Here is a 227787-nt window from a genome sequence, read left to right on the forward strand (position 1 = left end):
CGACGCGCCGCGCATCGGACGGCATCGTCACATAGTCGAAGCAATAGTCGCGCACGAGACGGCGCAACGCCGTGTCCTGTAGCTGACCGGGCGCGGCCGCGGCTACCCAGCCGATGCGCGGCGCGGTCAGGCAGGCTTCGAGTGCACCGATTTCCTGCTCGTCGAATTGGCTCGACAAGTCGAGCAAACCGCCCGCCGGTTCGCCACTGCGCATCGCGCGGCGCGCCTCGCGTGCGTTCGCGACTACATCAACATGCCAGCCACGTTGATGGAACTGCGCACTCCATTGGGCATTCGCATCCCGTGTAACGTAAATCAATTGCCGTGTAGCGGGTTCCATTGACCAACCCTCGTTTCAATGACGAATAGTGCCGGCGGCGCAGGACGAAAATATGGCGTCTTCGCGCTAACGACTTACCGACGACTCGGAAGTCTGCCGCTCTGTCCTCTCCGTGAAACTACGGACCCCGAAACAAATTATTAATAGCATTGGCCGTTGCATCAGCCTTATTCGCGGAATGAGACTGCTTGCTAAGCTTACTATAGGGCCCTCGGCTTCGGATCGGGACGCATGTAACAAATTGGAAACACCGTTATCGCGCACGTCGGCATGCGCCTTTCCGAAACGTCCCTTCTTTCCATTAGCCGCGTCGCGTGGCTGTTTTGCGACAGGGCGCTTCTTACCCGATTACAATTATCAATACGGCATTTTTTCCGTTCGTTTCATTGCTGAAACAATCCAGCTTCATCTCGGCCGGCCCGTTGCACGAGACGCAATGGAATGCCAATTCCCGCAAGGATCTCGCCCTCATGGCACGCCTTTCGCTCTCGTTCGCTTGGAGAACGGAGGCATCGTCATGCACGTGCATCGCTTCGCACCTCCACGCGAAATGGCGTGCCCCCCGGTGCCCCGGCTCGCTGATTCGAGAGCCGCACGATTCCCCGTCGGCGCGTCGACTCATTATGTGACGCTGTGGGACGAGTTCGCACGTCCGGCACCTATTCCAACACCGGCGCCGGCGCCAGCCGCGGGAATGTCGCGTGGGCAGGCGGTGGCGGCAGCACCGCGGCGTCCGTATGGTTTGTGCTCCGTCCCCCGGCGGGCACTTTTTTAAACGGGCAAGCGATCCGGCGCGCAACGCATCCGCCGGATCGCGAGACCGCCGGATGACCGCGACGGCAAGCGTAGACCGCGTGTCCCGATCGATGCCCCCGCGCTATGTCGGCCTTCGCACATTGCATCGCGGTGCCGGATGGTCCGCACATCCGAAGCGCGTCGATATGTGCGCAAGACAACGCGCGTTTCCGTTGCGATCCTCATAGGCTTGCAGACATACGGCAAGGGTGAACGAGCGCTGGGATCAGTCGGCGTTTGGATCACCCGCCGCAACAAGGACCACGAACAGGGCAATCAGCCGGCGCTCGCAAACGGAGGACAAGCACGTCTGAGCGGCGTCGCAAACCGGGGGAAGAATCATGTCAACGATCTCGACAAGAGACGCGCGGCATCGTCAGCACAAAACGCATGCCGCTGCACATGGGCTCGCAGCGCACACGCTCCGGGTCGATCGGTGCGCGCAGGCGCGCTCGCTACGCGCGCCGCGATATCCCCTCCATTCCATGTCGAACCACGCGGGGACATCGTGCGCGAAACCACTCATCTGAGCCCTGCTGCGCCACTGATGGCCAGCACGTCCGCCGTGTCGAGCGTGCGCGCGAGGGGCGTCGACATGAACGAGAAGAACACGCGAACGCTCATATACGTGGCGCAAACGCCGGACGACTCACTCGTCGCGCATCTCGCCGGCGTCGGCTGGAATGTGCTCATTGCGCGCTCGGCAAGCGAGGCTGGGCGGTACGCACGCCCGGATCTTCCCTACGCGGGCCTCATCGATGTCACGCGTCTCGCGTCGCGCGATCTCGCCGCGCTCGAGCCGAGTTTGCGTCAGCAGCACATTGGCTGGATCGCGCTCGCGAATGCACAGCGGCTCGACGAGCCAGAGGTGCGTCGCCTGATCCGGAATTACTGCTTCGATTACGTGAAGCTGCCCGTCCCGCATGCCAGCATCGACTACCTGATCGGTCACGCGTTCGGCATGGTGACGCTCTGCGACCTCGATATGGTTGCCGGCCTCGCGTCGGCCGGCGACGACGAGATGGTCGGCACCTGCGAGGCGATGCAGCAGTTGTTTCGGACCATCCGCAAAGTAGCGAACACCGATGCCGCGGTGTTCATCTCCGGCGAATCCGGCACCGGCAAAGAGCTGACGGCACTCGCGCTGCACGAGCGCTCGCCGCGCCGAAAAGCGCCGTTCATCGCGATCAATTGCGGTGCGATTCCGCACCACCTGCTTCAGTCGGAGCTCTTCGGCTACGAGCGGGGGGCTTTTACAGGAGCCAACCAGCGCAAGATCGGACGCGTGGAAGCCGCGCACGGCGGCACGTTGTTTCTCGATGAAATCGGCGACTTGCCGCTCGAAAGCCAGGCGAGCCTGCTGCGCTTCTTGCAGGAAGGCCGGATCGAGCGGCTGGGCGGGCGCGATTCGATCGCCGTCGACGTGCGGGTCATCTCCGCAACGCACGTCGATCTCGAGCAAGCCATGCAAGACGGCCGGTTCCGGGCCGACTTGTTCCATCGCCTCTGCGTCCTGCGCATCGACGAGCCGCCGCTGCGCGCGCGGGGCAAGGACATCGAAATCCTCGCGCATCACATGCTGCACAAGTTCAAAACCGACAGCGCGCGCAGAATTCGCGGCTTCGCGCCATCGGCCGTCGAGGCGATGCACAACTACAATTGGCCCGGCAATGTACGCGAGATGATCAATCGCGTGCGGCGCGCCATCGTCATGGCCGAGGGCAAGCTCATTTCCGCGCAGGATCTTGGCCTCGCGCAGTTCACGGCGCAAGAAACGACGACGCTCGCCCAGGCCCGCGACGACGCCGAAAAACGCGCGATCGAAGCAGCGCTGCTACGGCATCGGAATCGGCTCAACGAAGCCGCGATCGATCTGGGTATTTCGCGCGTGACGCTCTATCGGTTGATGGGCGCACACGGGCTGCGCGAGATACCGGCGCGCGAAAAGGACGAGGCGGCGAATCCGTCGGCCACGGGCGACACTTCCGGCGATTGAAGGCGATCGAAACCAGGCAAAGAGCGGCAGCATGATGCCGCACACGGCGCGCAGCCCACGACGCTGCGCGAGCGGTGAGCGAGCGTCGCGTAAAATCGCCACACCTTGGCTTTCGGTTTTTCGCTTTTCGATGACGACGCTGACCATTTTGGTCGCTCGCGCCCGCAACGGCGTGATCGGCCGCAACAACCAACTCCCCTGGCACCTGCCCGAAGATCTCGCATTCTTCAAGCGCACGACCATGGGCGCGCCCATCATCATGGGCCGAAAAACGCACGAATCGATCGGCCGGCCGCTGCCCGGTCGCCGCAATATCGTCGTAACGCGCGACGCAACGCGTCGATTCGAAGGCTGTGAAACGGCGACGGGCATGCAGGAGGCATTGGCGCTCGCCGCCGCCGGTGGCGCCCCCGAGGCGTTCCTGATCGGCGGCACCGAGCTTTACAAAGCGGGAATCGCGCTCGCCGACAAACTCATCGTGACCGAGATCGCAGCCGAGTTCGAAGGCGACGCGACGTTTCCGGCACCCGATCCCGCGCAATGGCAGATGGTGTCGCGCGACACCCACCGCAAAGAGGGTGACGACGGCTTCGACTACGCGCGCGTCGTTTACCGGCGCATCGGCTGAGCCGCCTTTACTGCCCCGCTACCGTCATTTGTTCGATGAGCACCGAGCCCGTCTGCTTGGTGCCGCGGACGATCGTATCGGCGCCGATCGCGACGATATTGCGAAACATCTCCTGCAGCGTGCTGGCGACGGTGATTTCCTCGACCGCGTACTGAATCTTGCCGTTTTCGACCCAGAAGCCGGACGCACCGCGCGAATAGTCGCCTGTCACGTAGTTGACGCCCTGGCCCATCAATTCGGTGAGCAGGAGGCCGGTGCCGAGCTGCTTCAGCATGGCCTCGAAGTCGTGCTCGGGCCGGGTGGCCGAACTCGCGAGCGACAGGTTGTGCGAGCCGCCGGCATTGCCCGTCGTTTGCATTCCGAGCTTGCGCGCGGAATATGTCGACAGGAAGTAGCCCTCCACCACGCCGTCTTTCACGACGGCGCGCCGCTTCGTACGGACGCCTTCCTCATCGAAGGGGGCACTGCCCATCGCTCGCGGCAAATGCGGCTCCTCGACGATCTGCACATGCGGCGCGAAAACCGGTTTGCCCAGACTGTCGACGAGAAACGATGTCTTGCGATAGAGCGCGCCGCCGCTCGTCGCCTGCACGAACGCGCCGAGCAGGCCGGCGGCCAGCGGCGCTTCGAACAGGACCGGCACCTTGCGCGTATCGATGCGCCGCGCGTTCAAGCGCGCGAGCGCCCGCTGGGCCGCGTACCGGCCGACCGCTTCGGCAGGCGCAAGCTCCTCGGCGCTACGCTTCGAGCTGTACCAATCGTCGCGCTGCATGTGGCGGCCGCTGCCCGCGATCGGCGCACAGGCGACATAGTGGCGCGAATAGGGATAGCCGGCGAGAAAACCGCGCGTCGTCGCCAATACGAATTGCGAATGCTGCGCCGACACGCTCGCGCCCTCGGAATTGCGAATCTGCGGATCCGTGGCGAACGCGGCGTCTTCGGCGCGGCGGGCAATTTCGACGGCATCCTCGGCGCTCAATTCCCACGGATGATAGAGATCGAGATCCGGCGGCGAAGTCTCGAGCAGCTCCGCTTCGGCGAGACCGGCGCAGTGATCTTCCGCGGTGAACCGCGCAATGTTGTAAGCGGCTGCGACCGTGTCGCGCAATGCCTGCTTCGAGAAATCGGACGTGCTCGCATTGCCGCGCTTGGCGCCGATGAAAACGGTCACGCCCACCATCTTGTCGCGGTTGTGCTCGATCGTTTCGACCTCCCCGCGCCGCACCGATACCGACAAGCCGTCGCCTTCCGAGATTTCGGTCGCGGCATCCGTCGCGCCAAGCGATTTCGCGTGCCGCAGGATGTCCGACGCAATCTCTTTCAATTCATCTTGCGTATGCGGGAAAAAGCGTTCTCTGGTTTCGGTGTCCGCTGCCATCGTCATTGCCGTCCGGTATGGATTCCATCGTTGCGGCGCCCGCACTGCCGGCGTGCGCCCGGGATTACGCCTCGTCGTACCCCGCGATCATAGCAAGGTCCGCGTCCGAGGACGTTGCCGCGATGCGTTCGGGCATCGCCCGCCGGCGTCACGGCTGGCGCGTCGAGCTACAATGGCGCGCATGACACGCAAAACCCGTATTCAGCCGATCGAGACGCCCGATGCCGGCCTCGACGAAGAGACCGGCTACGATCGCCCCAGCAAATCGCAGTTGAAGCGCGAGATGCTCGCGCTGCAAACGCTCGGCGCCGCGCTGGTCGAGTTGCCGAAAGACGCGCTCAAGCGCATGCCGATGCCCGAGGACCTCGCGGATGCCGTGCTCGCGGCACGCCGCATCACCGATCACGAAGGCAAACGGCGCCAGTTGCAATATGTCGGCCGGGTCATGCGCTCGCTCAACGACGACGAAACGGCGGCGCTGCGCTCGGCGCTCGATGCCTATCGCGGCGTGAACAAGGCCGAGACGGCGAAGCTTCACTGGATCGAGCAGGCGAGGGAGAAACTGCTCGCGGACGACTCGGCCCTGACCGAGTTTCTCCGCACGCATCCGGGCGCGGATGCGCAAGCCGGCCGCACGCTGATCCGCAACGCCCGCAAGGAAGCGCGCGAGGGCAAGCCGCCGCGCTATTTCCGTGAGTTGTTCCAGTGGATCAAATCGGCGAGTGAAGCAGGCGGAGCAAGTGACGACGCGGGCCCGGCGAACACCACGGAAGACGACGATGACGACAATCACGCGTAATCACGCCGACGAAATCGTGATCGGCCTGGTCTCGGTGAGCGATCGCGCGACGAGCGGCGTGTACGAGGACAAGGGCATCCCGGCGCTCGAGGCATGGCTCGAAAGAGCGATCGTTTCGCCATGGCAAGCGGTGAAACGGCTGATCGCGGACGATGCGCCGGCCATCTCGGCCACGCTGATCGAGCTCGTCGACGAGCTCGGCTGCGACCTCGTCTTGACGACCGGCGGCACGGGCCCCGCCCGACGGGACGTCACACCCGAGGCGACGCTTGCGGTCGGCACGCGGGAGATGCCGGGCTTCGGCGAGCAGATGCGTCAGATCAGCCTCAATTTCGTGCCGACGGCGATTCTCTCGCGGCAAGTCGCCGTGATACGCGAGACGCCGTCCCATGCGGCGCTGATCGTCAATTTGCCGGGACAGCCGAAGTCGATTCAGGAGACGCTCGAGGGCTTGCGCGACAGTACGGGCACGGTCGCGGTGCCCGGCATTTTCGCGGCGGTGCCGTACTGCATCGATTTGATCGGCGGCCCCTATGTCGAAACGAACGCCGATGTGGTCGCGGCGTTCCGGCCGAAGAGCGCACAGCGGCCCGCGCGCGCATGATGTCCGACGCCCGGGCGCGTCAGGCGCCTTCGACGGGAGCGCTCGGCGAAACGACGAGGAAATGCTGACGGTAGTACTTGAGTTCGTCGATGGACTCGTGGATGTCCGCGAGCGCCGTATGCATCGCGCGCTTCTGAAAGCCTTTGTAGACAGTCGGCTGCCACCGCCGGCACAGTTCCTTGAGCGTGCTCACGTCGAGATTGCGATAGTGGAAAAAACGCTCGAGCTCGGGCATCCAGCGCGCCATGAAACGGCGGTCCTGGCAGATGGAGTTGCCGCACATGGGGGATTTGCCGGGCGGCACATAAGCGGCGAGAAAGGCGCGGATCTGCTCGGTGGCGGCGTCCTCGGTGACCGTCGAGGCGCGCACCCGCTCGATCAGACCCGAGCGCCCGTGCGTGTTCTTGTTCCAATCGTCCATTTTGTCGAGCGTCTCGTCGCTTTGGTGAATCGCGAGAACGGGCCCCTCGACGACCTTCTCGAGCGTCGAATTGGTGACGACGACCGCGATTTCGATGATGCGGTCGGTATCGGGCTCGAGCCCCGTCATCTCCATATCGAGCCAGATGAGGTTCATCTCGCTGCGGACGAGCGCCGGCTCGCCGACGGGTTCGACAATTTCAGTCATGAAAGCAGTCCTGGTTACGGAATAATTCGGGGCGTACGCCCGTGTGCGGGTGAGCCCACTCGCCCTTTCGGCGAAACCCTATAATTCTCGCATAGATACAACGGACTTCCCCGATGCCCTCTTTCTACTTCACCGTCGTTTTCGCCGTCACCGTGCTCGCCATGGTCGGGACGAAACTCTGGCTCGCCTCGCGCCAGATCCGTTTCGTCGCGGCGCATCGGAGTGCGGTGCCCAAGCAGTTTGCGGGCACGATCACGCTGGCCGGCCATCAGCGCGCAGCCGACTATACCGTCGTGCGCACGCGGCTCGGGATGATCGAGGTCGTCGCGGGTGCCGCGCTTACCATCGCGCTCACGCTGCTCGGCGGCGTCCAGGCGCTCAACGTGGGCGTAACGGGCCTGCTCGGCCACGGGTATCTCGCCCAGATCGCGCTGGTGGCACTCGTGATCGGCATCACGAGCGTCATCGATATACCGTTCGACTACTATCGGCAGTTCGTCGTCGAGGAGCGCTTCGGCTTCAACCGTATGACGCGAGGCATTTTCTTCGCCGATCTGGCCAAGGGAACGGCGCTCGGTGCCGCATTCGGCTTGCCGCTTCTTTTCGTCGTGCTCTGGCTCATGGAGCAGGCGGGCGCCCTCTGGTGGCTGTGGGCCTGGATCGTGCTCGTCGCCTTCCAGTTGGCCGTACTCGTGCTCTATCCGACGCTCATCGCTCCGCTGTTCAACAAGTTCGAACCGCTGACGGACGAGGCGCTCAAAAACCGCATCGAGGCGCTGATGCGCCGCTGCGGGTTCGCGGCCAAGGGGCTCTTCGTGATGGATGGCAGTCGTCGCTCCGCGCACGGCAACGCGTATTTCACCGGCTTCGGCGCGGCCAAGCGCATCGTGTTCTTCGATACGCTGCTCGCACGTCTGAGCGGCAGCGAAATCGAAGCCGTGCTCGCGCATGAACTCGGCCATTTCAAACGCCGGCACGTCGTCAAACGGATGGTCGTGACGTTTGCAATCAGCCTCGCTTTGCTTGCTCTGCTGGGCTGGCTCTCGCAGCGCACGTGGTTCTATGAAGGGCTCGGCGTCACGCCGTGGCTCGCGGCCAGCAACAATGGCCTCGCGCTCGTGCTCTTTTTCCTGGCGCTGCCCGTGTTCCTCTTCTTCGTCACCCCGCTCGGCAGCCTGAGCTCGCGCAAGCACGAGTTCGAGGCCGATGCGTTCGCGGCCAGCCAGACCGATGCGCGAGAGCTCGTCAATGCGCTCGTCAAGCTGTATGAGGACAACGCTTCCACGCTTACGCCGGATCCGGTCTACACCGCGTTTTACTACTCGCACCCACCGGCATCGCAGCGCATCGACCGCCTGCTGCGGCACGTATGACGGCCCCGCTCGCCAAACCGGCGCGACATCCGGAAGTCGGCCAGCGCGCCGAGGGGCTCGTCATCGCGGCTCATGGCCGCCACTATCTCGTCGCGCCCGGCGGAGATACGCGCGCCCTGGTGCAGTGCTTTCCGCGCGGCAAAAAAAGCGAAGTCGCTGTCGGCGATCGCGTCGTCTACGAGCAGAGTTCGGCCGATCAAGGTGTGATCGTCGAAATCGGCGAGCGTCGCAACCTGCTCTATCGTTCCGACCAGTACAAGTCGAAGCTCTTCGCCGCCAACCTGGACCAGTTGCTGATCGTCCTCGCGACCGAGCCGCACTTCAGCGAGGATTTGCTGGGACGCGCGCTCGTCGCGGCCGAAGCGAACGAACTCGCGCCGCTCATCGTGCTCAACAAGACCGACGTCGAGCGCGCGCTCGCACCGGCACGGGCCCGGCTTGCGCCATACCGTTCGCTCGGCTACGACATCGTCGAGCTGTCGATCAAAACGCGGCCGGACGAAGCGCGCGAGAGGCTCAGCGCGAAACTCGCGGGGCATGCGACGCTACTGCTCGGACAATCGGGCATGGGCAAATCGACACTGGTGAATCTGCTCGTGCCGGATGCCGAGGCGGCCACACGCGAAATCTCGACGGCGTTGAACAGCGGCCGCCATACGACGACGTTCACGCGTCTTTATCCGCTACCCGGCGGGGGGGCGTTGATCGACTCGCCGGGCTTTCAAGAATTCGGCCTGCACCATCTGACCGAGGGCCGGCTCGAGCGGGCATTTCCGGAATTTCGGCCATTGCTGCCGCATTGCCGCTTCTACAACTGCCGTCACCTGCATGAACCCGGCTGCGCGATTCTCGAAGCCGTGGCCGCGGGCCGGATCGCGCGCGAGCGCCACGCGCTGTATGCCCAGCTCGTGCACGAAGCCGGCCAGATCGTTCGGTAGCGACATCCCGCCCCGCCAAGGTCTGTCCATGCTCAAGCTGACGCTCGCTCCGAACGCCGTAACGGGTCAACATTGGGTGAACCTGCTGAGCATCGCCGGTATCCCTTGCGAATTGCACAACCGTTATCTGAACGGGGCGCTCGGGGAAATCCCGGCGGACCAATGCGCACCCGAGCTCTGGCTCGTCGATGAGCGCGACGAAGCATTGGCAAGAAAAATCATCGAAGCGGCGATCAGCGGGCCGCCTGCCGGCAGCTTGCCGTGGCGATGCGCGAGGTGCGGCGAGACGCTGGAAGCGCAGTTCACGCAATGCTGGCAATGCGGCGCGTCTCGCAGCCTTGACGAGCCGTGAAGTTCAAGCCGTCGATGCGCGGCGCGGCGCCCGCCGCGGCCTGCCGGCGCCGGCGATCGATAGCGCCGATCAGCCCAGCCAGACGGCGATCGTCAGCATGAGCAGCAGGATCATCCAGAGGATGACGGCTCGCCACACGAGCCCGACGGCCGATTGCAGCGTACGCGGCGTGCAATCGTCGCCAACGAGAATGGGACCGCCGTCGGGCGCGACGAGCGCATCGAGGCTCGACGGTTCCGCAAGCGGCCCCGCGAGGCGCGCGCCGAGCGCGCCGCTGCCGGCTGCGAGCAACACGCCATCGTTGGCGTCCGGCCACTGGCGCGTGTGGTTGCGCCAGGCATAGATCGCGTCCTCGAAATTGCCGACGATGGCGAAGCCAAGTGCAGTGAGGCGCGCCGGCACCCAATCCATCACGAAGAACACGCGCTGTGCGAATGTACCGAAAGCCACGGTCCGCTCTCCAGCCGGTACGGACCAGGCGCGGGCAAGATATTCGGAAACACGGTACAACACCGCCCCTGCCGGTCCGATGGGGATGAGAAACCAGAAGAAGACCCCGAACACATGGCGATGCGAGGCCACCACCGCGTGTATCAGCGTGTGCCGGACGATTTCGCCGACGGGCATGTCGACCGTCTCGATACCCGTCCATTCACTGAGGATTTCCCGCGCGCGCGGCACATCGTCATTATTGAGCGCTAGATGGATATCGGTGAAGTAATGGCTGAACTGCCGAAAACCCAGCGTGAAATAAACGATGACGACGTTCCAGAGAAACGCCAGCGCGAAACTGATTCGATAAAGGAGGTAATAGACGGCGCCGACGGCGAGCGTCCATGGAAGGACGACGACCAGCCATGCCAGTATGCCGTGCTTTTTCTTGCCCGCGTCGAAGCCCTGAGCGGCCCATTCAGCATGATATTGAAGCAGTGCGAACACCGGATTGTTCGGCGACAGCGCACGTAGCTGTTCGATGACGAGAGCCAGTAATACGGAGAAAAAGGTCATGCGACGCGCCGTACCAATTCAAGTTATTTGCATTTGTCGCGTAACGATAGCACAGGGCCGCCTGTAGGGCGTGCGCGCGACACGAAAGTCGTCGGATTGCCAGGTACGCTCGGCCTCACGCCAGTAAAAAGCGATAGAAGTTGCGCAGCATGCCTGCGGTGGCGCCCCAGACGAAGTAGTGACCGCTGGTTCCCGGCCGAGGGTACGGCATCGAAAAGAAGCGGCGCTCGCCGCCCTCCCATCGCAGCAGTCGAACTTCGTGATGCGCAGGATCCATGAGAAATGCAAGCGGGACCTCGAAAATCTCCGCGACCTCGAGCGTATCGGCTTCGACGCTAAACGGCGGATGCACGAGTCCGACCACCGGTGTCACGCGAAAACCCGTGCCCGTCAGATAATCGGGTAGTGCGCCGAGGATTTCGACCCGCTCCGCCGCCAACGACACTTCTTCCTCGGCTTCGCGCAACGCCGTTGCGATCGCATTCTCGTCTTCCGGTTCGCGTCTGCCGCCGGGAAAGCTGACCTGGCCCGCATGGTCGCTCAAGTGATCGGCCCGCTGCGTGAGCAACACGGTAAGACCTTCGTCGCGCACGACGAGCGGCATGAGGACGGCAGCTGCGCGGGGATCCCCCGGCTCGCGCCAATTGACATCGGTCGGCTCGGGTGCCCAGACGAGGCGCTGGGTAAAGCGCGCACGCAGTCCGTCGGGTGTCAGTCGCTCGGGCGGAACGACGGGCAAATCGGCACCCGTGGACTCGATTGGCAGCGCCTCGGGTTCAAAGACAGGACGGATCAAAGGGGCCTCTCACAGGCGATCGACGCAATACCGATATTTTGGACCGACAAACAAAAAAGCACCCGGACGGGTGCTTTTTCTTACAGCTCTTACGCTCAGGAAGCAGCGCGGTCCTTGAAGACCAGCTTTTCCTTGATTCGAGCCGACTTGCCCGAACGCTCGCGCAGGTAGTAAAGCTTCGCACGGCGCACGTCGCCGCGGCGCTTGACGACGATGCTCGCCAACAGCGGCGAGTACGTCTGGAACGTACGCTCGACGCCTTCGCCCGACGAGATCTTGCGAACGATGAACGACGAATTCAAGCCGCGGTTGCGCTTCGCGATCACCACGCCTTCATAAGCCTGAACGCGCTTGCGGTTGCCTTCCACGACGTTCACGTTGACGATCACCGTGTCGCCAGGGGCGAATTCGGGGACGGTCTTCCCGGCGAGCACGCGCTCGATCTCTTCCTGCTCGAGTTTTGCAATCAGATTCATCACTGACTCCTTAAGCCATCTTGTCGGCGTTCTGCCGGCCCGAGCATCCGAGATGCACCGCGCGCGGCCCCGATAGAGGATGGGTTCACATCCTGGTGCCGATCATATCGCCCGGCACCGCCTGCCCCCGCCATGTCGCCTCCAACCTTCTCAGGTTTTTGGAGATGTCTTGGCAAGGGTTGCGAGCCATGCCTCGTCGGCACGGCTCAACATCTTGTTGCGCCTCGCGCGCTCGATCAAATCGGGCCGCTTGGCCGCGGTATTTCTCAGCGCCTCGCGGCGGCGCCACTGCTCGATTTCAGCGTGATGTCCACCGAGCAGCACGTCCGGGACGCGCATCCCCTCGTACTCTTCGGGCCGCGTGTAGTGCGGACAATCGAGCAGTCCGTCCACGAAGCTGTCTTGCACCGCCGATTGTGCATCGTTGAGCACCCCCGGCAGATGACGCACGACGGCGTCCATCAAGGCCATCGCCGGCAACTCCCCACCCGAGAGCACGAAGTCGCCCAAACTGATTTCCTCGTCGACGCAGCGCTCGATGAGCCGCTGATCGATCGCTTCATACCGACCGCAAAGCAACACGAGCCCCGGCTCGCCGGCGAATCGCATGACACGCTCGTGGTCGAGGCGTTCTCCCTGAGGAGACATCATGACCACGCGTGTGCCGGCAATGCCTTGCTCCGCCTGCGCCGCTCTCGCGGCGCCGATTGCGGCCTCGAGCGGCTTGGCCAGCATGACCATCCCCGGGCCGCCGCCGTACGGTCGGTCGTCCACCGTACGATAGTTGTCGGTCGTGAAATCGCGCGGATTCCATGTGCGCAGACCGAAACGCCCTTGTTTCACGGCACGGCTGGTAATGCCCCACTCCGTCACCGCACGGAACATTTCCGGAAAGAGCGTGACGACATCGAACTGCATCGCGCTCCCTTGTCTCGATCGAGCTCAGTAATCGCTCAGTAATCGGTTTGCCAGTCGACAACGATGCGTTTTGCCGTCCGGTCCACCGCTTTCACATACACACCGACAAACGGGATGAGCCGCTCGCCGTTCACCGGCTGGCCGTCCTTGCCAACCGACGGATATTCGACCCGCAGGACCGAATGCGCACCGTTGTCGATCAAATCGGCAACACGGCCAAGCGCCTCGCCGGCCTCGTTGACGACGTCGAGGCCGACCAGATCGACCCAATAGAACTCGTCGTCGTTATCGAGCACCGGAAAATCGGCTCGGCGCACGAACACGCGAAAGCCACGCAATGCCAACGCGTCGTCCCGGTCGGCCAAGCCCGCGAGATGCGCGACGACGCTATCGCCATGCACCTTGGCCTGAATGGTTTGGCCAGCCTTGTGTTCCCGCCCCTTGGCGAGCCACCAGCACTTCGCGTGAATCAACGCTTCGCCGCCTTGCGCGCCACCGGCGTGCGGAGCGATTTTGACCCAACCCTTCAGCCCGTAGGCATCGACGATAGCACCGACTTCGACCGCGTCATCAGGCCAATTCTCTGTATCGGCGACCGCCCGCGGCTGCTCGCCAGCCTCTGCCTCGCGTTCAAGCGGCTTCCGCACGAATGCACCGAACGGCGACGCCGCGTTGCGAGCACCCGGCTTCGAACGCGGCTTGGGGCGCGACGACCCGCTCGAATCATGAGCCGGCATAGAGATTCCTCGGTCTCACGAACGGTCCGATGTCACGTCTGCAAACCGCGAAAACCGCGATCAAGCAGCCGGCTGCGCCTTTTGCGCTTGCTTGACGAGACGTTCGACTGTCGGCGACAGTTGCGCGCCCACGCCTTGCCAATACGTCAGACGGTCCTGCGCGATACGCAGCGATTCGCCCTTCGTGGCGACGGGGTTGTAAAAGCCCACGCGCTCGATGAAACGTCCATCGCGACGGCTGCGCGAGTCAGTTGCAACGATGTTGTAAAACGGGCGCTTCTTCGAGCCGCCGCGAGCCAAGCGGATGATGACCATGCTGTAATCCTTGAAATCCGGGGGTTCGGAACCACTGAAACGCTCGATTATAGCGGGAAATCGAAACCATAACAAACACTTACGCAGGCGCTTGCCATCGGCCGCCTCGACGGCGCCCCGGCCCGTCACGGAGCGTAAAATGCGCTTCGCAGCAGGCTGCCGCGCATGCGCGCGATATATGCATCGCTGAACATTCGACCGCATTCAATAGCCCAACCTCTTGCCACGCTATGTCAGGACCTCATTCCCGCAGCATGCAGCGCTTTCGCTCCAAGACACTTACGGCGACGCTGGCCTTCGTGCTCGGCGCTCTGGGCGCGCATCGCTTTTATCTCTACGGCGCGCGTGACCCGTTCGGCTGGGCTCATCTGTTCGGAACGCTGCTCGGCATACCTGGCATCCTGCTGCTCGTTGCGACGATGCGCGTTTCGCCACTCGGATGGGCGCTCGCAGTGCCCGGCGCGGTGTCCCTGCTGGCCGCGTTCCTCTCGGCAATCGTCTATGGCCTGCGGCCCGACCACAAATGGGATGCCCAGTTCAATGCAGGATCGGACCAGCGCAATCGCTCAGGCTGGGCCGTCGTGTTCGTCGTTATCTTTTCCCTTTTCATCGGCGCGTTGCTTTTGATGGCAGGCCTCGCTGTGACATTCGAAACCTATTTCGAATCGCACGGCGATACGGCCAAATCGCTCGAACAGTAGCAGGGGCGGCCGCGGTTAAAAAAGGCTCAGTTGAGCGTTCGGCGCCACGGGCGGTTCCGGCGTTTTGAACTGGGACATATCGAGGATGCCATGCCGCCGCTCGTTGAGTCCCAGCCGCTTGACCGCTTTGTCGAACCGCTGCTTGAGCAATTGCGCCCAGGCACCCTCGCCTTTCATGCGGTGCGCGAATGAAGAGTCGTAATCCTTGCCGCCACGCATGTCGTGAATGCGCGCCATGACGCGATCGGCGCGCTGCGGAAAATGGGCTGCGAGCCATTCCTTGAAAAGCGGCGCCACTTCCCAGGGCAGGCGCAAGACGATATAGCTCGCGCTCGTTGCGCCCGCCTGCGCGCACGCCTCCAGCACGCGCTCGAGGTCCGGTTCGGTCACGAATGGGATGACTGGCGCAACGCTAACGCCGACGGGGACGCCGGCGTCACTGAGCGCGCGGATCGTACGCAGCCTGCGCGCCGGTGTGGCGGCACGCGGCTCGAGCGTACGGGCGATCTCCGGGTCGAGCGTCGTGACCGTTATGGCGGCCATCACTTGCCCGCGCGCGGCCATCGGTGCGAGCAGATCGATGTCACGTTCGATCAATGAGGACTTCGTTATCGCCGCGAACGGATGCCCGTATTCGTGGAGCGTTTCGATCACGCGCCGAGTGAGAAGCAGTTCGCGCTCGACAGGCTGGTATGCATCGGTGTTCACGCCAAGCGCGATAGGCTCGGGGATGTAATTCTTTTTCCGCAGTTCGCGCTGCAGCAGCTCGGGCGCATTGATTTTTGCGTAGATCCGGCTTTCGAAGTCGAGGCCTGGCGACAGACCTAGATAGCTGTGAGTCGGACGGGCGAAGCAATAGATGCAGCCGTGCTCGCAGCCGCGATAAGGATTGAGCGAAACGCGAAACGGAATATCCGGGGAAGCGTTGTGCGTGAGAATGCTTTTCGCGCGTTCCGTAAGCGCCCGGCAATGTCATCTTGAGCCGGTCGGGCATTGAAAGCGACGATCGTGTCCACCTAACTTTTAAGTGGACACGTGTACGCTATGAACGGAAACGAAGCGGTATCGGACGTGGTGCAGCCAACGCGGCGGCGCCGCCACAGCAAGGAGTTCAAGGAGAAGGTGATCCGGGCGGCGATGCAGCCGAACGTGTCGATTGCCGCAGTGGCGCTGCATTACCAGTTGAATGCCAACTTGTTGCGTCGCTGGGTGGCCGCGCGCGAAGAACAAGACGTCGCGCGCGAAGCGCGCCAGTCTATGAGCGCGCCGCCGGCTGAGTTTGTGCCGCTGCAGTTGTCGGCGCCAAGCGTGACACCTGTGTCGGCGCAGATTCAGATCGAGGTGCGCCGGGGCGCGGCGACCATCACTGTGCGCTGGCCGGTTGGCGCCGCGGCCGATTGCGCTGTCTGGTTGCAAGGTTGGCTGCGATGATCCGCATCGAGGCGATCTGGCTGGCGACCGAGCCCATCGATATGCGCGCTGGCGTCGATACGATCCTGGCGCGTGTTGTGAAGGTGTTCGGTGCGGCACGTCCGCACCACGCATACCTGTTTGCCAACAAGCATTCGACACGTATGAAGGTGCTCGTATATGACGGGCTCGGCATCTGGCTAGCTGCGCGTCGGCTCAATAAGGGGCGGTTCATCTGGACGAACGGGGACCAGGCGATCGCCACCGCACTCAATCCCGAGCAGTTGCATGCACTCGTGATGGGGTTGCCCTGGCAGACGCTCACGCCCGATCACGCGATCACGGTCGTGTAATACCCCCAGGGCCGTAAACCGGCTTGCTTCCGCCGCGGGTTGGGTTCTGGCAGACTGGCCGAATGAACCCACCCGCGAACCTCGATGCCCTGAGCCCCGACGAACTGCGCACGCTGGCTGCGCAGTTGATGGCTGAGGTGAGCGAGAAGAACCGGGAACTGAGCTACCGTCAGACGCGCATTGATCAACTGACCCACGAGATTGCCGCGCTCAAGCGCCTGCAATACGGCAAGCGCAGCGAGCAGTTCACCGCCGAGCAGATGAGCCTGCTAGACGAGGCAATCGACGCCGATCTGGCCGCGCTCGAAATCGAGCTGGAGCAGTTGCAGCCGACGCCTGCAGATAAGCAACGGCACAAGCCCAAGCGTGCGCCATTGCCGCCGCACTTGCCGCGCACCGACATCTATCACGAACCGGAAGACATCACGTGCTCGTGCGGTTGCCAGCGTCTTCGCGTCGGCGAGGACATTAGCGAGAAACTGGACTATGCGCCGGGCGTGTTCACGGTCGAGCGGCATATCCGCGGCAAATGGGCCTGCAAGGCGTGCGAGACGCTGGTCCAGGCACCCGTTGCGCCACATGTAATCGACAAGGGCATTCCCACCACCGGCTTGCTTGCGCAGGTGCTGGTTGCCAAGTACGGCGACCACTTGCCGCTGTACCGTCAGGAACGCATCTTCGAGCGCGCCGGCTTGGCGATTGCACAATCGACGCTAGGCGAGTGGGTTGGCGTATGCGGCGTGCGATTGCAGCCGCTGATCGATGCGCTACGCGAAGCACTTCTCCAGCAGGGCGTGCTGCACGCCGACGAAACGCCAGTGCAGATGCTGGTTCCCGGCAAAGGAAAGACACAGCGCGCATATGTCTGGGCGTACGCCACGACGCAGTTCGCCGACATGCGCGCGGTGATCTATGAGTTTGCCGACAGCCGTGCTGGCGAACATGCTCGCGCGTTCCTCGGCAAGTGGCGTGGCAAGCTGGTGTGCGACGACTACAGCGCGTACAAAGCCGGATTCGAACTGGGCATCACCGAAATCGGATGTGCGGCCCACGCCAGGCGAAAGTTCTTCGAACTGCATGCCAATCACAAGAGCCAGGTCGCCGAGCAGGCACTGAAATACTTCGGCGCGCTTTACGATGTCGAGCGCGATGTTGCTGAACTGAAACCCGATCACCGACGTGAGGTTCGCCAGGAGCGCGCTCGGCCGATCGCCGATGCGTTACATGAGTGGATGGTTGCCCAGCGCAAACTGGTCTCCGAGGGATCGGCGATCGCTAAGGCGCTCGATTACAGCCTGAAGCGCTGGGACGCGCTCACACGTTATCTGGTCGATGGGCATGTGCCCATCGACAATAACTGGTTGGAAAATCAGATTCGTCCATGGGCGACCGGGCGCTCGAATTGGTTGTTCGCCGGTTCTCTGCGCGCCGGGAAACGGGCCGCCGCGATCATGAGCCTGATTCGATCGGCGCAGATCAATGGCCACGATCCCTACGTCTATCTGAAAGACGTCCTCACTCGCCTGCCGACCCACCGCGCCGACGACATCGCCGCGCTTCTGCCGCATCGCTGGACACTCGCCGCGGCGTGATTGATGGCAATTTATGCCGAGGGGTGCCTTCGCCGGGCGCTTACGGCGTTCCTCGAAAACCTGGGTTTTGAGGGGCGACGTGCCGCCGTCTTCGCTGTCGGGCGCCCAACCGTCCTCGAACGCTTCCCGTTCGTCGCGCTCATATCGTCCCTGAATATTCGTGACGGCGCCCCGGCCCTTACGGGGCGCCGGTGGGGCAACGGGATATTCGTCATCGCGCATGTCCATGATGACATGTTTTACTGTATATCCATACAGTACGTCAAGCGTTTGCGATGTCCGGCGCCAGCGATCGCGATCGGTTCGCCCAAAGCAAAAACCCCCGGTCTGCTTGTCGCGAGCCGGGGGTTTTATGCACGTTGCGAGGGTCAGAGTGGGCACTGAGGTGCGCACTCTGCCTGGCAGAGGGAGCCTGACGATTACCTACTTTCACACGGGCAATCCGCACTATCATCGGCGTGGAGTCGTTTCACGGTCCTGTTCGGGATGGGAAGGGGTGGGGCCGACTCGCTATGGTCATCAGGCATGACTTGTTGCTGTGCGGCTTGGGCTGCACAGCCAATCTGGGAAGAAGTGGGGGTGTAATGGGGGTAGTGACGTATCGCTAGTGAGGAGTTCACTAGGGCAAGGCGCGGATCACAACCTGGGCATATAAAACGCTCCGGTTATAGGATCAAGCCGTACGGGCAATTAGTATCGGTTAGCTGAACGCATTACTGCGTGTACACACCCGACCTATCAACGTCCTGGTCTCGAACGACCCTTCAAGGGGATCAAGTCCCCGGGGATATCTCATCTTAAGGCGAGTTTCCCGCTTAGATGCTTTCAGCGGTTATCTCTTCCGAACATAGCTACCCGGCGATGCCACTGGCGTGACAACCGGTACACCAGAGGTTCGTCCACTCCGGTCCTCTCGTACTAGGAGCAGCCCCCTTCAAATATCCAACGCCCACGGCAGATAGGGACCAAACTGTCTCACGACGTTTTAAACCCAGCTCACGTACCTCTTTAAATGGCGAACAGCCATACCCTTGGGACCGGCTACAGCCCCAGGATGAGATGAGCCGACATCGAGGTGCCAAACACCGCCGTCGATATGAACTCTTGGGCGGTATCAGCCTGTTATCCCCAGAGTACCTTTTATCCGTTGAGCGATGGCCCTTCCATACAGAACCACCGGATCACTATGACCTGCTTTCGCACCTGCTCGACTTGTCGGTCTCGCAGTTAAGCACGCTTATGCCATTGCACTATCAGCACGATTTCCGACCGTACCTAGCGTACCTTCGTACTCCTCCGTTACGCTTTGGGAGGAGACCGCCCCAGTCAAACTGCCTACCATGCACTGTCCCCGAGCCCGATTCAGGGCCCAAGGTTAGAACCTCAAACAAACCAGGGTGGTATTTCAAGGACGGCTCCAGCAAGACTAGCGTCCTGCTTTCATAGCCTCCCACCTATCCTACACAGATCGGTTCAAAGTCCAATGCAAAGCTACAGTAAAGGTTCATGGGGTCTTTCCGTCTAGCCGCGGGGAGATTGCATCATCACAAACACTTCAACTTCGCTGAGTCTCGGGAGGAGACAGTGTGGCCATCGTTACGCCATTCGTGCAGGTCGGAACTTACCCGACAAGGAATTTCGCTACCTTAGGACCGTTATAGTTACGGCCGCCGTTTACCGGGACTTCAATCAAGAGCTTGCACCCCATCATTTAATCTTCCGGCACCGGGCAGGCGTCACACCCTATACGTCCACTTTCGTGTTTGCAGAGTGCTGTGTTTTTATTAAACAGTCGCAGCCACCAGTTTATTGCAACCCCTTCACCCTTCTGGCGCAAGCCAGTCAAGCTACCAGGGCGTACCTTATCCCGAAGTTACGGTACCAATTTGCCGAGTTCCTTCTCCCGAGTTCTCTCAAGCGCCTTAGAATACTCATCTCGCCCACCTGTGTCGGTTTGCGGTACGGTCATCATGAGACTGAAGCTTAGAGGCTTTTCTTGGGACCCCTTCCGATTGCTTCGCAGCTTAAAGCCGCTCGCGCCACACCCTTGAATTACGCGCCCGGATTTGCCTAAGCGCCTTCTCCAATGCAGCGACCGGGACGTCCAACACCCGGACAACCTTCCGCGATCCGTCCCCCCATCGCATCTCACAATGGTGCAGGAATATTGACCTGCTTCCCATCAGCTACGCATTTCTGCCTCGCCTTAGGGGCCGACTCACCCTACGCCGATGAACGTTGCGTAGGAAACCTTGGGCTTACGGCGAGGGGGCCTTTCACCCCCTTTATCGCTACTCATGTCAGCATTCGCACTTCTGATACCTCCAGCATCCCTTCCGAGACACCTTCGCAGGCTTACAGAACGCTCTCCTACCATGCGTGTACTCCTTCAAATCCACCTTGCATTACACCCAACGATCATTGTTGGGCGCTTTGTCGCCACTGACGTGGCGACAAGCTTGGTGCACTTGAAGGAGTACACGCATCCGCAGCTTCGGTATATGGCTTAGCCCCGTTACATCTTCCGCGCAGGACGACTCGATCAGTGAGCTATTACGCTTTCTTTAAAGGGTGGCTGCTTCTAAGCCAACCTCCTGACTGTTTTAGCCTTCCCACTTCGTTTCCCACTTAGCCATATTTAGGGACCTTAGCTGGCGGTCTGGGTTGTTTCCCTCTTGACACCGGACGTTAGCACCCGATGTCTGTCTCCCGTGATTGCACTCTTCGGTATTCGGAGTTTGCTATGGCGAAGTAATCCGCAATGGACCCTTCAACCATGACAGTGCTCTACCCCCGAAGGTGATACACGAGGCACTACCTAAATAGTTTTCGGAGAGAACCAGCTATTTCCAGATTTGTTTAGCCTTTCACCCCTATCCACAGCTCATCCCCTAACTTTTCAACGTTAGTGGGTTCGGTCCTCCAGTACGTGTTACCGCACCTTCAACCTGGCCATGGATAGATCATCTGGTTTCGGGTCTACGCCCAGCAACTGAACGCCCTATTCGGACTCGCTTTCGCTACGCCTGCCCTAATCGGTTAAGCTTGCTACTGAACGTAAGTCGCTGACCCATTATACAAAAGGTACGCCGTCACCCCGCTTTAAGCGCTCTCGCGCTTAAATCCACTTTAAGCGCACAGCTTGCTATTTCAAGCTTGAGCGTCTTTTGACGCATTCATTTCATGAATGCGCCGAAAGCGCTTAAAGCGGGGCTCCGACTGTTTGTATGCATGCGGTTTCAGGATCTATTTCACTCCCCTCCCGGGGTTCTTTTCGCCTTTCCCTCACGGTACTGGTTCACTATCGGTCGATCACGAGTATTTAGCCTTGGAGGATGGTCCCCCCATCTTCAGACAGGATTTCACGTGTCCCGCCCTACTTGTCGTACGCCTAGTCCCACCACACTGTTTTCGCTTACGGGGCTATCACCCGCTATGGCCGCACTTTCCAGAGCGTTCAGCTAACAGCACAGCTAACTCGTACAGGCTCTTCCCATTTCGCTCGCCACTACTCTGGGAATCTCGGTTGATTTCTGTTCCTGCGGTTACTTAGATGTTTCAGTTCACCGCGTTCGCCTCTCGTAGCCTATGTATTCAGCTACGGATACTCCATTCGGAGTGGGTTTCCCCATTCGGACATCCCCGGATCAAAGCTCGTTTGCCAGCTCCCCGGGGCTTTTCGCAGGCTACCGCGTCCTTCATCGCCTGTGATCGCCAAGGCATCCACCACATGCACTTGTTCGCTTGACCCTATAACGAGAGCGTCTCATCCCTTACGGGGCTCGACACACGTCGCTACAGGTTTGAGTTCTCGCGTTTGCCGTATTCCAAGTGAACTTTCGATCACTTTTCATACTGATACAATCACTACCCTGATATCTTCCACGTCCATCTCACAGACGCTTCCAATATCCATTACTACTTCTTCCAGATTGTTAAAGATCGACAGTCGATAACTACATCGCACTGACTGGCTCAATCGCCAATGACAAATACTCAACCGCATCATGGGTTGAACGCTTGTCATTGGGGACTCCCCTTGTAGGGGATGGTGGAGGCAGACGGGATCGAACCGACGACCCCCTGCTTGCAAAGCAGGTGCTCTCCCAGCTGAGCTATGCCCCCAGGCACAGACTTATCGGACTCGGGTTCATGCTTCAGCCACACCGCAGACCATCCCCCTTCGGGGATCGCCCGCTCGTAAGCGCTAAAGCGCTAACGATGGCGGGGATGGTGGGTCCGGTTGGATTCGAACCAACGACCCCCGCCTTATCAAGACGGTGCTCTAACCGACTGAGCTACAGACCCCTGAGTCTGTCAATCTTCACAGTCGATAAGCGTGAGCACTTAAGCTTTGAGCACTAGCTCGAGAAAGGAGGTGATCCAGCCGCACCTTCCGATACGGCTACCTTGTTACGACTTCACCCCAGTCATGAATCCTACCGTGGTGACCGTCCTCCTTGCGGTTAGACTAGCCACTTCTGGTAAAACCCACTCCCATGGTGTGACGGGCGGTGTGTACAAGACCCGGGAACGTATTCACCGCGGCATGCTGATCCGCGATTACTAGCGATTCCAGCTTCATGCACTCGAGTTGCAGAGTGCAATCCGGACTACGATCGGTTTTCTGGGATTAGCTCCCCCTCGCGGGTTGGCAACCCTCTGTTCCGACCATTGTATGACGTGTGAAGCCCTACCCATAAGGGCCATGAGGACTTGACGTCATCCCCACCTTCCTCCGGTTTGTCACCGGCAGTCTCCTTAGAGTGCTCTTGCGTAGCAACTAAGGACAAGGGTTGCGCTCGTTGCGGGACTTAACCCAACATCTCACGACACGAGCTGACGACAGCCATGCAGCACCTGTGCGACGGTTCTCTTTCGAGCACGACCACCTCTCAGCGGCCTTCCGTCCATGTCAAGGGTAGGTAAGGTTTTTCGCGTTGCATCGAATTAATCCACATCATCCACCGCTTGTGCGGGTCCCCGTCAATTCCTTTGAGTTTTAATCTTGCGACCGTACTCCCCAGGCGGTCAACTTCACGCGTTAGCTACGTTACTAAGGAAATGAATCCCCAACAACTAGTTGACATCGTTTAGGGCGTGGACTACCAGGGTATCTAATCCTGTTTGCTCCCCACGCTTTCGTGCATGAGCGTCAGTATTGGCCCAGGGGGCTGCCTTCGCCATCGGTATTCCTCCACATCTCTACGCATTTCACTGCTACACGTGGAATTCTACCCCCCTCTGCCATACTCTAGCCTGCCAGTCACCAATGCAGTTCCCAGGTTAAGCCCGGGGATTTCACATCGGTCTTAGCAAACCGCCTGCGCACGCTTTACGCCCAGTAATTCCGATTAACGCTCGCACCCTACGTATTACCGCGGCTGCTGGCACGTAGTTAGCCGGTGCTTATTCTTCCGGTACCGTCATCCCCCCATCGTATTAGGACGAGAGTTTTCTTTCCGGACAAAAGTGCTTTACAACCCGAAGGCCTTCTTCACACACGCGGCATTGCTGGATCAGGGTTGCCCCCATTGTCCAAAATTCCCCACTGCTGCCTCCCGTAGGAGTCTGGGCCGTGTCTCAGTCCCAGTGTGGCTGGTCGTCCTCTCAGACCAGCTACGGATCGTCGCCTTGGTAGGCCTTTACCCCACCAACTAGCTAATCCGCCATCGGCCGCCCCTTGAGCGCGAGGCCCTTGCGAGTCCCCCGCTTTCCTCCTTAGAGCGTATGCGGTATTAATCCGGCTTTCGCCGGGCTATCCCCCACTCCAGGACACGTTCCGATGTATTACTCACCCGTTCGCCACTCGCCACCAGGGTTGCCCCCGTGCTGCCGTTCGACTTGCATGTGTAAGGCATGCCGCCAGCGTTCAATCTGAGCCAGGATCAAACTCTTCAGTTCAATACCTGTTACTGTTTTCGACTCTTTACGAGTCGGTCGCTCACTCAACGTACTGACGTGTTTTCGATTCCATCCATTGCTGGATAGCTCGAAACCTTCCTCAATACTGTGTGAGACTTGATACTTTCGCTTATGCACGTCACTCCGAAGAGTCACGTGCCGCTCGCCGCATCAAGTGCCCACACTTATCGACTGTGAATTGTTAAAGATCGCGTCGCTCAACCGCTTGCCGTCATCACCACCCGGCCCACCGTCTTGCGTTGCTGCTTAAGCAGCAGAGAAGCGAGATTATGCAGCCCTTCTCGTACATCGTCAACTGGTTTTTGGCGCCACCTTGCTGCTATCCCAAAACCGGCCAAACCCGCGCTGCACATCGACTTCCCAAGCTCCGCGCCTCGTTGCCGAATGCGCGAAAGGGCGCAATTCTAGGCCCCTTCCGCGCACCTTGCAAGCGCTACGCGCGGGCATGATTAAAAGCCGCGCGCAAGGGACTCGACTAGAATGGAGGGTTCATCGAATCCAACCTCACTCACTCCTATGCGCTCGCGAATCGCCAAACGCCTCCCTCCCGATGCCGATAAGCTCGTCGGCTTGTCTCTGGCACTCTTTGCGTCGGGTAGCCGTGTCGAAGATCGCTTCTGGGAGGCCAAGCTCGATGCCCTGCTCGCGAAGATCGTCCGCAACGGCAATCAGACGACGCTCGACGCCGCGCTCGATCACCTTCAGCAAAATCACCCCGACGCCTATGGGGCGCTCGCCGACATGGCAGAAACGCACAGCGAATCGTTCGTCGTCGAACATGAAGGCGTCGCATACGAAGCGCTGCTCGTTGCGGCCCCCGTGCTCGCCTGGACGCGCTACGTCATCCCGTCGGGCCCGCTCAAGGCCGATTCGGTCGAGGCGTTGCGCGCGCACCTCCAGGCACACGTCCTTGCCGACGAGACACGCGTCGCTCTCGCGCCGTTTCTTTACAGCATCGATCAGTTGCCGAGGCACCATGTGGAGACCTATCGCGTCGCCCAGCAACTCATCCAGGCCGCATTGAACAGCACGCCCGCAAAGATCAATTCCGGCGATCTGCCCGAAACCTCGCCCATTCTCGCCGATCCCCGCTTCTTGCTGGCGGTGGTCGCGGCCCCGGTCGGCGCGCCGCTCTTTCGCTGGCAGGAAGAGGAGAACGGCGTGCGCATCGAGCGCGGTCAGTGCCTCGAACAGTGGGCCACCCAAGGTGGCGCCAATCTCGCCCTCGTGCTGCCCGGCTGCGAATTCGAGTGCCTGTTGCCCGACGCCTACTACTCGGCCTGCCGCGATGCCGACGAGCGCGTACGTCCGCACACGGTGCGCACCGCGATCCGCTATCTGTTCGACACCACGGGCGCGGCACCGCAGGAGTTGCGCGCCGTCGTGGCCGGCTTCGGCGAAAGGCGTATCGATGAATACCGCATCGGCTTCACGCGGCGTGGCAGCAACAACGTCGTCTACGGCGTCGTCTGGCCGCTCTATGGGCGCGAAAACGGCGAGCTTTCCGGCGACGAGGAAGCCGAGGATACGGACGGCCCGCTCGAGGAAATCATCGCGCTGCTCAAGGAAGCCGGCGTCAGCGACATCCGTCGGCACGCCGGACGCTTCGAACCCGAATACTGCGACGATTGCGGCGTGCCGCTTTACGCGGATCCGCTCGGTGAAATCGTTCACGCCGAAATGCCCGAAGACGCCGAGCCCGCTCAACCTCACTTCCACTGATCCGCACGACGGGCGGTGGCCGGGGGCCATCGTCCGCCACCCTCCGTACCCGTCCTATGCCGTCCGGCTAGCCGCCTCGCTGTAAGGAATTTGTCATTATTGCGTCGGCGGTGCATGAAGCCCGGCCGGCCCGCTCCCGGCTCGTTCCGACCCGCACCGCCTGATTGGACTACCCAGGAGGCAAGTATGCGGTTCGCAGTTCTCAGTACAGAAGCAGAACGACGCGACGGTCTGAAGGCGCTGTTGCGGCAAATCAACCGGCAGGCCCGCTTTTGCGAGGCCAGGGATTGGACGCAGATCTATCGGGCGCTGAGGCGCGCCCCCGTGGAGTTGCTCGTCGTCGACTGGCACGATGCCATGCGCGCGTTCGAAGTACGCGCCGCGCTTGCCGAGCATCCAGGCCTGCGCGTCGCGGTACTCATCGACGATGCCTCGGCCGCGCGCGTACGTCCTTTGATGGACGAAGGCGGCGTGCACGGTGTCGTCCCGCGCACGACGAACCCGAAGCTGATCGTGCGGCTGCTGGAACTCGTACTGGCCGGCGGACATTACGCACCTCATTCCGCGTTTCTGCCCGACAACAAGACGCCCGCCGACCTCCCTGTTCCGATGGCGCGCATGCGCGAACTCGCCGCGCCGGCGCGGCGCACCCGATTCACGCCCATGCTTTCACCGCGTCAGGAGCAAATCATGCGGTGCGTTCATATGGGCAGCACGAACAAAATGATTGCGCGCACGCTCGGCATCAGCGAAGGCACCGTCAAGATCCATCTGGCCAGCATTTTCCAGCAACTGGGGGCGCCTAACCGCGCCGCGGCCGTCGCGATCTACAACGGCTGGCTCACGCCGCAGTTGCAAGTGTTGCGGCCGGAATGCGAGGGCGCGCGCAAACCCACGCTGGGACAAGCCGGGCCGATTCCGCTGCGTGCGGGCGGAGGATACAAATATCCTCTGCTCGCCAACGAGGACCCGCACGGACTGCCGATGGCGGCTGAGCCCGAAGTGCCGTTTCGCAAGACGATATCGCGTACCGGCTGACGGCAAAGCCCTACGCCCGCGCGCGGCGCTCGCACGATCGGCATTCCAACGAGTAATATGGACGATATGGGTTTCCTTTATACGCCGCTTCAGCCGTGGGTCGTCATCGGTGCGTGGGTCGCCGCGGTGGCGCTCGTCGCGCTCGCCCTGGCATGCAAGCCGTTCAAGCGCCTGCAGGATGCGACGCTGCAGCACGTGTGGCTCGCTGTCGTCGTGGCGATCTCGGTGCTATGGGCGACGAACGCATGGCTGGACGACGGTACGGTCATGCATCTGCTCGGGGCGACCCTTTTCGTCACCCTCTTCGACTGGGCGCTGGCGCTCGTGGCCATGGCAGCGGTCTCGGGAATCGCCGCCGTTGTCTTCGACGCGACCTGGCAAGGCGTCGCCCTGACCTTTCTCGTCTATGGCGCCGTACCCGTAGGCATCTCGGCGCTCGTGCAGCGCGCAACCACGGCCTGGCTGCCGCGCAACCTTTTCGTCTTCATCGGCGTACAGGGCTTCATCTCGCCGGCCGTCGCCGTTGCCCTCGCCGCGGGCGCGGCCGTGGGCGTGCAGGTCGCGCTTGCCGGTGGGTCGCTCCTGGTGGTGCCGGCCGGATACGCGTTCGGCGTGCTCTTGCTCGCGCTCGGCGAAGCGTGGTTCACGGGGATGGCGACGGCACTCATCGCCGTCTACCGCCCCGCATGGGTCACGACCAACGATGTCAGACGCTACCGCCTCGGCGGACCGCGCACGTGAGCCACATCGGGGGTCGTTGCGGTAGACCGTCGCGCAACTTGCCGAGCGGATATGCGACGCGTCCTGCCTATGTGACCATTTCACGATCATCGGCCGAAATATTCGCTTGCCGATTGAACTCCGTCAGCGAGTACGGCATCTTACGTGCCTGATGTCTCAATTCGATCGATTGGATGGATAGCTCTCTCACCTCGCGCCGCATGCGCCAGCTCATTCGTTGGCTGACGGCAGCGGCCGCCGGCGTCACCGTCGTCACTGCAATGCCCGCGCGCGCCGATCTCATCGACGAGCGCAACGAGATGGTCGCCAAGTTCATCAACGACATGCATGCGGACCCGCTCGTCGCAGATTGCGCGGCGCATGGTGCATTCGTCGCCAGCACCTCCAACGTCATCGATCGCGTCGTCTTCCCGCCCGAGTCTTTCGACAACAGCCATGCGGCGATCAAGCCGTGGAACGATTCGTTCGACGAAGGCAAGCAACGGGTGAAGGTGGACAATATCGTGACGGTGACGGGACAAGGCATCGCCAAGGACAAGGATCACGCGCCGTACGCGTTGTCGTTCCGGTGCGGCTATGTCGGCCCGCAGATGCTGGCCTTCAGCTGGAACGATCCCGTGCCGGCCGCCAAGCCGCGGTCCGAACATTCGACGAGAAAAGGCAAGTCCAAGCACGGTGCCAAGAAATCGACGAGGAAATCCACCGCGCAGTAAGCCGTGCGATGTGGAATCGTCCGGCGCCCGCATGGCGCGGCGCCCGGCATGTAGCCGGGACGCCATGCGGGCGGCCGGCTCGTTACCGGAACGCTACCGGAACGCCTCGATATGATGCAGCACAGCGCCGAGCATCGCCGCACCCAATGCAGCGCTGCGCTCGCCGTTCCAGCCCACGCGCTCGTCCGGTAGGTTCGCGTTGTCCTTGAAGGGCATCTCGAGCGTCAGAGAAAGGCAGCCGAACGCATTGCCGACGTACTTCGACGCAAGCTTGAGCGCATCCTCCTGATACTTCCCGGCCTCGTAACCGTGCTGGTCCTGGAAATCGGGGCTCGCGCGCTTGAACGCTTCGATGAATGCCGCCTGCTCGGTCGCTTGACTGGCCATGAAGCCAGGCAGCATTTCGCAACCCGCGACGAAGACGTAAGGCAACGCCTCATCGCCATGGATATCGAAAAACATGTCGCACCCGATGGCATGCAGCGCATCGCGCACGGCGAACACTTCGGGGCTGCGCTCGGGATCCGGCTCCATCCATTCGCGGTTCAGGTTCGCACCTGCGGCGTTGGTCCGCAAATTACCGTGCACGCTGCCGTCGGGATTCATGTTCGGCACGATATAGAACACGGCATGTTCGTAAAGCTTGCGCGCAACCGGGTCGCCGGCCCAATCGCCCCATCCCGCGAGCCGCTTGACGAGCCCCTCGACGAACCACTCCGCCATCGTTTCGCCGGGGTGCTGACGCGCGATGATCCAGACACGCTTCTTGGGCGGCGCTCCGCTCTCTTGCTCTGGCGTGCCCAATACCAAAAGCGACATCGGCCGTCCCTCGGCCGTCTTGCCGAGCTCGGCCAACGTCGCATGCGGCATCTGCTGGATCGTACCGAGCAATTCCGCGTGCCGCTCTTGCGTGTATGGCTCGAAGTACGCGTAGTAGATCGAGTCGAATTCGGGGGTGTGATCGATCGTCAGCACGCGGCCGTCGTACGAGGTGGGTACGCGAAACCAATGGACGCGATCGTAGCTCGCCACGGCGCGATAGCCGGGCCACCCGTGGGGGAACGCGCATTGCGCCGCATTTTCGAACGTCATCACGCAGCGTTCGCCGCGTGCGCCGCTCAACCGGAAATAAAACCATTGCGCGAAGTCGGCCCGATTGTCGGGCCTCACGCGCAAGCGGATGTCCGCGGCATCGCGACAGGCCAGGACCTCGATCGCACCACCGTCAAAATTGCTCGTAATCGAAAGCGTCATGATGTTCCCTGGCCCAAGCCATAAGAGCGAATGAAAGTGCCGTCGCGTGCGGCCGCATGAGCGCGCCGCGCTTCAGTCGCCGGCGCGACGGCGGAAAACGTACGTGTTGTCGTTCGAAGCACCCGCATCGAAGCGATAGCCTTCGGCCGAAAACGCCTTGAGCGCCTCGGGCGCTTCGAGGCGGTTTTCGACCACGAAGCGGGCCATCATGCCGCGCGCCCGTTTCGCGTGGAAGCTGATCACCTTGTAGCGTCCGCCTTTCCAGTCTTCGAAGACGGGCGTGATCACCGGCGCGTCGAGCCGTTTCGCTTTCACCGACTTGAAGTACTCCTCCGACGCGCAATTCACGAGTACGCGCGCGCCATGCGTCTTTTTGCGAAGCTGGACGTTGAGCGCCTCGGTGATGCGTTCACCCCAGAAGGCGTATAAATCCTTGCCGCGTGCGTTGGGCAAACGCGTGCCCATCTCGAGCCGGTATGGCTGCAACAGATCGAGCGGCCGCAGCAGGCCGTAAAGTCCCGAAAGCACGCGCACATGCTGCTGCGCGTAGTCCAGATCGGCGGCCGAGAGCGATCGCGCGTCGAACCCTTCATAAACGTCGCCATTGAACGCGAGGACCGCCTGCTTTGCGTTGCGTTTCGAAAAACGCGGCGACCAGTCCGCATAACGCTGGAAGTTGAGCGTCGCGAGCGCATCGGAAATGCTCATCAGCGAGGCGAGCTGCTGGGCAGACAAGCGGCGCAGGTCGTCGATGAGCAGTGCCGCATCGGCGGCAAACTCGGGAATCGTATGACGTGCAACGTGGGGCGGCGTCTCGTAGTCGAGCGACTTCGCCGGAGACAAAACAATTATCATGGAGCCTTGCCGGCACGCCGTGCCGAGCCGTGAATGCGAAAAGCCCGATTGTAGCGAATGCCTGCTCCTACCGATTCAGATGCCGTGTCCGGCACGCCGCGCGTGGTTCTCGATTCGAACGTCTGGATCGATATCCTCGTATTCGACGATGTCGCGACGCGCCCGATCCACGCCGCGCTCGCGAACGGCGCGCTCGATGCCGTAATCGATGCCCGATGCCTGGCCGAGCTCGCGCACGTGCTCGATTACCCGCATCTCGCGCGCCGCGCGTTCGACAAGGCCGCGGCACTCGCCGCAGTGGCGCGGCTCACCGTCATGAACGAGGGCGTTGGCGAGGCGCCGAATGCGCCGCCGCTGCCCAAGTGCAAGGATCGCGACGATCAGAAATTCCTCGAGTTGGCGCACGCCGCCCGTGCCGACTGGCTGGTGTCGAAGGATCGCGCCCTGCTCAAGCTCGACAAGCGCACGTCCCGCGATTTCGGCTTCCGGATCGCCCAGCCGGCGCCGTTCGCGGCCGCCTGCGGTTTGGCGGCGCCCGCGCCCGCATAGCAGGGGCTCCGCGATTCGCCGCCGCACAAGCACCATGCTCAACGGAAACGGAACTCCCACGCAACCCTTATCGCCAAGACGCACCGCGCCATGAATGCCACGCCCGACCTGACGAATTCCGCGCCTTTTGCACTCGTCTCGCGTCTGCCCGATGTCGGCACGACGATCTTCACCGTCATGAGCGCGCTCGCCGCTCAACATGGCGCCGTCAATCTCGGCCAGGGGTTTCCCGATTTCGATTGCGATCCGCGCGTGATCGACGCCGTCGCGCACGCCATGCGCGCCGGGCACAACCAATATCCCCCGATGGCCGGCGTGCCCGCGTTGCGCGAGGCGATCGCGGGCAAGATCGCGCGCATGCACGGGCACAGCTACGATCCGGACACGGAGATCACGGTGACGGCCGGCGCCACGCAGGCGCTGCTCACCGCCATCCTTGCGACGGTGCATCCCGGCGATGAAGTGGTGGTGCTCGAACCGACTTACGACAGCTATCTCCCCTCGATCGAACTCGCGGGCGGCAAGCCTGTTTTCGTGACGCTCGAGGCACCCGAGTACGCGATTCCGTTCGACCGGCTCGCGGCGGCCATCACACCGCGCACGCGGCTCATCGTCGTCAATACGCCGCACAATCCGACAGGCACGGTCTGGCATGCCGACGATATGCGCAAACTGGAGGCCATCGTGCGCGACACGAACGCGTTGATCGTGTCGGACGAAGTCTACGAACACATGGTCTACGACGGCGCGCCGCACGAGAGCGTGGCCCGCTATCCGGGGCTTGCCGAGCGCAGCTTCGTCGTCTCGAGCTTCGGCAAAACGTTTCATGTGACGGGCTGGAAGGTCGGTTACGTCGCGGCGCCGGCCGCGCTCACCGCCGAATTCCGGAAGGTGCATCAGTTCAACGTGTTCACGGTCAACACACCGATGCAGGTCGGACTGGCCGACTATCTGAAAGACCCCGCGCCGTATCTCGACTTGCCGGCCTTCTATCAGCGCAAGCGCGATTTTTTCCGTGACGGTCTGCAAAGCTCCCGTTTCAAGCTGTTGCCGTGCGAAGGCACCTACTTTCAATGTGTCGATTACTCGGCGATCAGCGACCTGCCCGAGGCCGAATTTTCGACGTGGCTGACGCGCGAGATCGGCGTTGCGGCCATTCCGGTATCGGCGTTCTACCATGAACCGCACGAGTCGGGCATCGTGCGCTTTTGCTTCGCCAAGCGCGAGGAGACGCTCGCGACGGCGCTCGAACGGCTCGCGCGCCTCTGATACCGAGACAATGAACCTGGAGACTCCATGAGCGCAGAACTGCTGGCGGCACGTCCGCCCGATAGCGACTCGACACTGGTTCTCACGCTGTCGAACCCCGGCGCTCGCAATGCGCTGCACCCCGACATGTATGCCGCCGCCATCGTGGCGCTCGAGACCGCCGAGCGCGATCCGTCCATTCGGGCAGTCGTATTGACAGGCGCCGACGACTTTTTCTGCGCGGGCGGCAACCTCAACCGGTTGCTCGAAAATCGCGCAAAGGACGCTTCGGTGCAGGCGCAAAGCATCGATTTGCTTGCGCAATGGATTCTGGCGCTGCGTACCTCGACCAAGCCCGTCATCGCTGCCGTCGAGGGTGCGGCGGCGGGGGCCGGATTTTCGCTTGCGCTCGCCTGCGACATGATCGTCGCAGCGCAAGACGCGAAATTCGTCATGTCGTACGCCCGTGTCGGGCTGACCCCGGACGGCGGCGGCTCGTGGTTCCTCAGTCAGGCATTGCCGCGGCAGCTCGCAACCGAGTTGCTGCTCGATGCGAAGCCCATTACGGCCGAGCGGCTGCATCAGCTCGGTGTCGTCAATCGGTTGGTCAAGCCAGGGCAGGCACGCGAGGCCGCCATCGGCTGGGCCGATGAGTTGGGCCGCGGCTCGCCGAACGCATTCGCGCGGATCAAGACGCTCGTCGCGACGGCGCGCGAGGCGCCGCTCGCGGATCACTTGAGCACGGAGCGCGAGCACTTCGTGGCATCGTTGCATCATCGGGATGCGCTCGAAGGCATCACGGCCTTTCTGGACAAGCGCAGCCCCCACTATCGATAGACGAGTCCGGGACGCCGCCGCGCCGCCGGCTCGATTGGAGCGAAGAGATGACGCAGCGCGCAGCGCACGGCCCCCACTCGCACCAGGACTATTCGACGTTCATCGGAACGCGCGCTGTATCGGAGCGTCAACGCTTCGACACGGACGCCCTATCGGTCTGGCTGCGCGAACACATCGACGGATTTGCCGGCCCGCTTACCGTCGAACAGTTCGCCGGCGGCCAGTCGAACCCTACGTTCAAGCTCGTTACACCGCGACGCTGCTATGTCATGCGCGCGAAGCCCGGCCCGAAGACCGAGCTGCTGCCCTCCGCGCATGCCATCGAGCGCGAATATCGCGTCATGGATGCGCTCGCGGCGAGCGCTGTCCCCGTTGCGCGAATGCTGGCGCTGTGCAAAGACGAGACGGTGATCGGCCGCGCCTTCTATGTGATGGAGCATGTCGAGGGACGTGTCCTTTGGGATCCTTCGTTGCCGGACATGACGCCCGCACAACGGGCATCGGTCTACGACGAGATGAACCGCGTCATCGCAGCCCTGCACCGAATCGACGTCGGCACGATCGGTCTCGCGGACTTCGGCAAACCGGGCCATTACCTCGCGCGCCAGATCGCGCGGTGGAGCAGGCAGTACGAAGCATCGGAGACTGAACCGATCGACGCCATGCATCGGCTCATCGAATGGCTGCCGGCACACCTGCCGGCAAGTGCCGAAACGGAGCAACGGGTGGCTGTCGTCCATGGCGACTATCGGCTCGACAACCTCATTTTCGATCCGAGCGAGCCACGCGTATTGGCCGTGCTCGACTGGGAGCTGTCCACGCTCGGCGACCCTATCGTCGATTTCGCATATCACGTCATGGCGTGGCACGTCGATCCCCGAGCGTTTCGCGGCATAGCGGGCCTCGATCTCGCGGCGCTCGGTATTCCGGACGAGCGAAGCTACATCGAACGGTATTGCGAACGCACGGGATACACAATCGGCGGCGATTGGAACTTCTACCTGGCGTTCAACATGTTCCGCATTGCCGCCATCCTCCAAGGCATCATGAAGCGCGTCACGGTGGGTACGGCAGCGAGCGCCCAGGCCGTCGACGCCGGTCGGTGTGCGCGACCGATGGCGGAACTCGCCTGGTCATATGCACAGAAGGTCCGATAACTCCTTCCCGCGAGGTTCACATGAATTTCGACTACGCTCCGAACGTTCAAGCGCTGCGCGCGCGGCTTCTCGCGTTCTTCGATCAATACATCTATCCCAACGAGCGTGCGTTTGCCGAGGAAGTGGCCCGAAATCGCCGCGACGGTAATCCATGGGTGCCGACGACGCTCGTGGAAACACTGAAAGCGCAAGCGCGCGACGAAGGCCTGTGGAATCTCTTTCTGCCCGATTCAACGCGGGGCGCGGGGCTGACGAATCTTGAATATGCGCCGCTTGCCGAGATCATGGGACGGGTGCCGTGGGCTCCCGAAGTATTCAATTGCAATGCGCCCGATACGGGCAACATGGAAACGCTGGAACGGTACGGCAGCGACGCTCACAAGCGAGCGTGGCTCGAGCCGTTGCTGGCTGGCGAGATCCGCTCGGCGTTCCTCATGACCGAGCCCGAAGTGGCATCGTCGGATGCGACCAATATCCGCACGCGGATCGAACGTGACGGGGACGACTATATCGTCAACGGACGTAAATGGTGGTCCTCCGGTGCGGGCGATCCGCGCTGCAAGCTCTACATCGTCATGGGCAAGACGAATCCCGACGCTCCGAAGCACGCCCAGCAATCGATGATCCTCGTGCCGGCCGATACGCCAGGCGTCACCGTTCATCGTCCGCTCAATGTGTTCGGCTACGACGATGCGCCGCACGGCCATATGGAGATCACGCTAGAGAACGTGCGCGTCCCCGCGGCCAACCTGTTGCTGGGCGAAGGCCGCGGTTTCGAAATTGCGCAGGGCAGGCTCGGCCCGGGCCGCATTCATCACTGCATGCGGCTCGTTGGACTGGCCGAGCGGGCGCTCGAGCTGATGTGCAGGCGTGCGTCCGAGCGTGTCGCGTTCGGCAAGCCCATTGCCGCGCAAACCGTCACGCAGGAACGCATCGCCGAGGCGCGCTGCGCCATCGAGCAGGCGCGCTTGCTCACGCTGAAGGCGGCTTACATGATGGATACCGTCGGTAATAAGGGCGCGCGCGCCGAAATTGCGATGATCAAGGTGATCGCACCGAACATGGCATGCCAAGTCATCGATTGGGCGATACAAGCGCATGGCGGCGCAGGCGTCAGCGACGATTTTCCGCTCGCTTACGCGTACGCGTGTGCACGCATGTTGCGCTTCGCCGACGGACCGGACGAAGTGCATCGTAACGCGATCGCCAAGCTCGAGCTTGCGCGCCATGCGCCGCTATCGAACACGACGGGGCCGGCTTGAACGATGGTGTCCGTATCGTCGTCATGGCCTTTGCGCGGCCCTCTGCGAGCACGAAGCTTCTATGCTAATTTGCGACTCGATCGGTGCCCAACGTTCCGGCACCGGCCTTCCGAGGAGCTGCCATGATCGACGCTTACAGCTGGGCAACGCCGAACGGCCACAAAGTTCATATCCTGCTCGAGGAGACGGGCCTCGAATATCGCGTACATCCCGTCGATATCGGCGCCGGCGATCAATTCAAACCCGAGTTTCTTGCCATCAGTCCGAACAACAAGATTCCCGCCATCGTCGATTCGGACGGCCCCGAAGGCAAGCCGCTGTCGGTGTTCGAGTCCGGGGCCATTCTCATGTATCTGGCTGAGAAAACGGGGCGCTTCCTGCCGCAGGCGCCGGCCGCACGCTACGCGACGCTTCAGTGGCTGATGTTCCAGATGGGCGGCCTCGGTCCGATGCTGGGGCAGGCCCACCACTTCCGCATCTACGCGCCCGAGAAGATCGAATACGCGGTCAACCGCTATACGAACGAAGCGAAACGTCTCTACGGCGTCATGGATAAGCAACTCGGCAAAACGCAGTACTTGGCCAGCGACGAGTACACGATCGCCGATATCGCAAGCTTTCCATGGACGCGTTCATGGCAAAACCAGGGCATCGAACTGGCGGAGTTCCCGAACGTCAAGCGCTGGCACGAAGCGATCGCCGCGCGCCCGGCCGTACAACGCGGGGTGGAAGTACTGGCATCCGCAAGGCGAGCGTTGACCGACGACAAAGCGAGAGACGTTCTGTTCGGCGCGACGCAATACGCCAAGCACTGACGCGAGGGCGGGCGCTCCAGCCGGAGCCGGAGCCCGAGCGAAACCGCGATTAGAAGTAATGCCGCGTGAGGAGTTGAGCGACGCACGCGGGTTTCGGCTCGTCCAGCGCCTCGACGGCGACATCCCAGGTGATTTGCAGTGCGCCGTCGGGCAGATCGCTCGCATCGACGACGGCGAAACGGGCCTTGAGCCGCGCACCGACACGCACCGCCGACGGAAACCGCACGCGATTGAGCCCATAGTTCACGCCCATGCGATGCGCGATGTGAACCGTCTGCATCAACAGCGCCGGAATCAACGACAGGGTCAAGAACCCATGGGCAATCGTGCCGCCGAAAGGCGACTCGCGCCGGGCGCGCTCGGCGTCGACGTGAATCCATTGGCGATCGCCGGTCACATCGGCGAACGCGTCGATCTGCGCCTGCTCGATCGTCACCGCGGCGCTCGCGATCGGCTCGGCGCCGATCAGCGCGCGCAATTGGGCCGCGCTGGCAATCAGGACCGGCCGGTTGGCGCCGTCGCCGGCGCCCTCGCTCTCGCCCCCGCCCACTCGCGCGGCGGTGCTCATGCGGGCGCTCCCGAAGCGCCGGGCTCCTCACCGCGCAACCCGAAGATCACTTTCGATCGCACGCTGACAGCGATTTCACCGGCCTGATTGACGCCTTCCCACAACATCGACGCAATGCCGCGGTCGGGACGGCTTGCAAGCACACGCTTATCGAGTACGGAGATGAAAAGATGGATCGTGTCGCCCGGTCGCACGGGCTTCACCCAGCGGATCTCGTCGACACCCGGCGAGCCCATCGAAGTCGAGCCTTCCAGCATCTTGTGCACGAAAATGCTCATGAGCACCGAGCAGGTATGCCAGCCGCTTGCAATCAGCCCGCAATAGGGTGAAGCATGTGCCGCGATATCATCGACATGGAAGGGCTGCGGATCGTACCGGGTGGCAAATTCGACGATCTCTTCACGCGTGAACGTATGCGCGCCGATTTCCTTGCGCGCGCCGACTTCGAGGTCCTCAAAGCTCACACCCATCTCGCTGTCTCCCGTTGAATGCGACCCGCATCGCAAAAACCCGCGGTGTCTTCAAAAAGGTACACGAAGAGTATGGAGACGGCTCGAGAACTGCGCAAGACGCCGAACGGTCTTACCGAGCTATTGCAGTGTTTCCTTGGGCACCCAGGCACCGAGCACAGGCAGGACGTCGATGCCCTCTTCCACGAGCGAGCGCGCATCTTCGGGCGTGGCGACGCCGCGAATATTGCGGGCCGGCGCCTCGTTGTAATGGATACGGCGCGCTTCCTCGGCGAAGCGCTCGCCGACGTTCTCGGTTTTCCCGAGCACTTCGCGCAATGCACGCATCGCTTGCGCCTCGATCTCGCGTATGCGCTCCGGCACCGAACCGCCGCGCTCCTCGTCCCGCGAGCCTGCGGCACGGCGGGCGGCATCGTTCTGCGCATTCGTCGCGCCGGACAGATTCAGCCGCGGCGCCGACGGTAAACGGCTCACCTCAGTCGCGGCGCACATCGGGCATTCGACCAATTTGCGCGACAACTGGGATTCGAAATCATCGCCGGAAGCGAACCAGCCTTCGAACCGATGACCCTGCGAGCACTGTAAATCGAGGACCTTCATGGTGGATTGGGAGCAAACGTGCAGCCAAGTGTAGCGCGAAATCGTTTTTGGCGAGCGGGTTTGCCGAAAACCGGGCACGAGCGCGAGTGCGCGGCGCTTCAAGCGTCCGAGGCGGGCGTCGATTGCTGCGCGTCGGCCGGCCGCCAGGCGCCGGACAGCAGTTTCTCGAGCCACATCGTGCCAATGATCGTCTTCACGTCGCTGATTTCGCCGGTGCGGATCCATTCGAGCATCTGCGGCACATCGGTGACGAATGTATCGAGAAATTCGCCGTCGTCGAGCGCCGGTTCGCCTTCGATCAGGCCGCGCGCCAGAAAGAGATCGATAAACTCGGTCGAATAGGAAATGATCGGATGGATGCGAGTGAGAAAGAGGAATTCGCGCGCCGTATAGCCCGTTTCCTCCTGCAACTCGCGCTTGGCGCAAGCCAGCGCGCCTTCATCCGCATCGAGCTTGCCCGCCGGGTATTCGATCATCACGCGCCCGATCGGATACCGGTACTGGCGCTCGAGCAGCACGCGCCCATCGTCGAACATCGGAATCACCATGACGGCGCCCGGATGCTGCACGTACTCACGCGTGGCAAGCTTGCCGTCGGGCAGGCGCACGGTATCGCGTTTGACGTGAAGAAACGAGCCCTCATGGACCGTCTCGCTACCGATGCGCGTTTCCGTCAACGACGCGTCGTGATCGTGATCGGGCAATTGAGCCATCTGCTGCTCTCCGGTAAACGAGCCGTGTGACGGCACCCGACCGTCAACGGCGCTTGACGAGATATTGGAACGTGAACCCGGGAAACGCGAACACCACGAACAGGCAGAACGTGATGGCGTAAAACTGCCAGCCCTGGTCGAATCGATTGCCCGCACGCGCTTCCAGCATAAAGCCAAGCGCGCCCACGACAAAATACAGCACGATCAATTCGCCAATTCGAATCCAGGCGCTTTTTTTTGCGGCGCCGAGCGGCGCGAGCGCAAAAAGCCGTTGATTCACGAACGGCAAGTTGGCGGCCACGACCGCCAACAACACGATAAACCAGCCCGCCGCGGACATCTCAGCCTCCTGTCCCCGAAGGGGACTTCCTTCGGTCGCCGGTTCCGGCCCAAGGGAGGCTGACGCCCCCTTCCTGGGCAGCGAACGATAGTGAGCGCCTCATCAAATTGCGGGCAGCGAGTGTGCGACTGCGTTCAGGCAAAGCTGCATCAGCGGGCCCGGCACGATGCCGAGCACGAGCACCGCAAGGCCGTTGGCGGCGAGCAGCCAACGGTTGGCAGCCGGGCTCGCGATCGGGCTGGCGTCTTGCGGCGCATCGAAGTACATGAGCTTGACGATGCGCAGATAGTAGAACGCGCCGAACAGCGAGGTGATCACCGCCAGCACGGCCAACCAGGTGAGGCCTGCGTTCATCGCGGCCTCGAGCACGGCGAGCTTCGCGTAGAAGCCGACCGTCGGCGGGATGCCGGCGAGCGAGAACATCATCGCCATCATCACGAACGCGAACACAGGGCTGCGCTTGTTCAAGCCCTTGAAGTCGTCGAGCGTTTCGGCCTCGAAGTCGCGGCGGGCGAGCAACATCACGATACCGAACGAACCGAGCGTCGTGAGGAAGTAGATGATGCTGTAGAACATCGCCGAGCTATAGGCGTTGGCCATGCCTTCCGCCTTGCCGTCGACGACGCCGGCCAGCAGGCCGAGCAGCACGAAGCCCATGTTCGAGATGGCCGAGTACGCGAGCATTCGCTTGACGTTGCGCTGCGCGATACCGGTGATGTTGCCGACGATCAGCGAAAGCGCCGCGAGAATCACGAGCATTTCCTGCCAGTCGACCGCGAGCGGCAGCAGCCCCATCACGAGAAAGCGCAGGCCCCATGCGAACGCCGCCACCTTCGGTCCACCGCCGACGAGCAGCGTCATCGCGGTAGGCGCGCCGTGATAGACATCGGGCACCCACATATGGAACGGGACGGCGCCCATCTTGAACGCGATGCCGGCCACGATGAAGATCACGCCGAAAAGCAGCACGGCGTTGTCGATCCTGCCCGACGCCACGGCCTTCAGCACTTCGCCGAGATCGAGCGAACCCGTCGCGCCGTACAGCATCGAAATGCCATAGAGCAGGAAGCCGGAAGCCAGCGCACCGAGAACGTAATACTTCATGGCCGCTTCGTTCGACTGCGATGCGTCGCGGCGCAGCGCGATAGCCGCGTACAGCGAGAGCGACATCAACTCCAGGCCCAGATACAGCGTGAGGAAGTTGCTGCCCGAAATCATCACGAGTTGTCCCAGCAGCGCGAACATGCCAAGCAGTATGTAGTCGCCACGGAACAGGTCGCGGTCCTCGAGGTACTGGCGCGAGTAGATCATCGTCACCGCATAGCCCAGCGAGACGACGGCTTTCATCGCGCTCGCAAAACCATCGACGACGTACATATGCGAGAAGAAATACTGCGACTGCGCATTGGGATCGAAGACGAGCGTCGTGAACCAGACACCGGCGACGAGCGAACCGAGCACCGCAATCAGATAGGTGACGCGGCGGCCGCGATCGCCGACGAACGTTTCGTTCAGCCACGCAACGACGGCGGCCACCATGACCAGCGCGTCGGGCAGAAGGAGTGACATAGAGGCGTTTTGCATGATCGTTTCGTTCCTCCGCTCGGTCTTACTGAGACAGCGGCAGCTTGGACTGCGCGACGTGGGAGAGGAGGTTCTCCACGGACACGTGCATCACATCGGTAAAGGGCTTCGGATAAAGACCCATGAAAAGCGTCAGCGCGGCAAGCACGCCGAGAATCAGCAGCTCGCGGCGATTGATGTCCGTCAGCGACTTGACGTGATCGTTGGCGACAGCACCGAAGTAGACGCGCTTGTACATCCAGAGCGTGTAGGCCGCACCGAGAATCAGCGTGAAGGCGGCGCCGAACGCGATCCAGAAGTTGTACTGGACCGATGCAAGGATGACCATGAACTCGCCGACGAAACCCGAAGTACCGGGCAGACCGCAATTGGCCATCGAAAACAGCATCACGAGCGCGGCGAACTTCGGCATCACGTTCACCACGCCGCCGTAATCGGCGATCTGGCGCGAGTGCATGCGGTCATAGAGCACCCCGATGCACAGGAACATGGCGCCCGAGACGAAGCCGTGCGAAATCATCTGCACGATCGCGCCTTCCACACCGAGCTGGTTGAAGATGAAAAAGCCGAGCGTGACGAAGCCCATGTGCGCAATCGACGAATACGCCACGAGTTTCTTCATGTCGGCCTGCACCATCGCGACCAGCCCGATATAGATCACCGCTGTCAGCGAGAGCGCGATGATGACGGGTGCGAGCGTATGGCTCGCATCGGGCGTGATCGGCAACGAAAAGCGCAGGAAACCGTACGCGCCGAGCTTCAGCATGATCGCGGCCAGCACGACGGAGCCGCCTGTCGGCGCTTCCACGTGCGCATCGGGCAGCCAGGTATGAACCGGCCACATCGGCACCTTCACCGCGAAGGCGAGGAAGAACGCGATGAACAGCAACACCTGCGGGGTCATCGCGAGCGGCGCCTTTTGCCATGTCGCGAGGTCGAAGGTGCCCGTCACGACATAGAGGTAGATCAGCGCGACCAGCATCAGAAGCGACCCGGCGAGCGTATAGAGGAAGAACTTGAACGCGGCGTAAATCCGGTTCGGTCCGCCCCATACGCCGATGATCAGATACATCGGGATCAGCGTCGCTTCGAAGAAAACATAGAACAGCAGACCGTCGGCCGCCGAGAACACACCGACCATGATGCCCGACAAGATCAGGAACGCGGCCATGTACTGCGAAACATGCTCGGTGATGACCTCCCAGCCGGCGATCACGACGATGACCGTGATCAGCGCCGTGAGCACGACGAACCACATCGAGATGCCGTCGACGCCCAGGTGGTAGGTGATATGAAACCGCTCGATCCAGTTCGCCTGCTCGACGAACTGCAGGTCGGCCGTCGAAGGATCGAAGCCGCTGATGAGCGGCAACGTCGCGATGAAGCCGAGAATCGAGCCGATCAGCGCGAGCCAGCGTGCGGGCGCGGGGTTCCGGTCGGAGCCGACGGCGAGCACGGCGAGGCCGAAGACGATCGGCAGCCAGATTGCGGTACTAAGAATCGGAAAAGAGTGCATTAAGTGTCCCCCGCCTTATTTGCCGCCGAGCGTTACAAACAGGGTAAGGAGCCCCAGCATGCCGATAATCATGGCGAACGCGTAGTGGTAGATGTAACCGGATTGCAGGAAGCGGATCACTCTCGCGAACCAGCCGATGAAGCGCGCGCTTCCGTTGACGAGACCGTCGATGACCACGACATCGCCCTCTTTCCAGAGCCCGCGGCCGATCAGCACCGCGCCCTTGGCGAAGACGACTTCGTTGATCTTGTCCATGTAGTACTTGTTGTCGAGCAATGTGTAGATCGGCCCGAACGCGCGACGGATCACAGCCGGCAGGTCCGGGCGCTTGAGATACAGGAACCATGCCGTCACGATGCCGGCAAGCGCCAGCCACAGCGGCAAGGCCGATACCGAGTGAAGGCCCATCGCGAACCAGCCCTGGAATTCCTTCGACATCTCCTCGATGGCCGGATGATTCTCGCCGATGAAGATGACCTTCTCGAACGCGACGCCATGGTCGAAGAATCCGCCGAAGATCATCGGGCCGATCGCGATCGCACCGATGACGACCGACGGAATCGCGAGCAGCACGAGCGGCAACGTCACGACCCAGGGCGTCTCGTGCGGTTCGTGCCCGTGGCCGTGATCGTCATGCGCGTCGTGACCATGGCCGTCGTCATGGCCAGCGTGCGCGGACGCTTCGGCGCCATGACCGTTGCCGAAGTCCTGCGGATGGCGAAAACGCTCCTCGCCGTGGAAGACGAGGAAGTACATCCGGAACGAATAGAGCGCCGTCACGAAGACGCTTGCGACCACCGCGAAGTAGGCGAAGCCCGCGCCCGGCAGATGCGAGAGCCCAACCGCGTCGATGATCGAATCCTTCGAGTAGAAGCCGGAGAAGAACGGCGTGCCGATCAGCGCGAGCGAACCGATCAGCGACGTGATCCAGGTGATCGGCATGTATTTGCGCAGGCCGCCCATGTTGCGCATGTCCTGATCGTGGTGCATCCCGATGATGACCGAGCCCGCGCCGAGGAACAGCAACGCCTTGAAGAACGCGTGCGTCATCAGATGGAAGACGGCGACCGAATAGGCCGAGGCGCCGAGCGCGGCGGTCATGTAGCCGAGCTGCGAGAGCGTCGAGTAAGCGACCACGCGCTTGATGTCGTTCTGGACGATACCGAGAAAGCCCATGAACAGCGCCGTGATCGCACCGATCACCATGATGAACGAGAGCGCCGTGTCGGAAAGCTCGAACAGCGGCGACATGCGCGTCACCATGAAGATGCCGGCCGTCACCATCGTTGCGGCGTGAATCAGCGCGGAAATCGGCGTGGGGCCTTCCATCGAATCGGGCAGCCACACGTGCAGCGGGAACTGCGCCGATTTACCCATTGCGCCGATGAAGAGGCAAATGCAGGCGACGGTCAAGAGGCCCCAGTGCGTGCCGGGAAAGCTCAGCGCGGCAAGCTCCGTGCGCTTGGCGAACACCTCGCCATAGTTCATCGAGCCGGCAAACGCGAGCAGGAGGCCGATGCCGAGCAGAAAGCCGAAGTCACCGACACGGTTCACGAGGAACGCCTTCATGTTGGCGTAGATCGCGCTCTCCCGCGTGAAGTAAAAACCGATCAGCAGGTACGAGACCAGGCCCACCGCCTCCCAGCCGAAGAACAGCTGCAGGAAGTTGTTGCTCATCACGAGCATCAGCATCGAGAAGGTGAAGAGCGAGATGTACGAGAAGAAGCGCTCGTAACCATCGTCGTCAGCCATGTAGCCGATCGTGTAGATGTGCACCATCAGCGACACGAAGGTCACCACGCACATCATCATGGCCGTCAGCGAATCGACGAGGAAGCCGACTTCGAACTTCAGCGAGCCGACGTTCATCCATTCGTAGACGGTGGCGTTGAAGCTCGCGCCATTCACGACGTCGAAAAAGACGATCGACGAGAGAATGAACGAGATCAGCACGCCGAGGATCGTGACGCGGTGGCTTCCCTTGCGCCCCACCGCCTTGCCGGCAAGCCCGGCAATCAGCGAGCCGGCGAGCGGTGCGAGCGGGACCGCCAGCAGCAGGTTTTCATTGAGTGTCGTGGACATAACCGCAGTGCCTGAATTTAACCTTTGAGCTGATCGAGATCCTCGACGTTGATCGTGTCGAGGGTACGGAACAGAGTCACCAGAATCGCGAGGCCGATCGCCGCTTCGGCCGCGGCCACCGTCAGCACGAAGAAGACGAAGATCTGCCCGTGCACGTCGCCGAGGTAATGCGAGAACGCGACGAAATTCGTATTCACCGCGAGCAGCATGAGCTCGATCGCCATCAGGATGATGATGACGTTGCGACGGTTCAGGAAAATGCCGACGACGCCGATCGAAAAGAGGATCGCGCCAAGTACGAGGTAATGAGCCAGGGTCAACATGTTTTTCTCCTCGACGCTCAGCCGTTGTGGCCGACGGCACCGGCACCCACGTTCGCGCCCGCTTCACCCGGCGCCTGGGGGCCCTGAGCCGTTTCAAGCGCCTTCTCGGCGGGCATCTTCACGAGGCGCACGCGGTCTTTCGCGCGCACCTTCACTTGGTCGGACACGCGCTGGCGCTTGCTGTCCTTACCCTTGCGCGCAGTCAGCGCGATCGCCGCGATGATCGCGACGAGCAGCACGAGGCCCGCGACTTCGAACGCGAACACGTAGTCCGTATAGATGACCTTGCCGATCAGATACGTGTTCGACATGACGGCCGCGCCACCCACCCCCGCGGCACCGCCGGCCGCCGTCACGTCGTGCACCGGCGTGGCCGTCGCACCGTAGCCGTGCCAGAGGATCAGCGCCGTCTCGACGACGATGATCGCGCCGACGATGGTCGCCATCGGCACGAAGCGCCTGAAGTCTTTGCGCAGCACGTCGAGGTTGATATCGAGCATCATCACGACGAACAGGAAGAGCACCATCACCGCGCCGACGTACAGCAGCACGAGCAAAATGGCGAGGAACTCCGCCTCGAGCAGCATCCAGATGGCGGCCGCATTGAAGAACGCGAGCACGAGAAAAAGCGCGGACCCCACGGGGTTGCGCGACGTGATCACCTTCAGCCCCGACACAGTCAGGAGCAGCGCGAAGATGTAGAACAGTACGGTAGTGAATTCCATGATTACCGGTTCATCGTTAGCCCATCGTCAGGCTGGGTTTCGTAGGCAGCACGCCGCACATGCCGCGGGAGTCGATGCCGGCTCCCGCGCGACGTCAACAATGGTCAGGCCAGTGCGTATTACCGATACGGCGCATCCGCCGCCTTCGACGCGGCGATCTCCGCTTCATAGCGATCGCCGACTGCGAGCAGCATGTCTTTCGTGAAATACAGATCGCCGCGCTTTTCGCCGTGATATTCGAGGATGTGTGTTTCCACGATCGAATCGACGGGGCAGCTTTCTTCGCAAAAACCGCAGAAAATACATTTGGTCAGATCGATGTCGTAGCGTGTCGTGCGCCGCGTGTTGTCGGCGCGCGTCTCCGATTCGATCGTGATCGCCATCGCGGGGCACACGGCCTCGCAAAGCTTGCATGCGATGCAGCGCTCTTCGCCGTTTTCATACCGGCGCAGCGCATGCAGGCCGCGAAACCGCGGCGAGATCGGCGTCTTCTCTTCGGGGAACTGCACCGTGAACTTGCGCTTGAACGTGTAGCGACCCGTCAGTGCAAGCCCTTTCAGCAGCTCGGTCAGAAAAAACGTCTTGAAGAAGTTTTGGATTGCGTTCATTTGCTTCGCGCCCCTCATTTCCAGATGTTCAGCGGCGACATGATCCAGAACCCGACCACGACGACCCAGAGAATGCACACGGGCAGGAACACTTTCCAGCCCAGACGCATGATCTGGTCATAGCGATAACGCGGGAATGTGGCGCGCGCCCAGATGAACACGGACAGCAGCAGGAACACCTTCAGGACGAGCCAGAAAATACCCGGGATGAAGGACAGGAACCCGAACGGCGCACTCCAGCCGCCGAGGAAAAGCGTGGCCGCGAGCGCCGAGATCACGATCATGTTGATGTACTCGGCGAGGAAAAACAGCGCGAACGCCATACCCGAGTAATCGATCATGTGGCCGGCGACGATCTCCGACTCCCCTTCCACCACATCGAACGGGTGGCGGTTCGTCTCGGCGATGCCCGAGATGAAATAGACGACGAACACGGGCAAGAGCGGCAGCCAGTTCCACGAGAGGAACGTGATGCCGTGGCTCGCGAAGATGCCGCGCTCTTGCGAGGTGACGATGTCCGACAGGTTCAGGCTGCCCGAAGTCATCAGCACGACCACCAGCGCGAAGCCCATCGACACTTCGTACGAGACCATCTGCGCCGCGGCGCGCATCGCGCCGAGAAACGCGTACTTCGAGTTCGATGCCCAGCCCGCGAGAATCACGCCGTACACGCCGATCGACGAGATCGCGATCACATACAGCAGGCCCGCGTTGATGTCCCCGAGCACGGCTTTGGCCTGAAACGGAATGACGGCCCAGACCGCGAAAGCCGGCACCACCGTCATGATCGGCGCGATGACGTAGAGCCACCGGTTCGCCGCACTCGGCTGAATCACTTCCTTCAAAAGCAGCTTCAGCACGTCCGCGATCGGCTGCAGGAGACCGGCGGGGCCGACGCGGTTCGGACCGAGACGCACGTGCATCCAGCCGATGAGCTTGCGCTCCCAGAGGATCAGATAGGCCACGCAGAGCAAAACGGCGACCGCCACCACGACGATGCGCACGAGCGCCCAGACCGTGGGCCATGCCGCACCGAGCACCTCGCTGCCGCCCGCGTTGATCGTATCGAACAAGCTCATTTACGCCTTCTCCACCAGCAGTTCACCGATGAGGCCGCCGAGTGCCGCGCCGACGGGCGTCGCCGCCGACACGCGCACGGCCGTCTCAGCCAGGTCCGCGTCGCGCGTTGCGCTAGCCACCACGGCGCGATCGCCCTGGCGCACGCGCACGGCATCGCCCTCTTTCAATCCGAGCTGATCGAACAGCGCCGCGGGCAAGCCGACCGTATTCGCGACGCGCGCGGCTGCCGTCAGATGCAGCGACGGTGCGCGGCGCACGAGCGGGTCCGCATGGTAGATCGGCACGTCCGAGATGCGCTCGAGCGCGCCCTTCTCCACTTTCAACGCGCGCGCACCACCTTGGGCCGGCGCTGCGGTCGCGCGATTCGACAATTGCGCCGAAATCGCACCATCGGGCACTGCAGCGGCACGGACATCCTCGACCGTGTCGTAATCGAAGCCCGGCAGGCCCAACACATTACCCAGCACGCGCAACACCTTCCATGCCGGCCGCGCTTCGCCAAGCGGGCGCACCACGCCGTTGAACGCCTGCAACGTGCCTTCCGCGTTGACGAACGCGCCGGCCGTCTCGGTGAACGGCGCGATCGGCAGCAACACGTCGGCATATTCGGTGCCGGTCTTGAACGACGAGAGCATCACGACCGTTTCGGCTTGCCCCAGTGCCGCGAGTGCCTGCGCGGGGTTGGCCGTATCGAATTCGGGCTCGAGATTGAGCAGCACGTAGCCCTTGCGCGGCGAAGCGAATGCGTCGTGAGCGTTGAGGCCGCCCGCGCCGGGCAACGCGCCGACGATATGGCCGCCGACGGTGTTCGCCGCTTCGGTCAGGAAACCGAGCGTCGCGCCGGTCTGATCCGCGATCCAGTGCGCCAACGCATGGATGCGGGCGAAGTCCGGGTGCTGGACCACGCCGTTGCCGAGCAGCACGACACGGCGCTCGCCGCTCGTCAATGCAGCGGCGACATCCTTTGCGGCGGAGTTTGCCTCGGTCCCACCCAAGCCTTCCGGCAGGGCGGCACCGCGCAGCTGCGAGACCGCCGCGGCGACACCGGCCAGCGCATCGAGCCAGGCCGACGGCGCGGCGACGATCGTCTTCGCGCTCGGGATCAGCGATTTATCGGCCGTGGCTTGCAGCAGATGCAGCTTCGCTCCGGTCCGTGCGGCCTGGCGCAGGCGCGCAGCCAACAGCGGATGATCGCGGCGCAGGAACGAACCGATCACGAGCCCACCGTCGACGAGCGACAAATCGGCGATCGGCATCCCGAGCCACGGCGCCCCGGCCGGCGCCGCCGAGAAATCGGATTGCCGCAGGCGGAAATCGACGTTCGGGGTGCCGAGCGCGTTGCCGAGCGCCTTCAACAGGAACAGTTCTTCGACGGTGCTGTGCGGACTGCCGAGCAGCGCGAGCGCATTGGCGCCGTGTTCCGCGCTGATACCTTTGAGCGCCTTCGCTGCATATTCGAGCGCCGTGGGCCAGTCCGTCTCGAGCCACTGGCCGCCTTGCTTGATCATCGGCTGCGTCAGACGCTCCTCGCTACTGAGCGCTTCGTACGAGAAACGGTCTTTGTCCGAAATCCAGCACTCGTTGATCGCTTCGTTCTCGAGCGGCAGCGCGCGCATCACGCGGTTGTTCTTCACCTGCAGGACGAGATTGGCGCCCACGGAATCGTGCGGGCTCACCGACTTGCGGCGCGAGAGCTCCCACGTGCGGGCGCTATAGCGGAACGGCTTGCTCGTCAGCGCGCCGACCGGGCACAGATCGATCATGTTCCCCGAGAGTTCGGAATCGACGGTCTTGCCGACGAACGTCGTGATTTCCGAGTGCTCGCCGCGGCCGAGCATGCCCAGCTCCATGACGCCGGCCACTTCCTGGCCGAAGCGCACGCAGCGCGTGCAGTGGATGCAGCGCGTCATCTCTTCCATCGAGATCAGCGGGCCGACGTTCTTGTGGAACACCACGCGCTTTTCCTCGCTGTAACGCGACGCGGACTTGCCGTAGCCGACTGCGAGGTCCTGCAACTGGCACTCGCCGCCCTGATCGCAGATCGGGCAGTCGAGCGGGTGATTGATGAGCAGGAATTCCATCACCGATTGCTGCGCCTTGACGGCCTTCTCGGACGTCGTGCGCACGACCATGCCCGCCGAGACCGGCGTGGCGCAGGCGGGAACAGCCTTCGGCATCTTCTCGACTTCGACGAGACACATCCGGCAGTTGGCCGCGATAGAAAGCTTCTTGTGATAGCAGAAGTGAGGAATGTACGTGTCGACCTTATGCGCAGCCTGGATCACCATGCTGCCTTCGGGCACCTCGACCTTCTTCCCGTCTATTTCAAGTTCAACCATGATGGTGAATGGTCCTTAACCTATTTACCGCTCGATCGATCTTTCGCGCGCCGCGTCAAGCGAGCGCCGCGTCAGCCGCCGCCGGCGCACCCGCGTGCGGCCCGACCAGGCAGCGCTTGTGCTCGACGTGATATGCGAATTCGTCCCAGTAGTGCTTGAGCATGCCGCGCACCGGCATCGCGGCGGCGTCTCCCAGCGCGCAGATGGTGCGGCCCATGATGTTCTCCGCCACCGAGTTCAACAGGTCGAGGTCTTCCTGGCGACCTTGGCCGTGCTCGATGCGGTCGACGACGCGCCACAGCCAGCCCGTGCCTTCGCGGCACGGCGTGCACTGGCCGCACGACTCTTCATAGTAGAAGTACGACAGGCGCAGCAGCGAGCGCACCATGCAGCGTGTCTCGTCCATGACGATGACGGCGCCCGAACCCAGCATCGATCCGGCCTTGGCGATCGAATCGTAGTCGAGATCGGTTTGCATCATGAGGTCGCCCGGCACGACCGGAGCGGACGAGCCGCCCGGAATGACCGCCTTCAGCTTCCTGCCGCCGCGCATGCCGCCGGCCAGCTCCATGAGCGTGGCGAACGGTGTGCCGAGCGGCACTTCATAGTTGCCGGGACGCTCGACGTCGCCCGACACGGAGAAGATCTTGGTGCCGCCGTTGTTCGGCTTGCCCAGTTCGAGATAGGCCTGCGGCCCGATCTCGAGCAGGAACGGCACGGCCGCGAACGTTTCGGTGTTGTTGATCGTCGTGGGCTTACCGTACACGCCGAAGCTCGCCGGGAACGGCGGCTTGAAGCGAGGCTGGCCCTTCTTGCCTTCGAGCGATTCGAGCAGCGCCGTCTCTTCGCCGCAAATGTAAGCGCCGTAGCCGTGATGCGCATAGAGCTCGAACGAGAAACCCGAGCCGAGGATGTTCTCGCCCAGAAAGCCCGCGCGGCGAGCCTCGTCGAGCGCCTCCTCGAAGCGCTTGTAGACTTCCCAGATCTCGCCGTGAATGTAGTTGTAGCCGACCGTGATGCCCATCGCGTATGCGCCGATGGCCATTCCCTCGATCAGCGAATGCGGATTCCAGCGCAGGATGTCGCGATCCTTGAACGTGCCGGGCTCGCCTTCGTCCGAGTTGCATACGAGATACTTCTGCCCCGGAAACTGGCGCGGCATGAAGCTCCATTTGAGGCCGGTCGGAAAGCCGGCACCGCCGCGGCCGCGCAAGCCCGACGCCTTCACGTCGGCAATGACCTGCTCCGGCGGAATCTTCTCTTCGAGAATACGGCGCAGTTGCTTGTAGCCGCCGCGCGCGACGTAGTCTTCGAGGTGCCAGTTCTCGCCGTTAAGGCCCGCGAGAATCAGCGGTTTGATATGGCGATCGTGCAATGACGTCATTTCGAAAGCTCCTCGAGCAGCTGGTCGATCTTCTCGCGGCTCATGAAGCTGCACATACGGTGGTTGTTCACGAGCAGTACCGGGGCATCGCCGCACGAGCCCATGCACTCGCCTTCCTTGAGCGTGAACTTGCCGTCGGGCGTGGTCTCGCCGAAGTCGATGCCAAGCTTTTGCTTCAGGTACTCGGCCGCGCTCTCGGCACCGCCATCGGGACCGAGCTGGCAGGGCAGATTCGTGCAAAGCGTGATCTTGTGCTTGCCGACAGGAGAGGTCTCGTACATGGTGTAGAACGTCGCCACCTCCTGCACGGCCACGGCCGGCATCTCGAGGTAGTCCGCGACGAACTGCATGAGCTCGGGCGAGAGCCAGCCGTGCTCTTCCTGAGCGACGGCCAACGCCGACATCACGGCGGACTGTTTCTGATCGGCGGGATACTTCGCCACCGCGCGATCGATTTCTTTCAGGCCTTCAGCTGAGATCATTTTCAGACACGACTCTTTCAATACCTACCGAACGAAAACCCGCCACCCGTTTCCTGCTTGCCCAGCCGTGGCGGCGGACCCGGCGTTCTTTGCGACCTGCGGCGCTCGCCGTCTGCGGCGCCCCGCCTGGGGCGCGCAACATACGGCCAGGCGCTCAGCGGTCGATTTCGCCGAACACGATGTCCTGCGTACCGATGATCGTGACAGCGTCCGCGATCATATGGCCACGCGCCATTTCGTCGAGCGCTGCGAGATGCGCGTAGCCCGGCGCGCGAATCTTGAGCCGGTACGGCTTGTTCGCGCCGTCCGAGATCAAGTAGATGCCGAACTCGCCCTTCGGGTGCTCGACGGCCGCATACGCCTCGCCTTCGGGCACATGGAAACCTTCCGTGAAGAGCTTGAAGTGGTGAATCAGCTCTTCCATGTTCGACTTCATCGCGACGCGCGAAGGCGGCGCGATCTTATGATTGTCGATCATCACGGGGCCGGGATTCTTGCGCAGCCATTCGATGCACTGCTTCGCGATGCGCGTCGACTGGCGCATTTCCTCGACCCGTACCAGATACCGGTCGTAGCAATCGCCGTTCACGCCAACGGGGATATCGAAATCCATCTGGTCATAAACTTCGTACGGCTGCTTCTTGCGCAAATCCCATTCGATGCCCGAGCCGCGCAACATCGGCCCCGTCATGCCGAGCTGCAGCGCGCGCTCCGGACTCACGACGCCGATACCGACGAGACGCTGCTTCCAGATGCGATTGTCGGTGAGCAGCGTTTCGTACTCGTCGACGCAGGTCGGAAAGCGCGTGAAGAAATCATCGATGAAATCGAGCACCGAGCCTTGGCGCGCCTCGTTCATCCGTTCGAGCGCCTTCGCGTTGCGAATCTTCGACGCCTTGTATTGCGGCATCGCGTCAGGCAGATCGCGATAGACGCCGCCGGGCCGATAATACGCTGCATGCATGCGCGCGCCGGAGACCGCCTCGTAGACGTCCATCAGGTCTTCACGCTCACGGAACGCATAAAGGAACACGGCCATTGCGCCGACGTCGAGCGCGTGCGCGCCGATCCACATGAGGTGGTTCAGCACGCGCGTGACTTCGTCGAACAGCACCCGGATGTATTTCGCGCGGATCGGCACGTCGATGCCGAGCAGCTTTTCGATCGCGAGCACATAGCCGTGCTCGTTGACCATCATCGACACATAGTCGAGGCGGTCCATGTAGGGCACGGATTGAATGAAGGTCTTACTCTCGGCGAGCTTTTCGGTCGCGCGATGCAGCAGGCCGATATGCGGATCGGCGCGCTGGATGACTTCGCCATCGAGCTCGAGCACGAGGCGCAGCACGCCGTGCGCTGCCGGGTGCTGCGGGCCGAAGTTGAGCGTGTAGTTCTTGATCTCTGCCATGGCGCTCTCTCAGTGTTTCATACCGCCGTAGCGATCCTCGCGGATCACGCGCGGCGTGATTTCGCGCGGCTCGATCGTCACCGGCTGATAGACGACGCGCTGCTCTTGCGGGTCATAACGCATCTCGACGTAACCGGAGACAGGGAAATCCTTGCGGAACGGATGTCCGATGAAACCGTAGTCGGTCAGAATGCGGCGCAGATCCGGATGGCCTTCGAAGACGATACCGTAAAGGTCGAACGCCTCGCGTTCGTACCAATTCGCCGAATTCCAGATGTCGACGACGGACGGGACGATCGGCATTTCATCGTCGGGGGCGAACACGCGCACGCGAAGACGCCAGTTGTTCGATACCGACAGCAGATGGAGCACGGCCGCGAAGCGCGGGCCGTCGTAGGCGCCGTCGCCATAGGTCTGATAGTCGACGCCAGCCAGATCGATCAGTTGCTCGAACCCGAGCGCGCGGTCGTCGCGCAGACGCTTCGCGATATCCAGGAAGTCGTCCGCCTTGACGACGATCGTCAATTCGCCGACCGATTCGGTCAGGCTCGAAAGACGGCCGCCGAAGGCCGTCTCGAGGTTCGCTTTGAGGGTCTCGAGTTTGCTTGCCATATTGTGGGGAGCCTCAGGCTTATTGACGGGCGATGGTGCTGGTACGCCGGATCTTCGCTTGGAGCTGGATCACGCCGTAGACCAACGCCTCCGCGGTCGGCGGACAGCCGGGCACGTAGACGTCGACGGGCACGATGCGGTCGCATCCCCGCACAACCGAATACGAGTAGTGGTAGTAACCGCCGCCGTTCGCGCACGAACCCATCGAAATGACCCAGCGCGGCTCGGCCATCTGGTCGTACACCTTGCGCAGCGCCGGTGCCATCTTGTTGCACAGCGTGCCGGCGACGATCATGACGTCCGACTGGCGCGGGCTCGGGCGGAACACCACGCCGAAGCGGTCGAGGTCGTAGCGGGCCGCGCCCGCATGCATCATCTCGACCGCGCAACATGCGAGACCGAACGTCATGGGCCAGAGCGAGCCCGTGCGCGTCCAGTTGATCAGCTTGTCAGCCGTGGTGGTGACAAACCCTTCCTTCAAGACCCCTTCGATACTCATTTGCTTTGCACTCCAGGCGGAACGACCGGCGCTTGGCCCTCCGCGAGACACCGGCGATTAACCCATCACTCCCAATCGAGTCCGCCCTTCCTCCAGATGTAGGCAAAGCCCAGCAGGAGTTCGAGCAGGAAAATCATCATCGCCATGAAGCCGGGCCAGCCGATGTCGCGCAGGGCAACGCCCCACGGAAACAGGAACGCGGTCTCGAGATCGAAAATGATGAAGAGGATGGCCACGAGGTAGTAACGCACGTCGAACTTCATGCGCGCGTCCTCGAATGCCTCGAAGCCGCACTCGTAAGGCGAATTCTTTTGACTGTCGGGCCTGTTCGGACCGAGGATCTTGCCAATGCTGACAAGCGCAATGCCTAAACCCAGGCCCACGAGAAGGAATAACAGAACGGGGAAGTAGGCTGCGAGGTTCAAGACTATCCTCTATCGGTTGGTTCTGAATGCCACGGAGAAACTGGTGCATCCGCGATCGAAAACCACTTCGTCATGGCATTGCAAGCATGCCGCAAGCAAACCCCAGAAGTGACAATGCCAGCCGAAGCGAAGCATGCGGCTGGCATTGGATAACTTTGGTGCCGACGGCGAGACTCGAACTCGCACAGCTTTCGCCACTACCCCCTCAAGATAGCGTGTCTACCAATTTCACCACGTCGGCACTAATTGCAATCCCGGACAAACTCGCACAACTTGTTCGAAGACCCGCGAATCGCTTCAAGACTTAAATTCTAACCCGTCTATCAAAATTGTTCAACGCACGAATGCGTCGCCCAACGAAAAATTACTTCGGTACCGTCTGACCGGGCACGGCCGGTGCTGGCGCCGACGCGGGCGCCGCTGCAGACGCCGCCGAGGCGGGCGCACTCACCGTCGGGATCGCACCGAGGACACCTGCCGAGGGCCGCGACTTGTACGAGCCGATGTACGTCAACGCGAGCGTCGTCACGAAAAACACTGCCGCGAGAACGGCCGTCGTTCGTGACAGGAAGTTGGCAGAGCCCGTCGCACCGAACAAGCTTCCCGATGCGCCGCTACCGAATGCCGCACCCATGTCCGCGCCCTTGCCGTGCTGAAGCAGGACGAGGCCAATGATGCCGAGCGCCGACAACAGCTGCACGACGATGATCAACGTTTTGAAAAACAGCATGACACCCACCTAAGTTATGGTTTGACACGCGGCGCTCGGGCGCCCCGTGCTGCAGCGATCCGCACGTCACACGGCGCGAGCCGTGCTCGCCGCCATGCAGATCGCCAAAAAATCATGGCTCTTGAGCGACGCGCCGCCGATGAGGCCGCCGTCGATATCGGCCTGGCCGAACAAGGCTTCCGCGTTGTCCGGCTTCACGCTACCGCCATAAAGCAGCGTGACGTCCGCCAAGCCTGCATCTTTCGCCGCGAGGCGGGCACGCAGGAACGAGTGGACTTGCTGCGCTTCGTCGACCGTGGCGCTCTTGCCTGTCCCGATGGCCCACACGGGCTCGTAGGCCACGACGATGCGCGCCAGCTCCTGCACGGAAAGCGTGTCGAGCACGGCATCGATCTGCGCCCCGACAACCGCTTGCGTCGCGCCGGTTTCTCGCTGCTGGAGCGTTTCGCCCACGCAGACGATCGGCGTCAGACCCGCCGCCAGCGCGCGCTGCGCCTTGAGCGCGACGACCTCCGACGTTTCGCCGTGATAAGCGCGGCGCTCGGAATGGCCGACGATGGCAAGCGTGGCACCAAATTCGGCCGCCATTTCAGCCGCGGTTTCGCCTGTATAGGCGCCGTGCGTGTACGCCGAAATATCTTGCACGCCCCACGCCAGCGGCCCGCTGCGCAGCAGCGCTTCGGTTTGCGCGAGATACGGAGCTGGCACGCATACGCCGATGCGGACCGTCTCCGTAACGGAGCCCGCCTGCAGCAACGCGCGCAAGAGCGCCTCGTTTTCGGCGAGCCGCCCGTGCATCTTCCAGTTACCGACTACCCACTTTGTCCGCTTCGCCCGCTCGTTCGCCATGCCCGTTCTGCCCCCTCGGCTATCGTGCCACCCGCCGCTGCCGCGGCTGCCGCGCACGCAAAACGCGCAATTTTACTGTGCGCGGGCGGACCGGGTCAAACCGTGAGCGTCCAGTCAAGCACGATTTTGCCGATATGCTCGCCGCTTTCCATCAGCGCATGCGCCTCCTTCGCCTCATGCGCCGGCAGCACACGATAGACGATGGGCTTGATCCGGCCCGCTTCCAGGTGCGGCCAGACGTGCGTTTTGAGCTCGGCCGCCACGCGCGCCTTGAAGTCCACCGCCCGTGCCCGCAACGTCGACCCGGTGATCGTGAGCCGCCGGCGCAGCACCTCGCCCAGGTTGAGCTCGGCCTTGGCGCCGCCCAGCAGCGCGATGATGACGAGACGGCCGCCGTCGGCCAGCGCCGACAGCTCGCGCGGCACGTAACCGCCCGCGACCATGTCGAGAATGACGTCGACACCCCGGTCGTTCGTGAGCGACTTCACCACTTCGACGAAATCCTCGGACTTGTAGTTGATCGCGCGCTCCGCGCCGAGCGCCTCGCATGCCTTGCACTTTTCGGCAGTGCCGGCGGTTGCGAAGACACGGAACCCCGCGGCGTGGGCGATCTGGATCGCCGCCACGCCGATGCCGCTCGAGCCGCCTTGCACGAGCAGCGTCTCGTTCGCGCCCCCTTCGCCCGCACCCAGTTGCGCGCGCTCGAAGACATTGCTCCAGACCGTGAAGAACGTCTCCGGCAGCGAGGCCGCTTCCACATCGGTGAGACCGGCCGGCACCGGCAGACACTGTGCGAGCGGCACGGCCACGTACTGCGCGTAGCCGCCCCCGGCGAGCAGCGCGCAGACGCGATCGCCCATCTTGAGCCCGAACGGATTGTGTTTCCCGTCGAGCGTGCCGCCGACGATCTCGCCGGCGACTTCGAGGCCCGGCAAGTCCGATGCCCCCGGCGGCGGCGCGTAAGCACCCTTGCGCTGAAAGACGTCCGGCCGATTGACGCCCGAGGCCGCGACCTTGAGCAGCACCTCGCCGGCTCTCGGTTCCGGCATGGGCCGCTCGGCCAGCGCGAGGACTTCCGGCCCGCCGAATTCGGTAATTTCGATTGCTTTCATCCGCATCACCCTTGGCTCAAATCTTCATCGATCGCGCACATGCGAGAAGCATCGTGCGCCTTCGCCGCTGGGCCCCAAGTATGCGCCAAAGCGCCGATCCCGGTCGGCCCCGCGCGGGGAGGAGCACGGCAAAAAAACGGCCGGCGTGCGCGAAGCACGGCCGGCCGTTTGCGCCCGTCACCGCATTACTGCTGCGGCGCGGACTCGGGCTGAGCGGCGCCCGATGCGGCGTCGTTCAACAAGGCCTTGGCCGACAGGCGCACGCGTCCCTTCTCGTCCGTCTGGATGACCTTGACCTTCACCTGCTGACCTTCGGAGAGGTAGTCCTTGATGTCCTTGATACGCTCGTTCGCGATCTCGGAAATGTGCAGCAATCCGTCCTTGCCCGGCAAGATGTTGACGATGGCGCCGAACTCGAGGAGCTTGAGCACCGTGCCTTCGTAGACTTGGCCTACCTCGACCTCAACCGTGATCGCTTCGATGCGGCGCTTCGCTTCGGCCATGCCTTCGCTGCTCGTGCTGGCGATCGTGACGACGCCGTCGTCCGAGATGTCGATCGTGGTGCCGGTTTCTTCCGTCAGGGCACGGATCACCGAGCCGCCCTTGCCGATCACGTCGCGAATCTTCTCGGGGTTGATCTTGACGGTGATCATGCGCGGCGCGAATTCGGAGAGCTGGTCGCTCGCACCGGCCACGGCTTCCTTCATCTTGCCGAGGATATGCATGCGCCCTTCTTTCGCCTGCGCGAGCGCGACCTGCATGATTTCCTTCGTGATGCCCTGGATCTTGATGTCCATCTGCAGCGCGGTCACGCCTTCGGCCGTGCCGGCCACCTTGAAGTCCATATCGCCGAGGTGGTCCTCGTCACCGAGGATGTCCGTCAGCACGGCGAACTTGTTGCCTTCGAGGATCAGACCCATCGCGATGCCGGCGACGTGCGCCTTCATCGGCACGCCCGCATCCATCAGCGCCAGGCAGCCGCCGCAGACGGACGCCATCGACGACGAGCCGTTCGACTCGGTGATTTCCGAGACGACGCGAATCGAATAGCCGAACTCTTCGGCCGTGGGCAGGCACGCCACGAGCGCACGCTTGGCCAGGCGGCCGTGACCGATTTCGCGACGCTTCGGCGAGCCCACGCGCCCCGTTTCGCCCGTTGCGAACGGAGGCATGTTGTAGTGAAGCATGAAGCGCTCGCGGTATTCGCCTTCGAGCGCGTCGATGATCTGTTCGTCACCCCGCGTGCCGAGCGTGGCAACGACGAGCGCCTGCGTTTCCCCGCGCGTGAAGAGCGCCGAGCCGTGCGTGCGCGGCAGCACGCCCGTGCGGATCTCGATCGGGCGAACGGTACGCGTGTCGCGGCCGTCGATGCGCGGCTCGCCGTCGAGGATCTGGCTGCGGACGATCTTTGCCTCGATGTCGAACAGGATGTTGCCGACGGCCGTCTTGTCGGTCGGCATCTTGCCGGCCGCCAGCGCTTCCTCGTCGAGCTTCACGCCGGTTTGGGCATAGATTTCCTTCAGCTTGGCCGAGCGCGCCTGCTTGTTGCGCAGCTGATAGGCGGCGACGAGTTCGCCATGCGCGAGTTCCGTCACGCGGGCGATCAGCGCCTCGTCCCTGGCTGCCGGCTGCCAGTCCCACTCGGGCTTGCCGCCTTCGCGCACGAGCTCGTGAATGGCATCGATCGCCGTTTGCATCTGCTCGTGACCGAAGACGACTGCACCGAGCATGATGTCTTCGGGCAGTTGATCCGCTTCCGACTCGACCATCAGCACGGCACGCTCGGTGCCGGCCACGATGAGTTCGAGGCGCGATTCCTTCGTCTGCGAGCGCGTCGGGTTCAGTACGTACTGGTTATCGATGTAGGCCACACGCGCGGCGCCGACGGGGCCGTGGAACGGCAGTCCCGACACGGCAAGCGCGGCCGATGCGCCGATCAGGGCCGGAATATCCGCCGGGATCTCGGGATTCACCGACAGGACGTGGATGACGACCTGCACTTCGTTGTAGAAGCCCTCGGGAAAGAGCGGACGCAGCGGCCGGTCGATCAGGCGCGAGGTCAGCGTCTCGTGCTCGGACGGGCGCCCTTCGCGGCGAAAGAATCCGCCCGGAATCTTGCCGGCCGAGTAGGTCTTTTCGATGTAATCGACCGTCAGCGGGAAAAAGTCCTGACCGGGCTTGGCCGTCTTCGCACCGACGACGGTGGCGAGAACGACGGTGTCTTCGATGTCGACGATGACTGCGCCGGAGGCCTGACGGGCAACTTCACCGGTTTCGAGGCGAACGTTGTGCTGCCCCCACTTGAATTCCTTGACGACCTTATTGAATATGGACATGGTCACTCCTTCTCACTTTTTGTGTTCATCTTCAGCGCGCAAGCCGCAATCCGCTCGTTCGAGGGGCAGCTGGCGCGCCAGCGTGCCGACACACCTGCGGGAAGAGAAGTGTTATGCCATTCCAGCGCCATGCTCGCGAATCACGCGTGCGTCGTACTGGAATGACACAATGCTCCGCCCGCTTCGGGACGACTTGCCGCGCGGCCGATCCGCGCCGTCGCGGCACAAAAACAAAATGCCTGCATCAGCAACCTGACACAGGCATCTCGCACAAAACGACGTTTGCCGGTTACTTACGCAGACCCAGCTGCTCGATCAGCGAACGGTAACGGTCGGCGTCTTTATTCTTCAGGTAGTCGAGCAGCTTGCGACGGCGGCTCACCATGCGCAGCAGGCCGCGCCGGCTGTGGTGATCCTTCGAGTGCGACTTGAAATGGGACGTCAACTCGTTGATGCGCGAGGTCAGCAACGCCACCTGCACTTCGGGCGAGCCCGTGTCATTCGCGCCGCGAGCGAACTTCGCGACGACTTCGGACTTGTTGATATCAGCAACAGACATGTGATTTCCTTTGTTACGAACAAGCGGTCACGGAAGAAGGGCCGTGCCGTGGGGTAATCGGACTACTACGAAACGGTACTACAAAAACGAAGCGCGTATTCTAGCACAGACCGTCGTGGCGGCTACCCGCCCGTAATGGGGGCTCAAGGGCGTTTCATCCTGCACATGACAGGCGGCACCGTCTGGGCGCGCGGCAGCGCCAGGACCGTGCGAAAGCCGTAACCCGACCCCTCGTTGTCGAATCGAACGCCCGGCGTGCCGGCTTTGTCCATCTCCATCACATAAAGGGGCTGGATGAGCTGATGATCGTCGGCCCGCATCGTGACGTGTTGAAAGCCGTTTTCGTAATCCATGCCCTCGAGCGCCCGGGCGACGTCTTCGGCCCGAGTCGTATGCGCGCGGGAAATCGCCGCGGCGAGCATTTCGATCATGATCTCCATGCGCAAGACGGGGTAGTCGTCCCGCGCGGCCGGGAACCGCGTTCGAAAAGCGGCGTAGTAAGCGTCCGAGGCCGCAGGATTCGCCCCGGCCGCCCGATCCGGAAACAGGGCCGACGCGCCGGCGTTCGGATGCCAATCGGCCACCGCCAGCACGCGCTTCACTCCGGCATCGCCGAGCGCCGCCGGTGCTCCCAGGCTGTTGCCGTAAAACGTATAGAACTTGCCCGCGAAGCCCTGCTCCCGGGCCGCCTTCACGAGCAGCGTGAGATCGTTGCCCCAATTGCCCGTGATGACGGCGTCGGCGCCGCTCGCGCGGATCTTGGCGATATAGGGCGTGAAATCCTTGATCCGGCCGATCGGGTGGAACTCGTCGCCCACGATGGCGATGTCGGGGCGCTTTTCGCCGAGCGCGGCGCGAGCCAGCGCGCTCACGTCGTGCCCGAAGCTGTAGTCCTGATTGAACAGGTAGACCTTCCTGATCGCGCGGTCCCCGGCGATGACGGTCGCCAGCGCGTTCATGCGCATGCCCGCGTGCGCATCGAAGCGAAAGTGCCAGAAACTGCAGCCGGCTTCCGTCAATGCGGGATCGTCGGCCGAGTAGTTGAGGAACAATTGACGGTTGTCCGGCTCGCGAGCGTTGTGCTTGTCGATAGCCGCGATGAGCGCGGCAGCCACGGCCGAGCTGTTGCCTTGCAGAATGAACGGAATGCGCCGGTCCGCCGCGACGCGCTCTTCGACGAGCGCCTGCTCGACACTGCCGCGGCTGTCCAGCACGACGAGTTCGAGCGGATGGGCGCCGTCGGCGAGCATCACGCCGCCGCGCTGGTTCACCCGCTCGATGCCGAAGCGCAGATTGCGCTCCACGGCCGCGCCCGCGTCGGCGAATGGGCCGGACATGCCCTCGATCAATGCCAGCCGGACGGGCTCGCCGCCCGGACCTGCCGCCGCCGCGGCCAACGCCCACGCCCCAGCCACGATTGCCACCGCCACACGGGCCGCCCATTGCATCATCGGTATGTCTTCCTCTTGCTCTGAATCGCTCGAAGCGCGGATCATAGGGCGTGCGGCGCCGCGCCGCAAGCGTGGACCGCTCGCCATGCACGGTGGCCGAACCCGTGATAAAACCCCGCTGGGATGCGCGAAGGCGCAATGCAACGAACTGCCGGCGAAACGCGAGGCAAACGGAGGATTTTCATGTCGATGCGAATGCGTCTTTACGCCACGCTGGCAGCCGCGGTGCTCTTGGCCGGATGCGTGCCGCCGTGGGAGCACTTCCAGCCCGGCGAGGACCAGTCGGCACTCGTCGCCCGTTTCGGGCCGCCCCGTGAAATCTACGATCTGCCCGGCGGCGGCAAACGTCTGATGTGGCCGACCCAGCCGATGGGCGAAATCACGATGGCGGCCGATGTCGACCCGACGGGCAAGGTCCAGAGCCTGCGGCAGGTGCTGCAACCGAGCGAGTTCTACAAGGCCCAGATCGGCCAATGGACGCGGCGCGATGTGCTCGTCAACTTCGGCCGGCCCGTTGAGACCTCGTACTTTCCGCTGATGAAGCGCGAGGTCTGGACCTATCGCTATCTGGAAGCCAATGTCTGGTACATGATGTACAGCTTTTATTTCGACGATGCCGGCATCTTGCGGCTCACCCAAAAGACCCCGGATCCGCTGCACGATCCCGATCGTCACCGCTTCGGGCTGTGATGTGGCGCAAGGCGGTGGCATGAGGCATGCACGCGCGATAGGTTTGCATTGGGCACACGGATTGCTCCCTAAAAGCATCCCCACTCACAGGGAGGTGTCGATGGAGCCGTTCCGAATTCTCCTGACTGCAACGGTGCTTTTTGCCATTGCGGCCGTAGGCGGGGTGGTCATGGCCGGCATGCGTTTCGCCGGCAAGGACTACCCTCCGACTTCCCTGGCGATGCTGCACGGCACACTCGCAGCCGCCGCCCTCACTCTGCTCATCTACGGCGCCGCGACGGTAGGCGTGCCAGGCCTCGCGATCGCCGCCATTGTCCTGTTCGTGCTGGCTGCCGCGGGCGGAGCCTTCATGAATCTGAGCTACCACTGGAAGCATCTGGCGCTGCCGAAGGCCATCGTCATCGTGCACGCCGTCATTGCGGTGGTGGCCTTCATTTTGTTGATTCTCGCGACTGTGGCTGCGCACGGCTGAGCCGCGCGGGACGCTGAACGGCAAAAAGGCCTTCCGGGGAAGGCCTTTCGATCGCTGCGTGAAGTCGCGCCGCTGCACGGCGCGTCTTCGTCAAAGCTCGGGGCGTTGCGGGTTGACCTTGTCGGCTCCCGAATAGAGCTTGTTGAGCGCCGAGATATAGGCCTTTGCCGAGGCCGCGACGATATCGGGATCGGTACCGACACCGTTCACGATGCGCCCGCTCTTCGAGAGCCGCACCGTCACCTCGCCTTGGGCCTGCGTACCCGTCGTAATGGCGTTCACCGAGTACAGCAACAGTTCCGAGCCGCTCGCGGCCTGTGCTTCGATGGCATTGAGCGTCGCGTCGACGGGACCGTTGCCGTCAGCCTCGCCGACGACTTCCTTGCCGCCCACCGATATCACGATGCGCGCATGCGGCCGCTCGCCGGTCTCCGAGCGCTGCGAAAGCGAGACGAACTTGTAGTGCTCCCGCTCCTGCGCTTCGGCCGATTCCTCGGAAACGATCGCGATGATGTCTTCGTCGAAGATCTCGGCCTTGCGGTCCGCGAGTTCCTTGAAACGCGAAAACGCGGCGTTGACCTCGGTTTCGCTGTCGAGCGTGACGTGCAGTTCCTGCAGGCGCTGCTTGAACGCGTTGCGGCCCGAGAGCTTGCCCAGCACGATCTTGTTGGCCGACCAGCCCACATCCTCGGCGCGCATGATCTCGTACGTATCGCGAGCCTTCAGCACACCGTCCTGATGAATCCCGGATGCGTGAGCGAACGCATTGGCGCCCACCACCGCCTTGTTCGGTTGCACGACGAAGCCGGTGATCTGCGAGACGAGCTTCGATGCGGGCACGATCTGCGTCGCGTCGATGCCGAGTTCGAGACCGAAGTGGTCTTTGCGCGTCCTGACGGCCATCACGATTTCTTCCAGCGCAGTATTGCCGGCACGCTCGCCCAGGCCGTTGATGGTGCATTCGACCTGACGCGCGCCCCCGATCTTCACGCCCGCGAGCGAGTTCGCGACGGCCATGCCGAGGTCGTTATGGCAATGCACCGAGAACACGGCCTTGTCCGAATTCGGAATGCGCTCGCGCAACGTCTTGACGAGGTTGCCGTAGAGCTCGGGGACGCCGTAGCCGACCGTGTCGGCGATATTGATCGTGGTCGCGCCCTCGTCGATGACCGCTTCGAGCACGCGGCACAGGAAGTCCATATCGGAACGGCTGCCGTCTTCGGGCGAAAACTCGACATCGTTCGTGAATTTGCGCGCGAAGCGCACGGCAAGCCGAGCCTGTTCGTAGACCTGTTCGGGCGTCATGCGCAGCTTCTTCTCCATGTGCAGCGGAGAAGTCGCGATAAACGTATGAATACGGAAACGCTCGGCCGGACGCAATGCATCGGCGGCCCGCTGGATGTCCTTGTCGTTCGCACGCGCGAGCGAGCAGACCGTGCTTTCCTTGATGATCGAGGCGATCGCATTGATGGCATCGAAATCGCCATTGGAACTCGCCGCGAAACCGGCCTCGATCACATCGACCTTCATCCGCTCGAGCTGCCTCGCGATGCGAATTTTTTCGTCTTTCGTCATCGACGCGCCCGGCGATTGCTCGCCATCGCGCAACGTCGTGTCGAAAATAATCAGCTTGTCTGCCATCTCGGGTCTCCAGGGACGATGATAGGTGCGTTCGATAAGGGGAATTGCGGCGTGGCCACCGCTGGCGACGCCGAACAACGAACGAGGCAGACGGGGGCGAAAACGGTCAGCGCGATAGGTGCGCGAGCGCAGGCGCGAGACCGCATAGCGGCGCACCGGCTAGAAACGACAGGAGGGGAAATGCGAATTTCGGCATGTCGCCGAATATAACGGCATTCGCAAAAACGTGCAATCGCCCGGCGCCGCGCGGAAAACCCCGAGCGGCGCCGCAGCGGATCAGTCGTGCGGAGCCGAGCGGGCAGGATTGGCACGGCGGCGCAGTGACAGATAGGCCCAGAACGCGTAGCCGGAAAGGCCGTAAAGCACGAAAAGGCCGAACAGCATGAGGGGCGGATCGGACGAAACGAGCACGAACGCCATGACGACCAGCAAGATGGCCGCGAACGGCACGCGATGCCGCACGTCGAGCGCCTTGCCGCTGTAAAACGGTGCATTGGACACCATCGTCACCCCGGCATAAACCGTGAGGCCGAATGCCACCCACGGCAGCCACACGAGCTTGAGCGGCACCCGGTTATCGGTCGCGAGCCAGACGAAGCCCGCGATCAGCGCGGCAGCGGCCGGGCTCGGCAAGCCCTGGAAGAAACGCTTGTCGACCACGCCGATATTCGTATTGAAGCGCGCGAGCCGCAGCGCGGCGCCCGAACAGTAGACGAAGGCGGCAAGCCATCCCCATCGCCCGAGATCTTTCAAAATCCACTCGTACATGACGAGCGCCGGCGCGACGCCGAACGAGACCATGTCGGACAGGCTGTCGAACTGCTCGCCGAAGGCGCTTTGGGTATGCGTCATGCGCGCGACGCGCCCGTCCATGCCGTCGAGCACCATTGCGACGAAAATGGCGATCGCCGCAATTTCGAAGCGCACGTTCATCGCCTGTACCACGGCGAAGAACCCGCAGAAAAGCGCGGCCGTCGTAAACGCGTTCGGCAGCAGATAGATGCCGCGCTTGCGCAGGAACTGCTGGCGTGCCGCGCGGCGCCTTTCGGCCGGCGCGGGGGCACCGCCCGATCCGGCGTCCCCCATGGAGCCGTCCCGCTGGCCTTCCCCGGGAAACATCTTATGACGGCGAAACGGCCGCGGCAGCGCCGATTTTCCGGCGCGTGGGCGACGCGGTTTGAATGCGGCCATCGAACTCTCCTCGAGCCAGGCTCAAAGCTCGGCGAGGATCGTCGAGGAGGCATACACCTTCTCGCCGATCGAGACACGGGCGCGGCTGCCGAGCGGCAGATAGACATCGACGCGCGAACCGAAGCGGATGAAGCCATAGCGCTGCCCCCGCGCGAGCGGCTCGCCTGCGCGCACGTAGCAGAGAATGCGCCGCGCGATGAGGCCGGCGATCTGCACCGCGGTCACCGTATGGCCGCTGCCTGTCTCGATGACGACCGCATTGCGTTCGTTTTCGAGCGAGGCTTTATCGACGGCTGCATTCAGGTAGGCACCCGGAAAGTACTCGACCTTCGTGATGGCGCCGTCAACGGGCGAGCGTTGCGAATGCACATTGAAGACGTTCATGAACACGCTGATTTTGAGCGCTTCGCGACCGGCGTAGGGATCGAGCGTAGTCTCGACTGCGACGATGCGGCCATCGGCCGGGCACAGCACCGCGTTCGGCTCGCTCGGAATCGAGCGCGGCGGATCGCGGAAGAATTGCACGACGAAGACGAGCAGCAGCCAGAAGAGCCACGCCACGCCGAACCCCGCGATCGCATGGATCACGAGCGCGAGGACAGCGGCAATCGCGATGAATGGCCAGCCTTCGCGCGCGATGATCGGATGAGGGTAATTCATGGATCGTTTCAGTCTTTTTGTAAAACCATAGGATAGCAAAAGCCGTCCGGCGCACGACGCGCGGGACGGCCTCAGGTATTGCACATTCCTTTCGCGAGCGGACCTTTTTCAGCGCTCTCGCCGAGCGAGGCCCGCCATTGACGCGCGAAAATCAGTTCTTCGACTGGTCGACGAGCTTGTTCTTCGCGATCCAGGGCATCATCGCGCGCAGCTTCTCGCCGACCTGCTCGATCTGGTGCTCGGCCATCAGACGGCGGCGCGACTGCAGCGTCGGCGCGCCGGCGCGGTTTTCGAGGATGAAGCTCTTCGCGTACTCGCCCGTCTGGATATCCTTGAGCACGTCCTTCATGACCTTCTTCGTCTCTTCGGTGACGACGCGCGGCCCCGTCACGTATTCGCCGTATTCGGCGTTGTTCGAGATCGAGTAGTTCATGTTGGCGATGCCGCCTTCGTAGATCAGATCGACGATCAGCTTCAGCTCGTGCAGGCACTCGAAGTAGGCCATTTCGGGCGCGTAACCGGCCTCGACCAGCGTTTCGAAACCGGCCTTGATGAGCTCGACGGTGCCGCCGCAGAGCACGGCCTGCTCGCCGAAGAGGTCCGTCTCGGTTTCTTCGCGGAAGTTCGTTTCGATGATGCCTGCGCGTCCGCCGCCGTTGGCCGCCGCGTACGAGAGCGCGATGTCGCGCGCCGCGCCCGACTTGTCCTGCGCCACCGCGATCAGGTGGGGCACGCCGCCGCCTTGCGAGTACGTGCCGCGCACGGTGTGGCCCGGGGCCTTCGGCGCGATCATGATCACGTCGAGATCGGCGCGCGGAATCACCTGGCCGTAATGCACGTTGAAGCCGTGCGCGAAGGCGAGCGCTGCGCCTTCCTTGATGTTCGCATGCACTTCGGCCTTGTAGACCTCGGCGATCTGCTCGTCGGGCAGCAGCATCATGACGACGTCCGCGCCCTTCACGGCTTCGGCCACTTCCTTGACCGCGAGGCCCGCGCCTTCGGCCTTCTTCCACGATGCACCGCCGCGGCGCAGGCCGACCGTCACGCGCACGCCGCTGTCCTTGAGGTTCAACGCGTGGGCATGGCCTTGCGAGCCGTAGCCGATGATCGTGATGTCCTTGCCCTTGATGAGGGAGAGATCGGCGTCTTTATCGTAGAAAACTTTCATGTTCGTTCCTTCGCTTAATCGATTCGATTCAATGAACTGCTGGGCGGTGCCCTGGCTTCGCGTTTCGCAGGCAAGGCACCGGTCGTACCGGCCTCAGACCTTCAGTATCCGCTCGCCGCGGCCGATACCCGAGCTGCCCGTGCGGACCGTCTCGAGGATCACCGTCGTGTCGAGCGCCTCGATGAAGGCATCGAGCTTGTCGCTCGCGCCTGTCAGCTCGATCGTATAGGTCTTCTCGGTCACATCGATGATGCGGCCGCGGAAGATGTCCGCCATCCGCTTCATTTCTTCACGCTCCTTGCCGACCGCGCGGACCTTGATCAGCATCAGCTCGCGCTCGATGTGGGCGCCTTCGGTCAAGTCGACCACCTTCACCACCTCGATCAGGCGGTTCAAGTGCTTCGTGATCTGTTCGATCACGTCGTCCGAGCCAATGGAGACGATGGTCAGGCGCGAGAGCGAGCGATCCTCGGTCGGCGCCACCGTCAAGGTTTCAATGTTGTAGCCGCGTGCCGAAAAAAGACCGACGATGCGCGAGAGCGCACCCGGTTCGTTTTCCAGCAGGACGGAGATGATGTGTCTCATGTCGTGTTTCCCGTTTTATCCAGATGTCGATGCGAAGCGATGCCGCCGCTCCCGCTCGCCGCTTCGCGCCTTTCGTGAAGGCGGGCGGACGAACGCGGGCCGCGCGCGGCACCGGCCGTCGTTAGAGGTCCTCGGCGCCGAGCAGCATCTCGGTGATGCCCTTGCCGGCTTGAACCATCGGCCAGACGTTTTCTGTCGGATCGGTCTGGAAATCTAGAAACACGGTGCGATCCTTGAGACGCAGCGCCTCCTTCAACGCGGGTTCGACATCCGCCGTTTTTTCGACGCGAATGCCGACATGGCCATACGCTTCGGCCAGTTTCACGAAGTCCGGCAGCGCGTCCATATAGGAATGCGAATAGCGCTTGCTGTATTCGATCTGCTGCCACTGGCGGACCATGCCCAGATAGCGGTTGTTGAGCGAAATGATCTTGACGGGCGTGTCGTACTGTTTACAGGTGGACAGCTCCTGGATGCACATCTGGATGGACCCTTCGCCCGTGATGCAGACGACCTCGGACTCGGGGTGCGCCATCTTGACGCCCATCGCGGCCGGCAGCCCGAAGCCCATCGTACCGAGGCCGCCCGAGTTGATCCAGCGGCGCGGCTTGTCGAAGCGATAGAACTGCGCGGCCCACATCTGATGCTGACCGACGTCCGAGCAAACGAATGCGTTGCCGTCCGTCAACTCCCACAGCTTTTCGACGACGTACTGCGGCTTGATGATCGTGCTCGCGTGGTCGTACTTGAGGCAGTTCTTCTCGCGCCAGGCCTCGATCTCTTTCCACCACTGCGCGAGGGCCTCCGTATCGGGCCCGTGCTCCGCGTGCTGGAGCTGCTCGATGAGCTCCTTGAGCACTTCTTTCACGTCTCCGACGATCGGGATGTCGACTTTCACCCGCTTGCTGATCGACGACGGGTCGATGTCGACGTGGATGATCTTGCGTGGACGCGACGAGAAATGCTGCGGATCGCCGATCACGCGATCGTCGAACCGCGCGCCGATTGCGATCAGCACGTCGCAGTTCTGCATCGCCATGTTGGCTTCGTACGTCCCATGCATGCCGAGCATGCCGAGGAACTTCCTGTCGCTCGCGCGATAGGCGCCGAGGCCCATCAGCGTGTTCGTGACCGGGTAGCCGAGCAGATCGACGAACTGGTTGAGCTCGCGCGACGCGTCGGCCAGCACGATGCCGCCGCCCGTATAGATATAGGGGCGCTTGGCCGACAGCAGCAGGGAGACCGCCTTGCGAATCTGCCCCGAATGGCCCTTCGTCACCGGGTTGTACGAGCGCAACGAGACGCTCTTCACGGGCTCGTACTCGCACGGCATTTTCGAGATGTCTTTCGGGATATCGATCAACACAGGGCCGGGGCGCCCCGTACGCGCGATGTAAAACGCCTTCTTGACCGTGGCCGCGAGCTCGCGCACGTCTTTCACGAGGAAGTTGTGCTTCACGCAGGGACGCGTGATGCCGACCGTGTCGCACTCCTGGAACGCGTCCTGGCCGATCGCGGCCGTGGGCACCTGGCCGCTGATGATGACGAGCGGGATCGAATCCATGTAGGCCGTGGCGATGCCGGTGACGGCATTGGTCACGCCGGGGCCCGAGGTGACGAGGCATACGCCGACCTTGCCGGTCGAACGCGCGTAGCCGTCCGCCGCGTGGACCGCGGCCTGCTCGTGACGCACGAGCACGTGTTGAACCTTGTCCTGCTTGTACAGTTCGTCGTAGATGTAGAGCACTGCGCCGCCGGGATAACCCCAGAGCACTTCGACGCCTTCGTCTGCCAGCGCGCGCATGAGCACGGTGGCGCCTATCGACGAGGCTTCATGGGAAGGAGTGGTATCCGACGTGGAGAATTCCGCGCTGGGCATGTTCATCATTCACCTTTCGAATTTTCGGCAAAAAATTGATCGGGTGCTCTCTGCCGGGCTTGTGGCTCGGGTTCAAGCGGCGCGTCCAGTTTGACTGGCGGACTTCATGGGCCCGCCCCAAAAAGACAAGTCACTTATGTTGCGAACCGGCAACCTTAGCGGCTGCCGAGCACGCGGTCAAGCAAAAAATCGCAGTCCAGGCACGGGGCATGCAGTGCCCAGGCGGCCCGGGAGGTGCGTTTGGGGCCAGGTGGCACGGGCATAAGTGCCCCATGGCCCCGAAAAGTTTGCTAGCATCCGCGGGTTTCGCGATATTTTTTTCAATCGATTACACGGCGTGCGCGCGCTTCGCGCCGCTGCCCCCCGGGATGGCATCAGAAAAGGAACTCGCCGACTTCCTGACGAGCATCGAAAGACGCGCGTTCAAGCAGACCGTCTACGCCGTGCGCGACGACGATGCCGCCCTCGACATCGTGCAGGACGCGATGATCAAGCTCGCCGAAAAATATGGCGACAGACCGCTTGCCGAGCTGACGCTCCTGTTTCAGCGTATTCTCCAAAACGTAACGCACGACCATTTTCGTCGGCAGAAAGTCCGGAACACCTGGGTGAGCCTTTTTTCGTCGTTCGGCAATGCCGACGACGACGATTTCGATCCGCTCGAGACCATCGAAGGGCAGGAACACACGAGCGGTTCGGAGAGCAGCCAGGAGAAGCTCGAGCGCGATCAGGTGCTCACGCTCATCGACGCGGAGATCCAAAAATTACCGGCGCGTCAACGGGAAGCGTTTCTCATGCGTTACTGGGAAGATATGGATGTCGCCGAGACCGCCGCCGCCATGGGTTGTTCCGAAGGCAGTGTGAAGACGCACTGTTCGAGGGCGACGCATACACTGGCGGCCGCGCTCAAGGCCAAAGGAATCACGCTATGAGCTCCGCTCCCGAAACCAACGAATTCGAGTTCGCGCACAGAATCTGTCGCGCGCTCGACGAAAATGCGGCCAGCTTGCCCGCCACGACGGTCAACAAACTCGCGGCCGCACGGCGTGTCGCGCTCGGTCGCAAAAAGCCCGAGGCCGCCGTCGCCCGCGCGTTCGTGCTCGCCCCCGCGGGCGGTCCGGCGTTCGGCCCGCAACGTACGAGCCCTGCGGAGCGACGCGTGCCGCCGCTGCGCCGTTTCATGCGGCTTTTGCCGATCCTCGCACTGGTTGGCGGCGTCGCCGTCATCGCTTATTGGGAAAATCTGCAGCGCGCCGCCGAGCTCGCCGATATCGACGCAGCCATGTTGAACGACGAGCTTCCGCTCAATGCGTACCTCGACCACGGCTTCAACGCCTATCTCTCGCGAGCACGTTGACGGGCATGTGCAGGAGGAGACCGGCGTGAGCTACAAGCGCGGCCTGGCCGTCGTGTTCGCCTGTGCGATCGCGTCCGCCGTGGTGTTCGGAGCAACCTACCCTCGCTTTTTCGGCGAGACACCCGCTGCCCGGCCGGCGGGCGCGCCACCTAGCGCGCCTCCCGCACCGACGCTTGCCATCGAGCTCGCTCCCCTCGTCGACAACAACCCGCTCTCGTGGTCGCACCTCAGCGACGAACAGCACGCCGCTTTGGCGCCGTTCGCCACCGAATGGGACAGGTTCAGCGACGAGCGAAAGCGCAAATGGATCAAGATCGCGTCGCGTTTCGCGAAGATGTCGCCCGAAGCGCAAAAAAGACTCCATGAACGGATGGGTCAGTGGGTCGGCATGACGCCCGAGCAGCGCCGTGTCGCACGCGAAAACTACCAGGTCTCGAAAGCGCTGCCCCCGCAAGCGCGCCAGAAGGCCTGGAAGGCCTACCAGGAACTCTCGCCCGAGCAGAAGGCACGGCTTGCGGCGCTGGAGCGCAAGCGGCGGCCGACCGTCGTGAGCGCCCCGCCATCAGGGCTCAAGAGCGAAATCCACGGCATCAATCGGCTCGCGGATGCGTCGTTGCCGACGAGCGGCGCTGCGGCGGCCAGTGCTGCCGCGGCCGCATCGGGCACAAGCGCGGCACCGCCGGCACCGGCGAGCGGCGTACCGGGCGCACCCACGCCGCTTTCGCCGTCCGAGGCGCCCTCGATCTTCCGCGGCGCGTGATGTCCGGCCCCGACCGAGCCGCACACCGCATGGATTCACCGTCGTTGCCGCCCAGCATTCGCCGCCGCCTCGCATCGCTCGTCTACGAGACGTTGCTGCTTTTCGGCATCGTATTCTTCGCCGGCTATCTGTTCGGCACGCTCACGCAGCAGCGCAACGGCCTCACGCATCGCCATCTGCTCGCCGTCTGGCTGGCCTTCGTCGTCGGCGTCTATTTCGTCTGGTGCTGGACGCACGGCGGTCAGACACTGCCGATGAAAACGTGGCGCCTGCGCCTCGTCGGGCCTTCCGGCCAGACGGTCGGTCCAGTGCGGGCCCTGGCGCGCTATGGGTTGGGCTGGCTGTGGTTCGTGCCCCCGCTTGCGCTGCATCCGGTATTCGGCTTGCCGCTGCCCGCGACGCTCGCTGCGACGGCCGCGTGGTTCCTGCTCTGGGCCGCCGCGGCACGGCTCGATCCCGACCGCCAGTTCCCTCATGACCGCATGGCGGGCACACGAATCGTCGAACTCGCGCCCGACAAGCCGAGCACCCCGGCGACGGGCGCGGCCGAAACGTCGGGCCCGCCGACCCCGTAATAAGAACTTCCCGTGACTGTCATGTTGCAGTCACGCTCGCGTGGCGCAATGGGCGAATGTCCAACTCGACGCGAGAAGCCATGGACCGCACGACGGCCGCGACTTCCCTCCTTCGGCGGCTCGGCGCGACTGTCGCTGCCGTTCCCTTTCATCCCGCCGCGCCCGGCGGCATCTCGGCCGACACTCACGAGGCAGCGCACGAAACGGACGCGAGCGGTCACGACGACGACGTCGACAAGCCGCACCGCTACCGGACGATCTGGCTATCGGATATCCATCTCGGCTCGAGCGGCTGCCAAGCGAACTACCTGCTGGACTTCCTGCGCCACAACGATTCCGAATATCTCTACCTCGTCGGCGACATCATCGACGGCTGGCAGCTGAAAAAAGGCTGGTACTGGCCGCAGGCGCACAACGATGTCGTCCAGAAGATCTTGCGCAAGGCGCGCAAGGGCACACAGGTCGTTTATATCCCGGGCAATCACGATGAAGGCGCGCGGCAGTTTTGCGATCTCGCCTTCGGCGACATCCAGGTGCGTGGCGAAGCGTTTCATACGACGATTTCCGGTAAACGCCTGTGGATCGTACACGGCGACCTCTTCGACGGTGTCATCCAGCATGCGAAGTGGCTCGCCTATCTGGGCGACAGCGCCTACACGACGATCCTCGTGCTCAATCGCTGGTTCAACCGCATTCGCAGCCGCTTCGGCTTCCAGTACTGGTCGCTCTCCCAGTATCTGAAGCATCAGGTCAAGAACGCGGTCAATTTCATCTCGTCGTTCGAGCACGTCATGGTCGACGAGGCACGGCGACGCGGCTGCGATGGAGTCGTCTGCGGTCACATCCACAAGGCCGAGATCCGCGATGTCGACGGCCTCGTCTACTGCAACGACGGCGACTGGGTCGAAAGCCTTTCCGCGCTCGTCGAAACCTTCGAAGGCGAGCTGCGCGTGGTCTATTGGACCGTCATGCGCTCGCCGCACGCTCATTCGCGCAAGGCCAAGGCAACGGCCTGACGTGTCCGCCTCCCCGCACTGTCCGCCATCCGGACCGGAGACTCTTCGCATGAAAATCATGATCGTGACCGACGCTTGGGAGCCGCAGGTCAACGGCGTCGTTCGCACATTGAAGAACACGACGCGCGAGCTGACCGAACTTGGCCATCGCGTCGAGCTCGTCACGCCGCTCGAATTCCGCACCATTCCGTGCCCGACTTATCCTGAGATCCGGCTGTCGCTCTTTCCCCGCCGGCGCCTGCACGCGCGCATCGATGAATTCGCGCCCGACGCGCTGCATATCGCCACCGAGGGGCCGCTCGGCCTCGCCGCGCGCCGCTATGCCATCAAGCACGGGCTGCCGTTCACCACGGCCTATCACACGCGTTTTCCCGAATACGTGGAAGCCCGCTTCGCGTTGCCCGCCGCATTCACCTACCGCTTCCTGCACTGGTTCCACCGGCCCTCGCTCGCCGTGATGGCGCCGACGCCCGTCGTGAAGGCCGACCTCGAGCGCTACGGCTTTACGAATGTCGTCCTCTGGACGCGCGGCGTCGATCTCGATATCTTCCATCCGATGGAATCCAAGGTGCTCAATACCGCCCGGCCGATCTTTCTTTATGTCGGCCGTGTCGCCATCGAAAAAAACGTCGAGGCGTTTTTGAAGCTCGACCTGCCCGGCTCAAAATGGGTGGCCGGTGAAGGGCCTGCGCTCGCGGAACTCAAGTCGCGCTATCCGGAGGTCAATTACCTCGGCGTGCTGACGCAGGCGGAACTGGCGAAGGTCTATGCCGCGGCCGACGTCTTCGTGTTCCCGAGCCGTACCGATACCTTCGGGCTCGTGCTGCTCGAATCGCTGGCCTGCGGTACGCCCGTGGCCGCGTATCCGGTGACGGGGCCGATCGACGTGCTCGGCGACGGCGACGCCGGCGCAATGAACGAGGACCTGCGCGAAGCGTGTCTCGACGCGTTGAAGATCGATCGCGCCGCCGCGCGCGCGTGGGCCGAGCGCTTTTCCTGGCGCGCCGCCTCCGAGCAATTCGCAGCGCACCTGAAACCGCTCTCTCATGCGCCGTGGCGCGAGCAAAGCGCCGCCGCATGAAGCACGACGAACCGCCGATCGGCCGCGAGCCGCCCGACGCGCACGAGCCGCTCGGGCCCGACGATCCGCTTGCGCCTCTGCCGTACAACCCCTACAAGGGCAATCGGGGGTTCACGCGGGCGTGGCATGCGCTCAAGAACTCGCTGAACGGCTTTCGCGTCGCCATTCGCGAGGAAAGCGCATTCAGACAGGAGCTCACGCTCGCGGTGCTGCTCGTGCCGATCGGTATCGCCGTGCCGGTGGATGCCGTCTCCCACGTTTTGCTGATCGGCTCGGTACTGCTCGTGCTCATCGTCGAGCTGCTCAATTCGAGTGTCGAAGCGGCGATCGATCGCATCTCGCTCGAACGTCACGAGCTGTCGCGGCGTGCCAAGGACCTCGGCAGTGCCGCGGTGAGCGTCGCGCTGCTCGTCTGCGGGCTGACCTGGGTTCTGCTCGTCGGCCCGCTCGTCGCCCATTGGGTGCGGCTGCTGCTCGAAGGCTGACCGCCCGCCCCATCGAATCACCTGTGAACGAGCCGTTCACCGTTGGACTCCCCGTCTCAAAAAAACGAACGACCGTGCTCCATGAAAACCCGGAGGGCGGTCGAGGAAGAGAACGTGCGGTTTATAATCGGCCCACTACATTCGAGACATACAACCAAAGCCGGGCAAGACGATGTACGGGTCCCGCGTGGGGCCGCGTATTGCCTGGCGCCACTGGGCCGGACGACATGGAAGCCAAAACTCCCCGCCGCACCCGCGAACGGATCCTCGAGTTATCGCTGAAGCTCTTCAACGAGATCGGCGAGCCGAACGTCACGACGACCACGATCGCGGAAGAGATGGAGATCAGCCCCGGCAATCTCTACTATCACTTCCGCAACAAGGACGACATCATCAACAGCATCTTCGCGCAGTTCGAGCAGGCGATCGAAAAGCGTCTGCGGCTGCCCGACGATCATCGTCCGACCATCGACGAAACCTGGTCGTATCTGCAGTACATGGCCGATTTCATGTGGCAGTATCGGTTCCTCTATCGGGATCTCAACGATCTGCTCGCGCGCAATCGCACGCTCGAGACGCATTTCAAGCAAATCATCAGTCACAAAGTCCGCTTCGCGCGCGAGCTGTGCGAGTTGCTGGTGGCCGACGACGAAATGGTCGCCACGCCCGAGGAAATCCAGGTCATCGCGACGAACATGGGCGTCATCGCGACCTATTGGCTTTCCTATCAGTTCGTCATGCATCCGCGCAAGTACAACGATCAAGAGGCGATTCGCGTCGAGCTCTATCAGGTCAGCGTGCATGTGATTTCGATCATGGCGCCTTATCTGCGCGGCCGCTCGCGCCAGCTGTTCGACGACCTCGTCTCGGGCAAACTGCCGATGCGCGAATTCCATGATTACCTGCCGCCGCGCGATGCGCTGCCCAAAGCCGCCGTCAAGGACGCCGGAGTATGAGTTTGAAGTCGATTTGCGTTTATTGCGGCTCGTCGATGGGGACACGGCCCGTCTATGTCGAAGCCGCGCAGGCGTTCGGCCGGGCACTCGTCGAGGCGGGCTGCTCGCTCGTCTTCGGCGGTGGACGCGTTGGGCTCATGGGCACGATTGCCGATGCGGTGCTCGAGGCCGGCGGGCGCGCGGTGGGCGTCATTCCGCAGCTGCTGCTCGAAAAGGAAGTCGGGCATACGGGCTTGAGCGAGCTGCATGTCGTCGCCGACATGCATGAGCGCAAGAGGATGATGGCGGACTTGTCGGACGCGTTCGTTGCGCTCCCCGGCGGGGCCGGGACGCTCGAAGAGCTGTTCGAGGTCTTCACGTGGGCCCAGCTCGGCTATCACGCGAAAGGAATCGGCCTGCTCGATATCGACGGATACTATCGGCCGCTCGTCGCCATGCTCGAGCACACGGTGAACGAAGGGTTCATGCAGCGCGAGTATCTCGATATTTTGCAGATCGATGCGCAACCCGATGCGCTCATCTCGAAACTGCAGCGTTATCACCCGCCTCGTCGGGACAAGTGGGCTTCGGAGCGAGAAGCCGTGTAAGTAAACGGCGTGCGTCACGATCGCATCGAGCCGGCGCCGCAGAACTTCCTCGACTACGCGGGTACCGCGCCGGCCGCGCGCCGTGCCCGTGCCAAACAGCGACTCGCTCGCGCGCGATTGAGGCGCAGCGCCAATGAAAGACCGTCCGCCTGGCATCGCATTTGCTTTGCGTATGGATCATGACTGGTCCCATGCCGCCGCGGCGCAGCAGCGACCGTGGCTCGCCGCCCGAGGTGCCGGGTGTTAGAGCACTGACTTCGCTGATCGCCGGCGTCGTGGTGATCGGCGCGCTCTACGTCGGGCGCGACGTGCTCATGCCGATCACGCTAGCGGTGTTGCTGAGCTTCGTCCTGGCGCCGTTCGCCACCGCATTGCGGCGTGTCGGTTTCGGTCATGCGCCGTCGGTCATCGCTGCGGTGCTCGTTGCGCTGTTGGTGCTGGCCGCGACGAGCGTGCTCATCGGCGCCCAAATCGCCCAATTGGCCGGGGACCTCCCGCAGTACGAGGTCGCAGTGGAGCGCAAGGCGAAATTGCTGCACGAAGAGACGTTCGGCCGCGCGGATGCGCTTCTGAAACGGGCGAGCGGCGCGCTCAGACATATTGCGCCCCCTCCTGAACCGCCGGGCAACAACGACCGCTCGGCCAGCCGCTCGGGCCGCCCGCCGATGTCCGTCGAGGTGATCGAACCCCGGCCTTCGTCGCTGAAACTCGTCCAGCGCTTCGTCGCACCGGTGGTGAGTCCGCTCGAGACGGCCGGCATCGTGGCCGTCATCGCGATTTTCATCCTGCTGCAACGCGAAGATTTGCGCGACAGGCTCATTCGCCTTTTCGGCGTGCGCGACCTGCATCGCACCATGACTGCGATGACCGAGGCCGCTCGGCGCTTAAGCCGCTATTTTCTTACTCAAGTGGCGATGAATGCGAGCGTCGGCGCACTGATTTGTATCGGGCTCGCGATTATCGGTGTGCCGGGGGCATTGTTATTCGGCGTCCTGACCGCCTTGCTGCGGTTCGTCCCTTACATCGGCGCATGGCTGGCGGCGCTCCTCGCGGTCATCCTCGCAGCGGCAATCGGGCCCGGCTGGTGGATGACGGTCTGGACTGCGATTCTGTTCGCGGTGATCGAGCTCACCGCGAGCCAGTTCGTCGAGCCGCTGATATACGGCAACAGCACGGGCTTGTCGCCGTTCGGCGTGATCATCGCCGCCATTTTCTGGAGCTGGATATGGGGACCGGTGGGGCTCGTGCTGTCTACACCGCTTACGCTCTGTCTCGTGACGCTCGGCCGCCACATTGAACGCGTCGCCTTCCTCGACGTGCTGTTCGGCGATCATCCGGTGCTGACACCGGGCGAAAACCTCTATCAGCGTTTGCTGGCCGACGACGTACCCGATGCACTCGCTCAAGCCGCGACGATGCTCGAAAAATCCTCTCCCGAGGCCTGGTACGACACGGTCATGCTGGAATGCCTGAGGCTCGCCTGCGGCGACGTCGCGCGTGGCGTAATCACGCCCGGCCAACTCACGGCCGTGCGCCTCGCGGCACTAGGCGTCGTCCGGGGGCTCGCATCGGCCGATTCGCCGGGCCTGAGCGTCGCGCCGCGCAAGCCCGGGCGCACGAGAGGCGGCACGCGCCGTGGGCCGTCTCATGACAGCCAGCACGAAGCACCTGATGAGCCGGCCACCGTGCTCTGTGTCAGGGGGCGCGGTGAGTTCGACGGCGTTGCCGCAACGATCCTGGTGCAACTGCTGCGTCGGCGCGGCATCGAGGCGACTGCCCTTTCGGCCGAACGGTTCTTGCGCAGACGCGTCGACGAGACCCGCATCGGTCACGACACCGTCATCTGTCTCGTGACGCTTGATTGGCGCGAATCGCCTCCCTATCTGCGCAACCTCGTCCGGGGGCTTCGAGCGCGCTCGCCGCACCTCATCATGGGCATTGCGTTCGACGGGGATCCCGACGCCGCGCGGCGCCAAAGCGCGCCGGATCAACCGGCGGCGGCCAGCCCCGTGAAGGAGACGACGATCGGTTCTTTCACTGAACTAACCGACGCTTGTATCGAGGCGTTGCACGCGCGCGCGCAGCCGGACGGCAATAGCGACGCGCAAGCCAAAGGAAATCAGCTGGCTGCCGGAGCGCTATGAACGCGCCAATGCATTCGCAACGGATTGAAAAGGAGGCGCGAAGGCGCGCATTGCGCTTCGTAGCCCGTCATCCTTTTCAGTTCACGGTCCAAGTGCTCAAAGCATTTCGAAAGAATCAAGGCCTTCTTCTCGCAGGCGCGGTTGCGTACTATTCACTGCTTTCGATCGTACCGCTGCTGATTCTGGTGGCCATCGCATTCAGTCATGTGGTCGGCCAGGCGCTGCTGCTCGATACGCTCGAAAGGCTGCTGAGATGGCTGGTGCCCGGACAGTCGAAAGCGATCGTCGGTGAACTCGCCAATTTTCTCGCGCATCGCTCGGTGGTGGGCTGGTTCCTCGTCGTAACGATGATTTTCTTCAGCTCCCTTGCGTTCACCGTGCTCGAAAACGCACTGTCGATCATCTTCGTGCATCGCGTTGTCATCCGGCGGCGCCACTTCCTGATATCGGCGATTGTCCCGTATTGCTTCAGTCTCTCGCTCGGCATCGGCGTGCTGCTCATCACGTTTGTCACGAGCAGCCTGCAGGCAGTCGCGTCGGATAGCGTGGTACTGCTCGGCCACGCGGTCTCGCTGACGGGAACGACGCGAGTCATCCTTTACCTGTGTGGCGTTGCGGGTGAGATATTCGTTCTGACCGCGATCTATATCATCATTCCGGCGGGACGCACCACGTTTCGCCATGCCGTCATGGGCGCCGTGGCAGCCGCGGCGCTGTGGGAGATCACGCGTCGCGTACTGGTCTGGTATTTTGCGACGTTGTCACAGGTGAGCGTTGTGTACGGATCGATGACGACCGCGATCGTCGTGCTCGTCAGTCTCGAAGCACTGGGCACGCTGCTGCTGTTTGGTGCCCAGTTGATCGCCGAATACGAGCGGCTCACCGCCGGTTATGGGTTGAAAGAGCCCCAAGCGCTGGCAACGCGTTAGCACGGGCTCGGCACGGCACCGGTCACGCCGCGCTGGCCGGCTATCGAAACGACGACCCGGGCTCGAGCAAAAACGCGCGCTCTTCTTCGCTCGTTTCACGACCGAGCAACGCATTGCGGTGCGGAAAACGTCCGAAGCGCTCGATGATGACCGCGTGCTGGCGAGCGTACCCGAGATAGCCAGCGGCATCTTTGCTCTCGTCGGCCAGCTCGCCGAACAGACGCACCGACGTCTCCTGGCTTTCGCGCGATTCGTCGTGCTCGAAGGGCAAGTACGCAAACGCGCGGTGGTGCGGCGTCGGCAGCGTGCGATCAGCACGTGTTGCCACCATGCGGCGGGCGGCCTCGACCGCCTGTGCATCGGCCGCAAAAGCTTCGGCACTGCCGCGGTGTATGTTCCGGGAAAACTGATCGAGCACGACGATGAGGGCGAGCGTGCCAAGCGGCGTACGCTGCCACCCAGCGTATTCGCCCCGTCGCGCCGATGCCAACGTTGCGCCGAAACGTTCGCGTAGTTGCGCATCGAACGTGTCGTCGCCCGAGAACCAGCAATCCCATACCTGGCCAAAACGAGACGATCGCGGCTCGCCGAACCAGAAGTCGAGCACCGCTCGCGCTGTGGGATCGAGCACGTCGTAATCGGTTCCTGCTTCCCTCGTCCCGGGTTCCGTCATGACACAAACTCCAATACGAGGCGCCGCGTGCGCGCACTCTTTTTCTCGAGCTTCGCCACGCGCAGCGCGCCGATCTCCGCCGTGTTGCGCACATGCGTGCCGCCGCACGGCTGCAAGTCCACACCTTCGATTCGCAACAGGCGCACGCGGCCCAGCCCCATCGGCGGCTTCACGCTCATCGTGCGTACGAGCTCCGGCCTCGCGGCCATCTCGTCGTCCGTGATCCATTCTGTCGCAACGGCGTGCTCGCCGCTCACGAGCGACGCGAGACGCGTCTCGACGAGTTCGCGTTCGATCGGCTCCGTCGTCGCGAAGTCGAGCCGCGCGTAGTCGACCGTAATGCTGCAGCCGTCGACAGGATAAGGCAGCACCGCGCACATCAGATGGCTCGCCGTATGCAGCTTCATATGCCGGTAGCGCCGGTCCCAATCGATCTCGGCCACGACCGGGTCGCCCACCCGCGCGTGCGCCAGCAACGCTTCTTGTCCCGCCGCGGGAATGTGCAAGGCGTCATCGGGCGTCGCGCCCTCGAACCTGGCCTTGCGTGTGTCCGCAATCGCGATGCGCGTGCCGTCGGCGAGTACGAGCGCGCCCGTATCGGCCGCCTGACCGCCGCCCAGCGGATAGAACACGGTCCGATCGAGCAGAATTCCGTCGTCGCCGAGCGCGACGATCGTCGCCTCGCAGCGGGTCAGATAGGCATCCTCGCGGAATAACGCTTGGGTCGTCATAGTCGGTCCTCGAAAGTCTCTTTCCGGCGGCACCGGCGGCCGCCCGGGCTCCAAAATCGCATTATCGCGGCCCCGCGGCACGCGCGGACAGGCAGCGTTCGATCGCCTATAGCCAAGCACTGTACCGGTTACTCAACCGGGCCGGTTTCGCAGGCAGAGTTCTCTCAGGTCGGGACTTCCTGGCGTAGCCACCGCATCGCATTACGTTCGTGCTCGAGGACGGCCGTTCAACCGGGCCGGTTGCGCATCCAATCCGCCGTATCGAAAAACGCGGTCAGCAGGCGCTCGCGCAACGCTTCGGGCAAGCCGGCGTCCTCCATCGCCCAGGCCATGCAGCGCAGCCACTGATCGCGTTCGGAAGAGGCTATCGCGAACGGCAGATGACGCGCACGCAAGCGCGGATGACCGAAGCGTTCGATGTAGTGGTCCGGCCCGCCGAGCCAGCCGCAGAGGAACCAGAAGAGCTTGTCGCGCGAACCGTCGAGCGATGGGGGATGGAGCGCCCGGATGCTCGCAAACTCGGGTTCGAGATCCATCAGGTCGTAGAAACGGTCGACGAGTTCGCGCACGCGTGTCTCGCCGCCCACGAGTTCGAATGCCGTCGGTTGGGCGGGCTGCGAGTCGTCGGTATTGTCGGTCATACGTAAAGCCGGAAAAACAAAGAGAAATTGCAGCGCGAGGGATGCAAGAGTCAACGTTCAAGCGTCGCGCAACGTCTGCCCCGCGGGGCGCGTCAACACGCGCCGCAGACTTAGCCATCCGCCCACACCGGCGCACGCGATGCCTGCAACGATGCCGGCGGGCAACACCCACGGATCGAAGTCCAGATAGAAATCGAACACGCGAGTGGCCAGCACGGAGCCGAGCACCTGCGCCCCGATCGCCGCCATCGCCCCGGCGAGGGCGCCGACGACGACAAATTCCGCCGCCTGCACCGCGCGCACCTGCGCATGCGAAGCGCCCAGCGCGCGCAACAGGGCCGATTCTCTCATGCGCTCGTCGCGCGTGCCGGCGAGCGCCGCGTAGAGAACGAGCAGACCCGCCGCCAACGTGAAGAGAAACAGAAACTGCACCGCGCCGATCACCTGATCGAGCATGTGCTGGATCTGTGCGAGGATCGGGCCGATATCGATGGCCGTCAGATTCGGATAGCGGGCAATGAGACCATCGAGTACCGCGCGTCGCTCGGCAGCCAAGTGAAAGCTCGTGATATAGATCGCCGGAAATGCATCGAGTGCGGCGGGCGGCATCAGCACGAAGAAGTTCACCTTGAACGACCCCCAGTCGAGCTTGCGCACGCTCGTGATCGGCGCCTCCACGGATTGGCCTGCGATATCGAAGCGCAGTACGTCGCCGAGTTTCACGCCGATCAGCTTCGCGAGGCCCTCCTCGATCGAAATCTCGGGGCGCTGAGCCGCACCGAACCAGCGGCCCTGCACGATCCGGTTGTCATCGGGCGGCGTAGCGCGGTACGACAGATTGAACTCGCGGTCCACGAGGCGCCGCGCATCGTCGTTCCGATACGCGCCTGGGTCGACCGGCTTGCCGTTGATCGTCGTCAGCCGCGCACGCACCATCGGCTCGAGCGTCGCTCCTGCTATGCCGTGTGCGCTCAGATAGCTCGCGACAGCCTGACGTTGATCGGGCTGGATATCGATGAGGAACTCGTTCGGCGCATCGGGTGGGGTCGATTTGCGCCAGCCCGCCACCAGATCGTTGCGCGTCATGGCAATCAGCAGCAGGCACATGAGACCGAGCGCAAGCGCGGTGATCTGCAACGCGCTGGCCGCACCGCGCCGTTCGAGCGAGGCGAGCGCATAGCGCCAACCGACACCGGCCGGGAGCCGCGCCCCGGCACGCTCGCTGCGCGCTATGCGCGAGGCGGCCGACAGCGCCGCGCGCGCCACGCCCGCAAAGATCAGCAGCGTCGCGGCAAAGCCGCCGGCGACGATGCCGCCCTGCTTGAGTTCGCCCGCCGCGAGCACGAGCAGCCCGGCGAAGAGCGCGATGCCCGCGGCATAGGCCATCCATGCGGTACGGGCCTGACCGTCCCATTCACGGCGCAGCACGCGCACGGGCGGCACCCGCGTGAGTGGGACGAGCGGCGGCAGCGCGAAGCCGATCAGCAAAACGAGCGCCGCAGCCATGCCTTCTAGCGCCGGTGCGAGCCCCGGTTGCGGCAAATCGACGGCGATGAGTTGTCGAAGCGACGCAAGCAACGCGAAATGCCCTGCGTAACCGAGCGCCGCACCCGCGATGCCGCCGGCCAGACCGACGATCAGAAATTCGAGGGCCACCAGCGTGCGCAGCGCCGCGGCCCCAAGGCCCAGACAACGCATGACGGCGCAACTATCGAGATGCCGCCGCGTGTAGCGGTGCGCAGCCATGGCGATGGCGACGGCCGCAAGCAATGCCGTCAGCAGCGATACCAGGCGCAGAAAATGCCCAGCCCGATCGAGCGTCAGGCGCACCTGCGGCTGGCCTTCCTGCAGCGATTCGAGCGCCACGCCTCGCATTTTTCCGCCATCCACGCGGGCGTGCGCGAACCGCGTGAACTCGGCAACCGCCGCGTCGTCGCCCGCCACGAGCAGCCGATAAGTCACACGGCTGCCGTAACCCAACAGGCCCGTCGAAGGCAGCGCATCGGCGCGCATCATGAGGCGCGGCGAAAAGTTGACGAATGCAAAGCCGCGATCGAGCTCGCGCGTGATGACCGCGGCGATCGTGAACGTGCGCAATCCGAGCATCACGCGATCGCCCACGTGCAAATGCAGCGCGCCGAGCAGCTCGGCGTCCACCCAAACGGTACCCGGTGCCGGAATGCCCTGCGCCGTGCGATCGGGCGCCGTCGGCCCCGACGCGATGCGCAGGGCACCGCGCAGCGGATAACCGGGCGAGACGGCCTTGACCGCCGCGAGCCGCGCGTTGGCGATAGCGCCCTCGCCTTGCCCTGCCGCGCCGTTCGCCCCCGCGACCATGGTCGGGAAAATGATCGTAGTGGCGGTGCGCAGCCCGAGCGAGTGCGCTCGATCGACGAATGCGGCATCGACGGGATGGTCGGCGCGCACGACGAAATCGGCGGCAATCATGCGCCGGGCATCACGCTCGAGGCCCTGCTGGAGACGATCGGCGAGAAAACCGACGCTCGCAAATGCCGCCACCGCGAGCACGAGCGACAGCGAGAGCATTGTCAGCTCGCCCGCGCGCCAGTCGCGCACGGTCATGCGCAGCGCCTGCCGAATCAGGAGTAAGAACCGAGCGCCACGACTAGCGCGTGGATCGGGACTGGCCGCGCTCGCACCGCTCGCATCGTTCAATCGCGCTTGCCCCCGAACGAGCCCAGTCGCGAGCTCATATGCGAGGCCATGCCGCGAAATCCGCCCTGCACGCCGCGCCACAGCCGCGGCAACGCCCAGCCGGCAAAAAGGAGGAAGCCGCCCATCAATACCAGCAGGACAACCGGTGCGAAAAACGCGAGCGCGAGACCAATACAGACCAGCACGTCTTCCGTCGACGAAGCGATCCAGTTCGAAAACGGCTCAGGCGACAAGTTGATGAGCGCGCGCGCTCCGGCCTTGGTGAGGTGGGCGGAACCGGCGAGCGTGCCGCCGGCCAGCGCGGCAACGGTCATGAGGGCCGGATCGGCGTGACCCAGCGCGCCGGCGGCGAGCAGTGCGCCGGCCGGAATGCGGATAAACGTATGAACGGCGTCCCAGAGCGAGTCGAACGCGGGAATGCGATCGGCGAAGAACTCGACGGCAGCGAGAAAAGCCGCGGCGCCGATGACCCACGGCGAAGCCAGTGCCGCGAGGGAATCGGGCAAATGCACGATGTTCAGCCGGTCGAATACACCGACGAGGAGCACCGTCAAATAGAGCCGCAGGCCGCTGGCCCAGGACAGGCCCGCGCCGAGCGAAAGCGCATTGAGCATCGCTCCTCCCTTTAGACTTGCCGCCGGCGAACGTCGTGCATTCCGTCCCCACGCTTCGCCCGGCTTTGTCTCATTATAGACATGGCGATGTCGCGTCCGCTCTCGCTAAAATCGACAGGTGCGGCGGCAAGGCTGCGGCAGCGGCAGCGGGGCCGGATAACGCGGCCCACGCGGGCGCTCGGCTCGTTCAGGGTATGAGGATGGTCGAGCCCGTCGTCTTGCGCGCTTCGAGGTCGCGGTGCGCGGTGGCCACGTCCGCCAACGCATAGCGCTGACGCACATTCGTCTTGACCTTGCCCGAGGCCAGTACGTCGAAGAGTTCGGCCGCCATCGTGTCGAGCCATTCGCGCTTGAGCGTGTAGCTGAACAGTGTCGGGCGCGTGAAAAAGAGCGAGCCGCGATTGGACAGTTCCGACGCTTCGATGGGCGGGAGCGGCCCCGACGCACTGCCGAAGCTCACGAAATAACCGAGCGGAGCCAGACAATCGAGCGAGCCCTTGTAGGTGTCCTTGCCGATGGAGTCATAGACGACGGGCACGCCCGCGCCGCCCGTCAGTTCCTTCACGCGCTCAGCGAAGTTCTCGCGCGTATAGACGATTGGATGGTCGCAGCCATGTGCGCGTGCCAACTCGGCTTTCTCGTCCGAACCGACGGTGCCGATCACCGTCGCGCCGAGCGCCTTTGCCCATTGGCAGACGAAGAGTCCGACGCCACCCGCCGCGGCATGGATCAGGATCGTGTCGCCGGCTTGCACGCGATAGGTCCGGCGCAGCAGGTATTGCGCTGTCAGTCCCTGCAGCATGGCGGAAGCCGCATCGTCGAACGAAATGGCGTCGGGCAGTTTGACCAGCGTGGCGATCGGCAAGACGCGCTCTTCGGCATAGGCGCCGGGCGGGCGCGCGACGTACGCCACGCGATCGCCCGTCTTGAACTGCGTGACGCCGGGCCCCGTCGCGCTCACCACGCCCGCCGCCTCCATGCCGAGGCCTGCCGGCAGCGGCATCGGATATTGCCCCGTGCGGAAGTAGACATCGATGTAATTGAGCCCTACCGCATGATGCTTGACGCGGACCTCGCCCGGGCCCGGCTCGCCTGCGTCCACGTCGACCCACTGCATCACCTCGGGTCCGCCCGTTCGCTCGATTCGAATTGCCTTGACCATGATGTTCTCCTTTGGGTAAGTGCTGCTCGCTGTGACGCGCGGCGCGCGCAACCGCCGCCGCTTGCGCCGCGCTTACGCGCGGTCGCCGAGATGCCGCGTCAGCGCGTCGAGAATCATGCGCGCCGTTGCAATGTTGGTCGCGCAGGGAACGTTGTGCACGTCGCAGGCGCGCACGAGCGCATTGATATCGGGCTCGTGCGGCTGTGGGGTTTGCGGGTCGCGTAGAAAGACAACCACGTCCACGCCGCCTTCCGCGAGCCGCGCGCCGATTTGCAGATCGCCGCCGTAAGGGCCCGAGAGCATGCGCTCGACGGTGAGCCCGTGCGCGTCGGCAATCCGCCCGCCCGTCGTGCCTGTCGCAACGAGGCGGCAACGGCGCAGCACGTCGACATATTCGCCGGCGAGGGCAACGATGTCGTCTTTCTTGTGATCGTGCGCAATCAATGCGACGCATGGACTCATGAAGCGGCTCCTTGCCGTCAAATCGGACTACTGTTGCTGTTGCGGGAAATGCTCTGGATGTAACGGAAAACCGAAAACGCGAGACCCATTAGCGGTCAGCGGTTCGCCCGAGCGCTCAGAACGTGCCGGGGTACGCGCCGCCGTCGATGAGCCAGTTCTGGCCCGTGATGTAGCCCGCATGGACACTGCACAGAAAGGCGCAAGCCTTGCCGAACTCGCCCGGCTCGCCGAAGCGGCCCGCGGGAATGGTTTTCATGCGCTCGCGGCGCGCCTCGCCGATGCTGATGCCGCGCGCGTCGGCCTGAGCCTTGAACGTGGTGGCAATGCGGTCGGTATCGAAGAGGCCCGGCAGCAGATTGTTGATCGTCACATTGTGCACCGCCACCTTGCGCGCCACGCCCGCCACGAAGCCGGTGAGCCCCGAGCGCGCGCCGTTGGACAGGCCCAGCACGTCGATCGGCGCCTTGACGGCGGAGCTCGTGATGTTGACGATGCGGCCGAACCCGCGTGCGATCATGCCGTCGATGCTCGCCTGGATCAACGCGATCGGCGTGAGCATGTTGGCTTCGAGCGCGCGGATCCAGTCGTCGTGCGTGAACTGACGGAAATCGCCGGCCGGCGGCCCGCCCGCGTTGTTGACGAGGATATCGGGCTGCGGACAGGCCGCGAGCGCCGCCGCGCGCCCGTCGGCCGTCGTGATGTCGCAGGCTACGGTGCGCACGCTCACGCCCGTCTTGGCACGAATCTCGGCGGCGCTCGCCTCGAGCGTCTCGGCCGTGCGGGCGACGATCACCAACTCGACGCCCTCGGCGGCGAGCGCCTCGGCGCATCCGCGCCCCAACCCTTTGCTTGCCGCGCATACGAGTGCGGTCTTGCCTGCGAGCCCCAGATCCATGGCGATGTCCCAGTGTTTCGTTGAGTCGATGCGACGAATTGACGGGATTGTAGAAGAATCCCCGCAGCGACGCGCGAAGCGGATCTTTCGGTACACTGGCGGGCAATGTCATCGAGCCGCCGCACGCCCCCCCGCACGCACCCACGCCCGCCATGAAACAAGATCCGCGTTTTCCGAACCTGTCCATCCTCGATCATCCGCTGATTCAGCACAAGCTCACGCACATGCGCGACAAAGACACGTCGACGCGCACGTTTCGCGAGTTGCTGCGCGAAATCACGCTGCTGATGGGCTATGAAATCACGCGCAATCTGCCGATCACGACCAAACGCGTCGCCACGCCGCTCGTCGAAGTCGATGCGCCCGTGATTGCCGGTAGGAAGCTCGCCATCGTTCCGGTGCTGCGCGCGGGCATCGGGATGTCCGACGGACTGCTCGAGCTGATTCCCTCCGCGCGAGTCGGGCACATCGGCGTTTATCGCGACGACGCACATCGGCCCGTGGAGTATCTCGTCCGCCTGCCCGATCTCGAAGACCGCATCTTCATCCTCTGCGATCCGATGGTCGCCACCGGCTATTCGGCCGTGCACGCCATCGACGTGCTCAAGCGCCGCAACGTGGCCGGCGAAAACATCCTCTTTCTCGCGCTCGTCGCCGCACCCGAAGGCGTCGAGGTGTTCCAGCGCGCGCATCCGGATGTCAAACTCTTCGTCGCCTCGCTCGATTCCCACCTGAACGAGCACGCCTATATCGTGCCGGGCCTCGGCGACGCCGGCGACCGCCTGTTCGGCACGAAGAACTGAAAAGCGGCCGGCGCGTTCGCGGCCTTGCCAGCGACCGCCGGCGCCGACGCGGCATGGTAAAATCGACGTCTGCTCTGAGGACGGTCTGCCCTATCCGCCGCGGCCCCGGGATCGCGGACAACGCGCGGCACCATCGAGCGAAGCGCAATCGCGGCACGCCGCCCGACACCTGAACCATCGGCAGGACTCGCACGGTTCACACGATTCGCAATCGACAAAACGCATCATGCGTGTGCCCGGTCGGCACGCGCCACGGAGAAACGTATGGCTGGTCATTCCAAATGGGCCAACATCAAGCATAAGAAGGCGGCCGCGGATGCCAAACGCGGCAAGGTCTGGACGCGTCTCATCAAGGAAATTCAAGTGGCGGCCCGCATGGGCGGGGGCGATATCGACTCGAACCCGCGCTTGCGCCTCGCCGTCGACAAGGCGACCGACGCCAACATGCCGAAGGACAACATCAACCGCGCGATCCAGCGCGGCGTGGGCGGTGTCGATGGCGCGAGCTACGAGGAAATTCGCTACGAGGGCTATGGTATCGGCGGCGCCGCGATCATCGTCGATACGATGACCGACAATCGCACGCGTACCGTCGCCGAAGTGCGGCACGCGTTCTCGAAGTTCGGCGGCAACATGGGCACGGACGGTTCGGTGGCGTTTCTCTTCGATCATGTCGGCCAGTTTCTGTTCGCGCCCGGCACGCCCGAGGACAAACTGATGGAAGCCGCGCTCGAGGCCGGCGCGAACGACGTCGTCACGAACGACGACGGCAGCATCGAAGTGCTGTGCGCGCCGAATGACTTCTCGAAGGTCAAGACGGCGCTCGAAGCGGCCGGTTTCAAGGCCGAACTCGCGGAAGTCACGATGAAGCCTCAGACGGAAGTCGAATTCACCGGCGAAGACGCAGTGAAGATGCAAAAACTGCTCGACGCGCTCGAGAACCTCGACGACGTGCAAGAGGTGTACACGAACGCGTCGATTGCCGAGGAATAACGCGCGCGCTCGGAGCATGCGGCGCAACGTTGCGCCCATGCGTTCGGGCCAGCGCACATCGAATGCCGATATTGCGGCCGGCGCCCTGCGCCGGCCGTCCCTTTTAGGTTCTCGGGGATTGATATGAAACTACTCGTCGTCGGTTCGGGCGGCCGCGAACATGCGCTGGCCTGGAAGCTTGCGCAATCGCCGCGCGTCCAGCTCGTCTATGTCGCGCCCGGCAATGGCGGCACGGCCCAGGACGAACGTCTGCGCAATGTGCCGATCACCGATCTCGATGCCCTCGCCGACTTCGCGCAGAAAGAGCAGATCGCGCTGACCGTCGTCGGTCCCGAGGCGCCGCTCGCCGCGGGCATCGTCAACCTCTTTCGCCGCCGTGGCCTCAAGGTCTTCGGGCCGACCAAGGAAGCTGCACAGCTCGAGAGCTCGAAGGACTTCGCCAAAGCGTTCATGAAGCGCAACGGCATTCCGACGGCCGAATACGAAACGTTCTCCGACGCGGCAGCGGCCCACGCCTATCTCGAGAAGCAAGGCGCGCCGATCGTCATCAAGGCCGACGGCCTCGCCGCGGGCAAGGGCGTCGTCGTCGCCACCACGCTCGACGAGGCGCATGCGGCCGTCGACATGATGCTCGCCGACAACAAACTCGGCGATGCCGGCGCGCGGGTCGTCATCGAGGAGTGCTTGCAAGGCGAGGAAGCGAGCTTCATCGTCATGGTCGACGGCAAGCATGTCCTGCCGCTCGCGTCGAGCCAGGACCACAAACGTCTGGCCGATGGCGATGCCGGCCCCAATACGGGCGGCATGGGCGCCTATTCGCCGGCGCCGATCGTCACGCCGCAGCTGCACGCGCGCGTGATGCGCGAGATCATTCTGCCGACCGTGCGCGGGATGGAAAAGGAAGGCATCCGCTATACGGGCTTCCTCTATGCGGGCCTCATGATCGATGCCGAGGGCAACCCGAAGACGCTCGAATTCAACTGCCGCATGGGCGACCCCGAAACGCAACCGATCATGGCGCGTTTGAAGGGCGATTTTTCGAAAGTGATCGAACAGGCCGTAGCCGGCACGCTCGACACGGTCGAGCTGACGTGGGACCGGCGTACGGCGCTCGGTGTCGTGCTCGCCGCGCACGGTTATCCGGATGCCCCGCGCAAGGGCGATACGATCGGCGATATTCCCGCGGAAACCGAAAACGCGGTAACGTTCCATGCCGGGACGACGCTCGCCGACGGCAAGCTCGTCACCTCGGGCGGGCGCGTACTGTGCGTCGTCGGCCTGGCGGACTCCGTGCGCGGCGCGCAATCGGCCGCCTACGATGTGGTCAATCGTATTTCGTTCGACGGCATGCAGTATCGCCGCGATATCGGCTACCGCGCCCTGAACCGGAAATCGTGACCATGGCGGACGCAGCGAACTTCGATCCGGCGCCCGTGCGCCGCTACCTGCAGGGCTTGCAAACGAGCCTGGCGGACGCCATTGGCGCGCTCGACGGCGCGTCGTTTGCGGCCGACGCCTGGCAGCGCCCGGCCGGCGGATCGCTGCGCGGCGAAGGCGTCACGAAAATCCTCGAAGAGGGCGAACTGATCGAGCGCGGGGGCATCGGCTTTTCCGATGTGGCCGGCGATGCCCTGCCCCCCTCGGCGAGCGCGGCGCGGCCGCAACTCGCCGGCCGCGGCTTCGAAGCGATGGGCGTATCGCTCGTCATGCACCCACGCAATCCGCACTGCCCCACCGCGCACATGAACGTGCGCCTGCTCGTGGCGACCAAGGCCGGCGAGGAGCCGGTGTTCTGGTTCGGCGGCGGCATGGACCTTACGCCCTATTACGGCTACGAGGAAGATGCGAAGCACTTTCACCGCGTTTGCCGCGACGCGCTCGCGCCGTTCGGCGACGATCTCTATCCCCGCTTCAAGCACTGGTGCGACGAGTACTTCTTCCTCAAGCATCGAAACGAAACGCGCGGCGTGGGCGGGATATTCTTCGACGACTTCGACGCGCTCGGCTTCGAGCGCTCGTTCGCGATGATGCGCAGCGTGGGCGACGCCTTCGTGAACGCTTATTTGCCGATCCTGCGCAAGCGCCGGGCGACGCCCTATGGCGAGCGCGAGCGCGCATTCCAGAACTACCGACGCGGCCGTTACGTCGAATTCAATCTCGTCTTCGACCGCGGCACCCATTTCGGCTTGCAAAGCGGCGGGCGGGCCGAATCGATTCTGCTGTCGATGCCTCCCGTCGCGAATTGGCGTTATGGCTGGCAGCCCGAGCCCGGCACACACGAGGCGAAGCTTTATACCGATTTCCTGCGGCCGCGCGCATGGCTCGACGAACCCAACGAAGGGACCGCACCCTGAATTCGCCCGTCGCCCACCTCTCAGTCGACGCCTCAACCGATGGCGCGCGCGAACTGCCACGCCGTGTGGGACTGCTCGGGGGCACATTCGATCCCATCCATCACGGCCATCTGGCACTGGCTCGGCGCTTTGCCGAGTTGCTGAAGTTGACGGAGCTCGTCCTGCTGCCGGCGGGGCAGCCCTGGCAGAAGGCCGACGTCAGTGCCGCTGCCCACCGCCTCGCCATGACGCGCGCCGCTGCGGCAACGCTCGTGCTGCCTGGTACCGCCGTGAGCGTGGCCACCGATGAAATCGAGCAGGCCGGTCCCACTTACACGGTCGAAACGCTGGAGCGCTGGCGCCTGGGCGAGGGCGCCGATGTCTCGATCTCGCTTCTGATGGGCGCCGATCAATTATTGCGGCTCGATACCTGGCGCGACTGGCGGCGCTTGTTCGACTTCGCGCACATCGCGGCGGCTACACGGCCCGGATTCGAGCTGACGAGGGCATCGCCCGCGCTGGCCGGCGAGCTGGCCGCGCGCAAGGCAGATGCGACGGTGCTGCGCGCGCGGCCTGCCGGTCACCTGTTGATCGACGCGACACTCGCGCTGGACGTATCGGCAACCGATATTCGCGCGCAAATGCGCGAGCGGCTCTCCGGTCGGGGCAACAACGATGCCGTCCAACCCGGCGCGCCCGACTCGGTTCCGGAGCCCGTCTGGCGCTACATTCTCCAACATCACCTGTACCATCGGTAACCATGGATATTCGCAAACTGCAACGCGCGATCGTCGACGGCCTCGAAGACGTCAAAGCGCAAGACATACGTGTCTTCAACACAACCCATCTGACCGAGCTCTTCGATCGCGTCATCGTGGCGAGCGGCACCTCGAACCGGCAGACGAAGGCGCTGGCCTCCAGCGTTCGCGACAAGGTGAAGGAAGCCGGCGGTGAAATCGTCAGCACGGAGGGCGAGGACATCGGCGAATGGGTGCTCGTCGATTGCGGCGACGCCGTGGTCCATATCCTTCAACCTGCGCTGCGGCAGTACTACAACCTCGAAGAGATCTGGGGCGACAAACCCGTGCGCGTGAAGCTCTCGAGCCCGAACCCGTTCGGCGGCGCGCGTGCGAGCGAACCGCTCGAGGACGAGGAGGATGAAGACGACGACGGCCCGGCCGACAGCCGGCCCGCGCCCGCTCGCAAGACGGCGGCAAAGCGGCGCGGCAAGACGTCGTAATCCCCTTCGCGGCGCTTCGGAATGAAACTGCAGATACTCGCCGTCGGACACAAGATGCCGGGGTGGATAGCCAGCGGCTTCGACGAATATGCGAAGCGGATGCCGCCCGAGTTGCGTATCGAGTTGCGCGAGATCAAGCCCGAACCGCGCACGGGCAGTCGGACGGCGCAAAGCGTCATGGCGGCCGAGCGTCAGCGGATCGAGGCGGCCCTGCCGAAAGGCGCGCGCCTCGTCGCCCTCGACGAACGCGGGCAGGACTGGACCACGATGCAGTTGGCCGCAGCCCTGCCGGGTTGGCAGCAGGAAGGCCGCGACGTGTCGTTCGTGATCGGGGGCGCCGACGGTCTCGCGCCGGAGCTGAAGGCGCGAGCCGAACTCATGCTGCGCGTGTCCAGTTTGACGTTGCCGCACGGCATGGTGCGCGTGCTATTGGCCGAACAGCTTTACCGCGCGTGGAGCATCACGCAGAATCATCCCTATCACCGCGTCTGACGCGCCGTCTCGGGAGCGGGCCGGCGCATCACGAGGACGACAAATGCCTCCATCGACGTCCGGCTCTTCGCTGTACCCCTCCATATACCTCGCTTCGCAAAGTCCGCGCCGACAGGAACTGCTCGGTCAGCTCGGCGTGCGCTTCGAGCTCTTGCTGCCCCGGCCCGACGAAGACGCCGAAGCGCTCGAAGCCGAACGCGAAGGCGAGTCGGCCGAACAATACGTGCGCCGCGTGACCGTCGCGAAAGCCGAAGCGGCCCACGCACGCCGCGTCGCCGGCGCCCATCGCGCCGCGCCCATCCTCGTGGCCGATACCACCGTGGCCATCGACGGCACGATCCTCGGCAAGCCTACCGACGTCGAGCATGCGGTGACGATGCTCACGCGGCTCGCCGGACGCGATCACGAGGTGTTGACTGCGATTGCGGTCGTCGACGGTACGGGTGAGTTGCTGTCCCCCGCGCTTTCGCGCTCGGTCGTGCGTTTCGCCTCGGCCACCGTCGATGCGCTACGCCGATACGCGCGTACAGGCGAGCCGCTCGGCAAGGCCGGCGCGTACGGCATTCAAGGCCGCGCAGCCGAGTTCATCGAGCATATCGACGGATCCTATTCGGGTATCATGGGTCTGCCCCTTTTTGAGACAGCTGCGTTGCTGCGCGCGGCTCGTGTCGACTTCTAAGGCGTCCGAAGGCTTCCGATGAACGAAGAGATTCTGATCAATGTCACTCCGCAGGAAACGCGCGTCGCGCTGGTCCAGCAAGGCGCCGTGCAGGAACTTCACGTCGAGCGCACGGCATCGCGGGGGCGCGTGGGGAACGTTTATCTCGGTAAGGTCGTGCGGGTGTTGCCGGGGATGCAATCCGCGTTCATCGATATCGGCCTCGAACGTGCGGCGTTCCTGCATGTCGCCGATATCTGGCAGCCGCGCGCCGCGGGCGAACATGCGGGGCCGGTGCAGCCGATAGAAAAGACGGTGTTCGAGGGGCAGACGCTGATGGTTCAGGTGATCAAGGACCCGATCGGCACGAAGGGGGCACGCCTGTCGACGCAAGTCAGCATCGCGGGCCGCACGCTCGTCTATCTGCCGCAGGAGCCGCATATCGGCATTTCGCAAAAGATCGAAGACGAAGCGGAGCGCGAGGCCATTCGCGCGCGCTTGACCGCGGTTCTGCCCGCCGACGAAAAAGGCGGCTATATCGTGCGCACGATCGCCGAAGATGCCACGAGCGAAGAGCTGGCGGGCGACGTAGCCTATCTGCGCAAGACCTGGGCCACGATCGTCGCTCAGGCCCAACGCCTGCCACCCACGAGTCTGCTTTATCAGGACCTCAATCTCGCACAGCGCGTATTGCGCGATTTCGTCAACGACGAGACGACGCGGATTCAAGTCGATTCGCGCGAGACTTATCAAATGCTCGTGGAATTCGCGACCGAATTCACGCCGGCCGTCAGCGCGAAGCTCAACCACTATATCGGCGAGCGGCCTTTGTTCGATCTTTATAACGTCGAAACGGAAATTCAACGGGCGCTGTCGCGGCGCGTCGATCTAAAGTCCGGCGGCTATCTGATGATCGACCAGACCGAAGCCATGACGACCATCGACGTCAATACCGGCGGCTATGTCGGCGCGCGCAATTTCGACGATACGATCTTCAAGACCAATCTCGAAGCCGCGCACACGATCGCGCGGCAACTGCGGCTGCGCAATCTCGGCGGCATCATCATCATCGACTTCATCGACATGGAAAACGCCGAACACCGCGATGCCGTGCTCGGCGAGTTGAAGAAGGCGCTGTCGCGCGACCGCACGCGTTCGACCGTCAACGGCTTTTCGCAGCTGGGGCTCGTCGAGATGACGCGCAAGCGCACGCGCGAATCGCTGGCGCACGTGTTGTGCGAACCGTGCCCCGTTTGTCAGGGCAAGGGACAAGTCAAAACAGCACGCACCGTCTGCTACGACGTGCTGCGTGAAATTCTGCGCGAGTCCCGCCAGTTCAATCCGCGCGAGTTCCGCGTCATCGCCTCACAGCAAGTCATCGATCTTTTTCTCGATGAGGAATCGCAACATCTCGCGATGCTGATCGATTTCATCGGCAAACCTGTGTCACTGCAGGTCGAGTCGAACTTGAGCCAGGAACAGTACGACATCGTGCTGATGTAGCGCTGGCGGAATTGCCCGCTTGCGGCTCAACGGCGCCCGTGCCCCCCGCCGTGGTGATGATGGTGGCCCCCGCCGCCGAACACCCCAACGATGCCGACCGACGGTCCAGCGTAATAGCCGGGTGCGTAGTAGCCCGGCGCGTAATACTCCGGTGCGTAGCCATACCCCGGATCGTAGCCGTAGTAGGCCGGGCCCGGATCGACCACGCAACCGGCCAGCCCGCCGGCGAGCAAGACGGCAACGATTGATCTGACCATGATATGTCCCCTTCGTACAGCTTAGAGCACGTCGTTGCGCATAGCGTTCGAGAGGACTTGTGTCATCCCGTTACAGACGTAACGCGGCCAGTCCCTCAGCCCCCCGTTCGCAAATCACCTAGAATTGACTGACGCAGGTGAGTCATCGGGAGGTCCTCATGGCCCAATCGATCGAAAGCATCGTGACCGGCCTCGTCTTGCTGATTGCCGCCGTCGTCATCGTCGCGTCGCACTATCAACGCGAGCACCGGCGTGAACGATGGCTCGGCCGCACGAGCGGTCATCGCCTTTGGGACAGGGTCTGGCGTCGGCACTGAGACCCGCGCGGCAACGCAACATTTGCGGCCGGCGCGGCAACCGCGCTGTCGCCCGACCGCTCCTTGCAGGGAGACGGTGCCATGTCTGATGAAACCCTCGCGTGGCGGATGACCGAATACGAAGGCTTCGAAATTCATGTCGCCACGCCAGTGAAGGAACCGGAAGCTGCGTCGGCTGCCGGCCGGTCATCCGTGGCCTCGTCGCCGTATACGTACATCGGTTATGTCTGCCATCCGGGCGCCGATCCGAAATTACCCGGTCACGTCGTTCCGTTTCATGCCGATGGCGAGGAAGCCTTCGAGAGCGAAGCCGCCGCGTGGGAAGAGGCGGTACACATCGGGCGCAGCATCGTCGACGGCACCCATCCCGACCTCACCGTCTTACCGCTCGTGACCGGTGGTGTCTGAGCGTGGGCGGTAGGGTACGAGCGTTTCGAGCAAGCGGTAATACCCGCTCAGGCGGCCTGCTGCTGGTACTGGATGCGATGCAGATGGGCGTACAGGCCATCGCGTCGCAGCAGATCGGCATGGCTGCCCTCTTCCGCGATGCGGCCCGCTTCCATGACGAGAATGCGATCGGCCCGCTCGATCGTCGAAAGCCGGTGCGCGATCACGAGCGTCGTACGGCCTTCCATCAGCGTCTCCAGTGCAGCCTGCACATGGCGTTCGGACTCGGAATCGAGCGCCGAGGTCGCTTCGTCGAGAATCAGTATCGGCGCATCTTTGTAGATCGCCCGCGCAATCGCGAGACGCTGCCGCTGTCCGCCCGAAAGCCTCATGCCATTGCCGCCGATGACCGTATCGATGCCGTTCGGCATGGCTGCGACGGCATCCGCCAGGTTGGCCGCCCGCAGCGCCGCGTCGACGCGCTCGCGATCGGGCGTCTGGCCGTACGCGACGTTGGCCGCGATGGTGTCGTTGAACAGCACCACGTCCTGGCTCACCATCGCCATCTGAGCGCGCAAGGCGTGAATGTCGTATTCGGCAATCGGCACACCGTCGACGAGAATCGTTCCGTCCGTGGGATCGAAAAAGCGCGGCAGCAGGTTGACGAGCGTCGTCTTGCCGCTGCCCGACGGCCCGGCGAGCGCCACCATCTCGCCCGGCGCCACTTTGATCGAGACGTTTTTAAGAATCGGCTGATCGGTGGTGCCGTAGGAGAACGACACGTCGCGGAACTCGATCTCGCCGCGCGAGCTCGGCAGTTCGCGGGTACCGCCGTGGGGCTCGGCCGGCTCGTCGATGAGGCCGAAGATCAGCTCGGCTGCGGTCATACCACGCTGTAGCGGCTGATTGACGTCGATCAGATGCTTGAGCGGCGAAATGACGAGCAGCATGGAAGTGACGAATGCGACGAAGCCGCCCACCGTCGTCTGGTCGTTCGCCGATTGCAGGACCGCGATCGTAATGACGATGGCGAGTGCGATCGACGCGAGGAACTGCGTGAGCGGCTGCGCGAGACCGCCCGAGACGGTCATCCGCATGGCATAGCCCCTCAGGCGCCTGCTCATTTCGGTGAAACGATCGATTTCGTACGGCTCGCCGTTGTGGACCTTGACGACTTTGTAGCCGCCCACCGTCTCTTCGACGATATAGGACAGCTCGTTGGTGAGCGTTTGCTGCTCGCGTCCGAGACGGCGCAAACGCCGGTTGATCTTGCTGACGATCCAGCCGATGCCGGGCAGGATTACCGCCACGATGAGCGTGAGCCGCCAGTTCAGATAAAAGAGGTAGCCGAGCAGGAAGACGACCGTCAGCGTATCGCGCACTAGCGTCACCATCACGCCGGTCAGCACGCTCAGGATCTGATTGACCTCGAAGACGATCGCGTTGATGACGGTGCTTGCCGTCTCCCGCTGAAAGAACGATGCGCTCGTATGGATCATCCGCTCGAACATCGTGAGCCGCAGTTGCAGCAAGATGCGGTTCGACACATACGAGAGCAGATACCCGGACGCATATTGCGATACGCCGCGCACGAGCGCGAGCCCGATGACGGCCAGGGGCACGAGCCATTTCGCGCTCACACTCGCCTTCGCGCCGAAACCGTGGTCGAGCAGCGGCTTGAGCAGCGCGGGGATGCCCGCGTCGGTCGCGGAACTCACGCCCATCGTGACGACCGCCAGCAGCACGACCCACACGTTCGGTTTGATGTACGGCCAAAGCCGTTTGAGCACGGATGCGGGCGACGTTCCACTCTCGCCTATCGCCTTGCGCAGGGTATTTTCGGTTTCCAACTGATTCCTTCGCCCGTTCCTTCGTTGCCGTGCCCGTATGCGCGCGAGAGCGCGTGCAGCCTCCAAAACCGGTGCATTATAGCTGCCCGGCCACCGGCGCGCGGCGGCGGGCCACCGACGCCCCGAAGCACGCGGGACGTCCGAGGCACACTCCGGCCTGTATACTCCGCTCACTTTCCACGACGCGACCCATGCCCGCCGTGTCCGCCACGAACCCGCCCCCTGCCCGTCCGACGCTCGGCGTCGCCATCATCGCGCTCAACAGTGAGGCGCATCTCGCGCAATGCCTCGATGCGGTGGCATTCGCCGACGACATCGTCGTCGTCGACGGCGGCAGTCGCGACGCCACGGTCGCCATCGCGCGAGCACGCGGCGCGCGCGTGCTCATCGAGACCGACTGGCCCGGCTTCGGGCCGCAGAAAAACCGCGCTGTCGCAGCGCTCGACACCGACTGGGTGCTGTCGATCGATACCGACGAGATCGTGTCGCCCGAGTTGGCCCGCTCGATCGACGAAGCGCTTCGCGCGCCACGCGCGAGCGTCTACGCGGTGGACCGGCTCTCGAGCTTTTGCGGCGACTGGATCCGCCACAGCGGCTGGTATCCGGACTGGATACCGCGCTTGTTCAGACGCCACGCCGCGCGCTTTTCCGACGATCTCGTTCATGAGCGCCTCGTCTTCGATGGGCCGGCCGAACGGCTCGAAGGCAAGCTGCTGCATTACTCGTACGAGGACTTCGAGACGGTGCTGCGCAAGCTCGATGCCTACTCGAGCGCGGGAGCGCGTCAGCGTTTCGCCGCAGGCGAGCGCGGAGGGCTGGGCGTGGCGCTCGCGCGCGGACTATGGGCCTTCGTGCGCACGTATGTGCTGCGCCGCGGCTTCAGCGACGGGCGCGCGGGCTTCATGATCGCGGTGTTCAACGCGCAGACGGTCTATTACCGGTTCGTCAAACTCGCGTGGCTGGCGCGGCAAAACGAGCGGCGCTGAGCATGCAACCGCATGCCCACTGGCACGCGAGCCCAACGCCCAGTTCAGCCGCGTTCGACCGGGAGGCGAACGAGCGGCTGTGTGTCGCCGGCAACTGACGCCGTTGGAAGACCGAGCATGATCTTCGCCGCATCGATCACCCGCTTCGCGTCGAGTTCGGTCAGACACCGGCTCTCGCTCGCGAGGTGCCGCTCGCACCCTTCCGCCTTGCAGGGCACACACTCTCCCTCGCCTTGCAGCAGGAACACGTTGCCGCGGCGGCCCGACCCGCGCAGCGGCCAAGGTTCGTTGCCGGCAGGCCAGTCGCGCGGCCATGGTCCCCACCGACACGGATTCGACGGCCCGAACAGCGCCACCGTCGGCGTACCGCACGCGGCGGCGATATGCGTGACACCGGTGTCCGGCCCAACGAAAAGTACAGCGCGCCGGATCATTTCGGCGGTCTCGCCAAGGCTCAATTGACCGACGAAGTTCATGACCGGCTCGCCTGCCGACTCGGCAATGCGTCGCGCGTACTCGAGCTCGGCGGACGCCGGCCCGCCGCTCAGCGCAACGACAAAGCCTTGGGCGCGCAGCCAGTCGATCAGTTGCAACCATCCTTGGGCATGCCACTGCTTGTAGGCAAACATCGGATAGGGGTGGACGACGACGAGCGGCCGCGGCGGCATGTCACGGCCCGCCGCGAGCCGGGCGTCGAATGCGGCCCGGCGCGTGGGATCGTCGCCGATCCCCGGAGCCACCACCTCGCCCACCGGGGCAACGCCCAGAACCGGCGCGAGGGCGAGATAGCTCGTCACCGTGTGAACGCGCCGATGCTCGTCCGGCGCCAGACGATGCAACAAAAACCGGGTCGCGCGTTTTGGACGATCGGGATCGAAGAGTCCGACACGCCACCGCCCGGCTGCCCAGGCATAGAAACGGCAACGGCTCGAGGCGAGCGTGGCGCAGGCGATATCGTAGCGGCGCCAAAGACGCGCCGCGCTCGCGAGCCGCTCGCGCCACGAGGCGCGGCGCGCAACCGTGACCACATTTCTGAGGTCGGGATTGTGCTCGAGTACACCCTCGGTACCGCGATAGACGATCATGTCGATCTCGGCGTCCGGCCACTGCCGCTTGATCGATCGCACCAACGCAGTGGCGAGCAAAACGTCGCCGATGCGCTGGGTGCACACGACGGCGACCGTGCGCGGAGGATTGGGAGGGGCAGCGGACTCGTTCACGATGCGAAGAATAAATTACGCCGGTTCAATCGGCGATTGCGGCCGAACTGCGGCCCGATGCATCGAAGATACCCGGACAGAATCGCTGTGCGAGCACGAGCATGCGCGCATTCGCGCTCGATGGAGAAAATGTCCGGACCTTGTCTTGCGCGCGCCGCCTCACGGTATCGCGCAACTGCCCATCGACACTCAAGCGGATCATCGCCTCGCACATGCCGTCCGCGTCGCCGGGCTTCACCAGCAGCCCGGCTTCGCCGCCTTCGAGCAAATCGCGCGGCCCCGTCGGGCAATCGGCCGAGATGACCGGGGTGCCGAGCGCCATGGCCTCGCCGAGAACCATGCCGAAGCCTTCGTACCGGCTGCTCAGCACCAGCATCTCCGCTGCGCGAATGTAAGGGAATGGGTTACTGCAAAAACCGAGAAAGCGAACCGCATCATGAATGCCGAGCTCCTTCGCCAATGCCTCGAGCGATGCACGGTCAGGGCCTTCGCCGATCAGCAGCAGTTGGCCGATCCCGGGCAGGCGCTCACGGGCTTTCGCGTATGCACACAACAGCGTCCTATGATCCTTTTGCCCTTCGTCGAGGCGCGCAACCGATACGATAAACGGCGAGTCCGGCTTGGGCACGGCCTCCTCGGCGCGCCGACGGATCGAGTCGATCTGAATCACGTTCGGCAGTTCCTCTGCACGCGCCTCGGTGCCGCGAAAAAGGCCACGCGCTTCCCTCAACATATCCGGCGTGAGAACCGCCACGGCGGCATAACGCTCGAATTGCCGGATACGCCGGGTCCGGTGGCCCACCGACTTGTTTCCGAGTCGGGCGGCAAAGCTGTAATGACTGACGCCGATCCACGGTACACCCGCGCGTCCGGCAATGCGCCGCAACGAAAGGTCGAAGTCGCAAACGATGTCATGCCGGCCCGCGATCTGCAGGAAACGCCTCGCCACCAGGGGGCGAATCGCGGCATGCGTACTGAGCTTATGCACGAGCTTCTCGAATTTACCGAGCTTGCGATGCCGCTGCGCCTGGTGCAATACATGGCTCCAGCGCGATCGCGCGAGGACGTGCACCTCCACGTCCGGGGGCAACGAATGCCCGCGCCAGAAATCGAGGTCGTCAGTCGGGTACGCCACCGACACCGCCGGGACGAAGCATCGCCTGTCCAATGCATTGATCCATGCGAGGAGCGCCGTCTCGGTGCCTCCCCGCCCGAAATCGTTGATATGGAAGAGAATGCGTACCGGACGCACGGGGCGGGCCGCATCGCCGAGCGCGTCGCTCCCCCCGGATGCGCCGGCGCTAGTTCGGTTCATGGCGTCCGCGTTCGCCTGCGCCCGACAACAGACCAGCGAACGCCCAGAAAGCAAGCATCGTCGTCTTCCACATGAAGTCGTCGGTGAAATTCTTCGTGACCATGCCAACGACGAGCGCGATACCCGCCGCGGCAATATACGGGTCGGCTCGCCGCAGCCGCCAGTAGCGCAGCATCAACGCCACGAGCAGCACGCTTTGCAGCACTACCCCGATCACCCCGGTCTGCAGCCAGGTATTCAGGAACAGATTGTGGGCATGCGTGGGAGCCTGCGGCTCGAGCGCGAGCAGCTCGGGAGGCATGTCGGAACGCAGCGCCAGGCCCGGCAACGGTTTGCCGAATCCTACACCGAGCCAGGCATGATGAAGCGCCTCGCGGCCGTAAAAGGCCCAGAGCTTGGGCCGCGTATCGGAGCGCACCGCATCGTCGAACGCCACGAGCGAGGGCGGCACCTCGTGCGGCTGCCCGGTCGCACCGGATGGACTCGATGCTGCTGCCGCTGCCTGCTCGCCAAAGCGCAACGCGCCACCGTAGATCGCCAGCATCCCGCCAATTGCGGACAAGGCTACCAATACGGCCAGCGCGTATTTGAGACGTCGCCGATAAAGCGGAAAGGCCGCGACGAAAAGCGTCGCCGCAACGGCCGGCCAAAAAAACCGATTCAACGTGGCAAAACCGATAAACACACACAATGCCACGCCCGCCAGCCCGAAGGGCCGGGTGCGCTCGCCCATCATGAGCCCGGCGAACAACGGAATCGCAAAAATCGCGAGCGTGCTCGTATGGCCGACGCGGGCGTAGAAATGCAGCGGGAAAGTCTCGGGCGTGGGAGGCTGTAAATGCCCGAGATAGACAGCGCTGATCGCCGCCAGCAGCAGGCAGGCGGCCCAGCACGCCCACGCTGCCCAGACGGGCCGGCCCACGCGTTGCGCGAACAGCCAAAAGCCCCAAAACGTGACGAGCGGATACACAACCTCGTCGAACCATGCGTGCCGGCTCAAAGCCGGATAGGCGGACCACGCGACAGCCGCAAGGCTCCATGCCGCCCATAAGCCGATCGGCACGGCGAGCGGCCACCGAGCCAACGAGCGAGGCTCCGACCAGGCAGCGACGACCACGCCCAGCCCGGTCAGCGCGAGACCCGTATTGATGACCCCCGTCATATGGCCGAACATCGCCGCGAACGCAATGAGCGGACAAGAAATCGACAGCGAGCGGACAAGCGCCGCGCGGACGTTCGTCATGCCGCCTCCAGCGCGACTTTCAATGCCTCGTTCACCGCGTCGACGCTGAGCCGTCCCATGCAGCCCGCGTGGTCGCCGCGCCAATCGAGGCAAGTCGTCGTATCGCGGTCGCAACGGCGCACCCAGGCGAGCTCGCGGCGAAAGATACCGGGCTGATTGCGGCACGGCATGTCCTCGATCGTCACCGGCACGAACGGCACAGCGCTCCAATAACGTCCGGCCCCGTGAATCTGTGCGTTGCCAGGACCGAAAAGCGTGACGGCCGGTGTGCCGATCAGGCGGGCGAGATGCGCCGTTCCCGTGTCCGGGCAAACGAGCGCCCTGGCCCCGGCAAATAAGTGCCAGAGATCGGCCAGGCCGAGACGCCCTGCGAAATTCAGCCGGGACGAATCGGGATCGATTTGCCGAACGAGTTCCGCTTCGCTCGCACCTCCGCTCCAGACGACACGATAGCCGAGCGCTTCGATGCGCGACGCGAGTTCGCGCCAGCGCTCGATCGGCCACCGCTTGACCGCCGTACTGGCCCCGGGGTGCAGCACGACATAGGGCGTATGCGGCCGCAATGAATCGTCGAATATCACGGGCGCCGGCGCAGGCCAGAATTCAGGGCGGTAAAGGGGCGGAGCCTCGCCTGGCACGAGATCGGCCGCGAGATCGGCCCACGCGGCCGGTCGCTCCGGATACGCGATCAGTTCGTCGACGGGCCAGTTCTTCCACGCCGGCCTGTCGCCGGCATGCGCGACGATCCAGCGGCAACGCGCAGCGTAGGCGAGCCAACTATGACGATTGTCCCCGGTGACGATGCCGAGATCGTAGGGGCCCGAGCGCAATACGTGACGGACGGTACGAGGATCGCGCGGATCGAACGGCAGCGCATCGATGCCGAACGGGCGGCCAGCGTAGAGCGGCACGATCGCTTTCGGACAAGCGAGCACGATTTGCGCGTCCGGATAAAGACCGCGCAGCTTCGCGAGCAACGGCGTGAGCAAAAGGGTATCGCCGAGCAAGAGATGATGCGCAATCAAGATTCGGCGAGGCCGCAGGCACTTGCGGCGAAAAGGCTTGAGCACGAGCCGCGGCAATGCACGCGCAAAGATCTGAATACGTCCTAACAGTCGACTCATTGGCTAACTAATCCCGCCCCGCCATTTGTTGTGTAGTCCTCGAGGCGAGACACACCGTCGCACCGCAACCAGCGGTCCGGACTGTCGCGGCGTCACTCCTTTATGGGATACGCTCGATGCTCGGGACCCGGCATGGCCGCCGGCGGCCCCGTTCGGAAGCTTGCCAGTATACCGTACGCCGATGGGCCGGATCCCGCCTGACCGAGCGCGAATTGCCCAACCGCACTGTGCGCAACCGCCGCCTTCCGGCCTCGGCCAGACGGCGTAACGCTGCATGCGATCAGACCTCGATGCTCGAGGCGGCGGTGCGCGGCGCTTGTGCAGTGGCGGCCGGCCGCCATACGGAAGCGACGGCGTCGGCGACTGCGCCGACGGAAGGCACGTCGCACTCATCTCCGACCGATACCGCGGTACCGGGCAGGCTGACACCGAAATGGCGGCGCGATGTCGCCGTGAAGATCATGACCGTAGGCTGACGGAGCGCGGCGGCAAGGTGCACGAAGCCCGTATCGGTGCCGACGATGAGCGACGCGAGTTCGATGTGCTGCGCGATTTCGAGCACCGATAGCCGCGGCAGCACGAGCGCATCGGGGATGCCCTCCGCAATGGCGAGGGCTTCGGCATATTCGGCCTGCGAGCCCCAGGGTAGCAGAGCCCGAAGGCCCTGGGCCCGCAATTGGGTCCCGAGCCGCTGCCAGTGTTCAAGCGGCCACTTCTTGTCATCGCACGAGGTCGCGTGGAAAAGGATCGCGAATGCCCCATGCCGGGCGGCAGCGGGAATCGCGGCGGGAGCCGGTATCATCAGGCCGAACCGAGGCGGCGTATCGATCGAATAGCCGAAAGCCTGCCCGACGCTCTCGCGCAAGCCTTCCCACGCGTTGCGCTCGGCAGGCCGAGCGAATCGCCTTGAATAAGCGAACGCCGCACCTTTTTCGCCCAGGTCCGCCGACCGGTAGCCGTACCGTGCGCGAGCTCGGGCGAGAAACGCAATGATGGCGCTCTTGTAGACGCCGTGCACGTCGATGACCGCGTCGTACCGGACGCGCCGTAATTCCGCGATCGATGCGGCAATGCGCTTGAAGTCGGTCAAACCGCGCTGCGACTTGAAACGACGCAAAGGGGCGCAAAGAACACGATCGATCCCCGGATTCCATCGCAACACCTCCGCGAACGCGGCGTCGGCGGCCCAGTCGATGCTCACCCCCGGAAAGTTGCGGCGCAAATCGTCCACGAGCGGCTGCGCGTGCACGATGTCGCCAAGCGATGTGACCTTCACGATGAGAACGCGATCCATGGCGCCTTCCGGTGGTTTGGGATTGACGGAGCGGATCCGGCCCGCTAGACGAGCGCATGCTCTGCTCTGCTCGCGCATCCTGCCGCCATGCGCGCAACCGCAAAAGTATACTGGATCGGCGAAACGGCGCGCGCAGGCGTCCTATAAGCAGGCCACTAAGCCGATGGCCGGTGTGCAGCCGCCGTGCGCGTCGCCGGTTGGCGGCGCCGCGCCTCGATCTGCCATGCCAGTCCGAGCAGCGCATCGACATGGGCCGCCACATCGGGGTCGTAGGCCAGGGCGGCTCGGCCACCCGCCGTCCAGGCACGCTGCGGGCCCGTGCGAGCGACACGGGTCGCGCGCTCGAGCGCCGCATGCAGGTCCGCGGCATCGTCCGGTGCGAAGACGAACCGCTGCTCCGGTGCAATGGCATCGCAGCAACCGATGTTCCCCGCGACAATCGCGGGCGTGCCGCACATCGCCGATTCGATGGCGACGAGGCCGAACGGCTCGTACTTCGAAGCAAGAATGGTGAAATCCGCGGCCCGGTAACCGTCTTCCAGGTCCTTGAGGTAGCCAATGTAGCGGATCCGCTCGCTCGTGCGCTCGGGCGGCCGTCCGGCCACCGCGACCACGACCGGCAGCCGCGTTTGCCGCACGACCGTCTCGATGAGCGGCAAGCCTTTGCGCGCGTGAGAGCTCGAAGCGAACAGCAGAACGACCTCATCGTCGGCAAAGCCGAAGCGCCGACGTAGCGTACGACGCGCGTCCATGTCGACGGCGTAAAACCGGGCTGCATCGACGGGCGGGTAGACGAGGCGGATCTTGTCGTCGGGCAAGCCATAAAGCGAACGCAGCTCGTCTCGCATCAGCTCGGAGTGAGCAACCACGATTTCGGCGTTGGCGTATTGCCGCGCTTCGAGCGAGATCTGCCAATGATCCGCGCGCGTCGGCTCGCGGCCCATCGCGCGCAAAAAGCCGCGGTGCGTGCCTCCGCAAACGGCGATTTCGGACGAATCCACGCGATTGCAGCCAATCAGCACGTCCACGCCCGCCGCACGCTTGGCACTGCGCAGCCTCCAGGAAAACCAGTGGTCGCGCAGTTTTCCCGGCAGCCACGAAACGCCGATCTTATGCGGCTCGACGAGCGCGAATTCGGGCAACCCCGTATCGAAACGGCGCGCGAAAAAATCGGGCTCGATGCCGCGTGCTGCCAAGCCACGAGCCAAATCCATGGCATAGCGCTCGAACCCGCCGCCATGTTTGAGCGCGTTGGCAGAAATGCCGAGATGGATCGATCGCCCCGCTGCGCCGGATGTCGGAGGGGGCATATCAATAGACGATTTCGACAGTGCTCGATGCAAATTCGCTGCGCAGTGCGCTCAGCAGGTCGTCGCTGGGACGCACACGCCACGCGTCGCCAAGCCTCACTTCGCCTTGCGCGTGCGCGTTGCTGTAAGCGATCTGCACGGCAAGTCCGTTCGGCATCGCCGTCGTACGTGTACGCGCGCCGTCTCCACCGCCGCGCGGCCCGAACCGCCCGGCCGCCGACGGCGCCGCCGCGGGCGCGCTCGGCTGCGCCTCGGCCGGCGGCGCGCAATGCGCCTCGAGCACGCGCCGCAAGGTCACCGCATCCGCGTTGCCGTTCATGCTGACCTTCACCGCCTGCGCGTAACGGCTGCGCGCACGCTCGAGATCCATGACCGAATCCACGGTGAAACGGATGCCGCCCGTGAAGGCATCGTTGCGCGCCTGCCCTTGCACGACGAGCAACTCGTCCTCCTTGAACACGGCCTTGTTCGCCTCGTATTGCTCGTTGAAGACCGTCACTTCGCACTGCCCCGAGCCGTCGTCGATCAGCGCGATCAGCATCTTGCCGCGCTGAGTCATCTGCGTGCGCAGCGAAACGATGATCCCCGCCACGAGCTTGTCGCGCCCTTCCTTGAGCTCGCCGAGCTTTTGACGTACGAACCGGCGCACCTCGCCCTTGTAGGCATCGAAAAGATGGCCCGAGAGGTAAAAGCCGAGCGCCGTCTTTTCTTCCTGCAGCTTGCGCTTTTCGGGCCAGGCCGGCTCGTCGACAAGCTCATGCCCTTGCGAAGGCCCATCGTCCATTTCGAACAGCCCCGCCTGCATCGCGTTGGCGCTCGCCTGATCGGCCGCCTCCATCGCGAGCGGCACCGACGCAATCAGCTGAGCGCGATTCGCGTGCAGCGTGTCGAACGCGCCGGCACGGATGAGCGCTTCCACGGTGCGCCGGTTGACGACGCGCCGGTCGATGCGGGCACAGAAATCGAATAGATCGACGAACGGGCCCGCCTCCCGCGCGCGCAAAATTTCCTCGATCGCATTCTGGCCGCTGCCCTTGACGGCGCCCAGACCGTAGCGAATCGTGCGGGCGCGCTTGCCATCCGGTTCGGCGACCGGCTCGAAACGGTAGGCCGAGCAATTGATGTCGGGCGGCAGCACGCTCATGCCGTTCGCCTTGCAATCCTCGTAGAGGATCTTCACCTTGTCGGTGTCGTCCATGGCCAAGCTCATGTTGGCTGCCATGAATTCGGCCGGATGATGCGCCTTGAGCCACGCGGTGTAGTAGGCGAGCAGCGCGTATGCAGCGGCGTGCGACTTGTTGAAGCCGTAGCCGGCGAACTTCTCCATCAAGTCGAAGATCTCGTCGGCCTTTGCCCCGCTGAGCCCGTTTTTCGCGGCGCCCTCGCGAAAGAGCTCGCGATGCTTGGCCATCTCCTCGGCCTTTTTCTTGCCCATCGCCCGGCGCAGCAAATCCGCGCCGCCGAGCGAATAGCCGCCGATGATCTGGGCCATCTGCATCACCTGCTCCTGATAGACCATGATGCCGTAGGTCTCTTTCAGAACAGGCTCGACGCGCGGATCGGGATACTCCACCGTCTCGCGGCCATGCTTGCGCGCGCAAAAGCTCGGAATCAGATCCATCGGGCCCGGACGGTACAGCGCCACGAGCGCGATGATGTCCTCGAAGCGATCGGGCTGCGCGTCCTTCAGCATGCCTTGCATGCCGCGGCTTTCCAGCTGGAACACCGCGACCGTATTCGCTTTTTTGAGGATCGAGAACGACGCTTGATCGTCGAGCGGCACTTGCGCGAGCGACCAGTCGGCTTTCGCGGGGTCGAGCCGGCGGATGTAGCGCTCGGCCCAATCCAGGATCGTCAGCGTCGTCAGCCCGAGAAAGTCGAACTTCACGAGGCCGACCGCCTCGACATCGTCCTTGTCGTACTGGCTCACGACACCGCCGTCGTCGCCCTGCGTATAGAGCGGACAGAAGTCGGTCAGTTTGCCGGGCGCAATCAGGACGCCGCCCGCGTGCATGCCCACGTTGCGCGTCAGGCCCTCGACGCGCTGCGCGAGATCGAGCAGTTGGCGGACCTCGTCCTCGTTGTCGTAGCGCTCTTGCAGCAGCGGCTCTTCCTTCATCGCGTCGGCGATCGTGACATGCTTGCCCGGCTTGAACGGGATCAGCTTCGCCACGCCGTCCGTGAACGTGTAGCCGAGATCGAGCACGCGGCCGATATCGCGCACGGCGGCCTTGGCCGCCATCGTGCCGAACGTCGCGATTTGCGACACCGCATCCGCGCCGTACTTGCCCTTCACGTACTGAATGACGCGATCGCGTCCTTCCTGGCAAAAGTCGATGTCGAAGTCCGGCATCGACACGCGTTCAGGGTTCAGGAAGCGCTCGAACAGCAGGTTGTAGCGCAGCGGATCGAGGTCGGTGATGCCCAGCGCGTAGGCGACGAGCGAGCCCGCGCCCGAGCCGCGCCCGGGACCCACCGGCACGCCGTTGTTCTTCGCCCAGTTGATGAAGTCCGCGACGATCAGGAAGTAGCCCGGAAAGCCCATCTTGACGATCGTGCCGCACTCGAACTCGAGCCGCTCGAAATAGCTTTCGCGCGCTTCGTTGCGCTTCGCTTCGTCGGGATAGAGTTCGACGAGCCGGCGCTCGAGCCCGTCTTTCGAGAGCTGCACGAGGTACTCGTCGAGCGACATGCCATCGGGCGTCGGAAAAAGCGGCAGCTTCGGCTTGCCGAGCTCGAGCGTGAGGTTGCAGCGCTTCGCGATTTCGACCGTGTTCGCGATGGCGGACGGGATATCGGCATAAAGCCGCGCCATCTCGTCCTGGGTCAGAAAATGCTGAGCCGTCGTGAAACGCTTTTGCCGGCGCGGATTCGCCAGCATATCGCCTTCCGAAATACAGACGCGCGCCTCGTGCGCGGTGAAATCGTCCGCCGTCATGAACTGCACGGGATGCGTCGCGACGACGGGCAATTGCAGCGCCGATGCGAGCTCGACCGCTTCGTGCACGTACGTCTCGCCGCCCGGCTGGCCGCAGCGCTGCAGTTCGATGTAAAACGCGTTCGGAAAGCGCTCGGCCCAGTGCATGGCGTGGCGTCGCGCCGCTTCCTTGTTGCCCGCTGCAAGTGCGAGGCCTATGTCGCCCTGCTGAGCACCGGAGAGCGCGATGAGCCCAACGGCCAGCGGCGTGTCGAACCAGGCGGGATCGACTTCGGCGCGCCCGCGGTATTGATTCGTGAGCCACGCCCGCGTCAGCAGCTCGCAAAGGTTCAGATACCCGCGGCGATCCTTGACGAGCAGCAGCAGACGCGACGGCTTGTCGCGATCGGCGCTATTGGTGACCCACACGTCGCAGCCGGCGATCGGCTTGATGCCCTTGCCGCGCGCTTCCTTGTAGAAACGGACGAGCCCAAAAGCGTTGGCGAGGTCGGTCAGCGCAAGCGCGCCCTGCCCGTCCTCGGCGGCGGCTTCGACGATGTCGTCGAGGCGCACGATGCCGTCGGCGATCGAGAATTCGGAATGAACGCGGAGATGGACGAAACGTGGATCTGGCATGGGCGGTATTGTACATCCGAGCAGCCCCGGCTTTGCCCGTCCGGTTCGCCGCGGTTGGCCCAGGGATGCGCCGAATCGACCGCCTTCGGGCTTCGTGCGGAACGGCTCGCGCGCATGTCCGCGCGCGGGCCGTCGCCCGTTTGCGGGATAATATGCGTTTTCCCTGTTTGTGCGCCCTCGCGCCCGCTGCCATGCGCGCGCGCTCGCCCGAGTCCGCATCGCCATCATGAGCATCGTCAATCTCGCCGCCTATCGGTTCGTCACACTCAACGCCATCCAGGCCTGGCGCCCGCTCGTCGCCGAACGCTGTGCCGCACTCGGTCTGCGCGGCACCATCCTGCTCGCGCCCGAAGGCATCAATTTGTTCGTCGCGGGCACGCGCGAAGCCGCCGATGCCTTCATCGATTACATCCGTCACGACGCCCTGTTCGAGGGCAAATTCTCGTCGCTGGCGTTCAAGGAGAGTCTGTCGCCCGCGCAGCCGTTCCGGCGCATGCTCGTCAAGCTCAAGCGCGAAATCATCACGATGAAAAAGCCGGCGATCCAGCCCGAGCTCGGCCGCGCACCCGCGGTCGACGCGGCGACGCTCAAGCGCTGGCTCGATAGCGGACACGACGATGCGGGCCGGCCCGTCGTCATGCTCGATACGCGCAACGCGTTCGAAGTCGACGTCGGCACGTTCGACGATGCGATCGATTACCGCATCGCGAAGTTCAGCGAGTTCCCCGAAGCCGTGGCCGCGCATCGCGACGCGTTGGCCGACAAGACCGTCGTCTCGTTCTGCACGGGTGGCATTCGCTGCGAGAAGGCTGCCATTCACATGAAGGAGATCGGCCTCGGGCATGTGTACCAGCTCGAAGGCGGCATTCTGAAATATTTCGAGGAAGTCGGCGGCGCCCATTACCACGGCGAATGTTTCGTCTTCGACTATCGGACCGCGGTCGATCCGCGGCTCGAGCCGACGCCGACGACCCAGTGCTTCGGCTGCCGTGCCGTGGTGACGCAAGAAGCGCAGCGTTCGCCGCTTTACGAAGCCGGCAAGTACTGCCCGGCCTGCCATCCGCGGCGCGAGTCGGCGCGGGCTGCCTGAGCCGGTCGATCATGACCGCTCAGGCCGGGCAAACCGCTGCGGCCGCCGTCGGCTGCACTGCGTCGCGAGCCGCCTATCGCGGCCGGTTCGCCCCTTCGCCGACCGGTCCCCTGCACTTCGGCTCGCTCGTGGGCGCACTCGCGAGCTGGCTCGATGCACGCGCACACGGCGGCGCCTGGCTCGTTCGCATCGAGGATATCGACGGCCCGCGCACGGTGCCAGGCGCCGACCGGGAGATCCTCGCGACGCTCGAACGCTTCGGCATGCAGCCCGACGAGCCGCCGGTCTGGCAAAGCACGCGCACGGCCCTTTACGCCCGCGCATTCGCGCAGCTCAGCGCGACAGGACTCGTCTATCCGTGCGGCTGCACGCGCAAGGAAATTGCCGATTCGCTGGCAAGCCGCAGCGCGCGCCATGCGACGCTGGCCTACCCTGGCACCTGCCGTGGCGGGCTCGCCGGCAAGCCGGCGCGCGCGTGGCGCGTGCGGGTGCCCGATGGGGCGGCGGCGATCGTTTCGTTCGAGGACCGCTGGCAAGGCGTCCAACAGCAGGATCTCGCCACGGAAGTAGGCGACTTCGTCGTGAAGCGCGCCGATGGACAATGGGCCTACCAACTCGCCGTCATCGTCGACGATGCCGATCAGGGCATTACGCATGTCGTGCGCGGTGCCGACCTGCTCGATTCGACCGCGCGCCAGATCTATCTGCAACGGTGTCTTGGCCTGCCCGAGCCCGCCTACCTGCACGTGCCGCTCGTCACGGACGCGAATGGCGAAAAGCTCAGCAAGCAAACCGGCGCTGCCCCGCTCGATGTCAGTCGGCCGCTGCCCGCGCTGCAAGATGCGGCGCGTCATCTCGATCTCGTACCCGCGAGCGGTAACTGGAACGCGACGACACTCGCGGCGTTTCACGAGGAAGCCACCACGCTCTGGGCTCGGCGTTTCGAAGTGCCGCGGCGATAACTGCCGCCGCGTCGAGCTCAGGAAGAGGACGAGTTGCGGCGGGGCATGCCGAAGCCGCCCAGCAGCGCGGCGAGCGGCTGTTTGGGTGCCGTCTTCGACGGTGTTGCGGGTTCGGCGGCGCGCGCTTCGTCGTGCTGGAGTGCCGACGGCGAAGGCTCGTAGGGTTTGAAAAAGAAATCGTCGACCGGCGCGTGCGAATGCCGGTGCACCGGCCGATCATGGGCAGGCGCGGCGCGGCGACGGCCGGGGCGATCGTCGCGCTCGCGCCGCGCGCGCTCCTCGCGCGGATGCCGCGGAGGCGCATCGACCGCGAGCGGCTGAATGACGAGCGGACGTTTGATGAGCTTCTCGATATCGGCGAGCTGCTTGCGTTCGTTAGGGCTGCAAAGCGATAGCGCATCGCCCGATGCGCCCGCTCGCCCCGTACGACCGATGCGGTGGACGTAGTCCTCGGCGTTGAACGGCAGATCGAAATTGATGACCGCGGGCAGTTCCACGATATCGAGACCGCGCGCGGCCACATCGGTGGCAACCAGCGCTTCGATCTCGCCGCGCTTGAATGCGTCGAGCGCCTGCATCCGCTCGTTTTGCGATTTATCGCCATGAATCGCGGAGGCCACGACACCATCGCGCTCGAGCTGCCGGGCAAGCCGCCCCGCGCCGATCTTGCTGTTGCAAAACACGATGACCTGCTTGAGTCCGCGCTCGCGAATCAACTGCACGACGGCGCCTTGCTTGTCGCCTTCGGCCACTTCGTAGACGATCTGCGTGACATTGGTCGCCGTCGAGTTGCTGCGAGCGACTTCGATCGTTTGCGGGTTGCGCAGGTAGGTCGCCGCGAGCTTCTTGATCTCGGGCGAAAACGTGGCTGAAAAGAGCAGCGTCTGGCGCTCCTTCGGCAACAAATTCAGGATGCGCTGCAGATCGGGCAGAAACCCCATGTCGAGCATGCGATCCGCTTCGTCGAGCACGAGCATCTGCACCTGGCCGAGATTGACCGTCTTTTGTTGCACGTGATCGAGCAGGCGCCCGGGCGTGGCGATCAGAATTTCGACGCCGCGCCGCAACTCGGCGGACTGCGGGTTCATGTCGACACCGCCGAACACCACCGCGCTTCTGATCGGCGTGTGCTTGGCGTACGCATGCACGTTGGCGGCAACCTGATCGGCGAGCTCGCGAGTCGGCGTGAGGATCAACGCGCGGACCGGATGCCGCGCGGGCGAGGCGCTCGTGCTCGCCTGCGGCAACAGCCGCTGGATGATCGGCAGCGAGAAACTCGCCGTCTTGCCGGTGCCGGTCTGGGCGGCGCCCATCACGTCGCGGCCGGCGAGGACGACCGGAATCGCCTCCGCCTGAATCGGCGTGGGCGTGGTGTAGCCCTGCTCGACGACCGCTTTGAGGATGTCGGCGGCAAGGCCGAACTGATCAAAGGTCGCGACGGTGGACTGGGCAGCGGGATCTGACATAGTGGCGTTCGCTAAAAGTGCGCCGCTCAGGCGCCGCGCGTCGGTCGCGCGCGGCAGGCGGCCCATGGGCCACGGAGGCGGCTCGGCGGCATCGACGCCGGCGAGGGTCTGTTTACATATGAAACGCACGTGCGTTGCCACGAGAACGGCCGCTCGCGAGGCGCGCGACGCCGCGAATACTGGACGTATTCGCAAGGAGCGCAACGCGGCGAGCGGCCGTTCTCGTGGCAACCCCAAACTGAAAATTCATTCCAGGGGAATGCCCGAAATCGCCCGCATGGCGGCGTCGATCGTCGCTTGTTTGGCTCGGCCAAACGGCGCTCCTCACTCCTTGCCCTGCGGGCGATTTCGGGCATTCGCACGTGCGTTCCATATGTAAACAGACCCTACGGCCGCGCCAATGGGCGTGGCCGTACCCGGCTGCAGACATGTGCCGCCGGAAAGGCCGGTATTGTAGCACCGCGCGGTGACGCGAGCCGCAACCGCACATTGCGGCGATCCAGCGCCCCGGATAACGCCCTAGCGCGTCGACACGGGCCGCACGGCCGAAGCCACTGCCTTCGCACGCTCGCGCGCCTCGCGGATGTCGCCACCCGTCGCCACCGCCACGCCCATGCGCCGCTTCTTGAAGCTTTCGGGTTTGCCGAAAAGGCGCAAGTCGGAATCGGGAACGGCCAGCGCTTCGCGCACACCTTCGAATGCAATGCCTGCTTCATCGAATCCGCCGTAGATCACCGCCGATGCGCCGGGCGCCACGAGCGCGGTATCGACAGGCAGGCCGAGAATCGCGCGCGCGTGCAACTCGAACTCCGACAGGCGCTGCGAGCGCAGCGTGACGAGCCCGGTGTCATGCGGACGCGGACTGACTTCGGAGAACCACACTTCGTCGCCGCGCACGAAGAGTTCGACGCCGAAAACGCCACGGCCACCCAGCGCGCCGGTGATGTTTTGCGCGATCTCCCGCGAGCGGGCGAGCGCCGCAGCCGACATCGGCTGCGGTTGCCACGATTCGACGTAGTCTCCCGCCACCTGCAGGTGGCCGATCGGCTCGCAAAACGATGTTTCGACGGTGCCCGTTCGCGGATCGACGGCGCGCACCGTGAGCAGCGTGATCTCGTAGTCGAACGTGACGAAGCCTTCGACGATGACGCGTCCCACGTTCACGCGCGCGCCCGCCGTCGCGTATTGCCACGCGGGCTCGAGGTCGGCCTCGCTCTCGAGGACCGACTGCCCCTTGCCCGAAGACGACATCACGGGCTTGACCACGCACGGATAGCCGATACGGGCCACCGCCGCCTTGAAGGCGTCGAACGATTCGGCGAACGCATAAGGCGACGTCGGCAGCCCGAGCGTCTCGGCCGCCAGCCGGCGAATGCCTTCGCGATTCATCGTGAGCTGTGTGGCACGCGCGGTCGGGATGACTTCGGCGAGGCCCGCTGCTTCGATTTCGGCAAGCGCATCGGTGGCGATCGCCTCGATCTCGGGCACGATCAGATGCGGCCGCTCGACGCGCACGAGTTCGGCGATGGCAGCCGGATCCGTCATGTCGATGACATGCGCGCGGTGCGCGACTTGATGGCCCGGCGCGTTCGGATAGCGGTCCACGGCGATGGTTTCGGCACCGAGCCGCTGCAAGGCGATGATGACTTCCTTGCCCAGCTCGCCGGCGCCGAGCAGCATGACGCGCGTGGCGCCGGGCGTGAGCGGCGTGCCGATTCGTTGACCGATCTGCATGGCGAAACCTCGTTCGTGAAGCGGGTGAGCGGTAATGCGGGAAAGCGCGATGCTAGCATGCGCGCAATCCGCCTGACGCTCGCCGGAGTGCGTTACCCTTACGCCTTCGCCAGCACACCGAAGGAAAGACGCCAGTCATGCCGAGTTCGTTCATCGCGCCGCAGCGGGCGGCAAGATACGCTTTCCGGGTGTCGCTCGCGCTCATGGCTGCGGCGCTTGCGGGCTGCGCAATGCCGACGCACCCTGATTCGGCCGCGCCGCCGAGCGATCCCTTCAATCGCGCCGCGGTTCAGTTGCTCGACGACACGAGCTGGACGCTCGCCGCCTGGAAAACGGCCGACGGCCGCGAGCGCGACGTAGCCGCACTCGGCCTCGATGTACGCCCCACGCTCGTCCTGTCGACGGCCAAGGGTCAGCGCCGCGCGCACGGCTTCGCCGGCTGCAACCGGTTCAACGGGGTGTATACGCTGAGAGACGGTCAGCTCTCGTTCGGTACGTTCGTGACGACGCGCATGGCATGCGGCAGCTCGCGCGACGCGCTCGAACGCGACTATCTCGATGCATCGACGCATGTCGGCAAAACCGGCGTGCAATGGCACTCCCCTCCTCAATTGCAAATCGTCACCGCCGACGGGGCGACACTCACGTTCCAGGCAGCCGGCCGATAGGCATCGGGCCGGCAACCGAAGCGTTGCGGCCCGCTAACGGTTAAACTCGCCGGGTTTGGCGCTTCCTCGTCTCGTTCTCGCTCTCGCATGCATACGGTCGTTCTGGGCTGGTTCGGCGTCTCTGCCTTCTGGTTTCTTCCCTTTTTGTGGCGTCTGATCAAGGCGGCGCTGCCCGGCGGCGATGGCTTGCGCGGCCCCGGGACGATTCGCCTATGGCTCGGCTTCGTATGCGTGCTCGCCGCGAGTTGCGCGCTCGAAGCCGCGCTCTTCTCGCCTGCCGGCGATGCGCTCGGGCACCTGGTGATGAGCGGTGCGGGCCGCCTCGCCGGGCGCATCGGCGCGCCGCTGCTGATGCTCGTACTGCTGGTCGTCGCGTTGCCCTGGCTGCTTGGTTTTCGCTGGCTGGACACGCTCGCCGCGGCCGATCGAGCGTTCGGCCTGGGCCTTCGCCTGGGCCGCGAGGGGCAACGCTCCCAGCCCTCCCGCATGCCGAGCGGCGCGCGCGACGAAGCGCCCCGTTCACGCGCGAGCGGCAACCCCGGGCGCCTCGCCACGGTGAATCCGATGGCGCCGAAACCGACCGGGCGATACGCGCGACCGACCGCATGGCAGCCGCCCGCCACGTCGACGATTCGCCCGAGCGCGGCCGCGGCATCGCCTGCGGCGACAAAAAGCCTATCGGCCGGGCGAACTGCGTCGGTCACCGACGCAGTACCGAGACGGCCAGCGACGCGGCCGCAAACTGCGACGGGCAACCTCACGAGCACGTCAACGCCGTTTTCGGGCGCCGATCGATCCCCTCAGACGCCGCACGCCCGCGCACGGGCAGCCGCTTCGGCAAATGCAGGTCCGCGCACGGCGCGTGCGCCCATCGACTTCGATATGGCCAACGTCGCCCCCGAGCGTGCCGCGACGCCCGCCCCATCGCCCGGTGTGCTCGAAACGCTGCGCGCAATCGAAGCAAACGCCGCGCAATGGACGGCGCTTGCCGGCGTCAGCCTTGCGCGGCGCGGCGCGTCGGTCGCTCGCGATGACGCTTCCGAGCGGGCGCCGGAGGTGCCACAGGCGGCATCGCCGGAGACGCGCGCAAACGCGCCGCAGCCGGTGAAGCCGGAACCGCCGACCCAGTGCGAACCCGCGCGCGAGCCAGTTCCCGCGCCGCCGTATGATGGCGTCGGGCTCGATGTCGGTACACAGGCTGGCGACCCACTCTCCCCTGACGTACCGCCAACCGGCGCACCGCATGTCGAAGCACCAGATGACGATGCGCTCCCCCCGGAAACAGCATCCGCGCAAGCATCGCGCGCCGAGCCTCCCGTGGGGGACATGCCGTTCGCCGAAACATCGTCCGCCGAAGCCGCCCCAGCCGATCCGTCTTCCGCGGATCCAGCTTCGGCAGCTCCCCCTTGGGCGGATCCATCGTTCGCCGAAAGAGATTCTGCCGAAACACGCGCTACCGAGACGCCGCTCACCGAACGCTCGCCCGAGCACACGCCCCTGACCGCAGAAGCCAGCGCGCCAGCGGCTTCCGGCCCGCGGGCATCTCTGCGTGGCCACGGCGCGGCCGAATTCGCGTTCCACGCGCCTGCGGCAACGCCGACCGAGTTACCCCCGCTCGAGCTCCTCGAGCGCGCCACGGCCCAGGCCGAGCCCGTCTCCGACGAACGTCTCGCCCAGACCGGCCAATTGATCGAGCAACGGCTGCAAGAGTTCAAGGTGCCTGTGACCGTGGTGGGTGCCACAGCGGGCCCCGTCATCACACGCTTCGAGGTCGAGCCGGCACTCGGCGTGCGCGGCAGCCAGATCGTCGGCCTCATGAAGGACCTTTCGCGCGGGCTCGGCCTCACATCGGTGCGCGTCGTCGAAACCATCCCCGGCAAGACTTGCATGGGGCTCGAACTGCCGAATGCTAAGCGCCAGACAATCCGCCTCTCGGAAATCCTCGAGGCCGACGCCTATCGCGGTTCGGGTTCGAAGCTGACGATCGCGATGGGCAAGGACATCACGGGCCACCCCGTGGTGACCGATCTGGCGAAAGCGCCGCACATGCTCGTCGCGGGCACGACCGGTTCGGGCAAATCGGTGGCGATCAACGCAATGATTCTTTCGCTGCTCTACCAGGCGACACCCGAGGAAGTGCGGCTCATCATGATCGACCCGAAGATGCTCGAGCTGTCGGTCTACGAAGGCATCCCGCACCTGCTCGCGCCCGTCGTCACGGACATGAAGCTCGCCGCCAACGCGCTCAACTGGTGCGTCGGCGAAATGGAAAAGCGCTACCGGCTGATGTCGGCCGTCGGCGTGCGCAATCTCCCGGGGTTCAACCAGAAGGTGCGCGACGCCGACGCGGCCGGGAAAAAGTTGACGAATCCTTTCTCGCTGACACCGGACGCGCCCGAGCCGCTTTCGACGCTGCCGCTCATCGTCGTCGTCATCGACGAGCTGGCCGACCTCATGATGGTGGCCGGCAAGAAGATCGAAGAGCTGATCGCGCGTCTCGCGCAAAAGGCCCGTGCAGCGGGCATCCACCTGATTCTCGCCACGCAGCGTCCGTCGGTCGACGTCATTACCGGGCTCATCAAGGCCAATATTCCTACCCGGGTGGCCTTCCAGGTTTCGTCGAAAATCGATTCCCGTACGATTCTCGACCAGATGGGCGCCGAATCGCTGCTCGGGCAAGGCGATATGTTGTTTCTGCCGCCCGGTACGGGCTACCCGCAGCGCGTCCATGGGGCATTCGTCGCCGACGAGGAAGTACACCGCGTCGTCGAGCATCTGAAGCAATTCGGCGAGCCGCAATACGAGGACGGAATACTCGACGGTCCGGCGACCGAAGGCGCGCCTCAAGACCTGTTCGGCGATGCGCCCGACGCCGAGGCCGATCCGCTTTACGACGAGGCGGTGGCGTTCGTCGTGCGTACGCGCCGCGCCTCGATTTCCTCAGTGCAGCGGCAGTTGCGCATCGGCTACAACCGGGCTGCGCGGCTTGTCGAACAGATGGAGGCCGCGGGCCTCGTCTCTTCGATGAGCGTCAACGGCAGCCGCGAAGTCCTGGCCCCGCCGGGACCGGAGCAATGACGGACGCCTTGCTGTAAAAGCTGCGCGGGGGTTGCAAGAACTAGCGGGTCGAGCCGCCTCGCGGCAGGCGCAACGGCAGTGGGCGCCGCTGCGACCCGCGACGCGGCGCGCTTGCGGCGTGCGCATCGATGAACCGGCATGGGCATTGCATACCCAACGCAGGCCGGAATCGCTGACGCACAACGCTCCGGCGCCGTTTCATCCCCTGCCGCCCCGCCCCCCGTGAGGCGGTAGCTTCGAGCCTGCGCGTGTGCTCTGATGCGCAGGCTCTCTTTGTATGCGCGCCTCTTGCGCGATTCGTCACGGCGTCACGGCATCACGCCCTCATGACGCAGGCGTGAACTTGAAATCCACGGGTGCCCCGACATCAAGCCGCGCCGGGTTCGGCTCGAGCTTCCCGGTCTGCGGATCGCGCCGAAAAACATACGCGGTATCGCTTTCCTGGTTGCCGACGATGAGCCAATGACCGCTCGGGTCGATCGCGAACTCCCGCGGCGTCCGTCCGAGCGTCGACTGGCGGCTGACGAGCGTCAGGCTCCCATCGCCCGAATTCACCGCAAAAATCACGATTTCATTCGCGTCCCCGCGATTCGATACATAAAGAAAGCGTCCATCGGGCGACAGGTGAACGGCAGCCGCGCCTTGCTTGCCCTTGAAACCGGACGCGGCGAGCGGCAGCGTCTGCAGCGTTTCCAGTGTGCCATCGCGGTATCGCAGCACCGTCACGGTGGCGGCGAGCTCGCTCGTCAGATAGGCATATTTCCCGAGCGCGTCGAAGACGAGGTGCCGCGGGCCCGAACCGGCTCCCATTTGCACATATCGTGTTTCGGTGGGACTCAGCAGGCCGCGGCTGCCATCCAGCGTGTATCGGTACACGTAAAGTTTGTCGGTGCCGAGGTCTTGCGCGAAGAGGTAGCGCCCGTCGGGCGACATGACCGTCGAATGGACATGCGCGCTGTCCTGCCTCCCCTTCATCGGGCCGCGGCCGTCATGATGAACGCTCAGCACCGCGTCGCCGAGGCTGCCGTCGCCCTTGACCGGAAGTACAGCGAAGCTGCCGCCGGGATCGGAGGCGACCGAGTAGTTCGCCACGAACAGATACCTGCCGTCGGGCGAAAGGCTCAGATAACAAGGATCGTTGCCTTGCGACGAGACTTGATCGAGCAGCTTCAACTGACCGCTCACCGCATCGAACGAGAACGCGCTGACGCCACCGTGCTCAGTGGCCGGGCCATTGTCCCCAGGCAGCTCGTTCACCGCATAGATAGTCCGGTTACCGCGACCGACGAGCAGATACGATGGATTGACCGTTTGTACGGACGAAAGCGGCGACACGGCGCCGCTTTGCGGATCGAACCGGTAGACGTGGATGCCGTTGCTCTTACCGGTATTCGTGTAGGTGCCGACGAGCAGGTCGTAGCTCGCGGCCCCTTGCGCGTCGCTGCCCGCATGCGCCGCCGAGGGCGCCACTGCGAGCGCCGCCAGGGCCGCCAGAGCCGACGTGAGCGCGAAACCTTTTCGGCCCGACACGGCTCTGAGGGTACGGGCACGCGAATCGCTGTCTGACCCTCGAGTGCCGGCCCGTCCCTCCGCGAGGTCGGACGAAGGGCACGACAAAACGCGGGGCAAGGCCGGCCGCCTTGGCGGCCGGATCGAGGAAAGCTGGCTCGGCATCGAAGCTCCTTCGTCGAGAGGCTCACCTCGCCGCGAGCGCAAAGCGCCCACCCGATCAATCTGTGCGAGGCTTCGCCATGAACATTTCCGTCAGTCTGGGACCCCTTGCCGCGCTGATCGCCGGCATCCTGATTCTGATCGTGCCGCGACTCCTGAATTACATCGTCGCGCTTTACCTCATCATCATCGGATTACTGGGGTTGTTCGGCCCCGCATCGCAGCACTTGCGGTTCTGACGCCGCCCGGGCGTCGGCTGGCCGCCGGTTCGGTCGACTTCATCCGTTGGCAAGTTGCTCGAGCCGCAGCTTTCCCTGCAGCGAAAGCGCGCCGACCGCATAATGGCCATCGGCTTGCTGGTGCGACGTGAAACAGGCGCGCTCGAGCAGAAACGACATGGCGGTATCCATGCCGTTGCGCGACAAGCCGAGCGCCTTTGGATCGAGGGAAATCAAGCTACCGTCGCGAAGTTCGCGAGCGGCGGACAGAATAGCGATGCAATCGGTTTTGGACGGGTTCTGCATGGCGTCAATCCTTGTAGTGAATGAGCGTCACAGAAGCATGACTGGCCGAAGCGCGCCGCGCACGCGGTGTTGTTCCCGCTTGCATCGTCGTTCGACGTCGCACTTTCAGCCTTGATCCCCGGAGTTTGATTGTAGCCAGCAGCCGGCAACGTTGGCAACGCCCCATAGCCGCACCGGCTCCTATCGCTTACGACACGACATGCCCGCACTCATCGAAGACTATGCGCTCGTCGGCGACGGCCACACGGCCGCGCTCATCTCCCGCGACGGTTCGGTCGACTGGCTCTGCTGGCCGCGCTTCGACAGCGCCGCCTGCTTCGCCGCACTGCTCGGCGCGCCCGAACACGGCTCCTGGCAACTCGCCCCGGCAGGCGAGGTGCAGACGAGCCGCCGGTGCTACCGCGACGGCACGTTGGTCCTTGAAACCGATTACGAGACGGCCGAGGGCGCCGTGACCGTGATCGATTTCATGCCGCCCGGCAACGGATGGTCGGAACTCGTGCGCATCGTCATCGGCCGGCGCGGCCGCGTGCCGATGCGTATGTCGCTCACACTGCGATTCGATTACGGATTCTCCGTGCCCTGGGTGACGCGACTCACGCATGGCAACGGCATACGCGCCGTCGTGGGACCCGACATGGCCGTCTTGCGCACCGATGTCGAATTGCATGGCGAGAACATGCACACAGTCGCCGATTTCACGGTGTCCGAGGGCGAGCGCATACCGTTTACGCTCGCGTATTCGTCGTCGCATCAGCGCATGCCGCCGGCCACCGATCCTTTCTCCGCGCTCGCGCGCACCGAGAATCATTGGCGCGACTGGACGGCGCGCTGCGAGGTAACGGGCCGCTATGCGGCGCCTATCATGCGCTCGCTGATCACGCTGAAGGCGCTTGCTTATGCGCCGACGGGCGGGATCGTTGCCGCACCGACGACATCGCTGCCTGAACTGCTGGGCGGCACGCGCAACTGGGATTACCGCTACTGCTGGTTGCGCGATGCGACGATCACGTTGCTCGCGCTCATGCGCTGCGGTTATTACGACGAAGCGCGCGCGTGGCGATCCTGGCTCGAACGCGCATTGGCCGGCTCGCCGGCGCAGGTCCAGATCATGTATGGGCTCGCCGGAGAACGGCGGTTGCCGGAATCCGAGATCGACTGGCTGCCGGGCTATCTCGGCGCGAAACCGGTGCGCATCGGCAACATGGCGGTCGGCCAGCTGCAGCTCGATGTCTACGGCGAAGTGATGAATGCGCTGCATCTGGCGCGCGTCGGCGGCTTGCACACGAACGAATCGGTGTGGGCCGTGCAGCGCGTCATGCTCGACCATCTGGAGACGATCTGGCAAGAACCGGACGAAGGGCTCTGGGAGGTGCGCAGCGGCCGGCGACATTTCACCTTCTCCAAGGTCATGACGTGGGTCGCCTTCGATCGCGCGGTCAAATCGGCGGAAAAATTCAAGCTGGACGGCCCGGTGGCGCACTGGCGCGAGCTCCGTGACACCATCCATGCCGATGTCTGCCGCCACGGCTTCAACCCGGAGCGCAATGCATTCACGCAGGTCTACGGCGGCGACGACCTCGACGCCAGCCTGCTGCTGGTCCCGCTCGTCGGATTTTTACCGCCGGACGACCCGCGCGTCGCTTCGACGGTCGCTGCCATCGAGCGCACGCTGCTACGCGATGGGCTCGTCGTGCGCTATCACACGTCCGAAGTCGACGACGGTTTGCCGCCGGGCGAAGGCACGTTCCTCGCCTGCAGTTTCTGGTTCGTCGACAATTTGATGCTGCAGGGCCGGGTCGACGAAGCGCATGCCATGTATGAGCGCCTCGTGGGCCTCGCGAACGATGTCGGCCTGCTCGCCGAGGAATACGATCCTCGCGTCAAGCGCTTCACAGGCAATTTTCCGCAAGCTTTCTCGCATGTTGCGCTCGTGCACACGGGCTTGAATCTGATGCGGCACGAGCAGGAAATGACGCATGCCACCGGCCATCCACGAAACGGCTCGCAATCGAAGGAAAGCGGCAATGCCGCATGAACGCCGCGCGGCGCCCGCCACGCGTGCCGCGCCGGCGTTTTGCAGCGCATGCGGCATTCAGCGAATCTTTCAATCAGCCTTCGGCTATACCGCATATCGGCACCTCAGCGCGAGACTGCATCCGGGAAAATCCCGGTCAGGTTGAGAATTTGCTGCGTTGCAGCTAGCCATGTTTGTCCTATATCATCGACGAGCCGGTTCGGAATTAGGCAGACTTTTTCAGCACGGCATGCCGCGACGCCGAAACGCCGCGTAATACTTCAGTGACCACACGCGGGAGCCTTTCACCATGCTTTACCAGCTCTACGAATTTCAGCGCGCGCTCTTGACTCCGTTGACGGCCTGGGCCGAGGCCGCCTCCCGCTCATTTGCGAACCCGGCGAGTCCGTTGGCCTATGTGCCGGGCGCCACCCGGTTTTCCGCCGCCTACGAGTTGCTCTATCGGCTCGGAAAGGATTACGAAAAGCCGGAGTTCAACATTCGCCAGATTGTCAAGGACGGCCACAACATCCCGATCATCGAACAAACGATCGTCGAGAAGCCGTTTTGCCGTCTGCTGCGTTTCAAGCGTTTCGCCGACGATAGCGAGGCGGTCGCACAGTTGAAGGACGAACCGGTCGTGCTCGTATGCGCACCGCTGTCGGGCCATCACTCGACGCTATTGCGCGACACGGTCCGCACGCTGTTGCAGGACCACAAGGTCTACATCACGGACTGGATGGATGCACGGATGGTCCCGATCGAGAACGGTCCGTTCCATCTGGACGACTACGTCACCTACATCCAGGAGTTCATCCGCTATATCGGCGCGAAGAATCTGCACGTGCTGTCGGTCTGTCAGCCGACGGTGCCGGTGCTGGCTGCCATCTCGCTGATGGCGAGCCGCGGCGAGGACACGCCGCGCACGATGACGATGATGGGCGGCCCGATCGACGCGCGCTGCAGCCCCACGTCGGTGAACTCGCTGGCGATGCAGCACTCGTACGAGTGGTTCGAGAACAACGTGATCCACACGGTGCCGCAAAACTACCCCGGGGTGGGGCGTCACGTCTATCCCGGCTTCCTTCAGCATTCGGGCTTCGTGGCGATGAACCCCGAGCGCCATGCCGCCTCGCATTGGGATTTCTATCAAAGCCTGCTGCGCGGCGACGAGGAAGACGCGGAAGCGCATCGCAGCTTTTACGATGAGTACAACGCTGTCCTCGATATGGCGGCCGAGTATTACCTCGACACCATTCGCATCGTGTTCCAGGAATTCCGCCTGGCCGAGGGCACATGGGAAATCGATGGCGAGCTGGTGCGTCCGCAGGACATCAAGCGCACGGCCCTCTTCACGATCGAAGGCGAGCTCGACGACATCTCGGGCTGCGGACAGACGCGCGCCGCGCATCAACTGTGCAAGGGGATTCCGGCAGCGCGCAAACGCCATTTCACGGCGGAAAAGTGCGGCCACTACGGCATTTTCTCGGGCCGGCGCTGGCGCACGATCATCTATCCGCAACTGCGCGATTTCATCCTCGAGCACAACAAGGAATCCAGGCACAAAGCCGAGCCCGTAGAGGCTTGAGCCGACTCGCCATCGCTTTTTACCAGTGCTTCGTCGAACGGGCGGCCCAGGCCGCCCGTTCGCCTATTCGGCGCCTTTGTGTTTCAACGCCGCATGAGGTATGCGAGCAGCAGTTCGGTATTCATGCGCACGATTTCGCTGCGCTCCGCGGGCGCATCGAAATCGCGGCCTAGCGTGGCCTGCAGCGTGAAACGGTTGGAGACGATGTAATAGCCGAGGCCCGAGAGCGTCACATAAAAGCGCAGGGGGTCCACGTTCGCGCGAAAGAGTCCGGCCCGCTGGCCGCGCTCGAGAATCGACGACAGCGTTGCGACGATCGGCGAAATCATGTCCCGAATCTGCGTCGATTTCTGCAGATACCGCGCCTCGTGGAGATTTTCGTTGTTGACGAGCCGCAGCAGCTCCGGATGATCGCGGTAGTAGTCCCAGACGAAGTGGGCAAGCCGCGTCATGGCCTCCACGGGGGCGATGCCGGACAGATCGAGGGCCTTTTCGGCCTCCGTCAGTGCGCTGAATGCATGCTCCAGAACAGCCGTGAACAGCTGCTCCTTACTGCCGAAGTAGTAATAGAGCATGCGTTCGTTCGTTTCGGCGCGACGGGCGATCTGATCGACACGGGCGCCGAACAAGCCACCATTTGCGAATTCCTCAGCCGCCGCCAGCAGAATCCGGCGCCGGGTGCCCTCGGGATCACGTTTGATTTTCAGCTGGTTCATGGTGGCCTTTGCTTCGTGCGCCGCGGTGTCCGCGTCACGCTGCCGGCTCCTCCTGGCACCCTACACCGGCTGCATGCAATGGACGCGCCTTTTCGTGGGAGATACCCCTTATTAAGCGGTCATGCGAAAAGCGCTTCGATTATGGCACATGGCTTGCCGATGGCAACCCGGGAAATCGGCGATAATGCCGGCTTTGCGCGCACCGTGAGAACGCGTGCCACCATGGTGCGCCGGGCGCACACGCCCATATGCGTCATGCCGCTTCACGCCGCGGCGAGAACCTCCCACCGTGACCGACCGAAAGACCCTCGCGGATCGCATCGAAGATCTGCTTCCTCAAACGCAGTGCACGAGGTGCGGCTATGCGGGCTGCCGCCCTTATGCCGAAGCCGTCGCGCGTGGCGAGGCGGGCTACAACCAATGCCCGCCCGGCGGCGTGGAAGGCGTGGCTCGGCTCGCCTCTCTCCTGGGCAAGCCCGTCATTGCGCTGAACCCGGCCAACGGCGCCGAACGCCCGCGGCCGGTTGCCTTCATCGACGAGTCGCTTTGCATCGGCTGCACGCTCTGCATGCAGGCTTGTCCCGTCGATGCGATCGTCGGCGCACCGAAGCTGATGCACACCGTCATCTCCGCGCTATGTACGGGATGCGACTTGTGCGTCGCGCCCTGCCCGGTCGATTGCATCTCGATGCTGCCGGTCACCGGCGATGCGACAGGCTGGCAGGCGTGGAGCGCCGATCAGGCCGAAGCCGCGCGCAAGCGGCATGACCGCCGCACCGCACGAATCGCGCGCGAGCGGGAAGCCGCCGAGGCGCGCGCGGCCGCCCGGCGCGCCGCGGCATCGCCCGCTGCTGCGGCACCGCCCGCAAGCGCCACCGCGGAAGACGAAGCGGCCGCCAAAAAGCGCGCCATCATCGCGGCCGCGCTCGAACGCGCGCGCCAGAAGAAAGCCGCCCTCGAAGCCGAAGGCGTCGCGCCGAAGAACGTCAGCAACGTCAGTCCGGGCGTGCAGGCGCAAATCGATGCGGCCGAAGCACGACGCCAGCGCCTGCGCACGACATCGGACGAGCCGGGCAAAGACGTACCGCGCGAAGACGCGTCCGGCGAATCCGATACGCCCTCTTCCCGTTGAAGCGAACCGCATGAACGCCGCCAAACGTCGCGCCATTTACGAAGCGCTGCAAAGTCTCAATCCGCATCCGACGACCGAGCTCGAATACACGACACCGTTCGAACTGCTGATCGCGGTCATGCTTTCGGCCCAGGCGACCGACGTGGGCGTCAACAAAGCGACGCGCAAGCTTTTTCCGGTCGCCAATACGCCGCAGCAGTTCGTCGAATTGGGCGAAGCGCGTCTTGCCGACTACATCAAGACGATCGGCCTTTATCGGACCAAGGCAAAAAACGCCATTGCGACATGCCGTCTGCTGCTCGAAAAACACGGCGGCGAAGTCCCCGCCGAGCGCGAAGCGCTCGAGAGCCTGCCGGGCGTCGGCCGCAAAACGGCCAACGTCGTGCTCAATACGGCATTCGGCCAACCGACCATCGCCGTCGATACGCATATCTTCCGGGTGGCGAATCGCACCGGACTCGCGCCGGGCAAGGATGTGCGCGCCGTCGAAGCGGCCCTGGAGAAGTTCACGCCGCCCGAGTTCAGGCACGACGCGCATCACTGGCTGATCCTGCATGGCCGTTATGTCTGCAAGGCACGCCGGCCCGAATGCTGGCACTGCGTCATCGAGCCGCTTTGCGAGTACAAGCCGAAGACGCCCCCGCCCGAACTCTGAGCGGCGAGCAGGCGCCCGGCCGATCGGTGAACCGATTGCGCGCCTACTGGTTCGCCTCCAGCGCGACCGCGTCCTCCGACGCCCCACCGCCGGCACGCACGAGCCAGAGGACGCCACCGAGCACCGACGCGCCGCCGACCCATTGCATGGCGCTCAACGATTCGCCGAGCAGCAGCGACGCGAGCGTTACGGTGACGACGGGTTCGAGCGTCGAAAGCATCGACGTACGCGCCGCACCGAGCCGCGCGAGACCCGCGAAGAACGCGAGCATGGCGAGCACCGTGGAAATGAGCGCAATGGCGATGACAGCGGCCCAGCCCCCGGCCGTCGCGGGCCAGTGGGGCGGCACGCCCGCTGCCGAGCGTGCGAGCGACAGCGCGCCGAACACGACAGCGGCTACGAGGCAGATAACGCTCGTCGTCACATGGGGGTCGATGCCACGCGTCGCACGCGTACCGGCGACGATATAGATCGAGTAGATCACCGCTGCGCCGAGCCCGAGCGCAATGCCGAGCGGCTCGCCGCGGCCGCCTCCCACCATCAGCGCCGTACCCGCGAGGCAGAGTACGAGCGCCGCGCATTTGACCGGGGTGAGCCGCTCATGCAGCCACCATGCCGCGAGCACGGTGACGAAGGCGGGGTACAGATAAAGCAGTAGCGCGACGAGACTCGCTTGCGCGTGCTGCAGCGCAATGAAATAGCAGAGCGACTGACCGACGTAGCCTACGGCCCCCAACGCCGCGATCGCGGCCAGCGCGCGCCCTCTGGGCCAAACCATACCGCGGCGGCGCGCCGTCCAGCCGAGGATGGCGCCGCCGATGGCAAAGCGCAACGTGAGCAGACCCAGCACGTCAGTGCCGCCGGCATAGGCGTAGCGGGCGAAGATGGCCATCGCGCCAAATGCCGCGGCGGACAGCGCGACGAACGCCGCGCCGTAAAGCGTATCGATACGGGAGGTCATGGAAACCGGGACATTCGAAATGAGGGAATCTCTCGCGCGACGTAGAATACCGGTTTCAGCCACCCGCCGTCGGCACGAATGCGCCATCGCCCGCGCTCGCGCGACGGGCACCTTGTCTCTTTCGACGATGTTCAATCCCAGCCGCGACGAAGTCCGACGCTTTTTCACCGACACTTGGCGCAAACAGCGCGCAGGTGACATCCTCACGCCGCTCGAAGCGATTGCGGCCGACTGGATCGTCGAGCACCCGGAATATCACGAAGAGGTCGCCGACGAAGCGGCCGCGTCGTCGGCCGAATATTCGCCCGAAAGCGGGCGCACCAATCCTTATCTGCATCTGTCGATGCACCTCGCGATCAGCGAGCAGCTTTCGATCGATCAGCCGCCGGGCATCCGTGCGGCGCATGAGCGGCTCGTCGCGCGGCTCGGCTCGACGCACGAAGCACACCACGCGATCATGGACTGCTTGGGCGAAACGATCTGGGAGGCACAACGCAATAACGCGCCGCTCGATACCGACGCCTATCTCGCCCGCATCGAGCGGCGCGCATCGCGCGACTGAGCCGCTCTCGCGTGCCCTCGGCAACGACACGTCGCCTCGTTGCCAGGCGCGCTAAAAGCAAACACCCCGCTCACGGCGGGGTGTTTGCTTGGTTGCCGCGGCGCTCCCGGTGAACGGGGACGACACGCGCCGGACGAACGCCGCCCTTACTTCTTCTGGACGAGATCTCCGTCGAGCGATTCGATATAAGCGGCGATATCCTTCATATCGCTTTGCGACAAGCTTTGCACCTGCGCCTGCATGATCGCGTTGTTGCGGCCGAGCTTCGGATTGCTGGTGCCCATCTGGTATTGCTTCAAAGCCCAGTAGACGTAGCTCGAGTGCTGACCGGCGAGCTTCGGGTACTCCGGCGTCACAGGCTTGTTCAGATTCGGACCGTGACACGCCGCGCAGTTATGGCTCTCGACGAGCGCCTTGCCATTCGATGCGCTCGCAGCGGCCGCCGGATTCGATACGGCAAGCGCGCCGATGGCCATCGCCGCCCCCGCAACCATGGCGATTGTCCGAAGTGCCTGATCGGGCTTGTACATGAATTCTCCTATCCCGCGAAATGAGAGTGCCTGAAAGAGCTGGAAGCGACCGCGCAGTTACTTTTCGGGATTGTTCGGCGACGAAGCCGTCTGCGCCGCGTAATAAGCGGCGATATCGGCGATGTCCTGATCGGTCAGCGAACTCGCGATTGCATGCATCGTGTCGAAGTGGCGATCGCCCTTCTTGTACCCGTGCAATGCGTTCGCCAGGTATTGCGCGTTCTGGCCGCCCAGCATCGGAACCTTGTAGACCTCGGGATAAGCCGTGCGGTAATCGGCAATGCCGTGGCAGCCGATACACATCGCGACCTTGCCCTGAGCCGCCTTCGCATTGCCGACGATATCGGCCGCCTGGGCGTTCAGCGCGAACCCCGCGAGCGCGGCAAGCGCTGCGGTCACGACATGTTTGCCGACGAAAGAGTTCATAGCTTGTAACCTGGCTGAGGGGAAACGAGCGCCCGCACACCTGCTGCCGGGCGGCGGCACAGATCGTATCGCGCCGCGCTTCATTATGGAATGGCCAAGAGGCCAAAAAATCGCGGCAATTGTACCGCGACGGATGGCCGCGGTCCACATCGGCAATACCCCCCGCCGGCCCCGCCCGAAAAGGCTCGCGCATAGCCCTGCGACATCGTGCCGCAGGCGGCGGCGCCTTCTGGCATATACTGGATTCTTTTCGCGAGAGCGGTCGCCATGCGTTTCGAAGGTTCGTCGCAATACGTCGCCACAGACGATCTCAAGCTCGCCGTCAACGCCGCCATGACGCTCAAAAGGCCGCTGCTGATCAAGGGCGAGCCTGGCACGGGCAAGACGATGCTCGCGGAAGAGGTCGCTGCCTCGCTCGGCATGCCGCTCTTTCAGTGGCACATCAAATCGACGACGAAAGCCCAGCAAGGCCTGTACGAGTACGACGCCGTCTCGCGTCTGCGCGATTCGCAGCTCGGCGACGCGCGCGTGCGCGACATTGCCAATTACATCGTCAAGGGCGTGCTCTGGCAAGCCTTCGAATCGGACGAGCCGGCCGTGCTGCTCATCGACGAAATCGACAAGGCCGACATCGAATTCCCGAACGACTTGCTGCGCGAACTCGATCGCATGGAGTTCCACGTCTATGAAACACGCGAGATCGTACGTGCCCGCCACCGTCCGCTCGTCGTCATCACCTCGAACAACGAAAAGGAGCTGCCCGACGCATTCCTGCGCCGCTGCTTCTTTCACTACATCCAGTTCCCCGACCCGGCGACGATGCAAAAGATCGTCGAAGTGCACTATCCCAACGTCCGCGAGGATCTGCTGCATGCCGCGCTCGAAAGCTTCTTTTCGCTACGCAGCGTATCGGGCTTGAAGAAAAAACCGTCCACCTCGGAGCTGCTCGACTGGCTCAAACTGCTGCTCGCCGAAGACATCGCCCCCGAGGCGCTGCACGCGCCCGACGGCAAGCAAGTCGTGCCGCCGCTTGCCGGCGCGCTGCTGAAAAACGAACAGGACGTGAGCCTTCTCGAGCGGCTCGTCTTCATGAACCGGCATAACCGGTAAGCCGCGAGTTCGGCCGCGTTTTTCGGATCAGTCCGCCATGCTCATCGACTTCTTCTATACGTTGCGCGCGGCGCGCCTGCCCGTCTCGGTCAAGGAGTATCTGACGCTCGTCGAGGCGTTGCGCGCGCGCGTGATTGCGCCGTCGCTCGATGAGTTCTACTTCCTGGCCCGCCTCACACTCGTGAAAGACGAGCGCTATTTCGACAAGTTCGATCAGGCCTTCGCGGCCTATTTCCGCGGTGCCGAGAAGCTTGCCGAGGCGATGGTCGCCGTGCCGCCTGAATGGCTGAAACGACGCCTCGAACGCGAGTTCACGCCCGAGGAAAAGGCGGCGGTCGAGGCGATGGGTGGCCTCGACAAGTTGATGGAGCGCCTGAAGGCGCTCTTCGATGAACAAAAAGCGCGCCACGAAGGCGGCAACAAGTGGATCGGCACGGGCGGCACCTCGCCGTTCGGCAATGGCGGCTATCACCCCGAAGGTGTCCGCATCGGTGGAGAATCCGCCGGCCACCGCACAGCGGTCAAGGTTTGGGAAGCGCGCGGCTATCGCGACTACGACGATCAGGTGGAAATCGGCACGCGCAATATCAAGGTGGCGCTGCGCCGGCTGCGCCGCTTCGCGCGCGAGGGCGCGGCCGAAGAGCTCGACTTGCCCGATACGATCCGCAGCACGGCGGCCAACGCCGGCTGGCTCGACCTCAAGATGGTGCCGGAGCGGCACAACACGGTGAAGGTGCTGATGCTGCTCGATGTCGGCGGCTCGATGGACGATCACATCCTGCGCACCGAGGAGCTTTTTTCGGCGGCGAAGGCCGAATTCAAGCATCTCGAGTTCTACTACTTCCACAATTGCGTCTATGACTTCCTGTGGAAACACAATCGCCGCCGGCATCTCGAACGCATCGCCACATGGGACGTACTGCACAAGTTCACGCCCGACTACAAGCTCGTCTTCGTCGGCGACGCCACCATGAGCCCCTACGAGGTGCTGCAAGCGGGCGGCTCCGTCGAATACAACAATCCCGAGGCAGGGGCCGTCTGGCTGCGCCGCCTGGCCGACCAGTTCCCGCACCATGCCTGGCTGAACCCCGAACCGCAGGGACTGTGGGAGTACCGCCAGTCGGTCGCGATCATCAGGCAATTGCTCGGGGAGCGCATGTACCCGCTGACGCTGGCCGGACTCGAGACGGCCATGCGCGCGCTCAGTAAGTAACCGTGCCCGCGGGCTTTAGAAACACCGCCGCTCGCCGCTGCCGCTAAAATAGAGTTGTCGTCGGCGCGCCGGACGCGGTGCCCGACCCTTTCACCGTCTTCCAGCACGGGCTACGGGCCCGCTCATCCGCCATGACCACTGCCCTCGACCAACTGAAGCAATACACGACCGTCGTCGCCGACACGGGCGATTTCCAGCAGTTCGTGCAGTACAAGCCGCGCGACGCGACCACGAACCCGTCGCTGGTGCTCAAGGCCGTGCAAAAAGACGCCTACAAGCCGCTGCTCGAAAAAACCGTGCGCGATCACGCCGACAGGCCGGCCAAGGCTATCATCGACAATCTGCTCATCGCGTTCGGAACCGAGATCCTCAAGATCATTCCCGGGCGCGTATCGACGGAAGTCGATGCCCGGCTCTCCTTCGACACGCAAGCTTCGATCGACAAAGCCCACGAACTCATCGCGCTGTACAAGGCCGCCGGCGTCGATCGCGAGCGCGTCCTGATCAAGCTCGCTTCGACCTGGGAAGGCGTGCGCGCGGCCGAGGCGCTGCAAAAAGAAGGCGTGAACTGCAACATGACGCTGCTCTTTTCGCCCGTGCAGGCGGCGGCCTCCGCCGAGGCCGGGGCGAAGCTGATCTCGCCGTTCGTCGGTCGCATCTACGACTGGTACAAGAAACAAGCCGGCAGCGACTGGAACGAAGCGACGATGGGCGGCGCCAACGATCCGGGCGTCCAATCGGTCCGGCGCATCTATGCTTATTTCAAGAAGTTCGGCTTTCCGACGGAAGTCATGGGCGCGAGCTTTCGCACGACGAGCCAGATCCTCGAACTCGCGGGCTGCGATTTGTTGACGATCAGCCCGGATCTGCTGCAAAAACTGCAGGACAGCAAGGAGCCGGTCGAGCGCAAGCTTTCGCCGCAAATGGAAACGGACCCGTCCATCGAGCGTATCGCGGTTGACGAGCCGTCGTTCCGCTTTCAGCTCAACGACGACGCGATGGCGACCGAAAAGCTCGCCGAAGGCATCCGTGTCTTCGCAGCCGACGCGATCAAGCTCGAAAAGCTGATCGAGACGCTGCGCTGAAGGCCGGCCCGCGCGACAGGCCCGGAGTTGCCCCCACCGAACATCACCCAAGGAGACGATCATGCAGGTCCAGAGCTATCTCTTCTTTTATGGTCGCTGCGAGGAGGCACTCGCCTTCTACCGGGACAAGCTGGGCGCCGAAGTGCTGTTCATGTTGCGCAACAACGAGGCCCCCGGCGCCGATGCGGCTCAGGGAGAACACGGCGATCAGATCATGCACACGAGTTTCCGGGTCGGCGAGGCGGTGCTGATGGCAAGCGACGGCCACCCCGGTCAGCAGCCCGAGTCCCACACGGGGTTCAGCCTGTCGCTTTCGCTAGACGATCCGGCCGAAGCGAAGGCGCGCTTCGATGCGCTGGCCGAAGGCGGCCAAATCAGGCTCGAATGGCAACCGACTTTCTTTGCCAATGGCTTCGGCATGGTGACCGATAAGTTCGGGATCCCGTGGATGGTCATGGCGGCAAAGCCGATGACCGAAGGCGCGGCGGCCTGACGCTCTCACCCGGCAGCGGCCAGCGGCGCCGCGTCCGGGGATAGGCAGCGGGTCAGTGCTGAGCCACCACAGCGGATCGCCGCTCGATATTCCAGTGGCTCTCGGTGCGCGCGAGCAGCACGCGTAGTTCGTCCACCTGCGCGGCGAAGCGCTCGGCGAGCCACTGCGGGCCGTTTAGCGCTTCGGAGCCGCTCACCACGATAGGCAACGCGTCGGGCGGCCAGGCGCCGGTGACCGGCAGCCACTTCCGGGTATTCGAGCCGAAACGCAACGCGCGGGCGATCGCGATCAGCGTCGTGCGGACCGCGTAAATATTGGGGGTGCGCCGATCGTCGCGGGCGGTCGTTGCCGCGCTGCGCGGCTCGGCGCGCATCGCCGTCGCCATCATTTCCAGCGCGCTCAAAATCGAACGGTGCAGCCGCTGGATCGACTCGAGCTCCTTGAGCGGCACATCGATCTCCTTGGCCACCGACGGCATGAGCGAGCGCAGTTTGACGAGCCGCTGCCCCAGCGCGGCGAACGCGGCTAGCTGCTCGCCCGGATCGACAGGCGCACCGGTAACGACACGCGTGTAAAGACGCGCGCATTCGCGCAGATTGCGCGCCAGCAGATAGCGCCACGAGTAAGTCGCGTAAAGCGGCAGCGCGAACGAGAATGCGAGTGCGACGGCGATGCCGATCAACACGTTGAGCGTGCGCCACAGGCCGGTATCGATGGTGCTCTCGCCATGACCGGCGACGATGCAGATCGTGATCGCCGCCAGCAACGCGATATAGCCGGGCCGTCCGATCGCGAAATAGCCGCAGATGCCGGCCGCGAGCGACATGAGCACATACATGAGCGGCATCGAGCCGATCAGGTGCAACTGAACCAGCAACAAGAGGCCGACGCCGGCCCCAAGCACGGTGCCCAGCGCGCGTTCGACCGCACGCTTGCGGATGTTGCCGTGATGCTGAAGGCCGCCGATCACGACGAGCACGGTCACTGACGCCCAGATCCCGTTCGGGATATGAATGCCTGTCGTGACGAGAATGGAGGCGAGCATCGCCAGCCCCACGCGCACGGCGTGCAAAGCACGCGCATAGCGATAGCGGTAGTACGGGGACGAGACGGCGCGCGCGAGGCGCGCGACGAGCGTGCGCGGACGGAGGTGAGTGAGCATGGCGCCACATTGTAGCGCCGCGCGCACCGCTCACCTCTGCGGTGCGCGCGGGATCGTGCTCAGCTTTCGATGGCGTCGAGGTAGTCTTCGGGACGCGTGCGGTCTTCGGCGAGGCTCATCCCAATCGCGCGAACGATGACGCTCACAACCACGGCGACGACGACATTCGCGATCAGCGACCAGAGTGCGGCGTAGCCGGGAATCGCCATGCCGCCCAGGTGCAGCGTGAAGATCGAGCTCTTGAGACTCTGCGAGGCCGCCATCCAGGTACCGATGCCGATGCCGACCGCCCAGCCCGCGAGCAGGCCCCGGTGGTCGAGCTTACGCGTGTAAAGGCCGAGCACGATGGCCGGCAGCGTCTGGATGATCCAGATTCCGCCGAGCAGCTGCAGCTGGATCGCGTAAGTCAACGGCAAGCCCAGGATGAATGCCACGGCGCCAATCTTCACGATCAGCGAAACCAGCTTCGCGACATTCGTCTCCTGCTCGTGCGTCATGTTGCGGTTGACGAACTCGCGGTGGATGTTGCGCGTGTACAGATTGGCGGCCGCAATCGACATGATCGCCGCCGGCACGAGCGCCCCGATGCCGATTGCCGCGAACGCGACACCGACGAACCACGACGGGAAGAAATGCAGGAAGAGCGCCGGAACCGCGAAGTTCGGGCCAAAAGCCTTGAAGTAAGGCGCGAATTCCGGCATGTCCTTCACGCCCGATGCCAGTGCCATGAAGCCCAGCAGCGCGAGCAGCCCGAGCACGAGCGAGTACGCCGGCAGCATCGCCATATTGCGGCGAATCGTGTTGCCGGAGGACGACGACAGAATCGCGGTGATCGAGTGCGGGTAAAGAAAGAGCGCGAGCGCCGAACCGACCGCGAGCGAGGCGTAGGCACTGTAGCCGTTCAAGCTTGCGGTATCCGGTGCCTTGAGCAGCAGTTTCGCCGGAGGCACAGCGCTGAAGATGTGGGAGAAGCCCCCCAACTGCATCGGAATCACCACGATGGCTACCGCGATCGTGATGTAGATCAGCAAATCCTTCACGACGGCGATCATTGCGGGCGCGCGCAAGCCAGACGTGTACGTATAGGCTGCGAGGATCGCGAATGCGATGATGAGCGGCAGATCGCCCACGAAGCCCGACGTATTGAAGCCGAGCGCACCGATCACGACTTCGATGCCGACGAGCTGCAGCGCGATGTAGGGCATCGTCGCGAGAATGCCGGTCACCGCGATAGCGAGCGCCAGCATCCGGCTGCCGTAGCGCGCACTCACGAAGTCGGCCGAGGTCACGTAGCCATGGCGCTTCGCGACGGCCCAGAGCTTCGGGAACACGACGAAGGCGAACGGATAGATGAGAATCGTATAGGGCAGCGCAAAAAAGCCCATGGCGCCGGCGCCGAACACGAGTGCCGGGACGGCGACGAACGTATAGGCCGTATAGAGATCGCCGCCCAGCAGGAACCAGGTGACGATCGTGCCGAAGCGCCGGCCGCCCAGGCCCCACTCCTCGAGATGAGCGAGGTCGCCGCGACGCCAGTTCGCGGCGAAGAAACCGAGAATCGTGACACCGACGAAAAACAGAACGAAGACGATAGTTGCGGTGGCGTTCATCGCGCGCCCCCGTTTCCGGCGCTCGCCTTGGAGATATTCTTGGTTTTCAGATAAACGAAGGCCGTGATGACAGCGCTCACGAGCACCCAGAAGAGCTGATACCAGTAAAAGAACGGGAAACCCCACAGCTGTGGGTCGACCTTGTTGTACGACGGCACCCAGATCATGGCGATCCAGGGGATGACTAACAGCCAGAGCCAGTGTTTGGCGGCTCGATTGGCGTCGGCATTGTGAGCCATGACGTCTCCTCTTTTACTCTTTATCGAAGCTGCTACCCGTATCGTGACCGGTCCGCCTCCCCCGCGGGTGCGTTCCCGGGCATCTTATAAAGCTTCGCAAGAGTATAGGAGCGCCGCGCAGCCGGTCAAGCGGGGAGGACCCTGGCAAGCGAGCGCCCCGCCACGGGCTCAGATGGAGAAGACGGGCGTGCGCTCCGGCTGGACGGCTTCGAGCGCGTTCACCCACTTGCGCGCCGGCAGGCCCAGCTTGTCTTCGATCAGCCGGGCACGCGATTTGAGCGCCGTGAACGGCACGGCGAGCTCCGGCCCCGAGAAAGCGAGCACGATGCGGTTACCTTCGTGGACCTCGGGCAAAGCGACGACGCGGCCGTCGAAGGCAGCCTTCAAGTGCTTCATGTTGCGCACGAAGCTCGGATGATCGCCAAAGAGGTTGATCGTCGCCATGCCGGCGTTCGTCAGGCAGGCCCGCACGGCGCGATAGAACGCCACACTGTCGAGCACCGGACCGCGGGCCGTCGCGTCGTAAAGATCGATTTGCATGACGCCGACGTCGCCGCGGTTCGCATGATCGTTGACGAAATCCCAGGCATCGGCTTCATGAACCGAGAGGCGGGCATCGTCGGAGGGCAGCGCGAACATCGTGCGGGCCGCAACCACGACGGCGGGATTCAGTTCGACCGCGTCGACGCGCGCGCGCGGCAAGAAGCGATAGGCGAATTTCGTGAGCGCGCCGGTACCGAGGCCGAGCTGGACGATGCGCTTCGGCGTTTCGAGAAAAAGCAGCCACGCCATCATCTGCTGCGCGTATTCGAGCTCGATGTGATCGGGCTTTCGGATACGCATTGCGCCTTGCACCCACTCAGTACCGAAATGCAGATAACGGACGCCGCCCTCTTCCGAGAACGTAACGGGGGCGAATCGCGGTTTGCGCGGCACATCGATGCGCGGGGCGTCGTCGAGTGCGGCCGCGCGGCGCGCCGCGGCACGCTTGCCATTGATGCTCGCGCTTTCGCGTTCGAGACGGGATGAACGGGCGGATTTGCCACGGAAAGCGCGCGCCTCGGCCGAAGCGCGCTTGATGAGATCGGTCATGGATGATGTCGCGCGACACGCGCGCCGGGTTGAATCGGACGAGAGGATAGCATCGCGCGCCAGTCAAGCCGGGTAACCGCGCGCCGCCGGCGTTCGCCCTCTTCTCCGCCGTTTCGCCGCTGGCATAGGGCGGCGGGCGCGGCGGCTCGTATTCTCGAAGACTTTTTTCGCGGCGGCATGCTCAGCGGCGGCGTTTATGGCGGGGCTATCCGTTCGCGTTTTCCAAGGAGGCTTGCTTGTATGTTGAAGTCCATCGCGTCGTCCAGCCCAGCATCTCCGCCGTCCTCGCCCGAGCATATCGCGATCGATATCGACCCGCCGAACGCCGGCTCCCGCACTGACAGGCGCCTCGTCGACTCGCCGCTCGCGCCGTTCGCATCGAGCAGCCCCGCAGACGGAGCCGGTGTCTCGACGACGGCGCCGAGAAGCGCCACCACGGCGAAACTGCAAGGCCTGCACACAGGCGGCTCGCAGGACGAGATTGTGTCGGATGGGAGTCGAGGCAACGCCAGCTCGCGATCTTCGCAAGCCTCTTCGCGCGACGATATCGCGATCGATATCGAGCAGTTGGCCGCCGCCCACGGAATCGACAAGGCGCACGTGCTTGGCGAAACGTTGCCATCGGTGGACGACCTGCGGCTGCCGAGCGTGATGGGCGGGACTGTCGCACGCGGCAGCGACGCCAAGCTGCGATCCAGCGATCGTTTCGTCAACGCGGTGCTGAAATTCGTCGATGCCAAGTTCCCCGGCGAACTCGATCAGCTGGACTTGCCCAAGGGAACGAGACTTTCGCTGCCGCTCGAGAAATCGATCCTGCTCAACGCGCGTCGGTTCGAGCAAGGCTGCAAAGTCCAGCACATCGATGTGGCCGGCGCCGAAGAGCCGCTGTCCGTGGATATCGACCTGTCCACCTACAGTGCCCGACAGGCGATCAAAAAAGGCCCGAGCGGCTTTGCCGACGGTGCCCGTCTGAACCTCGATGCCCGCCAACTGCGAAGCGGATCCGAACCGACCGGCGAAGCGTCGATATCTGGCCGCGCCGCAAGCGACGGACGTGCAGCCGATTTGCATCCTTTCGAATTCCTCAAAAGCACGAAGTACGAGGTCGAGACCGATCATCCCGGGCTGAAGGCGTTGATCGAAAAGGCGCTCAACGACGAAGAGCCCGCTACGCTCGAACTTCGTGCGCGCCTCGGCGCGCATTCGATCAACACCGTACTCAACCAGAAGACACTCGACTGGAAACTTCTTGCCGCCATGGCGCTGAGCCTCGGAGGCAGCACACTCATCGCCTATCTGCTGGACGTGAAAGCGGTCTCGGCGATGGTCAAGAAGGTGGGCAAGAAGCTGGGCAAGGACAGCACGGCGACGCGCTTCGTCGAAGCATTCGCGTCTTCCACCGTTCCCTCTCCGGCGGAGTTCTCCGACTCGATGTTCGTCAAGCGAATCATCGGGCGGTTCCGAGGCTACAGCTTGCTGCCGGAATCGATGGAGGAGGTCAAGGACGATGTAAAAGACTCCGCCGTTTCCGGCTTGATCGCCGCGATCGGATCGATTCCGTCGAACCTCGTGCAGGTCACCCGCAAGGGGGAGCGATCGCCGGCAACGTCGCCACCAATGTGCTCGCCACGGCCACCTCCGCGGCGATGGCCCCGATGGAGGTGGCCAAGGCGCGGGAACAGATGATCGCCGCTGTCATTCAACAGCGCTCGGCCGGCTTTTTCCCGCACCCGAGGCGAGCGGCGCGTCTTCGTCGGACGTCACGCCGGCTCGGGCGCTGGTCAAGGAAGTCGGGCATGAGATTCAGGGAGCGTTCGAAGTGACTCGCGGTGTCGGGGACACGATCAACTCGATGGGCATCGGTCAGGTACTGAGTCTGGCAGCCTTCGCTCCAGTGACCGCGCTGGCGCGCGCACACCTGATCTCGGAGATGATGCAAAAGGTCGCAATGATCGCGGTGAATACGCCAACCGAGGTTCTGAGCCTTGGCACCGGTATTTTGACGGGCAAGTACCTTGGCGGTCTGGGCGGATTATTGACGACGGATCAGGAGAAAAACCGCCGCATCGCCGAGCTGATCGTCAACAAGACGATCGAGCGGCTGCACAACGCCACGGCAGGCAATGGCGATGCCACGGTTCAGATCAGCGAGGCAGAGTTGCGTGCGATCGAACATCCTCCGCTGGAGCTGACGTTTCCGGTCGGCAACAGCATCGTGAATGCCATGAACGGCACGATCGACTTCTTTGCCGAGATCGCCGCCAAGGCCCGCGGCACGCCCCGCGAGCCGGGCCTCGCTGAGAAAGCGGCCCAGGCCGCCACGCAGGCGGCGCTGGAAGAATAAGCCATCGATGCTGTGCCGGCCGGCTCCCGCGGAACGAAGCTTGCTCCGTCAATGAAGCGTTCGAATCCGCGGGGGAAACGATGCACACGCGAACCTTGCACAAGGTGGCATTGAACGGCCGGACATCGCTCGTCGCGGTTTCCGTACTACTCGGCGCGCTGTATGCGGGCAGCACGATCGTCACGCCGCTCTATCCGCTCTATCAGCACGAGTTCGGTCTGTCCGAACTGTCGATCACGCTCGTGTATGCGACTTACGTGGTCGGCAATCTGGCTGCCCTGTTCGTGTTCGGACGGATATCGGACCAGGCCGGTCGCCGGCCCGTCAGCTTGACCGTACTGGCGGTGAGCGGTGTCAGCGCATTGCTGTTCCTCTTTGCCTTCCACCCGGCTCTTCTGTTTCTCGGGCGTGCGGCAAGCGGCCTCGCAATCGGCGTGGGCGCGGCCACGGCGACGGCCTGGATCGCCGATCTGTACGGGGCCGCCGACAAGGCAAACGCGAGCCGTCTCGCTGCTGCCGTCAATCTGGCAGGGCTTGCCGTCGGCGTGTTGGCAGCCGGGCTGCTCGCGCAATTCGCGCCTTGGCCGCTACATACGGTCTATGCGGTCTACCTGCTGGTGCTCGTCGTTACGGCCGTGCTCACCGCGCGAACTCGCGAGACGGTCGAATCTTCGGCGCACTCGGGCGGCGAGGTCTCCTACAAGCCTCGGATCGGGATCCCTCCGGAGTCCCGGGCGGCGTTTGTCCCCCCTGCCGTCGCGGCATTCGCGACGCTTGCGTTGCTCGGCTTTTATGCCGCGCTTTTGCCGAATCTGCTGGCCAACAGCATGCACGAACACAGTCCCGCGTTGAGCGGGGCGGTTGTCGCCGAGATCTTCGTCGTCGGCGCGGCGACGGTCGCGCTCGCGCCGATGCTGGCTTCGCGCACCACCATGTTCATCGGTTTATGGCTGCTGCCGCCTAGCCTCGCGTTGCTGTTGTGGGCACAGTTCGCCGGATCGATGGTGCTGTTGATATCGGCGACGGCGCTATGCGGAATCGCATCGGCCTTCGGGTTTCGGGGAAGCCTGCAGGAGGCCAACCGGATCGCGCCCCCCGAACGCCGCGCGGAACTGCTGTCCGCCTACCTGCTGTGCTGCTACAGCGGCAACTCGCTGCCGGCGGTCGGCGTCGCGGTACTCGCGCGCTTTGTCGGGCGCCTGTGGGCGGATGTCGTCTTCGCGGCCATTTTGGTCGTGCTTGCGTTCGTCGCATTGGCCATCGGCCTGCGCCACGAGCGCCGGTCGGACCGAGCGCGTTGACAGCCTCATTGCCGCCCGATGGCGGCCCCGCGTCGGTGCGGCGATAGGACGAGATTTCGGTCAATTCATCCAAGTTCGCGTAAACTGCGCCCAATGCCCGTTCGCCATGGCATTGCTCTTGGCGATGCCCGGAGGCTCCCCTTATGGAAGGAGGTGTCACGCATGCATGCAGTGCCTTTGCAGGATGGCAGTGCGATCGAACCGCCGGTAACCGCTCCGGTGCGCGATCTGCGCCGTGTCCCGATCCATCCCGATCACTGGTATCCGCTCGCGTGGTCGAGCGAACTGAAGCGAGGTAAAACACTCGGGGTGCGGTTCGCGGGCGATCCGATCGTCCTCGCACGCACGAAATCCGGCACGCTCTTCGCGCTCGAAGATCGTTGTGCACATCGGCAAGTTCCGCTGCATGCGGGCGTGGTGGACGGCGAGTCCATCCGCTGCGGATATCACGGTTGGACCTACGACTGTACGGGCCGCTGCGTCGACGTGCCGTATCTCGGGCGCGAGCGGCTGCCCAACGGTGTACGCGCGTATCCTTGCCGCGAGGCACACGGCCTGATCTTCGTGTTTCCCGGCGATGCCGCACTGGCGGACGAACGGCCGCTGCCCGAGCTGACGTCCGCGGCGGACAAAGCGTACAAAACGCGCCGCTTCGGCCGCGAGGTGAAGTGCCACTACTCGTTCATGCATGAAAACCTGATGGATATGAATCATCAGTTTCTGCACCGGCGGCAGATGGGGCAGATGCGCGCGCGCTCGTTGGGTCGCCGTCGCGGCGACGACTGGGTGGAAGTGGATTACACGTTTGCACGCATGGAAGGCAAACAGCCCGTGGGCGAAGCGCTCGTGTTCGGCGCCAGCAAGAAAGAGAGCGAGCGCAATCACAAGGACGTGATGACGGTGCGCACGCTCTATCCGTATCAAACGCTGCAGATACGCTCGGGCGACGGTACGTTGGTGATGGATCTGTGGATCGTCTATGTGCCGCTGGATGCGGCGCAGCGCACCAATCGAACGTTTGGCGTGCTTTCGATTCGCAAGCCCGGCATTCCGTTTGCGTTGGATCTGGCGTGGCCGCTGCTCGTCTGGTTCACGGAGCGCATTTTCAAGGAAGACCGCTGGATCGTCGAGCGCGAACAAGAAGCGCATGACATGCAGGGGGCCGATTGGAACCATGAAGTCTTCCCTGTCATCAATGAATTGCGCGACCTGTTGCGCAATTGCGGCGGCCGGACGGTGATTCCCATTCGGGAAGTGGGCGACGGCGGCTGAGGGGCGAGCGCTCCTCCTCGTCCAGCGTCGCCCCGTGCCTCCTGCCACATCAGATACGATTCGTCCGCCGTCTCGGGCTTGCTGCTAAACCGAGCGACATCCCCTCCGGGGCAACGCAATTTGCGCGAGCGGCGCATCTCGGGCAGAGCCTGAGACAAAGTCCTTTCGGTTACCAACCTTCGATTGCGTCGGTAACGGCGGCCGCGGAGCCGGCGAGCCAGCCAGCGTAGTCCCTACGCGGCACACCGTCTCAGTCAACTTCCGTTCGTCCGAAAAAATTCCGCACCGCTGATCGAGTTCAAGCTCCTCACTAGCATTTCCCTGCGCCGGCGACGAGTCGTCGGCGCATCTCTCTTCGACACTAACGCGAGGGTGAAATGAACCATCTACAGCAGATCGGCGCCCAACATCGACGCGAATTCTGGCAACAACAAGCTTGCTCCATATCAGAAAAGACATCGGCCGTCTCTTTACGAGATATCTCCTTTCGAATCAACGGCACTAACGAAATAATCGAACTGATGGAGGGCTATCAGAAGCCGGCCTATGCGCTTGACGATTACTCCGGGCCGAAAACTACGAAGTGCTGTGCTACAGGAACATGTAGCAGGGTTGGCTAATCCGCTCCTAGACAACTAAGGCCCCGCCCGCCCAATTCTGGGCGGGCGACCAACCACATGAGGTGACAAAATCAAGGTCATCGTACATTTTGATTCGAAAACGATCGAATCAGAGTCCATCGCTCAACTCTATGAGCGAGTCGGATTTGGTTTGGCAAAGGACTACCTGGCCGTTGATGATTTCCGACAGCGATTCCTGGATGGTGCGAATCTGTTTGCGGCATTTGCCACAACGCAATCCGATAACCGCCTGCTCGGCATGGTGCGAGTATTCAGCGACGAAATATTCGTTACCTATGTCGCCGAGCTCTGCGTCGATCCGGACGTTCGCAACCGAGGCATTGGAACCGCTCTTATGGAGGCCATCGTGCAGCGTTTTGAGCAGACGGCGATCTTCACCGAGGCCTTTTCTGGAAGCGAGAAGCTCTTCTCCGCGGTCGGAATAACACCTAAGGGCAAACTGGTCGCGTGTAGTAGGGCTCCAGGGCCGTTCCCCATGTGACGAAAATTTGGGAGATACCCATGAAGCGATCGCTTGCAGCACTTGTCGATAACGCGCTGGTAAGCGTTCGAGGCCAACGCATCGACCAGCCAAGCCCATACGTTGGCGACATTGGAGGCGTCGCCTGCGTGCACGACCTTGTCAAGGCAGAGCTGAGCGCATTCGTGCGCCCCTTCGAACATGCGGAGATCGGCGTCCCGGATCGAAGCGGCGGATCGTGGGACCCCGTGGACACCGGTTTTCTCGAATCATTTTTGCCGCACCGCGCGGACCGCATCGCCACCTATTTGAAGCGGGTAGTTCATCTTGCCGCGCCCATTATTACAGCCGCTGCTTGCAAGGACATGAAGCTATCGTTTCTTAGCGGTGATTCACATCGAGGCGGCGCGCGGCCGGTACTTGTTCAGGGATCAGATCGGCGCTTCGTCGTCAAGCCAGCCGACCCGCGTCCCTACGAGCTCCTCTGCCACGTGCTTGAAATCGTAGAGTCGGGACTTGCCCTCGGGCTCGCATATCCAAGATTGGTAGTCCGCGACGCGTCGCATCAGGGCAAGTCCTCCCATTTCTCGAGCCGAATATATGTAAGGACAAGCACGACGAGCGCCATTACATGTTGCGCCTTGGCGCGGTGACTGCCGCGGCATATTTTCTCGATCTCACCGACATACATTGCGAGAATCTAATCAGCGCTGACTGTATGCCAGTGATCGTAGACGCGGAATGTATGTTTTCCGGTTTTCTAGGTAGCGCCCGAACGCCACGACAACGGCTGGCCGAGACAGGTCTGGTCGCGACACATGCCGATCTATCAGCAATTCTCGGTGGTAACGTGGAGACGAGAGAGATCGGCGGCCACTTACGTGACGGGAAGTTTAACTATCTTCGCCCTACTCAGAGTCAATCGCATCGGCTACTGCGAGCCGATGGTTCCTGCTCCGACCCAAGGGATCACATCGATCTGATATCAGAAGGGTTTGAGCGGGCACTCAAAACGATGGCTGCGAAGCAACGGCTGTTGACCGACATACTGTACGACGCTCGATATCGGACATGCGAGACACGGTACGTCTACCGCCCAACAGCTCACTACAAGTGCTGCCTTGAATTGCTTTTCGCCCCGGCAAGCACCGACCGGCATGAGATGCGACACGCGTTGCTCCGCGAGCTTTTCAAGCTAACGCCATTTGACACGGCTTCGGATGTCGACACGAGGGCCGGCGAATTGCACGACCTTTTGAACGGTGATATTCCCTACTTTCACCTGGCCGGCGACGAACCGTATGTGCTGCACGAGCTTGGTGCGATGAGCCGACGCAACGACAGATTTACGCTCAACCGCCGAATTCAACGCGCGCTCGACGAATTCCAAGAGAGCGACGTTCCTATGCTAGTCGATACGCTGCAGCGCTTCCTCCGCGAAGGAAGGTGCATTGTATGATATCGAAATATGTAGATCGAGTAGTTATTGACACGCTCGCTGTGCTCGATCGTAGCATGCAGTTGCGTTTTATCGCCATTGTTGTGTGCCTGGTTCTCAGTTCATCCGCCATCAGTATCGCCCCGGTTTTTCTAGCTGGTGTAATTGACAAATCTGGGAGCGGACCACTCCCCCAATCATTTACGCTACTCGCGCTCCTCTATATCGCAGTAAGATTTTCTGGACAAATCCTCACTGACCTGCGATGGTTAATCATTAACCCATTTTTGTATCGATTATCCTACAATCTCGCGACAGCAGTCGCCGCAGGCATTAGCCAAAAATCAAATTTTAGCGTTCGAGTGACCGAGAGCGCGGAAGCAATTACCGTCGAGTGGCGATCGTCTCGAAGATGCAGATCGGCTCAATGAATGTAGCCTATAGCGTGTTGTCCGGCTTGCTGCCCGCGCTCTGTGATCTCGTCATCGTTGTCATTGTTGTCTCAGCCGTGGCCGGCGACGTATTCCCATACCTCTTTATTGCTGGGATCATCACCTTGATGCTTGCAATAAATTTTCTCCGGCGACGCGAGCTGCACCAAACGGCTATGGCCAATGAAGCCGATAACGACGTTTTTGCGCAGTACAGCGGTTTAATATCAAACGTGAAACTTATCTGCGAGTACAAGGCACTCTCTTATTTCAAGAATGGATTAACCCAGGCGGTCGATATATCGATGACGACGCATGACGCGTTGTTTCGAGTTAAAAGTATCAGGGGCATCGTGATTACTGTCGCAACAGGTACCGCGTATGTAGTGGTGATGTATGTGGCATCGCGTGGCATGATGGATGACAAGGTCAGCGCAGGCGAGGTATTTCTTCTGGCAACTTATCTCGATCGCCTAATTCAGCCGCTTGGCAATATTTCTAACGCCATCAACTCGTTTCAGACTGGTTTGGTTTCAATGGGCGCGGGCTACGATGCGCTCGATCAGCTGGACGGCACGGCGCCCCGTACACCAACGCGGCGAATGAGACGCTTCCCCGTATCCGTGCATTGCACCGATGAGCACGCGACCTCTATCGATATCACCGATTTTGTGAAGGGTGACCGGATTCATGTGGCAGGCAGATCGGGCGCGGGGAAATCAACGTTTTTAGCCGATATGTATACCGAAATGAGAACCGATTGCGGCGGCACAGTCCTGTACGTACCCGCATCTCCTGAGGTGATTGACGGCACCGTTCGGGAGAACATACGACTCGCTAGCGACTGTGTTCAGGACATGGACATCAGGGCTAGCCTGGATACGTGGGACGGGATCTGCGGAAACCGACGCATTGAGCTAGACGAGGACGCGCGGTCACTTTCGCTCGGAGAAAGACAATTCGTCGCCGTCGTGCGTGCAGTGCTGCATCGGCCACAGGTGTTAATACTCGACGAAGCGCTCAACTCCGTCGATGCAGCGGCTGAGAAGGTCGTCTTGCGCTACGTGGTCGATGCGCTTCCGGAAACCATCATTTTCTTGGTCAGCCATCGTCCAATCGCTGGCGTCCGGCCCAATAAAAGGGTTCAGTGCGGACAATGGCCGTATAATAGCGGCGAGCGCCTGCGTCAAGACAGTCCCCAATAACGATCCGCTTTGAACAAAGGCTTGCAGCAGCGTATAGCCGCCTGCCCTCAACCAAGCTCATGCTATCGGCTCCGCCGTATAGACCGGGCCGCAGGGGCGCGCTCGACGGAACGCTCCATATCCTCGACAATTGTTTTCTACTTCCCGAAGGAGAGAGCAGTGTCGGCAAGGATAATTCAAACAATCGCTTTCACCGTTGCGCTAGCCGGCGCATTACTCCTTCGATACGCACACGCCGAGACCGCTCCCGACGAAACGATCACCGTCGAAGGCTTGTCCCATCCCGCGGATATCCTCATCGATAAATGGGGCGTACCGCATATCTTCGCGGACAGCGAGCGCGATGCCTTCTTCGTGCAAGGCTTCAATGCCGCCCGCGACCGCATGTTCCAGATCGACCTATGGCGCCGTCGCGGACTCGGCCAGCTCGCGGAAGTCTTCGGCCCCGCCTACGTCGAGCAGGACAAGGCCACCCGCCTTTTTCTGTACCGCGGCAACATGTCCGCCGAATGGAAGCGCTACGGACCCGATGCGAAGCCCGTCGCTACCCGTTTCGCAACGGGCGTCAACGCCTACATCGATTGGCTGGCCGCACACCCCGACCGCCTGCCCTACGAATTTCGCAAAGTCGGCTACTGGCCCGCGAAATGGAGTCCGGAAGACATCGTCCGCATTCGCAGCCATGGCCTCACACGTAATCTGAAGAGCGAAGTCGCACGCGCAAAGCTCGCCTGCGTCAGTACGCTTGCCGATGACTCCGTGCGCTTCGGTCTGCAGCCTCCATGGCAAACCCACGTGCCCGAAGGACTCGATCCATGTCTGCCGGACGACGTGCTCAAGGTCTTTACGCTCGCGACGCAAAGCGTGCGCATCACGCCGGATTCGCTCCAGAGCGCCGACGCCGCGACGACGGTCATCGCCGCAGCCGATAATCCCGAGGAAGTCACCGAAGGCAGCAATAACTGGGTGATTGCACCGAACAAGTCGGCAACGGGCCGCGCGATCATGGCCAACGATCCGCACCGCGCCTACGCGGCGCCGAGCCTGCGTTACATCCAACAGATCAGCACGCCGACGCTCGACATCATCGGCGGCGGCGAACCGTCGGCACCCGGCATTTCGATCGGACACAACGGCTCGATTGCGTATGGCCTCACGATTTTCAACATCGATCAGGAAGACCTCTACGTCTACCAATCGAATCCCGCCAACCCACGCGAGTACCGCTACAAAGGCCACTGGGAGCCCATGCGCATCGTGCACGAGAAGATCGCCGTGCGGGGGGAGGCGCCTGTCGATGCCGAACTGGCGTTCACGCGCCACGGTCCCGTCATCTACACGCAGCACGACAAAAATCGTGCGTTCGCGGTCCGCACGGCGTGGCTGCAACCGGGTATGTCGCCGTATTTCGATTCGATGCGCTACATGCGCGCCAAGAACTTCGCTCAGTTCAAACGAGCCCTTTCGAGCTGGGGCGCGCCAACGGTCAACCAAGTCTACGCGGACATACGCGGCCACATCGGATGGGTGCCGAGCGGGCTCGCGCCGAAGCGTCCGAACTGGGACGGGCTCCTGCCCGTTCCGGGCGACGGCCGCTACGAGTGGGCCGGCTTCTGGCCACGCGACGCGATGCCGTCCGCCTACGACCCGAGCAGCGGCTATTTCACCACGTCCAACGAAATGAATCTGCCGCCCGATTTTCCCTACGCGGAACGCAAACCGGGCTTCGAGTGGACCAACGGCTCGCGCCATCAGCGCATCGACGAAGTATTGCGGTCGTTGCCAAAGGTATCGATCGAAGATAGCGAGCGGTTGCAAAACGATATCGAATCGATTCCCGCACGCCGGCTGGTCGCATTGCTCGCTCCGCTGTCGAGCAACGATCCTTCGACGCATGCCGCACTGTCCATGCTCGCAGGCTGGGATGCGCAAATGCGAGCGGACTCGGCGCAAGCTGCCCTCGAGGAAGTCTGGCTGAGTCGCCATCTCGGGCGAGCATTCAAACGAGCCGTGTTGCCGCGAGCGGCTGCCGATGCGTTCGGCGCACCCGACACAGCGGTGATGCTCGACTCTCTGGAACACCCACAGGCGCGTTTTGGCGACAACGCGCAGGCGAAACGCGATGACCTGCTCCTTACCAGTCTGCGTGCGGCGTACGAGGAGATGGTGCGGCTGCAAGGTCCGGACAACGGCAAGTGGCAATGGGGGAAGCTCCAGACCAATCTGAATGCGCATCCATTCGCGGATCTCGTCGATGACAAGACGCGCGCCAAGCTCGATGTCGGTCCCATCGGCAAAGGTGGCAGCGCTTATACGCCGAACCAGTCCACCTATCGCACTAGCGATTTCCGCCAGACCAACGGTCCATCGTTTCGTGTGATCGTCGACGTGGGCAATTGGGACAATTCGAGGGCGATGAACCTGCCCGGCGAATCAGGCGATCCGGACAGTCCACACTATCGCGACCTCACGCAGATGTGGCTGAACGGCGAGTACTTTCCGTTACTCTATACGCGCGCCGCCGTCGAGAAGGCGACGGAAAAGCGCATTCATCTGGTACCGGACCCGCAGACGCATTCATCGCGTTCCCCGTCTCGTGAGGCGATGACCAGGAGGCTTTTGTGAATCCGAAACGAACAGGCGCAAGCCATGTCGTGCCGCCAGATGTCAATCTTGGGAACATTTCGCCTGGACATCGCACGGCGGTTCCCGCACCGAGAGCAGAACCGGTGCCGCCGAATACCGCATTGCTCGGGTTGCGTCCGCCCACAGCCCGCTCGTCGGCGTTGGATCTGTCTGCCCTGCGCGAGGCGCAGAACTACGTTCGGGACTTGGGTATCCGCTTCCATCAAACTGGAAATCGATGGGTAGCCACCAACGGTGTCGACCCGGACGACGCGGGGCAATCCGACGCATGCGTCGAACTCGAAGTGGTCTCGGACGCGTCGGCCAGGCGAGTCGAGACTGATGCCGGCATTCAATCGGTCGCGCCCATCGAGATTTGGCACATACAACGGGGCGATGCGCCTCCTGGCACGGCACATCGATTGCTCGCCGCGTTGCTTTGGCACGCTCGTATCGTGCCGACGAAGATTTTCGGCGTCATTCAAGAGTCGACGACGCGACGACTCATGCAGGCACGCCGGAAGATTTCGCCGCGAAGATCGAAAACTCCCTCATCGTGCGTATGCGCGCGAAGGCATTACTGTGCGTGGGGCTTCGCCCTGCGCAAACGGCCATGGAGCACGACGCACGTGGCGTGGTGGTTCTCGCCACACATGTGGATCCCTTCTCCATCCGTCGGCGGTTGACGGCCGAGATGCCGAAATGAAACAGACTTGACCGGCCTCACCCGGCTGCGGACACGACGCGTTCGCTTCGCGCTTGACAATCTATCTACACGTAGATAAACTCACGCCCATGGACTCGAAATCGACCGTCAGGGAACAGTTGCTGGACCACGCCATCACGCTGATCATGTTGCGCGGGTTCAATGGCTTTAGTTATCGCGACCTATCGGAACTGGTAGGCGTAAAGACGTCGAGCATTCACTATTACTTTCCGTCGAAAGACGATCTGGTGCTCGAGGCGGTTGCCGAATACAGCCGAAGCGTCCTTCAAACGCTCGACACGATCGATCCGTCACTGCAGGCGGATGCGAAGTTGAGCCGCTATACGAAACTGTTCGGCAGGACACTCGGCGATGGCAACCAGATCTGCTTGTGCGGGATGCTGGCAGCAGACATCGAGTTGTTGCCGGATAATGTTCGCGAAGCTGTTCAGGCGTTCTTCAAAGCGAACGAGGCGTGGCTTGCCAACGTCCTCGCGCAGGGTGCGAAGGAAGGCACGCTGGCGTTCAGCGGCAAGCCGCAGAACGCGGCACGTGCACTGTTCGCCGCCTTTCAGGGCAGCGTGCTCGCCAGTCGGCTCTTCCATACGAAGGCCCGGCTCGAAGACGTCGAACTCGTCTGGAAGAAAGTGTCCTGATGTCGGGGGCTGTTCAGTAAATATGTGCAGTAGCCATGAAGTACGGGCAGATCCATGCCCGCGTTTGTTTGAGCTATTTAATCTATCTTTCAGTAGATAGCCACAGTCATCACCTCAAAGGAGTATTCATCATGTCGGTTGAAAAAGTTCTCTATCGTGCCCACGCAACGGCAACGGGCGGTCGCGACGGCCGCGCTGTCGTGCCCGAAGGCAATCTCGACCTCAAGCTGACGACCCCGCGCGAGCTCGGCGGCGCCGGCGGAGCCGGCACGAACCCTGAACAGTTGTTCGCGGCCGGCTATAGCGCCTGCTTTCTTGGCGCGATGAAGTTCGTCGCCGCGCGCGATCGGATTGCGATCCCGGCCGACGTATCGATCGAGGGGAGCGTTGGGATCGGCGCGATCCCGAACGGCTTCGGCATTGAAGTGGAATTGAAGATTTCGCTGCCGGGCATGGACCGCGAAGCGGCACGCGCCCTCGTCGACAAGGCCCACATCGTCTGCCCGTACTCGAACGCGACTCGAAACAACATCGACGTCACGCTCACGCTGGTTTGAATGCCACTCCCCGTTGATCTATAGGCTACGGGCTGCCCCAACGATCGGTTTCCGGGGCGGCCCCGTCGCCTCGACATCCTGGCACCGGCCGACCGAAGGCATTGTTCTTGCGTCACCGCAGCGTGAACGAACTCGATCGGGAGAAACCGATGACAGAGGAAAAGCCAGACAAAGCGTCCGTCCGGAAACCCGGCCCGCAACCCGCACAGCCGGCCCCCCATGAACAAAAGACAAGCCGCGAAACCGATCGCTCACGCACCGGCGAAGGCTCGGGCGCGAGCGGTGGCGGATCGCTCGGGAATCTCCCCGGCGCGCCGGTGACGGGCGGTAGCCCCGAATTCGGTCCCCAGGAGATCCGTCCGCAAAAGCCGCCAACCGATCAGCCCGCTCGCGACCGCAAAAACGAGGAGCCCTGACAGCGGCCGGACGCCGTCTCACGCGACGTCTGCCGGCCTGCGCAGAGACTCACCCAGAAAGTCGACAAACGTCCGCAGCTTGACCGAAAGCTGATTGCGCTCGAGATAGATCGCGTGGATGTTGGCATCCGGCAACGCCCAGTCCGAGAGCAACGGTACGAGTTCCCCGCTCGCGAGGTAGCGCTCGATCTCCCACTGCGATCGCACGACGATGCCCCGCCCTTCGAGCGCCCAATGCAGCACGACGCTGCCGTCGTTGCTCGACAATGCACCATCGACCTTGACCGTTTCCGTACGCTTCGCTCGTGAAAAATGCCACGTGCCATAAGCCGACTCGTTCTCACGCAGCACGATGCACGCATGTCGCGTCAGATCGTGCGGCACGGCAGGCTCGCCGCACCGCGCCACGTATTCGGGCGATGCACATACCCATCGCCGGTTTTCGAGTAACAGCCGCGAATTGATCCGCGCATCGGGCACCTCCCCGAACCGGATGCCGAGATCGAACCCCTCGTCCTGAAGATTCATCGGCCGCTCCGTCAGATGCAGCAGGATTTTCATCGCGGGATAACGCGCGACGAACGCCGATACCGCCGGCGCAATCCGCGCCCGCCCAAAGCCGAACGATGCGTTCACACGCAACAATCCCGTCGGTTCGCCGCGGCTTTGGGCGACGAGATGTTCCAGTTCCGATAAGTCATCCAGAATGCGCGAACCGCTCGACAGATAGAGTTCACCCTCGGGCGTCAGGCTCAAACGCCGCGTCGTACGGTTCATCAACCGCACGCCGAGGCGCCGTTCCAGTTGCGCGAGCCGCTTGCTGACCGCAGGCGGCGTGACGCCCAATTCGCGCGCCGCGGCAGCCAAATTCCGATGCCGCGCGACTAGCGCAAACACGTTCAAGTCCGAGAAACCGTCCATCTCTCACCCCTCTGCCCCAATTCGTTCCTAAAGGTTACGACCGGAATAAATTCCCGGAAACCCAATCGCGTCATTCATCAATTAGACTCGAATCATCCTGAGGAGACAACCATGTTCGAAGGCTTCACGAAGGTATCGACGTCCGTCGATGGCATACGCATCAACGCCATCCAGGGCGGACGCGGGCCGTCCCTCCTACTGTTGCACGGGCATCCGCAAACGCATGCGATCTGGCACAAAGTGGCACCGGCGCTGGCCGAACATTTCACGGTGATCGCCGCCGACTTGCGCGGGTACGGCGACAGCGGCAAGCCGCCGGGCGCAGCCGATCATGCCAACTACGCGAAGCGCCGCATGGCGCTCGATCAAATCGAACTGATGCGCGGCCTCGGCCATGAGACGTTTGCGGTAATGGGCCACGATCGCGGCGGGCGCGTCGCCGTGCGCATGGCGCTCGACCATCCCGAAGCGGTCACGCGCCTCGTGACGCTCGATGTCGCTCCGACGCTAGCGATGTACGAAAAGACCTCGTTCGACTTCGCGCGTGCCTATTGGCACTGGTTCATGCTCGTGCGCCCCGCGCCGTTTCCGGAAACGCTGATGCGCGCGGACCCCGATCTCTATCTCAAGCAGACCATCGGTGCGCGCAGCGCCGGCCTCGCGCCGTTCACGGTAGCGGCTTACGCGGAATATCTGCGGTGCCTCTCCGATCCCGATACCGCGCACGGCATCTGCGAGGACTATCGCGCGAGCGTCACGATCGATCTCGAACACGATCGCGCGACGCTCGCTTCCCGGCAGCGAATCGCTTGCCCGTTCCTGGCGTTGTGGGGCGCGCAAGGCGTCATCGAACAATGCTTCGATCCGCTCGCCGAGTGGCGGCCCTATGCCGCAGGCGTGCACGGCGAAGCGCTGCCTTGCGGCCACTACATCCCCGAGGAAGCGCCCGAGCTGCTGGTCGAACGCGTGCTGCCTTTTCTCAACGAGTGAGCTCATGTCCGAACGAACCCTTTACGACAAGCTCGTCGATTCGCACACGGTGCTGCATATCGACGAGCACAACGTGCTGCTGTACGCCGACCTTCATCTGATGAACGAGTACACCAGTCCGCAAGCGTTCAGCGCGCTTGAAGCACGCGGCCGCGCGGTGCGCCGTCCGCGACAGCAACTGGCCGTCGTGAGCCATATCATTCCCACTCATGCTGAGTCGCCGCGCGTGATTCGCGATGCGGCATCGCTCATGCAGGCGACGAACCTCGCGCGCAACTGCGAGCGAGCCGGCATCCGGCTCCTGGCGGCGAACGATCCGCTACAAGGGATCGAACACATCGTCGCGCCGGAACTCGGGCTGATTCGTCCCGGCATGGTCGTGCTGTGCGGCGACAGCCATACCACCACGTACGGTGCGCTCGGCGCATTGGGCTTTGGCATCGGCACATCGGAAGTCGAGCAGGTGCTCGCGACGCAAACGCTCGTGTACCGGCTGGCGCGGACCATGCGAGTCACGATCGAGGGCGCACTGCCGTACGGCACGTCGTCGAAGGACGTCATCCTCTGGGTCATCAGCAAGATCGGCGCGCAAGGGGCACGCGGATATGCCGTCGAATTCACCGGCTCGACGATCGAATCGCTGTCTGCCGAGGCCCGCATGACCTTGTGCAACATGACGGTCGAAGCCGGCGCGCGCGCCGCGCTCATTGCGCCCGACGCGACCACCTTCGAATACGTGCGTGCCCACGCGCCTTCATTCGACGAATCGGCTTGGCGAGATGCGCTCGAAGACTGGCGCGCGCTGCATTCCGACGCCGGCGCGCGCTTCGACGTCGAACACCATTTCAACGCGCGGCACATCGCCCCATTCGTCACCTGGGGCACGAGCCCCGACCAGGCCGTCGCCATCGATGAGCCGATTCCCGACGAGGGTGCACAAACGACACCGGAAGCTGCGGCGTCACTGCGCCGCGCGCTCGAATACATGGACCTCGCACCGAATCGACCTATGGCCGGCACGCCCATCGATCGCGTATTCGTCGGTTCGTGCACCAACGGGCGCATCGAAGACTTGCGCACGGTCGCGGCCATCGTACGGGGCAAGCGCGTCGCGCCAGGTGTGCGCGCGATGGTCGTGCCGGGTTCGGGCAGCGTTCGCCAGGCAGCCGAACGGGAAGGCATCGCAAAGACGCTGATCGATGCGGGCTTCGAATGGCGTGAGCCGGGCTGCTCGATGTGCCTCGCGATGAACGACGACGTGCTCGGCGCCTCCGAGCGCTGCGCGTCCACCACCAACCGCAATTTCGAAGGCCGCCAGGGACGCGGCGGCCGCACGCATCTGATGAGTCCCGCGATGGCCGCAGCCGCCGCCATCACTGGCCGCATCACCGATGTCCGCACGCTCGAGGCCCCCACACCATGACCCGGCTCACGACTATTCAAGGCAGCGCCCTCCCGTTGCCCATCGACAATCTCGACACCGACCAGATCATGCCGAAGCAGTTCCTGCGCGTCATCGATAAAGCAGGTCTCGCCGACGGTCTGTTGTACGACCTGCGCTTCGACGAGTCGGGTGAGCCTCGCGCGGAGTGTGTGCTCAATCAGCGCGCTTATGCGAGCGCGCGCATCCTGATCGGCGGCGCCAACTTCGGCTGCGGATCGAGCCGCGAGCACGCGGTATGGGGTCTGCAGCAATACGGATTCCAGGCCGTGATCGCGCCGAGCTTCGCAGAGATCTTCTATTCGAACGCAATGAACAACCGCCTGCTGCTCGTACCCCTGGAGCGTGAGGCAATCGATGCGCTGACGCGCTCGGCGATCGAATCGCCCGGCGCATCGCTCTCGATCGATCTCGATCAACAGACGGTGAGCTCCGCGTCGGGCGAACGCTATGCGTATACGATCGGCGCGCGCCACAAGCGCATGGTCATCGAAGGCATGGACACCGTAGACCTGACGCTCGACTCACTCGCCGCAATCGAAGCCTTCGAACAGTCGCATTTCGTCCGACATCCCTGGGCGCGCGTGATGTAAGCGCCCATCCGTTGCACGCGGTAACCGCTTGCCTGCTCGAGCCATGCCGATTCCCTTCCGACAGAAGAACGGACGGCTATCCCTTTGCCTCTAGAAAGGAGGAGACACATGAAACGCAAACCGTTATACAAGATTCTCTATGTTCAAGTGCTGGCGGCCATTGTCGCCGGCGTCCTGCTCGGCCATTTCGCGCCGCAAGCCGCGGTCGCGCTCAAGCCGCTCGGCGATCTGTTCATCAAGCTCGTGCGGATGATCATCGGGCCGGTGATTTTCTGCACGGTCGTGACCGGTATCGCGGGCATGCAGGACATGAAGAAGGTCGGGCGCGTCGGCGGCAAGGCGTTGCTCTATTTCGAGCTCGCGTCCACGCTCGCGCTCGCGATCGGTTTGCTCGCCGCGCATGTGCTCGCGCCCGGCAATGGGTTCAATGTCGATCCGTCGACGCTCGATGCGCACGCCGTTTCGAGCTACGCGGCGCAAGCCGCCCACGGCGACGGCTTGTCCGGATTCATTGCACACGTCATTCCCGAGACGTTTGTCGGCGCCCTCGTGCATGGCGACATCCTCCCCGTGCTGCTGATCGCGATGCTGTTCGGCACAGCATTGACGCTGACAGGCAAGCCCGCCGAGCCCGTCACGCATTTGATCGAGGCGTCGTCCAAAGCGTTCTTTCGCATCGTCGGCATGGTCACGAGTCTCGCGCCGATCGGTGCCTTCGGCGCCATCGCCTTCACGATCGGCCGTTACGGCATAGTCTCGCTGCTGCCGATGTTCAAGCTGATCGGTGCCTTCTACCTCACCGCGCTCCTGTTCGTCGCCGTGGTGCTCGGCATGGTCGCGCGCCTCGCTGGATTCAATCTGTGGCGCTTCCTGGCCTATATCCGCGACGAACTGCTGATCGTCCTCGGCACATCGACGTCCGAAGCGGCGTTGCCGCAATTGATGGAAAAACTCGAACGTCTCGGTTGCCCACGCGGCGTCGTGGGGCTCGTGGTGCCCACCGGTTATTCGTTCAATCTCGACGGCACGAACATCTACATGACGCTTGCGGTGCTGTTTCTCGCGCAGGCGACCAACATCCATTTGACGTTCGCGCAGGAAATCGTGCTGCTGCTCGTCACGATGCTGACCTCGAAGGGCGCGGCGAGCGTTGCGGGCGCGGGCTTCATCACGCTCGCCGCAAGCCTGTCCGTTGTGCCGACCGTTCCCGTCAGCGCAATGGTGCTGATTCTCGGCATCGATCGCTTCATGTCCGAATGCAGGGCGCTCACGAACATCATAGGCAACGGCGTGGCAGCGATCGTCGTATCGGCGTGGGAAGGCGAGCTCGATCGGACGAAGCTCGCGGCAACGTTGGGAGACGACGCGCGGATCGGGCGCGGTGCGTCTATCGCGAGTCGCGAAGCATCTCATTGATTGGCCAGTCTTATATAAGACATAAGACATTTGACGTTGGAGTGGGTTATGACTAAAATCGCGTTCGATGCAGTGTCCCCGAACAGCTGCCGAACGCCTGACAAGCCTTCCCCTTAAATGCCATCTCAGCAGGTCCCCCATGCTTGACGATCTTCGTGCTCACGTGGCCGCACGCGCCGCGCTCGGTATTCCTCCCCTGCCGCTGACGGCTCAGCAGACTGCCGAGCTGGTGGAACTGCTGGCGAATCCGCCTACCGGTGAAGAGCAAACCCTGCTCGACTTGATCACCCACCGCGTGCCCGCCGGCGTGGACGAAGCCGCGCGTGTCAAGGCGGGCTTTCTGGCTGCGGTGGCGAAAGGCCAGACCGCCTGTGCGCTGATCTCTCGCGAGCGCGCCACCGAACTGCTGGGCACGATGCTGGGCGGCTACAACATCCAGCCGCTGATCGAGCTGCTGTCCGACCCCGAAGTGGGCGCCGTGGCCGCCGGTGCACTGAAAAAAACGCTACTCATGTTCGACCAGTTCCACGACGTGAGGGAGCTGGCCGAACAGGGCAACGCCAACGCCCGGGCCGTCATGCAGAGCTGGGCCGATGCCGAATGGTTCACGAGCCGTCCGGAAGTGCCGCAAAGCCTCACTGTCACCGTCTTCAAAGTCACGGGCGAAACCAACACCGACGACCTGTCGCCGGCCCCGGACGCCACCACCCGCCCGGACATCCCGATGCACGCGCTCGCGATGCTGAAGAACGCCCGTCCTGGCATCACCCCCGAAGAAGATGGCAAGCGTGGCCCGGTCAAGTTCATCGAGTCGCTGAAGGAAAAGGGCCATTTGGTTGCGTACGTGGGTGACGTCGTCGGCACCGGCTCGTCGCGCAAGTCGGCCACCAACTCGGTGTTGTGGTTCACGGGCGAAGACATTCCGTTCGTTCCGAACAAGCGCTTCGGCGGCGTATGCCTGGGCGGCAAAATCGCCCCGATCTTCTACAACACGATGGAAGACGCGGGCGCGCTGCCGATCGAGCTCGACGTGTCGAAGATGGAAATGGGTGATGTGGTCGAACTTCGCCCATACGACGGCAAGGCCCTGAAAAACGGCGAAGTGATCGCCGAGTTTCGAGTGAAGTCCGACGTGCTGTTCGATGAAGTGCGCGCCGGCGGCCGCATTCCCCTCATCATCGGCCGCGGACTGACTGCCAAGGCGCGTGAAGCGCTGGGTCTGCCCCCGTCGACGCTGTTCCGCCTGCCGCAGCAGCCGGCCGCTAGTAAAAATGGCTTCTCGCTGGCTCAGAAGATGGTCGGCCGCGCCTGCGGTCTGCCGGAAGGCCAAGGTGTCCGTCCGGGCACGTACTGCGAACCGAAGATGACCTCGGTCGGCTCGCAGGACACGACAGGCCCGATGACCCGCGACGAACTCAAGGATCTGGCGTGTCTGGGCTTTTCGGCCGATCTCGTCATGCAGTCGTTCTGCCACACCGCCGCCTATCCGAAGCCGGTGGACGTGAAGACTCACCAGACGTTGCCGAACTTCATCCGCACGCGCGGCGGCATCGCGCTACGCCCGGGCGACGGCGTGATCCACTCGTGGCTGAACCGTATGCTGCTGCCCGACACCGTAGGCACCGGCGGCGACTCGCACACGCGCTTCCCGATCGGCATCAGCTTTCCGGCCGGCTCGGGCCTCGTCGCCTTCGCGGCCGCCACCGGTACGATGCCGCTGGACATGCCGGAATCGGTACTGGTCCGCTTCAAAGGAAAGATGCAGCCGGGCGTGACCCTGCGCGATCTCGTCAACGCGATTCCGCTCTACGCCATCAAGCAAGGCTTGCTGACGGTTGCCAAACAAGGCAAGAAGAACATCTTCTCGGGCCGCATTCTCGAAATCGAAGGCCTGCCCGACCTCAAGGTCGAGCAAGCGTTCGAATTGTCGGATGCGTCCGCCGAACGCTCTGCCGCGGGTTGCACGGTCCACCTGAACAAGGATCCGATCATCGAGTACCTCAACAGCAACGTCACGCTGCTTAAGTGGATGATCGCCGAGGGCTACCAGGACCCGCGCAGCCTTCAACGCCGCATCGCGGCGATGGAGCAATGGCTGGCCGACCCGCAACTGCTTTCGCCGGATGCGGATGCCGAGTACGCCGCCGTCATCGAAATCGATCTCGCTGACGTCCATGAACCGATCGTGGCCTGCCCGAACGATCCGGACGACGTGAAGACGCTCTCCGACGTGGCCGGCGCCAAGATCGACGAAGTGTTCATCGGCTCATGCATGACCAACATCGGCCATTTCCGCGCCGCTTCGAAACTGCTGGAGGGCAAGCGCGACATCCCGGTCAAGCTGTGGATCGCCCCGCCGACCAAAATGGACCAGAAGCAGTTGACGGAGGAAGGACATTACGGCGTCTTCGGCACGGCCGGCGCCCGTACTGAAATGCCCGGCTGCTCGCTGTGCATGGGCAACCAGGCGCAGGTGCGCGAAGGCGCGACGGTCATGTCGACGTCGACCCGCAACTTCCCGAACCGTCTGGGCAAGAACACGAACGTGTACCTAGGCTCGGCGGAACTCGCGGCGATCTGCTCGCGCCTGGGCAAAATTCCGAGCCGGGACGAGTATATGGCCGACATGGGCGTGCTCAATGCCGACAGCGACAAGATCTATCAATACATGAACTTCGATCAAATCGAAGATTTCAAGGAAGTGGCCGATACCGTGAAGATGTAAGGCGCGGTATCTGCGTCCGTGGCGCCGCGCAATGGCGCCGCAGGCTGAACGCCTGCGGCGCCATTTTCGTTTGGTGCGGCGCGCCCGGCGAACGAAAGGGGTGGGGGTCTGGAGATGGCGCCGCGCGCCAACTACTCCGGCGTAGAATTGGCAATGTCAGTTGCGTGATGTCAATCTCCGGCAGCGCCAAAGCGCGAGCGCCGCTGTCGGAACGCCTTCGCGGCGCGCGTTTGCGATGACTTCCCGCACCCGCAATCCCGTAGATCCGCGCAAACGAAGCCGGAGAGTTCGATGAACGGCGATACCAGGAAGGTCCGATCCGACTGGATTTACCGTTCCGAGTCCAACGACGGAATAGAACGCATCGAAGCGTTTTTTCATGGCAACGCGTACTCGATGCATCGGCACGACACGTACGCAATCGGCGTGACCCTCGCCGGCGTCCAATGTTTCCATTATCGGCGCAGCTTGCGCAGCAGCCTGCCGGGACAGACGATGGTCCTGCATCCCGACGAAGCGCACGACGGTCAAGCCGGCACGAACGAGGGATTTCGTTACCGGATGCTTTACGTCCAGCCGGCGGCGATTCAGGAGGTGCTCGGAGGCCAGTCTTTACCGTTCATCGAAGGTGGCGTAACGACCGATCCGCGCTTGTTCAAAGCGACGAAGGCAGCCCTGCGCCAGATGCACCCCGATGCGGAGCCGCTCGAACGCGACGATGCGCTCGCCGGTCTCGCGCTGGCGCTGGATAGCGCATCCGGCGCGCGCTCGATCCGCACGTCCGCGGATTTCGCGGCGGCGCGGCGCGCGCGGGAATATCTGCATGCATCGTGCACCCGCACCGTTACGCTCGATGAGCTTGCCGCAGTCAGCGGACAGGATCGATGGAGCCTCTCGCGCGATTTCAGAGCCTTTTACGGCACGAGCCCCTATCGCTATCTCGTCATGCGCCGGCTCGAAGCGGCGCGCGCGATGATGACATGCGGCGTTTCCCTCGTGGATACTGCAGCCGCGACCGGCTTCGCCGACCAGAGCCATATGACGCGACATTTTCGCAGCGCATACGGAATCCCTCCCGCACGTTGGCTCGCGATGATGGGCGGTCCGCGCGACGGCTAGCGCAGGCGTGCACAATCGTTCAAGACAATCGCCGGGAGCGGGCTTAAGCTTCGTTCCAGACATCACTGAAACGGAGCAATCATGCACGACGATTCTCAGCTCGCGCCCGAGCAGCGCGGCCAATACAAGCCGATCAATCTCCTCGACAAGATTCGTCAGCTCGACGGTCACTGGCAGCCACGCGTTGTTGCCGAGATGAACGACTATCAGTTCAAGGTCGTGAAGATAGTCGGCGATTTCGTCTGGCACCGGCATGCCGACACCGACGAAACGTTTATCGTTCTCGAAGGTCACTTGCGCATCGACTTCCGCGATCGCTCGATCGAGTTGCATCCCGGCGAAATGGCGGTCGTTCCGAAGGGAGTCGAGCACAAGCCGTATGCCGAATCCGAAGTGAAGTTGCTGCTGATCGAACCGCGCGGCGTCGTCAACACGGGCGATACGACCAACGAAAGGACGGCCGAAAACGACGTATGGATTTGAGCGGCGCCATGCGAGTGCCAGTGCCCGTCGTCCGCGAAGCCGTTTTTCCCGTTGATACGCGCAGCCTCGTCGCGGTGATCCGCGAGTATGTCCGCTGGCTGGACATGGGCACAGCGCATTTACGAGCGATTGGGCTTCGCCGATACGGCGCCGTACTACGAAAATCCGGTCGAAGGCGCGCGGTTTCTTGCCCTCGATCTCTGACGGCGGCGCGGCCGATATGTCATTCGCATTGGCGATTTTCACTCGATCTCCAACGCGCTCGTCAATGGATTGACCAATCAGTTTCGACAACCGCTCGAGCCGGCGAGCACGGTATATTGCTGCACTATGCTGCCTCCCCAGCCAATCGCGGAGCCAACGATGATCCGAGTGCCGTGCATATGGTCGTGTCGTCGGCACTGTGCAATTGATCACTGCCTTGCCCGAGAACCAGCCTCACCGCGCAGACGTCGCAAAGATGCTCGTTCACCGTGGCGCAAGGCGCCGAGGCATTGCAACTCGCATGATGGCTGCGGTCGATGACGCCGCGCGAGAGGCCGGCAAATCGGTTCTCGTACTCGATACAGTCACGGGCGGCGATGCGGAAAGACTTTACGAACGCGCAGGCTGGCAGCGAGTCGGTCATGTCCCGAACTACGCGCTCATGCCCGATGGCAGGTACTGCGGAACGACTTTCTTCCACAAGCAATTGCCCTGAATGGGCCGCTATTCCAGCCCGACAGCCATGTCTCGGATCGGTTTTGGAGGAAGCTACAGCGGCACCCGCTTACGCAAGGCTACACAGAGTCGAATGGCGCACGCCTGACATTCGGTCTTAGAAACAGGCGAACGCGCCGCGAGGACGACGTTCCCTCGTTAGCATCTAGCGATTCGCAGACCTCCACTTGGCCTATGCCGCGCTATGCAGGCGGACGACGGCCGGCAGCCGTCCCGCAACGGCATCTGCACAGATAGTCCGGTAGGGAGGTGATTGATAAAGTTATGATCGGGTGATAACATCCATGCAAACGAACCCGCGCGATCCCGGCCTTGACACGCTGCTTTACCTCGATGGAGAAACGCTTGTCGTGGATTCCGGCGGCACGTGTTGGGTTAAGTTCGCGGTGAGGCCGTGCGCCGTGACGGCTGAACGCCCTCAGGGGCTTCGGTATTCGCTGACGCTCCATGACGAGGCAGGCTCTTGTCTCTTGGGCTTTGATAACGCGCATCCCATCCGCGAGGGCTCAGGACCGGGAGCGCGTACGCGCATCGAATATGACCACAAGCATCATGGCCCCCAGGTTCGTTTCTATTCCTACGAGGACGCCGGGAAGTTGCTGGCGGATTTCTGGGTCGAAGTTGAAGCGATTCTCGCGAGAAGGAGCAGTCAGCATGAGTAGAGCCAACGTCCTGAAGGTCGGGATTGCGTCATTGGAGCAATACAAAGCTCGGACGATGGCAATCGCCCGAGGCGACTATGTGCCCAACCCGGATGAGCCCAAAGTCTGGTTCCAGTCGCTCGAAACGCTGGCGCAGGTGCTTTCCGACAGAAACCGCTCGTTGCTTGCGTTGATCGCCGAGACGAAGCCCGCGTCACTGAGCGAACTCGCGGAGCGCTCGGGCCGTGCAAAATCCAATCTATCACGGACGCTTCGGACAATGGAGCGATACGGCCTCGTTCGTTTCGAAGAAGGCGAGGGTCGAGAAGTGGCGCCGCGCGTCAACTACTCGGGCGTGGAGCTGGAAATGTCGTTCGCATGATGTCGGTGGCAACTGCATGAACGTCGAGATGCGGATTGCCGTGGACCTCATCGTCATTTCAACGCCGAAGGACATATGAAAGTCATACGCGCTAGTTGAGCGCGACGAACCGCTATACCAACCACTTCCGCAACGCCTCCCACGCCCTGAGCTTCTGCGCATAAGGCAGAGCCGCATACGCCGGACTGCTCGACGGCAGCTTTATAAGATCCAGCGACACTCGACTCTCGGCCAACGCCTGCATGCCCATCTTCGCCGCCGTCCCGCCGTTAAACGCGACCGCGACAAGATTCGGCAACGCAGCTACAAGCGCCGCAAGGTCGTTCGTGGCGTGATCGTGAATGCGGCTATCGAGACTCCCCTCGCGTTTCGCCTGCGCAATCACATCCCAAAGCCCCACCCGATGATCGAGCAGCGCTTGCAGCCGCGCCTCGTACTCCATCCCCGGCAGCGCCACGCCAATCACATCCCCCATCAAATGCCAAAACCGATTCTGACGATGCGCGTAGTACTGCCCCTGCGCGAGCGAGACCTCACCCGGCAGACTACCGAGCACGAGTACGCGGGTCGCGTCATCAACCACCGGAGCAAATGAGCGCTTGAACGTCACGACATCGATGGATCGAGCAACGCGGACCGCGACCGCCGCCCGAGGCATTCCCAAAGCGCCGGCAGCATGCACTCGGTCACCATCAGCGGTGCGTCCTGACGCATGAATACGGAACGACGCGCGACAAGCGCATGCGGCGCCGGACCGGCAATCGCTCGGCAAGCCAGCGTGAAAAGAGGATGGCGGCCAGTGAGCCGCGCGCTCGCGAGCGCCGAGCGCGAAACGTCGCGATCGCTGTACAAGAGCTCCGCAAGCGGGCGCGTACGCAACCGGCGCATCGATTGCCATACACCGCGGCTGGCAGCGAGCGGCGCGATGCTGTGTGCGACGACGAACGGCACGCCGGCCACTTCGAGCACAACCTCACGCACCCACACCGGCGAACGCGGCGCAATGCCGAGCGCGGCGTGCTCGTCAGGCCACGCTTGCGCAACCGTTTCGCGCGTGACGCGTACGGCGACCTCGCCAAGCGTGCGCAAATGCGCGGTCAGAGAACCGCCGCGCGTCAACCAGTCCTTCTGATCGGGCGAGCATATCGGGCGCGGCGCGAGCCCCCACCGGGCGCCCGCGGCGCGCGACCGAAGCAAGCGCTGCACTGCCTCCGGCATCACCGCGCAAGCAAGAGCGCGTTAGTGCGCTTCACGAAGCTCGCCGGATCCTCCAGCGCGCCCCCCTCCGCCAGCACAGCCTGATCGAACAGCAGATGACACCAATCGGCGAAATCCGCATGCTCGGTCAAAAGCTGCTTCACGAGCGCGTGCTCGGGGTTGACCTCGAGGATCGGATGAAACTCCGGGGCTTGCTGTCCCGCCGCCTTCAGCATGCGCTGAAGGTAGCCGCTCATCTCGCCCTCGTCGGCGACAAGACACGTAGGCGAATCGGTCAGACGGAACGTCAGCCGGACATCCTTCGCCTTGTCCTTGAGCACTTCTTTCATCCTCTCGACGAGCGGCTTCATCGTCTCGCTCAAAGCCTCGTGCGCCTTTTTCTCCTCGTCGTTGAATGCATCGAGGTCCAAATCGCCACGCGCAACGCTCACGAGCGGCTTGCCCTCGAACTCCGTGAAATAGGCCAGCGCCCACTCGTCGACGCGATCCGACAGCAACAGCACTTCGATGCCCTTCTTGCGGAACACTTCGAGATGCGGACTGTTCTTCGCGGCCTGCCAGCTCTCGGCGCTGACGTAATAGATCTTCGATTGGTCGGGTTTCATCCGCGAGACGTACTCGGCAAGCGAAACGGTCTGCTCCGTCGAATCCGTGTGCGTCGTGGCAAAGCGCAGCAGTTTGGCGATGCGCTCGCGGTTCGCGAAGTCCTCGCCGAGACCTTCCTTCAGCACCTGGCCGAATTCCTTCCAGAACGTGGCGTATTTCGTCTTGCCTTCGTCGGTCTCGGCGTTCGCGAGCTCCTCGAGCATCGAGAGGACGCGCTTGGTCACGCCCTCGCGAATCGAACGCACGTCCCGGCTTTCCTGAAGGATTTCGCGCGATACGTTGAGCGGCAGATCGCTCGAATCGACGACGCCCTTGATGAAGCGCAGATACGACGGCAGCAACTGCTCGGCGTCGTCCATGATGAACACGCGCTTCACATAGAGCTTCAGGCCGCCGCGACGCTCGCGGTTCCAGAGATCGAACGGCGCGTGCGACGGCACGTAAAGCAGCTGCGTGTACTCGCTGCGCCCCTCGACCCGGTTGTGCGTCCATGCGAGCGGGTCCTGATGATCGTGCGAGAGATGCTGATAGAACTGCGTGTATTGCTCGTCGGTGATCTCGCTTTTGGGCCGGCTCCAGAGCGCGCTGGCCTGGTTCACGGTCTCGTCCTCGTCCTTCTCGACCGTCTCGCCCTTCTCCGAATCCCACTCCTCCTTTTTCATGAGGATCGGCAGCGCCACGTGGTCGGAATACTTGCGGATGATCGAACGCAGACGGTGGCCGGACAGCAATTCATCTTCACCTTCGCGCAAGTGAAGCGTGATCGTCGTGCCGCGCGCGGGGCGCTCGATCGTTTCGACCGAGAAATCGCCCTCGCCCGCACTCGTCCAGCGCACACCCTCCGCGGCCGGCAGCCCCGCGCGGCGCGTCTCGACCGTTATCTTGTCGGCAACGATGAAGCCCGAATAGAAACCGACACCGAACTGGCCGATGAGCGCCGCGTCTTTTTGCTGATCGCCCGAGAGGTTCGCAAAGAATTCCTTCGTCCCCGAGCGGGCGATCGTGCCGAGGTGCGAGATCGCCTCGTCGCGGCTCATGCCGATCCCGTTATCGTCTATCGTGATCGTCCTCGCCGCCTTGTCGAACGACACGCGAATGCGCAGATTCGGATCGTCCTCGAAAAGACCGCTGTTCGCGATCGCCTCGAAGCGCAGCTTGTCGGCCGCATCCGACGCATTCGAAATCAGCTCGCGCAGAAAGATTTCCTTGTTGCTGTACAGCGAATGGATCATCAACTGCAGGAGCTGCTTCACTTCCGCCTGGAAGCTCATGGTTTCTTGTGCCATGCTCTCGATTCCCTATTTCTCGTCAGTAACGGTTGGACACTCATCGGCTGCGGGCCACACGCGCAGCAAGGCGCATTCCCCGGCGCGCGCACCGCGGCAACGCCAGGCCGTGCTGGCAATTCGCCGCGAACGGCCGCTCAAATGGGGGCGGCCTGTGCGGTTTTCAAGACCCTGGCCGGGCGTCGGCCGTCCAGGTAGCCGGACAGAAAACCCGGCAGCGCGGGATCGCCGCAATTGGCTACGTTAAAACGCATCCAGGTCGTCGGCGATTGATGCGGCGAAAAAAGACTACCCGGCGCAAGCAAAAACCCCACCTCCTGCCCCGCAGCGGCCAGCGCATCGGAATCGACTCCGGTGTCGGCCCACAGGAACATGCCGGCCGCCGGCATCGTGAACAGCGAGAGGCCGGCGGCTTCGAGCATCCGCGCGCACTTGTCGCGCACGCCGTCGAGCCGCCCGCGAAGACGCTCGACATGCCGGCGGTAATGCCCCTCGGTCAGTATTTTGTAAAGCAAACGCTCGTTGAGCTCGGGCGTGGCCATCCCAACGAGCAGTTTTTGATCGGCGAGCGTTTGCGAGAGATCGGCCGATGAAGCAATGAACCCGACGCGAAGATTGCCCGTCAGCGTCTTCGAAAAGCTGCCGAGATAGATGACGCGCCTCAATTGATCGAGGCTCGCCAGCCGCGTCGCCGGATAGCTCGGCGGACAGAGATCGCCGTAGACGTCGTCCTCGACGACGATGAAATCGTACGCCTCCGCGAGCCGCAGAATGCGAAACGCCTGCGCCGGTGTCAGCGACGTCCCGGTGGGGTTGTGCAGCACCGAATTGATGACCAGCATCTTCGGCCGCCAGGTGGCGACGAGCGTTTCCAGCGCATCGATATCGGGTCCGTTCGGCGTGTAGGGCATCCCGATGAGCCGGGCGCCCTGTGAGGCAAAGCGCCCGAACATCTGGAACCAGGCCGGATCGCCCACAATCACCGGGTCGCCCGGTTGGATATAGACGCGCGCGATGAGATCGATCGCCTGCGTAATCCCCGATACGAGGACGATCTGCTCGGGAGCCGCGCCGATTTCGAGTTCCTCGAGACGCGTCTGCAATTGCTGGCGCAGCGGCAAGAAGCCTTGCGCCGTCCCGTTGCCGAGCCATTGCGTCGGGCTTTGGCGGCCGAGCGTGCGCAACGCCCCCGCCATGAGTTCGCCGTCCAGCCAGCGAGTCGGCAAGTACCCGAGCCCCGGGCCTTTTTCCGGCGTGCTGGTTTGCACGGTAACGCGCAGCAGCCAGGCGACATCGATCGGGCTCGGCGGCCGCGCTTCCCGCAACGTGGTGCCGGATTGCTGGCGCTGGAAATCGGGCGTTCCAGACGAACGCTCCCGCACATAGAAGCCCGAGCCTCGCCGCGATTCGAGATATCCCTGCGCCACGAGCCGCTCGTACGCCTCCACGACGGTAAAGCGCGACACGCCCTTGTCCTGAGCCAGCTTGCGGATCGATGGCATGCGCATGCCGGGGCGGAACACGCGCTCCTCGACACGGCGACGCGCCCATTGAACCAGCTGTTCGACGAGCGTGAGCTGCGACGCGCCGTGCGGCGCGGGGATGAGATCGAGAGGGACGGACATGGCGGGATCCGAACTGTACAGAAAAGTATCGAAGCGATTGTACCGTTACTGTGCAGGGCACGCCGATTAAAGTGAAGCACAATCCGTTTTTTCGGCTGTCGAACCGTCCGTCGCTATCGCGCACCGTTTCCGCATGATGTCTGCCTCCGCACTCGAACTCGACCACCTGATCGTCGCAGCCCGCACCCTCGAGGAGGGCGCGCGCCACGTCGCCGAAACGCTCGGCGTCGAACCGGTCGCCGGCGGCGCCCACGCACGGATGGGCACGCATAACAGGCTGCTGGGCCTTTTCGGCACGGTGTATCTCGAAGTCATCGCTGTCGATCCCGATGCGCAACGCAGCAGCGAACCGGCGAACGAGCGCCGTCCCCGCTGGTTCTCGCTCGACGACGACGCGATGAAGGCACGTCTCGAGGCGGGCCCGTTTCTCGCCCACTGGGCCGTGCGCGTCGTTCGTCCGAAAGATCTCGGGCGCTGGCAGGCGCAATACCCGTCGAGAATCGCGCCCGTCATGCCGATGTCCCGCGGCGAGCTCACCTGGCGGCTGACGGTCCCCGATGACGGCAGCTTTCCCAGTTGGCAAGGCGCGGGCGACGGCGTGTTGCCGACTTTGATTCAGTGGGACACCACCGCGCATCCGGCCGGTCGGCTACCCGCCACCGACCTCGCGCTGCGTGCGCTCAAGGCGCGGCATCCGCGCCCGGCGCCGATCCGCGAGCAACTGGCATGGCTGGGCGTCGGCCACTTGATCGAACTCGACGACGCGCCGGCTGACGCGCCAGCACTTGCGGCCGAAATCGAAACACCCGCCGGCACGCGCCTGCTGCGTTGAGCGGCACGCTCGCGGCGCCGAGCGGCGCAGGCCGGACGCTGCGGCGAGAGCGGCAATAGATACACCCGATGCAATCGACAACAATCGACTCAGGAATCCCGTCCTCAATGAACACCCGCGAATCGCATGGCATGCTGCTCGGCCTCGTCGGCGTCATCGTCTTCAGCCTGACGCTGCCGATGACCCGCATCGTCGTGCAGGAATTTCACCCGCTCCTGAACGGTCTCGGTCGCGCGCTCGCCGCAGCGGTGCCCGCCGCTGCGCTCCTCGCCTGGCGCCGCGAGCGGCTGCCCAATCGCGCCGAACTGCGCAGCCTGTTCATCGTGGCGCTCGGCGTCATCGTCGCATTTCCGGTGTTTTCGGCGTGGGCGATGAAAAGCGTTCCCGCCTCGCACGGTGCGCTCGTCGGGGGCTTACAGCCGCTTTTCGTGGCGCTTTATGCCGCGTGGCTTTCGCATGAACGGCCCTCTTCCGCTTTCTGGGCCAGCGCGGCGCTCGGCAGCGCACTCGTCGTCGCATTCGCGCTCCATGCCGGCGGCGGGGCGCTGCGGGCCGGCGACGGGCTGATGCTCGTTGCCGTCGCCATCGGCGCGCTCGGCTATGCGGAAGGTGCCCGGCTCGCGCGCCACATGGGCGGTTGGCAGGTGATCTGCTGGGCGCTCGTCGTAGCGGCGCCGTTTCTCGTCATCCCCGTCGGCTGGCTGGCCTGGCGGCAACATCTGGTACACCCGGCGCCTTTTGCTCTCGCGACCTGGCTCGCGTTCGGCTATGTCGCGCTCTTCTCCCAATTCATCGGCTTTTTCGCTTGGTATGCGGGACTCGCCATGGGCGGCACCGCACGCGTGGGCCAAGTGCAGTTGCTGCAGATCTTCTTTACGATCGCTTTCTCCGCGCTCTTTTTCGGCGAATCGGTGCAGCCGTCGACCTGGCTTTTCGCGGCCGCTGTCATCGCGACCGTGCTCGTGGGCCGCAAGGCCGCGGTACGGACGGCCGCGCCGCGAGCACGCGCCGGGCTGCGACTGGAGCGATAATCGCGTCTTTTGCCGCGCGAGTCCGTCGAGACGGCGCATTCGCTCCGGCTTTGCGCCCCGCCATCGTGCGCCGCCCGATTGGCCCATTTTTTTTCAAGCCCACTCATCGACCATTCCAAGGAGACTTTCATGGACCACAGCGATATGCCGCAACGCGACTGGCAGCTTTCCGAGCGAGCCCGCAAGCTGACGAGTTCGGCCATCCGCGAAATCCTGAAAGTCACCGAGCGGCCCGAGGTCATTTCGTTTGCGGGCGGCCTGCCGGCACCCGCCACCTTCCCGGCCGAGCGCATTCGCGAAGCGACCGATCGCGTGCTGCGCGAGGCGCCGGCCGCGGCACTGCAGTACAGCGCGACGGAAGGTTTCATGCCGCTGCGGGAGTGGGTCGCCGCGCGTCTGTCGACGAGCAATGCAACCATTCGTCCGTCGCAGGTACTGATCACGACGGGTTCTCAACAGGCGCTCGATCTGCTCGGCAAAGTGCTGATCGATCCGGCCAGTCCCATTCTCGTCGAAACACCGACTTATCTCGGCGCGCTGCAGGCGTTCTCGCTTTACGAGCCCCACTGCGTGCAGGTACCGACCGACGATCACGGTCTCGTTCCGCAGAGCCTGACGCCTGCGCTCACACAGGGCGCGCGCCTGCTCTACGCGCAACCGAACTTTCAGAATCCGACAGGCCGGCGCCTGCCGCTCGAGCGGCGCGTCGCGCTCGCCGAGTTCGCCCGCGCGAGCAAATTCCCCGTCATCGAAGACGATCCCTACGGCGCGCTCGATTACGCGGGTTCGCCCTTGCCGACGATGTTGTCGATGGCGCCCGATCACATCGTCTATTGCGGCACGTTCTCGAAGGTGCTCGCCCCGGGATTACGGCTCGGCTATATCGTCGCGCCTGAAGACCTTCACTTCAAACTCGTGCAGGCCAAGCAGGCCACGGATCTCCATACGCCAACGCTCACTCAGCGCATCGTTCACGAAGTCGTGAAGGACGGCTACCTCGACGAGCAAATCCCAGCCGTGCGCGCGCTTTATCGCGATCAGTGCGAGGCGATGCTGGCCTCACTCGCCCGGCACATGCCCGACGGCGTCAGCTGGAATCGTCCCGAAGGCGGCATGTTCATCTGGGTGACACTGCCCGCTGGCATCGATACCATGGCACTGCTCGAGCACGCCGTTGCCGCGAATGTCGCATTCGTGCCGGGCGCGCCGTTTTTCGCAGGCGACCCGCAACACCATACGTTGCGGCTGTCCTTCGTCACCGTCCCGCCCGCGCGCATCGACGAGGGCGTGGCGCGCCTCGCGGCGCTGATCCGGGAACGCATCTAGTCCGAGCTCGCTCGGCTCATTCAACTTTTCAGACTCTTCGAGGACACTTCTCATGGCACAACACAACGTCTACGACACGCTGAAGACACTGAACATCGAATTGCCGACAGCCGGCGCACCGGCCGCCGCCTATGTCATGTGCGCGCAAACGGGCAACACGGTCTATGTTTCCGGCCACATCGCGAAAAAGGACGGCAAACCGTGGGTCGGCAAGCTCGGCTCGAATATGGCGACCGAGGAAGGCAAGGCAGCCGCACGCTCGATCGCCATCGATCTGATCGCGACGCTGCATGCGCACCTCGGCGACCTGAACCGCATCAAGCGCATCGTCAAGGTGATGAGCCTCGTCAACTCGACGCTCGAATTCACGGAGCAGCACATCGTCACCAACGGTGCGTCGGAACTCTTCGTCGAAGTGTTCGGCGAGGCGGGCAAGCACGCGCGTTCGGCATTCGGCGTCGCGCAGATCCCGACCGGCGCCTGCGTCGAAATCGAACTCGTCGCGGAAGTCGCGTAACGCAAAGGAGGCCGTATGAGTGCGCGCCGCGTTCGCTTTAAACAGGTCGACGTTTTTTCGGATGTGCCGTTCAAGGGCAACGCGCTCGCCGTCGTATTCGATGCCGATGGACTCGACGCCGACGAGATGCTGGCCATCGCCCGATGGACGAATCTCTCGGAAACGACGTTCCTGCTCGAGCCGACCGAACCCTCCGCCGACTACTACGTACGCATCTTCACGCCCGCGGGGGAATTGCCGTTCGCCGGCCACCCCACCCTCGGCACCGCCCACGCGCTGGTGGAAAGCGGCTACGTCGCGCGTACTGCGGGCCGGCTCGTGCAGCAGTGCGGCGTGGGACTCGTCGAGATCGAAGATCGGGCGCCGGGCGTGCGTGCCTTCGCCGCCCCGCCCGCACGCATTACGCCGATGCCGGAGACCGAGTTCGCGGCGCTGCGGGAAGCGCTCGGCACGAGGGAGGATGAGATCGATTTCACTCGCGTCCCACCGAGCGCCGTCGACAATGGCGTCCGGTGGCTGACTGTCGGATTGACCTCACCGGAGCGCTGCGTGACCGTCAAGCTCAACCCGTCCGCGCTTTCTCATATCGTGCAACGCGCGGGCATGAAGGGGCTCACCCTCTATGCAGCCCATCCCGCGGGCGGTCCGGCATCCTACGAGATGCGCTGCATCGTCATGGACGACGAGCTTTCAATCTATGAGGATCCCGCCACCGGCAGTGCGAATGCGGGGCTGGCAAGCCTCTTCTCTTCGCGCGACGCGCGGCCCGGCGACCGTTACACGGTCCGGCAAGGCGTCGCGATCGGCCGGGCCGGCCGTGTCTTCGTCGATTACGACGATGCCCGAGGCAAGATCTGGATCGGCGGGGCATCGACGACGGTCGTCGACGGCACGATTTCAGTGCGCTGACTATTCCCTCCCCCGCGCTGGCGCCTGCCCGCTGGCCTCACAGCGCACCTCCGTGGGCGCGCCCGGTCACCGCTTCCGAAAGCGGCAGGCGCGCACCCCAGAGGCAATCGGCTGAGCTCTGCGGAAATCATGCCTGGATAGTCAAACGTTTACCCGATTAACGGACGCTATCCTAATTCTGATCCATTCAGTAATATCCTCCTGACGACTGCCCACGAGGGTGCGACTTCCATTGATGACCTGACAGCGCCGCGGCCAAGCCCCGGGGCACGATGCTCGCCATGCAGCCAACCATGAACCTGTCGACCCTGCCAAACGGTGCCTGCAGTCCTTCGAGACTTCACGGCAAGTGATGAACTTTCCCTGGTTCCATTCGGCCCGTGACACCCGCGCGCGGCGCGATGCGGCCGGCTCGCGGCGGCGCGCGCTGATCGCGATTCCGGCGCTGGGTCTGCTCGTGCTCGTCTTGCTCTGGACGGTCATCTCGGCTCGCCTGTCCGTCGAACGCGATTCGACCTATCGGGAAGCAGCGGCGTCGGCGGCCATCCTGTCCGCCGCACTCGAACAGCATACGATCAAGGCCATTCATCAAGTCGACCAGATCACCCGGTTCGTCAAGTACGAGTTCGAAAAGAACCCAGATCGCTTCGAGTTGCGCAGCACTGTCGAAAAGGGCGTCGTTCAGAGCGACACACTCGTGCAGGTCGCGATCATCAACGAGCACGGTCTGCTCGTCGCCTCGACGGCGGAAGCCAATCCGGAGCCGATCGACCTGTCCGATCGCGAGCACTTCAAGGTGCATGAGCACGAGAACGACGATCAGCTCTATATCAGCACACCGGTGCTGGGCCGCGTGTCGCATCAGTGGACGCTGCAAATGACACGGCGCCTCAATCACCCCGACGGCTCGTTCGCGGGCGTGGTCGTGGTGTCCGAAAACCCCGGCTATTTCACGAGCGATTTCTATAACAACGCCGCCATCGGCAAAGACGGTGTCATTGCCGTGATCGCCGATAGCGGTGCGGTGCTGGCGCGCCGCACCGGTTCCAACACGAGTGCGCCGGGAACGTTTTCGGCCAGCGGCGTCTACCCGATTTCCGAACACGTCTCGGGGACGCAGATCGATCCGATCGACCGCGTGAAGCGCATTGTCTCGTATCGGCACATCGACGGCTATCCGATGGGCGTGCTCGTCGGGCTGTCCGAGGCCGAGGAGTTCGCGGACTACAACCATACGCGCAACGTCTATCTGCTGATGGCGGGTTTCATCTCGCTTGCGATGCTCGGCTTTTTCGCGGTGGCTACAGGGCTCATCGGCAAACTGCTCGGGCGCGAACGCGAGATGACCCATCTCGTCGAATACGATTTGCTGACGGGCCTGCGCAACCGCTACGCCACGCTTCAAAGCCTGCGCCAGGATGTGAGCGATCCGAGCAATGTCGGCCGCCTGGCCATCCTCTTCATCGATCTCGATAACTTCAAGACCGTCAACGACACGCTCGGCCACAATGCCGGAGACATCGTGTTGCAGATGACCGCGGCCCGCCTGGCCGATACCGTCGGCGCCACGGGCGTGCTCTCTCGCATCGGCGGAGACGAGTTCGTCGTGATCGTCAAAGGCGGCGATGTCGAGCGGCAAGCCACACAGCTGGCCGAAACGATGCGCGAAGTGTTCGAGCATCCGTTCGATGTGCGCGGCACGTCGTTCGTGCTTCACGCCAGTATCGGCATCGCGCTTTTCTCGGTGGGCAGCGAAAGCGAGATCGACCTGCTCAAGAAAGCCGATCTTGCCATGTATAGCGCCAAAGACGCCGGCAAGAACTGCTATCAGTTCTATGCGCCGCATCTCTCGCATCGTGCTGATCACCTGATGCAGTGGGAGCAGCAATTGCGCGTCGCGCTGACCGAACGGCAGCTGTTTCTCGTCTATCAGCCGAAAATCGATCTCGCGCGCCGCTGCATCACAGGGTTCGAAGCCCTCGTGCGCTGGAATCACCCGCAACAGGGCATCATCGCCGCGAGCGAGTTCATTCCGGTCGCCGAATCCACCGGCCTCATCGTGCCGATCGGCGACTTCGTGATCCAGGAAGCTTGCAAACAACTGGCGATCTGGCAAAGCCAGGGCTACGAAACGCTCTCTCTCGCCGTCAACATTTCGGCCGTCCAGTTCTGGCGCGGCGACCTCTACGAAACCATCGCCCGCGCGATCGAGGAAACCGGCATCGCGGCGCAGCGGCTCGAACTGGAAATTACCGAGACAGCCATGATGGAGTATCCGGATCTCGTCTCGGAGAAGATCGCGGCCCTGAAAAAACGGCTCGGCGTCAGTATCGCCCTCGATGATTTCGGCACCGGTTACTCCTCGCTTTCCTATCTGAATCGCTTCTCGGTCGATACCCTCAAGGTCGATCGTTCGTTCGTGCAAGCCATCCCGGTCGACCGGAGCGTCTGCGTGATGGTATCGGCGATCGTCAATCTCGCGCGCTCGCTCGGTCTCACGGTCGTCGTCGAAGGCACCGAAACGGAAGAGCAGATCGCTTGGCTTTCGGCACTGGGCAATATCCAGGCGCAAGGTTTTCTGTTCTCGCGCCCGGTGCCGGTGGACGGGATTCCGGCGCTGCTGGAACGCTTCGGCGTATGCGGCATGCGCGAGGTCGTCGGCAGCCCCGGCCGTATTGCACCCAGCACGAGCACGAGCGGACAGTCCGCCTGATGGCGATGCCCGAGAATATAAACAGACCCTAGCCGCGCCCGGCCGGGCTGCGCCCATGAACGACGTACCAACGAAAGCGAGATCTACGCCGAATACGCCGCCGGCAGCATCCCAGCCCGGCGACAGACGAGCGACCGATGCGCCGCCAGCCGCGCGCGAGCCGCTCTGGACGCTCTTTCGAGTCGTCCTCGTGCTCTCGGCGCTTTCGTGGGGCGGTCTTGCGCTGATGGCGCAACTCGAACTCTATTACGTCGAACGCGAGCGGCGCTTCACGCGGCTCGCTTTTTCCGATCTGATCGCGCTCTCCTGGATGGTCCCCGGTGCCGTCGGCTGCAACGTAGCCGTGCAAGTCGGCCATGCGCTGCGCGGAGCTGCCGGTGCCTGGGTGGCTGGCATCGCAGCGGTGCTACCGTTCTTCTGCACGATGACGGCATTCGCGATCTTCTACGATTCGCCGTTCATCCGCTCGATGGCATCGCCCGAGCTGATCGACCATTTCGCCGTCGTGCTCGGCAGCCTCATTGCCATTACCTGGTACCGGCAGGTGCGCGCGGTCGTCCATACGCGGCTGCAATGGCTGGCGGCGGCCGGAGCCTGCGCCATTTTGCTGCTCACGCAGCGGGCGAGCGCATTCGTGCTGTTGCTGGCAATCGCCTTCCTGGCGGGCTGGATCCAAAGTCCGACCCGCGGCGAACGCCTCGTCATTGCGTTCGAGCGCAGCGACAAGATTCTGGTACCCATCCTCGTGTCCCTGGTCGTCCTCTTCGCGCTACCGCTGCCGTTGTCGCCGCAATATCAGCTCGCACTGCTCTGGCCGCGGCTCGCAGGCGCCGCAATGACGCTGTTCGGCGGCGGCTTTTCCGCGCTGCCGGTGCTGAAAACGCTGTTCGTCGCAGCGCCGCTCGGCGTGACGATGCGCGACTTCACACTGGCGTTCGCGCTCTCGCCGGTCTCACCCGGGCCGCTGCTCAACGTCATTCCGTTTCTGGGCTATCTCACGTACGGCAGCATCGGTGCCGTCGCGGGGACGGTCGCCTTTTTCGTACCGTCAGGGCTCCTGATCATATTGGCAAGGCGGCATCTGCAACGGCTCGAGATGCATGCACGCTTCGAGCACGGCATGCGCGTGCTGCGCGCCGCGGCCACTTCCTTTCTCGTCGTGGCGGTGGTGCACGTCGCGGAACACGTGCCGCTTCGGTTTTCCTATGTCGGCACGGCAGTCTTCGCTTTCGTGTGCCTCGGGCGCCTCAAGCTGCCGGTGTACGCCGTCTATGCGATGGTGGCACTGACCTACGCCATCGCGATGTTCGTCGCACATCGATGAAGCGTGCGGACGACGCGTCCTCTATGCTCGTTACTGCGATCAGAAACCGCGCGAGTAGACAGCGATAGCGATCGTCACGATCCCCAATACGAGATTGGCGAGTACGAGACGCCGCATGATCTCGACGGCGCGAGCGCCGTCCGGCCACTTTTGCGCTTGTACCGCGCGGACGATGCGCGGGAAAACGGCAAAGCGTAAATGCCCGAAGATCATCATCATGACGACCCCGAGCCCGGCCATGGCATGCAGCGGCCATGGCGCCTTACCGCCACCGAACCTGACGAGCAGGAAGCCGCCCGAAACCAGAATCAACAGCACGGCCACGCCGACCCAGTCGAGAAACCGTCCGAACACGGCCCCGATCAGCGGCAGGCGCAATTGCGGCGATATGTCCGAGAGCGACGGGCGCAGGCAAAACTGCGCGAATATCATCCCCCCAATCCACACCGCCACGGCCGTCAAATGCAGGAACAACGCAACGTCCATGGCAATCGACATGACACCATTCTCCTAAAGTTAGCAGCCCGAACCGTTTGCCGGTCGCACAGGCCGAAGTGTCATCGCGTCACGCGAGCGCCGGGCGCAACCCACCGACCTTCGTCCGCGTATCGGGCGCACGGCCCCGGCGGGCCCGTTTGCCGACATGCGGCGCAAGCGATGCGCCGGCCAGAATCTCCTCGACCGGTTTGCCGCCGCGCCCCGTACCGATGAGCACGACGCCGGCCGCCGCGATCGCCAGTGCCTGGACGAGGGTTTCGTTGTCGTCGAGCATCATGAGCGTGACGCCTCGTCCGCCCCCCGAAAGGGTCTTCATCTCGTCGAAAGGAAAAACGAGCAACCTTCCCGCGCTCGACAGACAGGCGACTTGACGCGCATCGGGCAGCGCCGGCATCGGCGCGAGCGGCACCGCGCCCGCATCGATCGTCATGAACGACTTGCCCGCCTTTTGGCGGCTGACCATATCGCCCACCTTGGCAACGAAGCCGAATCCGTTGCTCGATGCGAGCAACAGCGCCTGCTCCGGATTCGCGGCGTAATAATGCAAAAGCCGCGTGCCCGCTTCCAGTTCGATCAGCGAAGTGACCGGCACGCCGTCGCCACGCCCCCCCGGCAGCATCGCGACCGCCACCGAATAGACGCGGCCCGAGCTGCCCCAGGCGATCAACGTATCCGGAGTGCGGCACTGGAAGGCGGCATACAGGCCGTCGCCGTCCTTGAACGAGAAGCCGGCGGGATCGAGCCCGTGGCCTTTCAGCGCGCGCACCCAGCCGCGTTGCGAGACGACGACCGTGACCGGTTCATCGACGACGCGGGCCTCGAACGTCGCGCGCTTTTCCTGCTGGATCAGCGTGCGGCGCTCGTCGCCGTACTGCTTCGCGTCGGCCTCGATTTCCTTGATGATCTGCCGCTTCATCGACGATTCGTTGGCGAGCAGTTCCTCGAGTTTCGCTTTCTCGTCGCGCAGCGCCTCGAGCTCTTTTTCGATCTTGATCTTCTCGAGCCGTGCGAGCTGCCGCAGGCGAATCTCGAGGATGTCGTCAGCCTGCCGCTCGGACAGACCGAACGCAGCGATGAGTGCCTGCTTCGGCTCATCCGCCTCGCGAATGATACGAATCACCTCGTCGATGTTGAGGAAGACGATCATCCGCCCTTGGAGGATATGGATACGATCATCGACCTTGGCCAAGCGGTGCCGCGTGCGGCGTGTGACCGTGGCGAACCGGAAAGCGACCCACTCGCGCAGAATGTCGAGCAGCCCCTTTTGGCGCGGGCGGCCGTCCGCGCCGATCATCACGAGGTTGAGCGGCGCATTCGATTCGAGGCTCGTATGAGCGAGCAGCGAATGGATAAACTCCGTCTGGTCGATGCGGCTCGTCTTCGGTTCGAACACGAGCCGCACGGGCGCATCCTTGCCCGATTCGTCGCGCACGGCGTCGACCAGGGCGAGCAGCGTCTGCTTCGTTTGCAATTGCTCGGGCGTGAGGGTTTTCTTGCCCAGCTTCACCTTGGGATTGGTGAGCTCCTCGATTTCCTCGAGCACTTTCTGTCCCGATGTATTCGGTGGCAGTTCGGTGACGACGAGCTGCCATTGCCCGCGCGCAAGCTCTTCGATCTTCCAGCGCGCCCTGACTTTCAGGCTGCCGCGACCCGCTTCATAGGCGGCCGCGATTTCGGCATCGCTCGAAATGATTTGCCCGCCGCCGGGAAAATCCGGACCCGGCACGAGCTCCATCAGTTCGGCGTGCGAAATGTTGGGACGCCGAATCATCGTCACTGCCGCTGCCGCCACCTCGCGCAGGTTATGCGACGGAATTTCCGTGGCAAGACCGACCGCAATCCCGGATGCGCCGTTGAGCAGCAGGAACGGCAGCCGCGCCGGCAGGATTTTGGGCTCCTGGAACGAGCCGTCGTAGTTCAGCATGAAATCGACGGTGCCTTCGTCGATCTCATCGAGCAAAAGCCGGGCGATCGGTGTCAGGCGTGCTTCGGTGTAACGCATTGCCGCCGCGCCGTCGCCGTCGCGCGAGCCGAAGTTGCCCTGACCGTCGATGAGCGGGTAGCGCATCGAGAAATCCTGGGCAAGGCGGACGAGCGCGTCATATGCCGACTGGTCGCCATGCGGGTGATATTTGCCGAGCACATCGCCGACGACGCGCGCCGACTTCACGGGCTTCGCATCGGCGGCGAGGCCCATCTCGTTCATCGCGTAAAGGATGCGCCGCTGCACGGGCTTTTGGCCATCGCTCACGTCGGGCAAGGCACGCCCCTTGACGACGCTCACCGCGTAATCGAGGTAGGCGCGCTCGGCATAATGGCCGAGCGTCAGGGATTCGCCGTCTGGCGGCACAACGGCCGGGGCGAAAAGGTCGTCTTGTTGAGCCATCGAAAATGGTGTCCGTATTCAGAATTCGAGCGGGGAACGATCAAGCTGCGCAGCGCAAAGCGATTCAGATGTCCGCCTCGACTTCGTTGCCCTTCTCTTCGAGCCAGCTGCGACGCGCGGCCGCCTCGCCCTTGCCCATCAGCATCGTCATGCGCGAGACCGTGCTGTCATAGTCGAGCTCGCCCAGTGCGACGGGCATCAGGCGCCGCGTGTCCGGGTTCATCGTCGTATCCCAGAGCTGCTCCGCGCTCATTTCGCCGAGCCCCTTGAAGCGGCTGATCGACCACTGCGATTCGCGCACACCGTCCTTGCGCAGCTTGTCGAGGATCGCTTCCAGCTCGCCCTCGTCGAGCGCATACAGTTTCTGAGCGGGCTTCTTGCCGCGCGCGGGTGCGTCGACGCGAAAGAGCGGCGGACGCGCCACATGGATATGGCCGCGCTCGATGAGCTGCGGAAAGTGCTTGAAGAACAGCGTCAGCGACAACACCTGGATGTGGGCGCCGTCGACGTCCGCGTCCGAAAGGACGCAGATCTTGCCGTAGCGCAGATTCGACAGGTCGACCTTATCGTCAGGATTGTGCGGATCGACGCCGATGGCCACCGAGATGTCGTGCACCTCGTTGTTGGCGAAAAGCCTGTCGCGCTCCGTTTCCCACGTGTTGAGGACCTTGCCGCGCAACGGCAGGATGGCCTGATACTCCTTGTCGCGGCCCATCTTGGCCGAGCCGCCCGCCGAATCGCCCTCCACGAGGAAGAGCTCGTTGCGCGAGATGTCGGTCGATTCGCAATCGGTCAGCTTGCCCGGCAGCACGGCCACGCCGGAGCTCTTGCGCTTTTCGATCTTCTGGCCCGCCCGCGTGCGGGCCTGCGCCTGTTTGATCACCAGTTCGGCGAGCTTTTTGCCGTGCTCGACGTGGTGATTGAGCCATAGTTCGAGCGCTGGCTTGACGAACCACGATACGAGCTTCACCGCGTCGCGGCTATTGAGGCGCTCCTTGATCTGCCCTTGGAACTGCGGATCGAGCACTTTGGCGGACAGCACGAACGAAACCCGCGCGAAGACATCCTCCGCCAGCAGCTTCACGCCTTTGGGCTGGAGGTTGTGCAGTTCGACAAAGCTCTTCACGGCCTGGAACAGCCCATCGCGCAGGCCGGACTCGTGCGTGCCGCCCGCCGGTGTCGGAATGAGGTTCACGTACGACTCGCGCGTGAGCGGTCCTTCTTCGCTCCAGGCCACCACCCAGGCAGCGCCCTCGCCTTCGGCGAACGCATCTTCGCTCATGCGTGCGCTGTCGGCATAACGCTCGCCTTCGAAAAGCGGCACCAGCAACTCGCTGCCCGCCATACCCTCGAGCAGGTAACCGCGCAGACCGTCGTCGTATTTCCAGCTCTGCCGCTCGCCCGTCTTTTCGTTGACGAGCGCAACTTCCACACCGGGCAGCAGCACCGCTTTCGAGCGCAAGAGCCGCTGAAGCTCCCCAAGCGGGATGTTCGAGGAATCGAAATATTTCGGATCCGGCTGCGCCGTCACGCGCGTGCCGGTGCGCTTGCCGTTCTTCTCGGCGGCGCGCACCTGCAGCGGTCGCGCGACATCGCCGTGCGCGAAGCCGATTTCGGCCACCTTGCCGTCGCGCCACACCGTCACATCGAGCCGCGAGGAAAGTGCGTTCGTCACCGAAACGCCGACGCCGTGCAGCCCGCCCGAGAAGGTATAGGCGCCGCCCGCCGCCTTGTCGAACTTGCCGCCCGCATGCAGGCGCGTGAAGACGATCTCCACGACGGGTACGCCTTCATCCGGATGCATCCCGAACGGGATGCCGCGCCCGTCGTCGTCGACGGAGACCGAGTGATCGGCGTGCAGCGTGACCGTGATCTGCCGGCCGAAGCCGCCGAGCGCTTCGTCCGACGCGTTATCGATGACTTCCTGGATGATGTGCAGCGGATTTTCGGTGCGGGTGTACATGCCGGGCCGTTGCTTGACCGGCTCGAGACCCTTGAGCACCTTGATCGACGCCTCGCTGTATGCGGTGCTTGGCTTTTTCGTGGACATCGTTTCGTATTGGAACTCGTCATCGTTGTCCACAGGCGATGGGGATATCTACGTGGACAATGCGTTGAAAATTCAAAAAAAGCGAGCCGAAACAAGGCTCGCGCAGAGCGTGCCCGCAAAACAGGCGGCCCTGCAGTCGCGGCGTATTTTACTGGTTTCGACCTGGCGGGCAATTCGGCCGAAACGCCAGTCGCGCCGCCGAGCGACTTCCCGTGCAGCTTACTTGCGCTTGGCCTCGAGCGCCTCCCACCGCTCCAACGCGGCCAACAACTCCTCGTCGATGGCGGCAAAGCGCTCCGTCAATCGCGCGCCCTCCTTGGCATCGGTCACAAAAATGGCGCCGTCCTCCAGCTTTGCCGAGATCGCTTTTTGTTCGGCCTCCAATGCCGCGATCGTGTCCGGCAAGGCCTCGAGTTCGCGTTGCTCCTTGAACGACAGCTTCACTGTGCGTTGAGCGTTGCGGCCCGCGGCGCTCTCCTTGGGCGCGGCGTCGCGCGAGGCGGTAGCGGATGCCGGCTTGGCCGCCGCCTGGGCGAGCCGAGCCGCACGTTCGCTTTGCAACTGCCAGTCGGTGAAACCGCCGACGTACTCGCGCCAGCGCCCTTCGTCCTCGGATGCGATGACCGATGTCACGACGTTGTCGAGAAAGAACCGGTCGTGGCTCACGAGCAAGACCGTACCCGCGTACTCGTCGAGCAACTCCTCGAGCAGCTCGAGCGTCGGAATGTCGAGATCGTTGGTGGGCTCGTCGAGCACGAGTACGTTCGCGGGCCGCGCGAACAGCCGCGCGAGCAAGAGCCGGTTGCGCTCGCCGCCCGAAAGAGACTTGACAGGCGAACGAGCGCGCTCGGGTGCGAACAGGAAGTCGCCCAGGTAGCTCATCACATGCTTGCGCGTGCCATTGACTTCGATCCAGTCGCTACCGGGGCTGATCGTATCTGCGAGGCTTTTGTCGGGATCGAGCTGGGCACGCATCTGGTCGAAATACGCGACCTGCAGGTTCGTGCCCACGCGCACCGTGCCTTCGTCGGGCGCGATCTCGCCGAGAATCAGTTTCAGCAGCGTCGTCTTGCCCGCACCGTTCGGGCCTACGAACCCGATCTTGTCGCCGCGCATGACGGTCGTGGAAAAACGCTCGATGACCGTGCGGGCGCCGTAACGCTTCGTCACGTCCGTGAGTTCGGCCACGATCTTCCCCGAGCGTTCGCCCTGGCCCACGTCGAGCTTGACATTGCCCTGCACGTTGCGGCGCTCGGCGCGTTCATGCCGCATCTGCTCGAGCCGCGCAATGCGGCCGACGCTACGCGTGCGGCGCGCCTCGACGCCCTTGCGGATCCAGACTTCCTCCTGCGCGAGCAGTTTGTCGAACTTCTCGTTTTCGATCCGCTCGACCTCGAGCTGCTGGGCTTTGCGCGTCTGATAGGCCGAGAAATTGCCCGGGTACGACAGCAGCCTGCCGCGATCGAGTTCCACGATGCGCGTGGCGACGCGATCGAGAAACGCGCGGTCGTGAGTGATGAAAAAGAGCCCGGCGCGCGCGCCGACGAGGAGCTCCTCGAGCCAGCGGATGCCATCGAAATCGAGGTGGTTGGTCGGTTCGTCGAGCAGCAGGATGTCGGGATCGGTCACGAGTGCGCGCGCCAGTGCCACGCGCTTTTGCATACCGCCCGAGAGCGCACCCACGCGGGCGTCGCCATCGAGGCCGATCTGCGCGAGCGTCGTCGCCACGCGCGTGCGCCAGCTCCAGGCGTTCGTCGCATCGAGCCGCGACTGCAGCGTGTTCATGCGGGCGAGCAGCGCGTCGTGTGCGGCTCCTTCGGGTGTCGCCGCAAGCTCGTGAGCAACGGCGTCGTATTCGTCGAGCGAGGCGCGCACTTCGGCGAGGCCGCTCGCCACGGTATCGAAGACGGACACTTGCGGGTCGAACTCGGGCTCCTGCGGCACGTAGACGGTCGTGAGTTCCTGTTGGCGCGTGACGAGCCCGTCGTCGGGCTGCATGAGGCCCACGACGATTTTCAGCAGCGACGACTTACCGGCGCCGTTGCGGCCGATGAGACCCACGCGTTCCCCGGCTTCCAGGGAGAAATCCGCATGATCGAGCAGCGCGACGTGCCCGAACGCGAGCTGCGCGCCGGCGATGGTGTAAAGCGACATGGGAGCGCGCCTTGCGAAAAGTCGGAAACGTCAATTGTACCGGGCGCGGGCCGGACGCTTCGTCGCATCGCAAGGGAGCCGGGCTTCGGTAAAATAGCGCGCTTCATTTCGCGAAGCGGCCATTCGAGGCCGGCAGGCGGGTCCGATCGGTCGGGGCCGGCCACGCTAAGCGATCGTTTTGATTTTGAGATGTGAAAGGACCAAAAGCGCCGTGAGCGACGTAATCGAATACAAAAGCTGGGTTTGCCTGATTTGCGGGTGGGTGTACGACGAGGCAGCAGGGCTGCCCGAAGAGGGCATTGCGCCGGGGACGCGGTTTTCGGACATCCCCGAGGATTGGCGCTGCCCGTTGTGCGACGTGAGCAAAGCTGAATTCAGCGTCGTGGAGTTTTGATCGAGCGCTTTTTTTGCGGTCGGCGGCCGAGGCAGGCATGCCGGAGTGCTCCGGCGGCGCGCGTGCAACGCCGCGCAGGCACGCTGTCGCGTCTTTGTTATACTCTGCCCGCACTGGCACACGTGAGCGCTCCACGCCTCGCGCATTCATCCCCCTCCCCGTAGTTCAATGGATAGAACAAGCGCCTCCTAAGCGCTAGATACAGGTTCGATTCCTGTCGGGGGGACCACAAAAGCCGTAGGTCCGCACAAGTCAGCCAATGGCGAGCGTTCCCGTCAATGCTTCTCCGACTGCGCCGCCACCCAGTCCATGGCGGCAAACAGCAACCCCGAGCCGACGAACGTCAAATGCAGGATCACGAGCCACCGGATACGCACCTCGTCGAGCACGCTGCCCGGCTCGGTCAGCGTCATGAATGCACGCAGTAGCGAGATGGCCGAGATCGCCACGATCGAGCCGATCAGTTTCATCTTCAAGCCCGAAAAATCGAGCGTACCCATCCAGCTCGGCCGATCCTCGCTATGTCCCGTATCGATCTTCGAGACGAAGTTCTCGTAGCCCGAAAACATCACGATAACGACGAGGTTGCCCGCCAGCGACAAATCGATCAACGTCAGTACACCGAGGATGATGTCCTCGGGGCTCGCCTGCAAAAGATTCGGAACGAGATGCGCGAGATCGCCGATAAACGCGACGAGCAACATCATCAGCGATACCACGAGGCCGACATAAAACGGGGCGAGCAGCCACCGGGAATTGAATAACAGACTTTCGAGAATTTTTTCCAATGCGTTGCGTTGGTGCATAGAGCGCTCAAAGTTTGATCGATTTATTGCTATTCGCGAGCGCGGCATGTGCCGGTTCGGGCAGCCCAACTCGCAAGAATCCGCCGCATCCGCCGCGAGGACGAATTCGGCAGGCAATGCGCATTGTAACGGTGCTGCGTATCGGTTCGATGACTCGGCACGCCGCCCGGCAGGGGCGCGCCAACGAGTCGGGCCGGCCTCTCGAACTTCGCGTGCGAGCGCCAAAGATCAACGGCAAGGCATGGCCGGTAGAGGCCAGCGCCTCAATGCCGGCGATGCGTCCGGCCAACCCGGTGATGGTCACCGAGCCAACGCCGCAGGTCGCTTAGAGGATGGTCGGTGTGATAACGCGTGGCCAGCGCCATGGCAATGCCGACGAAAACCGCCAGCATCAGCATCAAGCCGATCGAGGACTCGGGCATGATCGCCTCCTCAACGTCGCGATAACCGCATTGTAGGCCTGTCACGGGCCGTGGCAAGTTCGATACCGAGCAAAGCCCCATTGGTAATACGAGAGCGATCATGCCGACCGATGTCATTATGTTCGCCCCATATCGCGCAAAAGGCGCCGCATCTTCATGCGACGCCTGTGCAGCGCTAGCGGTAGGGACGGCGGCTACGCCCTTGCCTCACCGCCAACTCACCGAAATCCCGCGATGGGCGGACTGCGCCGCGAACTCGGAGATCATATGCCGCACATCGGGGTCGACGAAGTCGGCACGGCTCGTATCGACGATGAGCGTGGCGCGGTCGGGAATCTGCGCGAGATGCTGCTTGAGCTTCACGCGAATGAAACACGATACGTCCTTGCGGAACAGCAGCAGAAACTCGTTGCCGTGCTGCGCAATCGAAAACGGGTTGCGCAGATTCGGATGCAGCGCGAGCACGATGCTGCACGCGATACCGAGGCCGATGCCGATCAGCAGATCCGTCGCCAGCACGCCGCCGATCGTCGCGAGAAACGGCACCAGTGCGTTCACGCCGCGCTTGGCCACATCGACGAAGAGCGCGGGCTTTGCAAGCTTGTAGCCGGTGGCGATCAGGATTGCCGCGAGCGATGCCAGCGGAATCTTGTTGAGGATCTCGCTCAGCACGAAAACACTCGCGAGCAGCAGCAACCCGTGCACGAAAGCCGACATGCGCGAGCGCGCCCCCGCATGCAGATTCGCCGAACTGCGCACGATCACCGATGTGATCGGCAAGCCGCCGAGCAAGCCGGCCAGCATGTTGCCGACGCCTTGCGCTTTGAGCTCGCGGTCCGGCGAGGCGGCGCGCTTTTGCGGATCCATCTGTTCGATGGCCTCGAGACACAACAGCGTCTCCAGACTGGCGACGATCGCGATCGTGGCCGCGAGCCGCCAGACGTCCAGGCTCGCGAGGCGTGTCAGATCGGGCGCGGCCAGCGCACTGGTCAGCGCGGCCATCGAATCGAGCGGCGCAAGGTTCACGCGGTACGAGGCGGGCAACGCGAGTGCCGGCGCGAAGGCATCGATGCCGAGCGTGACGGCAACGCCGAATGCCACCACGAGGAGCGGCGCAGGCACGAGCCCGACCAGCGGCAAACGCCGCACGAACCGGCTTTCCCAACCGAAGAGAATCGCAAGCGATATCGCCGCGAGAGCGCAGGCCACGACCGATGTCGTGCCGAACGGCGTCTCGAGAAAACCAGCCGCGTAGCTGGCGCCGGCCCCGCTGGCAGCGCCGCCCGTTGCAAGCCCCAGCGCGACGGGCGTTTGCTTGACGATCAACAAGAGACCGATTGCGGCCAGCATGCCCTTGATGACGGGCGACGGCACGTACGCCGCGAACCGCCCGGCCTTCAGGACACCGAAGCAAAACTGCATGGCGCCGCCCACCAGCAGGGCGCTCAGGAATGCAGGAAATCCGCCGACGTTCGCGATACCGTCGACGACGATCATGATGAGCCCGGCCGCCGGTCCGCTCACGCTCAGTTGCGAGCCGCTCAGCAGCGAGATGACAAGACCGCCGATGATGCCTGCCAACAGCCCGGCGAACGGCTCGACGCCGGACGCCTGGGCGATGCCGAGGCACAAAGGCAGCGCGACGAGAAAAACGACCGTTCCCGAAAAACAATCCCGCGGCAGCGTAGCCGCCAGTTTGGCATTCGTCATGGTGTTGGGTTGCGAGAGAATGAAGCGCGCGCCCGACCGGTACGAGGCCGGCGCGCGCTATGGGGTTCGTTCGAAGGAGTCGATGTGCCCCGACGCAAAACTGCCGTGCGCCGAGCCTCAGCCGACGTTGGCGACGCGAATCGGCGCAGGTTCGCGCCGGCCGGGCCGATGCGATAGGTCGGAGCCGTACGACGGCTCGGCCGCCTCGGCATGCTCGAACGGCAACGCTCGAATGAGCCCATCGCGGATATCGAAGATCCAGGCATGGACTTGCGGGCGAGGCACGGCATCGTGAACGACGGGCGACGCACGCAGCACACGCGCCTGTTCGAGCACGTTCAGCTCGGCGAGGCGGTTCGTACGCTCATCGGAATCGGCGATCGCATCGAGTTCGTCGCGGTGACGCCGCGCAAGCCACCGCAACGGACGAATGCGCTGCTCGACGTGCGGCACCCCGTCGTTCGGCGCCCCCAGCGCCGCCCGCACGCCACCGCAGCCATAGTGGCCGCAGATCACGATGTCCTTCACTTTCAGCACGCAGACCGCGTACTCGAGCACGCTCATGGTGTTGTCGTCATGCGGCACGAACAGATTGGCGATGTTCCGGTGCACGAACAGCTCGCCGGGCCGCGCGCCCGTCACGATTTCCGCCGGCACCCGGCTGTCGGCACAGCCGATCCATAGCACCTTAGGATCCTGCCCTTGCCTCAGTCGCTCGAAAAGGCGCGGGTCGCCATCGCACGCCTCACGGGCCCATGCAGCGTTTTGCAAAATCATTTGTTTCGTAAAATTCATTGCTTTTTCCTCCTAAGCCGGAATGGAGAACATCAATGAGCGTAGATGATGCGACGTTCACGAGTTGGAATTCTGGCGAATAGGCGCATCGCAAACATGACGGCAAGATGATTTTGTCGTCATGTTCGTCGGTAGTGGCCAAAATGCCGATCGATATCGATTCGGTTTTTTCAATTACCGGGCTGCCTGCGCGGATGCGGAGTCCATTGAAATCGATTTGAGCGGAACTTATCGAGATACGACCCGGTCAACAATCGTTTCGATTACCGGCCGCGCATATTCTTTGCATGGTATGCACGTTCGCCCTTTTTCATCGCCCATTCGTTCAACGGCGCACCCCAATACCGAAATGAAGATCCTGATTGTGGAAGACGAGCCCAAAACCCGGACTTATCTGAAACAAGGGCTCGTCGAAGCGGGCTTTGTCTGCGACATCGCCGCGGACGGCGTCACCGGGCTGCATCAGTTGCAGACAGAAGCGTACGATCTCGCCATCCTCGATGTGATGCTGCCCGGCAAGAGCGGCTGGTCGATCGTCGAGGAACTGCGCAAGACGCATCGCACGCCGGTACTCTTTCTGACCGCACGCGACGACGTGGACGATCGCGTCAAAGGGCTCGAACTCGGCGGGGACGACTATCTCGTCAAGCCGTTCGATTTCGTCGAGTTGCTCGCGCGCGTGCGCTCGCTGTTGCGCCGCGGGCAAACGCTGGATGCGTCGGTGCTGCGTGTGGGCGATCTCGAGCTCGATCTCATGCGCCGCAAAGCGAAACGGCAAGGCCGTACGATCCTGCTCACGGCCAAGGAGTTTGCGCTGCTGTGGCTGCTCATGCGCCGCGAGGGCGAGATCCTGACGCGCTCGCTGATCGCCTCGCAGGTATGGGACATCAACTTCGAAAGCGATACGAATATCGTCGACGCGGCGATCCGCCGCGTGCGCGCGAAAGTCGACGATCCGTATGAGCCGAAGCTGATCCATACCGTGCGCGGCATGGGCTACGTGCTCGAACAGCGCGATGACTCCCTTGTATGATCGGACATCTCGTGCCAAAAACGATGCGCGGCCGGCTCGCGGTGCTGTTCGCGCTGTCGACTTCGATCATTCTCGCCGTGAGCGGCGCACTGCTCTACGAAACGCTGGATCGATCGATCGCGAAATCGCTGCGGCACGAGATGGAGGCGACGCTCGATGCGGCCATTTCGCGGCTCGGCACCGTGGAGACGATCGAAGAACTGCGTGACGAACGTCCCGCTTCGTCCCTGCTGCTGCAAGGCCATGAAGACGTCGACCTGGCGGTCTTCGACGAACGCGGCAACACGCTCGTCAGCAGCCCGAACTTCGTGCCGAGTCCGAACGTATTGGCAAGCGCATTGAGTGCATTGAGTACCACCCCGGTCGCCGTGCAACACGAGCAGCGGCCGTTGCGCTATCTCGTCGCGCGGGCCAGGATTGCCGAAAAGGACGTCCCGGTGCGCGTGGTCGTGCAGCGCAACTATCGCGGTGCTCAGGCGTTCTTGCACATCTGCGCACTGAGTGTCGTGCTGGGCGTGCTCGTCGGCACCGTGCTCGCCGCCCTCGTCGCTTACCGGATCGCCGTATTCGCGCTGAAACCGCTGAGCCAGCTCGCCGCGCGCGCCGACGAGATTTCCGGCAACCGCCTCGCGCACCCGCTGCCCGATACGGGCATGGCCGACGAGTTGCGCGAGCTCACGCATGCGTTCAACCGCATGCTGCAGCGGCTCGACGAGTCATTCACGCGGCTCACGCAATTCTCTTCCGATCTTGCGCACGACATCCGCACACCGCTCACGAACCTGCTGGCCCAGGCGCAAGTCGGGCTCTCCCAGCCGCGTTCCAACGAGCAATACCGCGCGATCATCGAATCGAGCGTGGAGGAATTCCAGCGCCTCTCGCGCATGGTCGACGACATGCTCTTTCTCGCCCGCGCCGACGCGCGGCAACGGCGCACACATTTCCAGCGCGTCGATGGGCAGCGCGAAGCGCTGCGCGTTGCGCGCTACTACGAATCGATCGCCGAGGATCGCGGCATCGCGATCACCGTCGATGGCCACTGCACGTTCGATGGCGATCCGCTGCTCGTGCAGCGCGCGCTCGGCAATCTGCTGTCGAATGCCTTCGCGCATGCGCCTCAGGGCTCCGCAGTGTCGATCGAATGCCGGGAGTTCGATGCCGTGGCTTCGGTGTCAGTCACCGATACAGGCCCCGGCATTGCGCCGGCGCATATCGAGCGAATCTTCGATCGCTTCTATCGGCTCGACCCCGCGCGCCAGAATTCCGCGGCGGGCACCGGGCTCGGCCTGGCGATCGTCAAGTCGATCATGGACGAGCACGGCGGCGAGTGCCGCGTCGACAGCGTGCCCGACGTCCGAACGACGTTTTCGCTGCGCTTCGCTCGCAGCGTCCGCGCTTGAGCGATCAGTAGCGCGCCTATACTGCTATCCATGCCGGCGCTCCCCCGCGCCTCGCGCGCGGACCCGGTGCTAAACTCGGCTCGCTCGCCGCTTCGCGGCCTCGACGTTGACGTTTCAAAAAATGGAGGCATTCGATGGCTGACTTCAGACTGTGGTCCGACGACTTCCCGATCAACGGCTTCATGCCGAAGGATCAGGAATGCGACGACAAAATGTTCGGTGTCGACGGTAACGGCGCGAACGCATCGCCCTCGCTCCAATGGGAAGGCGTCCCCGAAGACGCGCAAAGCCTCGCACTGACCGTCCACGACCCGGACGCGCCGACCGGCAGCGGCTTTTGGCATTGGGTCGTCGTCAACATTCCGCCCGACGCGCGCTCGCTGCCACGCAACGCCGGCAAGGCCGACGGCTCGCTGCTTCCTGCCGGCGCGGTGCAGGTGCGCAACGACTACGGCACGCAAGGCTTCGGCGGCGCCGCGCCACCGCGCGGAGACAAGCCGCACCGCTACATCTTCCGTCTTCACGCGCTCAAGGTACCGCATCTACCGGTCACGGCCGAGACGACGAACGCCGTCGCACGCTTCATGACACATATGAACGAAATCGACTCGACGATCTACACGGGCCTTTACGAGCTGAAATGAAACGCGGATGTTGACAGACCAAGGCCTTCCCGTTCCCGAACGCTACTGGGCCATCGCGGTCATTGCGCTTGGCCTGACGCTGGCCGTCCTCGATAGCGCCATCGCCAACGTCGCGTTGCCGACCATCGCGCGCGACACGCACGCGAGTGCCGCGGCGTCCATCTGGGTCGTCAACGCGTACCAGCTGTCAATCACGATCTCGCTGCTGCCGCTCGCCTCGCTCGGCGACCGCATCGGCTATCGGCGGGTCTATACGTCGGGGCTCGCGCTTTTCACGCTGGCGTCGCTCGGCTGCGCGCTGTCCGGCTCGCTGCCCGTGCTCGCCGCGATGCGCGTCGTGCAAGGCTTCGGCGCAGCCGGCCTGATGAGCGTCAACACTGCGCTCGTGCGCGCAATCTATCCGCCCGCGCACCTCGGGCGCGGCGTCGCATTGAACGCGATGGTGGTGGCGCTCGCCTCGGCAGTGGGACCGACGGTCGCGTCCGGCATTCTCGCCGTTGCATCGTGGCCGTGGCTGTTTGCGATCAACGTGCCCATCGGCCTCGTCACGATCGTCGGTGCATTCAAGGCGCTGCCCAACACCCCCGGACACAATGCGCCTTACGACTACCTGAGCGCGGTCATGAACGCGTTCGTGTTCGGCCTCATGGTCTTCACGATCGACGGCGTGGGCCACGGCGAATCGTGGCCTTATGTGACGCTGCAAGCGTTGGCGGTGATAGCCGTCGGCTACTTCTTCGTGAAGCGGCAACTGCGGCAGCGCGCACCGCTTTTGCCGGTCGACTTATTGAGGATTCCTGTCTTTGCGCTTTCGGTCGGCACATCGATCTGTTCCTTTTGCGCTCAGATGCTGGCATTCGTGTCGCTGCCGTTTCTTTTTCAAGCGACGTTCGGCTTCACGCAGGTTCAAACCGGCCTGCTCATCACGCCCTGGCCCTTCGCGATCGTCTTCGCCGCCCCGCTCTCGGGCGTGCTTTCGGATCGCTATTCGGCCGGTATCCTCGGCGGCGTCGGCCTCGCGATTCTCGCCGCTGGCCTCGTGCTGCTGGCCACGCTCGGCCCGCATCCCGGCGGCGCCGACATCGCCTGGCGCATGGCCGTTTGCGGCGCGGGCTTCGGCCTCTTTCAGGCGCCGAACAACCGCCAGTTGCTGTCCGCGGCACCGCGCGAGCGCAGCGGGGGCGCGAGCGGCATGCTCGGCACCGCGCGGCTCACCGGACAAACGCTCGGCGCCGCGCTCGTTGCGCTGATATTCGGCGTCGCGCCGACGAGCGGTCCGATGATTTGCCTTCAGCTCGGAGCGGGTTTCGCGGCGCTCGCCGCATGCGTGAGCCTGCTCCGATTGAGGCAAACGCAGCCCGCCACCGCCTGACGGACGTTTTCGTTGGCGCGAGTTCCCCCGCCGCTCGTCGGGCGGGCAAGCGTGCGCCAGCGCACACTCGATCGCGCGTAAGCCGAGGAATGCGGCGCGTTTTTTGCACACTACCTGTAAAAGCTGCTATCTCGATACGGCGCCCGACATGGCGTGAGCCCCCCGCCTGCCGGGTGCCGTCGCTCGTTGCGTCGCATGGTATGAGCGTTGCTTGAGTTCCTGGGACCTCTTCAAACGGACCCAGACTATGCCACCGACTCTCGAACTTCGCAGCAAACAACACGTCGCGTTGACGCCGCGCCTGCAGCAATCGGTGCGGTTGCTGCAGTTGTCGTCGCTGGAGTTTCAGCACGAGCTGCGTCAAGCGCTGGACAGCAATCCGTTTCTCGAATACGACGAACCGGTTCCCGAAGGGGAGGTCGAGTCCGATCGCGTCAAAGAGGTCCACGGTGTCGGGCAGGACGCCGCGGAAACCGTTGCGCCCACAACCACTGAAGCCACCGAGGGGCTCGACAGCCTCGCCGCCGCCGATGCATCGGCGGCCGCCGCCAGCGAGGAGGCCAGCGGCGATTTCTCGCAGGACTGGTCACTGCGCTCCGCGTCCCGCCATAACGGCGACGGCGACGACGTTGACCCGGGCGCATGGGCGCATGCCCAGCCGACGATGCATGAACACCTGCACGATCTGCTGAGCCTCTATCCGCTCAACGAGCGCGATCGTGCCGCGGCGCAAGTCGTGATCGAAGCGCTCGACGACGATGGCTACCTGCGCGATTCGCTCAGCGATCTCGCCGCCGCGTTCGAAGCCGACCCTCCGTTGGCCGAAGAAGAACTGCGCGTGGCGCTGCGGCTCGTGCAAACGCTCGATCGGCCCGGTGTGGGCGCGCGTTCGCTCGCCGAATGCCTGCAGTTGCAACTCGATGCGATGCCGCCTGAAACGCCGGGGCGCGATCTCGCGCACGAAATCGCCGCAAGCCATCTCGAGCGGCTCGCGCGCCGCGAACATGCCGAGCTCCAGAAACAGCTCGGCTGCTCGGCCGAGGAGTTGCGCGTCGCCTGCGCGCTCGTGCGGCGGCTCGATCCCAAGCCGGGCGAGTATTACGCCCGCACCGACGACAACTACGTCATTCCGGATGTGATCGTCCGGCGAGTGAAGAACCGCTGGGTTGCGACAATCAACCCCGCCGTCCTGCCCCGCGCGCGGATCCATCGCGTCTATGCGGAACTCTTCGCTCAATCCGCCGGCGGCAGTGGCTCGCCGCTCGCCCAGCAACTGCAAGAAGCCCGTTGGCTGCTGCGCAACGCCGAGCAGCGTTTCACGACCATTCAGCGCGTCGCGCAATGCATCGTGTCGTATCAGAAGGCGTTCTTCGATTACGGCGAAATCGCGCTGAAGCCGCTCGTACTGAGCAAGCTCGCGGAGGAACTCGGCCTGCACGAGTCGACCGTCTCGCGCGCATCGAGCAACAAGTACATGGCCACGCCGCGCGGCATCTTCGAATTCAGACATTTCTTTCCGCGCGAACTTGCGACCGAAACCGGCGGGCGTTGCTCAGCCGCGGCCGTGCGCGCCCTCATCAAAGAGATGATCGAGCAGGAGGACCCGCGCAATCCGCTCTCGGACGTGGCGCTTGCGAAGATGCTGACGCAAGAAGGCATGCTCGTCGCGCGACGCACCGTCGCCAAATACCGCAATTTGCTCAAACTGCCGCCCGCGCAATTGCGGCGTCAAGGGTAGCAGCCCACAACGGGCGCGCAGCATAAGCGAAGGGCCGCTCTCGAAGAGCGGCCCTTTTTTATCGATTGCGTTCCGGAGATACCGTCGATCGCTTCAGGACCGATGCAGGGCACGCGCCGGCCGGTTCACGGGATAGCGAAACGGAATCGGCACGTCGAGGCCCTTGTCGGCCAGTTCGACGGCGCGACGCGTAACCGATGCGGCCTCAACGACGTGCCGCAGGTCGTCGAGGAACGCATCGCGCCAGGTCGATAGATCGTTGGCACGCAGGCGCGCCATCATGTCGGCGTGGCGCGCCTTGCGCTCGGTGAGCGGCATCGACAACGCGCAGGCCAGCGCATCGCCCATTTGAGAAAGATCGAACGGATTGACGACGAGTGCCCCGGGCAGTTGTTCCACCGCGCCCGCGAACTGCGACAGCACGAGCACGCCGGGGTCGGCCGGATCCTGCGACGCGACATACTCTTTCGCCACGAGATTCATTCCGTCGCGCAGCGGCGTGACGTAGCCCACTTGCGACAATCGGAACAGCGCCATCAGCACGTTGCGCTCGTATTTGCGATTCAAGTATTGGATCGGCGTCCAGTCGAGTTGAGCGAAACGTCCGTTGATGCGCCCCGCCTCGCCTTCGAGCGTTTGGCGGATGCGCTGATAGGTCTGCACGTCCGAGCGCGTCGGCGGTGCGATTTGCACGAGCGAGACCTTTCCTTGCCAGTGCGGCACGTCGGCCAAAAGCCGTTCGAATGCCTGAAAGCGCTCGACGAGGCCTTTTGAGTAATCGAGCCGGTCCACGCTCATGATGAGCTTGCGCCCGCCTGCCGCCTCTCGCAGTTCGGCGACGGGTTTGCGGTCGCTAAACTGTTCGGCGGCCTTGGCAACCGCATCCGGATAGATACCGATCGGGTAGGCACCCACTTTCAGCAGCCGTCCGAACGCATGCACCATGCCCTCCGCGCTCACTGAACCGAAGCCCCCGCGTTCGATGTAGTCGACGAACGCTTGACGATCGGTCTGCGTCTGGAATCCAAGTACGTCGTAACTGCACATCGCGTGGACGAGCTCGGCATGCGGCGGGACGGCTCGCAGCATCTCCGGCACCGGAAATGGAATATGCAGGAAGAAGCCGATCGGATTCGTTACACCGAGATCGCGCAGCGCGCGCCCGAACGGCAACAGGTGATAGTCATGCACCCAAATGATGTCGTCGGGCTGGAGCAGTGCCTTCAATTGCGTTGCAAGCGCGATATTGACGCGCAGATAGCCGGCGTATTCCTGCCGGTCGTAGCGGGAGAGATCGGTGCGATAGTGGAACGTCGGCCACAGCGTCGCATTCGAAAACCCTCGGTAGTACTGATCGTAATCGCGACGCGTCAAACCCACCGTCGCATAGGTGACGTTGCCTTGCTTCTCGATAGCGGGCCCATCGCCCTGCGTGACGATTTCGCCGCTCCATCCAAACCACAGGCCACCCGTCTCCTTCAACGCATCGAGAACGCCGATTGCCAGCCCTCCGGCGGCGGGACGTCCCTCTTGCGTCGGCGCAACACGATTCGATACCACGATAAGTCTGCTCATTGCGGCCCCACCTCGTCGAATTGGCGTTCTCGCGTGGCGACAACCATCGCCGCTCCGGTTCATCGAATGCAAGTCGCGTGCCGTCGCAATGCACCGCTTTCGAGCATGCGAGGCGCGAACGCGTCGCGTCCCCTGAGCGACGCGCTCGCATGAGTCGAATTAACTTAGGTGTCCTCTACGATCATGCGCACGGCGCCAGGCGTTCAGGCGTCCTGCTCAGCCCCGAGATCGCGCTGGTAATCGAGCCCCTCCGGACGCGCGCCGCCCTGGTTGAACGCCCCGTCAGGCGGCGCATTTGGCGCGACGCGGTTCTGCGCGGATGGGTCGTGCGCAGGCGGCCCGGATGTCTGACCGGTGTTTTTGGCTTCGCGCTTGGAAGCGTGGCGCGGCGAACGCCGCAACGCTGGATGTCTCATGGGATACCTCTCGTCGAAGCGCGCCCGGATGGGCGAAACCGGATCTGCCTATGCGAACAGTCTAGGATGCGGCGCGCTGTTTCGCGCGGTAACAATTGCGCAAGATATGTAACCCATACAGGACAGTATTCGCCCGGGCTTTACGCGCTTGCCTGCAACGGCTCGGGCGGCGGATCGCCGATCGGCGGCATAGGCGGCTCCGGAGGTTCGCGCTCGGGCTCGGGATGCGGCCCGGGCGGATCCTCCGTGGGCGGCGGCCCAGGCGGGTCGGGTTCGGGCGTGTGGAGCCGGATCGGCTCGCGCTTCGATTCGTGCATCGCGATCTCCTCGAGTGGGCATGAGTGATACGCAGCGATGCGTTGCACACATCGCCCGCCACCGCTATCCAGCAATCGGTTTGCCCAGCCGCGCGTGCCGGCGCCACGCCTCAGGGGCCCGCCGCCGGCTCGCCCGTTTCTCCGGCCGGATCGGGGTCGCCGGCCGCTTCTCCCGCCGCCGATTTGCCGCCTTCCTCGTTGTACTCGACGAGCCGGTTGTAGAGCGTCTTGAGGCTGATGCCGAGAATTTCGGCGGCACGCGTCTTCACTCCGCCGCACTGATCGAGCGTGGCGAGAATGAGCTGACGATCGGCGACTGCGAGCGATGTTCCGAACGGTATGGTGACGGCTGTGCCCGTCGTAGGCTTGGATAGCGAAATCTGCAGCGGTACCGCGGCCGTCGTATCGGAATCGGCGCCGGACATGATATAGGCGCGTTGCACATAGTTCTTGAGCTCACGGACGTTGCCCGGCCAGGGGTACGACAGCATCATGTCCTTGGCCGCCGGCGGAAATTGCTTATGCGTGCCGTGTTGTTCGTTGTGCTCATCGAGAAACGCCTGCGCCAGCAGCCAGACGTCGTTGCCGCGCTCGCGCAGCGGCGGCAGGCTGATCGGAAATACGTTGAGCCGGTGATAGAGATCGAGCCGCAGCTTGCCTTCGAGCACCGCCTCTTCCGGATCGCGATTCGTTGCGGCAATGACCCGCACGTCGGTTTCGATCTCTTTTGTCGTACCGACACGCATGAACATGCCTGTCTCCAACACGCGCAGGAACTTGACCTGCAGCTCGGCCGGCATCTCCGTGATTTCGTCGAGAAAAATCGTTCCACCGTTGGCCCGTTCGAAATAGCCCTTGTGCTGGCGATCCGCACCGGTAAACGAGCCGCGCTCGTGCCCGAACATTTCCGATTCGATCAGGTTCGGCGAGATCGCGCCGCAGTTGACCGCTAAAAACGCGTGCTTGCGCCGCAGGCTCAACTCGTGAATCGTCTGCGCCGCCACTTCCTTGCCGGTGCCCGACTCGCCCACCAGCAGCACCGACGCCGCTGTCGGCGCCACGCGCCCGATCTGGTCGTAGACAGACTGCATGGCCGGCGAGCCGCCGAGCATGAGGCCAAAACGGCCCATGCGCCGCAGTTCGCCACGCAAGTTGCCGATTTGCGCTTTCAGGTCGCCAGCGCGCGGCAGCCGGTCGAGCACCGCTTTCACGCGCTGCATGTTGATCGGCTTCACCAGGTAGTCGGATGCGCCCATTTTGAGCGCCGACACCGCGGATTCGACCGTGGCATGCCCTGTGATCACGACGATTTCGACGCCCGAGCGCGGGTCGAGATCTTCGAACAGATCGACGCCGCTGCCGTCCGGCAGTTGCAGATCGGTGAATACGACGTCGGGCGTTTGCCGGACGAGTTGAATGCGCGCTTCGCGCAGATCGCCCGCCGTCGCGGTCGTCAGTCCATCTTCGGCAATGATCGAGACCAGCGCTTCACGGGTCTCGGGGTCGTCGTCAACTATCAGCACGTGTGGCATCGGGTTCTGTCATCAATGAGTAGTGTCGAAATGGAACGGAATCCAATCAACCGAGCGAATTCCAAGCGCACAACAGCCCTGCCGCGGCGCCGCGGCCGCGTATGACGGGGCTCTATCCTGCCCGCCCGGGCCGAACCGTGCAAGAACGGACGGAGAGCCGGCCGACTCGCTCGTGAAATACGGGTCAGCTATGCGGGAAGCGCCATGCGTCCGCTGTGCCGCCTACCTGCGCATGGCCGTTCGACATGGTGCCTGGCGACACTTGCGAACCCAGCGTCGAGGGCGCTTCCTGGCTGGTGGACGCCAGTGCGCCGCCTTCAGCTTCCCAACGATTCAGTTCGCCGGCGAGCCGCGCCTGCGACGCGCGGTGTTTCTGCGCCCACCGCCACGCGAGCACGCCGCCTACCGCGACCAGCGCGCCGAAAATACCGATTCTGGGACGGGCCATCTGATTCCCCTTGCATTCGTTGCCGATATGAATGGTATAGACCGTTGCAAGTTTTTCCGCATGCGGATTTTCGATGCCGCGGACTTTCATTCGGATCGATCCGACGGCCGCGAGTTCCCGCTGCGAAGCCATACCGAGAGCATGTTTCATGCCACTCAGTAAGCGGGGTTCGCTTGGCATCTTTGGCCGACGTAAGCAGGCTCCGACGTGGTTAAATACCGGTTCGACTACTCGGAAAAACGCGCGCGGCGATGCACTCGGCATCCGCTTGCGCGCTTCAGATCCCGAACCCATGGCGACGTCAAGCGACTTTGAGACTCCGGCGGAAGCTCCGGACAACGGCTCCGCCCAACGAAACGATTCCGGCCCCCAGCGTACACCCGAGGGGCTCGAGTCCTATGGCATGCTCTACGGCGCATCGCCCGCGATGCTCGAGCTGTTCGAGCAAATCGAGCGCGTGGCGGCGACGGATGCAACCGTGCTCGTCGTCGGCGAATCCGGTACCGGCAAGGAACTGATCGCGCGGACGATTCACGATCGCAGCCGCCGGCACGATCAACCGTTCGTGGCCGTCAACTGCGGTGCGATTCCCGATAATCTGATCGAAGCCGAACTCTTCGGCCATGAGCGCGGCAGCTTCACCGGCGCCGTGCAAGGCCGTGCCGGTTACTTCGAGCATGCCAATGGCGGGACGCTCTTTCTCGACGAGGTGACCGAGATGATGCCCGTGCGCCAGGTCAAGTTGCTTCGCGCGCTGGAAACGGGCACGTTCTATCGCGTCGGCGGCACGGAGCTGATGCATAGCGACGTGCGTGTCATCGCGGCGACGAATCGCGACCCGGCGGTGGCGGTGAAGGAGAACGGCTTGCGCGAGGACCTGATGTATCGCCTCGCCGTGTTTCCGCTGCGTGCGCCGCCGCTGCGCGAGCGCGAGGGCGATCGCGAGTTGCTTGCTCAGCACTTTCTCGCCGAGCTCAATGCGCGGGAGGGCACGAACAAGGTCTTCAGCAAGCGGGCGAGGGAAACGCTACGCACGTACTCGTGGCCGGGCAACGTGCGCGAGCTGAAGAACAGCATCTACCGGGCCTTCATCCTGGCCGAAAAGACAGTCGAGATCGAGCATCCTCGGCTCGCGGCGCGCTCGAAAAAGGCCGTAACGCAAGGCGATGCGATGAGCATCTGGGTCGGCACGCCGCTCGCCGAAGCCCAGCGCCAGATCATTCTCGGCACGCTGAAGCACTGCGGCGGTGACAAGCGGCGCACGGCAAAGGCGCTCGGCGTCAGCCTGAAGACGCTTTACAACCGTCTGGGCGCGTATGAGGACGAAGATGAAGCGCCGTCGGCGGGCAATGCCTGAGACGCGCTCGCACATTGCGGCATGTCCGCCGCCATGATCGATGCGTGACGGTACAGGACATCTTTTGACAAGTCCATGCGCGCCCCAAGCGGCCCATTCAGGTGATCATGGTCAGCGGAGCCGCAAACAGGCTCCGCGCCCGTGATAGATGGCGATCAGGACTCGACGTCCTCGAGGCTGAAGATTTCGGTCTGGTCGTTATACGAAAAAATCTCGCCGTAGCGGCCCCAGTTGATGACCGCGTCGAGCGTTTCCTCGGCCGCGCTGTCCGACAGAAAATCCTCGAGCTCCTGCTCGAACCGCACGCGCGGCGCCCGATGGCCCGGGCGTTCGTTGAGTACCTTCTTGATCCGCGCGGCAAGCGGCACATGACGCAACAGGTGTTCGGCGAACATCATCTTGCGTTCCTGGGTGCCGAACTCGGCGAAGACTCGCGCGGGCGGCGTGAGGAAGATATCGCCCTCTCGCACGTCGGTGAAGCCGAGGTGCTGGAGCACTTCCGCGATCGGGAAGAGATCGTCGACTTCGAGATGCAGCGAGCGCGCGATTTCCGGCATATCGGCCCGCCCGTGATACGGCGGCGCCGCGAGCGTTTCGATGAGACCCGCCATCAAGTTCGTCGAGACGCTAGGCAGCCAGCTGCCGAGCTCGAGCCCCTTCTTCGTGGCTTCGTCGGTACGGCGCGCCGTCATCTTCGCGTAGATGTCGTCGACGAGACGCTTGAACGCCGGATCGAGACGGTTGCGCGGATGCGCGAACGGCACCTTGATCTCGGCGATCACGCGCCCCGGGTTCGACGAAAGCACGAGGATGCGATCGCACATGAACACCGCCTCTTCGATGTTGTGCGTGACGATCAGAATCGATTTGATGGGCATGCGCCGCTGCGTCCACAGGTCGAGCAAGTCCGTGCGCAACGTCTCCGCGGTCAGCACGTCGAGCGCCGAAAACGGTTCATCCATCAAGAGCAACGTGGGATCGACGACCAGCGCGCGCGCAAAGCCGACGCGTTGGCGCATGCCCCCCGACAGTTCGCGCGGGTACGCGTTCTCGAAGCCGTCGAGACCGATCAGATCGATCGCGGCCAACGCCCGTTCGCGCCGCTCGCGCGCACCGACGCCCTGCGCCTCGAGACCCGCTTCCACGTTTTGCAAGACGGTGAGCCAGGGAAAGAGCGCAAAGGTCTGAAACACCATGGCGACGCCCTCGGCGGGACCGGCGAGCGGTTGGCCGAGATAGTCGACGTGGCCATCGGTCGGCTCGATGAGCCCGGCGATGATGCGCAACAGCGTCGACTTGCCCGAACCGGAACGTCCGAGCAAACCAACGATTTCGCCCGAGCGCAGCGAGAGATTGACGTCGTCGAGAACGAGCAGTTCGCCCTGCGCTTTCGAAAAGCCGCGGCACACGTCTTTGACGTTGAGGATTTCCTCGCCGAGGCGAGGCGCGGCACCGGCGCCGAGCGACGCGGGTGAAACGGACGACGCCGAGCTCGGTTCAGCTTTGGGGTTTTGCATTGCGCTTCACTCTCGAATGGACCTATCGTGCGTTTTTTGCATCAATCGAGCCGGAGCTTCGACTCGGCATAAGCATAGAGCGGCCGCCACAGACTGCGGTTGAACAGCGTGACGAAAAGCGACATGACGGTGATGCCGAGAATGATCTTCGGAAAGTCGCCCGCGGCAGTCATCTGCGCGATATAGGCACCCAGCCCATGCGCGACGACATGCGTGTCGCCCCACTGGACCGCCTCGGAGACGATGCTCGCGTTCCAGGCGCCGCCCGAGGCCGTCAGCGCACCCGTCACGTAATAGGGGAAAATGCCCGGCAGCATGCACTGGCGCCACCATTGCCAGCCGCGAATGCGGAAGTTCGTCGCAGCTTCCCGGTAATCGTTCGGATAGGCCGTCGCCCCGGCGATCACGTTGAACAAAATGTACCACTGCGTGCCGAGCACGATGAGCGGCGAAAGCCAGATGTCCGGATTCAGGTGAAAGCGGACGATCACGACCACGAACACCGGAAAGAGCAGATTGGCCGGAAAGGCAGCGAAAAACTGCGCAAGCGGCTGAATCTTCTCGGCCAAGGCCGGACGCAGCCCGATGAGGACCCCGACGGGCACCCAGATCAGCGAGGAAAGCGCGATCAGGATCGCGACGCGCACAAGCGTGATGAAGCCGAGCAGAATGACGTGCCAGACTTCGTCGAGCGTCACGCCGGTCCGCACATAGGCCGCGACGCGCCAGACGACGTACAGCGTACTGGCGAGCAGAACGAGCGCCCACGCGATATCGGCGGCGCGCGACGATGCCCGCCGCGCGCCACCGGCCCGGCCCAGCCGCAAGCCCGGCCGCAACGACAACCGGATCGGCACGCGCGCAGCCTTCGAAAAAAGCCATCCCACCGGCACGAGCAACCGATGAATGAGCCGCGTGCGCCGCACGACATCGAGCAGCCACGACTCGGGCGCGTTGCCCGAACTCGTCGTCTCCATCCGAAATTTGTCGGCCCACGCGACGAGCGGGCGGAACATCAACTGGTCGTACGCGAGGATGACGACCGTCATCGCGAGGATGACCCAGCCGACGGCGACGAGGTTCTTGTCCGAGATTGCCTGCGCAAGATAGGCGCCGATGCCGGGCAGCGTGATCGTGTTGTTGCCGACGGTGATGGCCTCCGATGCGACGACGAAGAACCAGCCCCCCGACATCGACATCATCATGTTCCAGATGAGACCCGGCATCGAGAACGGAACTTCGAGCTTCCAGAAACGCTGCCAGGCGGTCAGGTGGAAGCCGCGCGAGACCTCGTCGAGATCGCGCGGCACCGTGCGCAGCGACTGGTAGAAGCTGAACGTCATGTTCCAGGCCTGGCTCGTGAAGATGGCGAAGATGGCCGCGAGCTCGGCGCCGAGGACCTGCTTCGGGAACAGCGCCAGGAAAAACGTTACCGTAAACGAAATGTAGCCGAGCACGGGCACCGACTGAAGGATGTCCAGGACCGGGATCAGCACCATGCCCGCGCGCCGGCTTTTCGCGGCGAGCGTGCCATAGACGAGCGTGAACGTGAGCGACGCGCACATCGCGGCAAGCATCCGCAGCGTGGTGCGCAGCGCATACTCGGGCAAGTTCGACGGATCGAGCGAGATCACCTGCGTCTTGAGCGTCGAAATCGGCGCCATCGTCTGGTGAACGCCGATGGCCGCCATCGCGATCAGACAGATGATGAGCGGAAAGGCGACGAAGTCCCAGCGGTTGGGCAAAAGCCGCCACACCGATGCGTTGGCGGTGCGCTTCAGGTCGAAGCTGAAGTCCATCAGCGCCCCCTGGCCTGGCGGCGTGAGGCAGCAGCCTGGCACGCGGGCCAATGCGCCGGCAAACCCGAAACTGGTAAGTTGAACATGTCGAGGCGTATGGATGCAGTCATTCGTGGGCTCCGGCCGCCCGGCGGTACGATGGGCACGTGTCCGGCTTTTTCCTGCTTTTGCGACGGCAAGACAGTACTACAGACTGTGTTTCAGGCACAACCGCGCGCCTACGATGAAACCCCGAGAGCCGTTCAGTTTGGGCCGGGCAGGCCGATAATACCGAGCAGGCAGTGCGCCGCGTGAGAGCCGGCGGGGCGTCGGGGGCGGCATGCTGCCCCATTGTCGCGCCGCCCGGCGAGGGCAGTCCGCATGGACCAGGGAGTCGATGAACAAGAAAACATTGCACTGGATGATGATCGGGGCGAGCGCCGTCATGGGCATGCTCGTCTGTTGGCTGGTCGCCGGTCAAGTCGCTGACCGGATGGTCCTGCACGATCTGAACGACACGGTGCGCGGGCAGTCGCAGCTCTCGCTCGCCACGGCCGACAATATCGCCCAGATCATCGCGAGCGATCTGTCGATGGCGCGCGCCATTCCGGCCACGCTCGCGGAAACGCCCGTCATCCAGCGCGTGCTCGCGCAAGCGTACCGTCTTCCCGAGAAGCGCTCGGCGCAGGAATCGGAACGCCGGGCGCGACTGCTCGCCGTGCCCGCCTTACGCCGAGCCGACGCGTTCTTGCACGATGTGCGCGGCTTTGCCGGGCTCGACAATATGTGGCTCGTCGATACGAACGGCCTGTGCGTCGCCTCCAGCGACGCATTCGAGCGCCTGTCGTGCGTCGGGGTGGATCTCGCGGGCCGGGGCTATGTCAAAGAGGCGCTGCTCGGCGCGTATGGCCAGATGTACGCGGTGGGGCGCGTCAGCGGCGAAAACGGAGTGTTCCTCTCGGCCCCGGTCTACAGCGATGGCACCCTCGTCGGTGCGATCGTGGCCAAGATCGGATTACGCAGGCTGCGGCACTGGGTCGCGGCACCGGGCTCCTTCGTCGCCGACGAGAACGGCGTCATCGTCATGGCCAACGAAAGCCGGTTCGAGGGCTATCGCCTGCCCGGCGCCCGCATTACCCGCATGGACGCGGCCCAACGCCTGGACAGCTACCGCCGCTCGAGCTTTCCCGTGCTCGATATCGCTCCGCTGCGTCCCCGCATGGCGCGCAGCGCGCCCTGGGTGCCGGCGGCGCTGGCCAACCAGATGGTCGAGTTGCAGGCGGCCGGTCCGCCCTCGCTTTACATCATGCGCAACGGGATCAACTCGGGTTTCTCGGTACATCTGCTCACGCCTATCACGCTTTGGCAGCATTTACTCGATGAGCGCATCAATATTCGCGGGCTGACTTTCGCTGCTCTGATGGGTTCGCTGCTGCTGGCCGCCACGATCGCGGCCTCGTACCGCCGCGAGAAACGCCATCATCGCGAGGCGCGCCGTCTCGCGAGCGAGCTCCAGGCCTCGAACGCCCAGTTGTCCGCGGAGGCCCGCGACGACGCGTTGACAGGTGCCCTCTCACGGCGATACTTCCTCAGCCTGCTGCAGCGCGAGATCGATGCTGCGCGCACGCGCGGCACGCCGCTTTGCGTGGCTATCGCCGATCTCGACCACTTCAAGCAGATCAACGATCGATTCGGCCACACTATCGGCGATTACGCGCTCGAGCACTTCGTCGGGTGCTGCCGCACCGTTCTGCGGGCAACCGATGCGATCGGCCGTCTGGGCGGCGAAGAGTTCGCCATCCTGTTGCCGGCCACCTCGCTCGCCGAAGGGCTGGCCGTCGCCGAACGCATACGTGACACCCTGCGGGAGGAGCGCTCCCCGAGGCTGCCGGACGCCGTCGACCTGCGCGTCAGCATCGGCGTGACCGGTCTGGCCGATGACGATACGCTCGAGCGCTTCATCAGCCGGGCCGACCGTGCCCTCTACAACGCGAAGGCCGCAGGCCGCGATCGCGCAGCGGCCTTCGCGGCGCATGTCGCGGTGCCGCCGTCAAACGCGGCAGTCCACCGGTAGCGCCCGCGGCGGCGAAGCTCGGCCGATCGGCCAATCGACTGCGCCTTGACGGATAGACCGGGTATCATCGTCCTTTCTTGGCATGAAGCCGCCGATCGATCTACCTGGAGGTTCGCATGAAGGGCAATTTGGTCATCATCTGTCGCGACCAGGACGCGGATGCGTTCGATCATCTGATGGCCGAGTACGGCGCATTTCAGACCCGCCTATCTTCGACCGCGTGGTATCTGAAGTTCGACGCCGCCCCCGAAGCGGTGCAGGACGAAATTCTGGCCCGGCTCGGCAAGTACACGACTCATTACATCTTCGGCGCCGATAGCGTGACGTACAACACCGTCGATAGCGAAGCCGCCTCAGCGCTCGATACGCTGTTCCAATAGCACGCCGGCCGGCCTCACGCCGCCGCCCTCACGGGCACATCGCGGGGAAAACGCATCGTCACGCGCAAACCGCCGTCCTGCGCGTTGCCGATTTCGCACTCGCCACCCATACGACGCACGAGCCGCTCGACGATCGCGAGCCCGAGGCCGCTGTGCCCATTGCCGCCACGGGCCGGATCGAGCCTCACGAAAGGCCGGCTCGCGTCGATGAGGTCGCGCGGCGCGATGCCTTTGCCGTGATCGCCGACGGCGAGCAGCCATCCGTCGGCCGTGCGCGCCGTTTCGACGACGACGGGCGGCGCGCCGTAGGCGTGCGCGTTGTCGAGCAGGTTCGAGAGCACACGATCGAGCGTGGCCGTCGGCAGCCTGAAGCCCGGTCCCGCCGCCAAGGCGGTCTGCACCGGCGGCGCGCCGGGCGCAACCGCACGATAGCTGCGCACGAGACGTTCGCACTGGGCGTCGACTTCGACGGGCTCGCTGGAATCCACGCCGTCGTGCGCAAAAACGAGAAATTGATCGACGATGTGCGTCATCGAATCGACGTCGCGCACGACGCCATCGCGCTGCTTGATGTCGTCCATCATTTCGGCGCGCAACCGCATGCGCGCGAGCGGTGTACGCAGATCGTGCGCGATGCCGGCGAGCATGATGGCGCGGTCGTTATCGGCGCGCGATACCTCGGTCACCATCTGATTGAAGCCATGCGTGAGCGCGCGCAGCTCGCTCGGACCGCGCTCGGGCACAGGCGGCACGGGCTGGCCGCGGCCGAAGCGCGCGACGGCCGAACTGAGCGCCCTGAGCGGCTGTTGTAGCCGCCAGGCCACGAACAGCGCGCACATCACCGCCGCCGAAAAGATGATCGCGAGCCACAGCACCATGCGATCGAGCGAGCGCGGCGGATGCAGCGAAAGCATCGGCACGACGATCCAGTGTGAATCGCCCGCCTCGTGGACCCAGAGCATCGGCGGGTGCCCGGGCGGGCCGATCCGCACGTCCGAGCCCGCGGGCAGGCGGTCGCGGAACTCGTCGACGAAACGCAGGATCGCGGGCGGCAGATCGCGGCGCGGCGGCGGAACATCGGGGTTGGCCGTATCGATCGCGCGCACGCGCGAGGGCAGCGGTTGGTTAGGCGCACGTGCGACATGCTCGCGCACGGCCTCCACGAGGAACGCAGCCTCCTCGACGGCATAGCGGGCCTGCGAATGGCTGCGCTCGATGCGGATCAGCACGAACCAGGCAAAGTGGGAGATGAGCAGTACCGCTACGACGAGCAGCGCCAGCCGCCCGAACAGCGAATCAATGGGTCGGCGCATTGGGCTCGCCATTCGGCACGAAGACATAGCCGCGTCCGCGCACGGTCTGCACGAAGCGCGGTGCCGACGGATCGGTTTCCAGGATTCGGCGCAAACGCCAGACCTGGACGTCGATGCCGCGGTCCGTGCCGTCGTACTCGGGCCCGTGCAGGAGCTCCAGCAGCCGCTCGCGCGTGAGCGTACGCATCGGATGGTTGATGAAGATCTTGAGCAGCGCGAACTCACTGCCCGACAACGTCAGCGGGCGGCCGTCCATCGTCAGCGTGCGGCTCTCGAAGTCGAGCACGAAACGCCCGAACGCGAACGGCTCGCGCTGTTCGGGCGCCGCGGACGGTACCGTGCGGCGGCGGCGCAAGACGGCCTGCACGCGCGCAAGCAACTCGCGCGGGTTGAACGGTTTGCCGAGATAGTCGTCGGCGCCGAGTTCGAGTCCAACGATGCGATCGACGTCGTCCGCGCGCGCCGTCAGCATGATGACGGGGATGTCGTCGCCGGCGGCGCGCAATTTGCGCAAGGCGGTGAGCCCATCGACGCCGGGCATCATGAGATCGAGCACGATGAGATCGGGGCGCTCGCGCTCGAGCCGGCGCTCGAGCGTGGCAGCGTCATGGAGCACCGACACTTCGATGCCCTGCCGCACGAGATAGTCGCGCAGCAGATCGCGCAATTCTGCGTCGTCGTCGACGATGAGGATTTGAGTAGCCATGGCGCGAAGTTTAGCGCGAGCCAGGCCCCCGTAACGGGCCCGCGGCGGTGAAAGGGTTACGGAAGGTTACGGCGAAAGCCGGGCGTAAACGCACGTAACCGGGCCGGATACGCGCGTAACACGTCGGCTTCGTTGCGAGGGCTAGTCTTCACGCAGCGTTCGTGGCGCCGCATGGCCGGCGTCCTCGCATCGCTTCACTTTCCATGAAGGAGTATTCGATGAACCCGATCTTGCGCGGATCGTCCCGCTATCTCGCTACTGCAGCCGCCGCGCTCGCCGTCACGTTCGGCACGGCCTATGCCGCCGGCGGCAATGTATCGCCGGCCGGCCCCGACGGGGCCGCGATGCAAGGTGGCCCGGGGGGCTGGCATGGCCACGGTCCATTCATGATGGAGCGCTTGAACGCGCTGCACGCCCGGCTCGCGCTGACGCCTGAACAGGAGCAGAAATGGCAGACGGCGCTCGCGACGATGAAACGAAACCATGAAGCCGAGCGCGCCAATCACGAGAAGATGCGCGAGCAGTTCAAGGCGGCGCAGCAGCAGCCGATCCTCGATCTCGACGCCCTGCACGCCACGCATCAGCAGATTCGCCAACAAAGCGATGCGCTTCACGAGCAGACGGCCACGGCATGGCTGGCTTTCTACGACAGCCTCAACGATCAGCAAAAGACGACCGTCAGTACCGAGCTGAAACAACATTTCGCGAAGATGGAGTCGCGCCACGAGAAGATGCGCGAATCCTGGCGGCAGCATCACGGCGCCGGCAGCGCCGGCGTCCAGCCGACGGCGCCTTGAACCGGGCCCGTCTCCAGCTCCGAAGTGCAGCTAAAGGGCGTACCGCGACGGGTCCCCGGCGCCCCGCATTGCGCCCGCAAACACCTGACGTCCCCTCGAGCCGCCGCGCGCCGAATGGCCGCGGCGCTTTTTTCATGCATTACCCGGTTGCACCGGCAATCGCCGAATCGGGCGTGCGGGTGACACCCGCGGGTTCGTCCGCAGTAGCGCCGCGTTCGGGTTGAGGTAAAATACCGCGCTTTTCGCGGGGGCGAGCTCCGGCAACCGGTAGTGCCACGGAGACTGCTCGCGTTGAGCCGGCCACGCCGGACGAAAAGTCGCGCACTGCGGCCGGGCACGCCATTTTTGGCCACCTAGAATCTCGGGTCGCGCGTTGTTTCGCACACCGTCAAGGATTGCACCTCCAACATGTTTCTTGAAGGCTACGGCCCGCTGATCCTCGCCGGCACTTGGCAAACCGTCAAGCTGGCGGTGCTTTCGCTCGCGTTCGCATTCGCGCTCGGCCTCGTCGGCGCCGCGGCCAAGCTTTCCAAAAATCGTCCGTCTCGCGTGCTGGCGACCGGCTACACGACTCTCGTGCGCGGTGTGCCCGATCTCGTGCTGATGCTGCTGCTCTTTTACAGCATTCAGATCTGGCTCAACAACCTGACCGACTTCATCGGCTGGGACCAGATCGACATCGATCCGTTCGTGGCAGGCGTCATCGTCCTGGGCTTCATCTACGGCGCCTACTTCACGGAGACCTTCCGCGGCGCGTTCCTTTCGGTGCCGCGCGGGCAGCTCGAAGCGGGAAGCGCGTTCGGCATGTCCGGCTGGCAGGTCTTCGCCCGCATCATGTTCCCTCAAATGATGCGCTTCGCATTGCCCGGCATCGGCAATAACTGGCAAGTCATGGTCAAGGCCACGGCGCTCGTGTCCATCATCGGGCTCGCCGATGTCGTCAAAGCCGCGCAGGACGCCGGCAAGGGCACGCTGCGTTTTTTCTTTTTCACGCTGATCGCGGGCGCGATCTATCTGGCGATCACGACCGTTTCGAATCTCGTGCTGCTGTGGCTCGAGAAGCGCTATTCGATCGGCGTGCGCCGTGCCGAGCTATAAGCCATGATCGAGCTGATTCACGAGTACTGGCGCAATTATCTTTTCACCGATGGGTTTCGCATCACCGGGCTGGCAATCACGATGTGGCTGCTCGTCGTATCGATCGGCATCGGCTTTTGCCTGTCTGTGCCGCTGGCGGTGGCGCGCGTATCGAAGAATCGCCTGATCTCGGGCCCGGTCTGGCTCTATACGTACATCTTCCGCGGCACGCCGCTGTACGTGCAGCTGCTGCTTTGCTATACCGGCCTCTATAGCCTCGAAGTCATACGCTCGCACGCGCTGCTCAACGAGTTCTTCCGCGACGGCATGCACTGCACGCTGCTCGCCTTCACGCTGAATACCTGCGCCTACACGACCGAAATCTTCGCGGGCTCGATCAAGGCCACCGCGTACGGCGAGATCGAAGCTGCGCGCGCCTACGGCATGTCGCGCTTCACCGTCTATCGGCGCATCATCCTGCCGTCCGCACTGCGCCGCGCTCTGCCGCTTTACAGCAACGAAGTCATTCTGATGCTGCACGCGACGACCGTCGCTTTTACCGCGACCGTGCCCGACATCCTCAAGATCGCGCGCGACGTCAATTCGGCCACCTACATGTCGTTTCACGCGTTCGGCATCGCCGCCCTGCTTTATCTGGCGATCTCGTTCGCGCTCGTCGGCCTCTTTCGCCGCGCGGAACAGCATTGGCTCGCCTATTTGCGGCCGCAAGGCAAGTAACCCGGATCTCACCCGATGCAAAAGCTTTTCATCGACGAACTGCACAAGTACTACGGAGACCACGAGGTCCTTAAAGGCGTCTCGCTCAAGGCCGATGCGGGAGACGTCATCAGCGTCATCGGCTCGTCGGGCTCGGGCAAGAGCACCATGCTTCGCTGCATCAACTTTCTCGAGCAGCCGAGCGCCGGGCGCATCCTGGTCGACGGCGAGGAGATACTCACCAGGAAAGACCGGACCGGCGCGCTGCGCGCGGCTGATCCCAAGCAACTCCAACGCATGCGCACGAAGCTGGCGATGGTGTTTCAGCACTTCAATTTGTGGGCGCACATGACGGTGCTCGAAAACGTCGTCGAGGCGCCGATTCACGTGCTCGGGCTGCCGCGGCGCGAAGCCGAGGAACGCGCGCGTACGTATCTCGAGAAGGTCGGGCTCGCGCCGCGGCTCGAAAAGCAGTATCCGTCACACCTGTCGGGCGGGCAGCAGCAACGTGTGGCGATCGCGCGCGCACTGGCTGTACATCCCGACGTCATGCTCTTCGACGAGCCGACTTCGGCGCTCGATCCGGAGCTCGTCGGCGAAGTGCTGAAGGTCATGCAGAAACTCGCCGAAGAAGGACGCACGATGGTTGTCGTGACGCACGAGATGAGTTTCGCGCGCAACGTCTCGAACCACGTCGTCTTTTTGCATCAGGGGCGCATCGAAGAAGAAGGCGCGCCCAACGACGTCTTCGGCCATACCAAAAGCGAACGGCTCCGGCAATTCCTGTCCGGCAGCCTCAAGTAGCCGTTTCGCGCGCCGGTGCCGCCCACGGGGTGGCGGGCCTCCCTCCTGAACTTCGAAGGCGCCTCGGCGCCTTTTTCATTGGCGCGACGCATTACCCCCGCCAATTTCCCGCGTCAATAGCGAAATTCCTGGACTCAACCTGCGACCCATCGGCCGCCCCTTATGGCACAAGGGTTAGCGCGGTGCATCCCGCACCGGTGTTGCATAACGGGACACAACCATATGGCAATTTGGCGACAGGTCCGTCCGCTAGCCGGATTTCTATACCCACCCCTGTCTATTTTTGCTAAATTAGTAACCAAAGTAGCAAAACGCAACGCCACAAATGTAGTTTTACTTCAAAGAAGGAGACGCCGTTCCGCCATCGGAGCGGACCGGAACGGCCACCAGAGCGCGCCGGTCGCGCCCTTTCCGCGAGCGATCTCCCTGAAGTCGGATTCCCGCCCGGGCGTCTCACGCCGCCCGGGCGCTATTCGCAGTATGGCTTCACTTTTTGACAGGGTATGGAGGAGAAGATGAAGAAAGCATTGCTCGCCGCGGCACTCATGTCGGCAGGCGTCATCGCTCACGCTCAAAGCAGCGTGACGTTGTACGGTCGCCTCGATGCGGGTATCGAGTACATCAGCGGCTTGCCGAACGCCAGCTACACCGGATCGACCTCGCGTTGGCGCGCGGAAAGCGGCGACTGGGGCACGAGCCTGTGGGGCATGAAGGGTACGGAAGACATCGGCGGCGGCAATAAGGTCGTGTTCAAGTTGGAAGGCAGCTTCAACACGATGACCGGCGCGGGCCCCGGCGGCGGCGGTCTCTTCAATCGTTGGGCAACCGTCGGCCTGTCTAACGCCAACTACGGTACGTTCACGATGGGCCGCATGCTCTACATCGCCAACGGCGTGTGGGACTTCGATCCGTTCGGTCAATCGAACTGGTCGTCGGCATCGCTCGTGCGTGGCCGCAACTGGCCGCAATCGAGCAACAACGTCGCGTACCAATCGCCGAACTGGGGCGGCTTCGACGTCTACGGCCAGTACGCGCTGTCGAACGCGACGAGCTGGAACGGCAACGGCACGACGGCACAAGGCCGCGAAGCGGGCTTGCAAGTGACGTACACGAGCCCGATCTTCCAGGTGCGCGGTATCTATGACGAGATCCGCAATCCGGCGAACGGTGTCCTGAGCGGCGCCGACGGTGCATTCTCGTTCTCGCGCGAGTACACGGCGGGCGTGAACGTGTTCCTCGGACCGGTCAAGATTCAGGGCGTCTACCAAGCTCTGCGTACGTCGGGCTTCACGGGCGGCCTCAGCGCTCCGAGCTCGATCGATCACGAATGGGGCGGCGTGACGTGGCAAGCTACGCCGGCTGCAGCGTTGATCGGTGCGGTGTACCACGTGAACACGAACCACGGCTTCGGCAACGCGACGATCTACACCGTCGGTGGCACGTACAACCTGTCCAAGCGCACGCTGCTCGACTTCCAGGTCGCGACCGTGCGCAACAGCAAGTCGGCTAACTTCGGCCTCGATGCCAACGCGTTCGGCAACGGCGGCAACACCGCGGCCGGCTACAACGAGAACCCGCTGCATGGCCACAGCCAGACCGGCGTCTATGCTGGTATCCAGCACACGTTCTAATCGAACGGGGTAGTCAGAAAAGTTTTACTTCATCAGTTTTAACGCTGCTGCGAGAGGCGCGTATCGGTGCGGTGTCCGTCAGGGCATCGCACCGTTTTTTTTATGTTTGCGGGCATGCGCTCTTTCGCAGGCCCGGCCGCGACATCAAACGGCCGCTTCGTTTTCTTCGCCCGTGCGGATACGGATCACGCGTTCGACATCGGTCACGAAGATCTTGCCGTCGCCGATCTTGCCTGTGCGCGCCGCACCGATGATGGCGTCGATCACTTGATCGCACTGCCGGTCGGCCACCACGACTTCGATCTTCACTTTCGGCAGGAAATCGACGACATATTCGGCGCCGCGATAAAGTTCGGTGTGCCCTTTTTGCCGGCCGAAACCCTTGACCTCGGTCACCGTCAGGCCCGTCAACCCCACTTCGGCGAGCGCCTCGCGCACTTCGTCGAGCTTGAACGGTTTGATGATTGCAGTAATGCGTTTCATGGCTGAGCCTCGTTTCGGTCTTTCGATGGAATGGCACGATTTTACGCCGCGTCCGAGGCAAGCTTCATTCGATGCGCAGCATCGCGACGTGGCGGATTGCATTACCATGACCGCTCGCATGCTGCGACGAACAGGCGACGAACACGGTCTACACAAGTGAAACACGAACGCATCGATTATCGCATGGGCATTCTCTCGTCCTTGGACGAGGTCGACGCGCGCCAGTGGAATGCGCTGCTCGCACGGCAGCCGCAACCGACGCCGTTTTTACGTCACGAATTTCTGAGCGCACTCACTGCAACACATTGCACGACCGAGCGTACCGGGTGGGCGATGCGCTTCGTCACACTCGTCGATGCCACGAGCGGCGCACTCGCGGCAGCGGCGCCGCTTTACGTCAAGAGCCACTCGTACGGCGAGTACGTGTTCGATTGGGCCTGGGCCGACGCGTATCAGCGCAACGGACTCGAGTACTACCCGAAGCTCGTCTGCGCAGTGCCGTTCACACCCGTACAAGGCACCCGGCTCATCGCGGTCGATGACGCGGCCCGGCGTCAGCTCGCGGCTTCGATCATCACGCTTGCCGAGCAATCGGACGTGTCGTCGCTGCACGTGCTCTTCCCGACGGCGGACGAAGCCGATACGCTAGCGGCGCTCGGCATGATGCTGCGCGAAGGCATCCAGTTCCACTGGGTGAACCCGGGTTACCGCGATTTCGACGATTTTCTCGCGACGCTCGAGCAGAAAAAACGCAAGAATATCCGCGCCGAGCGGCGCAAGGTCCATGACGCCGGTGTGACGCTGCGCCGCGTGCGCGGCGAACAGGCGACCGACGACGACTGGCGTTTTTTCACGCGCTGCTATCGGCAAACGTACCGGGAGCACTTCTCGTCGCCGTATCTGAATCTCGAGTTTTTTCGCATGATCGGCGCTTCGATGCCCGAGAACCTACTGCTCGTCATCGCCGAGCGCGAAGGCCGGCCGATCGCGAGTTCGCTCGTCGTCTATCAGCGCGACGAGGGAACGGGCGGCACACTCTACGGCCGTTATTGGGGCGCCGTCGAGCACGTACCATGCCTGCACTTCGAAACGGCCTATTATCAGCCGCTCGAATTTTGCATCGAAGAGAAGCTCGCCGTATTCGAAGGCGGTGCGCAAGGCGAACACAAAATGGCGCGCGGCTTCATGCCGAAGGTCACGCACTCGGCGCATTGGCTCGGCCATCCCGCGTTCGCCGACGCCGTCGGACGTTTTCTGGATAACGAGGCCAATCTGATCGAAGCGCATGTCGACGAATTGCGCGAGCACGATCCGTTCAAAAAATAGCGACCTTCGATTCGACGACGACCCACGATGGCCTGGTTTCTTTATTTGATCGAATGCGCCGACGGCAGTGTCTACACCGGCATCGCCACCGATGTCGACGCGCGCTTCGCCAAGCACGCGAACGGCACCGGCGCGCGATATACGCGTGCGCGCAAACCGATATGCGTGCTGGCGAGATTCGAGCTCGACGATCGTTCGAGCGCGTTGCGCGCCGAATATCGGGTCAAGCGTCTGTCACCGACGCAAAAGCGCGCGCTGGCCGCGGGCGAACTCACGCTCGCGTCGGTGTTGGAGCGTGCCGCGCGCGGCACGACGGATCACTTCTTGTAGTTGGCCACGCCGTCCACGATTTCCTTGTGGGCCGCGTCGATGCCGGCCCAGCCCTCGACCTTGACCCACTTGCCCTTTTCGAGCGCCTTGTATTGCTCGAAGAAGTGCTTGATCTGGTCCTTCAGGTACGCCGGAACGTCGTCGATCGATTTCATGTGTGCCGTCATCGGGCACAGTTTGTCGTGCGGCACCGCAACGAGCTTCGCATCGACGCCGGATTCGTCCGTCATTTGCAACATTCCGAGCGCGCGTGAACGTACGACGCATCCGGGAATCAGAGGGAACGGTGTGATGACGAGGACGTCGACGGGGTCACCGTCGCCCGAAAGCGTCTGAGGAATATAGCCGTAGTTCACGGGGTAGCGCATGCCCGTGCCAATGAAGCGGTCGACGACGAGCAGACCCAGTTCCTTGTCCGCTTCGTATTTCACCGGATCGCTCTGCGCCGGGATTTCGATGATGACGTTGAAGTCTTGCGGAAGATCCTTGCCCGGGGGGACGTGATTGAAGCTCATGACGTTCTCGTGAGGGAAGTGAAAGGAAAGCGTCGGGCGGCCGAATCAAACGTATTGCGGCGGCCCCGGCATAAGCGCTGCGCGCCATTATAGCCGAGCGGCAAACGCGCACTTTGGCGGTGGCGCCTCGGCGATCGGCGCGATAATCGACGCTCGCTGCGTTTCGACTGACGGTTCGGACTTAACTTGGGAGCCTTGCATGGAGGAAGCGAAACACTTCGTCGGCGGTGAATGGATTACGCCGTCGAGCCGAGAAACCATCGATGTCGTCAACCCGTCGACGGGGCAGGTCTTCACGCGCATTGCGCGCGGCAACGCCGCCGATATCGACGCGGCAGTGAGCTGTGCGCGCGCGGCGTTCGAGGGGCCCTGGGGCTTGTTGAGCGCCGCCGAAAAGGGGCGCCTGTTGTACCGCCTCTCCGCGCTCGTCACGACCCACCGCGACGAGCTTGCCGAACTCGAGGCCCGCGACACGGGCAAGCCGCTCAGAGAGGCCTGCGCCGATGCCGCCGCACTCGCGCGGTATTTCGAATTCTATGCCGGCGCCGCGGACAAGCTGCACGGAGAGACGCTGCCCTATCAAAACGGCTACACGGTGCTTACCGTGCGCGAACCGCACGGCGTGACCGGGCACATCGTGCCGTGGAACTATCCGATGCAGATTTTCGGACGCAGCATCGCCGCGTCGCTCGCAGCCGGCAATGCCTGCGTCGTGAAGCCGGCGGAGGACGCCTGTCTGTCAGTCTTGCGCATGGCTTCGCTTGCCGCCGAAGCCGGTCTGCCCGCGGGCGCGCTGAACGTGATCACCGGTTATGGCGACGAGGCCGGCGCGGCGCTTGCGCGCCACCCGGGCGTCGACCATATTTCGTTCACCGGCTCTCCCGGGACCGGCGCGCTCGTCGCGCAAATGGCGGCCGAGCACTACGCGCCGGTGACGCTCGAGCTCGGCGGTAAATCGCCGCAGATCGTATTTGCCGACGCCGATCTCGACGCGGCCATGCCGACGCTCATGTCGGCCATTCTCCAGAACGCGGGCCAGACCTGTTCCGCGGGTTCGCGCGTGCTGATCGAGCGCGCGATCTACGCGCCGCTCGTGGACCGCCTCGCCTCCGCATTCGATGCGCTGCGCGCGGGCCCAGGCCAGACCGAAGCTGATTGCGGCCCGCTCATCAACGCGAAGCAACAGCAGCGCGTCGCGGAATTCGTCGCACTCGCCAAGCGCGACGGCATCCGCGTCGCCGGACAAGGCTCGATCCTCTCGGGAGCCCATCCGAGCGGCTTTTATCAGCCGCCGACGCTGCTCGCCGACGTGCCTCGCACGCATCGCATCGCGCGCGAGGAAATCTTCGGGCCCGTGCTCGCCGCCATGCCTTTCGACGACGAAGCCGACGCCGTTGCCCTTGCCAACAGCACGCCGTACGGCCTCGTCGCGGGCATATGGACGCGCGACGGCGCGCGGCAGTTCAGGCTCGCGCGCAGCATTCGCGCGGGGCAGGTCTTCATCAACAACTACGGCGCGGGCGGCGGGGTCGAACTGCCGTTCGGCGGCACGGGGCATTCGGGATTCGGGCGGGAAAAAGGCCTGGAAGCGCTGCACGGCTTTACGACGCTCAAGACGATCGCGATTCGTCACGGCTGAAGCAAAGGCTGCGTTTCATCGTTTGTCCGGCGGCACGGCACAGAACGGCTTTCGTGGCGTGCCGTGCCTTCGCCCGACGCGCCTGGCGCTCCTCGTATTTGCCTCTTGCCTGCCGTGCGCCGTCGGAGCACTATCGCTCAAAACACAAAATCAGGAGACACGATGCGACTGACCGGCAAAACGGCGATCGTCACGGGCGGCGGCTCGGGCTTCGGCGAAGGAATCGCCAGGACATTCGCGCGCGAAGGCGCGAATGTCGTCGTCAACGATCTGAACGGTGCGGCCGCGGAGCGTGTCGCCAGCGAGATCGCGCTCGCGGGCGGCCGCGCGATCGCGGTGGCGGGCGACGTCGCCCGGCTCGCCGATTGGCAAACGCTGCGCGAGGCGGCGCTCGAAGACTTCAAGAGCGTGCAGATCGTCGTCAACAACGCGGGGACCACCCACCGCAACAAGCCTGTCCTCGATGTGACGGAAGCAGAGTTCGACCGCGTGCATGCGGTCAACGTGAAGAGCATCTTCTGGAGCGTGCAAGCGTTCGTGCCGTACTTCCGTCAGCAAGGCGGCGGCGTTTTCGTCAACATCGCCTCGACCGCCGGCGTGCGTCCGCGCCCCGGACTCGTCTGGTACAACGGGAGCAAGGGCGCCGTCATCGTCGCCAGTAAGTCGCTGGCGGCCGAACTCGGCAGCGACCGCATCCGCGTGAACTGCGTGAATCCCGTGATTGGCGAGACCGCGTTGCTCTCCGAGTTCATGGGCATGGAAGACACGCCCGCCAACCGCCAACGTTTTTTGGCCGGCATTCCGCTGGGCCGGTTTTCGACGCCGCAGGATGTCGCGAACGCCGCGCTCTTTCTCGCCTCCGACGAAGCCGAATTCATTACCGGCGTATGCCTCGAAGTCGATGGCGGACGCTGCGTTTGATGTGCCCCGGGGCGGTTTCGCCCGCTCCGGCCGCTGGGTTGCATTTTTCACGTTTCGCTCTCGTATCGCCGCTCATTCCATACAACAAGTGCCTTGCACAGGACGGGCGTATTCACGCCCGTCTGCTGCCAACGCCCACTCCATTGGAGGAGACACATCATGAATCAACCTCGCGCGGGCCTGGACCCGCTCTCGACACCCGGTGACGCGCAATCGTCGAGCTTCGAAGAAGCGACTTACCGCAAAGTCTCGCTGCGCATTTTGCCGCTACTGCTGATCTGCTACCTCGTCGCGTATCTCGATCGGGTCAACGTCGGCTTCGCCAAGCTGCAGATGGCGACCGATCTGCATCTGAGCGACGCGGTCTACGGGCTCGGCGCAGGGATCTTCTTTCTCGGCTACTTCGTTTTCGAAGTTCCGAGCAACCTGATCCTGCACCGTGTCGGCGCGCGGGTATGGATTGCGCGGATCATGATTACCTGGGGGCTCGTGTCCGTGTTGACGATGTTCGTCACCACGCCCGCCATGTTCTATGTCATGCGCTTCTTGCTTGGGCTCGCCGAAGCGGGATTCTTCCCCGGCATCATCCTCTACCTCACCTACTGGTACCCCGCCAACCGGCGCGGGCGCATGACGACCTGGTTCATGACGGCCGTGGCACTCTCGGGTGTGGTCGGCGGTCCGATCTCGGGCTACATCCTCAAGGCTTTTCACGGTGCGAACGGCTGGCACGGATGGCAATGGCTGTTTCTGCTCGAAGGCATACCGTCCATCGTTGCGGGCCTCGTCGTACTGGCTGCGCTCGACGATCGCATCGTTCACGCGCGCTGGCTGACGGACGACGAGAAACGATTGCTCGCACGCAACATCGAAGCGGAGGACACAGGCAAGGAAGATCTGAAACTCGGCGCCGTGCTGACGAGCCCGCGCGTATGGCTCATGAGCTTCATTTACTTCTCTTTCGTGGTCGGACTCTACGGCGTGAGCTTCTGGCTGCCGACGATCATCAAGGCAACGGGCGTGACGGATTCGTTCATCATCGGGTTGCTTTCGGCGATTCCGTTCGCTGCCGCCGTCGTCGCGATGCTGCTCGTCGCGCGGAGCGCGGACAAGCGGCGCGAGCGGCGTTGGCATGTCGCATTGCCCGCGCTCGCCGGCGCGGTCGGGCTCGTCCTCTCGGTGACCTGGGCCCATCAGACGGCCCTGGCGATGGCGGCGCTCACGCTTGCAACGGCCGGCATCATTACGTCGCTGCCGCTTTTTTGGAGCTTGCCGACGGCGTTTCTCGCCGGCGCGGGTGCCGCAGCCGGCATCGCGATGGTCAATTCGATCGGCAATCTGGCCGGTTTTCTCGGTCCTTATGCGATGGGCTGGCTCAAACAGGCCACGGGCGTCAACGATATGGGCATGTATCTACTCGCCGCCTTCATGGTGCTCGGCGCACTCCTCGCGCTCAGCGTGCCGGCTCGGCTCGTGAACAAGTAGGGTCGACGATGCTCGCCGCCAGCGCCGTTCGCTGGCGGCCTATGCTTTTCGCCGGTATTACGCGGACATCCGGGCATCGCGGCATAGGCTGGAACCGTATCCAGAACGGTCCGCCGGAGGAAAAGGCCCCATGCCCGGAATCAGTAGAACGAGCCCCACCCACTCCCCGTCGGCGGAGCGACTCGGCAATGAAACGCCGACGCGAAGCCCCAACGGTTCCAACGATAGCGGCCGAGCGTCCGGCGAGCGCCGGCGTCATGGCGTATTAGGCTTCCTCACGCGCCCGTTCCGGACAACGAACGCGGCGCCGCAAGCACAAGGCAGCGTCGGCGCGGAATCGTCAGCGGGTCGTGATGCGCGGTCCACGCCGCCGACACCGCCGCGAGGCGCGGCCGCGGCACTTCGGAGGTTGGAGGCGCTGCCGCGCGGGCGCGCGGGCGCCGAGCGGCTCGCGCCCGACCTCCGCGGCCCCAAGCGCCGCCACGCCGCCGCGGTTGGAACAACGCACACGCGCGCCAAACGCGGATGGCATCGTCGAACAACTTCGGAGTGCCGGGGTCGATCTCCGTCACGCGCATGAAACCATATCCGGTTTGATCAACCGAGAGCCGCTGCGCGTCGACGGCCGAACGATGCGCGTTTTGGCGCAACACTTTCCCAATATGGTGATGATTGGCCTCGATGAACGCGATCCGCTTGCCGTTGCGCTTCGCGACGCACTTGGCAGAGCGGCGCCCTCGTCACCGCGGGCGGCCCTTTCGCCCGCCCGTGCGCCGACAGGACCGCGACAGGGAGCGATGGGCGGCGGATTGCGAAGAACGCCCGCCCCGCCTCGTGCAGGCGAGGCGAACGCGCCGACACGGCAGGCCCGGTCCCACCGAGCGGATCTGCGAGCGGCCGGTGCGGCTTTGGAGCGACTGGCCCGATCGGGTATCGACATGCAGCAAGTGCGCGACGCTCTGGAGAACACTCTAGTTTGGGGGCAGGACTTGCCCGCCCATGTCAGGAATGCCCTGGAACGCGCCGGGATCGATACCCGCATCGAGGAGGGCATCTCGCTCGTCGATCATCCTCTGATGCAAGTGAGCAGAGCGATGCGCCTCATGGAGCACACCCGGGGCAGCGCAGGCGCGCAGCGACAAGCAGCCGGAGGAACGCGGCCAGGCGCCGCTACGCCATCCCCAGGCTCACCGCACGGATCGACACCCGAGGCAAGCGATATCGTCCGGCAATTGCGGAGCGCAGGGGTCGATCTGACTGAAGCGCACGGCGTCGTCTCCGCGTTGATCGACGGGGATGCAGCGCGTGTGAATCGGCGAATGATGCCTGTATTGCGATCGCATTTCCCCAACATGCACGAAATCGGACTGCAGGGGAATCTGCCGCTCGCTCTTGCGCTCCGTGAAGCGCTGGGTCCGCGCTCGGCTTCGTCCTCCGGCACGACCGATCAACCAGCCACGCCGGCTTCACGTCCCGTCGAGGCCGATCGAACACCGCGCGCCGCACCGGACAGCGCGTTGGAGATGCCGGCTCGGAGCGACGCGGAGGACAACGGTCAATACGCCTTTCGAATCCAGACGCGGAACCCGGCGGCATCGGCCGAAGAGATCGCATCGGCGGTTGTCCGTGCCGGAGGCGGGTCTCGGCGAGCCACGATCGCCGCGCTCAAAGCGCACATCGCGACCTATGAAAAGATCATGACGACGTTCGATCGGTTGCGGCCCATTTCCAGGGCCGATGCCGAGCGCCATGAGTTCAAGGATGCGGCCATCTACAACCAGGAAGGCGACGGAGAGTTCAGCAAGGACAACGCGTCGGTCTGTCTTTTCGGCGAAGAGCTGTCCTTGAACAACCCGGCTCAGAAAGTGATCGGATTGGCCACAGTCGCATCGGACCCGTCACGCGGCTTCGACACAACGGTCAACAAGAACGTCGAGTTCATGGACATGAAGGAGCTGGCCAAGTATCTCGTCAGCAATCCCAAACATCCGATGACCAACGCGAAGCTCGATGCCGACAACATTGCGGACTTCGCCTTCAGAGTGTCTTGAGTCGCCCCCCCGGAGCACGCTTTCGAGGCGTGCCCCGACGGCCGTCAGACGACCTTCATCGCCAGCGCACTCGCGCGATAGTGTTCGCCGGCCCGGCCCGTATCGCCGAGCTGTTCGAATAACCGTGCAAGCGCACGATGGGTGCGGATCACGAGGGCGTCGTTATCGTCGGCGAGCCTGAGCGCCGATTCCAGGAACGACTGCGCCTTGCCCCACAATTGCTGGTGCAGGCACAGGCGCCCCAGCGCGAACAGCAGATCCGGATCCTCGGGGCGCGTTTTGCGCCAAGCCTCGGCCTTTTGGATCAGCGGCAGCGCTTCGCCGGGTAATGCCGTCTCCGGATAGCGGCGCAGCAACCGGGCATCCCAGTTGTGCTGCAACGCCTCCTCGACGATCCGGCGAGCCTCGTCGTGCCGACTCAGTGCGATCAGCAGCTCAGCCGCGAGATCGGCGAGCCGCGGCGAGTGCCGTTCGATGGGTGCCAGCGAGTGCCAAAGCGTCAACAGTGCTTCGGCATCGTGCCGCCGATCGCGTAGCAGGTTTTCCGCGGCCTGCTGACGCAACCTGACCGCGACGGCCGGATGGATGGCCTCGCGCTTTTCGAGCGTCTTCACGAGCTTGAGGACCTCGCCCCAATTCTTGAGCTGCTGCTGCGCGCGCAGTGCAATCTGCTGCGCATGAATACGCCGGGCTCCTTGCGATTGCATCTCCGTCAGCGCCGCGAGCGCGCCTTCGGGATCCCGGCCATCGGCGCGCATGTCCGCGCTGGCCATGAGCCGGGCGTCCTGCCAATCCGGCGCATCGATGGCCCCGAGCCACTCGTCGCGCCGCATGTACTCGCGCATGCGATGCGCTGCCACCGCCGCGACGAGTCCTGCCGCGCCCTTGTTCGACTGGCTCGCAAGCGCCTCGCGCGCTGCCTTCTCGGCTCGCGAGAAGCGCCCCGCGTACAGATTGCCGATGGCTTCGCGCAGCGCCGAATGCGCCTTGGCCTCTCTCGCGCGCGCCCGGTAAGCGGCGACGCGGCGCGGCATTTGCCAGATGTTGCGCACCATGCGCGTGAGCGCGTAGAGCAGCGCGAACAGCACCACGATGCCGACCACGAAGAGATTCAGCGAAATGTCGACGCGATACGGTGGATAGACGAGCAGCACCTGCCCCGCATCGAAGTGCCCCACTGTCGCAAGCGCGGCCGCGAGCGCGAAAAGCAGTGCGAGCCACAAGAGTCCCCTGAGTGCCATGGTTACCCCCGGCTCTTGGTGTTGTGCACGGCTTGCAAGCTCGTGTTGATGTTCGGCGTCTCGACCGATGCCGCACCGGCATTCACCTCCTTGAGGAGCGCGCGCACGGACTGCACGCGTCTTGCGCCGCCATCGAAGTAGCGGGCGAGCGCTGCATCGGCGGCCTGCAGGTCGGACTTCAGCGTCGTCTGGTTGCGCGAGAGCAGCGCGAGCCGTGCCGACAACAGCCGCAGCTTCACGTTTTCGCGGATGTATTCGCCCTGTTCGGGCGTATTGAGCATCGCGTCGGCATTGTCGATACGGCGGACCTGCACGAGCCCCTTGAGTTCCACGCCGACGGCCGAAGACACCTCGCGCCACCAGACCTTCCAGCGAGGCTCGCCGGCCGCGGCCGCGCTTGCGCCAGCCGCGGCCGGTACGCTGCTCGCCGGTGCGGGACGGGGCACGCGCGCCTCGCCCAGCAGCGGCAACGAGTCGACCTGCGAGATCGCGTCATCGAGTTTGATCGCCAGGCCCGTCAAATCGACCGAAGGGGCCGCCTTCAGCTTGTCGATATCTTGCGCGATCGCGCGGCGCATCAGCATCGCCTGCGGGCTCGCGAGCGCTGCCAGCCGCGTGTCCGCGCTTTGCAGCGCAAAGAGGGCGAGCTGCGTATTGCCGGTCAGTTGCAGTTGTTCGCTCGCGCTCGAGAGCATCTGCTCGACTTCGGCGAAGGTCCAGTCGTCGCGGTTGCGCGCCAGATCCTCGTACTGCTTTTGCAGCGCCTGCTGAGCCGTTTGCGCATCGGCGAGCTTGCCTTGCAGTTGCGCGAACTGCGCATCGACCTGATGAACGGTGGCGAGCGCCTGATCGATCTTCACGCGCAGCTCGGCCGCTTGCGCGTCGATCGCCTGCTGCCGTGCCGCGACGCGCGCGTCGAGCCGGTCCACCTTGCGATTGAGCGCGTATGCGCCGATGCCGGTCGCGCAGGCCACCGCCAACACGACGATCAAGAGAAGCAACACCCCGCCGCCCCGGCGGCGCTTCGGCTCGTCATAGACGAACGCGCCGGACTGCGGCTGGTTGAAGGCCGCATGCTCGGCGGGGTTCGGGGAATCCTGGTTCGAGTCAGTCATGCGCAATGGAGCCGAAAAAGAGGCCGAAGCCGGTTGATCGAAGGATGCGCGAGACGATGCCGAAATGGCGCGCAAGGCCGCAGCGATGCGTTCATCGCCGGGGCCGGATTGCGTAATCCTATCAAAACCCAATGCCCGCGCCGTCTCGGCGATGCGCGGATGGGGAGCGACGAGCGGAGCATGCCTGAGCGCGCTGAACTCCGCAGCCGGTAATTGCGCTCGGGCCATCGTCTCGAGGTTGCGCAAGCCTTCGGAACTCGTCACGAGCCAGGCATGCGGCACGCCGGCCAACAATGCTCGCGCGCGCGACCATGCATCGGGGCTCGCTTGCGGCACGCGGCGTCGGTAGGCGGCCACGGCCTGAACGTTCGCGCCCGCCTCGCGCAAACGCTCGGCGAGCCATTCGCGGCCACCATCGCCGCGCACGATCAGCACATCCTTGGCAGCCAAGCCGCCTTCGCCGAACCTCGCCTCCAGCGCGGCCCAGAGCGATTCGGAATCGAACCGCTGGCTCGCGGCGTCATCGCCGTTGCCGTTGCCGGCCCCCTTGACGCGCGCCTCGCCTGCATCGGCGCCCGCGGGACAGATCACTTCGATCGCGGGTGGCGCGAGACCGTGCCGCGCCAGCGCGGCGACGCTACCCGGCCCAATGGCCGCGGCAGGCACGGCCTTCGGCCACGGCAGGCTCAGCTCGGCAAGCCCGTGGTCGATCGCATTCGGCGAAACGAAGACGACCAGCGCATAGCGCTCGAGCGTTGCCAGCGCACCGCGCAGCGGCAGGGGGTCCTCGACGGGCGCAATTTCGATCAGCGGAAATTCGAATACGTCCATGCCGTCTCGCGCCAGCCGCGCAGCAAGCGCGGCCGACTGCCCGGCCGGGCGCGTGAGAACGGCAGTAAACGAGCGAGCTTCACGGGCTCGATCGCCGCCGGCCGGGCGGCCACCGCCCTGCGGATCGGAAACGGAGTCGGCCATCGGAGCGGCGCGCGCGCTCAAACGGCAGACTCGCCGCCGCTTTGCGCCGCCAGCGCCGCGATGATCTCGCGCGCACCTTGTAATGCGAGCGCGTCAGCGAGCCGGCGTCCGAGCGCCAGTGCCTCGGCATCGCTCGCGACCGGCGCGACGACCTCGGCCGAGGCTGTGCGTGAGCCATCCGGCATCGACACGCGGCCCGCGAGATGCAGGTTGCCGGCGCCGCCCCAGTGGCCATGCGCCGCAAGCGGCACGTCGCAACTGCCGCCCAGGTTACGCGATACGGCGCGCTCAGCCTGCACGGCGAGCGCCGTCGGCCGGTGATCGAGCGGCGCGAGCCAAGCGGCAAGATCGGCCCGGTCGGCACGCACCTCGATGGCCAGCGCGCCCTGCCCGGCCAACGGCAGGCTCTCGTCCGTATCGATCAGTGCGCGGATACGCGCACCGAGCCCGAGCCGCTTCAAACCGGCCGCGGCCAGAATGATGGCTGCGTACTGGCCGCGGTCGAGCTTCCCGAGCCGCGTGTCGAGATTGCCGCGCAACGGCTCGACCACCAGATGGGGATAGCGCAGACGCAGCATGGCTTCGCGCCGCAGACTCGCGGTGCCGACCACGCTGCCGGGCGGCAGCGCGGCCAGGCTCGCATAGTCGTTGGAAACGAAAGCATCGCGCGCATCCTCGCGCTCCATGACGGCAGCCAGCGCAAAGCCCTCGGGCAGATCCATCGGCACGTCCTTGAGCGAATGGACCGCCAGATCGGCCCGGCCGTCGGCCAGCGCGGTCTCCAGCTCCTTCACGAAAAGCCCTTTGCCGCCGATCTTCGAGAGCGTGCGATCGAGAATCCGATCGCCCTGGGTCGTCATTCCGAGAATTCGTAGCTCGCAAGATGGATATAATTTGTGCAGCGCATCGCGCACATGCTCGGCCTGCCACATCGCGAGACGGCTCTCGCGCGAGGCAATGACGAGTGTGGCGGGCGATGCGGGGAAATGCGTCTCGGAATTCATTGATCGGTATTTCGAATGACGGGATCGAACATCGAAGAATGGTAGCACGCACGCCTTGCCCCATTTTTCGCGCCGGCCGGGAAGCGGCCGCGCTCCACGGCGCGGCGCCCGGCATCGGGATGTGCGTTGCGCCACAAGCGCACGCCGCGAAGGCTCGGGCGCCGTTTTATCAGTTTTGCTGTCATGGGTCTCGTTTGGTATGACGAGACCGCCACTCCATCGACTCTAGCTTCACTGAGGACATCACCGTGACGTCTAACGGACCGGCACACGCCGCCCGCCCCAACGAGGCATTGCATCCCACATCCGCGGACGCCCCAGGCGCCGCCACGCCGCCCGCGTCCGGCGCCGCCGGCGGGCGCGACGACAAGGACCAGCCGCTCTTTCAGGACATTCGCTACCTCGGCCGCCTGCTCGGCGACGTCGTGCGCGAACAGGAGGGCGACGCTGTTTTCGACGTCGTCGAAACAATTCGCCAGAACGCCGTCAAGTTCCGGCGCGAGGACGATCACGGCGCCGCACTGGCGCTCGAAAAGCAGCTGCGCGCGCTCACGCCCGAACAGACCGTGAGTGTCGTGCGGGCGTTCAGCTACTTCTCGCATCTGGCGAACATCGCCGAAGACCGCCATCACAACCGGCGCCGCCGCATTCACGCGCTCGCCGGATCGGCTCCGCAGGCCGGCACCGTCGCCTACGCGCTGGAGCGTTTCACGCGCTCGGGCAACATCGACGCCGACATGCTCAAGCGTTTTTTCGATGACGCGCTGATCGTACCCGTGCTCACGGCACACCCGACCGAAGTGCAGCGCAAGAGCATTCTCGATGCGCAGCACGATATCGCGCGGCTGCTGGCCGAGCGCGATCAACCGCTCACCGAGCGCGAGCGCGCGCAAAACGAAGCGCTGCTGCGGGCCCGCGTCTCGGCGCTCTGGCAAACGCGCATGCTGCGCGATTCGCGACTCACCGTCGCCGATGAAATCGAAAACGCGCTGTCGTATTACCGCGCGACGTTCCTGCGAGAAATACCGGCGCTCTACACCGATATCGAGGAGGCGATCGGCGACCGATACGCGCTCGACAAGCGACTACCCGCCTTTTTCCAGATGGGCAGCTGGATCGGCGGCGATCGCGACGGCAACCCGAATGTCACGGCCGAAACGCTCGAGCATGCCCTCGCGCGCCAGGCCACGGTCATCTTCGAGCACTATCTCGAGGAAGTGCATGCGCTCGGCGCCGAGCTCTCGGTGTCCAATATGCTCTCCGGTTGCAGCGACGCACTGAAGACGCTCGCCCAGGCTTCACCGGATCAATCGCCGCATCGCGTGGACGAACCGTATCGCCGCGCGTTGATCGGCGTCTATACGCGGCTTGCCGCGAGCGTGCGCGTGCGGCTCGGCGAAGGCACGGTGCCGCTGCGCAGCGCCGGCCACGGCGCGCCGCCCGTGCGTGCGACCCCCTATGCCGATGCCACCGAGTTCGTGCGCGACCTGAACGTACTCGTCGAATCGCTCGAAGCGCATCACGGCGGCACGCTGATCGCGCCGAGGCTCGCGCCGCTCGTGCGCTCGGCCGAAGTATTCGGCTTTCACCTGGCGAGCATCGACTTGCGCCAGAGCTCCGATGTGCACGAAGCAGTCATTGCCGAGCTGTTCAAACGAGCGGGCGTACACGACGACTATGCCTCGCTGCCCGAAGCCGACAAGCTGCGGCTCCTGCTGACCGAGCTCGAGCAGCCGCGCCTGTTGCGCTCTCCGTATCTCGAGTATTCGCAGCTCGTGCGCAGCGAACTGGGCGTGCTCGAAACGGCGCGTGTCATGCGCGAGCGGTTCGGCAAGCGGGCCGTGCGCAACTACATCATTTCGCATACCGAGACCGTCAGCGACCTCGTCGAAGTGCTGCTGCTCCAGAAGGAGACGGGACTGCTCGAAGGCACGCTTGCGGCCACGCACGCGAGCGCGCGTAACGGGCTCATGGTCATTCCGCTGTTCGAGACGATCGCCGACTTGCGCAACGCGCCCGTCATCATGCGCGAGTACTTCGCGCTTCCGGGGCTCGATGCGCTCATCGCGCATCAAGGCAGCGAGCAGGAGGTCATGCTGGGCTATTCGGACAGCAACAAGGACGGCGGGTTCTTGACCTCGAACTGGGAGCTTTATCGTGCCGAGCTCGCGCTCGTCGCGCTGTTCAAGGAACGCGGCGTCAGGCTGCGGCTCTTTCACGGCCGCGGCGGCACCGTGGGCCGCGGGGGCGG

At 63.6% G+C, this 227787-nt stretch carries 206 protein-coding genes, 4 tRNA genes, 3 rRNA genes and 3 pseudogenes (2 of these 216 cut by a window edge); 110 read left to right on the forward strand and 106 right to left on the reverse strand.

Going from position 1 to position 227787, the window contains the following annotated elements; all coding sequences use genetic code 11:
- Positions 1-340, reverse strand: the start of a protein-coding gene (locus tag ACR9ZC_RS21605) for a sigma-54 dependent transcriptional regulator (protein ID WP_440561799.1). 1031 nt of this gene lie to the left of the window's left edge; the window shows 340 of its 1371 coding nt (coding positions 1-340); it begins with the start codon at positions 338-340; the stop codon falls past the left edge of the window.
- A 1390-nt stretch (positions 341-1730) separates the two neighbouring features.
- On the opposite strand from ACR9ZC_RS21605, the gene ACR9ZC_RS21610 reads away from it, so the two are divergent.
- Both ACR9ZC_RS21610 and ACR9ZC_RS21615 read left to right on the forward strand, forming a co-directional pair.
- On the forward strand, positions 1731-3131 hold the full coding sequence (locus ACR9ZC_RS21610) for a sigma-54 dependent transcriptional regulator (RefSeq protein ID WP_331574060.1): 1401 nt from the start codon (positions 1731-1733) through the stop codon (positions 3129-3131).
- Between the two features lie 130 nt (positions 3132-3261).
- Positions 3262-3759 carry a dihydrofolate reductase gene (locus tag ACR9ZC_RS21615; RefSeq protein ID WP_481581866.1) on the forward strand — a complete coding sequence of 166 codons (498 nt, stop codon included), beginning with the start codon at positions 3262-3264 and terminating at the stop codon, positions 3757-3759.
- 7 nt (positions 3760-3766) lie between these two features.
- Here the strand turns inward: ACR9ZC_RS21615 and pmbA are convergent, their stop codons facing one another.
- On the reverse strand, positions 3767-5137 hold the full coding sequence (pmbA, locus tag ACR9ZC_RS21620) for a metalloprotease PmbA (RefSeq protein WP_331574064.1): 1371 nt from the start codon (positions 5135-5137) through the stop codon (positions 3767-3769).
- A gap of 181 nt (positions 5138-5318) precedes the next feature.
- Between pmbA and yjgA the strand changes: the two genes are divergently transcribed.
- A complete protein-coding gene (gene yjgA / locus ACR9ZC_RS21625) occupies positions 5319-5936 on the forward strand; it encodes a ribosome biogenesis factor YjgA (RefSeq protein WP_440561797.1) in 618 nt (205 codons plus the stop codon).
- Positions 5917-6540, forward strand: coding sequence for a molybdopterin adenylyltransferase (gene mog / locus ACR9ZC_RS21630; protein ID WP_331574068.1), 624 nt, complete (start codon positions 5917-5919; stop codon positions 6538-6540). The genes yjgA and mog overlap by 20 nt, the downstream gene beginning before the upstream one ends.
- A 19-nt stretch (positions 6541-6559) precedes the next feature.
- On the opposite strand, the gene orn is transcribed toward mog, so the two are convergent.
- The gene (gene orn / locus ACR9ZC_RS21635) at positions 6560-7168 is read right to left on the reverse strand and encodes an oligoribonuclease (protein WP_331574070.1); all 609 of its coding nucleotides are present in this window, start codon (positions 7166-7168) and stop codon (positions 6560-6562) included.
- Positions 7169-7281: 113 nt separating this feature from the next.
- On the opposite strand from orn, the gene ACR9ZC_RS21640 reads away from it, so the two are divergent.
- Genes ACR9ZC_RS21640 through ACR9ZC_RS21650 form a run of 3 tightly spaced genes read left to right on the forward strand, consistent with a single transcriptional unit; the run spans position 7282 to position 9831 of the window.
- Positions 7282-8541 (forward strand): M48 family metallopeptidase, encoded by a 1260-nt coding sequence (locus ACR9ZC_RS21640; RefSeq protein WP_481581867.1) that lies wholly within the window; start codon positions 7282-7284, stop codon positions 8539-8541.
- Entirely contained in the window at positions 8538-9479 is a 942-nt protein-coding gene (gene rsgA, locus ACR9ZC_RS21645) for a ribosome small subunit-dependent GTPase A (RefSeq protein ID WP_481581868.1), read from the forward strand. Before ACR9ZC_RS21640 ends, rsgA begins: the two co-directional genes overlap by 4 nt.
- 28 nt (positions 9480-9507) lie before the next feature.
- Positions 9508-9831, forward strand: a complete 324-nt coding sequence (locus tag ACR9ZC_RS21650; protein ID WP_481581869.1) for a putative signal transducing protein — start codon at positions 9508-9510, stop codon at positions 9829-9831.
- A gap of 69 nt (positions 9832-9900) precedes the next feature.
- Here the strand turns inward: ACR9ZC_RS21650 and ACR9ZC_RS21655 are convergent, their stop codons facing one another.
- The 6 genes from ACR9ZC_RS21655 to rpsP all read right to left on the reverse strand — a co-directional run bounded on the left by ACR9ZC_RS21655 (position 9901) and on the right by rpsP (position 14081).
- Positions 9901-10839 carry a CobD/CbiB family protein gene (locus ACR9ZC_RS21655; RefSeq protein ID WP_331574078.1) on the reverse strand — a complete coding sequence of 313 codons (939 nt, stop codon included), beginning with the start codon at positions 10837-10839 and terminating at the stop codon, positions 9901-9903.
- Positions 10840-10954: 115 nt separating this feature from the next.
- A complete protein-coding gene (locus ACR9ZC_RS21660; RefSeq protein ID WP_440561788.1) occupies positions 10955-11635 on the reverse strand; it encodes a CoA pyrophosphatase in 681 nt (226 codons plus the stop codon).
- A 95-nt stretch (positions 11636-11730) separates the two neighbouring features.
- On the reverse strand, positions 11731-12111 hold the full coding sequence (gene rplS / locus ACR9ZC_RS21665) for a 50S ribosomal protein L19 (protein WP_173258450.1): 381 nt from the start codon (positions 12109-12111) through the stop codon (positions 11731-11733).
- Positions 12112-12261: 150 nt separating this feature from the next.
- A complete protein-coding gene (trmD, locus tag ACR9ZC_RS21670; protein WP_481581870.1) occupies positions 12262-13029 on the reverse strand; it encodes a tRNA (guanosine(37)-N1)-methyltransferase TrmD in 768 nt (255 codons plus the stop codon).
- A gap of 35 nt (positions 13030-13064) precedes the next feature.
- Entirely contained in the window at positions 13065-13766 is a 702-nt protein-coding gene (gene rimM, locus ACR9ZC_RS21675; RefSeq protein WP_481581871.1) for a ribosome maturation factor RimM, read from the reverse strand.
- 60 nt (positions 13767-13826) lie between these two features.
- Positions 13827-14081, reverse strand: a complete 255-nt coding sequence (gene rpsP, locus ACR9ZC_RS21680; protein ID WP_173258456.1) for a 30S ribosomal protein S16 — start codon at positions 14079-14081, stop codon at positions 13827-13829.
- Between the two features lie 230 nt (positions 14082-14311).
- On the opposite strand from rpsP, the gene ACR9ZC_RS21685 reads away from it, so the two are divergent.
- The gene (locus ACR9ZC_RS21685; RefSeq protein WP_481581872.1) at positions 14312-14782 is read left to right on the forward strand and encodes an NINE protein; all 471 of its coding nucleotides are present in this window, start codon (positions 14312-14314) and stop codon (positions 14780-14782) included.
- 15 nt (positions 14783-14797) lie between these two features.
- Here ACR9ZC_RS21685 and ACR9ZC_RS21690 read toward each other — a convergent pair.
- Positions 14798-15736, reverse strand: a pseudogene (locus tag ACR9ZC_RS21690) (PA0069 family radical SAM protein); the annotation flags it as partial.
- A gap of 90 nt (positions 15737-15826) precedes the next feature.
- Between ACR9ZC_RS21690 and ACR9ZC_RS21695 the strand changes: the two are divergent.
- From ACR9ZC_RS21695 to tnpC, 3 genes are all read left to right on the forward strand, one after another.
- Positions 15827-16213 (forward strand): transposase, encoded by a 387-nt coding sequence (locus ACR9ZC_RS21695; protein WP_481581574.1) that lies wholly within the window; start codon positions 15827-15829, stop codon positions 16211-16213.
- Entirely contained in the window at positions 16210-16545 is a 336-nt protein-coding gene (tnpB, locus tag ACR9ZC_RS21700; RefSeq protein WP_481581575.1) for an IS66 family insertion sequence element accessory protein TnpB, read from the forward strand. Before ACR9ZC_RS21695 ends, tnpB begins: the two co-directional genes overlap by 4 nt.
- 62 nt (positions 16546-16607) lie before the next feature.
- Positions 16608-18137, forward strand: a complete 1530-nt coding sequence (gene tnpC / locus ACR9ZC_RS21705) for an IS66 family transposase (protein ID WP_481581576.1) — start codon at positions 16608-16610, stop codon at positions 18135-18137.
- A 39-nt stretch (positions 18138-18176) separates the two neighbouring features.
- Here tnpC and ACR9ZC_RS21710 read toward each other — a convergent pair.
- The 6 genes and pseudogenes from ACR9ZC_RS21710 to ACR9ZC_RS21735 all read right to left on the reverse strand — a co-directional run.
- Positions 18177-18365: pseudogene (locus tag ACR9ZC_RS21710) on the reverse strand (PA0069 family radical SAM protein); the annotation flags it as partial.
- Positions 18366-18547: 182 nt separating this feature from the next.
- A 5S ribosomal RNA gene (gene rrf / locus ACR9ZC_RS21715) occupies positions 18548-18661 on the reverse strand.
- 145 nt (positions 18662-18806) lie between these two features.
- A 23S ribosomal RNA gene (locus tag ACR9ZC_RS21720) occupies positions 18807-21887 on the reverse strand.
- Between the two features lie 299 nt (positions 21888-22186).
- Positions 22187-22262, reverse strand: a tRNA-Ala gene (locus ACR9ZC_RS21725).
- Between the two features lie 106 nt (positions 22263-22368).
- Positions 22369-22445 (reverse strand) — tRNA-Ile (locus tag ACR9ZC_RS21730).
- A 63-nt stretch (positions 22446-22508) separates the two neighbouring features.
- A 16S ribosomal RNA gene (locus tag ACR9ZC_RS21735) occupies positions 22509-24041 on the reverse strand.
- Together the 16S, 23S and 5S rRNA genes with 2 tRNA genes alongside form the textbook arrangement of a ribosomal RNA operon.
- Positions 24042-24578: 537 nt before the next feature.
- Here ACR9ZC_RS21735 and ACR9ZC_RS21740 point away from each other — a divergent pair.
- From ACR9ZC_RS21740 to ACR9ZC_RS21755, 4 genes are all read left to right on the forward strand, one after another.
- Positions 24579-25784 (forward strand): DUF2863 family protein, encoded by a 1206-nt coding sequence (locus ACR9ZC_RS21740; RefSeq protein WP_481581873.1) that lies wholly within the window; start codon positions 24579-24581, stop codon positions 25782-25784.
- A 186-nt stretch (positions 25785-25970) separates the two neighbouring features.
- Positions 25971-26822 carry a helix-turn-helix transcriptional regulator gene (locus tag ACR9ZC_RS21745; RefSeq protein WP_440560033.1) on the forward strand — a complete coding sequence of 284 codons (852 nt, stop codon included), beginning with the start codon at positions 25971-25973 and terminating at the stop codon, positions 26820-26822.
- A gap of 66 nt (positions 26823-26888) precedes the next feature.
- A complete protein-coding gene (locus tag ACR9ZC_RS21750; RefSeq protein WP_440560048.1) occupies positions 26889-27563 on the forward strand; it encodes an energy-coupling factor ABC transporter permease in 675 nt (224 codons plus the stop codon).
- Positions 27564-27736: 173 nt separating this feature from the next.
- Entirely contained in the window at positions 27737-28276 is a 540-nt protein-coding gene (locus tag ACR9ZC_RS21755; protein WP_481581874.1) for a BspC domain-containing protein, read from the forward strand.
- A 93-nt stretch (positions 28277-28369) separates the two neighbouring features.
- Here the strand turns inward: ACR9ZC_RS21755 and ACR9ZC_RS21760 are convergent, their stop codons facing one another.
- Together ACR9ZC_RS21760 and yaaA are read right to left on the reverse strand one after the other, a co-directional pair.
- Positions 28370-29530, reverse strand: a complete 1161-nt coding sequence (locus ACR9ZC_RS21760) for a M14 family metallopeptidase (protein WP_481581875.1) — start codon at positions 29528-29530, stop codon at positions 28370-28372.
- A gap of 72 nt (positions 29531-29602) precedes the next feature.
- Entirely contained in the window at positions 29603-30385 is a 783-nt protein-coding gene (gene yaaA, locus ACR9ZC_RS21765) for a peroxide stress protein YaaA (protein WP_481581876.1), read from the reverse strand.
- A 57-nt stretch (positions 30386-30442) separates the two neighbouring features.
- Between yaaA and ACR9ZC_RS21770 the strand changes: the two genes are divergently transcribed.
- From ACR9ZC_RS21770 to ACR9ZC_RS21795, 6 genes are all read left to right on the forward strand, one after another.
- Complete coding sequence (locus ACR9ZC_RS21770) at positions 30443-30934, forward strand: putative toxin-antitoxin system toxin component, PIN family (RefSeq protein ID WP_481581877.1); 492 nt, start codon at positions 30443-30445, stop codon at positions 30932-30934.
- A 90-nt stretch (positions 30935-31024) separates the two neighbouring features.
- Entirely contained in the window at positions 31025-32203 is a 1179-nt protein-coding gene (locus ACR9ZC_RS21775; protein ID WP_481581878.1) for a pyridoxal phosphate-dependent aminotransferase, read from the forward strand.
- Positions 32204-32230: 27 nt separating this feature from the next.
- Positions 32231-33019 carry an oxepin-CoA hydrolase, alternative type gene (locus ACR9ZC_RS21780; protein WP_331568893.1) on the forward strand — a complete coding sequence of 263 codons (789 nt, stop codon included), beginning with the start codon at positions 32231-32233 and terminating at the stop codon, positions 33017-33019.
- Positions 33020-33066: 47 nt separating this feature from the next.
- Positions 33067-34176, forward strand: a complete 1110-nt coding sequence (locus ACR9ZC_RS21785; protein ID WP_481581879.1) for a phosphotransferase — start codon at positions 33067-33069, stop codon at positions 34174-34176.
- Positions 34177-34196: 20 nt separating this feature from the next.
- Complete coding sequence (locus tag ACR9ZC_RS21790) at positions 34197-35438, forward strand: acyl-CoA dehydrogenase family protein (protein ID WP_481581880.1); 1242 nt, start codon at positions 34197-34199, stop codon at positions 35436-35438.
- A gap of 122 nt (positions 35439-35560) precedes the next feature.
- The gene (locus tag ACR9ZC_RS21795) at positions 35561-36253 is read left to right on the forward strand and encodes a glutathione binding-like protein (protein WP_481581881.1); all 693 of its coding nucleotides are present in this window, start codon (positions 35561-35563) and stop codon (positions 36251-36253) included.
- A gap of 49 nt (positions 36254-36302) precedes the next feature.
- Here ACR9ZC_RS21795 and ACR9ZC_RS21800 read toward each other — a convergent pair whose 3' ends face one another.
- From ACR9ZC_RS21800 to ACR9ZC_RS21925, 26 genes are all read right to left on the reverse strand, one after another.
- A complete protein-coding gene (locus ACR9ZC_RS21800) occupies positions 36303-36821 on the reverse strand; it encodes a MaoC family dehydratase (protein ID WP_481581882.1) in 519 nt (172 codons plus the stop codon).
- Positions 36818-37291, reverse strand: coding sequence for a MaoC family dehydratase (locus ACR9ZC_RS21805; RefSeq protein ID WP_481581883.1), 474 nt, complete (start codon positions 37289-37291; stop codon positions 36818-36820). Before ACR9ZC_RS21805 ends, ACR9ZC_RS21800 begins: the two co-directional genes overlap by 4 nt.
- Positions 37292-37411: 120 nt before the next feature.
- Positions 37412-37891 (reverse strand): DUF1178 family protein, encoded by a 480-nt coding sequence (locus ACR9ZC_RS21810; RefSeq protein ID WP_481581884.1) that lies wholly within the window; start codon positions 37889-37891, stop codon positions 37412-37414.
- 98 nt (positions 37892-37989) lie between these two features.
- Positions 37990-38604 carry an NUDIX domain-containing protein gene (locus tag ACR9ZC_RS21815; protein ID WP_440560043.1) on the reverse strand — a complete coding sequence of 205 codons (615 nt, stop codon included), beginning with the start codon at positions 38602-38604 and terminating at the stop codon, positions 37990-37992.
- Positions 38605-38647: 43 nt separating this feature from the next.
- Positions 38648-38944 carry a DUF2818 family protein gene (locus tag ACR9ZC_RS21820; protein WP_331568909.1) on the reverse strand — a complete coding sequence of 99 codons (297 nt, stop codon included), beginning with the start codon at positions 38942-38944 and terminating at the stop codon, positions 38648-38650.
- Positions 38945-39046: 102 nt separating this feature from the next.
- Positions 39047-40528, reverse strand: coding sequence for an NADH-quinone oxidoreductase subunit NuoN (gene nuoN / locus ACR9ZC_RS21825; RefSeq protein WP_481581885.1), 1482 nt, complete (start codon positions 40526-40528; stop codon positions 39047-39049).
- A gap of 25 nt (positions 40529-40553) precedes the next feature.
- Positions 40554-42044 (reverse strand): NADH-quinone oxidoreductase subunit M, encoded by a 1491-nt coding sequence (locus tag ACR9ZC_RS21830; RefSeq protein WP_331568912.1) that lies wholly within the window; start codon positions 42042-42044, stop codon positions 40554-40556.
- 15 nt (positions 42045-42059) lie between these two features.
- Entirely contained in the window at positions 42060-44126 is a 2067-nt protein-coding gene (gene nuoL, locus ACR9ZC_RS21835; protein ID WP_440560046.1) for an NADH-quinone oxidoreductase subunit L, read from the reverse strand.
- Between the two features lie 17 nt (positions 44127-44143).
- Complete coding sequence (nuoK, locus tag ACR9ZC_RS21840) at positions 44144-44449, reverse strand: NADH-quinone oxidoreductase subunit NuoK (protein ID WP_173256587.1); 306 nt, start codon at positions 44447-44449, stop codon at positions 44144-44146.
- Positions 44450-44466: 17 nt separating this feature from the next.
- Positions 44467-45174 (reverse strand): NADH-quinone oxidoreductase subunit J, encoded by a 708-nt coding sequence (locus ACR9ZC_RS21845; protein WP_331568916.1) that lies wholly within the window; start codon positions 45172-45174, stop codon positions 44467-44469.
- 119 nt (positions 45175-45293) lie between these two features.
- Positions 45294-45782: an NADH-quinone oxidoreductase subunit NuoI gene (gene nuoI / locus ACR9ZC_RS21850; RefSeq protein WP_173256585.1), complete on the reverse strand. Its 489-nt coding sequence runs from the start codon at positions 45780-45782 to the stop codon at positions 45294-45296.
- 14 nt (positions 45783-45796) lie between these two features.
- Entirely contained in the window at positions 45797-46861 is a 1065-nt protein-coding gene (gene nuoH, locus ACR9ZC_RS21855) for an NADH-quinone oxidoreductase subunit NuoH (protein ID WP_331568920.1), read from the reverse strand.
- Positions 46862-49201 (reverse strand): NADH-quinone oxidoreductase subunit NuoG, encoded by a 2340-nt coding sequence (gene nuoG, locus ACR9ZC_RS21860; RefSeq protein WP_481581886.1) that lies wholly within the window; start codon positions 49199-49201, stop codon positions 46862-46864.
- A gap of 55 nt (positions 49202-49256) precedes the next feature.
- Positions 49257-50585 (reverse strand): NADH-quinone oxidoreductase subunit NuoF, encoded by a 1329-nt coding sequence (gene nuoF / locus ACR9ZC_RS21865; protein WP_481581887.1) that lies wholly within the window; start codon positions 50583-50585, stop codon positions 49257-49259.
- Positions 50582-51067 (reverse strand): NADH-quinone oxidoreductase subunit NuoE, encoded by a 486-nt coding sequence (nuoE, locus tag ACR9ZC_RS21870; protein WP_440560636.1) that lies wholly within the window; start codon positions 51065-51067, stop codon positions 50582-50584. Before nuoE ends, nuoF begins: the two co-directional genes overlap by 4 nt.
- A gap of 154 nt (positions 51068-51221) precedes the next feature.
- Positions 51222-52475 carry an NADH-quinone oxidoreductase subunit D gene (locus ACR9ZC_RS21875; RefSeq protein ID WP_331568928.1) on the reverse strand — a complete coding sequence of 418 codons (1254 nt, stop codon included), beginning with the start codon at positions 52473-52475 and terminating at the stop codon, positions 51222-51224.
- Between the two features lie 9 nt (positions 52476-52484).
- On the reverse strand, positions 52485-53087 hold the full coding sequence (locus ACR9ZC_RS21880) for an NADH-quinone oxidoreductase subunit C (RefSeq protein ID WP_331568930.1): 603 nt from the start codon (positions 53085-53087) through the stop codon (positions 52485-52487).
- Between the two features lie 19 nt (positions 53088-53106).
- Positions 53107-53586 (reverse strand): NuoB/complex I 20 kDa subunit family protein, encoded by a 480-nt coding sequence (locus ACR9ZC_RS21885; protein WP_027819582.1) that lies wholly within the window; start codon positions 53584-53586, stop codon positions 53107-53109.
- A 65-nt stretch (positions 53587-53651) separates the two neighbouring features.
- A complete protein-coding gene (locus ACR9ZC_RS21890) occupies positions 53652-54011 on the reverse strand; it encodes an NADH-quinone oxidoreductase subunit A (RefSeq protein ID WP_440560637.1) in 360 nt (119 codons plus the stop codon).
- Positions 54012-54167: 156 nt separating this feature from the next.
- Positions 54168-54252, reverse strand: a tRNA-Leu gene (locus ACR9ZC_RS21895).
- Between the two features lie 123 nt (positions 54253-54375).
- Positions 54376-54741: a preprotein translocase subunit SecG gene (secG, locus tag ACR9ZC_RS21900; RefSeq protein ID WP_481581888.1), complete on the reverse strand. Its 366-nt coding sequence runs from the start codon at positions 54739-54741 to the stop codon at positions 54376-54378.
- A gap of 66 nt (positions 54742-54807) precedes the next feature.
- The gene (gene tpiA / locus ACR9ZC_RS21905) at positions 54808-55590 is read right to left on the reverse strand and encodes a triose-phosphate isomerase (RefSeq protein ID WP_481581889.1); all 783 of its coding nucleotides are present in this window, start codon (positions 55588-55590) and stop codon (positions 54808-54810) included.
- Between the two features lie 95 nt (positions 55591-55685).
- Positions 55686-56702: an NAD(P)H-quinone oxidoreductase gene (locus tag ACR9ZC_RS21910; protein ID WP_481581890.1), complete on the reverse strand. Its 1017-nt coding sequence runs from the start codon at positions 56700-56702 to the stop codon at positions 55686-55688.
- Between the two features lie 185 nt (positions 56703-56887).
- A complete protein-coding gene (gene pnp / locus ACR9ZC_RS21915; RefSeq protein ID WP_331568940.1) occupies positions 56888-59038 on the reverse strand; it encodes a polyribonucleotide nucleotidyltransferase in 2151 nt (716 codons plus the stop codon).
- 289 nt (positions 59039-59327) lie between these two features.
- On the reverse strand, positions 59328-59597 hold the full coding sequence (gene rpsO / locus ACR9ZC_RS21920) for a 30S ribosomal protein S15 (protein ID WP_173256573.1): 270 nt from the start codon (positions 59595-59597) through the stop codon (positions 59328-59330).
- Between the two features lie 143 nt (positions 59598-59740).
- Entirely contained in the window at positions 59741-61048 is a 1308-nt protein-coding gene (locus ACR9ZC_RS21925; RefSeq protein WP_481581891.1) for a branched-chain amino acid ABC transporter substrate-binding protein, read from the reverse strand.
- 189 nt (positions 61049-61237) lie between these two features.
- Between ACR9ZC_RS21925 and ACR9ZC_RS21930 the strand changes: the two genes are divergently transcribed.
- The gene (locus ACR9ZC_RS21930; protein ID WP_481582737.1) at positions 61238-61738 is read left to right on the forward strand and encodes a hypothetical protein; all 501 of its coding nucleotides are present in this window, start codon (positions 61238-61240) and stop codon (positions 61736-61738) included.
- 100 nt (positions 61739-61838) lie between these two features.
- Positions 61839-62210, forward strand: a complete 372-nt coding sequence (locus tag ACR9ZC_RS21935; RefSeq protein ID WP_331568944.1) for a hypothetical protein — start codon at positions 61839-61841, stop codon at positions 62208-62210.
- 90 nt (positions 62211-62300) lie between these two features.
- On the opposite strand, the gene ACR9ZC_RS21940 is transcribed toward ACR9ZC_RS21935, so the two are convergent.
- The 6 genes from ACR9ZC_RS21940 to ACR9ZC_RS21965 all read right to left on the reverse strand — a co-directional run bounded on the left by ACR9ZC_RS21940 (position 62301) and on the right by ACR9ZC_RS21965 (position 69340).
- Positions 62301-63851 (reverse strand): 2-isopropylmalate synthase, encoded by a 1551-nt coding sequence (locus ACR9ZC_RS21940; RefSeq protein WP_331568946.1) that lies wholly within the window; start codon positions 63849-63851, stop codon positions 62301-62303.
- A 276-nt stretch (positions 63852-64127) separates the two neighbouring features.
- The gene (pssA, locus tag ACR9ZC_RS21945) at positions 64128-65042 is read right to left on the reverse strand and encodes a CDP-diacylglycerol--serine O-phosphatidyltransferase (protein ID WP_331568948.1); all 915 of its coding nucleotides are present in this window, start codon (positions 65040-65042) and stop codon (positions 64128-64130) included.
- Between the two features lie 21 nt (positions 65043-65063).
- Positions 65064-65702 carry a phosphatidylserine decarboxylase gene (locus tag ACR9ZC_RS21950; RefSeq protein ID WP_481581892.1) on the reverse strand — a complete coding sequence of 213 codons (639 nt, stop codon included), beginning with the start codon at positions 65700-65702 and terminating at the stop codon, positions 65064-65066.
- Positions 65703-65853: 151 nt separating this feature from the next.
- On the reverse strand, positions 65854-66870 hold the full coding sequence (ilvC, locus tag ACR9ZC_RS21955) for a ketol-acid reductoisomerase (protein WP_481581893.1): 1017 nt from the start codon (positions 66868-66870) through the stop codon (positions 65854-65856).
- 93 nt (positions 66871-66963) lie between these two features.
- Positions 66964-67455: an acetolactate synthase small subunit gene (gene ilvN, locus ACR9ZC_RS21960; RefSeq protein ID WP_173256566.1), complete on the reverse strand. Its 492-nt coding sequence runs from the start codon at positions 67453-67455 to the stop codon at positions 66964-66966.
- 121 nt (positions 67456-67576) lie between these two features.
- Positions 67577-69340 (reverse strand): acetolactate synthase 3 catalytic subunit, encoded by a 1764-nt coding sequence (locus ACR9ZC_RS21965; RefSeq protein ID WP_481582738.1) that lies wholly within the window; start codon positions 69338-69340, stop codon positions 67577-67579.
- 362 nt (positions 69341-69702) lie between these two features.
- Here ACR9ZC_RS21965 and ACR9ZC_RS21970 point away from each other — a divergent pair, with 362 nt between their 5' ends.
- The 11 genes from ACR9ZC_RS21970 to ACR9ZC_RS22020 all read left to right on the forward strand — a co-directional run bounded on the left by ACR9ZC_RS21970 (position 69703) and on the right by ACR9ZC_RS22020 (position 79224).
- Positions 69703-70266, forward strand: coding sequence for an RNA polymerase sigma factor (locus tag ACR9ZC_RS21970; protein ID WP_331569016.1), 564 nt, complete (start codon positions 69703-69705; stop codon positions 70264-70266).
- The gene (locus ACR9ZC_RS21975; protein ID WP_481581894.1) at positions 70263-70691 is read left to right on the forward strand and encodes a DUF3619 family protein; all 429 of its coding nucleotides are present in this window, start codon (positions 70263-70265) and stop codon (positions 70689-70691) included. Before ACR9ZC_RS21970 ends, ACR9ZC_RS21975 begins: the two co-directional genes overlap by 4 nt.
- A gap of 25 nt (positions 70692-70716) precedes the next feature.
- A complete protein-coding gene (locus ACR9ZC_RS21980; protein WP_481581895.1) occupies positions 70717-71451 on the forward strand; it encodes a DUF3106 domain-containing protein in 735 nt (244 codons plus the stop codon).
- Between the two features lie 29 nt (positions 71452-71480).
- The gene (locus ACR9ZC_RS21985) at positions 71481-72026 is read left to right on the forward strand and encodes an RDD family protein (RefSeq protein ID WP_481581896.1); all 546 of its coding nucleotides are present in this window, start codon (positions 71481-71483) and stop codon (positions 72024-72026) included.
- Positions 72027-72106: 80 nt separating this feature from the next.
- Positions 72107-73042 (forward strand): UDP-2,3-diacylglucosamine diphosphatase, encoded by a 936-nt coding sequence (locus ACR9ZC_RS21990; RefSeq protein ID WP_481581897.1) that lies wholly within the window; start codon positions 72107-72109, stop codon positions 73040-73042.
- Between the two features lie 49 nt (positions 73043-73091).
- Positions 73092-74123 carry a glycosyltransferase family 4 protein gene (locus ACR9ZC_RS21995; protein WP_481581898.1) on the forward strand — a complete coding sequence of 344 codons (1032 nt, stop codon included), beginning with the start codon at positions 73092-73094 and terminating at the stop codon, positions 74121-74123.
- Entirely contained in the window at positions 74120-74608 is a 489-nt protein-coding gene (locus tag ACR9ZC_RS22000) for a diacylglycerol kinase (RefSeq protein WP_481581899.1), read from the forward strand. Before ACR9ZC_RS21995 ends, ACR9ZC_RS22000 begins: the two co-directional genes overlap by 4 nt.
- Positions 74609-74835: 227 nt before the next feature.
- The gene (locus ACR9ZC_RS22005; protein ID WP_173256557.1) at positions 74836-75564 is read left to right on the forward strand and encodes a TetR/AcrR family transcriptional regulator; all 729 of its coding nucleotides are present in this window, start codon (positions 74836-74838) and stop codon (positions 75562-75564) included.
- A 2-nt stretch (positions 75565-75566) separates the two neighbouring features.
- Entirely contained in the window at positions 75567-76151 is a 585-nt protein-coding gene (locus ACR9ZC_RS22010) for an LOG family protein (protein WP_481582739.1), read from the forward strand.
- A gap of 179 nt (positions 76152-76330) precedes the next feature.
- Positions 76331-78295, forward strand: a complete 1965-nt coding sequence (locus tag ACR9ZC_RS22015; protein WP_481581900.1) for an AI-2E family transporter — start codon at positions 76331-76333, stop codon at positions 78293-78295.
- Positions 78292-79224, forward strand: coding sequence for a YihY/virulence factor BrkB family protein (locus tag ACR9ZC_RS22020; RefSeq protein WP_481581901.1), 933 nt, complete (start codon positions 78292-78294; stop codon positions 79222-79224). Before ACR9ZC_RS22015 ends, ACR9ZC_RS22020 begins: the two co-directional genes overlap by 4 nt.
- A gap of 40 nt (positions 79225-79264) precedes the next feature.
- Here ACR9ZC_RS22020 and ACR9ZC_RS22025 read toward each other — a convergent pair whose 3' ends face one another.
- From ACR9ZC_RS22025 to ACR9ZC_RS22060, 8 genes are all read right to left on the reverse strand, one after another.
- Positions 79265-79897 (reverse strand): DUF924 family protein, encoded by a 633-nt coding sequence (locus ACR9ZC_RS22025; protein WP_481581902.1) that lies wholly within the window; start codon positions 79895-79897, stop codon positions 79265-79267.
- Positions 79894-80628, reverse strand: a complete 735-nt coding sequence (locus ACR9ZC_RS22030) for an alanyl-tRNA editing protein (RefSeq protein WP_481581903.1) — start codon at positions 80626-80628, stop codon at positions 79894-79896. The genes ACR9ZC_RS22025 and ACR9ZC_RS22030 overlap by 4 nt, the downstream gene beginning before the upstream one ends.
- Before the next feature lie 227 nt (positions 80629-80855).
- Positions 80856-81269: a group II truncated hemoglobin gene (locus tag ACR9ZC_RS22035; protein ID WP_481581904.1), complete on the reverse strand. Its 414-nt coding sequence runs from the start codon at positions 81267-81269 to the stop codon at positions 80856-80858.
- A 57-nt stretch (positions 81270-81326) separates the two neighbouring features.
- The gene (locus ACR9ZC_RS22040; protein ID WP_481581905.1) at positions 81327-83852 is read right to left on the reverse strand and encodes an ABC transporter permease; all 2526 of its coding nucleotides are present in this window, start codon (positions 83850-83852) and stop codon (positions 81327-81329) included.
- An 89-nt stretch (positions 83853-83941) separates the two neighbouring features.
- Positions 83942-84559 (reverse strand): DUF4126 domain-containing protein, encoded by a 618-nt coding sequence (locus ACR9ZC_RS22045; protein WP_331571740.1) that lies wholly within the window; start codon positions 84557-84559, stop codon positions 83942-83944.
- A 187-nt stretch (positions 84560-84746) separates the two neighbouring features.
- The gene (locus ACR9ZC_RS22050) at positions 84747-85721 is read right to left on the reverse strand and encodes a quinone oxidoreductase family protein (RefSeq protein WP_481581906.1); all 975 of its coding nucleotides are present in this window, start codon (positions 85719-85721) and stop codon (positions 84747-84749) included.
- Between the two features lie 72 nt (positions 85722-85793).
- Positions 85794-86183, reverse strand: a complete 390-nt coding sequence (locus ACR9ZC_RS22055; RefSeq protein ID WP_173256545.1) for a methylglyoxal synthase — start codon at positions 86181-86183, stop codon at positions 85794-85796.
- A gap of 115 nt (positions 86184-86298) precedes the next feature.
- Positions 86299-87078 carry an SDR family oxidoreductase gene (locus tag ACR9ZC_RS22060; RefSeq protein WP_481581907.1) on the reverse strand — a complete coding sequence of 260 codons (780 nt, stop codon included), beginning with the start codon at positions 87076-87078 and terminating at the stop codon, positions 86299-86301.
- A gap of 152 nt (positions 87079-87230) precedes the next feature.
- Between ACR9ZC_RS22060 and upp the strand changes: the two genes are divergently transcribed.
- The 9 genes from upp (at position 87231) to rng (ending at position 95100) form a co-directional block, all read left to right on the forward strand.
- Positions 87231-87881, forward strand: coding sequence for a uracil phosphoribosyltransferase (upp, locus tag ACR9ZC_RS22065; RefSeq protein ID WP_331571746.1), 651 nt, complete (start codon positions 87231-87233; stop codon positions 87879-87881).
- Between the two features lie 264 nt (positions 87882-88145).
- Positions 88146-88874 (forward strand): YebC/PmpR family DNA-binding transcriptional regulator, encoded by a 729-nt coding sequence (locus tag ACR9ZC_RS22070; protein WP_440558571.1) that lies wholly within the window; start codon positions 88146-88148, stop codon positions 88872-88874.
- A gap of 123 nt (positions 88875-88997) precedes the next feature.
- Positions 88998-90272, forward strand: a complete 1275-nt coding sequence (gene purD / locus ACR9ZC_RS22075; protein WP_481581908.1) for a phosphoribosylamine--glycine ligase — start codon at positions 88998-89000, stop codon at positions 90270-90272.
- 2 nt (positions 90273-90274) lie between these two features.
- Positions 90275-91228 carry an oxygen-dependent coproporphyrinogen oxidase gene (gene hemF, locus ACR9ZC_RS22080; RefSeq protein ID WP_481581909.1) on the forward strand — a complete coding sequence of 318 codons (954 nt, stop codon included), beginning with the start codon at positions 90275-90277 and terminating at the stop codon, positions 91226-91228.
- On the forward strand, positions 91192-91965 hold the full coding sequence (locus tag ACR9ZC_RS22085; protein WP_481581910.1) for a nicotinate-nucleotide adenylyltransferase: 774 nt from the start codon (positions 91192-91194) through the stop codon (positions 91963-91965). Before hemF ends, ACR9ZC_RS22085 begins: the two co-directional genes overlap by 37 nt.
- A 2-nt stretch (positions 91966-91967) precedes the next feature.
- Positions 91968-92447, forward strand: coding sequence for a ribosome silencing factor (gene rsfS / locus ACR9ZC_RS22090; RefSeq protein ID WP_331571756.1), 480 nt, complete (start codon positions 91968-91970; stop codon positions 92445-92447).
- 21 nt (positions 92448-92468) lie between these two features.
- Complete coding sequence (rlmH, locus tag ACR9ZC_RS22095) at positions 92469-92939, forward strand: 23S rRNA (pseudouridine(1915)-N(3))-methyltransferase RlmH (RefSeq protein WP_481581911.1); 471 nt, start codon at positions 92469-92471, stop codon at positions 92937-92939.
- Between the two features lie 43 nt (positions 92940-92982).
- Positions 92983-93618: a Maf family protein gene (locus tag ACR9ZC_RS22100; RefSeq protein ID WP_481581912.1), complete on the forward strand. Its 636-nt coding sequence runs from the start codon at positions 92983-92985 to the stop codon at positions 93616-93618.
- Positions 93619-93636: 18 nt separating this feature from the next.
- On the forward strand, positions 93637-95100 hold the full coding sequence (rng, locus tag ACR9ZC_RS22105; RefSeq protein ID WP_481581913.1) for a ribonuclease G: 1464 nt from the start codon (positions 93637-93639) through the stop codon (positions 95098-95100).
- A 26-nt stretch (positions 95101-95126) separates the two neighbouring features.
- Here the strand turns inward: rng and ACR9ZC_RS22110 are convergent, their stop codons facing one another.
- Positions 95127-95357, reverse strand: a complete 231-nt coding sequence (locus ACR9ZC_RS22110; RefSeq protein ID WP_481581914.1) for a hypothetical protein — start codon at positions 95355-95357, stop codon at positions 95127-95129.
- A gap of 158 nt (positions 95358-95515) precedes the next feature.
- Between ACR9ZC_RS22110 and ACR9ZC_RS22115 the strand changes: the two genes are divergently transcribed.
- Both ACR9ZC_RS22115 and ACR9ZC_RS22120 read left to right on the forward strand, forming a co-directional pair.
- The gene (locus ACR9ZC_RS22115) at positions 95516-95674 is read left to right on the forward strand and encodes a hypothetical protein (RefSeq protein ID WP_331571762.1); all 159 of its coding nucleotides are present in this window, start codon (positions 95516-95518) and stop codon (positions 95672-95674) included.
- Between the two features lie 81 nt (positions 95675-95755).
- Positions 95756-96082, forward strand: a complete 327-nt coding sequence (locus ACR9ZC_RS22120; protein WP_331571763.1) for a hypothetical protein — start codon at positions 95756-95758, stop codon at positions 96080-96082.
- Positions 96083-96129: 47 nt separating this feature from the next.
- On the opposite strand, the gene msbA is transcribed toward ACR9ZC_RS22120, so the two are convergent.
- Complete coding sequence (msbA, locus tag ACR9ZC_RS22125) at positions 96130-97911, reverse strand: lipid A export permease/ATP-binding protein MsbA (RefSeq protein ID WP_331571765.1); 1782 nt, start codon at positions 97909-97911, stop codon at positions 96130-96132.
- 191 nt (positions 97912-98102) lie between these two features.
- On the opposite strand from msbA, the gene ACR9ZC_RS22130 reads away from it, so the two are divergent.
- Positions 98103-98897, forward strand: a complete 795-nt coding sequence (locus ACR9ZC_RS22130; RefSeq protein WP_481581915.1) for a glycosyltransferase family 2 protein — start codon at positions 98103-98105, stop codon at positions 98895-98897.
- A gap of 44 nt (positions 98898-98941) precedes the next feature.
- Here ACR9ZC_RS22130 and ACR9ZC_RS22135 read toward each other — a convergent pair whose 3' ends face one another.
- The 7 genes from ACR9ZC_RS22135 to dnaE all read right to left on the reverse strand — a co-directional run bounded on the left by ACR9ZC_RS22135 (position 98942) and on the right by dnaE (position 109965).
- On the reverse strand, positions 98942-100117 hold the full coding sequence (locus ACR9ZC_RS22135; protein ID WP_481581916.1) for a glycosyltransferase family 9 protein: 1176 nt from the start codon (positions 100115-100117) through the stop codon (positions 98942-98944).
- 25 nt (positions 100118-100142) lie between these two features.
- Complete coding sequence (locus tag ACR9ZC_RS22140; protein WP_481581917.1) at positions 100143-101432, reverse strand: glycosyltransferase; 1290 nt, start codon at positions 101430-101432, stop codon at positions 100143-100145.
- Positions 101419-102675 carry an O-antigen ligase family protein gene (locus tag ACR9ZC_RS22145; RefSeq protein WP_481581918.1) on the reverse strand — a complete coding sequence of 419 codons (1257 nt, stop codon included), beginning with the start codon at positions 102673-102675 and terminating at the stop codon, positions 101419-101421. The genes ACR9ZC_RS22140 and ACR9ZC_RS22145 overlap by 14 nt, the downstream gene beginning before the upstream one ends.
- Complete coding sequence (locus tag ACR9ZC_RS22150) at positions 102672-103799, reverse strand: glycosyltransferase family 9 protein (RefSeq protein WP_481581919.1); 1128 nt, start codon at positions 103797-103799, stop codon at positions 102672-102674. The genes ACR9ZC_RS22145 and ACR9ZC_RS22150 overlap by 4 nt, the downstream gene beginning before the upstream one ends.
- A gap of 280 nt (positions 103800-104079) precedes the next feature.
- Positions 104080-105093, reverse strand: coding sequence for a lipopolysaccharide heptosyltransferase I (gene waaC, locus ACR9ZC_RS22155; RefSeq protein ID WP_481581920.1), 1014 nt, complete (start codon positions 105091-105093; stop codon positions 104080-104082).
- A gap of 155 nt (positions 105094-105248) precedes the next feature.
- Positions 105249-106367, reverse strand: coding sequence for a glycosyltransferase family 4 protein (locus tag ACR9ZC_RS22160; RefSeq protein WP_481582740.1), 1119 nt, complete (start codon positions 106365-106367; stop codon positions 105249-105251).
- 37 nt (positions 106368-106404) lie between these two features.
- Positions 106405-109965, reverse strand: a complete 3561-nt coding sequence (gene dnaE, locus ACR9ZC_RS22165) for a DNA polymerase III subunit alpha (RefSeq protein WP_481582741.1) — start codon at positions 109963-109965, stop codon at positions 106405-106407.
- A gap of 217 nt (positions 109966-110182) precedes the next feature.
- Here dnaE and ACR9ZC_RS22170 point away from each other — a divergent pair, with 217 nt between their 5' ends.
- Both ACR9ZC_RS22170 and gluQRS read left to right on the forward strand, forming a co-directional pair.
- Complete coding sequence (locus ACR9ZC_RS22170) at positions 110183-111046, forward strand: sulfurtransferase (RefSeq protein WP_440560484.1); 864 nt, start codon at positions 110183-110185, stop codon at positions 111044-111046.
- 11 nt (positions 111047-111057) lie between these two features.
- Positions 111058-112008, forward strand: coding sequence for a tRNA glutamyl-Q(34) synthetase GluQRS (gene gluQRS, locus ACR9ZC_RS22175; protein ID WP_481581921.1), 951 nt, complete (start codon positions 111058-111060; stop codon positions 112006-112008).
- Positions 112009-112025: 17 nt separating this feature from the next.
- Here gluQRS and ACR9ZC_RS22180 read toward each other — a convergent pair whose 3' ends face one another.
- Positions 112026-113474 carry a DEAD/DEAH box helicase gene (locus ACR9ZC_RS22180; RefSeq protein WP_440560486.1) on the reverse strand — a complete coding sequence of 483 codons (1449 nt, stop codon included), beginning with the start codon at positions 113472-113474 and terminating at the stop codon, positions 112026-112028.
- A gap of 519 nt (positions 113475-113993) precedes the next feature.
- Complete coding sequence (purT, locus tag ACR9ZC_RS22185; protein ID WP_481581922.1) at positions 113994-115208, reverse strand: formate-dependent phosphoribosylglycinamide formyltransferase; 1215 nt, start codon at positions 115206-115208, stop codon at positions 113994-113996.
- A 137-nt stretch (positions 115209-115345) separates the two neighbouring features.
- On the opposite strand from purT, the gene ACR9ZC_RS22190 reads away from it, so the two are divergent.
- Together ACR9ZC_RS22190 and ACR9ZC_RS22195 are read left to right on the forward strand one after the other, a co-directional pair.
- Positions 115346-115876: an META domain-containing protein gene (locus ACR9ZC_RS22190; protein ID WP_481581923.1), complete on the forward strand. Its 531-nt coding sequence runs from the start codon at positions 115346-115348 to the stop codon at positions 115874-115876.
- 87 nt (positions 115877-115963) lie between these two features.
- Positions 115964-118954: an FtsK/SpoIIIE family DNA translocase gene (locus tag ACR9ZC_RS22195; RefSeq protein WP_481581924.1), complete on the forward strand. Its 2991-nt coding sequence runs from the start codon at positions 115964-115966 to the stop codon at positions 118952-118954.
- 324 nt (positions 118955-119278) lie between these two features.
- Here the strand turns inward: ACR9ZC_RS22195 and ACR9ZC_RS22200 are convergent, their stop codons facing one another.
- A complete protein-coding gene (locus ACR9ZC_RS22200) occupies positions 119279-120484 on the reverse strand; it encodes a lactonase family protein (protein WP_481581925.1) in 1206 nt (401 codons plus the stop codon).
- 221 nt (positions 120485-120705) lie between these two features.
- On the opposite strand from ACR9ZC_RS22200, the gene ACR9ZC_RS22205 reads away from it, so the two are divergent.
- Positions 120706-120864: a DUF3096 domain-containing protein gene (locus tag ACR9ZC_RS22205; protein ID WP_173256516.1), complete on the forward strand. Its 159-nt coding sequence runs from the start codon at positions 120706-120708 to the stop codon at positions 120862-120864.
- A gap of 39 nt (positions 120865-120903) precedes the next feature.
- On the opposite strand, the gene ACR9ZC_RS22210 is transcribed toward ACR9ZC_RS22205, so the two are convergent.
- Positions 120904-121149, reverse strand: a complete 246-nt coding sequence (locus tag ACR9ZC_RS22210) for a hypothetical protein (RefSeq protein ID WP_331571792.1) — start codon at positions 121147-121149, stop codon at positions 120904-120906.
- A gap of 199 nt (positions 121150-121348) precedes the next feature.
- Here ACR9ZC_RS22210 and ACR9ZC_RS22215 point away from each other — a divergent pair, with 199 nt between their 5' ends.
- Complete coding sequence (locus ACR9ZC_RS22215; protein WP_481581926.1) at positions 121349-123187, forward strand: glycoside hydrolase family 15 protein; 1839 nt, start codon at positions 121349-121351, stop codon at positions 123185-123187.
- 289 nt (positions 123188-123476) lie between these two features.
- Positions 123477-124754, forward strand: a complete 1278-nt coding sequence (locus tag ACR9ZC_RS22220; protein WP_481581927.1) for a polyhydroxyalkanoate depolymerase — start codon at positions 123477-123479, stop codon at positions 124752-124754.
- Between the two features lie 83 nt (positions 124755-124837).
- Here ACR9ZC_RS22220 and ACR9ZC_RS22225 read toward each other — a convergent pair whose 3' ends face one another.
- A complete protein-coding gene (locus tag ACR9ZC_RS22225) occupies positions 124838-125470 on the reverse strand; it encodes a TetR/AcrR family transcriptional regulator (protein WP_331571798.1) in 633 nt (210 codons plus the stop codon).
- Between the two features lie 289 nt (positions 125471-125759).
- Here ACR9ZC_RS22225 and rsxB point away from each other — a divergent pair, with 289 nt between their 5' ends.
- On the forward strand, positions 125760-126602 hold the full coding sequence (rsxB, locus tag ACR9ZC_RS22230) for an electron transport complex subunit RsxB (protein ID WP_481581928.1): 843 nt from the start codon (positions 125760-125762) through the stop codon (positions 126600-126602).
- A 10-nt stretch (positions 126603-126612) separates the two neighbouring features.
- Complete coding sequence (gene nth / locus ACR9ZC_RS22235; protein ID WP_481581929.1) at positions 126613-127257, forward strand: endonuclease III; 645 nt, start codon at positions 126613-126615, stop codon at positions 127255-127257.
- Between the two features lie 43 nt (positions 127258-127300).
- Here nth and ACR9ZC_RS22240 read toward each other — a convergent pair whose 3' ends face one another.
- Positions 127301-128218, reverse strand: coding sequence for a DMT family transporter (locus ACR9ZC_RS22240; RefSeq protein WP_481581930.1), 918 nt, complete (start codon positions 128216-128218; stop codon positions 127301-127303).
- Positions 128219-128345: 127 nt separating this feature from the next.
- Between ACR9ZC_RS22240 and ACR9ZC_RS22245 the strand changes: the two genes are divergently transcribed.
- Positions 128346-128780, forward strand: coding sequence for a DUF1841 family protein (locus ACR9ZC_RS22245; protein WP_481582742.1), 435 nt, complete (start codon positions 128346-128348; stop codon positions 128778-128780).
- 146 nt (positions 128781-128926) lie between these two features.
- On the opposite strand, the gene ACR9ZC_RS22250 is transcribed toward ACR9ZC_RS22245, so the two are convergent.
- Together ACR9ZC_RS22250 and ACR9ZC_RS22255 are read right to left on the reverse strand one after the other, a co-directional pair.
- Entirely contained in the window at positions 128927-129310 is a 384-nt protein-coding gene (locus ACR9ZC_RS22250) for a c-type cytochrome (RefSeq protein ID WP_331571806.1), read from the reverse strand.
- Between the two features lie 57 nt (positions 129311-129367).
- Entirely contained in the window at positions 129368-129736 is a 369-nt protein-coding gene (locus ACR9ZC_RS22255; RefSeq protein ID WP_331571808.1) for a c-type cytochrome, read from the reverse strand.
- Positions 129737-130003: 267 nt separating this feature from the next.
- Between ACR9ZC_RS22255 and ACR9ZC_RS22260 the strand changes: the two genes are divergently transcribed.
- From ACR9ZC_RS22260 to ACR9ZC_RS22275, 4 genes are all read left to right on the forward strand, one after another.
- Complete coding sequence (locus tag ACR9ZC_RS22260) at positions 130004-130846, forward strand: AAA family ATPase (protein ID WP_331571810.1); 843 nt, start codon at positions 130004-130006, stop codon at positions 130844-130846.
- 37 nt (positions 130847-130883) lie between these two features.
- The gene (locus tag ACR9ZC_RS22265; RefSeq protein WP_481581931.1) at positions 130884-132059 is read left to right on the forward strand and encodes a vWA domain-containing protein; all 1176 of its coding nucleotides are present in this window, start codon (positions 130884-130886) and stop codon (positions 132057-132059) included.
- Positions 132060-132190: 131 nt separating this feature from the next.
- Positions 132191-133144 carry a transaldolase gene (gene tal, locus ACR9ZC_RS22270; protein WP_440561309.1) on the forward strand — a complete coding sequence of 318 codons (954 nt, stop codon included), beginning with the start codon at positions 132191-132193 and terminating at the stop codon, positions 133142-133144.
- Positions 133145-133205: 61 nt separating this feature from the next.
- Positions 133206-133637: a VOC family protein gene (locus ACR9ZC_RS22275; protein ID WP_440561311.1), complete on the forward strand. Its 432-nt coding sequence runs from the start codon at positions 133206-133208 to the stop codon at positions 133635-133637.
- A 52-nt stretch (positions 133638-133689) separates the two neighbouring features.
- Here the strand turns inward: ACR9ZC_RS22275 and ACR9ZC_RS22280 are convergent, their stop codons facing one another.
- From ACR9ZC_RS22280 to ACR9ZC_RS22295, 4 genes are all read right to left on the reverse strand, one after another.
- Positions 133690-134799, reverse strand: a complete 1110-nt coding sequence (locus ACR9ZC_RS22280) for an FUSC family protein (RefSeq protein ID WP_481581932.1) — start codon at positions 134797-134799, stop codon at positions 133690-133692.
- Positions 134800-134858: 59 nt separating this feature from the next.
- On the reverse strand, positions 134859-136409 hold the full coding sequence (mctP, locus tag ACR9ZC_RS22285; protein ID WP_440561315.1) for a monocarboxylate uptake permease MctP: 1551 nt from the start codon (positions 136407-136409) through the stop codon (positions 134859-134861).
- Positions 136406-136648, reverse strand: a complete 243-nt coding sequence (locus ACR9ZC_RS22290; protein ID WP_173256500.1) for a DUF3311 domain-containing protein — start codon at positions 136646-136648, stop codon at positions 136406-136408. The genes mctP and ACR9ZC_RS22290 overlap by 4 nt, the downstream gene beginning before the upstream one ends.
- 168 nt (positions 136649-136816) lie before the next feature.
- Positions 136817-137740 (reverse strand): class I SAM-dependent methyltransferase, encoded by a 924-nt coding sequence (locus tag ACR9ZC_RS22295; protein ID WP_481581933.1) that lies wholly within the window; start codon positions 137738-137740, stop codon positions 136817-136819.
- 240 nt (positions 137741-137980) lie between these two features.
- Here ACR9ZC_RS22295 and ACR9ZC_RS22300 point away from each other — a divergent pair, with 240 nt between their 5' ends.
- From ACR9ZC_RS22300 to ACR9ZC_RS22350, 11 genes are all read left to right on the forward strand, one after another.
- Entirely contained in the window at positions 137981-139426 is a 1446-nt protein-coding gene (locus ACR9ZC_RS22300) for a hypothetical protein (RefSeq protein ID WP_481581934.1), read from the forward strand.
- 166 nt (positions 139427-139592) lie between these two features.
- A complete protein-coding gene (locus ACR9ZC_RS22305) occupies positions 139593-140084 on the forward strand; it encodes a hypothetical protein (protein WP_481581935.1) in 492 nt (163 codons plus the stop codon).
- Between the two features lie 80 nt (positions 140085-140164).
- Positions 140165-141385: an MFS transporter gene (locus tag ACR9ZC_RS22310; protein WP_481581936.1), complete on the forward strand. Its 1221-nt coding sequence runs from the start codon at positions 140165-140167 to the stop codon at positions 141383-141385.
- 162 nt (positions 141386-141547) lie between these two features.
- Positions 141548-142657, forward strand: coding sequence for a Rieske 2Fe-2S domain-containing protein (locus ACR9ZC_RS22315; protein WP_481581937.1), 1110 nt, complete (start codon positions 141548-141550; stop codon positions 142655-142657).
- A gap of 771 nt (positions 142658-143428) precedes the next feature.
- Positions 143429-143779, forward strand: coding sequence for a GNAT family N-acetyltransferase (locus tag ACR9ZC_RS22320; RefSeq protein ID WP_481581938.1), 351 nt, complete (start codon positions 143429-143431; stop codon positions 143777-143779).
- A 20-nt stretch (positions 143780-143799) separates the two neighbouring features.
- Complete coding sequence (locus tag ACR9ZC_RS22325) at positions 143800-144411, forward strand: hypothetical protein (protein ID WP_481581939.1); 612 nt, start codon at positions 143800-143802, stop codon at positions 144409-144411.
- Positions 144390-145217, forward strand: a complete 828-nt coding sequence (locus ACR9ZC_RS22330) for a DUF4135 domain-containing protein (protein ID WP_481581940.1) — start codon at positions 144390-144392, stop codon at positions 145215-145217. Before ACR9ZC_RS22325 ends, ACR9ZC_RS22330 begins: the two co-directional genes overlap by 22 nt.
- Before the next feature lie 373 nt (positions 145218-145590).
- Entirely contained in the window at positions 145591-146832 is a 1242-nt protein-coding gene (locus tag ACR9ZC_RS22335; protein ID WP_481581941.1) for an ATP-binding cassette domain-containing protein, read from the forward strand.
- Between the two features lie 159 nt (positions 146833-146991).
- Complete coding sequence (locus ACR9ZC_RS22340) at positions 146992-149457, forward strand: penicillin acylase family protein (RefSeq protein WP_481581942.1); 2466 nt, start codon at positions 146992-146994, stop codon at positions 149455-149457.
- A gap of 795 nt (positions 149458-150252) precedes the next feature.
- Positions 150253-150819: a TetR/AcrR family transcriptional regulator gene (locus ACR9ZC_RS22345; protein ID WP_481581943.1), complete on the forward strand. Its 567-nt coding sequence runs from the start codon at positions 150253-150255 to the stop codon at positions 150817-150819.
- A 131-nt stretch (positions 150820-150950) separates the two neighbouring features.
- Positions 150951-151376 carry an organic hydroperoxide resistance protein gene (locus tag ACR9ZC_RS22350; protein WP_331571832.1) on the forward strand — a complete coding sequence of 142 codons (426 nt, stop codon included), beginning with the start codon at positions 150951-150953 and terminating at the stop codon, positions 151374-151376.
- Between the two features lie 434 nt (positions 151377-151810).
- Here ACR9ZC_RS22350 and ACR9ZC_RS22355 read toward each other — a convergent pair whose 3' ends face one another.
- On the reverse strand, positions 151811-152713 hold the full coding sequence (locus ACR9ZC_RS22355) for a LysR family transcriptional regulator (protein WP_481581944.1): 903 nt from the start codon (positions 152711-152713) through the stop codon (positions 151811-151813).
- Positions 152714-152824: 111 nt separating this feature from the next.
- Here ACR9ZC_RS22355 and ACR9ZC_RS22360 point away from each other — a divergent pair, with 111 nt between their 5' ends.
- The 10 genes and pseudogenes from ACR9ZC_RS22360 (at position 152825) to ACR9ZC_RS22405 (ending at position 163223) form a co-directional block, all read left to right on the forward strand.
- On the forward strand, positions 152825-153703 hold the full coding sequence (locus ACR9ZC_RS22360) for an alpha/beta fold hydrolase (protein WP_481581945.1): 879 nt from the start codon (positions 152825-152827) through the stop codon (positions 153701-153703).
- Between the two features lie 4 nt (positions 153704-153707).
- A complete protein-coding gene (gene leuC / locus ACR9ZC_RS22365) occupies positions 153708-155126 on the forward strand; it encodes a 3-isopropylmalate dehydratase large subunit (protein WP_481581946.1) in 1419 nt (472 codons plus the stop codon).
- Positions 155123-155737 (forward strand): 3-isopropylmalate dehydratase small subunit, encoded by a 615-nt coding sequence (leuD, locus tag ACR9ZC_RS22370; RefSeq protein WP_481581947.1) that lies wholly within the window; start codon positions 155123-155125, stop codon positions 155735-155737. Before leuC ends, leuD begins: the two co-directional genes overlap by 4 nt.
- A gap of 108 nt (positions 155738-155845) precedes the next feature.
- Positions 155846-157153, forward strand: coding sequence for a dicarboxylate/amino acid:cation symporter (locus ACR9ZC_RS22375; RefSeq protein ID WP_481581948.1), 1308 nt, complete (start codon positions 155846-155848; stop codon positions 157151-157153).
- Between the two features lie 139 nt (positions 157154-157292).
- Positions 157293-159878 (forward strand): bifunctional aconitate hydratase 2/2-methylisocitrate dehydratase, encoded by a 2586-nt coding sequence (gene acnB / locus ACR9ZC_RS22380; RefSeq protein ID WP_481582743.1) that lies wholly within the window; start codon positions 157293-157295, stop codon positions 159876-159878.
- A 291-nt stretch (positions 159879-160169) separates the two neighbouring features.
- Positions 160170-160997 (forward strand): AraC family transcriptional regulator, encoded by an 828-nt coding sequence (locus ACR9ZC_RS22385; RefSeq protein WP_481581949.1) that lies wholly within the window; start codon positions 160170-160172, stop codon positions 160995-160997.
- Between the two features lie 81 nt (positions 160998-161078).
- A complete protein-coding gene (locus ACR9ZC_RS22390) occupies positions 161079-161480 on the forward strand; it encodes a cupin domain-containing protein (protein WP_481581950.1) in 402 nt (133 codons plus the stop codon).
- A 379-nt stretch (positions 161481-161859) separates the two neighbouring features.
- Positions 161860-162180, forward strand: a pseudogene (locus ACR9ZC_RS22395) (GNAT family N-acetyltransferase); the annotation flags it as partial.
- Between the two features lie 304 nt (positions 162181-162484).
- Entirely contained in the window at positions 162485-162862 is a 378-nt protein-coding gene (locus ACR9ZC_RS22400; RefSeq protein WP_481581951.1) for a toxin-antitoxin system TumE family protein, read from the forward strand.
- Positions 162855-163223, forward strand: a complete 369-nt coding sequence (locus ACR9ZC_RS22405) for an HVO_A0114 family putative DNA-binding protein (protein WP_331571856.1) — start codon at positions 162855-162857, stop codon at positions 163221-163223. The genes ACR9ZC_RS22400 and ACR9ZC_RS22405 overlap by 8 nt, the downstream gene beginning before the upstream one ends.
- A 112-nt stretch (positions 163224-163335) precedes the next feature.
- Here the strand turns inward: ACR9ZC_RS22405 and ACR9ZC_RS22410 are convergent, their stop codons facing one another.
- The 4 genes from ACR9ZC_RS22410 to ACR9ZC_RS22425 all read right to left on the reverse strand — a co-directional run bounded on the left by ACR9ZC_RS22410 (position 163336) and on the right by ACR9ZC_RS22425 (position 167958).
- Positions 163336-163833: a DNA-deoxyinosine glycosylase gene (locus tag ACR9ZC_RS22410; RefSeq protein WP_481581952.1), complete on the reverse strand. Its 498-nt coding sequence runs from the start codon at positions 163831-163833 to the stop codon at positions 163336-163338.
- Positions 163830-164441 (reverse strand): chorismate--pyruvate lyase family protein, encoded by a 612-nt coding sequence (locus ACR9ZC_RS22415; RefSeq protein ID WP_481581953.1) that lies wholly within the window; start codon positions 164439-164441, stop codon positions 163830-163832. The genes ACR9ZC_RS22410 and ACR9ZC_RS22415 overlap by 4 nt, the downstream gene beginning before the upstream one ends.
- Positions 164441-166333 (reverse strand): molecular chaperone HtpG, encoded by a 1893-nt coding sequence (htpG, locus tag ACR9ZC_RS22420; RefSeq protein WP_481581954.1) that lies wholly within the window; start codon positions 166331-166333, stop codon positions 164441-164443. Before htpG ends, ACR9ZC_RS22415 begins: the two co-directional genes overlap by 1 nt.
- Positions 166334-166470: 137 nt before the next feature.
- Positions 166471-167958, reverse strand: coding sequence for an aminotransferase-like domain-containing protein (locus ACR9ZC_RS22425; RefSeq protein ID WP_331572862.1), 1488 nt, complete (start codon positions 167956-167958; stop codon positions 166471-166473).
- A gap of 136 nt (positions 167959-168094) precedes the next feature.
- Here ACR9ZC_RS22425 and ACR9ZC_RS22430 point away from each other — a divergent pair, with 136 nt between their 5' ends.
- The 7 genes from ACR9ZC_RS22430 to ACR9ZC_RS22460 all read left to right on the forward strand — a co-directional run bounded on the left by ACR9ZC_RS22430 (position 168095) and on the right by ACR9ZC_RS22460 (position 176610).
- Positions 168095-168790 carry a VOC family protein gene (locus ACR9ZC_RS22430; RefSeq protein WP_481582744.1) on the forward strand — a complete coding sequence of 232 codons (696 nt, stop codon included), beginning with the start codon at positions 168095-168097 and terminating at the stop codon, positions 168788-168790.
- 107 nt (positions 168791-168897) lie between these two features.
- Positions 168898-169821 (forward strand): DMT family transporter, encoded by a 924-nt coding sequence (locus ACR9ZC_RS22435; protein ID WP_481581955.1) that lies wholly within the window; start codon positions 168898-168900, stop codon positions 169819-169821.
- A 129-nt stretch (positions 169822-169950) separates the two neighbouring features.
- Positions 169951-171147: an aminotransferase-like domain-containing protein gene (locus tag ACR9ZC_RS22440; protein WP_331572859.1), complete on the forward strand. Its 1197-nt coding sequence runs from the start codon at positions 169951-169953 to the stop codon at positions 171145-171147.
- Between the two features lie 52 nt (positions 171148-171199).
- Positions 171200-171664 carry a RidA family protein gene (locus tag ACR9ZC_RS22445; protein WP_481581956.1) on the forward strand — a complete coding sequence of 155 codons (465 nt, stop codon included), beginning with the start codon at positions 171200-171202 and terminating at the stop codon, positions 171662-171664.
- 15 nt (positions 171665-171679) lie between these two features.
- A complete protein-coding gene (locus tag ACR9ZC_RS22450; protein WP_481581957.1) occupies positions 171680-172573 on the forward strand; it encodes a PhzF family phenazine biosynthesis protein in 894 nt (297 codons plus the stop codon).
- 352 nt (positions 172574-172925) lie between these two features.
- Complete coding sequence (locus ACR9ZC_RS22455; RefSeq protein WP_481581958.1) at positions 172926-175286, forward strand: bifunctional diguanylate cyclase/phosphodiesterase; 2361 nt, start codon at positions 172926-172928, stop codon at positions 175284-175286.
- Between the two features lie 55 nt (positions 175287-175341).
- Positions 175342-176610 (forward strand): chromate transporter, encoded by a 1269-nt coding sequence (locus tag ACR9ZC_RS22460; RefSeq protein WP_481581959.1) that lies wholly within the window; start codon positions 175342-175344, stop codon positions 176608-176610.
- Between the two features lie 39 nt (positions 176611-176649).
- Here ACR9ZC_RS22460 and ACR9ZC_RS22465 read toward each other — a convergent pair whose 3' ends face one another.
- From ACR9ZC_RS22465 to ACR9ZC_RS22480, 4 genes are all read right to left on the reverse strand, one after another.
- The gene (locus tag ACR9ZC_RS22465; protein ID WP_481581960.1) at positions 176650-177108 is read right to left on the reverse strand and encodes a CopD family protein; all 459 of its coding nucleotides are present in this window, start codon (positions 177106-177108) and stop codon (positions 176650-176652) included.
- A 67-nt stretch (positions 177109-177175) separates the two neighbouring features.
- A complete protein-coding gene (gene parC, locus ACR9ZC_RS22470) occupies positions 177176-179494 on the reverse strand; it encodes a DNA topoisomerase IV subunit A (RefSeq protein ID WP_481581961.1) in 2319 nt (772 codons plus the stop codon).
- Between the two features lie 64 nt (positions 179495-179558).
- Positions 179559-181544: a DNA topoisomerase IV subunit B gene (locus tag ACR9ZC_RS22475; RefSeq protein ID WP_481581962.1), complete on the reverse strand. Its 1986-nt coding sequence runs from the start codon at positions 181542-181544 to the stop codon at positions 179559-179561.
- A gap of 219 nt (positions 181545-181763) precedes the next feature.
- The gene (locus ACR9ZC_RS22480; RefSeq protein ID WP_481581963.1) at positions 181764-183698 is read right to left on the reverse strand and encodes an ATP-binding cassette domain-containing protein; all 1935 of its coding nucleotides are present in this window, start codon (positions 183696-183698) and stop codon (positions 181764-181766) included.
- Between the two features lie 211 nt (positions 183699-183909).
- On the opposite strand from ACR9ZC_RS22480, the gene ACR9ZC_RS22485 reads away from it, so the two are divergent.
- A complete protein-coding gene (locus ACR9ZC_RS22485) occupies positions 183910-184092 on the forward strand; it encodes a rubredoxin (protein ID WP_440560729.1) in 183 nt (60 codons plus the stop codon).
- A 154-nt stretch (positions 184093-184246) separates the two neighbouring features.
- Positions 184247-184321 (forward strand) — tRNA-Arg (locus tag ACR9ZC_RS22490).
- A 46-nt stretch (positions 184322-184367) separates the two neighbouring features.
- On the opposite strand, the gene ACR9ZC_RS22495 is transcribed toward ACR9ZC_RS22490, so the two are convergent.
- The 4 genes from ACR9ZC_RS22495 to ACR9ZC_RS22510 form a co-directional block, all read right to left on the reverse strand.
- Positions 184368-184898, reverse strand: a complete 531-nt coding sequence (locus tag ACR9ZC_RS22495) for a TIGR00645 family protein (RefSeq protein WP_331572336.1) — start codon at positions 184896-184898, stop codon at positions 184368-184370.
- A 263-nt stretch (positions 184899-185161) separates the two neighbouring features.
- Positions 185162-185320, reverse strand: a complete 159-nt coding sequence (locus ACR9ZC_RS22500; RefSeq protein WP_331572337.1) for a hypothetical protein — start codon at positions 185318-185320, stop codon at positions 185162-185164.
- Positions 185321-185527: 207 nt separating this feature from the next.
- On the reverse strand, positions 185528-187030 hold the full coding sequence (locus ACR9ZC_RS22505; RefSeq protein WP_481581964.1) for a SulP family inorganic anion transporter: 1503 nt from the start codon (positions 187028-187030) through the stop codon (positions 185528-185530).
- 117 nt (positions 187031-187147) lie between these two features.
- Positions 187148-187825: a carbonic anhydrase gene (locus ACR9ZC_RS22510; RefSeq protein WP_331572339.1), complete on the reverse strand. Its 678-nt coding sequence runs from the start codon at positions 187823-187825 to the stop codon at positions 187148-187150.
- Positions 187826-188174: 349 nt separating this feature from the next.
- Between ACR9ZC_RS22510 and ACR9ZC_RS22515 the strand changes: the two genes are divergently transcribed.
- The 5 genes from ACR9ZC_RS22515 (at position 188175) to ACR9ZC_RS22535 (ending at position 194012) form a co-directional block, all read left to right on the forward strand.
- On the forward strand, positions 188175-188858 hold the full coding sequence (locus ACR9ZC_RS22515) for a heavy metal response regulator transcription factor (protein WP_173260020.1): 684 nt from the start codon (positions 188175-188177) through the stop codon (positions 188856-188858).
- Entirely contained in the window at positions 188855-190258 is a 1404-nt protein-coding gene (locus ACR9ZC_RS22520; RefSeq protein WP_481581965.1) for a heavy metal sensor histidine kinase, read from the forward strand. The genes ACR9ZC_RS22515 and ACR9ZC_RS22520 overlap by 4 nt, the downstream gene beginning before the upstream one ends.
- A 134-nt stretch (positions 190259-190392) precedes the next feature.
- Positions 190393-190902 (forward strand): YbhB/YbcL family Raf kinase inhibitor-like protein, encoded by a 510-nt coding sequence (locus ACR9ZC_RS22525; protein WP_331572341.1) that lies wholly within the window; start codon positions 190393-190395, stop codon positions 190900-190902.
- Positions 190903-190909: 7 nt separating this feature from the next.
- The gene (locus ACR9ZC_RS22530) at positions 190910-192274 is read left to right on the forward strand and encodes an MFS transporter (protein ID WP_481581966.1); all 1365 of its coding nucleotides are present in this window, start codon (positions 190910-190912) and stop codon (positions 192272-192274) included.
- A 247-nt stretch (positions 192275-192521) separates the two neighbouring features.
- Positions 192522-194012, forward strand: coding sequence for an RNA polymerase factor sigma-54 (locus tag ACR9ZC_RS22535; protein WP_481581967.1), 1491 nt, complete (start codon positions 192522-192524; stop codon positions 194010-194012).
- 93 nt (positions 194013-194105) lie between these two features.
- On the opposite strand, the gene otsA is transcribed toward ACR9ZC_RS22535, so the two are convergent.
- From otsA to ACR9ZC_RS22560, 5 genes are all read right to left on the reverse strand, one after another.
- A complete protein-coding gene (gene otsA / locus ACR9ZC_RS22540; RefSeq protein ID WP_481581968.1) occupies positions 194106-195587 on the reverse strand; it encodes an alpha,alpha-trehalose-phosphate synthase (UDP-forming) in 1482 nt (493 codons plus the stop codon).
- 203 nt (positions 195588-195790) lie between these two features.
- Positions 195791-196003 carry a hypothetical protein gene (locus tag ACR9ZC_RS22545; RefSeq protein ID WP_173260014.1) on the reverse strand — a complete coding sequence of 71 codons (213 nt, stop codon included), beginning with the start codon at positions 196001-196003 and terminating at the stop codon, positions 195791-195793.
- Positions 196004-196143: 140 nt separating this feature from the next.
- The gene (locus ACR9ZC_RS22550; RefSeq protein WP_481581969.1) at positions 196144-196320 is read right to left on the reverse strand and encodes a hypothetical protein; all 177 of its coding nucleotides are present in this window, start codon (positions 196318-196320) and stop codon (positions 196144-196146) included.
- 110 nt (positions 196321-196430) lie between these two features.
- Complete coding sequence (locus ACR9ZC_RS22555) at positions 196431-197852, reverse strand: sigma-54-dependent transcriptional regulator (protein ID WP_481581970.1); 1422 nt, start codon at positions 197850-197852, stop codon at positions 196431-196433.
- A gap of 184 nt (positions 197853-198036) precedes the next feature.
- Positions 198037-198450 carry a hypothetical protein gene (locus tag ACR9ZC_RS22560; protein WP_481581971.1) on the reverse strand — a complete coding sequence of 138 codons (414 nt, stop codon included), beginning with the start codon at positions 198448-198450 and terminating at the stop codon, positions 198037-198039.
- Between the two features lie 142 nt (positions 198451-198592).
- Here ACR9ZC_RS22560 and ACR9ZC_RS22565 point away from each other — a divergent pair, with 142 nt between their 5' ends.
- Entirely contained in the window at positions 198593-199657 is a 1065-nt protein-coding gene (locus ACR9ZC_RS22565; protein ID WP_481581972.1) for a sigma-54 interaction domain-containing protein, read from the forward strand.
- A 155-nt stretch (positions 199658-199812) separates the two neighbouring features.
- On the opposite strand, the gene ACR9ZC_RS22570 is transcribed toward ACR9ZC_RS22565, so the two are convergent.
- Positions 199813-201174 carry an ABC transporter ATP-binding protein gene (locus ACR9ZC_RS22570; protein ID WP_481581973.1) on the reverse strand — a complete coding sequence of 454 codons (1362 nt, stop codon included), beginning with the start codon at positions 201172-201174 and terminating at the stop codon, positions 199813-199815.
- A 41-nt stretch (positions 201175-201215) separates the two neighbouring features.
- Positions 201216-202973 (reverse strand): ABC transporter permease, encoded by a 1758-nt coding sequence (locus ACR9ZC_RS22575; protein WP_481581974.1) that lies wholly within the window; start codon positions 202971-202973, stop codon positions 201216-201218.
- A 376-nt stretch (positions 202974-203349) separates the two neighbouring features.
- Here ACR9ZC_RS22575 and ACR9ZC_RS22580 point away from each other — a divergent pair, with 376 nt between their 5' ends.
- Both ACR9ZC_RS22580 and ACR9ZC_RS22585 read left to right on the forward strand, forming a co-directional pair.
- Entirely contained in the window at positions 203350-205026 is a 1677-nt protein-coding gene (locus tag ACR9ZC_RS22580; protein WP_481581975.1) for a sensor domain-containing diguanylate cyclase, read from the forward strand.
- A gap of 116 nt (positions 205027-205142) precedes the next feature.
- On the forward strand, positions 205143-205406 hold the full coding sequence (locus ACR9ZC_RS22585; RefSeq protein WP_440562098.1) for a double-stranded DNA-specific endonuclease: 264 nt from the start codon (positions 205143-205145) through the stop codon (positions 205404-205406).
- A 14-nt stretch (positions 205407-205420) separates the two neighbouring features.
- Here ACR9ZC_RS22585 and ACR9ZC_RS22590 read toward each other — a convergent pair whose 3' ends face one another.
- Positions 205421-206719 carry an ATP-binding protein gene (locus ACR9ZC_RS22590; RefSeq protein ID WP_481581976.1) on the reverse strand — a complete coding sequence of 433 codons (1299 nt, stop codon included), beginning with the start codon at positions 206717-206719 and terminating at the stop codon, positions 205421-205423.
- Complete coding sequence (locus ACR9ZC_RS22595; protein WP_331572356.1) at positions 206703-207425, reverse strand: response regulator; 723 nt, start codon at positions 207423-207425, stop codon at positions 206703-206705. The genes ACR9ZC_RS22590 and ACR9ZC_RS22595 overlap by 17 nt, the downstream gene beginning before the upstream one ends.
- Before the next feature lie 218 nt (positions 207426-207643).
- On the opposite strand from ACR9ZC_RS22595, the gene ACR9ZC_RS22600 reads away from it, so the two are divergent.
- The 5 genes from ACR9ZC_RS22600 to ACR9ZC_RS22620 all read left to right on the forward strand — a co-directional run bounded on the left by ACR9ZC_RS22600 (position 207644) and on the right by ACR9ZC_RS22620 (position 212451).
- A complete protein-coding gene (locus ACR9ZC_RS22600) occupies positions 207644-208222 on the forward strand; it encodes a Spy/CpxP family protein refolding chaperone (protein ID WP_481581977.1) in 579 nt (192 codons plus the stop codon).
- Positions 208223-208630: 408 nt separating this feature from the next.
- Complete coding sequence (locus ACR9ZC_RS22605) at positions 208631-209320, forward strand: ABC transporter permease (protein ID WP_481581978.1); 690 nt, start codon at positions 208631-208633, stop codon at positions 209318-209320.
- Positions 209321-209323: 3 nt separating this feature from the next.
- Complete coding sequence (locus tag ACR9ZC_RS22610) at positions 209324-210037, forward strand: ABC transporter permease (RefSeq protein ID WP_481581979.1); 714 nt, start codon at positions 209324-209326, stop codon at positions 210035-210037.
- 15 nt (positions 210038-210052) lie between these two features.
- Positions 210053-210820 (forward strand): ABC transporter ATP-binding protein, encoded by a 768-nt coding sequence (locus ACR9ZC_RS22615; protein WP_481581980.1) that lies wholly within the window; start codon positions 210053-210055, stop codon positions 210818-210820.
- A gap of 515 nt (positions 210821-211335) precedes the next feature.
- Entirely contained in the window at positions 211336-212451 is a 1116-nt protein-coding gene (locus tag ACR9ZC_RS22620; protein ID WP_481581981.1) for a porin, read from the forward strand.
- 144 nt (positions 212452-212595) lie between these two features.
- Here ACR9ZC_RS22620 and ACR9ZC_RS22625 read toward each other — a convergent pair whose 3' ends face one another.
- The gene (locus ACR9ZC_RS22625; protein WP_173260618.1) at positions 212596-212934 is read right to left on the reverse strand and encodes a P-II family nitrogen regulator; all 339 of its coding nucleotides are present in this window, start codon (positions 212932-212934) and stop codon (positions 212596-212598) included.
- A gap of 156 nt (positions 212935-213090) precedes the next feature.
- On the opposite strand from ACR9ZC_RS22625, the gene ACR9ZC_RS22630 reads away from it, so the two are divergent.
- Both ACR9ZC_RS22630 and ACR9ZC_RS22635 read left to right on the forward strand, forming a co-directional pair.
- Positions 213091-214260 (forward strand): GNAT family N-acetyltransferase, encoded by a 1170-nt coding sequence (locus ACR9ZC_RS22630; RefSeq protein ID WP_481581982.1) that lies wholly within the window; start codon positions 213091-213093, stop codon positions 214258-214260.
- 27 nt (positions 214261-214287) lie between these two features.
- The gene (locus ACR9ZC_RS22635; RefSeq protein WP_481581983.1) at positions 214288-214590 is read left to right on the forward strand and encodes a GIY-YIG nuclease family protein; all 303 of its coding nucleotides are present in this window, start codon (positions 214288-214290) and stop codon (positions 214588-214590) included.
- On the opposite strand, the gene ppa is transcribed toward ACR9ZC_RS22635, so the two are convergent.
- A complete protein-coding gene (gene ppa / locus ACR9ZC_RS22640; RefSeq protein WP_331572367.1) occupies positions 214578-215105 on the reverse strand; it encodes an inorganic diphosphatase in 528 nt (175 codons plus the stop codon). The genes ACR9ZC_RS22635 and ppa overlap by 13 nt on opposite strands.
- Before the next feature lie 199 nt (positions 215106-215304).
- Between ppa and ACR9ZC_RS22645 the strand changes: the two genes are divergently transcribed.
- The 4 genes from ACR9ZC_RS22645 (at position 215305) to ACR9ZC_RS22660 (ending at position 221201) form a co-directional block, all read left to right on the forward strand.
- On the forward strand, positions 215305-216744 hold the full coding sequence (locus ACR9ZC_RS22645) for an aldehyde dehydrogenase family protein (protein WP_481581984.1): 1440 nt from the start codon (positions 215305-215307) through the stop codon (positions 216742-216744).
- 162 nt (positions 216745-216906) lie between these two features.
- A complete protein-coding gene (locus tag ACR9ZC_RS22650; protein ID WP_173260608.1) occupies positions 216907-217665 on the forward strand; it encodes an SDR family oxidoreductase in 759 nt (252 codons plus the stop codon).
- A 159-nt stretch (positions 217666-217824) separates the two neighbouring features.
- On the forward strand, positions 217825-219150 hold the full coding sequence (locus tag ACR9ZC_RS22655) for an MFS transporter (protein ID WP_481581985.1): 1326 nt from the start codon (positions 217825-217827) through the stop codon (positions 219148-219150).
- A gap of 797 nt (positions 219151-219947) precedes the next feature.
- A complete protein-coding gene (locus ACR9ZC_RS22660; protein ID WP_481582745.1) occupies positions 219948-221201 on the forward strand; it encodes a hypothetical protein in 1254 nt (417 codons plus the stop codon).
- A gap of 44 nt (positions 221202-221245) precedes the next feature.
- Here ACR9ZC_RS22660 and ACR9ZC_RS22665 read toward each other — a convergent pair whose 3' ends face one another.
- Genes ACR9ZC_RS22665 through hemC form a run of 3 tightly spaced genes read right to left on the reverse strand, consistent with a single transcriptional unit; the run spans position 221246 to position 225536 of the window.
- Positions 221246-222442, reverse strand: coding sequence for a heme biosynthesis HemY N-terminal domain-containing protein (locus tag ACR9ZC_RS22665; protein WP_481581986.1), 1197 nt, complete (start codon positions 222440-222442; stop codon positions 221246-221248).
- Positions 222443-222444: 2 nt separating this feature from the next.
- A complete protein-coding gene (hemDX, locus tag ACR9ZC_RS22670) occupies positions 222445-224532 on the reverse strand; it encodes a fused uroporphyrinogen-III synthase HemD/membrane protein HemX (protein ID WP_481581987.1) in 2088 nt (695 codons plus the stop codon).
- A gap of 17 nt (positions 224533-224549) precedes the next feature.
- The gene (hemC, locus tag ACR9ZC_RS22675) at positions 224550-225536 is read right to left on the reverse strand and encodes a hydroxymethylbilane synthase (RefSeq protein ID WP_481581988.1); all 987 of its coding nucleotides are present in this window, start codon (positions 225534-225536) and stop codon (positions 224550-224552) included.
- Between the two features lie 392 nt (positions 225537-225928).
- Here hemC and ppc point away from each other — a divergent pair, with 392 nt between their 5' ends.
- Positions 225929-227787: the 5' portion of a phosphoenolpyruvate carboxylase gene (gene ppc / locus ACR9ZC_RS22680; RefSeq protein ID WP_481582746.1), read on the forward strand. The gene runs 916 nt beyond the window's last position; the window shows 1859 of its 2775 coding nt (coding positions 1-1859); its start codon is at positions 225929-225931; its stop codon lies off the right edge, out of view.

This window comes from Trinickia sp. HAY1-2D, from assembly GCF_056754935.1.

Bases quoted from the DNA above. Each gene is read 5' to 3' on its own strand.
- ACR9ZC_RS21610 (WP_331574060.1), top strand. From the start codon at position 1,731: ATGAACGAGAAGAACACGCGAACGCTCATATACGTGGCGCAAACGCCG.
- ACR9ZC_RS21615 (WP_481581866.1), top strand. From the start codon at position 3,262: ATGACGACGCTGACCATTTTGGTCGCTCGCGCCCGCAACGGCGTGATC.
- pmbA (WP_331574064.1), bottom strand. From the start codon at position 5,137: ATGGCAGCGGACACCGAAACCAGAGAACGCTTTTTCCCGCATACGCAA.
- yjgA (WP_440561797.1), top strand. From the start codon at position 5,319: ATGACACGCAAAACCCGTATTCAGCCGATCGAGACGCCCGATGCCGGC.
- mog (WP_331574068.1), top strand. From the start codon at position 5,917: ATGACGACAATCACGCGTAATCACGCCGACGAAATCGTGATCGGCCTG.
- orn (WP_331574070.1), bottom strand. From the start codon at position 7,168: ATGACTGAAATTGTCGAACCCGTCGGCGAGCCGGCGCTCGTCCGCAGC.
- ACR9ZC_RS21640 (WP_481581867.1), top strand. From the start codon at position 7,282: ATGCCCTCTTTCTACTTCACCGTCGTTTTCGCCGTCACCGTGCTCGCC.
- rsgA (WP_481581868.1), top strand. From the start codon at position 8,538: ATGACGGCCCCGCTCGCCAAACCGGCGCGACATCCGGAAGTCGGCCAG.
- ACR9ZC_RS21650 (WP_481581869.1), top strand. From the start codon at position 9,508: ATGCTCAAGCTGACGCTCGCTCCGAACGCCGTAACGGGTCAACATTGG.
- ACR9ZC_RS21655 (WP_331574078.1), bottom strand. From the start codon at position 10,839: ATGACCTTTTTCTCCGTATTACTGGCTCTCGTCATCGAACAGCTACGT.
- rplS (WP_173258450.1), bottom strand. From the start codon at position 12,111: ATGAATCTGATTGCAAAACTCGAGCAGGAAGAGATCGAGCGCGTGCTC.
- trmD (WP_481581870.1), bottom strand. From the start codon at position 13,029: ATGCAGTTCGATGTCGTCACGCTCTTTCCGGAAATGTTCCGTGCGGTG.
- rimM (WP_481581871.1), bottom strand. From the start codon at position 13,766: ATGCCGGCTCATGATTCGAGCGGGTCGTCGCGCCCCAAGCCGCGTTCG.
- rpsP (WP_173258456.1), bottom strand. From the start codon at position 14,081: ATGGTCATCATCCGCTTGGCTCGCGGCGGCTCGAAGAAGCGCCCGTTT.
- ACR9ZC_RS21685 (WP_481581872.1), top strand. From the start codon at position 14,312: ATGTCAGGACCTCATTCCCGCAGCATGCAGCGCTTTCGCTCCAAGACA.
- ACR9ZC_RS21695 (WP_481581574.1), top strand. From the start codon at position 15,827: ATGAACGGAAACGAAGCGGTATCGGACGTGGTGCAGCCAACGCGGCGG.
- tnpB (WP_481581575.1), top strand. From the start codon at position 16,210: ATGATCCGCATCGAGGCGATCTGGCTGGCGACCGAGCCCATCGATATG.
- tnpC (WP_481581576.1), top strand. From the start codon at position 16,608: ATGAACCCACCCGCGAACCTCGATGCCCTGAGCCCCGACGAACTGCGC.
- ACR9ZC_RS21740 (WP_481581873.1), top strand. From the start codon at position 24,579: ATGCGCTCGCGAATCGCCAAACGCCTCCCTCCCGATGCCGATAAGCTC.
- ACR9ZC_RS21745 (WP_440560033.1), top strand. From the start codon at position 25,971: ATGCGGTTCGCAGTTCTCAGTACAGAAGCAGAACGACGCGACGGTCTG.
- ACR9ZC_RS21750 (WP_440560048.1), top strand. From the start codon at position 26,889: ATGGGTTTCCTTTATACGCCGCTTCAGCCGTGGGTCGTCATCGGTGCG.
- ACR9ZC_RS21755 (WP_481581874.1), top strand. From the start codon at position 27,737: ATGGATAGCTCTCTCACCTCGCGCCGCATGCGCCAGCTCATTCGTTGG.
- ACR9ZC_RS21760 (WP_481581875.1), bottom strand. From the start codon at position 29,530: ATGACGCTTTCGATTACGAGCAATTTTGACGGTGGTGCGATCGAGGTC.
- yaaA (WP_481581876.1), bottom strand. From the start codon at position 30,385: ATGATAATTGTTTTGTCTCCGGCGAAGTCGCTCGACTACGAGACGCCG.
- ACR9ZC_RS21770 (WP_481581877.1), top strand. From the start codon at position 30,443: ATGCCTGCTCCTACCGATTCAGATGCCGTGTCCGGCACGCCGCGCGTG.
- ACR9ZC_RS21775 (WP_481581878.1), top strand. From the start codon at position 31,025: ATGAATGCCACGCCCGACCTGACGAATTCCGCGCCTTTTGCACTCGTC.
- ACR9ZC_RS21780 (WP_331568893.1), top strand. From the start codon at position 32,231: ATGAGCGCAGAACTGCTGGCGGCACGTCCGCCCGATAGCGACTCGACA.
- ACR9ZC_RS21785 (WP_481581879.1), top strand. From the start codon at position 33,067: ATGACGCAGCGCGCAGCGCACGGCCCCCACTCGCACCAGGACTATTCG.
- ACR9ZC_RS21790 (WP_481581880.1), top strand. From the start codon at position 34,197: ATGAATTTCGACTACGCTCCGAACGTTCAAGCGCTGCGCGCGCGGCTT.
- ACR9ZC_RS21795 (WP_481581881.1), top strand. From the start codon at position 35,561: ATGATCGACGCTTACAGCTGGGCAACGCCGAACGGCCACAAAGTTCAT.
- ACR9ZC_RS21800 (WP_481581882.1), bottom strand. From the start codon at position 36,821: ATGAGCACCGCCGCGCGAGTGGGCGGGGGCGAGAGCGAGGGCGCCGGC.
- ACR9ZC_RS21805 (WP_481581883.1), bottom strand. From the start codon at position 37,291: ATGGGTGTGAGCTTTGAGGACCTCGAAGTCGGCGCGCGCAAGGAAATC.
- ACR9ZC_RS21810 (WP_481581884.1), bottom strand. From the start codon at position 37,891: ATGAAGGTCCTCGATTTACAGTGCTCGCAGGGTCATCGGTTCGAAGGC.
- ACR9ZC_RS21815 (WP_440560043.1), bottom strand. From the start codon at position 38,604: ATGGCTCAATTGCCCGATCACGATCACGACGCGTCGTTGACGGAAACG.
- ACR9ZC_RS21820 (WP_331568909.1), bottom strand. From the start codon at position 38,944: ATGTCCGCGGCGGGCTGGTTTATCGTGTTGTTGGCGGTCGTGGCCGCC.
- nuoN (WP_481581885.1), bottom strand. From the start codon at position 40,528: ATGCAAAACGCCTCTATGTCACTCCTTCTGCCCGACGCGCTGGTCATG.
- ACR9ZC_RS21830 (WP_331568912.1), bottom strand. From the start codon at position 42,044: ATGCACTCTTTTCCGATTCTTAGTACCGCAATCTGGCTGCCGATCGTC.
- nuoL (WP_440560046.1), bottom strand. From the start codon at position 44,126: ATGTCCACGACACTCAATGAAAACCTGCTGCTGGCGGTCCCGCTCGCA.
- nuoK (WP_173256587.1), bottom strand. From the start codon at position 44,449: ATGTTGACCCTGGCTCATTACCTCGTACTTGGCGCGATCCTCTTTTCG.
- ACR9ZC_RS21845 (WP_331568916.1), bottom strand. From the start codon at position 45,174: ATGGAATTCACTACCGTACTGTTCTACATCTTCGCGCTGCTCCTGACT.
- nuoI (WP_173256585.1), bottom strand. From the start codon at position 45,782: ATGAACGCAATCCAAAACTTCTTCAAGACGTTTTTTCTGACCGAGCTG.
- nuoH (WP_331568920.1), bottom strand. From the start codon at position 46,861: ATGAGCTTGTTCGATACGATCAACGCGGGCGGCAGCGAGGTGCTCGGT.
- nuoG (WP_481581886.1), bottom strand. From the start codon at position 49,201: ATGGTTGAACTTGAAATAGACGGGAAGAAGGTCGAGGTGCCCGAAGGC.
- nuoF (WP_481581887.1), bottom strand. From the start codon at position 50,585: ATGACGTCATTGCACGATCGCCATATCAAACCGCTGATTCTCGCGGGC.
- nuoE (WP_440560636.1), bottom strand. From the start codon at position 51,067: ATGATCTCAGCTGAAGGCCTGAAAGAAATCGATCGCGCGGTGGCGAAG.
- ACR9ZC_RS21875 (WP_331568928.1), bottom strand. From the start codon at position 52,475: ATGGCAGAGATCAAGAACTACACGCTCAACTTCGGCCCGCAGCACCCG.
- ACR9ZC_RS21880 (WP_331568930.1), bottom strand. From the start codon at position 53,087: ATGGCAAGCAAACTCGAGACCCTCAAAGCGAACCTCGAGACGGCCTTC.
- ACR9ZC_RS21885 (WP_027819582.1), bottom strand. From the start codon at position 53,586: ATGAGTATCGAAGGGGTCTTGAAGGAAGGGTTTGTCACCACCACGGCT.
- secG (WP_481581888.1), bottom strand. From the start codon at position 54,741: ATGCTGTTTTTCAAAACGTTGATCATCGTCGTGCAGCTGTTGTCGGCG.
- tpiA (WP_481581889.1), bottom strand. From the start codon at position 55,590: ATGGCGAACGAGCGGGCGAAGCGGACAAAGTGGGTAGTCGGTAACTGG.
- ACR9ZC_RS21910 (WP_481581890.1), bottom strand. From the start codon at position 56,702: ATGAAAGCAATCGAAATTACCGAATTCGGCGGGCCGGAAGTCCTCGCG.
- pnp (WP_331568940.1), bottom strand. From the start codon at position 59,038: ATGTCCATATTCAATAAGGTCGTCAAGGAATTCAAGTGGGGGCAGCAC.
- rpsO (WP_173256573.1), bottom strand. From the start codon at position 59,597: ATGTCTGTTGCTGATATCAACAAGTCCGAAGTCGTCGCGAAGTTCGCT.
- ACR9ZC_RS21925 (WP_481581891.1), bottom strand. From the start codon at position 61,048: ATGATGCAATGGGCGGCCCGTGTGGCGGTGGCAATCGTGGCTGGGGCG.
- ACR9ZC_RS21930 (WP_481582737.1), top strand. From the start codon at position 61,238: ATGCGAATGCGTCTTTACGCCACGCTGGCAGCCGCGGTGCTCTTGGCC.
- ACR9ZC_RS21935 (WP_331568944.1), top strand. From the start codon at position 61,839: ATGGAGCCGTTCCGAATTCTCCTGACTGCAACGGTGCTTTTTGCCATT.
- ACR9ZC_RS21940 (WP_331568946.1), bottom strand. From the start codon at position 63,851: ATGGCAGACAAGCTGATTATTTTCGACACGACGTTGCGCGATGGCGAG.
- pssA (WP_331568948.1), bottom strand. From the start codon at position 65,042: ATGGCCGCATTCAAACCGCGTCGCCCACGCGCCGGAAAATCGGCGCTG.
- ACR9ZC_RS21950 (WP_481581892.1), bottom strand. From the start codon at position 65,702: ATGAATTACCCTCATCCGATCATCGCGCGCGAAGGCTGGCCATTCATC.
- ilvC (WP_481581893.1), bottom strand. From the start codon at position 66,870: ATGAAAGTTTTCTACGATAAAGACGCCGATCTCTCCCTCATCAAGGGC.
- ilvN (WP_173256566.1), bottom strand. From the start codon at position 67,455: ATGAGACACATCATCTCCGTCCTGCTGGAAAACGAACCGGGTGCGCTC.
- ACR9ZC_RS21965 (WP_481582738.1), bottom strand. From the start codon at position 69,340: ATGAACATGCCCAGCGCGGAATTCTCCACGTCGGATACCACTCCTTCC.
- ACR9ZC_RS21970 (WP_331569016.1), top strand. From the start codon at position 69,703: ATGGCATCAGAAAAGGAACTCGCCGACTTCCTGACGAGCATCGAAAGA.
- ACR9ZC_RS21975 (WP_481581894.1), top strand. From the start codon at position 70,263: ATGAGCTCCGCTCCCGAAACCAACGAATTCGAGTTCGCGCACAGAATC.
- ACR9ZC_RS21985 (WP_481581896.1), top strand. From the start codon at position 71,481: ATGGATTCACCGTCGTTGCCGCCCAGCATTCGCCGCCGCCTCGCATCG.
- ACR9ZC_RS21990 (WP_481581897.1), top strand. From the start codon at position 72,107: ATGGACCGCACGACGGCCGCGACTTCCCTCCTTCGGCGGCTCGGCGCG.
- ACR9ZC_RS21995 (WP_481581898.1), top strand. From the start codon at position 73,092: ATGAAAATCATGATCGTGACCGACGCTTGGGAGCCGCAGGTCAACGGC.
- ACR9ZC_RS22000 (WP_481581899.1), top strand. From the start codon at position 74,120: ATGAAGCACGACGAACCGCCGATCGGCCGCGAGCCGCCCGACGCGCAC.
- ACR9ZC_RS22005 (WP_173256557.1), top strand. From the start codon at position 74,836: ATGGAAGCCAAAACTCCCCGCCGCACCCGCGAACGGATCCTCGAGTTA.
- ACR9ZC_RS22015 (WP_481581900.1), top strand. From the start codon at position 76,331: ATGACTGGTCCCATGCCGCCGCGGCGCAGCAGCGACCGTGGCTCGCCG.
- ACR9ZC_RS22020 (WP_481581901.1), top strand. From the start codon at position 78,292: ATGAACGCGCCAATGCATTCGCAACGGATTGAAAAGGAGGCGCGAAGG.
- ACR9ZC_RS22025 (WP_481581902.1), bottom strand. From the start codon at position 79,897: ATGACGGAACCCGGGACGAGGGAAGCAGGAACCGATTACGACGTGCTC.
- ACR9ZC_RS22030 (WP_481581903.1), bottom strand. From the start codon at position 80,628: ATGACGACCCAAGCGTTATTCCGCGAGGATGCCTATCTGACCCGCTGC.
- ACR9ZC_RS22035 (WP_481581904.1), bottom strand. From the start codon at position 81,269: ATGACCGACAATACCGACGACTCGCAGCCCGCCCAACCGACGGCATTC.
- ACR9ZC_RS22040 (WP_481581905.1), bottom strand. From the start codon at position 83,852: ATGACCGTGCGCGACTGGCGCGCGGGCGAGCTGACAATGCTCTCGCTG.
- ACR9ZC_RS22045 (WP_331571740.1), bottom strand. From the start codon at position 84,559: ATGCTCAATGCGCTTTCGCTCGGCGCGGGCCTGTCCTGGGCCAGCGGC.
- ACR9ZC_RS22050 (WP_481581906.1), bottom strand. From the start codon at position 85,721: ATGGTCAAGGCAATTCGAATCGAGCGAACGGGCGGACCCGAGGTGATG.
- ACR9ZC_RS22055 (WP_173256545.1), bottom strand. From the start codon at position 86,183: ATGAGTCCATGCGTCGCATTGATTGCGCACGATCACAAGAAAGACGAC.
- ACR9ZC_RS22060 (WP_481581907.1), bottom strand. From the start codon at position 87,078: ATGGATCTGGGGCTCGCAGGCAAGACCGCACTCGTATGCGCGGCAAGC.
- upp (WP_331571746.1), top strand. From the start codon at position 87,231: ATGAAACAAGATCCGCGTTTTCCGAACCTGTCCATCCTCGATCATCCG.
- ACR9ZC_RS22070 (WP_440558571.1), top strand. From the start codon at position 88,146: ATGGCTGGTCATTCCAAATGGGCCAACATCAAGCATAAGAAGGCGGCC.
- purD (WP_481581908.1), top strand. From the start codon at position 88,998: ATGAAACTACTCGTCGTCGGTTCGGGCGGCCGCGAACATGCGCTGGCC.
- hemF (WP_481581909.1), top strand. From the start codon at position 90,275: ATGGCGGACGCAGCGAACTTCGATCCGGCGCCCGTGCGCCGCTACCTG.
- ACR9ZC_RS22085 (WP_481581910.1), top strand. From the start codon at position 91,192: ATGGCTCGACGAACCCAACGAAGGGACCGCACCCTGAATTCGCCCGTC.
- rsfS (WP_331571756.1), top strand. From the start codon at position 91,968: ATGGATATTCGCAAACTGCAACGCGCGATCGTCGACGGCCTCGAAGAC.
- rlmH (WP_481581911.1), top strand. From the start codon at position 92,469: ATGAAACTGCAGATACTCGCCGTCGGACACAAGATGCCGGGGTGGATA.
- ACR9ZC_RS22100 (WP_481581912.1), top strand. From the start codon at position 92,983: ATGCCTCCATCGACGTCCGGCTCTTCGCTGTACCCCTCCATATACCTC.
- rng (WP_481581913.1), top strand. From the start codon at position 93,637: ATGAACGAAGAGATTCTGATCAATGTCACTCCGCAGGAAACGCGCGTC.
- ACR9ZC_RS22110 (WP_481581914.1), bottom strand. From the start codon at position 95,357: ATGGTCAGATCAATCGTTGCCGTCTTGCTCGCCGGCGGGCTGGCCGGT.
- ACR9ZC_RS22115 (WP_331571762.1), top strand. From the start codon at position 95,516: ATGGCCCAATCGATCGAAAGCATCGTGACCGGCCTCGTCTTGCTGATT.
- ACR9ZC_RS22120 (WP_331571763.1), top strand. From the start codon at position 95,756: ATGTCTGATGAAACCCTCGCGTGGCGGATGACCGAATACGAAGGCTTC.
- ACR9ZC_RS22130 (WP_481581915.1), top strand. From the start codon at position 98,103: ATGCCCGCCGTGTCCGCCACGAACCCGCCCCCTGCCCGTCCGACGCTC.
- ACR9ZC_RS22140 (WP_481581917.1), bottom strand. From the start codon at position 101,432: ATGAACCGAACTAGCGCCGGCGCATCCGGGGGGAGCGACGCGCTCGGC.
- ACR9ZC_RS22145 (WP_481581918.1), bottom strand. From the start codon at position 102,675: ATGACGAACGTCCGCGCGGCGCTTGTCCGCTCGCTGTCGATTTCTTGT.
- ACR9ZC_RS22150 (WP_481581919.1), bottom strand. From the start codon at position 103,799: ATGAGTCGACTGTTAGGACGTATTCAGATCTTTGCGCGTGCATTGCCG.
- waaC (WP_481581920.1), bottom strand. From the start codon at position 105,093: ATGGATCGCGTTCTCATCGTGAAGGTCACATCGCTTGGCGACATCGTG.
- ACR9ZC_RS22170 (WP_440560484.1), top strand. From the start codon at position 110,183: ATGAGCATCGTCAATCTCGCCGCCTATCGGTTCGTCACACTCAACGCC.
- gluQRS (WP_481581921.1), top strand. From the start codon at position 111,058: ATGACCGCTCAGGCCGGGCAAACCGCTGCGGCCGCCGTCGGCTGCACT.
- ACR9ZC_RS22180 (WP_440560486.1), bottom strand. From the start codon at position 113,474: ATGTCAGATCCCGCTGCCCAGTCCACCGTCGCGACCTTTGATCAGTTC.
- purT (WP_481581922.1), bottom strand. From the start codon at position 115,208: ATGCAGATCGGTCAACGAATCGGCACGCCGCTCACGCCCGGCGCCACG.
- ACR9ZC_RS22190 (WP_481581923.1), top strand. From the start codon at position 115,346: ATGCCGAGTTCGTTCATCGCGCCGCAGCGGGCGGCAAGATACGCTTTC.
- ACR9ZC_RS22195 (WP_481581924.1), top strand. From the start codon at position 115,964: ATGCATACGGTCGTTCTGGGCTGGTTCGGCGTCTCTGCCTTCTGGTTT.
- ACR9ZC_RS22205 (WP_173256516.1), top strand. From the start codon at position 120,706: ATGAACATTTCCGTCAGTCTGGGACCCCTTGCCGCGCTGATCGCCGGC.
- ACR9ZC_RS22210 (WP_331571792.1), bottom strand. From the start codon at position 121,149: ATGCAGAACCCGTCCAAAACCGATTGCATCGCTATTCTGTCCGCCGCT.
- ACR9ZC_RS22215 (WP_481581926.1), top strand. From the start codon at position 121,349: ATGCCCGCACTCATCGAAGACTATGCGCTCGTCGGCGACGGCCACACG.
- ACR9ZC_RS22220 (WP_481581927.1), top strand. From the start codon at position 123,477: ATGCTTTACCAGCTCTACGAATTTCAGCGCGCGCTCTTGACTCCGTTG.
- ACR9ZC_RS22225 (WP_331571798.1), bottom strand. From the start codon at position 125,470: ATGAACCAGCTGAAAATCAAACGTGATCCCGAGGGCACCCGGCGCCGG.
- nth (WP_481581929.1), top strand. From the start codon at position 126,613: ATGAACGCCGCCAAACGTCGCGCCATTTACGAAGCGCTGCAAAGTCTC.
- ACR9ZC_RS22240 (WP_481581930.1), bottom strand. From the start codon at position 128,218: ATGACCTCCCGTATCGATACGCTTTACGGCGCGGCGTTCGTCGCGCTG.
- ACR9ZC_RS22245 (WP_481582742.1), top strand. From the start codon at position 128,346: ATGTTCAATCCCAGCCGCGACGAAGTCCGACGCTTTTTCACCGACACT.
- ACR9ZC_RS22250 (WP_331571806.1), bottom strand. From the start codon at position 129,310: ATGTACAAGCCCGATCAGGCACTTCGGACAATCGCCATGGTTGCGGGG.
- ACR9ZC_RS22255 (WP_331571808.1), bottom strand. From the start codon at position 129,736: ATGAACTCTTTCGTCGGCAAACATGTCGTGACCGCAGCGCTTGCCGCG.
- ACR9ZC_RS22260 (WP_331571810.1), top strand. From the start codon at position 130,004: ATGCGTTTCGAAGGTTCGTCGCAATACGTCGCCACAGACGATCTCAAG.
- ACR9ZC_RS22265 (WP_481581931.1), top strand. From the start codon at position 130,884: ATGCTCATCGACTTCTTCTATACGTTGCGCGCGGCGCGCCTGCCCGTC.
- tal (WP_440561309.1), top strand. From the start codon at position 132,191: ATGACCACTGCCCTCGACCAACTGAAGCAATACACGACCGTCGTCGCC.
- ACR9ZC_RS22275 (WP_440561311.1), top strand. From the start codon at position 133,206: ATGCAGGTCCAGAGCTATCTCTTCTTTTATGGTCGCTGCGAGGAGGCA.
- ACR9ZC_RS22280 (WP_481581932.1), bottom strand. From the start codon at position 134,799: ATGCTCACTCACCTCCGTCCGCGCACGCTCGTCGCGCGCCTCGCGCGC.
- mctP (WP_440561315.1), bottom strand. From the start codon at position 136,409: ATGAACGCCACCGCAACTATCGTCTTCGTTCTGTTTTTCGTCGGTGTC.
- ACR9ZC_RS22290 (WP_173256500.1), bottom strand. From the start codon at position 136,648: ATGGCTCACAATGCCGACGCCAATCGAGCCGCCAAACACTGGCTCTGG.
- ACR9ZC_RS22295 (WP_481581933.1), bottom strand. From the start codon at position 137,740: ATGACCGATCTCATCAAGCGCGCTTCGGCCGAGGCGCGCGCTTTCCGT.
- ACR9ZC_RS22300 (WP_481581934.1), top strand. From the start codon at position 137,981: ATGTTGAAGTCCATCGCGTCGTCCAGCCCAGCATCTCCGCCGTCCTCG.
- ACR9ZC_RS22305 (WP_481581935.1), top strand. From the start codon at position 139,593: ATGGGCATCGGTCAGGTACTGAGTCTGGCAGCCTTCGCTCCAGTGACC.
- ACR9ZC_RS22310 (WP_481581936.1), top strand. From the start codon at position 140,165: ATGCACACGCGAACCTTGCACAAGGTGGCATTGAACGGCCGGACATCG.
- ACR9ZC_RS22315 (WP_481581937.1), top strand. From the start codon at position 141,548: ATGCATGCAGTGCCTTTGCAGGATGGCAGTGCGATCGAACCGCCGGTA.
- ACR9ZC_RS22325 (WP_481581939.1), top strand. From the start codon at position 143,800: ATGAAGCGATCGCTTGCAGCACTTGTCGATAACGCGCTGGTAAGCGTT.
- ACR9ZC_RS22330 (WP_481581940.1), top strand. From the start codon at position 144,390: ATGTTGCGCCTTGGCGCGGTGACTGCCGCGGCATATTTTCTCGATCTC.
- ACR9ZC_RS22345 (WP_481581943.1), top strand. From the start codon at position 150,253: ATGGACTCGAAATCGACCGTCAGGGAACAGTTGCTGGACCACGCCATC.
- ACR9ZC_RS22350 (WP_331571832.1), top strand. From the start codon at position 150,951: ATGTCGGTTGAAAAAGTTCTCTATCGTGCCCACGCAACGGCAACGGGC.
- ACR9ZC_RS22355 (WP_481581944.1), bottom strand. From the start codon at position 152,713: ATGGACGGTTTCTCGGACTTGAACGTGTTTGCGCTAGTCGCGCGGCAT.
- ACR9ZC_RS22360 (WP_481581945.1), top strand. From the start codon at position 152,825: ATGTTCGAAGGCTTCACGAAGGTATCGACGTCCGTCGATGGCATACGC.
- leuC (WP_481581946.1), top strand. From the start codon at position 153,708: ATGTCCGAACGAACCCTTTACGACAAGCTCGTCGATTCGCACACGGTG.
- leuD (WP_481581947.1), top strand. From the start codon at position 155,123: ATGACCCGGCTCACGACTATTCAAGGCAGCGCCCTCCCGTTGCCCATC.
- ACR9ZC_RS22375 (WP_481581948.1), top strand. From the start codon at position 155,846: ATGAAACGCAAACCGTTATACAAGATTCTCTATGTTCAAGTGCTGGCG.
- acnB (WP_481582743.1), top strand. From the start codon at position 157,293: ATGCTTGACGATCTTCGTGCTCACGTGGCCGCACGCGCCGCGCTCGGT.
- ACR9ZC_RS22385 (WP_481581949.1), top strand. From the start codon at position 160,170: ATGAACGGCGATACCAGGAAGGTCCGATCCGACTGGATTTACCGTTCC.
- ACR9ZC_RS22390 (WP_481581950.1), top strand. From the start codon at position 161,079: ATGCACGACGATTCTCAGCTCGCGCCCGAGCAGCGCGGCCAATACAAG.
- ACR9ZC_RS22400 (WP_481581951.1), top strand. From the start codon at position 162,485: ATGCAAACGAACCCGCGCGATCCCGGCCTTGACACGCTGCTTTACCTC.
- ACR9ZC_RS22405 (WP_331571856.1), top strand. From the start codon at position 162,855: ATGAGTAGAGCCAACGTCCTGAAGGTCGGGATTGCGTCATTGGAGCAA.
- ACR9ZC_RS22415 (WP_481581953.1), bottom strand. From the start codon at position 164,441: ATGCCGGAGGCAGTGCAGCGCTTGCTTCGGTCGCGCGCCGCGGGCGCC.
- htpG (WP_481581954.1), bottom strand. From the start codon at position 166,333: ATGGCACAAGAAACCATGAGCTTCCAGGCGGAAGTGAAGCAGCTCCTG.
- ACR9ZC_RS22425 (WP_331572862.1), bottom strand. From the start codon at position 167,958: ATGTCCGTCCCTCTCGATCTCATCCCCGCGCCGCACGGCGCGTCGCAG.
- ACR9ZC_RS22430 (WP_481582744.1), top strand. From the start codon at position 168,095: ATGTCTGCCTCCGCACTCGAACTCGACCACCTGATCGTCGCAGCCCGC.
- ACR9ZC_RS22435 (WP_481581955.1), top strand. From the start codon at position 168,898: ATGAACACCCGCGAATCGCATGGCATGCTGCTCGGCCTCGTCGGCGTC.
- ACR9ZC_RS22440 (WP_331572859.1), top strand. From the start codon at position 169,951: ATGGACCACAGCGATATGCCGCAACGCGACTGGCAGCTTTCCGAGCGA.
- ACR9ZC_RS22445 (WP_481581956.1), top strand. From the start codon at position 171,200: ATGGCACAACACAACGTCTACGACACGCTGAAGACACTGAACATCGAA.
- ACR9ZC_RS22450 (WP_481581957.1), top strand. From the start codon at position 171,680: ATGAGTGCGCGCCGCGTTCGCTTTAAACAGGTCGACGTTTTTTCGGAT.
- ACR9ZC_RS22455 (WP_481581958.1), top strand. From the start codon at position 172,926: ATGAACTTTCCCTGGTTCCATTCGGCCCGTGACACCCGCGCGCGGCGC.
- ACR9ZC_RS22460 (WP_481581959.1), top strand. From the start codon at position 175,342: ATGAACGACGTACCAACGAAAGCGAGATCTACGCCGAATACGCCGCCG.
- ACR9ZC_RS22465 (WP_481581960.1), bottom strand. From the start codon at position 177,108: ATGTCGATTGCCATGGACGTTGCGTTGTTCCTGCATTTGACGGCCGTG.
- parC (WP_481581961.1), bottom strand. From the start codon at position 179,494: ATGGCTCAACAAGACGACCTTTTCGCCCCGGCCGTTGTGCCGCCAGAC.
- ACR9ZC_RS22475 (WP_481581962.1), bottom strand. From the start codon at position 181,544: ATGTCCACGAAAAAGCCAAGCACCGCATACAGCGAGGCGTCGATCAAG.
- ACR9ZC_RS22480 (WP_481581963.1), bottom strand. From the start codon at position 183,698: ATGTCGCTTTACACCATCGCCGGCGCGCAGCTCGCGTTCGGGCACGTC.
- ACR9ZC_RS22495 (WP_331572336.1), bottom strand. From the start codon at position 184,898: ATGCACCAACGCAACGCATTGGAAAAAATTCTCGAAAGTCTGTTATTC.
- ACR9ZC_RS22500 (WP_331572337.1), bottom strand. From the start codon at position 185,320: ATGCCCGAGTCCTCGATCGGCTTGATGCTGATGCTGGCGGTTTTCGTC.
- ACR9ZC_RS22505 (WP_481581964.1), bottom strand. From the start codon at position 187,030: ATGACGAATGCCAAACTGGCGGCTACGCTGCCGCGGGATTGTTTTTCG.
- ACR9ZC_RS22510 (WP_331572339.1), bottom strand. From the start codon at position 187,825: ATGAATTTTACGAAACAAATGATTTTGCAAAACGCTGCATGGGCCCGT.
- ACR9ZC_RS22515 (WP_173260020.1), top strand. From the start codon at position 188,175: ATGAAGATCCTGATTGTGGAAGACGAGCCCAAAACCCGGACTTATCTG.
- ACR9ZC_RS22520 (WP_481581965.1), top strand. From the start codon at position 188,855: ATGATCGGACATCTCGTGCCAAAAACGATGCGCGGCCGGCTCGCGGTG.
- ACR9ZC_RS22525 (WP_331572341.1), top strand. From the start codon at position 190,393: ATGGCTGACTTCAGACTGTGGTCCGACGACTTCCCGATCAACGGCTTC.
- ACR9ZC_RS22530 (WP_481581966.1), top strand. From the start codon at position 190,910: ATGTTGACAGACCAAGGCCTTCCCGTTCCCGAACGCTACTGGGCCATC.
- ACR9ZC_RS22535 (WP_481581967.1), top strand. From the start codon at position 192,522: ATGCCACCGACTCTCGAACTTCGCAGCAAACAACACGTCGCGTTGACG.
- otsA (WP_481581968.1), bottom strand. From the start codon at position 195,587: ATGAGCAGACTTATCGTGGTATCGAATCGTGTTGCGCCGACGCAAGAG.
- ACR9ZC_RS22545 (WP_173260014.1), bottom strand. From the start codon at position 196,003: ATGAGACATCCAGCGTTGCGGCGTTCGCCGCGCCACGCTTCCAAGCGC.
- ACR9ZC_RS22550 (WP_481581969.1), bottom strand. From the start codon at position 196,320: ATGCACGAATCGAAGCGCGAGCCGATCCGGCTCCACACGCCCGAACCC.
- ACR9ZC_RS22555 (WP_481581970.1), bottom strand. From the start codon at position 197,852: ATGCCACACGTGCTGATAGTTGACGACGACCCCGAGACCCGTGAAGCG.
- ACR9ZC_RS22560 (WP_481581971.1), bottom strand. From the start codon at position 198,450: ATGAAACATGCTCTCGGTATGGCTTCGCAGCGGGAACTCGCGGCCGTC.
- ACR9ZC_RS22565 (WP_481581972.1), top strand. From the start codon at position 198,593: ATGGCGACGTCAAGCGACTTTGAGACTCCGGCGGAAGCTCCGGACAAC.
- ACR9ZC_RS22570 (WP_481581973.1), bottom strand. From the start codon at position 201,174: ATGCAAAACCCCAAAGCTGAACCGAGCTCGGCGTCGTCCGTTTCACCC.
- ACR9ZC_RS22575 (WP_481581974.1), bottom strand. From the start codon at position 202,973: ATGGACTTCAGCTTCGACCTGAAGCGCACCGCCAACGCATCGGTGTGG.
- ACR9ZC_RS22580 (WP_481581975.1), top strand. From the start codon at position 203,350: ATGAACAAGAAAACATTGCACTGGATGATGATCGGGGCGAGCGCCGTC.
- ACR9ZC_RS22585 (WP_440562098.1), top strand. From the start codon at position 205,143: ATGAAGGGCAATTTGGTCATCATCTGTCGCGACCAGGACGCGGATGCG.
- ACR9ZC_RS22590 (WP_481581976.1), bottom strand. From the start codon at position 206,719: ATGCGCCGACCCATTGATTCGCTGTTCGGGCGGCTGGCGCTGCTCGTC.
- ACR9ZC_RS22595 (WP_331572356.1), bottom strand. From the start codon at position 207,425: ATGGCTACTCAAATCCTCATCGTCGACGACGACGCAGAATTGCGCGAT.
- ACR9ZC_RS22600 (WP_481581977.1), top strand. From the start codon at position 207,644: ATGAACCCGATCTTGCGCGGATCGTCCCGCTATCTCGCTACTGCAGCC.
- ACR9ZC_RS22605 (WP_481581978.1), top strand. From the start codon at position 208,631: ATGTTTCTTGAAGGCTACGGCCCGCTGATCCTCGCCGGCACTTGGCAA.
- ACR9ZC_RS22610 (WP_481581979.1), top strand. From the start codon at position 209,324: ATGATCGAGCTGATTCACGAGTACTGGCGCAATTATCTTTTCACCGAT.
- ACR9ZC_RS22615 (WP_481581980.1), top strand. From the start codon at position 210,053: ATGCAAAAGCTTTTCATCGACGAACTGCACAAGTACTACGGAGACCAC.
- ACR9ZC_RS22620 (WP_481581981.1), top strand. From the start codon at position 211,336: ATGAAGAAAGCATTGCTCGCCGCGGCACTCATGTCGGCAGGCGTCATC.
- ACR9ZC_RS22625 (WP_173260618.1), bottom strand. From the start codon at position 212,934: ATGAAACGCATTACTGCAATCATCAAACCGTTCAAGCTCGACGAAGTG.
- ACR9ZC_RS22635 (WP_481581983.1), top strand. From the start codon at position 214,288: ATGGCCTGGTTTCTTTATTTGATCGAATGCGCCGACGGCAGTGTCTAC.
- ppa (WP_331572367.1), bottom strand. From the start codon at position 215,105: ATGAGCTTCAATCACGTCCCCCCGGGCAAGGATCTTCCGCAAGACTTC.
- ACR9ZC_RS22645 (WP_481581984.1), top strand. From the start codon at position 215,305: ATGGAGGAAGCGAAACACTTCGTCGGCGGTGAATGGATTACGCCGTCG.
- ACR9ZC_RS22650 (WP_173260608.1), top strand. From the start codon at position 216,907: ATGCGACTGACCGGCAAAACGGCGATCGTCACGGGCGGCGGCTCGGGC.
- ACR9ZC_RS22655 (WP_481581985.1), top strand. From the start codon at position 217,825: ATGAATCAACCTCGCGCGGGCCTGGACCCGCTCTCGACACCCGGTGAC.
- ACR9ZC_RS22660 (WP_481582745.1), top strand. From the start codon at position 219,948: ATGGGCGGCGGATTGCGAAGAACGCCCGCCCCGCCTCGTGCAGGCGAG.
- ACR9ZC_RS22665 (WP_481581986.1), bottom strand. From the start codon at position 222,442: ATGGCACTCAGGGGACTCTTGTGGCTCGCACTGCTTTTCGCGCTCGCG.
- hemDX (WP_481581987.1), bottom strand. From the start codon at position 224,532: ATGGCCGACTCCGTTTCCGATCCGCAGGGCGGTGGCCGCCCGGCCGGC.
- hemC (WP_481581988.1), bottom strand. From the start codon at position 225,536: ATGAATTCCGAGACGCATTTCCCCGCATCGCCCGCCACACTCGTCATT.